200 protein-coding genes, 2 tRNA genes and 4 pseudogenes (1 of these 206 only partly in view) are annotated in these 216416 nt (G+C 69.4%); 106 read left to right on the plus strand and 100 right to left on the minus strand.

Features of this window, described 5'->3' with window-relative positions:
- The 4 genes from EES42_RS37680 to EES42_RS37695 all read left to right on the plus strand — a co-directional run.
- A protein-coding gene (locus tag EES42_RS37680; RefSeq protein WP_124722716.1) for an N-acyl-D-amino-acid deacylase family protein crosses the window boundary here: on the plus strand, nucleotides 1–1143 show its 3' portion. The gene continues 597 nt to the left of window position 1, outside the view; only the last 1143 of its 1740 coding nucleotides appear in the window; the start codon falls outside the window, past its left edge; the stop codon is at nucleotides 1141–1143.
- Nucleotides 1140–2606, plus strand: a complete 1467-nt coding sequence (locus tag EES42_RS37685) for an aldehyde dehydrogenase family protein (RefSeq protein ID WP_124722717.1) — start codon at nucleotides 1140–1142, stop codon at nucleotides 2604–2606. The genes EES42_RS37680 and EES42_RS37685 overlap by 4 nt, the downstream gene beginning before the upstream one ends.
- 247 nt (nucleotides 2607–2853) lie before the next feature.
- On the plus strand, nucleotides 2854–4419 hold the full coding sequence (locus EES42_RS37690) for an APC family permease (protein WP_124722718.1): 1566 nt from the start codon (nucleotides 2854–2856) through the stop codon (nucleotides 4417–4419).
- Nucleotides 4420–4639: 220 nt separating this feature from the next.
- A complete protein-coding gene (locus tag EES42_RS37695; RefSeq protein ID WP_124722719.1) occupies nucleotides 4640–5815 on the plus strand; it encodes a macrolide family glycosyltransferase in 1176 nt (391 codons plus the stop codon).
- 194 nt (nucleotides 5816–6009) lie between these two features.
- Here the strand turns inward: EES42_RS37695 and EES42_RS37700 are convergent, their stop codons facing one another.
- Together EES42_RS37700 and EES42_RS37705 are read right to left on the minus strand one after the other, a co-directional pair.
- Complete coding sequence (locus tag EES42_RS37700) at nucleotides 6010–6681, minus strand: endonuclease (protein ID WP_124722720.1); 672 nt, start codon at nucleotides 6679–6681, stop codon at nucleotides 6010–6012.
- Complete coding sequence (locus EES42_RS37705; RefSeq protein WP_124722721.1) at nucleotides 6678–7247, minus strand: DNA polymerase ligase N-terminal domain-containing protein; 570 nt, start codon at nucleotides 7245–7247, stop codon at nucleotides 6678–6680. The genes EES42_RS37700 and EES42_RS37705 overlap by 4 nt, the downstream gene beginning before the upstream one ends.
- Nucleotides 7248–7440: 193 nt before the next feature.
- On the opposite strand from EES42_RS37705, the gene EES42_RS37710 reads away from it, so the two are divergent.
- Genes EES42_RS37710 through EES42_RS37720 form a run of 3 tightly spaced genes read left to right on the plus strand, consistent with a single transcriptional unit; the run spans nucleotide 7441 to nucleotide 10497 of the window.
- Nucleotides 7441–8763, plus strand: coding sequence for an MFS transporter (locus EES42_RS37710; protein WP_164495478.1), 1323 nt, complete (start codon nucleotides 7441–7443; stop codon nucleotides 8761–8763).
- Nucleotides 8764–8806: 43 nt separating this feature from the next.
- Complete coding sequence (locus tag EES42_RS37715; protein WP_124722722.1) at nucleotides 8807–9424, plus strand: TetR/AcrR family transcriptional regulator; 618 nt, start codon at nucleotides 8807–8809, stop codon at nucleotides 9422–9424.
- Nucleotides 9425–9483: 59 nt separating this feature from the next.
- Nucleotides 9484–10497, plus strand: a complete 1014-nt coding sequence (locus EES42_RS37720) for a DMT family transporter (protein ID WP_124723007.1) — start codon at nucleotides 9484–9486, stop codon at nucleotides 10495–10497.
- A 16-nt stretch (nucleotides 10498–10513) separates the two neighbouring features.
- On the opposite strand, the gene EES42_RS37725 is transcribed toward EES42_RS37720, so the two are convergent.
- Both EES42_RS37725 and EES42_RS37730 read right to left on the minus strand, forming a co-directional pair.
- Nucleotides 10514–10999: a MarR family winged helix-turn-helix transcriptional regulator gene (locus EES42_RS37725; protein WP_124722723.1), complete on the minus strand. Its 486-nt coding sequence runs from the start codon at nucleotides 10997–10999 to the stop codon at nucleotides 10514–10516.
- A 132-nt stretch (nucleotides 11000–11131) separates the two neighbouring features.
- On the minus strand, nucleotides 11132–12676 hold the full coding sequence (locus EES42_RS37730) for a CehA/McbA family metallohydrolase (protein ID WP_164495479.1): 1545 nt from the start codon (nucleotides 12674–12676) through the stop codon (nucleotides 11132–11134).
- 156 nt (nucleotides 12677–12832) lie between these two features.
- Between EES42_RS37730 and EES42_RS37735 the strand changes: the two genes are divergently transcribed.
- From EES42_RS37735 to EES42_RS45225, 4 genes are all read left to right on the plus strand, one after another.
- Nucleotides 12833–13678 (plus strand): LLM class F420-dependent oxidoreductase, encoded by an 846-nt coding sequence (locus EES42_RS37735; protein WP_124722724.1) that lies wholly within the window; start codon nucleotides 12833–12835, stop codon nucleotides 13676–13678.
- A 201-nt stretch (nucleotides 13679–13879) separates the two neighbouring features.
- A complete protein-coding gene (locus EES42_RS37740) occupies nucleotides 13880–15361 on the plus strand; it encodes a peptidoglycan D,D-transpeptidase FtsI family protein (RefSeq protein WP_124722725.1) in 1482 nt (493 codons plus the stop codon).
- Nucleotides 15362–15516: 155 nt separating this feature from the next.
- Nucleotides 15517–19047 carry a hypothetical protein gene (locus EES42_RS37745; RefSeq protein WP_124722726.1) on the plus strand — a complete coding sequence of 1177 codons (3531 nt, stop codon included), beginning with the start codon at nucleotides 15517–15519 and terminating at the stop codon, nucleotides 19045–19047.
- A 459-nt stretch (nucleotides 19048–19506) separates the two neighbouring features.
- The gene (locus EES42_RS45225) at nucleotides 19507–20163 is read left to right on the plus strand and encodes a hypothetical protein (protein ID WP_164495477.1); all 657 of its coding nucleotides are present in this window, start codon (nucleotides 19507–19509) and stop codon (nucleotides 20161–20163) included.
- A gap of 46 nt (nucleotides 20164–20209) precedes the next feature.
- Here the strand turns inward: EES42_RS45225 and EES42_RS37755 are convergent, their stop codons facing one another.
- A complete protein-coding gene (locus tag EES42_RS37755; protein WP_124722727.1) occupies nucleotides 20210–20857 on the minus strand; it encodes an HAD family hydrolase in 648 nt (215 codons plus the stop codon).
- A gap of 163 nt (nucleotides 20858–21020) precedes the next feature.
- Between EES42_RS37755 and EES42_RS37760 the strand changes: the two genes are divergently transcribed.
- Nucleotides 21021–21554 (plus strand): hypothetical protein, encoded by a 534-nt coding sequence (locus tag EES42_RS37760; RefSeq protein ID WP_124722728.1) that lies wholly within the window; start codon nucleotides 21021–21023, stop codon nucleotides 21552–21554.
- Nucleotides 21555–21611: 57 nt separating this feature from the next.
- Here EES42_RS37760 and EES42_RS37765 read toward each other — a convergent pair whose 3' ends face one another.
- The 3 genes from EES42_RS37765 to EES42_RS37775 all read right to left on the minus strand — a co-directional run bounded on the left by EES42_RS37765 (nucleotide 21612) and on the right by EES42_RS37775 (nucleotide 23936).
- A complete protein-coding gene (locus EES42_RS37765; RefSeq protein ID WP_124722729.1) occupies nucleotides 21612–22502 on the minus strand; it encodes a helix-turn-helix domain-containing protein in 891 nt (296 codons plus the stop codon).
- Between the two features lie 325 nt (nucleotides 22503–22827).
- Nucleotides 22828–23073 carry a DUF397 domain-containing protein gene (locus EES42_RS37770; RefSeq protein ID WP_124722730.1) on the minus strand — a complete coding sequence of 82 codons (246 nt, stop codon included), beginning with the start codon at nucleotides 23071–23073 and terminating at the stop codon, nucleotides 22828–22830.
- Complete coding sequence (locus EES42_RS37775) at nucleotides 23070–23936, minus strand: helix-turn-helix domain-containing protein (protein WP_124722731.1); 867 nt, start codon at nucleotides 23934–23936, stop codon at nucleotides 23070–23072. Before EES42_RS37775 ends, EES42_RS37770 begins: the two co-directional genes overlap by 4 nt.
- Before the next feature lie 134 nt (nucleotides 23937–24070).
- On the opposite strand from EES42_RS37775, the gene EES42_RS37780 reads away from it, so the two are divergent.
- From EES42_RS37780 to EES42_RS45820, 3 genes are all read left to right on the plus strand, one after another.
- Nucleotides 24071–24514: an ATP-binding protein gene (locus tag EES42_RS37780; RefSeq protein WP_124722732.1), complete on the plus strand. Its 444-nt coding sequence runs from the start codon at nucleotides 24071–24073 to the stop codon at nucleotides 24512–24514.
- Nucleotides 24515–24574: 60 nt separating this feature from the next.
- The gene (locus EES42_RS37785; RefSeq protein WP_124723009.1) at nucleotides 24575–25408 is read left to right on the plus strand and encodes an NAD(P)H-binding protein; all 834 of its coding nucleotides are present in this window, start codon (nucleotides 24575–24577) and stop codon (nucleotides 25406–25408) included.
- 121 nt (nucleotides 25409–25529) lie between these two features.
- The gene (locus EES42_RS45820) at nucleotides 25530–25886 is read left to right on the plus strand and encodes a hypothetical protein (protein WP_124722733.1); all 357 of its coding nucleotides are present in this window, start codon (nucleotides 25530–25532) and stop codon (nucleotides 25884–25886) included.
- Here EES42_RS45820 and EES42_RS37795 read toward each other — a convergent pair.
- The 4 genes from EES42_RS37795 to EES42_RS37810 all read right to left on the minus strand — a co-directional run bounded on the left by EES42_RS37795 (nucleotide 25855) and on the right by EES42_RS37810 (nucleotide 27842).
- Nucleotides 25855–26106: a type II toxin-antitoxin system RelE family toxin gene (locus tag EES42_RS37795; protein ID WP_124722734.1), complete on the minus strand. Its 252-nt coding sequence runs from the start codon at nucleotides 26104–26106 to the stop codon at nucleotides 25855–25857. The genes EES42_RS45820 and EES42_RS37795 overlap by 32 nt on opposite strands.
- Nucleotides 26103–26357 carry a type II toxin-antitoxin system Phd/YefM family antitoxin gene (locus EES42_RS37800; protein ID WP_124722735.1) on the minus strand — a complete coding sequence of 85 codons (255 nt, stop codon included), beginning with the start codon at nucleotides 26355–26357 and terminating at the stop codon, nucleotides 26103–26105. Before EES42_RS37800 ends, EES42_RS37795 begins: the two co-directional genes overlap by 4 nt.
- 152 nt (nucleotides 26358–26509) lie before the next feature.
- Complete coding sequence (locus EES42_RS37805; protein WP_124722736.1) at nucleotides 26510–27313, minus strand: MerR family transcriptional regulator; 804 nt, start codon at nucleotides 27311–27313, stop codon at nucleotides 26510–26512.
- Complete coding sequence (locus tag EES42_RS37810) at nucleotides 27306–27842, minus strand: VOC family protein (protein ID WP_124722737.1); 537 nt, start codon at nucleotides 27840–27842, stop codon at nucleotides 27306–27308. Before EES42_RS37810 ends, EES42_RS37805 begins: the two co-directional genes overlap by 8 nt.
- Nucleotides 27843–28084: 242 nt before the next feature.
- On the opposite strand from EES42_RS37810, the gene EES42_RS37815 reads away from it, so the two are divergent.
- Nucleotides 28085–30667 carry a bifunctional FO biosynthesis protein CofGH gene (locus EES42_RS37815; protein ID WP_206433794.1) on the plus strand — a complete coding sequence of 861 codons (2583 nt, stop codon included), beginning with the start codon at nucleotides 28085–28087 and terminating at the stop codon, nucleotides 30665–30667.
- 37 nt (nucleotides 30668–30704) lie between these two features.
- Here EES42_RS37815 and EES42_RS37820 read toward each other — a convergent pair whose 3' ends face one another.
- On the minus strand, nucleotides 30705–31349 hold the full coding sequence (locus EES42_RS37820; RefSeq protein WP_124722739.1) for a dihydrofolate reductase family protein: 645 nt from the start codon (nucleotides 31347–31349) through the stop codon (nucleotides 30705–30707).
- A gap of 307 nt (nucleotides 31350–31656) precedes the next feature.
- Here EES42_RS37820 and EES42_RS37825 point away from each other — a divergent pair, with 307 nt between their 5' ends.
- Entirely contained in the window at nucleotides 31657–32772 is a 1116-nt protein-coding gene (locus tag EES42_RS37825; protein WP_124722740.1) for an ADP-ribosylglycohydrolase family protein, read from the plus strand.
- 49 nt (nucleotides 32773–32821) lie between these two features.
- On the opposite strand, the gene EES42_RS37830 is transcribed toward EES42_RS37825, so the two are convergent.
- Entirely contained in the window at nucleotides 32822–34411 is a 1590-nt protein-coding gene (locus EES42_RS37830; protein WP_124722741.1) for a sodium:solute symporter family protein, read from the minus strand.
- 371 nt (nucleotides 34412–34782) lie between these two features.
- Complete coding sequence (locus tag EES42_RS37835; RefSeq protein ID WP_124722742.1) at nucleotides 34783–35565, minus strand: SDR family oxidoreductase; 783 nt, start codon at nucleotides 35563–35565, stop codon at nucleotides 34783–34785.
- 80 nt (nucleotides 35566–35645) lie between these two features.
- On the opposite strand from EES42_RS37835, the gene EES42_RS37840 reads away from it, so the two are divergent.
- On the plus strand, nucleotides 35646–36485 hold the full coding sequence (locus EES42_RS37840) for a hypothetical protein (RefSeq protein ID WP_124722743.1): 840 nt from the start codon (nucleotides 35646–35648) through the stop codon (nucleotides 36483–36485).
- Between the two features lie 140 nt (nucleotides 36486–36625).
- Here the strand turns inward: EES42_RS37840 and EES42_RS37845 are convergent, their stop codons facing one another.
- From EES42_RS37845 to EES42_RS37855, 3 genes are all read right to left on the minus strand, one after another.
- A complete protein-coding gene (locus tag EES42_RS37845) occupies nucleotides 36626–36832 on the minus strand; it encodes a DUF397 domain-containing protein (protein WP_124722744.1) in 207 nt (68 codons plus the stop codon).
- 261 nt (nucleotides 36833–37093) lie between these two features.
- A complete protein-coding gene (locus tag EES42_RS37850) occupies nucleotides 37094–37963 on the minus strand; it encodes a helix-turn-helix domain-containing protein (protein ID WP_124722745.1) in 870 nt (289 codons plus the stop codon).
- A gap of 229 nt (nucleotides 37964–38192) precedes the next feature.
- Nucleotides 38193–38915, minus strand: coding sequence for a GOLPH3/VPS74 family protein (locus EES42_RS37855; protein ID WP_124722746.1), 723 nt, complete (start codon nucleotides 38913–38915; stop codon nucleotides 38193–38195).
- A gap of 196 nt (nucleotides 38916–39111) precedes the next feature.
- On the opposite strand from EES42_RS37855, the gene EES42_RS37860 reads away from it, so the two are divergent.
- The gene (locus EES42_RS37860; protein ID WP_206433795.1) at nucleotides 39112–41634 is read left to right on the plus strand and encodes a D-alanyl-D-alanine carboxypeptidase family protein; all 2523 of its coding nucleotides are present in this window, start codon (nucleotides 39112–39114) and stop codon (nucleotides 41632–41634) included.
- Between the two features lie 197 nt (nucleotides 41635–41831).
- Complete coding sequence (locus tag EES42_RS37865) at nucleotides 41832–43700, plus strand: MFS transporter (RefSeq protein ID WP_206433796.1); 1869 nt, start codon at nucleotides 41832–41834, stop codon at nucleotides 43698–43700.
- Nucleotides 43701–43757: 57 nt separating this feature from the next.
- On the opposite strand, the gene EES42_RS37870 is transcribed toward EES42_RS37865, so the two are convergent.
- From EES42_RS37870 to EES42_RS37890, 5 genes are all read right to left on the minus strand, one after another.
- Nucleotides 43758–44834, minus strand: coding sequence for a C40 family peptidase (locus EES42_RS37870; RefSeq protein ID WP_124722749.1), 1077 nt, complete (start codon nucleotides 44832–44834; stop codon nucleotides 43758–43760).
- Between the two features lie 27 nt (nucleotides 44835–44861).
- Complete coding sequence (locus EES42_RS37875) at nucleotides 44862–45344, minus strand: poly-gamma-glutamate biosynthesis protein PgsC/CapC (RefSeq protein ID WP_093540014.1); 483 nt, start codon at nucleotides 45342–45344, stop codon at nucleotides 44862–44864.
- Nucleotides 45341–47113: a poly-gamma-glutamate synthase PgsB gene (gene pgsB / locus EES42_RS37880; protein WP_124722750.1), complete on the minus strand. Its 1773-nt coding sequence runs from the start codon at nucleotides 47111–47113 to the stop codon at nucleotides 45341–45343. Before pgsB ends, EES42_RS37875 begins: the two co-directional genes overlap by 4 nt.
- A gap of 6 nt (nucleotides 47114–47119) precedes the next feature.
- Nucleotides 47120–49420 carry a cache domain-containing protein gene (locus EES42_RS37885; protein ID WP_241196852.1) on the minus strand — a complete coding sequence of 767 codons (2301 nt, stop codon included), beginning with the start codon at nucleotides 49418–49420 and terminating at the stop codon, nucleotides 47120–47122.
- Nucleotides 49421–49824: 404 nt separating this feature from the next.
- Nucleotides 49825–51051 (minus strand): CapA family protein, encoded by a 1227-nt coding sequence (locus EES42_RS37890; protein ID WP_241196853.1) that lies wholly within the window; start codon nucleotides 51049–51051, stop codon nucleotides 49825–49827.
- Nucleotides 51052–51066: 15 nt separating this feature from the next.
- Here EES42_RS37890 and EES42_RS37895 point away from each other — a divergent pair, with 15 nt between their 5' ends.
- The 5 genes from EES42_RS37895 to EES42_RS37915 all read left to right on the plus strand — a co-directional run bounded on the left by EES42_RS37895 (nucleotide 51067) and on the right by EES42_RS37915 (nucleotide 56266).
- Nucleotides 51067–52059, plus strand: a complete 993-nt coding sequence (locus EES42_RS37895) for a hypothetical protein (RefSeq protein ID WP_241196854.1) — start codon at nucleotides 51067–51069, stop codon at nucleotides 52057–52059.
- 95 nt (nucleotides 52060–52154) lie between these two features.
- Nucleotides 52155–52802, plus strand: a complete 648-nt coding sequence (locus tag EES42_RS37900; RefSeq protein WP_326742061.1) for a hypothetical protein — start codon at nucleotides 52155–52157, stop codon at nucleotides 52800–52802.
- Between the two features lie 388 nt (nucleotides 52803–53190).
- Nucleotides 53191–53964 carry a DUF998 domain-containing protein gene (locus EES42_RS37905; RefSeq protein ID WP_241196855.1) on the plus strand — a complete coding sequence of 258 codons (774 nt, stop codon included), beginning with the start codon at nucleotides 53191–53193 and terminating at the stop codon, nucleotides 53962–53964.
- Nucleotides 53965–54002: 38 nt separating this feature from the next.
- Nucleotides 54003–55322, plus strand: coding sequence for a HEAT repeat domain-containing protein (locus EES42_RS37910; RefSeq protein ID WP_124722751.1), 1320 nt, complete (start codon nucleotides 54003–54005; stop codon nucleotides 55320–55322).
- Nucleotides 55323–55381: 59 nt separating this feature from the next.
- On the plus strand, nucleotides 55382–56266 hold the full coding sequence (locus EES42_RS37915; RefSeq protein WP_124722752.1) for a hypothetical protein: 885 nt from the start codon (nucleotides 55382–55384) through the stop codon (nucleotides 56264–56266).
- Nucleotides 56267–56293: 27 nt separating this feature from the next.
- Here EES42_RS37915 and EES42_RS37920 read toward each other — a convergent pair whose 3' ends face one another.
- Nucleotides 56294–56671 (minus strand): VOC family protein, encoded by a 378-nt coding sequence (locus tag EES42_RS37920; RefSeq protein WP_124722753.1) that lies wholly within the window; start codon nucleotides 56669–56671, stop codon nucleotides 56294–56296.
- A 324-nt stretch (nucleotides 56672–56995) separates the two neighbouring features.
- Complete coding sequence (gene lepB, locus EES42_RS37925; RefSeq protein ID WP_124722754.1) at nucleotides 56996–57664, minus strand: signal peptidase I; 669 nt, start codon at nucleotides 57662–57664, stop codon at nucleotides 56996–56998.
- A gap of 181 nt (nucleotides 57665–57845) precedes the next feature.
- Here lepB and EES42_RS37930 point away from each other — a divergent pair, with 181 nt between their 5' ends.
- Nucleotides 57846–58310, plus strand: a complete 465-nt coding sequence (locus tag EES42_RS37930; protein ID WP_241196856.1) for a hypothetical protein — start codon at nucleotides 57846–57848, stop codon at nucleotides 58308–58310.
- Nucleotides 58311–58373: 63 nt separating this feature from the next.
- Here the strand turns inward: EES42_RS37930 and EES42_RS37935 are convergent.
- Nucleotides 58374–58729: pseudogene (locus tag EES42_RS37935) on the minus strand (transposase); the annotation flags it as partial.
- A gap of 79 nt (nucleotides 58730–58808) precedes the next feature.
- Here EES42_RS37935 and EES42_RS37940 point away from each other — a divergent pair.
- The 4 genes from EES42_RS37940 to EES42_RS46850 all read left to right on the plus strand — a co-directional run bounded on the left by EES42_RS37940 (nucleotide 58809) and on the right by EES42_RS46850 (nucleotide 62421).
- Nucleotides 58809–60146 carry a YncE family protein gene (locus tag EES42_RS37940; RefSeq protein ID WP_124722755.1) on the plus strand — a complete coding sequence of 446 codons (1338 nt, stop codon included), beginning with the start codon at nucleotides 58809–58811 and terminating at the stop codon, nucleotides 60144–60146.
- Nucleotides 60147–60684: 538 nt separating this feature from the next.
- Entirely contained in the window at nucleotides 60685–61284 is a 600-nt protein-coding gene (locus tag EES42_RS37945) for an RNA polymerase sigma factor (protein WP_124722756.1), read from the plus strand.
- Complete coding sequence (locus tag EES42_RS45230; RefSeq protein WP_164495480.1) at nucleotides 61281–62018, plus strand: hypothetical protein; 738 nt, start codon at nucleotides 61281–61283, stop codon at nucleotides 62016–62018. Before EES42_RS37945 ends, EES42_RS45230 begins: the two co-directional genes overlap by 4 nt.
- A 226-nt stretch (nucleotides 62019–62244) precedes the next feature.
- Entirely contained in the window at nucleotides 62245–62421 is a 177-nt protein-coding gene (locus tag EES42_RS46850; protein WP_241196857.1) for a hypothetical protein, read from the plus strand.
- Nucleotides 62422–62699: 278 nt separating this feature from the next.
- On the opposite strand, the gene EES42_RS37960 is transcribed toward EES42_RS46850, so the two are convergent.
- Nucleotides 62700–63206: a hypothetical protein gene (locus EES42_RS37960; RefSeq protein WP_124722758.1), complete on the minus strand. Its 507-nt coding sequence runs from the start codon at nucleotides 63204–63206 to the stop codon at nucleotides 62700–62702.
- A 33-nt stretch (nucleotides 63207–63239) separates the two neighbouring features.
- Complete coding sequence (locus EES42_RS37965) at nucleotides 63240–63995, minus strand: GntR family transcriptional regulator (RefSeq protein WP_124722759.1); 756 nt, start codon at nucleotides 63993–63995, stop codon at nucleotides 63240–63242.
- Nucleotides 63996–64072: 77 nt separating this feature from the next.
- On the opposite strand from EES42_RS37965, the gene EES42_RS46855 reads away from it, so the two are divergent.
- The 5 genes from EES42_RS46855 (at nucleotide 64073) to EES42_RS38000 (ending at nucleotide 67225) form a co-directional block, all read left to right on the plus strand.
- Complete coding sequence (locus EES42_RS46855) at nucleotides 64073–64351, plus strand: hypothetical protein (protein ID WP_124722760.1); 279 nt, start codon at nucleotides 64073–64075, stop codon at nucleotides 64349–64351.
- 529 nt (nucleotides 64352–64880) lie between these two features.
- Complete coding sequence (locus EES42_RS37985) at nucleotides 64881–65105, plus strand: hypothetical protein (protein ID WP_124722763.1); 225 nt, start codon at nucleotides 64881–64883, stop codon at nucleotides 65103–65105.
- A complete protein-coding gene (locus EES42_RS37990) occupies nucleotides 65102–65845 on the plus strand; it encodes a GntR family transcriptional regulator (RefSeq protein ID WP_164495481.1) in 744 nt (247 codons plus the stop codon). Before EES42_RS37985 ends, EES42_RS37990 begins: the two co-directional genes overlap by 4 nt.
- The gene (locus tag EES42_RS37995) at nucleotides 65842–66150 is read left to right on the plus strand and encodes a hypothetical protein (RefSeq protein ID WP_124722764.1); all 309 of its coding nucleotides are present in this window, start codon (nucleotides 65842–65844) and stop codon (nucleotides 66148–66150) included. Before EES42_RS37990 ends, EES42_RS37995 begins: the two co-directional genes overlap by 4 nt.
- Nucleotides 66151–66802: 652 nt before the next feature.
- Complete coding sequence (locus tag EES42_RS38000; RefSeq protein WP_124722765.1) at nucleotides 66803–67225, plus strand: hypothetical protein; 423 nt, start codon at nucleotides 66803–66805, stop codon at nucleotides 67223–67225.
- 389 nt (nucleotides 67226–67614) lie between these two features.
- On the opposite strand, the gene EES42_RS38005 is transcribed toward EES42_RS38000, so the two are convergent.
- Entirely contained in the window at nucleotides 67615–68586 is a 972-nt protein-coding gene (locus EES42_RS38005; RefSeq protein ID WP_124722766.1) for a pentapeptide repeat-containing protein, read from the minus strand.
- A 433-nt stretch (nucleotides 68587–69019) separates the two neighbouring features.
- Nucleotides 69020–69484: an NUDIX hydrolase gene (locus tag EES42_RS38010; protein ID WP_164495482.1), complete on the minus strand. Its 465-nt coding sequence runs from the start codon at nucleotides 69482–69484 to the stop codon at nucleotides 69020–69022.
- Nucleotides 69485–69502: 18 nt separating this feature from the next.
- On the opposite strand from EES42_RS38010, the gene EES42_RS38015 reads away from it, so the two are divergent.
- The 11 genes and pseudogenes from EES42_RS38015 to EES42_RS38065 all read left to right on the plus strand — a co-directional run bounded on the left by EES42_RS38015 (nucleotide 69503) and on the right by EES42_RS38065 (nucleotide 76638).
- Nucleotides 69503–70282 carry a GntR family transcriptional regulator gene (locus EES42_RS38015; protein WP_124722767.1) on the plus strand — a complete coding sequence of 260 codons (780 nt, stop codon included), beginning with the start codon at nucleotides 69503–69505 and terminating at the stop codon, nucleotides 70280–70282.
- 139 nt (nucleotides 70283–70421) lie between these two features.
- Nucleotides 70422–70778, plus strand: coding sequence for an SCO3933 family regulatory protein (locus EES42_RS38020; RefSeq protein ID WP_124722768.1), 357 nt, complete (start codon nucleotides 70422–70424; stop codon nucleotides 70776–70778).
- A 3-nt stretch (nucleotides 70779–70781) separates the two neighbouring features.
- Nucleotides 70782–72138: pseudogene (locus EES42_RS38025) on the plus strand (FtsK/SpoIIIE domain-containing protein).
- Nucleotides 72139–72223: 85 nt separating this feature from the next.
- Entirely contained in the window at nucleotides 72224–72889 is a 666-nt protein-coding gene (locus EES42_RS38030; protein ID WP_124722769.1) for a DUF2637 domain-containing protein, read from the plus strand.
- A gap of 19 nt (nucleotides 72890–72908) precedes the next feature.
- On the plus strand, nucleotides 72909–73103 hold the full coding sequence (locus tag EES42_RS38035) for a hypothetical protein (protein ID WP_124722770.1): 195 nt from the start codon (nucleotides 72909–72911) through the stop codon (nucleotides 73101–73103).
- Nucleotide 73104: 1 nt separating this feature from the next.
- Nucleotides 73105–73296 (plus strand): mobile element transfer protein, encoded by a 192-nt coding sequence (locus tag EES42_RS38040; RefSeq protein ID WP_124722771.1) that lies wholly within the window; start codon nucleotides 73105–73107, stop codon nucleotides 73294–73296.
- Between the two features lie 13 nt (nucleotides 73297–73309).
- A complete protein-coding gene (locus EES42_RS38045; RefSeq protein WP_124722772.1) occupies nucleotides 73310–73465 on the plus strand; it encodes a hypothetical protein in 156 nt (51 codons plus the stop codon).
- A 23-nt stretch (nucleotides 73466–73488) separates the two neighbouring features.
- Nucleotides 73489–73806 carry a SpdD-like protein gene (locus EES42_RS38050; RefSeq protein ID WP_124722773.1) on the plus strand — a complete coding sequence of 106 codons (318 nt, stop codon included), beginning with the start codon at nucleotides 73489–73491 and terminating at the stop codon, nucleotides 73804–73806.
- A gap of 110 nt (nucleotides 73807–73916) precedes the next feature.
- The gene (gene repSA, locus EES42_RS38055) at nucleotides 73917–75296 is read left to right on the plus strand and encodes a replication initiator protein RepSA (protein WP_206433806.1); all 1380 of its coding nucleotides are present in this window, start codon (nucleotides 73917–73919) and stop codon (nucleotides 75294–75296) included.
- Complete coding sequence (locus EES42_RS38060; protein ID WP_124722775.1) at nucleotides 75293–75484, plus strand: helix-turn-helix domain-containing protein; 192 nt, start codon at nucleotides 75293–75295, stop codon at nucleotides 75482–75484. The genes repSA and EES42_RS38060 overlap by 4 nt, the downstream gene beginning before the upstream one ends.
- Entirely contained in the window at nucleotides 75484–76638 is a 1155-nt protein-coding gene (locus EES42_RS38065; RefSeq protein ID WP_124722776.1) for a tyrosine-type recombinase/integrase, read from the plus strand. The genes EES42_RS38060 and EES42_RS38065 overlap by 1 nt, the downstream gene beginning before the upstream one ends.
- Before the next feature lie 80 nt (nucleotides 76639–76718).
- Here the strand turns inward: EES42_RS38065 and EES42_RS38070 are convergent.
- The 4 genes from EES42_RS38070 to EES42_RS38085 all read right to left on the minus strand — a co-directional run bounded on the left by EES42_RS38070 (nucleotide 76719) and on the right by EES42_RS38085 (nucleotide 80504).
- A tRNA-Arg gene (locus EES42_RS38070) sits at nucleotides 76719–76791 on the minus strand.
- 205 nt (nucleotides 76792–76996) lie between these two features.
- The gene (locus EES42_RS46860; RefSeq protein ID WP_241196858.1) at nucleotides 76997–78502 is read right to left on the minus strand and encodes a hypothetical protein; all 1506 of its coding nucleotides are present in this window, start codon (nucleotides 78500–78502) and stop codon (nucleotides 76997–76999) included.
- The gene (locus EES42_RS38080) at nucleotides 78499–79413 is read right to left on the minus strand and encodes a hypothetical protein (RefSeq protein ID WP_124722777.1); all 915 of its coding nucleotides are present in this window, start codon (nucleotides 79411–79413) and stop codon (nucleotides 78499–78501) included. The genes EES42_RS46860 and EES42_RS38080 overlap by 4 nt, the downstream gene beginning before the upstream one ends.
- 218 nt (nucleotides 79414–79631) lie before the next feature.
- Nucleotides 79632–80504, minus strand: coding sequence for a hypothetical protein (locus tag EES42_RS38085; protein WP_124722778.1), 873 nt, complete (start codon nucleotides 80502–80504; stop codon nucleotides 79632–79634).
- A gap of 194 nt (nucleotides 80505–80698) precedes the next feature.
- On the opposite strand from EES42_RS38085, the gene EES42_RS38090 reads away from it, so the two are divergent.
- The gene (locus EES42_RS38090; RefSeq protein ID WP_241196859.1) at nucleotides 80699–81061 is read left to right on the plus strand and encodes a helix-turn-helix domain-containing protein; all 363 of its coding nucleotides are present in this window, start codon (nucleotides 80699–80701) and stop codon (nucleotides 81059–81061) included.
- A 217-nt stretch (nucleotides 81062–81278) separates the two neighbouring features.
- On the opposite strand, the gene EES42_RS38095 is transcribed toward EES42_RS38090, so the two are convergent.
- The 11 genes from EES42_RS38095 to queC all read right to left on the minus strand — a co-directional run bounded on the left by EES42_RS38095 (nucleotide 81279) and on the right by queC (nucleotide 93976).
- A complete protein-coding gene (locus EES42_RS38095; protein ID WP_241196860.1) occupies nucleotides 81279–81950 on the minus strand; it encodes a hypothetical protein in 672 nt (223 codons plus the stop codon).
- Nucleotides 81951–83880: 1930 nt separating this feature from the next.
- Nucleotides 83881–84354, minus strand: coding sequence for a cyclophane-containing RiPP N-acetyltransferase HaaN (gene haaN / locus EES42_RS38105; protein WP_124722781.1), 474 nt, complete (start codon nucleotides 84352–84354; stop codon nucleotides 83881–83883).
- 78 nt (nucleotides 84355–84432) lie between these two features.
- Nucleotides 84433–85584: an FxsB family cyclophane-forming radical SAM/SPASM peptide maturase gene (locus tag EES42_RS38110; RefSeq protein ID WP_124722782.1), complete on the minus strand. Its 1152-nt coding sequence runs from the start codon at nucleotides 85582–85584 to the stop codon at nucleotides 84433–84435.
- A 13-nt stretch (nucleotides 85585–85597) separates the two neighbouring features.
- Nucleotides 85598–85792 carry a HaaA family cyclophane-containing RiPP peptide gene (haaA, locus tag EES42_RS47745; RefSeq protein ID WP_124722783.1) on the minus strand — a complete coding sequence of 65 codons (195 nt, stop codon included), beginning with the start codon at nucleotides 85790–85792 and terminating at the stop codon, nucleotides 85598–85600.
- A 107-nt stretch (nucleotides 85793–85899) separates the two neighbouring features.
- Entirely contained in the window at nucleotides 85900–88674 is a 2775-nt protein-coding gene (gene haaT / locus EES42_RS38120; RefSeq protein ID WP_206433797.1) for a cyclophane-containing RiPP biosynthesis TPR protein HaaT, read from the minus strand.
- A gap of 316 nt (nucleotides 88675–88990) precedes the next feature.
- A complete protein-coding gene (locus EES42_RS38125; RefSeq protein ID WP_124722784.1) occupies nucleotides 88991–90214 on the minus strand; it encodes a hypothetical protein in 1224 nt (407 codons plus the stop codon).
- A 369-nt stretch (nucleotides 90215–90583) separates the two neighbouring features.
- Complete coding sequence (locus EES42_RS38130; RefSeq protein WP_124722785.1) at nucleotides 90584–91015, minus strand: hypothetical protein; 432 nt, start codon at nucleotides 91013–91015, stop codon at nucleotides 90584–90586.
- A gap of 491 nt (nucleotides 91016–91506) precedes the next feature.
- On the minus strand, nucleotides 91507–92283 hold the full coding sequence (locus EES42_RS38135; protein ID WP_124722786.1) for a GTP cyclohydrolase, FolE2/MptA family: 777 nt from the start codon (nucleotides 92281–92283) through the stop codon (nucleotides 91507–91509).
- A 3-nt stretch (nucleotides 92284–92286) separates the two neighbouring features.
- Entirely contained in the window at nucleotides 92287–92643 is a 357-nt protein-coding gene (gene queD / locus EES42_RS38140; protein WP_018551858.1) for a 6-carboxytetrahydropterin synthase QueD, read from the minus strand.
- Complete coding sequence (queE, locus tag EES42_RS38145; RefSeq protein WP_124722787.1) at nucleotides 92643–93278, minus strand: 7-carboxy-7-deazaguanine synthase; 636 nt, start codon at nucleotides 93276–93278, stop codon at nucleotides 92643–92645. The genes queD and queE overlap by 1 nt, the downstream gene beginning before the upstream one ends.
- A gap of 2 nt (nucleotides 93279–93280) precedes the next feature.
- A complete protein-coding gene (gene queC / locus EES42_RS38150; RefSeq protein WP_071339525.1) occupies nucleotides 93281–93976 on the minus strand; it encodes a 7-cyano-7-deazaguanine synthase QueC in 696 nt (231 codons plus the stop codon).
- A gap of 456 nt (nucleotides 93977–94432) precedes the next feature.
- Here queC and EES42_RS46865 point away from each other — a divergent pair, with 456 nt between their 5' ends.
- Genes EES42_RS46865 through dbpB (EES42_RS38170) form a run of 4 tightly spaced genes read left to right on the plus strand, consistent with a single transcriptional unit; the run spans nucleotide 94433 to nucleotide 98485 of the window.
- On the plus strand, nucleotides 94433–94993 hold the full coding sequence (locus EES42_RS46865) for a hypothetical protein (protein ID WP_241196861.1): 561 nt from the start codon (nucleotides 94433–94435) through the stop codon (nucleotides 94991–94993).
- Complete coding sequence (gene dbpB, locus EES42_RS38160) at nucleotides 94993–96126, plus strand: DGQHR domain-containing protein DpdB (RefSeq protein ID WP_018551862.1); 1134 nt, start codon at nucleotides 94993–94995, stop codon at nucleotides 96124–96126. The genes EES42_RS46865 and dbpB (EES42_RS38160) overlap by 1 nt, the downstream gene beginning before the upstream one ends.
- Entirely contained in the window at nucleotides 96123–97343 is a 1221-nt protein-coding gene (gene dpdA / locus EES42_RS38165) for a tRNA-guanine transglycosylase DpdA (protein WP_124722789.1), read from the plus strand. Before dbpB (EES42_RS38160) ends, dpdA begins: the two co-directional genes overlap by 4 nt.
- Nucleotides 97344–97381: 38 nt before the next feature.
- The gene (gene dbpB, locus EES42_RS38170) at nucleotides 97382–98485 is read left to right on the plus strand and encodes a DGQHR domain-containing protein DpdB (RefSeq protein WP_124722790.1); all 1104 of its coding nucleotides are present in this window, start codon (nucleotides 97382–97384) and stop codon (nucleotides 98483–98485) included.
- 144 nt (nucleotides 98486–98629) lie between these two features.
- Here dbpB (EES42_RS38170) and dpdD read toward each other — a convergent pair whose 3' ends face one another.
- The 9 genes from dpdD to EES42_RS38215 all read right to left on the minus strand — a co-directional run bounded on the left by dpdD (nucleotide 98630) and on the right by EES42_RS38215 (nucleotide 118430).
- Nucleotides 98630–100669: a protein DpdD gene (gene dpdD / locus EES42_RS38175; protein WP_124722791.1), complete on the minus strand. Its 2040-nt coding sequence runs from the start codon at nucleotides 100667–100669 to the stop codon at nucleotides 98630–98632.
- Entirely contained in the window at nucleotides 100659–101186 is a 528-nt protein-coding gene (gene dpdK, locus EES42_RS38180; RefSeq protein ID WP_124722792.1) for a phospholipase D-like domain-containing protein DpdK, read from the minus strand. Before dpdK ends, dpdD begins: the two co-directional genes overlap by 11 nt.
- Nucleotides 101183–105658: a protein DpdJ gene (dpdJ, locus tag EES42_RS38185; protein WP_241196862.1), complete on the minus strand. Its 4476-nt coding sequence runs from the start codon at nucleotides 105656–105658 to the stop codon at nucleotides 101183–101185. Before dpdJ ends, dpdK begins: the two co-directional genes overlap by 4 nt.
- Nucleotides 105659–105664: 6 nt before the next feature.
- Nucleotides 105665–106348: a hypothetical protein gene (locus EES42_RS38190; protein WP_124722793.1), complete on the minus strand. Its 684-nt coding sequence runs from the start codon at nucleotides 106346–106348 to the stop codon at nucleotides 105665–105667.
- The gene (gene dpdH, locus EES42_RS38195) at nucleotides 106345–109395 is read right to left on the minus strand and encodes a protein DpdH (RefSeq protein ID WP_124722794.1); all 3051 of its coding nucleotides are present in this window, start codon (nucleotides 109393–109395) and stop codon (nucleotides 106345–106347) included. The genes EES42_RS38190 and dpdH overlap by 4 nt, the downstream gene beginning before the upstream one ends.
- Nucleotides 109388–110254 carry a protein DpdG gene (gene dpdG / locus EES42_RS38200; protein WP_071339517.1) on the minus strand — a complete coding sequence of 289 codons (867 nt, stop codon included), beginning with the start codon at nucleotides 110252–110254 and terminating at the stop codon, nucleotides 109388–109390. Before dpdG ends, dpdH begins: the two co-directional genes overlap by 8 nt.
- Nucleotides 110254–112848, minus strand: a complete 2595-nt coding sequence (gene dpdF / locus EES42_RS38205; protein ID WP_124722795.1) for a protein DpdF — start codon at nucleotides 112846–112848, stop codon at nucleotides 110254–110256. The genes dpdG and dpdF overlap by 1 nt, the downstream gene beginning before the upstream one ends.
- Complete coding sequence (dpdE, locus tag EES42_RS38210) at nucleotides 112848–116249, minus strand: protein DpdE (RefSeq protein ID WP_124722796.1); 3402 nt, start codon at nucleotides 116247–116249, stop codon at nucleotides 112848–112850. The genes dpdF and dpdE overlap by 1 nt, the downstream gene beginning before the upstream one ends.
- Nucleotides 116250–117596: 1347 nt before the next feature.
- On the minus strand, nucleotides 117597–118430 hold the full coding sequence (locus EES42_RS38215; protein ID WP_124722797.1) for a hypothetical protein: 834 nt from the start codon (nucleotides 118428–118430) through the stop codon (nucleotides 117597–117599).
- A gap of 138 nt (nucleotides 118431–118568) precedes the next feature.
- On the opposite strand from EES42_RS38215, the gene EES42_RS38220 reads away from it, so the two are divergent.
- Nucleotides 118569–118820, plus strand: coding sequence for a hypothetical protein (locus EES42_RS38220; protein WP_124722798.1), 252 nt, complete (start codon nucleotides 118569–118571; stop codon nucleotides 118818–118820).
- A 347-nt stretch (nucleotides 118821–119167) separates the two neighbouring features.
- Here the strand turns inward: EES42_RS38220 and EES42_RS38225 are convergent, their stop codons facing one another.
- The 3 genes from EES42_RS38225 to EES42_RS38235 form a co-directional block, all read right to left on the minus strand.
- On the minus strand, nucleotides 119168–120118 hold the full coding sequence (locus tag EES42_RS38225) for an integrase (RefSeq protein ID WP_124722799.1): 951 nt from the start codon (nucleotides 120116–120118) through the stop codon (nucleotides 119168–119170).
- A gap of 390 nt (nucleotides 120119–120508) precedes the next feature.
- The gene (locus tag EES42_RS38230; protein WP_124722800.1) at nucleotides 120509–121192 is read right to left on the minus strand and encodes a hypothetical protein; all 684 of its coding nucleotides are present in this window, start codon (nucleotides 121190–121192) and stop codon (nucleotides 120509–120511) included.
- 344 nt (nucleotides 121193–121536) lie between these two features.
- Complete coding sequence (locus tag EES42_RS38235; RefSeq protein WP_124722801.1) at nucleotides 121537–122019, minus strand: hypothetical protein; 483 nt, start codon at nucleotides 122017–122019, stop codon at nucleotides 121537–121539.
- Nucleotides 122020–122563: 544 nt separating this feature from the next.
- Between EES42_RS38235 and EES42_RS38240 the strand changes: the two genes are divergently transcribed.
- Both EES42_RS38240 and EES42_RS38245 read left to right on the plus strand, forming a co-directional pair.
- On the plus strand, nucleotides 122564–122887 hold the full coding sequence (locus EES42_RS38240) for a helix-turn-helix domain-containing protein (RefSeq protein WP_164495484.1): 324 nt from the start codon (nucleotides 122564–122566) through the stop codon (nucleotides 122885–122887).
- A gap of 79 nt (nucleotides 122888–122966) precedes the next feature.
- Nucleotides 122967–123422: a hypothetical protein gene (locus tag EES42_RS38245; RefSeq protein ID WP_124722803.1), complete on the plus strand. Its 456-nt coding sequence runs from the start codon at nucleotides 122967–122969 to the stop codon at nucleotides 123420–123422.
- Between the two features lie 279 nt (nucleotides 123423–123701).
- On the opposite strand, the gene EES42_RS38250 is transcribed toward EES42_RS38245, so the two are convergent.
- Nucleotides 123702–124517, minus strand: coding sequence for a sulfite exporter TauE/SafE family protein (locus EES42_RS38250; protein ID WP_124722804.1), 816 nt, complete (start codon nucleotides 124515–124517; stop codon nucleotides 123702–123704).
- 275 nt (nucleotides 124518–124792) lie between these two features.
- Nucleotides 124793–126196 (minus strand): NAD(P)-binding domain-containing protein, encoded by a 1404-nt coding sequence (locus EES42_RS38255; RefSeq protein WP_124722805.1) that lies wholly within the window; start codon nucleotides 126194–126196, stop codon nucleotides 124793–124795.
- Between the two features lie 107 nt (nucleotides 126197–126303).
- On the opposite strand from EES42_RS38255, the gene EES42_RS38260 reads away from it, so the two are divergent.
- Nucleotides 126304–127362, plus strand: coding sequence for a flavin-containing monooxygenase (locus EES42_RS38260; RefSeq protein ID WP_124722806.1), 1059 nt, complete (start codon nucleotides 126304–126306; stop codon nucleotides 127360–127362).
- 52 nt (nucleotides 127363–127414) lie between these two features.
- A complete protein-coding gene (locus tag EES42_RS38265; protein WP_124722807.1) occupies nucleotides 127415–127786 on the plus strand; it encodes an ArsR/SmtB family transcription factor in 372 nt (123 codons plus the stop codon).
- Between the two features lie 9 nt (nucleotides 127787–127795).
- Here EES42_RS38265 and EES42_RS38270 read toward each other — a convergent pair.
- From EES42_RS38270 to EES42_RS38280, 3 genes and pseudogenes are all read right to left on the minus strand, one after another.
- Nucleotides 127796–128263: pseudogene (locus tag EES42_RS38270) on the minus strand (FAD-dependent oxidoreductase); the annotation flags it as partial.
- Nucleotides 128260–129372, minus strand: coding sequence for an ACR3 family arsenite efflux transporter (arsB, locus tag EES42_RS38275; protein WP_124722808.1), 1113 nt, complete (start codon nucleotides 129370–129372; stop codon nucleotides 128260–128262). The gene arsB and the pseudogene EES42_RS38270, both read right to left, overlap by 4 nt.
- Nucleotides 129372–129677, minus strand: a complete 306-nt coding sequence (locus EES42_RS38280; RefSeq protein ID WP_100595489.1) for an ArsR/SmtB family transcription factor — start codon at nucleotides 129675–129677, stop codon at nucleotides 129372–129374. Before EES42_RS38280 ends, arsB begins: the two co-directional genes overlap by 1 nt.
- Before the next feature lie 51 nt (nucleotides 129678–129728).
- On the opposite strand from EES42_RS38280, the gene EES42_RS38285 reads away from it, so the two are divergent.
- The 7 genes from EES42_RS38285 to EES42_RS38320 all read left to right on the plus strand — a co-directional run bounded on the left by EES42_RS38285 (nucleotide 129729) and on the right by EES42_RS38320 (nucleotide 137666).
- Nucleotides 129729–130388, plus strand: a complete 660-nt coding sequence (locus EES42_RS38285; protein WP_124722809.1) for an arsenate reductase/protein-tyrosine-phosphatase family protein — start codon at nucleotides 129729–129731, stop codon at nucleotides 130386–130388.
- Nucleotides 130389–130446: 58 nt separating this feature from the next.
- Nucleotides 130447–130866, plus strand: a complete 420-nt coding sequence (locus EES42_RS38290) for an arsenate reductase ArsC (RefSeq protein WP_124722810.1) — start codon at nucleotides 130447–130449, stop codon at nucleotides 130864–130866.
- Nucleotides 130863–131852, plus strand: a complete 990-nt coding sequence (trxB, locus tag EES42_RS38295) for a thioredoxin-disulfide reductase (protein WP_124722811.1) — start codon at nucleotides 130863–130865, stop codon at nucleotides 131850–131852. Before EES42_RS38290 ends, trxB begins: the two co-directional genes overlap by 4 nt.
- 511 nt (nucleotides 131853–132363) lie before the next feature.
- Nucleotides 132364–133617, plus strand: coding sequence for a calcium-binding protein (locus EES42_RS47445; RefSeq protein ID WP_266774518.1), 1254 nt, complete (start codon nucleotides 132364–132366; stop codon nucleotides 133615–133617).
- Nucleotides 133618–133720: 103 nt separating this feature from the next.
- Complete coding sequence (locus EES42_RS38310; RefSeq protein WP_241196864.1) at nucleotides 133721–133936, plus strand: MerR family DNA-binding protein; 216 nt, start codon at nucleotides 133721–133723, stop codon at nucleotides 133934–133936.
- 1346 nt (nucleotides 133937–135282) lie between these two features.
- Nucleotides 135283–135858, plus strand: coding sequence for a TlpA family protein disulfide reductase (locus tag EES42_RS38315; protein ID WP_124722813.1), 576 nt, complete (start codon nucleotides 135283–135285; stop codon nucleotides 135856–135858).
- 62 nt (nucleotides 135859–135920) lie between these two features.
- On the plus strand, nucleotides 135921–137666 hold the full coding sequence (locus EES42_RS38320; protein WP_124722814.1) for a class I adenylate-forming enzyme family protein: 1746 nt from the start codon (nucleotides 135921–135923) through the stop codon (nucleotides 137664–137666).
- 62 nt (nucleotides 137667–137728) lie between these two features.
- Here EES42_RS38320 and EES42_RS38325 read toward each other — a convergent pair whose 3' ends face one another.
- A complete protein-coding gene (locus EES42_RS38325; RefSeq protein WP_124722815.1) occupies nucleotides 137729–139006 on the minus strand; it encodes a M6 family metalloprotease domain-containing protein in 1278 nt (425 codons plus the stop codon).
- A 252-nt stretch (nucleotides 139007–139258) separates the two neighbouring features.
- On the opposite strand from EES42_RS38325, the gene EES42_RS38330 reads away from it, so the two are divergent.
- Together EES42_RS38330 and EES42_RS38335 are read left to right on the plus strand one after the other, a co-directional pair.
- On the plus strand, nucleotides 139259–139981 hold the full coding sequence (locus tag EES42_RS38330; RefSeq protein WP_241196865.1) for a TetR/AcrR family transcriptional regulator: 723 nt from the start codon (nucleotides 139259–139261) through the stop codon (nucleotides 139979–139981).
- Between the two features lie 216 nt (nucleotides 139982–140197).
- Nucleotides 140198–141730, plus strand: coding sequence for an MFS transporter (locus EES42_RS38335; protein ID WP_124722816.1), 1533 nt, complete (start codon nucleotides 140198–140200; stop codon nucleotides 141728–141730).
- A gap of 107 nt (nucleotides 141731–141837) precedes the next feature.
- On the opposite strand, the gene EES42_RS38340 is transcribed toward EES42_RS38335, so the two are convergent.
- On the minus strand, nucleotides 141838–142350 hold the full coding sequence (locus EES42_RS38340) for a MarR family winged helix-turn-helix transcriptional regulator (RefSeq protein WP_206433798.1): 513 nt from the start codon (nucleotides 142348–142350) through the stop codon (nucleotides 141838–141840).
- Between the two features lie 151 nt (nucleotides 142351–142501).
- Here EES42_RS38340 and EES42_RS38345 point away from each other — a divergent pair, with 151 nt between their 5' ends.
- The gene (locus EES42_RS38345; protein ID WP_124722818.1) at nucleotides 142502–143281 is read left to right on the plus strand and encodes a dioxygenase family protein; all 780 of its coding nucleotides are present in this window, start codon (nucleotides 142502–142504) and stop codon (nucleotides 143279–143281) included.
- Nucleotides 143282–143315: 34 nt separating this feature from the next.
- Here the strand turns inward: EES42_RS38345 and EES42_RS38350 are convergent, their stop codons facing one another.
- Entirely contained in the window at nucleotides 143316–144392 is a 1077-nt protein-coding gene (locus EES42_RS38350; protein WP_124722819.1) for a questin oxidase family protein, read from the minus strand.
- 72 nt (nucleotides 144393–144464) lie between these two features.
- On the minus strand, nucleotides 144465–145004 hold the full coding sequence (locus tag EES42_RS38355; RefSeq protein WP_124722820.1) for a GNAT family N-acetyltransferase: 540 nt from the start codon (nucleotides 145002–145004) through the stop codon (nucleotides 144465–144467).
- Between the two features lie 147 nt (nucleotides 145005–145151).
- Here EES42_RS38355 and EES42_RS38360 point away from each other — a divergent pair, with 147 nt between their 5' ends.
- A complete protein-coding gene (locus EES42_RS38360) occupies nucleotides 145152–146150 on the plus strand; it encodes a sigma-70 family RNA polymerase sigma factor (protein WP_124722821.1) in 999 nt (332 codons plus the stop codon).
- A 123-nt stretch (nucleotides 146151–146273) separates the two neighbouring features.
- On the opposite strand, the gene EES42_RS38365 is transcribed toward EES42_RS38360, so the two are convergent.
- Entirely contained in the window at nucleotides 146274–147236 is a 963-nt protein-coding gene (locus EES42_RS38365) for a helix-turn-helix transcriptional regulator (protein WP_124722822.1), read from the minus strand.
- A gap of 142 nt (nucleotides 147237–147378) precedes the next feature.
- Here EES42_RS38365 and EES42_RS38370 point away from each other — a divergent pair, with 142 nt between their 5' ends.
- The gene (locus EES42_RS38370) at nucleotides 147379–148974 is read left to right on the plus strand and encodes an MFS transporter (protein ID WP_124722823.1); all 1596 of its coding nucleotides are present in this window, start codon (nucleotides 147379–147381) and stop codon (nucleotides 148972–148974) included.
- 126 nt (nucleotides 148975–149100) lie between these two features.
- On the opposite strand, the gene EES42_RS38375 is transcribed toward EES42_RS38370, so the two are convergent.
- From EES42_RS38375 to EES42_RS38385, 3 genes are all read right to left on the minus strand, one after another.
- Nucleotides 149101–149871, minus strand: a complete 771-nt coding sequence (locus EES42_RS38375) for a DUF6227 family protein (protein ID WP_124722824.1) — start codon at nucleotides 149869–149871, stop codon at nucleotides 149101–149103.
- A 134-nt stretch (nucleotides 149872–150005) separates the two neighbouring features.
- Nucleotides 150006–151085 carry a P1 family peptidase gene (locus tag EES42_RS38380; RefSeq protein WP_241196876.1) on the minus strand — a complete coding sequence of 360 codons (1080 nt, stop codon included), beginning with the start codon at nucleotides 151083–151085 and terminating at the stop codon, nucleotides 150006–150008.
- 198 nt (nucleotides 151086–151283) lie between these two features.
- The gene (locus EES42_RS38385) at nucleotides 151284–152441 is read right to left on the minus strand and encodes a low temperature requirement protein A (RefSeq protein WP_124722826.1); all 1158 of its coding nucleotides are present in this window, start codon (nucleotides 152439–152441) and stop codon (nucleotides 151284–151286) included.
- Nucleotides 152442–152838: 397 nt separating this feature from the next.
- Between EES42_RS38385 and EES42_RS38390 the strand changes: the two genes are divergently transcribed.
- Genes EES42_RS38390 through EES42_RS38415 form a run of 6 tightly spaced genes read left to right on the plus strand, consistent with a single transcriptional unit; the run spans nucleotide 152839 to nucleotide 158071 of the window.
- Nucleotides 152839–153825, plus strand: coding sequence for an MFS transporter (locus EES42_RS38390; protein WP_241196877.1), 987 nt, complete (start codon nucleotides 152839–152841; stop codon nucleotides 153823–153825).
- A complete protein-coding gene (locus tag EES42_RS38395) occupies nucleotides 153822–156146 on the plus strand; it encodes a molybdopterin oxidoreductase family protein (protein WP_124722828.1) in 2325 nt (774 codons plus the stop codon). Before EES42_RS38390 ends, EES42_RS38395 begins: the two co-directional genes overlap by 4 nt.
- Before the next feature lie 7 nt (nucleotides 156147–156153).
- On the plus strand, nucleotides 156154–156756 hold the full coding sequence (locus EES42_RS38400) for a 4Fe-4S dicluster domain-containing protein (RefSeq protein WP_124722829.1): 603 nt from the start codon (nucleotides 156154–156156) through the stop codon (nucleotides 156754–156756).
- Nucleotides 156753–157466 carry a Rieske (2Fe-2S) protein gene (locus EES42_RS38405; RefSeq protein ID WP_124722830.1) on the plus strand — a complete coding sequence of 238 codons (714 nt, stop codon included), beginning with the start codon at nucleotides 156753–156755 and terminating at the stop codon, nucleotides 157464–157466. The genes EES42_RS38400 and EES42_RS38405 overlap by 4 nt, the downstream gene beginning before the upstream one ends.
- Nucleotides 157463–157840, plus strand: a complete 378-nt coding sequence (locus tag EES42_RS38410; protein ID WP_124722831.1) for a hypothetical protein — start codon at nucleotides 157463–157465, stop codon at nucleotides 157838–157840. Before EES42_RS38405 ends, EES42_RS38410 begins: the two co-directional genes overlap by 4 nt.
- 21 nt (nucleotides 157841–157861) lie before the next feature.
- A complete protein-coding gene (locus EES42_RS38415; protein WP_124722832.1) occupies nucleotides 157862–158071 on the plus strand; it encodes a hypothetical protein in 210 nt (69 codons plus the stop codon).
- Between the two features lie 58 nt (nucleotides 158072–158129).
- Here the strand turns inward: EES42_RS38415 and EES42_RS38420 are convergent, their stop codons facing one another.
- From EES42_RS38420 to EES42_RS38445, 6 genes are all read right to left on the minus strand, one after another.
- The gene (locus tag EES42_RS38420; RefSeq protein ID WP_124722833.1) at nucleotides 158130–158636 is read right to left on the minus strand and encodes a large conductance mechanosensitive channel protein MscL; all 507 of its coding nucleotides are present in this window, start codon (nucleotides 158634–158636) and stop codon (nucleotides 158130–158132) included.
- 123 nt (nucleotides 158637–158759) lie between these two features.
- Nucleotides 158760–159272 (minus strand): RcpC/CpaB family pilus assembly protein, encoded by a 513-nt coding sequence (locus EES42_RS38425; RefSeq protein ID WP_124723022.1) that lies wholly within the window; start codon nucleotides 159270–159272, stop codon nucleotides 158760–158762.
- Nucleotides 159273–159580: 308 nt separating this feature from the next.
- A complete protein-coding gene (locus EES42_RS38430; RefSeq protein ID WP_124722834.1) occupies nucleotides 159581–160414 on the minus strand; it encodes an S-methyl-5'-thioadenosine phosphorylase in 834 nt (277 codons plus the stop codon).
- A gap of 156 nt (nucleotides 160415–160570) precedes the next feature.
- A complete protein-coding gene (locus tag EES42_RS38435; protein WP_124722835.1) occupies nucleotides 160571–160933 on the minus strand; it encodes an FmdB family zinc ribbon protein in 363 nt (120 codons plus the stop codon).
- Nucleotides 160934–160999: 66 nt separating this feature from the next.
- Nucleotides 161000–162283, minus strand: coding sequence for an MFS transporter (locus tag EES42_RS38440; protein ID WP_124722836.1), 1284 nt, complete (start codon nucleotides 162281–162283; stop codon nucleotides 161000–161002).
- Between the two features lie 433 nt (nucleotides 162284–162716).
- On the minus strand, nucleotides 162717–164300 hold the full coding sequence (locus EES42_RS38445) for a potassium/proton antiporter (protein ID WP_241196866.1): 1584 nt from the start codon (nucleotides 164298–164300) through the stop codon (nucleotides 162717–162719).
- A gap of 351 nt (nucleotides 164301–164651) precedes the next feature.
- Here EES42_RS38445 and EES42_RS38455 point away from each other — a divergent pair, with 351 nt between their 5' ends.
- Complete coding sequence (locus EES42_RS38455) at nucleotides 164652–167411, plus strand: penicillin acylase family protein (protein ID WP_124722839.1); 2760 nt, start codon at nucleotides 164652–164654, stop codon at nucleotides 167409–167411.
- On the opposite strand, the gene EES42_RS38460 is transcribed toward EES42_RS38455, so the two are convergent.
- Complete coding sequence (locus tag EES42_RS38460) at nucleotides 167408–167989, minus strand: 5-formyltetrahydrofolate cyclo-ligase (protein WP_124722840.1); 582 nt, start codon at nucleotides 167987–167989, stop codon at nucleotides 167408–167410. The genes EES42_RS38455 and EES42_RS38460 overlap by 4 nt on opposite strands.
- A 105-nt stretch (nucleotides 167990–168094) precedes the next feature.
- Between EES42_RS38460 and galU the strand changes: the two genes are divergently transcribed.
- The 7 genes from galU (at nucleotide 168095) to EES42_RS38495 (ending at nucleotide 173637) form a co-directional block, all read left to right on the plus strand.
- On the plus strand, nucleotides 168095–168997 hold the full coding sequence (gene galU, locus EES42_RS38465) for a UTP--glucose-1-phosphate uridylyltransferase GalU (protein WP_124722841.1): 903 nt from the start codon (nucleotides 168095–168097) through the stop codon (nucleotides 168995–168997).
- A 4-nt stretch (nucleotides 168998–169001) separates the two neighbouring features.
- Nucleotides 169002–170312, plus strand: a complete 1311-nt coding sequence (glp, locus tag EES42_RS38470) for a molybdotransferase-like divisome protein Glp (RefSeq protein ID WP_124722842.1) — start codon at nucleotides 169002–169004, stop codon at nucleotides 170310–170312.
- 148 nt (nucleotides 170313–170460) lie between these two features.
- Nucleotides 170461–170997, plus strand: coding sequence for a cyclic pyranopterin monophosphate synthase MoaC (moaC, locus tag EES42_RS38475; protein WP_124722843.1), 537 nt, complete (start codon nucleotides 170461–170463; stop codon nucleotides 170995–170997).
- Nucleotides 170998–171059: 62 nt separating this feature from the next.
- The gene (locus EES42_RS38480; RefSeq protein WP_124723023.1) at nucleotides 171060–171560 is read left to right on the plus strand and encodes a MogA/MoaB family molybdenum cofactor biosynthesis protein; all 501 of its coding nucleotides are present in this window, start codon (nucleotides 171060–171062) and stop codon (nucleotides 171558–171560) included.
- Nucleotides 171557–172189 carry a GNAT family N-acetyltransferase gene (locus EES42_RS38485; RefSeq protein WP_124722844.1) on the plus strand — a complete coding sequence of 211 codons (633 nt, stop codon included), beginning with the start codon at nucleotides 171557–171559 and terminating at the stop codon, nucleotides 172187–172189. Before EES42_RS38480 ends, EES42_RS38485 begins: the two co-directional genes overlap by 4 nt.
- A gap of 158 nt (nucleotides 172190–172347) precedes the next feature.
- A complete protein-coding gene (gene glpR / locus EES42_RS38490) occupies nucleotides 172348–173466 on the plus strand; it encodes a divisome protein SepX/GlpR (RefSeq protein ID WP_124722845.1) in 1119 nt (372 codons plus the stop codon).
- Between the two features lie 97 nt (nucleotides 173467–173563).
- Nucleotides 173564–173637: transfer RNA gene (locus tag EES42_RS38495), tRNA-Ala, on the plus strand.
- Nucleotides 173638–173733: 96 nt separating this feature from the next.
- Here EES42_RS38495 and EES42_RS38500 read toward each other — a convergent pair.
- A complete protein-coding gene (locus EES42_RS38500) occupies nucleotides 173734–174006 on the minus strand; it encodes a hypothetical protein (protein WP_124722846.1) in 273 nt (90 codons plus the stop codon).
- 121 nt (nucleotides 174007–174127) lie between these two features.
- Here EES42_RS38500 and EES42_RS38505 point away from each other — a divergent pair, with 121 nt between their 5' ends.
- The gene (locus EES42_RS38505) at nucleotides 174128–174727 is read left to right on the plus strand and encodes a winged helix-turn-helix domain-containing protein (protein WP_124722847.1); all 600 of its coding nucleotides are present in this window, start codon (nucleotides 174128–174130) and stop codon (nucleotides 174725–174727) included.
- Nucleotides 174728–174751: 24 nt separating this feature from the next.
- Here EES42_RS38505 and EES42_RS38510 read toward each other — a convergent pair whose 3' ends face one another.
- A complete protein-coding gene (locus EES42_RS38510) occupies nucleotides 174752–175738 on the minus strand; it encodes an aldo/keto reductase (RefSeq protein WP_124722848.1) in 987 nt (328 codons plus the stop codon).
- A 179-nt stretch (nucleotides 175739–175917) separates the two neighbouring features.
- Between EES42_RS38510 and EES42_RS38515 the strand changes: the two genes are divergently transcribed.
- Nucleotides 175918–176703, plus strand: a complete 786-nt coding sequence (locus EES42_RS38515) for an SAM-dependent methyltransferase (protein ID WP_124722849.1) — start codon at nucleotides 175918–175920, stop codon at nucleotides 176701–176703.
- Nucleotides 176704–176786: 83 nt separating this feature from the next.
- The gene (locus tag EES42_RS38520) at nucleotides 176787–177947 is read left to right on the plus strand and encodes a serine hydrolase domain-containing protein (RefSeq protein WP_124722850.1); all 1161 of its coding nucleotides are present in this window, start codon (nucleotides 176787–176789) and stop codon (nucleotides 177945–177947) included.
- A 19-nt stretch (nucleotides 177948–177966) separates the two neighbouring features.
- Here EES42_RS38520 and EES42_RS38525 read toward each other — a convergent pair whose 3' ends face one another.
- Nucleotides 177967–178446, minus strand: a complete 480-nt coding sequence (locus EES42_RS38525) for a GNAT family N-acetyltransferase (protein ID WP_124722851.1) — start codon at nucleotides 178444–178446, stop codon at nucleotides 177967–177969.
- A gap of 50 nt (nucleotides 178447–178496) precedes the next feature.
- Between EES42_RS38525 and EES42_RS38530 the strand changes: the two genes are divergently transcribed.
- Complete coding sequence (locus EES42_RS38530) at nucleotides 178497–179312, plus strand: exodeoxyribonuclease III (protein WP_124722852.1); 816 nt, start codon at nucleotides 178497–178499, stop codon at nucleotides 179310–179312.
- A 106-nt stretch (nucleotides 179313–179418) separates the two neighbouring features.
- Here EES42_RS38530 and EES42_RS38535 read toward each other — a convergent pair whose 3' ends face one another.
- The gene (locus EES42_RS38535) at nucleotides 179419–180072 is read right to left on the minus strand and encodes a MerR family transcriptional regulator (protein ID WP_124723024.1); all 654 of its coding nucleotides are present in this window, start codon (nucleotides 180070–180072) and stop codon (nucleotides 179419–179421) included.
- Between the two features lie 195 nt (nucleotides 180073–180267).
- Between EES42_RS38535 and EES42_RS38540 the strand changes: the two genes are divergently transcribed.
- The 4 genes from EES42_RS38540 (at nucleotide 180268) to EES42_RS38555 (ending at nucleotide 183967) form a co-directional block, all read left to right on the plus strand.
- On the plus strand, nucleotides 180268–181806 hold the full coding sequence (locus EES42_RS38540; RefSeq protein WP_124722853.1) for a flavin-containing monooxygenase: 1539 nt from the start codon (nucleotides 180268–180270) through the stop codon (nucleotides 181804–181806).
- Nucleotides 181803–182774, plus strand: coding sequence for an alpha/beta fold hydrolase (locus EES42_RS38545; protein ID WP_124722854.1), 972 nt, complete (start codon nucleotides 181803–181805; stop codon nucleotides 182772–182774). Before EES42_RS38540 ends, EES42_RS38545 begins: the two co-directional genes overlap by 4 nt.
- Nucleotides 182771–183664 (plus strand): SDR family oxidoreductase, encoded by an 894-nt coding sequence (locus tag EES42_RS38550; RefSeq protein ID WP_124722855.1) that lies wholly within the window; start codon nucleotides 182771–182773, stop codon nucleotides 183662–183664. Before EES42_RS38545 ends, EES42_RS38550 begins: the two co-directional genes overlap by 4 nt.
- Nucleotides 183665–183748: 84 nt before the next feature.
- A complete protein-coding gene (locus EES42_RS38555; RefSeq protein ID WP_124722856.1) occupies nucleotides 183749–183967 on the plus strand; it encodes a hypothetical protein in 219 nt (72 codons plus the stop codon).
- A gap of 247 nt (nucleotides 183968–184214) precedes the next feature.
- Here the strand turns inward: EES42_RS38555 and EES42_RS38560 are convergent, their stop codons facing one another.
- Genes EES42_RS38560 through EES42_RS38570 form a run of 3 tightly spaced genes read right to left on the minus strand, consistent with a single transcriptional unit; the run spans nucleotide 184215 to nucleotide 186610 of the window.
- A complete protein-coding gene (locus EES42_RS38560; protein ID WP_124722857.1) occupies nucleotides 184215–185237 on the minus strand; it encodes a threonine/serine dehydratase in 1023 nt (340 codons plus the stop codon).
- A 7-nt stretch (nucleotides 185238–185244) separates the two neighbouring features.
- The gene (locus EES42_RS38565) at nucleotides 185245–186171 is read right to left on the minus strand and encodes an SDR family NAD(P)-dependent oxidoreductase (protein ID WP_206433799.1); all 927 of its coding nucleotides are present in this window, start codon (nucleotides 186169–186171) and stop codon (nucleotides 185245–185247) included.
- A gap of 25 nt (nucleotides 186172–186196) precedes the next feature.
- Entirely contained in the window at nucleotides 186197–186610 is a 414-nt protein-coding gene (locus tag EES42_RS38570; protein ID WP_124722858.1) for a PPOX class F420-dependent oxidoreductase, read from the minus strand.
- A 151-nt stretch (nucleotides 186611–186761) separates the two neighbouring features.
- Here EES42_RS38570 and EES42_RS46880 point away from each other — a divergent pair, with 151 nt between their 5' ends.
- A complete protein-coding gene (locus EES42_RS46880) occupies nucleotides 186762–187301 on the plus strand; it encodes a TetR/AcrR family transcriptional regulator (protein WP_124722859.1) in 540 nt (179 codons plus the stop codon).
- A 95-nt stretch (nucleotides 187302–187396) separates the two neighbouring features.
- On the opposite strand, the pseudogene EES42_RS46885 reads toward EES42_RS46880, so the two are convergent.
- Nucleotides 187397–187531: pseudogene (locus tag EES42_RS46885) on the minus strand (helix-turn-helix transcriptional regulator); the annotation flags it as partial.
- A gap of 227 nt (nucleotides 187532–187758) precedes the next feature.
- On the opposite strand from EES42_RS46885, the gene EES42_RS38580 reads away from it, so the two are divergent.
- Complete coding sequence (locus tag EES42_RS38580) at nucleotides 187759–188094, plus strand: DUF4333 domain-containing protein (RefSeq protein ID WP_124722860.1); 336 nt, start codon at nucleotides 187759–187761, stop codon at nucleotides 188092–188094.
- Here EES42_RS38580 and EES42_RS38585 read toward each other — a convergent pair.
- From EES42_RS38585 to EES42_RS38595, 3 genes are read right to left on the minus strand one after another with little or no spacing between them, the layout of a single operon-like run.
- Nucleotides 188075–189325: an NAD(P)/FAD-dependent oxidoreductase gene (locus tag EES42_RS38585; protein ID WP_124722861.1), complete on the minus strand. Its 1251-nt coding sequence runs from the start codon at nucleotides 189323–189325 to the stop codon at nucleotides 188075–188077. The genes EES42_RS38580 and EES42_RS38585 overlap by 20 nt on opposite strands.
- Before the next feature lie 56 nt (nucleotides 189326–189381).
- Nucleotides 189382–189585 carry a DUF397 domain-containing protein gene (locus tag EES42_RS38590; RefSeq protein ID WP_124722862.1) on the minus strand — a complete coding sequence of 68 codons (204 nt, stop codon included), beginning with the start codon at nucleotides 189583–189585 and terminating at the stop codon, nucleotides 189382–189384.
- Nucleotides 189566–190417 (minus strand): helix-turn-helix domain-containing protein, encoded by an 852-nt coding sequence (locus tag EES42_RS38595; protein ID WP_124722863.1) that lies wholly within the window; start codon nucleotides 190415–190417, stop codon nucleotides 189566–189568. Before EES42_RS38595 ends, EES42_RS38590 begins: the two co-directional genes overlap by 20 nt.
- A 116-nt stretch (nucleotides 190418–190533) precedes the next feature.
- Here EES42_RS38595 and EES42_RS38600 point away from each other — a divergent pair, with 116 nt between their 5' ends.
- Together EES42_RS38600 and EES42_RS38605 are read left to right on the plus strand one after the other, a co-directional pair.
- Entirely contained in the window at nucleotides 190534–190755 is a 222-nt protein-coding gene (locus tag EES42_RS38600) for a hypothetical protein (protein WP_124722864.1), read from the plus strand.
- Nucleotides 190752–191228 (plus strand): ATP-binding protein, encoded by a 477-nt coding sequence (locus EES42_RS38605; RefSeq protein ID WP_241196867.1) that lies wholly within the window; start codon nucleotides 190752–190754, stop codon nucleotides 191226–191228. The genes EES42_RS38600 and EES42_RS38605 overlap by 4 nt, the downstream gene beginning before the upstream one ends.
- On the opposite strand, the gene EES42_RS38610 is transcribed toward EES42_RS38605, so the two are convergent.
- From EES42_RS38610 to EES42_RS38620, 3 genes are all read right to left on the minus strand, one after another.
- Nucleotides 191165–192067 carry an RNA polymerase sigma-70 factor gene (locus EES42_RS38610; protein WP_124722865.1) on the minus strand — a complete coding sequence of 301 codons (903 nt, stop codon included), beginning with the start codon at nucleotides 192065–192067 and terminating at the stop codon, nucleotides 191165–191167. The two genes, EES42_RS38605 and EES42_RS38610, sit on opposite strands and share 64 nt — an antisense overlap.
- A 41-nt stretch (nucleotides 192068–192108) precedes the next feature.
- A complete protein-coding gene (locus EES42_RS38615) occupies nucleotides 192109–193266 on the minus strand; it encodes an NAD(P)/FAD-dependent oxidoreductase (protein ID WP_124722866.1) in 1158 nt (385 codons plus the stop codon).
- 87 nt (nucleotides 193267–193353) lie between these two features.
- On the minus strand, nucleotides 193354–196650 hold the full coding sequence (locus EES42_RS38620) for a S41 family peptidase (RefSeq protein WP_124722867.1): 3297 nt from the start codon (nucleotides 196648–196650) through the stop codon (nucleotides 193354–193356).
- A 175-nt stretch (nucleotides 196651–196825) separates the two neighbouring features.
- Here EES42_RS38620 and EES42_RS38625 point away from each other — a divergent pair, with 175 nt between their 5' ends.
- Both EES42_RS38625 and EES42_RS38630 read left to right on the plus strand, forming a co-directional pair.
- On the plus strand, nucleotides 196826–197398 hold the full coding sequence (locus tag EES42_RS38625) for a TetR/AcrR family transcriptional regulator (RefSeq protein ID WP_124722868.1): 573 nt from the start codon (nucleotides 196826–196828) through the stop codon (nucleotides 197396–197398).
- Between the two features lie 136 nt (nucleotides 197399–197534).
- Nucleotides 197535–199751 (plus strand): MMPL family transporter, encoded by a 2217-nt coding sequence (locus tag EES42_RS38630; RefSeq protein ID WP_124722869.1) that lies wholly within the window; start codon nucleotides 197535–197537, stop codon nucleotides 199749–199751.
- Between the two features lie 169 nt (nucleotides 199752–199920).
- Here EES42_RS38630 and EES42_RS38635 read toward each other — a convergent pair whose 3' ends face one another.
- Nucleotides 199921–200271 carry an SsgA family sporulation/cell division regulator gene (locus EES42_RS38635; RefSeq protein WP_124722870.1) on the minus strand — a complete coding sequence of 117 codons (351 nt, stop codon included), beginning with the start codon at nucleotides 200269–200271 and terminating at the stop codon, nucleotides 199921–199923.
- Between the two features lie 210 nt (nucleotides 200272–200481).
- Between EES42_RS38635 and EES42_RS38640 the strand changes: the two genes are divergently transcribed.
- The 5 genes from EES42_RS38640 (at nucleotide 200482) to EES42_RS38660 (ending at nucleotide 205109) form a co-directional block, all read left to right on the plus strand.
- Nucleotides 200482–201546, plus strand: a complete 1065-nt coding sequence (locus EES42_RS38640) for an energy-coupling factor ABC transporter permease (protein WP_124722871.1) — start codon at nucleotides 200482–200484, stop codon at nucleotides 201544–201546.
- Nucleotide 201547: 1 nt separating this feature from the next.
- Nucleotides 201548–202309: a cobalt ECF transporter T component CbiQ gene (cbiQ, locus tag EES42_RS38645; RefSeq protein WP_124722872.1), complete on the plus strand. Its 762-nt coding sequence runs from the start codon at nucleotides 201548–201550 to the stop codon at nucleotides 202307–202309.
- Nucleotides 202306–203076 carry an energy-coupling factor ABC transporter ATP-binding protein gene (locus EES42_RS38650; RefSeq protein WP_124722873.1) on the plus strand — a complete coding sequence of 257 codons (771 nt, stop codon included), beginning with the start codon at nucleotides 202306–202308 and terminating at the stop codon, nucleotides 203074–203076. Before cbiQ ends, EES42_RS38650 begins: the two co-directional genes overlap by 4 nt.
- Before the next feature lie 66 nt (nucleotides 203077–203142).
- Nucleotides 203143–204312, plus strand: coding sequence for a serine hydrolase domain-containing protein (locus EES42_RS38655; protein WP_124723026.1), 1170 nt, complete (start codon nucleotides 203143–203145; stop codon nucleotides 204310–204312).
- Nucleotides 204309–205109 (plus strand): SDR family NAD(P)-dependent oxidoreductase, encoded by an 801-nt coding sequence (locus EES42_RS38660; protein WP_124722874.1) that lies wholly within the window; start codon nucleotides 204309–204311, stop codon nucleotides 205107–205109. Before EES42_RS38655 ends, EES42_RS38660 begins: the two co-directional genes overlap by 4 nt.
- Before the next feature lie 17 nt (nucleotides 205110–205126).
- Here the strand turns inward: EES42_RS38660 and EES42_RS38665 are convergent, their stop codons facing one another.
- Nucleotides 205127–205636: a MarR family winged helix-turn-helix transcriptional regulator gene (locus EES42_RS38665; protein WP_124722875.1), complete on the minus strand. Its 510-nt coding sequence runs from the start codon at nucleotides 205634–205636 to the stop codon at nucleotides 205127–205129.
- An 83-nt stretch (nucleotides 205637–205719) separates the two neighbouring features.
- On the opposite strand from EES42_RS38665, the gene EES42_RS38670 reads away from it, so the two are divergent.
- A complete protein-coding gene (locus EES42_RS38670; protein WP_124722876.1) occupies nucleotides 205720–207207 on the plus strand; it encodes an MFS transporter in 1488 nt (495 codons plus the stop codon).
- 43 nt (nucleotides 207208–207250) lie between these two features.
- On the opposite strand, the gene EES42_RS38675 is transcribed toward EES42_RS38670, so the two are convergent.
- Nucleotides 207251–208243, minus strand: a complete 993-nt coding sequence (locus EES42_RS38675; protein WP_124722877.1) for an Lrp/AsnC family transcriptional regulator — start codon at nucleotides 208241–208243, stop codon at nucleotides 207251–207253.
- A 293-nt stretch (nucleotides 208244–208536) separates the two neighbouring features.
- Between EES42_RS38675 and EES42_RS38680 the strand changes: the two genes are divergently transcribed.
- A complete protein-coding gene (locus tag EES42_RS38680) occupies nucleotides 208537–210075 on the plus strand; it encodes an MFS transporter (RefSeq protein WP_124723027.1) in 1539 nt (512 codons plus the stop codon).
- A gap of 81 nt (nucleotides 210076–210156) precedes the next feature.
- Here the strand turns inward: EES42_RS38680 and EES42_RS38685 are convergent, their stop codons facing one another.
- Both EES42_RS38685 and EES42_RS38690 read right to left on the minus strand, forming a co-directional pair.
- Nucleotides 210157–210372 (minus strand): DUF397 domain-containing protein, encoded by a 216-nt coding sequence (locus EES42_RS38685; RefSeq protein WP_124722878.1) that lies wholly within the window; start codon nucleotides 210370–210372, stop codon nucleotides 210157–210159.
- The gene (locus tag EES42_RS38690) at nucleotides 210369–211229 is read right to left on the minus strand and encodes a helix-turn-helix domain-containing protein (RefSeq protein WP_206433800.1); all 861 of its coding nucleotides are present in this window, start codon (nucleotides 211227–211229) and stop codon (nucleotides 210369–210371) included. The genes EES42_RS38685 and EES42_RS38690 overlap by 4 nt, the downstream gene beginning before the upstream one ends.
- 95 nt (nucleotides 211230–211324) lie before the next feature.
- Between EES42_RS38690 and EES42_RS46890 the strand changes: the two genes are divergently transcribed.
- Nucleotides 211325–211564: a hypothetical protein gene (locus EES42_RS46890; RefSeq protein WP_124723029.1), complete on the plus strand. Its 240-nt coding sequence runs from the start codon at nucleotides 211325–211327 to the stop codon at nucleotides 211562–211564.
- 44 nt (nucleotides 211565–211608) lie between these two features.
- Nucleotides 211609–211989 (plus strand): hypothetical protein, encoded by a 381-nt coding sequence (locus tag EES42_RS38700; protein WP_124722879.1) that lies wholly within the window; start codon nucleotides 211609–211611, stop codon nucleotides 211987–211989.
- A gap of 30 nt (nucleotides 211990–212019) precedes the next feature.
- Here the strand turns inward: EES42_RS38700 and EES42_RS38705 are convergent, their stop codons facing one another.
- The 4 genes from EES42_RS38705 to EES42_RS38715 form a co-directional block, all read right to left on the minus strand.
- Entirely contained in the window at nucleotides 212020–212871 is an 852-nt protein-coding gene (locus EES42_RS38705) for a DMT family transporter (RefSeq protein WP_124722880.1), read from the minus strand.
- Complete coding sequence (locus tag EES42_RS38710; protein WP_124722881.1) at nucleotides 212868–213368, minus strand: YbaK/EbsC family protein; 501 nt, start codon at nucleotides 213366–213368, stop codon at nucleotides 212868–212870. The genes EES42_RS38705 and EES42_RS38710 overlap by 4 nt, the downstream gene beginning before the upstream one ends.
- 64 nt (nucleotides 213369–213432) lie before the next feature.
- Nucleotides 213433–213582, minus strand: a complete 150-nt coding sequence (locus tag EES42_RS45245; RefSeq protein ID WP_164495487.1) for a hypothetical protein — start codon at nucleotides 213580–213582, stop codon at nucleotides 213433–213435.
- Between the two features lie 46 nt (nucleotides 213583–213628).
- Nucleotides 213629–215263, minus strand: a complete 1635-nt coding sequence (locus tag EES42_RS38715; protein WP_124722882.1) for a penicillin-binding transpeptidase domain-containing protein — start codon at nucleotides 215261–215263, stop codon at nucleotides 213629–213631.
- 240 nt (nucleotides 215264–215503) lie between these two features.
- Here EES42_RS38715 and coaD point away from each other — a divergent pair, with 240 nt between their 5' ends.
- A complete protein-coding gene (gene coaD / locus EES42_RS38720) occupies nucleotides 215504–215929 on the plus strand; it encodes a pantetheine-phosphate adenylyltransferase (protein ID WP_124722883.1) in 426 nt (141 codons plus the stop codon).
- The last annotated feature ends 487 nt before the right edge of the window (nucleotides 215930–216416 follow it).

A 216416-nucleotide genomic window follows, 5' to 3' on the forward strand; every position in this document is an offset into this window, starting at 1 on the left:
ACCCAGTCCGCCACCCACTCCGACGGCGACGGGCAGCCCGTCGCCTCCCGGCACGCCCTGCCCGAGGAACTCCTCGCCCTCTCCCGGGCCGTCGGCGAGCACGAGGGCACCCAGCTCGAAGCGATCGTGGCCGGCTGCCTCGACCAGTTCGCCGACGAGGAGATCGAGCTGCTCGTCGACATGACCGCCACCGCCGGACGCCCGCTGAACTGGAACGTCCTCACCATCGACGCCGCCGTCCCCGAACGCGTACCGCGTCAGCTCGTACCCAGCGAACGGGCCCGCCGGGCCGGAGGCCGGATCGTCGCGCTGACCATGCCGATCCTCACCCCGATGAACATGTCGCTCGGCACCTTCTGCGCCCTCAACCTCATACCCGGCTGGGGCGACATCCTCGCCCTCCCCGTCCCCGAGCGCATCGAACGGCTCCGTGACGCCGGCACCCGCGCCGAGATGCTCCGCCGCGCCGACAGCAAGGAGGCCGGCGTCTTCCGCCGCCTCGCCGACTTCGGCCGGTACGTCATCGGCGACACCTACAGCGAGGCCAACGAGGGACTGACCGGGCGCGTGGTGCGCGACATCGCCGCCGAACGCGGACTGGACCCCTTCCACTGCCTGGTCGAGATCTGCGCCGCCGACGAGCTGCGCACGGTGCTGTGGCCGATGCCCACCGACAACGACCCCGGCTCCTGGGCGCTGCGCCGCGAGACCTGGGAGCACGAGGACGTCATGCTCGGCGGCTCCGACGCGGGCGCGCACCTGGACCGGATGTGCGGTGCCCCGTACACCACCCGGTTCATCGGGGACTGCCTGCGCGGACGCAGGCTCGTCACCCTGGAGCGGGCGGTGAAGATGCTCACCGACGACCCCGCCCGGCTCTTCGGCCTCCGCGAGCGGGGCCGGATCGAGGAGGGCTTCCACGCCGACCTCGTCCTCTTCGACCCGGAACGCATCGACGCCGGGCCCGCCACCCTCGTCCACGACCTGCCCGGCGACAGCCCCCGGCTCGACTCCAGGGCCATCGGCATCGTCTCGGTCCGGGTCAACGGGGTGGAGACGCTGCGCGACGACAAGGTGACCGGCGCGGTCCCCGGCACGGTGCTCCGTTCCGGCCGCGACACCCGGACGGTGAGCACCGTATGAGCGACGACGGAAAGCGGCGCCTGTTCATCGGCGGCCGGTGGACCGAGCCCGACCACGGCCACTACGAGGTGATCGACCCGGCCACCGAGGAGGTGGTCGGCCTCGCCCCGGAGGCGAGCCGCGAGCAGGTGTACGCGGCGGCGGCCGCGGCCCGGGAGGCCTTCGCCACCTGGTCCCGGACCCGTCCCGAGGAGCGGGCCGAGATCCTGGACCGGGCGGCCGGTCTGATGCTGCGCGACCTCGACGGCAACGCCGCGCTCGCCCGCGCGGAGAGCGGCGCCACCACGGGGACGGCCCGGGGCATGCAGGTCGCCGTGGGCGCCTCACGCTTCCGCCGGTACGCCAGGGGCGCCCTGGAGCCGGTCGAGGAGGCGATCACGCCGCAGATCAACGAGGCCGGGCCGATGGGGCGGGCGGGCGTCTTCGGGGCGCTGGCCGTCCGCCAGCCGGTCGGCGTCGTCACCTGCATCACCTCGTACAACAACCCCTGGGCCAACCCGGCGGGCAAGGTGGCGCCCGCGCTGGCCATGGGCAACACGGTCGTCGTGAAGCCCGCCCCGCAGGACCCGCTCTCCGTCTACCGGATGGCCGAGGCGCTCGAAGCGGCGGGCGTTCCGCCGGGCGTCGTCAATGTCGTCACCGGGTCGGGCCCGGAGGCGGGCGAGGCCGCCGTCGACTCACCGGACGTCGACATGGTCAGCTTCACCGGCTCCACGGCGGTCGGGCAGCGCATCGCGGAGGTGTGCGGGCGCGGGATGAAGCGGCAGCTGATGGAGCTGGGCGGGAAGGGCGCCGCGCTCGTCCTCGACGACGCGGACCTCGACTCCGCGGCGGCGGGCATCGGCACCACGTTCTCCTTCTACAGCGGACAGATCTGTACGGCCCCGACCAGGGTCCTGGTCCAGCGCGATGTCCATGACGCGCTGATCGAGAAGCTCGCCGCCTACGCCGGTCATCTGAAGGTGGGTGACCCGGCGGCCAGGGGCACGGTGGTCGGCCCGGTCATCTCGGCCGCCCATCGCGACCGCGTCGAGTCGTACATCGAGCTGGGCCGGAAGGAGGGGGCGAGGGTCGTCACGGGCGGCGAACGCCCGGCCGGGCTCGACCGCGGTTTCTATGTCGCCCCGACCCTGCTCGCCGACTGCACCAACGAGATGCGCGTCGTCCGCGAGGAGATCTTCGGACCGGTCGTCGTGGTCGTCCCCTTCGACGACGAGGAGGAGGGCATCGCGCTCGCCAACGACAGCGACTACGGGCTGATCGACTACGTCTGGTCCTCGGACGTGGCCCGCGCTTTCAGAGCGGCCCGGCGGCTGCGGGCCGGCGGGGTCGGTGTGAACACCATCGGGCGGAACATGGAGGCCCCGTTCGGCGGGTTCAAGAAGAGCGGTGTCGGGCGCGATGTCGGCTCGTACGCCCTGCACGCGTACAGCGAACTCCAGTCGATCGTCTGGCCCGGCTGAACCGGCACGCGACCGTGGGTGTCCGCTGAGCGGACACCCACGGGAAAATTTGAATGCCCCCAAAACGGGCAGTGCTGCGATTCCCGTACGCTGCTGCGACCGAGGCTCGACCTCGCATCGGAAGGTGATAGTCGCAAGTAGCCTTCAATTAACGCTCCTGTTTCCGTATTGTTGCCTGGAATTCAAGGATGAGACGGCGGAGTCTCGCCTTCCAGATGTGGAAATCGCAGCGTTTATCGTCCTTTTCATGACTCAGCTGGACGCGCGGCCACAGGCCGGAGACACGGTAAGGGGCACCGCCCCGGCCGACGGCGGCGTACGCGGCAGGGGCCTCGGCGGGAACTCCGTCGGCCTCATGGGCAGCGCCGTCATCGGCATCTCCACCGTCGCCCCGGTCTACTGCCTCACCTCCACCCTCGGCTCCACCGCGGGAGAGGTCGGCGTGCAGATGCCCGCCGTCTTCCTGGCCGGCTTCCTGCCGATGCTGCTCGTCGCCTTCGCGTACCGCGAGCTCAACAAGGCCATGCCGGACTGCGGCACCTCGTTCACCTGGACGGTCAAGGCGTTCGGCCCGCGCATCGGCTGGATGTGCGGCTGGGGCCTGGTCATCGCGACGATCATCGTCCTGTCGAACCTGGCCGGCGTCGCCACCTCGTACTTCTGGCTGCTGGCCGGCGAGATCACCGGCAACGACTCGATCGCCGCCCTGGACGACAACAAACCCGTCCACATCCTCACCTGCCTCGCCCTGATCGCGGTCGCCACGGCGATCAGCTACCGGGGGATGACGGCCACCAAGGGCATCCAGTACGCGCTGGTGGGCCTCCAGCTGGTGGTCCTCGCGCTGTTCGTGGCGATGGCCGTGCAGAAGTCGCGGAGCGGGGAGTTCGCCTCGTCGCTGGACTTCTCCTGGTCCTGGCTGAACCCGTTCGCCGTGCAGTCGTTCGCCGCGTTCACCGCCGGCCTGTCACTGTCGATCTTCATGTTCTGGGGCTGGGACGCCTGTCTGACCGCCAACGAGGAGACCACCGGCAGCGAGAAGACCCCCGGGCGGGCCGCTCTCATCGCGATGGTCGTGCTCGTGGGCTCCTACCTGGCGACCGGTGTCGCCGCCCAGATGGCCGTCGGCTCCGGCACCTCCGGGCTCGGCCTCGCCAACCCCGGCACCTCGGACAACGTCTTCGCCGCGCTCGCCGGCCCGGTCATGGGCCCCGGCCTGGGCATCCTGCTCTTCGTCGCGGTGCTCGCCTCGGCCGCCGCGAGCCTGCAGACCACCTTCATCCCGGTGGCCCGCACGGTGCTGGCGATGTCCACGTACGAGGCCCTGCCCGCCTCGTACTCCCGGGTCCACCCGCGCTTCCGGACCCCGGGCCGGGCCACGGTCACCGCGGGCGTCGCGACCGGCGTCTTCTACACGGTGATGACCCTGGTCAGCGAGCACGTCCTGGTCGACACCATCTACGCGCTCGGCCTCATGATCTGCTTCTACTACGCGCTGACCGCGTTCGCCTGCGCCTGGTTCTTCCGCGCCGACCTGACCCGCTCCTTCCGCGACCTGGTCTTCAAGGGCCTGTTCCCGGGCGTCGGCGGCATCCTGCTCACCGCGGTCTTCGGCAAGACCCTCTACGACATGTGGGATCCGGCCTACGGCTCCGGCTCCTCGGTCTTCGGGGTCGGCTCGGTGTTCGTCATCGGCGTCGGGCTGCTGCTGCTCGGCGTGGTGCTGATGCTGGTGATGCAGCGCCGCAGCCCGGCGTTCTTCCGCGGCGAGGTGCTGACCAAGGAGACCCCGGCCCTGGTCGTGGAGGACTAGGGCTGTCCGGGGGCCTGCCCGGCGGAAAAACCCCGTGCGGACGGACACGGGGCCGGGCTAGGGTTCCCGGCATGTACTTCATGTATCAGATCTACGGCTGACACACGGGCGGGGCGAGTACCCCGCCGCACCCGAGTGCGCGCCACGGTGTTCCGTCCCGTGGCCGGCGCACCGGTTCGTCGTGTCCCATTTCCCGTAGACCTGAAACGAGTGATCATCCATGTCACGTCGCCGTGCCCATGTCGCGATGATCGGCATCCCCGCCGTCAGCCACGTCCTGCCCAGCCTTGAGATCATCCGGGAGCTGGTGGCCCGGGGCCACCGGGTGAGCTACGCCAACGACCCGGCGGTGGCCGGCCTGATCGAGGCCACCGGCGCCGAGTTCGTCCCCTACGGCTCCGTGCTGCCGGTCGCCGACAACAACTGGCCGGAAGACCCCATCGAGGTGATGGGCGTCTTCCTCGACGAGGGGGTCCAGGCCCTCCCGCAGCTGCGGGCCGCCTACGACCACGACCCCGCGGACCTCTACCTGTACGACATCGGCGCCTACGCCGCGCGTGCCCTCGGCGAGGCGCAGGGCCGTCCCCTCATGCAGCTGTCCCCGACGTACGTGGGCTGGGAGGGCTACGCCGAGGAGGTCGCGGCGCCCATGTGGCAGCTGCCGGGCGCCGACGCCTACCGGGCGAGGTTCGCCCGCTGGCTCGCCGGGTGCGGGGCGACCACCCTCGAAATGGACACCTTCTGCGGACCGCCCGCGCGGTCCCTGGCGCTGATCCCGAAGGCGATGCAGCCGAACGCGGACCGGGTCGACACCGACACGGTCACCTTCGTCGGCCCCTGCTTCGGCGGCCGGACGGACAAGGAGACCTGGACGCGCCCCGACGGCGCCGGGAAAGTGCTCCTGGTCTCGCTGGGCTCGGCGTTCACGAAGCAGCCGGAGTTCTACCGCCGGTGCCTGGCCGCCTACGGCGACCTGCCCGGCTGGCACGTGGTGCTCCAGATCGGGAAGTACACGGACCCGGCGGAGCTCGGCGACATCCCGGCCAACGTCGAAGTGCACTCCTGGGTGCCCCAGTTGGCGATCCTGGAACAGGCCGACGCCTTCGTCACCCACGCCGGGATGGGCGGCAGCAGCGAGGGGCTGTTCACCGGTGTGCCGATGATCGCCGTTCCCCAGGCCGCCGACCAGTTCAGCAACGCCGACCGGCTCGTCGAACTGGGCGTGGCCCGCCGCATCGACACCGAGCAGGCCACCGGCGAGGCGCTGCGGACCGCCCTGACCGAGCTCGTCGCCGATCCGGAGGTCGCCCGCCGCTCGGCGCTGCTCCGGGCCGAGGTACGGGCCGAGGGCGGCACCCCGCGGGCCGCCGGCCTGATCGAGGACATGCTGGGCTGAGCGGCCGGTCCCCGGCGATCAGCCGTCGCCCCCGTTGCCGTCGCCGTCGTACCGGTCGGCGTCGGCAACGGGGGCCGGCCGTCGTACCCGTCGGCGTCGGCAACGGGGGCCGGCCGTCGAACCACGGCTTGTGGAGGGCGGTCCCGGGGGCGGCACCGGTGTCCTGGACGCCCTGCCCCGGGAACCCGGGGGCCTCAGCTCCGCGCCCGGACGTCGTCCACGATGTGCTTGTCCAGTGCGGCGCGCACCAGGGCCGCCGCGAGCACGGCGATCCGGCGCCCGTCCGCCGGCCCGTCCGTCCGCCCGGCCGGTTCCGCCAGCTTCGCCAGCTTCGCCGGTGAGGCGGGCAGCCCCAGCCGCTCGGCACCCTGGAGCGCCTTTCCGTCCACGAACGGAGCCGTCTCCGGCCACACCGCCTGCACCTCGCGCACGAAGATGTCCGCACCGGCCGGGCCGATTCCCGGGGTGCGCCGCAGCCCGGCCCGCAGGGCGTCCAGGTCCCCGTCGGCCGCCTCGCGCAGTCGCCGCAGATCGCCGCCGCAGTCGTCCAGCAGGAGCCGCGCCCCCTCGCCGAGCTGGGTCGCGGTCTGCTCGTCGTAACGCCGGTAGCCGCCCTCGCCCAGCGCGTCCACCCGCTGCTGCCAGGTCGCCCCGGCCATCCGCCGCGGCGAGCGCATGCCGTGGGCGAACAGCGCACGCGCCGCCGCCACCGCCGCTGAGGCGCGGATGCGGGCGCTCAGCAGATCGCTGAGGACGAGGAGCTGGTAGAGCGGCTGCGGGGTGTTCCGCAGCCGGATCCCGGCCTCGGCCGCGTATGTGGTTCCGCAGCGATCGAGCAGGGCGTCCACGGTGTCGCGGGCGGTCACGGGGAGCCGCTTCCCTCCTCGGCCGCGACCTGGGCCAGGGTGCGGCCGGTGCGGGCCGAGCGGGCGAGATACGGGTCCGGCAGATCGGGGCTCTCCCGGGTGGCCCGTCCGTCCTTGGCCTTGATCAGCAGCCACACCTCTTCGCCCGGGGCGTCGCCGCCCTTGAAGCGGGTGAGGGCGAACTCGCCGTGCAGCCTGGCCCCGTCGAGCCAGAACGTCGCGTGGCCGTCCTCCAGGGACTGCTCGAACGGCACGGGCGCGCCCCACCGGTCGTGGCTGAGCGGGCGGTAGGTGCCCTGGTCCCAGACGATCACCGTGTCGCCGCCGTGTTCGCCCTTCGCGATGACGCCCTCGAAGGTGCGGTACTCCAGCGGATGGTCCTCGGTGGGCACGGCCAGCCGCCGCACGCGCGGATTCTCCGAAGGCCCGCGCGGCACCGCCCACGACTTCAGTACGCCGTCGACCTCCAGCCGGAAGTCGAAGTGCATGCGCCGTGCCTGATGGATCTGTACGACGAAGCAGGGCGCCGGGCCCGTGCGCTCGCCGTTGTCGCCGGTCACATCCATCCGGACACCTCCTCCGGCAGCCCCCGCCCGGTACCCCCTTCCACTGTGACGCCCCCGGCCCCGAAGCGCACCAAGACGGGTTCCGGGGCCGGTGTGCGCCCAAGGTATCTCGCTATCAAGTATCTTGACGTCGAGAGTGTTCTTGCGGCAGTCTTCGTCCCGTTCGAGATCTCCTGCCCGAGGGGGGCGCGTGATGCGGCGAGGCGAAACGCGAGGAAAAGAGCGCGGGCCGGGCCTGATGGCCCAGTTGCGCGATCCGCCGGGCGGCCGCGATGCGCGGATCATGCTGCTCGCGCTGGCCGTGGACCGGACCGGCTCGGGGCTCTGGGCCGCGTCCTCGGTCCTCTACCTCACCTTCGTCACGCATCTGAGCGCCCAGCAGATCGGCGTACTGCTGGGCGTGGCCGGAGTCGCGGGCATCGCCGGATCGCCGCTGGCCGGGCGGCTGGCCGGCCGCTTCCCGGTGCGCTCGCTGCTGGTCGGCTGCCATCTGCTGCGGCTGGTGACGCTCGTACTGGTCCTGGTGTGCACGGGCTTCGACGCGCTGCTCCCGGTCGTCGCCGTGACCTACCTGGGCGACCGGGCCGCGAAGACGCTGGAGATGCTCTTCGCCACCCGGGCGGCGGGCGAGCGCCGCGCCGCGTACCAGGCGCTCTCGCGCAGCGCGGCCAACGCGGGCTACGGAGTCGGCGCCGGGATCGCGGCGATCGGCCTGGCGGTGGGGACCACGGGCGCCTACCGCGTCCTGATCCTGGGCAACGCGCTGTCGTTCGTCGTCGCCGCGGTGCTGGTGTGGCGTACGGGCGAGCCGTCGGGAAGCGCCGTCGAGGTGGCACGGTCCGGGGGAGCGGCGCCGGCCGCCCGGGGCGAGGGCAAGGGTGTGGTGCGCGGGGGCGGTCCGTGGCGGGACCGGGGCTATCTCAGGTTCGTCCTGCTGGACATCCCGATGAACCTCGACGACTCGATCCTCGCCGTCGGTCTGCCGCTGTGGCTGGTGAACCGCACCTCCGTGCCGCACGCCCTCGTCCCGGCCTTCCTCGTCATCAACACCGTGCTGGTCGTGGTGCTCCAGCTGAGCGTGTCGAAGCGGGCGGAAGGGCCGCGCCGGGCGGCCCGGGCGGTGCTGCTGTACGGAGTCCTGATGCTCGCCTGCTGCGGCTTCCTGGCCGTGGCCACCCGGGGCGGGGCCTGGGCGGCCGGGGCCGTCCTGCTCGCCGCCGCGCTGCTGGTCACGCTGGCGGAGCTGATGCGGTCGGTGAGTTCGTGGGAGCTCGCGGTCCTGCTCGCACCGCAGGACGCCCGCGCCGCGTATCTGGGGGTGGCCGGGATGTCGCAGTCCATCCAGAAGTCCGCCGGGCCGCCGCTGCTGACCGGTGTGGTGATGGCCGCCGGGCCGGCCGGCTGGCTGGTGCTCGGGGCGGCGGTCGCGGGACTCGCGGTCGTACAGAGCCGGGCCTGCGCGCGGCGGCTCGGTCTCGGCCCGGCCCGTGCGGGGGCCGCCCTCGCCGCCAAGTGAAACTTAGGTAGACTGGCCTACCTAATTAAGGAGGCGGGCAGTCATGGGCGACGCAACGGCCGAGGAGAAGCAGCAGCAGCCGGTGAAGCGGCGGCGGGGGGCGGCGCGCGGGCGGATCCTGGACGCCGCCGCGCGCCGGTTCTACGCCGACGGCGTGGCGGCGACCGGCATCGACACGATCACGGCCGAGGCCGGCGTCGCGAAGATGAGCCTCTACAACAACTTCGACTCCAAGGCCGATCTGGTCTGCGCCTACCTCCAGGCCCGGCACGAGGAGTGGCTCGGCCTCTACCGGCGGCGGCTGGCCGACGCGCAGGGACCGGCGGCGGGCGTACTGGCGGTCTTCGACGCCTACGCCGACCACGCCGACTTCGCCTACGAGCACGGCTTCCGGGGCTGTGGCCTGCTCAACGCGGCCGCCGAACTGCCCACCGGACACGAGGGCCGGACCGTGGTCCGCCGCCACAAGGAACAGGTCGAGGCCCTGCTCTCCGCCCACCTCCGGGAACTGCTGCCCGGCCGCGACGAACAGTCCCGGTCCGTGGCGGAGCACCTGGCGTTCCTGCTCGAAGGCGCCATCGTGCGCGCCGGTCTCGAAGGGGACGGCACCCGCATGCGGCACGCCCGGGACCTGGCCGCATCCTTGCTGGACGCCCTGTGACCGGGCCCGGCCGTACTGCCCGGCCCGCCCGTACTGCCCGGCCTGCGGCCGGACCGGGCCTGGGTGTGCTCGCGGTCCTGCTGGCCTCGGTGCTCTGGGGCACCACGGGCACCGCCGCGACCTTCGCGCCCGAGGTGGGCCCGCTGGCGATCGGTGCCGCCGCGATGGGCCTGGGCGGACTGCTCCAGGCCCTGCTGGCCGGGCGACGGATCGCGAGGGCCCGTACGGAGCTGAGGGCGCGGTGGCGGATCGTGCTCGTCGGGGGAGCGGGCGTGGCGCTGTACCCGCTGGCGTTCTACACCTCCATGCATCTGGCCGGGGTCGCGGTCGGGACGGTCGTCTCCATCGGCTCGGCCCCGCTGGCCTCGGCCCTGATCGAGCGGTTCGCCGACGGCCGGCGCCTGTCCCGGAGGTGGCTGGCCGGGGCCGCCCTGGGGCTGGCCGGCACGGTGCTGCTCTGTGCGGCCGAGGCCGCGCAGGCCGGTACCGGAGCGGGCGCAGGCTCCGCGCGGGGGACCGTCGTCGGCGTGGCACTCGGGCTGTTCGCGGGCCTGACCTACGCCGTGTACGCGTGGGCGGCGCACCGCCTCATCACCCGCTCGGTCACCTCGCGGGCGGCCATGGGCGCGGTGTTCGGCCTCGGCGGGCTGATGCTCGTACCGGTGCTGCTGGCCACCGGCGCACCGCTGGCCGCCTCCTGGACGAACGCGGGCGTCGGGCTCTACATGGCGCTGGTGCCGATGTTCACCGGGTACGTCCTGTTCGGCTACGGCCTGTCCCGGATCCCCGTCAGCACCGCGACGACCCTGTCCCTGCTGGAACCCGCCGTGGCGGCGGTCTTCGCGGTGCTGGTCGTGGGCGAACACCTGCCGGCGCTCGGCTGGACCGGCATCGCGCTGGTCATCGCCTGCCTCGGCGTGCTGACCGCCCCCTCCCGCCGCCTCCGCACCGCGGAAGCACCGGAGGCGGAAGCACCGGAGAGGGAGCGGGGGCAGACGCAGGAGAGGGAGCAGGCGCAGGAGCGCGACCCGGATGCGCCGGAGCCCCGCGACGGGTTGGCCCTGAACGCCTGACGGCCGCCGCGCGGGGTCAGGGAGTCCCGGCGGTGTGGTGGTCCAGCAGGCGGACGAGCAGCTGCACGAACTGGTCGCGTTCGGCCGGGTCCAGCGGTGCGAGCAGTTCGTCGTGGAGGTCGTCCAGGATCCTGTCGAGGCGGCGCAGCTGGCCACGGCCCCGGGCGGAGATCGTGATGATGTTGCGGCGCTGGTCGGCGGGGTCCGGCGCCCGCTCGACGAGGTGGCGTTCGGCCAGTTCGTTGAGCACGCCGACCATGTCGCTGCGGTAGATGCTGGTGCGCCTGCTCAGCGACGCCTGGCTGGCGGGCCCGTGGTCCTGCAGCGAGGCGAGCACGGCGTAGTGCCACTTGCGGGCGTCGGCCTGCGCCAGTCCGTCGGAGATCAGCCGGTCCGAGCGCGTGGTCAGCTGCGACAGCAGCCGGCTCGCCCGCAGCCGCAGCCTGTCGGGCGTCCTGGACGCGCCGTCGTCGGGCAGGGCTGCGGCTTCGGCTCCGGTCATGGCGCCCATCCTATCCATTGCGTTAGCCCAACTAACGATAGGCGTTCGCCGACATCGACATCGACATCGACATCGGCATCGCCGGTCCGGCCCTCCCCTTCCTCGACCGCGTACCGGTGAGCGCCCGAGTGCTCAGCGCCCTTCCAGGAACACCGGATTGGTGAGCGCGGCCAGTGCCCCCGGCAGCCCCGGCACCGCCGCCGGATGCCGGACCTCGGCCCGCACATAGGCGGCGTAGGCCGGCGTCGTACGCCACTGGACCGTCCCCGTGCCCGACTCGGGCAGCCCGGCCGTGAACAGCGTGCCCTGGTCGGTGACGAAGTGCGCCGTGCAGCCGGGCGCCCCGGTCACCTCCAGCCGCACGGTGACCGGGGTGTCGTCCCCGTCCACCCGCAGCCGCTCGCCGATCCCGGCGTGCAGCGCGCGTCCGCCGGAGACGCCGAAGGAGAGCGTGACCGCGGACGACTCCGCGATGTACGAGTGCCCGGCCCGGATCCCGGCCACGATCGCCTCGCGCGACAGCTCGTCGGCCAGGACGACGGTCTGCGGCAGCCCCACCTGGTCCGGCTCCCGGTGCGCGTCGCTGTTGCCCATCGCCGGAACCCACGGCTTGGACCAACGGGCTGCGGCGACCAGGGAGTTGTCCCACTCGGCGAGGGCGATCTCGTCCTCCGGGGTGTACGCCCCGTTCCACACCTCCACGGCGTCCGCCTCGCCGAAGCCGAACTTCCAGTGGCAGCCGATGCAGGTGGCGTGCGGATGGGCGGGCACGACCAGGCCACCGGCCCGGCGCACGGCCTTCGCGTAGTGCCCGAACCGGTTGTCGCGGGCCCGGTAGCGCCAGTCCACGAACGTGCCCGGATCGGTGGCCACCGCGAGCACATGCCCGTTGCGGGTGGTGATCTCCTCGCCGGTGAGGACGAGCAGGTCGTCGCCCCACAGCCCGCCCCACGCCCCGTGCGCGGAGTACGTGTTGTGCTCGCTGCTGTTGATGAAGTCGAGCCCGGCCGCGCGTGCGGCGGCGGCGATCTCGGCCGGGGTGCGCCTGCCGTCCGAGTGCACGGAGTGCAGATGGCAGTCCCCCCGGTACCAGGCCCGCCCGCGCCCCTTCGCGCGCTCCGGCGGATACACCGGCTCCGGCGCCGACCCGGCGGGCCCGGACCGCAGGGTGACCGTCACCTCGTACGGCAGCCCCTCGGGGGCGACGGTGTACGGACCGAGCGCGATGTTCCACGTACCGGCCCGTACCGGCCCCGCGATGTAGCCGGGCGTCGCCTCGTCCGCCCGGATGAAGAAACTGGTGCGCGCCCCGCCGGACCATCCCCGGAACCCGCGCCCGCCCAGTTCGGTGCCGCGCTCGTCGAAGATGCCGATGTCGAGGGCGTTGCCCGGCGTCCCGGCCGGTACGGGAGTCCTCTCGTACGCGTACGAGACGGCGATCTCCCGTACCCCGCGCGGCACTTCGACCGACAGGTACACGAAGTCCGGCGACCCGGTCGGCAGGGTGCCGCGCACGGTCCTGGTCCGGTCCGGGCCGCCGTCGGCGTCGGTGCCGTCGTTCGGGGGCGCGGCGTCGGCGAAGCTCACAGTGCCCAACGTCAGAGCGGTGGCGGCCGTCCCGACGAGAAGGCCGCGCCTGGCCATCGGGTGGCCGTGAGCGGGATGCGATACGGACATACGAGTGGCTCCCCGGTGTCGTGAGTGGCAAGGGGTGTCGCCCCCGAACCCTGACGGCACCCGGTGAACTACGGAAGAACGCCGATGAACCGGACCGCACGGCACGCGACGGCATACGTTGGGGCCCTCACCGGATCACGACGGAGGTGTCCTCGTATGCGGATCGGCACAACGATCTTCCTCACCGACGAAACGATCACGCCGCTGCGGCTCGCCCGCGAGCTCGAACAGCGCGGCTTCGCAGGGCTCTACCTGCCCGAACACACCCACATCCCGGTGAGCAGGGACACCCCCTACCCGATGGGCGGCGAACTCCCGCCCGAGTACGCCCGCACCCTCGACCCCTTCGTCGCGCTCGCCCAGGCCGCCGCCGTCACCGAGCACCTGACCCTGGGCACCGGCATCACGCTCGTCGCCCAGCACGACCCGATCGACCTGGCCAAGCAGATCGCCACCCTGGACCACCTCTCCGGCGGCCGTTTCACGCTGGGCATCGGCTACGGCTGGAACGTGGAGGAGGCCGCCGACCACGGCGTGGACTGGCCGGCCCGCCGCGACCTGGTCCGCGACCGGACGGCCCAGATGCGCGCCCTGTGGGCGGACGAACCCACCGCGTACGACGGCGAGTTCGGCTCGGTCCGGGCCAGCCACGCGTACCCGAAACCGGTCCAGCGGCCTCGCGGCCCGGTGAACGGCCCCCGCACCCTGATCGGCGGCGCGGCGGGTCCGAAGCTCTTCGCCCACATCGCCGAGTACGCCGACGGCTGGCTCCCCATCGGCGGCCGCGGCCTGACCGAGTCCGTACCGAAGCTCCGCGAGGCCTGGGAGGCGGCGGGCCGTGACCCGAAGCACCTCCAGGTCGTCCCCTACGCGGTCCTCCCGAGCGCCGGCAAGCTGACGCACTACGCGGACCTGGGCATCGAGGAGGTCGTCCTGCAACTGCCCCCGGCGGGCGAGGCGGAGGTGCTGCGGGCGCTGGACGGGTACGCGCAGTACCTCTGACGGAGGGGGGAGGGGCGGGCGTCGGCGCTTCCGCCCGCCCTCAAGCCGTTGGCCGTCTTGGGCATATCCCGACGTCCAGTGCTTCGCCTCGACGTGCTCGGTCTGCGGCACTGGATTGGCCGTGAGTGCAACCATTTAGCCGTAATCGGTATCTTCTTCTGTCAAGGATCACGCACGGGCGAGCACGGGAGTGGATCGACGATGAACAGGCCGTTGCGGCACATAGCCATATTTTGCGGGCTGCTGGTGATGGCGCTGCTGGTGCGGGCGAACTGGATCCAGTACGTCAAGAGCGAGCCCCTGGCCAACCACGAGAACAACCGCCGGGTGAAGATCGCCCAGTTCGCCACCCCGCGCGGCGACATCATCGTCGGCAGTGAAGCGGTCACCGGTTCCAAGGCGGTCGAAGGGACGGACTTCAAGTACCGGCGGACCTTCAAGCAGGGCCCGATGTACGCCCCCGTCACCGGATACGCCTCGCAGGCGCAGGGCATGTCCCTGCTGGAGAAGACGTACGACAGCATCCTCAGCGGCCAGGACGACCGGTTCGCGTTCCGGCACGCCAAGGACATCATCACCGGCGAGCCGCGGCGCGGCGGCTCCGTGATCACCACGATCGACCCGAAGGCGCAGAAGGCCGGTTACAAGGGGCTGACCGACCTCAAGGCGCGGGGTGCGGTCGTCGCGCTGGAGCCGGACACGGGGAAGGTCCTGGCCCTCGTCTCCACGCCCTCGTACGATCCGTCCGTCTTCGCCGGGAACTCGTTCAAGGAGGGCGACAAGTTCCAGGCGCTCGTCAAGGACAAGAGCAAGCCGCTGGCCAACCGCCCGCTGCGGGAGACCTTCCCGCCCGGCTCGACGTTCAAGATCCTCACGGCGGCCGCGGCCCTGGAGAACGGGGTGGTCTCCGATGTCGACGCCCGGTCCGACGCCGTCTCCCCGTACCCGCTGCCGCTCTCCACGAACAAGATCGGCAGCGAGGCCGGCGACGCGGTGTGCAACAAGGCGTCCATGAAGACCGCGATGCAGTACTCCTGCAACAACGTCTTCCTCGACGCGGCGTCCAAGGTCGGCGCCGAGAAGATGCGTGAGACCGCGGAGAAGTTCGGCTTCAACGCCGATGTCTACTCCGAGGAGTTCGGCGACATGCTCGCCACCAAGAGCCTCTACCCGACGAAGCTGGACAAGCCCGGAACCGCGCTGACGGGCATGGGACAGGGCAGCCTCACCAGTACGCCGATGCAGATGGCGATGGTGACCGCCGCCCTCGCCAACGACGGCAAGCTGATGCAGCCGTACATCGTCGACGAGCTGCGCGGCCCCGACCTGTCGGTCCTGGAGAAGAACGAGCCGAAGCTCAAGAGCCAGGCCGTTTCCGCGGAGACCGCGAAGAAGGTCCAGGAAATGATGGAGTTCACGGCCAATGAGGGCAGCGCCAAGCGTGCCCTGATCGACGGCGTCACGGTCGGCGGCAAGACCGGCACGGCGCAGCGCGGCGTCAATGTGAACGACGAGGTGCCGTACGGCTGGTTCGTCTCGTACGGCAAGGCCGACGGGAAGTCGGTGGCGGTCGCGGTGTTCATCGACCCGACGGACATGGACATCTCCCGGTCGGACATCTCCGGCGGCCGGCTGGGCGCGCCGATCGCGAAGAGCGTGATGAAGGCGGTACTGGGCAAGTAGTCCCCACGCCGGCCCGGACGCATGTGCGATCATCGTGTGCGATCTTCTTTACGAGTCGCACACATATCGCTTGTGTCCCGGGCCGTCCAGCGTGCGTGCGCCGCTCGTGAAGCCCCGGTTCAAGTGCACACTTCACCGGTCCGGGGGGGAGCGGAATGTCCAACCACCCACGCACGGCCGCAAGATCGGGCAGATCGGGCGGATCGGCGGCGTACGCCGCGCTGCTGCTCGCACTGTCGGTCCTGCTCTCGCTGCTGATTCCCGCAGGGGCCGCGCAGGCGTACGCCCCCGCGGCGACGGCGCCCGACGCCACGGTCGAGGTCGCGGCCGACGCCACGGCCGACGAGGACTGTGCCGTCCTGCCGCTCTCCGGCTTCGGCGAGGCCGCCCCGGCCGAGGGCAGGCCGACGATCCCGGGCGACACCACGGCCTGCTTCACGTTCACGGCCGAGGCCGCCGGGCTGCACAAGGTCGTGGTCGTCGGCGGCGCCAACGGCAGCACGTACGCCTCCGTCCTCGACGGCGGCACGGAGATCGACTGCTACGACCCCAAGTGGGGCGCCGGCTGGTGCCGGCTGCCCCGCTCGGGCGAGTTCACGCTCCGGCTGTTCAACGACTGGTCCGAGACGAGCAGGCCCACCGTCGCGGTCGTCCCCCTCGCCACCACCGAGGGCTGCGCACCCGCGATCGGCACGTCCTGGGACACCGCCCCCGTCGTCGGCTCGGCCGCCGGGCCGACCGCCATCCAGTGCCAGATCTTCAACGGCACGCCGGGTGAGCGGATCACCAACACCATCCGGACGACCGCGTACGGCCAGAGCCTGTCCTGGATCACCGACGAGACCGGCGCCCGGATCTGCCCGTACCCCAACGAGGACGGCAGCAACGGCTGCGTACTGCCCGGTGACGGCCCCTACCGGGTCCTCTCGCAGGTCAGCGAGGCCGAGAACGGCTTCCCCGCCGAGTACACCCTCGCCGTCCGCCGCACCTCCGACCCGGCCGGCTGCGCCCACCCCGCGCTGAACGGCTACAACTCCGGCCCCACGGCCGCCGATCCGGCCCACGGCTGCCGGACCTTCACCGCCCCGGCCGCCGGCCGCTACGACGCGTACTCCGTCCACGACGGCGCACGGTCCCTGCTCGCGGTGTACGACCGGAACGGCAGAACCGCCTGCGCCACCTGGGACGTCTGCACCCTCCCCGCCGCCGGTGAGTACACCGTCTACACCGATGCCGCCACCCTCGTCATCGACCACACCGCCACCACCGGCTGCGAGCCGGTCGAACTCGGCGTGCACCGCTCCGAGTTCTCCGTCGGCGGCGAGATCGACTGTCTGTCCCTGCCGCTCCCCGAGGGCGCCCGGCTGGCGGCGCTGGAGGCCATCTCCGGGCCCGCGCCCCACCCCGACGTGACCGTCGTCGACGCCGACGGCATCCAGCGCTGCGACCCGTCCCGCCTCACCGACGGAACCTGCGGACTCACCGGCAAGGCCCCGTTCCGGGCCCTGGTCTCCAACACCAGCGAGTCGAAGCCGACCGGCCCGTACGCGCTCGTACTGCACCGCACCGACGCGGCGGGCGACTGCCCGGCCTTCCCGGCGGGCGACTTCACCGAGACCGGCCCCACCGCCCGCGTCACCACCGGTGACGGCGTCTTCTCGCGCTGCCTGAGCATTCCGGCGGACGACCACAGCACCCAGGAGAACATCCAGCTCCGGGCCGCACCCGGCACCGCGTCGCTCGCCCAGTTCACCGTCCTGGACGTCCAGGGCAAGCAGATCTGCTCGGCCCGCGCCTCCACCTCCACCTGGACGACCTGCGCACTGACCCCGGGCGTCGCCCACACCGTGCTGGTCACCGGCCGCGACACCCCCGCCGAATACGTCCTGGCCCGCCGCGACGTCACCACGACCGCCAGGGGCTGCACCGCGAACCCGGCGACGAAGCCCGGCGGCCCGTCCACCGGCTCCACCATGGGCGCCCCCGGCGAGCTGCGCTGCCGCCAGGTCACCACCGCCGACGCCAAGGACACCCTGCACATCGACGTCCGCGACCCGCTCGGCGCCGCCAACATCGTGGTGTACGGCGCCGACGGCACCGGCCTGTGCAACAAGAACCGGGCGTGCGCCGTCACCGGCTCCACCCACTACCAGGTCATGGTCACCGTCCCCGCGACGCTGAAGGCCCCCGACTCGTACCGCTTCGACGCCCTGCGCATCGCGGGCCCCGACGGCCCGGCCGCCGAGTGCGAGAAGGTCGCGAGCATCGCCTACGGGTACGGCCCGGTCACCGGCACCCTCGACGAGCAGCACACCGCCGTCTGTGCCGCGCTGCCCACCGGGTACAGCGACCGCTTCAAGATGGAGATCAGCGACACGACCGGCGCCACCGAAACTGCGGTGCCCGCGCTGTACGACCCCAGCCTCGACAACGGCTGCGTGTACGGCACCCCCGGCGGCTACTCGTGCTCGGTGATGGAGCAGTACTCCAGGGAGCTCACCCCGAGCATCCTGGTCCTCTCCCTGCCGGAGAACGCGTCGAAGACCTCGTACAAGGCCGAGGCGGTCTGCTCGGGGCTCTGCGGCCTGGAGCGGGTGGCCGTCACCAAGGTCGCCCCGGCCACCGGCGTCTCCGGTACGAGGACGACGGTCACGGTCACCGGCACCGCCCTGCACAAGGACGACCGCGTCGTGCTGAGCGTCCTCGGCCGGCGGATCGAGGCGACCACCGTCGCGGTCGCGCCCGACCGCCGCACTCTGACCGCCGAGCTCGACCTGACCGGCGAGGCCGAGGGCACCTGGGGCCTGAGCGTCATCACGCACGGCGGAACCCAGTACCTCAAGGGTGACTTCACCATCACCCCGGCCCCGCTCCGCAACAGCGCACCGCCGTCGATCGGCACCACCGCCCGCGTCGGCGACCGCCTCACCGCGTCCCCCGGCACCTGGGCCCCCGCCCCGACGTCGTACACCTACCAGTGGAACGCCGACGGGCAGCCGATCACCGGCGCGACCGCGTCCGGCTACACCGTCCCGGTCTCGCTGCTCGGCAAGAAGATCGGCGTCACTGTCACGGCCCGCCGCACCGGCACGGCGGACGTCCCGGCCGCCTCGGCGGCGCTCACGGTCGCCAAGGGTGCGGCGCCCAGGGTGACGACCGCCCCGAAGATCACCGGCTCCGTGAAGGTGGGCGCCAAGCTGACCACCACGAGCGGCAGTTGGACACCCGCCGCGTCCTCCTACGGCTACCAGTGGAAGGCCGACGGCAAGGCGATCAAGGGCGCGACCTCGTCCACGTACACCGTCCCGGCCTCGCTGCTCGGCAAGTACGTCACCGTCACCGTCACGGCCCACCGCACCGGTCACACCGACGGTTCCACGACGCCCGCCTCGGTGAAGGTCGCCACGGGCAGCGCGCCCAAGGCCACCAAGCAGCCCACGATCTCCGGCACCGCGAAGGTGGGCCGCACCCTCAAGGCGGCGAAGGGCAGTTGGACGCCCGCCCCGACCTCGTACGGCTACCAGTGGTACGCCAACGGCAAGGCGATCTCGGGCGCGACCAAGTCCTCGCTGACCCTCAAGTCCGCCCAGCGCGGCAAGAAGATCACCGTGAAGGTGACCGCCCGCCGCACGGGCCACGCCAGTGGCTCCGCCACCAGCAGGGCGACCAAGGCGGTCGCCCGCTGACAACGGTGAGCCGAACGGAACGGCCGGGTATCCCACTGACACGGGATGCCCGGCCGTTCCGTCGTTCTGGCCGCTCCGTCGCTCCGCCGCTCTGCTGCTCCGTCCTCCGTCCTCCGTCCTCCGTCTTGCCCTGGTGGACGGCGGCACACGGGCACTGCTGAACAGCCTGCGGCCGATGGTGGTCTGGGAGCCGCCCGTGCTGACCGTCGGCTACCCGGTCGAGCGGGACCCGCGAGCAGGGCTCCATCGGCTGGAGCCCCGTCTGGTCGGTCCGCAACTGCTGACACCCGGCCAGCACAGCGGCATCGGTATGGATATGCGTGGGACGACTCCTTTGAACCCGACCGGTCCTGCGGCGTCACACCTTGAGTCTGTCCGAAATGACAGGTATGGGGTCTGTCGGTACGTTCGCCGCAGGTTGGCCGTCCGGCCGACGTCTCTGAGACGGAGAGAAGTGACATGCCCTCGCGTACCTTCACGGTGGCCGCCGCCGTAGTCAGCACAGTGGTCCTTGCCGCCGGCATCACCTATGCCTCGACCGACGGATCCACTCAGGCCGAACCGGCCCCCGCGCGGGCCGAGCAGCCCGTCCACCGGGCTGCCCCGCCCGCCCGGCAGGCCGTTCCCGCACCGGCCCCCGTCGGCAGCGAAAGCGGAACGGAGGACAAGGGGGACAAGGGGGGCAACGGCGGCGGCGACGAGGGCTCCGACCGCGGTGGGCGCGACGACGAGGGCGGCGACCGCGGCGGGCGGGACGACGAGGGCGGCCGGGGCGGGCGGGACGACGAGGGTGGCGGCCGGGGCGGGCGCGACCGGGGCCACGACCGGAAGAGGGAGAGGATCTTCTTCAACGAGCGGGAGTACGGCGCCTATCCGGGGGGCTGTATCCCCGCGGCCAGCGGGCTGGGATCGAGCAGCTTCAGCATCTACAACGACAGCCGGCATGCGGTCGAGGTCTTTCGGGGGTTCGCCTGTGACGGCGGTTCTCCGGTCGCCACGGTCGGCCCCTACGGCAGCACCTACGGTGTTGTGACGCCCAACGTCCGAGGCGGCGGGTTCATCGACAACGGCGTCGCGGGCAGCTTCCGGGTGATCGGCCACGACGAGGAGTGGTGACGGTCCGGACCCCCACGAGGCACGGGAGGCGGCGGGCCGGGACCTCTCAGCTCCCGGACAGCAGCGACGGCAGCTTGCGCATGTCGTCGAAGACGACGGTGTCCGGGCCTTCCAGCCAGTGCGCCGGAGTCAGGCCGCCCGCGTAGCCGAATGCTCGCATTCCGGCCGAACGGGCGGCCTGCACACCGTACTTGCTGTCCTCGACGACCACACAGGCGGCGGGTTCGACACCCATTCGCCGGGCCGTGTGAAGAAAGAGATCGGGGGCGGGCTTTCCGTGTGCGACCTCGGTGGCGCTGAAGATGCGTCCCTCGAAGTGCGCGTAGAGCCCGGTGCGGCCCAGGGTGTGGCGCATCTTCTCGTGGCTGCCGCTGGACGCCACGCAGGTGGGGAGCGCGATGGCGGCCAGCGCTTCGTGGATCCCCTCCACCGCGACGAGTTCACGGTCGACCGCCTCGCGGTGGAGGGCCTCGAAGCGCTGCTGCCAGGCGGCGGACGTGCCGGGCAGCCGGGCGTCGACCAGGGCTCCGATGGACTTGTTCGACCTGCCGACGAACTTCTCGACGACCTCCTCGGCCGTCAGCGGCCATCCCAGCTCGGCGCCCACCTGGACCTGGATGCGTACGGCGATCCGTTCGCTGTCGACGAGAACGCCGTCACAGTCGAATATGACGAGCTCAGGGGCTGTGAACATCCGGTAAGGATACGGAGAACGGCAGAGACCGCACCCGTTCGGCCCGAGGCCACGGCGGCCCGGCTCCTTTGGTAGCGTGCGCGGCACCCCCGCCACCCCACCAGCTGACAGCGGGCCGGCGCGTAGTCGCTCTCCCGCTGGGAATCCTGATGAAGGAAAAGCCGTGAACACGACTTCCCGCACAATATCCGGCATAGTGGCCGCCACCGCGTTGTTCGGCGGCGCCATGGTGGCCACCGCCGGCCCGGCCGCCGCCGCGAGCTATCACTGCACCACCAGCAAGCACTCCGTCGACAACCCGGCTTATGGCGGCGTCTACGCCGACAACTTCGACTTCAGCGTGCAGCTCTGCGCGAAGCGGTCCAGCGGCAACATCTACACCTACGCCAAGATCAGCTGGGACGGTCCGGCCTGGTTCGTCGACGGCCCCAGCGAGTTCGACGCCGCCCGCTTCCACCTTCAGACCAAGAAGAGTGTGTCCGGCCCCGACAAGGTCGTGAAGTGGGCCAACTACACCGGCATCAAGACCCGTCTTGAGCACGGTGACTACAAGGGCAACGGCAGTTACACGACCGGTGTCCTCAAGTACGCGGCCGGGTCCGGCCGTTACCTCGCCGACGGATTCCTCCAGCTGGACTGGGACAAGGACGGCAAGGGCTACCGGAACACGACGTTCTCGGCCTCTCCGACCGTCTGACCCGAACGGCTCGCCCCGCACCGGTTCGTGGATTCCCGCGACCCGGTGCGGGTGCGCTCAGCCCTGTGCGGAGACCGGTGGAAGCCGGTGACGATCGGTCGCGCAGTCGTGGCAGTCGCCCGGGATCGGGGAGCGGAAGGCCCGGTCGCAGCGGTCGCAGTTCTGGAGCGGAGCTGCGGGCAGGTCCGGGGTCGGTGGGGGTGGCAGGAGAGCCGTGAGCCGGTGCCGGAGCAGCTTCGCGGGGTGCTTGAGGGGCTGCGGGAGGTCGGCGGTGAGCGCCTGCCGGAGGGCGGCGGGCGAGGCGCCCCGTTCGAACCAGGTGGCGGCGGCGGGGGCGAGCAGGACGACATCCTTCTCGCTGAGCGTGATCCGGGGCGCGTGGCGCGGGAGATCGGTGAGCAGCGCGGTGGCGGCGCGGAGGAGCTGAGGGAGCTCCTTGCGCGGCTGGGGAAGCGGCGGGGGCGGGGCCTTGGCGGGCGCGGACGCCGGTGCGGGCGCGGGCGTCGGTGCGGGCGCTGGTGCCGGGGCGCTGGGCCTGTGGGGCGGCCTGGGCGCCGGGGCCGGGTGCCGTTGCGCGGTGCCGGTCGGCTGGTTGTAGGAGCACGTACGCGTGACGACACGGCCGTTGGGCAGCCGCTCGCGGGTACGGCTCAGATAGCCGTGGGCCTCCAGTTCGCGTAACGCGGCGGCGATGCGGGCCTCGCTCTCGGGGAAGCGCTCGGCGAGCTTCTTGACGCCGATCCGCGCCCCGGCGGGAAGCGACTGGATGTACGTCGAGAGCCCGATCGCCAGCAGGGACAGTTCGCGGTGCTGGGCGAGGTGGTTGCCGATGACCGTGAACCGGCTGGTCTGGCGGGTGTTGACGTGGCGGATGCCGGACGTCGGCGACCCGCCCGCGCGAACGGAGGGCGCGGAGCGTGCGGGCACGCTAACCTGCTGTGTATCCATCGGGAAGGTTGAGTCTTCCTAGGTGGTCAGGCCCTCGTTCGGGATCATCACTCCCGGCCGAGGGCCGACGTACGTGTGCGGCTGTGTTGGCGTGAGCATATGCCCGCAAGCCGCCCCGAAATCCAGCTGAGTTGCCCGATGTCACCCGCGCGAGTGACAGGGACCCGCAGGTGAAAGACATGGGTCGGGTTGGGTTTTTCGTACGTCCTCAAGACAAAGACTTAAAAGCTTTTACGTCGCTGCGCACCGCGACCCGGTCAGCCGCGTCCCGGTCCACCGGGTCGCGGCTGTCACGACCCGGTGGACGCCCGCCGCAACAGGGCGCTCAGCCCTGCTGCGCGTACGAAACGAACGCCGCCCAGGCGCCGGGGGCGACGTCGAGTTGGGGCCCCTGGACGTTCTTGGAGTCACGGACGTGGACAGCGGCGGGGCAGGTCGCGACCTCGACGCACTCGCCACCCTCGCCGCTGCTGTAGCTGCTCTTGCGCCACTCGTATGCGATCTCGATGCAGTTGCCGCCTTCGCCGTCGCTGTGGCTGCTCTTGAACCAGTGCAGTTGCTCGGTGTTCATAGCTCTCCCAGCATCTTCTCGATCAGCATCAGGGACTCCCTCGGGGTGAGAGCCTGCGCTCGGATGATCCCATAGCGCTCGCTGAAGACGCGGACCTCCTCGGGGTCGGTGATCAGCCGGGGATTCCCGTAGAGCTCCGTGTAGACGGCCTGCTGGCGCCCCTTGGGGGTGATCAAGGTGAACGTGCCGCCAATCGCAGCATGTTCCTCCCGGAGCGTCGGCATGACCTGGATCTCCACCGTCCGCAGCCTTCCGATGTGCATGAGTCGTCGCAGTTGCTCTGCGTGGACAGCCCCGCCTCCGATTGGTCGCCGCAATACGGTTTCTTCCAGTACGTAGCTGAAGGTCGGCGCAGGCCAGCGCTCGAAGATCTGCTGCCGATCCAGTCGGTCCGCGACGCGCTTCTCGATGGTCGCCTCATCCAGCAACGGGCGGCGCTGCGTGAAGACGGCCCGTGCGTACGCCTCCGTCTGGAGCAGGCCGGGCACGACCTGGGCGCTGTACTCGTGCAGCGCAAGTGCCTCCGCCTCCACCCGGGCGTAGTTCCGGAACCAGTCCGGATGGCGAGTGCGCGCTCGCGCCAGCGCCACTTGCACCTCGCCGACGGCGGCAGACAGCACCCCGCAGGCATTGAGGAGCGGGTCCACGCGGGCCAGGAAGTCAGGCTGCGGCGTGCGCACACCCCGTTCCACCGCCGAGATCAGGTCTTCTCCACAGTGGGCCGCGAGACCCAAGTCCTTCTGACTCATGCCCGCGTGTTCGCGCAGCACCTTGATCTGTTTGCCCAGCGCTTTGAACAGGTGCGCCGTTCCATCCGACTCGGCCGGATGCTCCGGCCTCTCTTCGCGTTCCGTGTTCGTCATCCGCCCCGCACCGCTTTCTGATCGCCCGGTCACGGCCGACGCCCCGTACAGCCGACCGGGCGTGCCCGTACAGCTACTCGGTGTCGTGGTGTCACTCCTGGTCAGCGTACGAGCAACCGGACACGCTGAGTCACATGAACGCCGAAATCACCCTTGCGGGCGCCGAGTTCGTCCAACGCTTCAGCGCCACCCGTCGAGGCGCCCGGCTGGCCCGCCGGCTCGCCGCACATCAACTGGACAAGTGGGGTGTGCCGTACGGGAGCGAGCTGTCCGACGACGTCACGGTGATCGTGTCCGAGCTGGCGGCCAACGCGGTGCTGCACGGGCTCGTACCGGGGCGGGACTTCGAGCTGCGGCTGATCGCCCTCGCGGACACGCTCCGTATCGAGGTGTCGGACGCGCGGGGCGAACGGGGGCCGGAGGTCCGGCCCTCCCGTCCCGGCGCCGAATCGGGGTTCGGTCTGCACCTGGTCGCGGCGTTGGCGACGTCGTGGGGAGTGAAGGACCGGGTCGTCGGCAAGACGGTCTGGGCGGAGTGCGTCACGGAGCGGAAATGGTCAGGGGTCTCCTTGACCTGAAGTGCGATTGAGTTTCTACCGTTTCCTCTGGTTGATCGTCCGACGATGGGAGAACGCGCCGTGATCCTCGTGACCGGAGCCACCGGAAACATTGGCAGTGCACTGCTGAAGGAACTGCACGCATGCGGTGCCGGGCCGCTGAGGGGGCTCACCCGTGATGCCGCGCGGGCCACCTTCCCCGAAGGGGTCGAGGCCGTGGAGGGCGACCTTGCGGCGTCGGCGTCGTTGAAGCACGCACTGGAGGGGGTACGTGCGCTGTTTCTTGTGTCGCGCCTGGGGCCGGACGCCGACATCATCGAAGCCGCACGGCAGGCGGGTGTGGAGCATGTGGTGATGGTGTCGTCGATCACCGCCCAGACCCATCCGCACCTGGGCCCTGCCGGTGAGAACCTCGCGGTGGAACGGCTGCTCAAGGAGAGCGGTATGGCCTGGACGATCCTGCGGCCGACGCAGTTCGCCTCGAACGCCCTGATGTGGGCGGCTTCCATCCGTGAGCATGAGTTGGTCCGCGCGCCGTACGCGGACACAGCACTGCCGACCATCCACCCTGCGGACATCGCGTCGGTGGCACGGGTGGCGCTGACCGAGCCCGGCCACCAGGAGCGCACGTACGCCTTGACCGGTCCGGAGCCGGTGACAGCCCGTCGGCAGGTCGAGGCCATCGCGGCAGCACTGGGCCGGGAGGTGCCCTTCGCCGAGATCAGCCGCCGGGAGGCCCACGCGCAGATGGCCGCGGTCTTCGGAGCCGAGGCCGCGGACGCGGTGCTCGACGTCACGGGCGGTGACGTCAACGACGAGTTGCTGGCGGTGCGCGACACGGTCGCACAGGTCACCGGAACCCCGGCCCGGCCGTTCCAGCAGTGGGCTATGGAGAACGCCGCCGCCTTTCGCTGAATCACCTGCGCGTCCGGTGTCGGACAACTGCGGGCACGGGCTGTGCTCCCCCGTCCCGAGGACGCGGAGGCAAAGGCCGAGGCAGCAGCAGACGACGAGGGTGACACCAGGGACGGCGACGGTGGCAACAGCGGTACGTGAATGCCTCTCGAAGGCGCAGCGCTCGGCGATGCACCTGGAGATGCGGGACAGCTACATGTGCGACGACCCGGAGTTCATCCGCCGGCAGGGCGGGCACCGGTATGACCCGGCCGACCGCGAGTCGTGGTGGCACTGGTGGGACGAGCAGGGGCGGACAGGGTTCGAGCGCTTCGGGCTCACCGTTGACGGTGACGGCGAGCGGGTGTGGCTCGACGGGCCGGGCAGCCCTGCTGGAAAAGGACCAGCCCTGCGGGCCGGCACCTCGCCCAGCGGCCCACCTCACGCCGGCCACGACCCGGTGAACGTCAGCCGAGGCGGCCGACGTGGATCACGATGATGGTGACCTGGGCTTCTTTGATCTCGTACAGCACGCGATAGCGCCCCACGTGCACGCGTCGTAGCGTGGGTGAGCCGTAGGGCGCCGAGCCCTGTGGCAGAGGGTTGTCGGCGAGCATGTCGACAGCATCCATCAACTGGCGCAAGCCGTCGGGGTCGTCCTTGAGGAACCGGGCAGCTTGGTCGATGGCGTGCTCGTCCCAGGTGATCAGATACGTCAACGCTGCTCCAGGCCGAGTCGTGCACGGACCTGGTCATGCGGGACAGTCTTCACGGCGCCGACGGCCTGGCGTGCCTGGTACTGGGCGAGAGCCAGCGCGTCCTCCAGCTCGGCCAGCTCCTGGGGGTTGATCAGTATGGCTGCGGGTTGGCCGTGGTCGGTGATGGTGATGCGTTCCCGCGCGTTGGAGGCTCTGCGGACGAGAGAGCCGAAGCGGGCGCGGGCTTCAGTGATCGGCAGCGTGTCACTCATGTGCAGAAGTGTACACTTGTCGCATGTTGTGTCCAGTTGATGGCTACGGGTGAACCGACTTCCTGGGGCGTGAATGGATCTGCCGACGGCCGAGCCGGCTTGAACTTCTCCGCGGTCCGCGGCCCGTTGCCGGACGCCTCCGGCACCGCGCTCTACTGCCAGGTCGCGGTGTCGGGGTCGATGCCGTGGGCGCGCGCCTCGGCGTCGACGATGCGGCGGAACCAGGTGGCGAGGCCGGCGCGGATGCCGTCGTAGTGGGCGGCGAACGCCGGGTCGGCCTCGTACATGCGGCCGAGACAGACCTGCATCTGTCTGGTGAGGGGAAAGTACGAGGCGAAGACCTCGCGGTGCCGCTCGACGAGCCGGTTCGCCTCCGGGCTGCCAGGTGTGACGCCGGCGTCCATCGCATCCCCGAGGGCGCGGTCGAGGGCGGCGACGGCGTCGGCGACGGTCTGCCATTCCTCCGGACCGCGAGAGGCCGAGCGTTCGGCGTACTGCCGCCATTGCGTGGTGTCTCCCCAGAGTTGACGGGCCCGGGCCGGCCCGTCCGGGTCCCACTGGGGGCCGAAGACCGCGGCCTGCTGCTCTGCGGTCAGCAGCAGGCCGCGCTCGTGGGCGTCGATCATCCGGTCCAGTCCGGCGCCGAGCTGCCGGAGGCGCTCGATCCGTTCCGAGACCTGGGCGCGCTGCGCGCGCAGCGCACCGGGTACGTCCGTGGCCGAGTCGTCCAGGACGGCCTGAATCCGGTCCAGGCCGAGACCGATCTCGCGGTAGACGACGATGCGGTGCAGGCGTTCCAGGTCACCGGCGGTGTAGAGCCGGTATCCGGCGGCCGTGCGCAGCGACGGTCGCGCGAGACCGATCTCGTCCCAGTGGTGCAGCGCGCGGACCGTCACGCCCAGGCGTTTCGAGACCTGACCGACGGCCAGCCCGTCGGCGTCAGTGGCATCAGGCATGCTCCTGATTGTCGCCGCGACCGGCGCCCGGTGGAGTGATCCCGATGGCTTCAAGGTTCCGCGCCTCCTGACTGGCCGGATCGAAGGGCTTCGCCGCGGTGAGAACGATCCGTGCGTTCTCGGGGGTGACCACCTCCACATCGCGGGTGTTCCAGGGGGTGTCCCGCGGACCGTCGACCGAGTCCGGGCGCAACGCACGACAGGCCTCCACCAGGGAATCGACCTGGCCGAGCACGCACGAGAAACTGAGGCTCATCGCCGGTGCCTGCTCCGGAACGCTCTCCGCCCGGAGAAGGAGTACGTCCTGGAACGCCCATCGGCGCAGATGCACCAGCGTGCCGGGGATGCTGAACAGCTCGAAGAACCCGAGCCCTCGAATCCAGAAGTCCACCGACGCCGCCAGATCGGTCGTGGCGATCGTCGCGAAAGCGGGCATTCCATAGATGCCACGGAACAGTTCCGGCGGAACCGCATCCGGGCCGGGAGTGGGTACGGGGCTCATTTCGAACGCGTTGTAGTGGTCGCTCATGCACCCCACGTTCCGGCCTCACGCAACGTGAGGGTCAAGCCGGATTCCGATGTGCCCGCGTCGGCTCGATCGTTACCGCGCCACACAGGCCGTGAGGTGCGAGGTCCCGGACGGTGAGCGGGATGCCGCGGCGTCCGTGCCGCCGGCCCCGCCCTCTCCGTACCCACCGACGCCTTCACGTCCTTCACCCCGGGCCAGATGCCCTGGTCCGGGGCGCGGGCCCCGCTCGTATGCTCGGGTCCATGACCGATCCTCAGCGCGGACGTCCGACGACCAATTCCATGCGGCGTGCCCTCAAGCGAGCCCGTGACGGTGTCGCTCTCGATGTGGCCGAGGCCGCCGTACTGCTCCAGGCGCGGGGCGAGGACCTGACCGACCTTGCCGCCTCGGCCGCCCGGGTGCGGGACGCCGGGCTCGAAGCCGCGGGGCGGCCGGGGGTGATCACGTACTCGCGCAAGGTCTTCATCCCGCTGACCCGGCTCTGCCGCGACAAGTGCCACTACTGCACCTTCGTCACCGTCCCCGGCAAGCTCCGGCGGGCCGGGCACGGGATGTTCCTGTCGCCGGACGAGGTGCTGGACATCGCCCGCGAGGGCGCGGCCATGGGGTGCAAGGAGGCGCTGTTCACGCTCGGCGACCGGCCGGAGGACCGCTGGCCCGAGGCGCGGGAGTGGCTGGAGGCCGAGGGGTACGACGACACCCTCGCGTACGTACGCGCCATGGCGATCCGGGTCCTTGAGGAGACCGGACTGCTGCCCCACCTCAACCCGGGCGTCATGACCTGGACCGATCTTCAGCGGCTCAAGCCCGTCGCCCCGTCCATGGGGATGATGCTGGAGACGACGGCCACCCGCCTGTGGTCCGAGCCGGGCGGCCCGCACCACGGTTCCCCGGACAAGGAACCGGCCGTGCGGCTGCGGGTGCTGGAGGACGCGGGGCGGTCCAACGTCCCGTTCACCACCGGCATCCTGATCGGCATCGGGGAGTCGTACGAGGAGCGCGCCGACTCGCTCTTCGAGCTGCGCAAGACCGCCCGCGCCTACCACGGCATCCAGGAAGTCATCGTCCAGAACTTCCGCGCCAAGCCGGACACCGCGATGCGCGGCATGCCGGACGCCGAGCTGGAGGAGCTGGCCGCCGCCATCGCCGTGGCCCGGCACATCCTCGGCCCGTCCGCCCGCATCCAGGCCCCGCCGAACCTCGTCGACGCCGAGTACGCGCTGATCGTCGGCGCCGGGATCGACGACTGGGGCGGGGTTTCGCCGCTCACGCCCGACCATGTGAACCCCGAGCGGCCCTGGCCGCACATCGACGAACTCGCCGCGAAGACCGCCGAGTCGGGCTTCGCGCTGCGGGAGCGGCTCACCATCTACCCGGAGTTCATCCGGCGCGGCGAGCCGTGGCTCGACCCCCGCCTGCTGCCGCACGTCCGCGCGCTCGCGGACCCGGAGACGGGGCTCGCCCGCGAGGACGCCGTCCCCGCCGGGCTGCCCTGGCAGGAGCCCGACGAGGAGTTCGGCGCCACCGGCCGCACCGATCTGCACCGCACCATCGACACCGAGGGCCGCACCGGCGACCGCCGCGAGGACTTCGACGAGGTGTACGGGGACTGGGAGGCGCTCCGCGAGGCCGCCGCGCCCGGCATGGTGCCGTCCCGGATCGACGGCGATGTGCGCGAGGCGCTGAGCCAGGCCGCCGACGACCCGACGAAGCTCACCGACGAGCAGGCGCTCGCCCTGCTCCACGCGGACGGCCCGGCGCTCGACGAGCTGTGCCGGATCGCGGACACGCTGCGGCGCGACGTGGTCGGCGACGACGTCACCTACATCGTCACCAGGAACATCAACTTCACCAATGTCTGCTACACCGGCTGCCGGTTCTGCGCCTTCGCCCAGCGGCGCACCGACGCCGACGCGTACACCCTCTCCCTGGACCAGGTCGCGGACCGGGCCGCGCAGGCGTGGGACGTCGGCGCGGTCGAGGTCTGCATGCAGGGCGGCATCCACCCGGACCTGCCCGGCACCGCGTACTTCGACATCGCGAAGGCGGTGCGCGAACGCGTGCCCGGCATGCATGTGCACGCCTTCTCGCCGATGGAGGTCGTCAACGGCGCCACCCGCACCGGGATGTCGATCCGGGACTGGCTGATCGCGGCGAAGGAGGCCGGGCTCGGCTCGATCCCCGGCACGGCGGCCGAGATCCTGGACGACGAGGTCCGCTGGGTCCTCACCAAGGGCAAGCTGCCCACGGCGACCTGGCTGGAGGTCATCAGGACCGCCCACGAAGTGGGTCTGCGCTCGTCCTCCACGATGATGTACGGGCACGTCGACCAGCCGCGCCACTGGCTCGGCCATCTGCGGACGCTGGCCCGGCTCCAGCAGGAGACCGGCGGCTTCACGGAGTTCGTGACGCTGCCGTTCATCCACACCAACGCACCGGTCTACCTCGCGGGCATCGCCCGCCCCGGCCCCACCGACCGCGACAACCGGGCCGTCACCGCCATGGCCCGGCTGCTGCTCCACCCGCACATCACCAACATCCAGACCAGCTGGGTCAAGCTCGGCACTGAGGGGGCGGCCGAGATGCTGCGCTCCGGCGCCAACGACCTGGGCGGCACGCTGATGGAGGAGACCATCTCCCGGATGGCCGGGTCGAGTTACGGCTCGTACCGCTCCATCCAGGACCTCATCGCCATCGCGGAGCTCGCGGGACGCCCGGCGAAGCCGCGTACGACGCTGTACGGGGAGGTCCCCGAGGAGCGGGTGGCGGCGGCGGGGGCGTCCGACGGGCACCTTCCGGAGCTGCTGCCGGTGCTGCCGGACTGAGGAGCGCGTCCCCCGCCCGGCCCGGCCGGCTCTCCCGTCACTTCCGCCAGAACAGGTGGTGGGTCATGCCGCTCGGGCTGGGCACGACGTCGAGGTGGAAGCGGTCGCGCAGCTCGTCGGGGGACTCCCAGAGCCGCACCCCGGAGCCGAGCTTCACCGGGGAGACCGCCACGTGCAGGGTGTCCACCAGGCCGGCGTCGAGGAACTCCCGGATGGTGGTGGCCCCGCCGCCGAGCCGGACGTCCTTGCCGCGCGCCGCTTCCCGCGCCCGTTCGAGGACCGTGGCCGGGTCGGCGTCGACGAAGTGGAACGTGGTGTCGGAGAGCGTGAACGAGGGCCGCTCGTGGTGGGTCAGCACGAACACCGGGGTGTGGAACGGGGGCTCGTCGCCCCACCAGCCGAGCCAGTCGTGGTCGGTCCAGGGCCCGCGCTGGGGGCTGAACTTGTTGCGGCCCATGATCTCGGCGCCGATGTTGTGCGCGAAGTCCCTCGTGAGGTAGTCGTCCAGGCCCCGGCTGCCGCCGGGGTCGGTGCGGTTGGGCCAGCTCGCCGTGGCACCGGCCCAGGACATCAACGCCCCGGGGTCGGCGTGCCCGAAGGGGCGTTCGAGGCTCTGGTTCTCGCCGGCGCCGAATCCATCACTGGAGACGGTGAAGTTCTGGACCTTCAGCAGCTGAGTCACGTGTTTCTCCCGCGCTTTCGATGTTCGATCGGTGATCCGGCAATGGTGACTGCCCGAAGTGGGCAAACTCATCGCCGACACTCGCCGGATCCGGTCATCGGGCGGTCATCGGGTGGTCGACGGGCGGTCGGCAGGCGTTCCACCTCGCCGGAAAGTGGTCTCCGACCAGTCAAAAACGACCTGCGGGACGTCCGCCCACATACCCACGCGTACCTGTTTCCGCTCTCTCTACCGACCGTTCCCGTTCGATTACAGTGCTGCGCAGTCGCAGACGGGCCGGCCTGCCGGCCGACGGGGGAGGGGCACGGTGAGCACAGGGACCACGGCTGTGTGGGGCCGTGTCGAACAGCAGGACTTCCGCAGCCGGGTGCGCGGCGCGCTGCTGGGCGGGGCCATCGGGGACGCGCTGGGGGCGGGGGTCGACGGGCTCACGCTCGAAGAGATCCGCGAGGCCCACGGCGCCGACGCGGTCACCGACCTCGTACCCGCGTACGGCGGACGCGGCACCGTCACCGCCGTCACCCAGCTCACCCTGTTCACCGTCGACGGGCTGATCCGCGCCCAGGTCCGCCGCGACACCGGGGCCTGGCACCCGCCCACCGATGTGCACCGGGCCCATCTGCGGTGGGCGGCCACCCAGCACGACTGGGGGCCCGACGAGCGCCGCGAGGACAACGGCTGGCTGGCCCGGCAGGAGTGGCTGTACGCGCGTCGCGGCCCGACCCGGGAATGCCTGACGGGGCTCGGCGACACCACCATGGGCACCCTCGACCAGCCCAAGAACCCCCAGGCGCGGGACTCGGCCGCCCTCACCCGGTCCGTGCCGTTCGGGCTGCTCGTCGGCTGGGAGCCCCAGCTCGTCCTCCAGCTCGCCGTGGAGTGCGCAGCCCAGACCCACGGCCACCCCGACGCACTGCTCTCCGCCGGCGCCCTCGCCGTCATGGTGCACGGCCTGGCCCGGGGCGAGACCCTGGACGGCTCCGTCCAGCACGCGCTGGCCCTGCTCGCCGAGCGCCCGGGGCACGAAGCGGTCACCGAGGCGCTGAAGCAGGCCCTCGGCACGGTGCGCCAGGGCATCCCGGGGCCCGCCCTGATCGAGTCGCTGGGGGCCACGGACGCGGCGGAGGAGGTCCTCGCCGTCGCCGTGTACTGCGCGCTGGTCGGTGAGGACATACGCCACGGGCTGCGGCTGGCCGTCAACCACGGCGGGCCCTCCAGGGCCACCGGGGCCCTGTGCGGGGCGCTGCTCGGCGCGCTGCACGGCGAGACCGCGCTGCCGCCCGCCTGGCTCGCCGAACTGGAGGGCCGGCCGACGGTGCTGGAGCTCGCGGACGACTTCGCCATGGAGATGACGCAGGGCCCGGCCCTGCACAGCCCGTCGGCCGCCGCACCGGGCTGGCTGGCCCGCTACCCGCGCGCCTGAGCGCCCCGCACGGGCCGGGGTACGGCCGGCCGCCGTACCCCGCCGGGCGTCAGTCCTTCAGGCCCTCGGAGACGGCCGTGTCCCCGGAGCCGGGCTGCGCCGGAACGCTCGCTCCGGCCGCCGCGCCACCACCGGCACCCTCACCGTCCCCGTCCGAGTTGATCTGCTCGATGATCGCGTCGCGCTCGGGGGTGTCCTCCGGTTTGACGAAGCCGATCACGATGTAGAGGACCAGCGAGATCGCCAGCGGCAGGGCCACCTGGTACTGGAGCGCGACATCCGTCTTCACCGAACCGTCGAAGTCGTAGTTGGTGAAGTAGAACGCCAGCAGCCCCGCCGCCCAGCTGGTGAGCGCGGCCGTCGGGCCGGACCTGCGGAAGCCGCGCAGCAGGCCGAGCATGAACGGGATCGCGATCGGGCCCATCAGACCGGCGACCCACTTGATGACGACCGAGATGATGTCCTTGAACGTCGGTGAGTTGATCTGGGTGGCGAGCGCCATCGACAGGGCGAGGAAGCCGAGCGTCGAGAGCCGCGCCGCCAGCAGGCCCGCCCGGCTGCCCCATTCGCGTGCCGACTTGGACAGGACCGGGGCGATGTCCCGGGTGAAGACCGCCGAGATGGCGTTGGCGTCCGAGGAGCACATGGCCATCGTGTGCGAGAAGAACCCGACGACGACCAGCCCCAACAGGCCGTGCGGCAACAGCTGTTCGGTCATCAGGGCGTAGCTGTCCGAGGCGTCCGGCTTCTGCGCGTGCACCAGCAGCGGGGCACACCACATCGGGAAGAACAGCACCGTCGGCCAGACCAGCCACAGCGCGGCGGAGAGCCGGGCCGAGCGCTTCGCGGCCGCGGCGGACTCCGTGGCCATGTAGCGCTGCGCCTGGTTCCACATGCCGCCGTTGTACTCGAAGGTCTTGATGAAGAGATACGCCAGCAGGAAGGTCACGGTGTACGGGCCGGCCGTCGGGTCCGTGTGCCCCTCGGGCAGCTTGTCCCAGACCGTCCACAGGGTGCTGAAGCCGTCGAGCTCGCTCATGGCGGTCACGAGCATCGCGACGCCGGCGAGGAGCTGGATGATGAACTGGCCCAGCTCAGTGAGCGCGTCCGCCCAGAGGCCGCCGACCGTGCAGTAGACGGCGGTGATGCAGCCGGTGATGAAGATGCCCTGGGTGATCGAGATGCCGGTGAAGACGGAGAGCAGGGTGGCGATGGCCGCCCACTTGGCGCCGACGTCCACGATCTTCAGCAGCAGCCCGGACCAGGCGAGCGCCTGCTGCGTCTGGATGTTGTAGCGGTTCTTCAGGTATTCGAGCGGGGACGCGACATGCAGCCGTGAGCGCAGCCGGTTGAGCCGGGGAGCGAAGAGCTGGGCGCCGATGCCGATGCCGATGGCGATCGGCAGCGACCAGGTGACGAAGGACGTCACGCCGTACTGGTAGGCGATACCGGCGTAACCGGTGAACATCACCGCGCTGTAGCCGGACATGTGGTGCGAGATGCCGGAGAGCCACCACGGCATCCTGCCGCCCGCGGTGAAGAAGTCACTGACGTTGTCCACGCGCTTGTGGGACCAGAGCCCGATCGCGACCATCACACCGAAGTAGCCGATGAGCACGACCCAGTCGAGACTGTTCATGTGCCCCCTCCTGGGGTCCGCCTTGTGAACGGGGAACGCACTTCGCCAGTACGGCCGTTCAGCGGGGCCCCGTGCGGGAGCGGGGACATCGGGGATTGAACCGCCTGCCCGGTACCCCGGTCAAGGTTTTCGCGGTCAGGGATGTGAACGCAGATCAGCAATTCGAACGATTTTGCTCGCTCTTGACTTACGCGGTCGTTGTCGCCGACGTGACGGCGGACACACGATGAGCGGGCACTTCGTCAGGTTGTGCAGAGAGCGCACTGTGGAGAACGAGGAACGCCGCACGGGATGCGGGTCCCGTGCGGCGGAGAAGGGGAGGCTCATCGCGTCAGTCGCCTGCCGCGTCGGTTGCTTACCGCATCAGTCGTCTACCGCATCAGCTCGCCCGCGTTGACCAGGAGCGACTGTCCGGTGATCGCCCGCGCCCGGTCCGAGGCCAGGAAGGTGACGGCCTCGGCGACATCGCCGTCGGTGGCCGGCTCCGGGAGTGCCATGCGCTCGGTGAGCCTGCCCAGCACCTCGGCCTCGGGCACCCCCTCGCTGTGCGCCGTGAACTGTACGAACGCCTGCACCGGCGGCCCCCACATCCAGCCCGGCAGCACCGTGTTCACCCTGATCCGGTGCGGGCCCAGCTCCTGCGCCATGGAGTACATGGCCGAGGTGAGTGCCCCCTTCGAGGCCGCGTACGCCGCCTGCCGGACCTGGGTCGGCGCGGCCACCGCGGACTGCGTACCGATGATCACGACCGAGCCGCCGCGCTCCTTGAGGGCGGGCAGACAGGCGCGGGTCATCCGCAGGGTGCCGAGCAGATTGACGTCGATCACCGACTGCCAGGTCGCGAAGTCGGCGTCCTCGATCCCGCCGAAGCAGCTGTCCCAGGCGGCGACATGGACCACCGCGTCGATCCGCCCGAACCGCTCCAGGGCCAGCGCGGCGAGCGCCTCGCACTGCGCCTCGTCGGTGATGTCGGTGGCCAGCCGGGCGGTGTGCCGGCCGTCCGGGTCGATCTCGGCCGCCGACTTGGCGAGATTCGCGGCGGTGCGCGCCCCGAGCACCGCGTTGCCGCCGTCCCGTACGACCGCCGCCGCGACCCGGTGCCCGAGCCCGGCGCCCACCCCGGACACGACGACGGTCTTCCCCGCTAACAACATCGGTGGCCTCCCGGCTCTGGCAGAACGTCTGACGGGGCGTCAGAGTAGGACGCCGCTGCGGAGTACGGAAGGGGAACGGCATGAGCGACGAGACACGGAGCGACACCTACGCCGAACTGGCCGCGCTGGGGCCGTACGGCGTCCATCCCGGCCACGCGCTGATCACCATGGTGGAACCGCACCCGGGCCATGAGTACGCGTACAACCGCTGGTACGAGGACGACCACTACTACGCGGGTGCGATGGCGATGCCCTGGATGTTCGCCGGGCGCCGCTGGGTGGCCACCCGGGAGCTCCAGGAACTGCGCTACCCGGAGGCGTCGGCGGTCGCGCAGCCCGTCACGGCCGGCTGCTACCTGTCGACGTACTGGGTGACGGACGGGCGCTACGACGACCACATGAAGTGGACCGTGGGCATCAACAAGCGGCTCAACCGGGACGGCCGGGTCCACCAGGCCCGGACCCATGTGTTCACCGCGTTCCAGGACCACGAGGCGACGGTCTACCGGGACGGTGCGGCGGGGCCCCGGGACTTCCACGCCCTGGACCACCCCTACCGGGGGCTGGTCCTCGAAGTGATCGACGCCGAAGAGGCCGGGGCGCGGGGCGAGTTGCTGGAGTGGCTGCGGTCGCGGCATCTGCCGAAGCGGCTGGCCGGCTCGCCCGCGGCGATGGTGACCGTCTTCCGGCCCACGCCGCTGCCGGGCGACCGGATGAGCTATGTGAAGCAGGTCGAGGGCGTCGACACCCGGCTGACCCTGCTGTGGTTCCTCCAGGAGGACCCGCGGGAGTGCTGGAACGAGCACTTCACCGGGCTCGACGCGGCGGTCGCGGAATCCGGCCTGGGGCGGGTGGAGCTGGTGGCACCGTTCATCCCGACGGTGCCGGGGACCGACCTGTACGTGGATCAGCTGCGCTGAGCGGCTTCACCGGGCGGTTCCGGTCGCCCGGCCTCCCGTCGGATCGGGCACCGAGCCCCCTCGGCCAGGACGGCGGACCAGTCGAGAGGGCTGACGGCAGCACCGGATCCGGCGCCGCGATGCGAACGGGAAATCATCGGTCAGGCGTCGAGCGCAGCCTCGCCGACATCACGCACGAATGCGTTCCAGGCGGCGGGGACGAACGTGATCGAGGGGCCCTCGGGGGCCTTCGAGTCACGCACCGCAATTGCCTGGGTGAGAGGGGACTTGACTTCGACGCAGGCGCCGTTGCCCCCGGAATACGAGGACTTCGTCCACTTGTCCGTAGCACCCTGACGAATGGCCATGTTCACTCCGGTTCAAAGAGTCGCGTGAATGACACCAACACCGTTCCGGTTGGCGTGATCGACGCTACTCGCCAAGCTCCTTGCGCGAAGGGGGCGTTCACTCGACCGAGTGGTATATACCAGGTAGATCTTCCGGTCGAGGTGGGCGGCGGTGTACCTTACCGCCGCCCCTCCCGTAACATCACTTCATTTTCCGCATTCCGGACCTTACGGGCCGTCCGATGCCCGGTGCTCGGCACCCGGCATCCGGCCCCCCGGCGTTCAGTCGATGCCGGGCCGGGTGTACCCCTTCACGATCTCGGTGATGAAGTGCCGGGTCTGTTCCACATTCAGCGCCTGCGCCCGCAGATGCTCGTACATGACGCTGTACCGCTGAACGTCATTGGCTTTCTCCAGATAGAGATCGCTGGTGACGCCCTCGATGTAGACGACGCTGGAATCGGCGGCGTCCGGGAATTCCAGAATGGCGTACTGCCCGTTGATGCCGGGGTGCGCGCCCATGTCGAACGGCAGTACCTGCACGGTGACATGCGGCAGCTGGGAGAGCTCGATGAGTTGCTCCAACTGCTCGATCATCACCTGCTTGCCGCCGACCAGCCGGCGCAGCGCCGACTCGTCGATGACCGCCCACAGCCGCAGCGGATGCTCGGGGTCGGTGATCCGGTCCTGGCGGCGGGCCCGGACGCTGACGCGCTTGTCGATGTCGTTCGGCGGGGCCTCCGGCAGCGCTCCGTTGATCAGCGCCTCGGCGTAACTCCGCGTCTGCAACAACCCCGGGACCACCTGGGGTTCGTACACCCGCAGCGATTCGGCGTCGGTCTCCAGACCGATGTAGACGCTGTACGGGATGTCGCCGAACGCGTGCCACCAGCCCTGCTGGCGCGAATCCTTGGCCATCTGCATGAGCGAGTCGACGATCCGGACGTCCTCGACCTGGTACACCCCGCAGAGGTCGCGGACATCGCGCTGGCTGATGGAACGGCGGCCGTTCTCCAGGCGGCTGATCTTCGACTGCGAGACCAGCAGCCGCTCCGCCACCTCCTCGGCCGTCATGCCCTTGAGCTCGCGCAGTCGGCGCAATTCCTGGCCCAGCCGGCGTCGTCTGACGGTGGGATTGACGTTGGTCGGCACGGAAACGGCACCTCCGGCTATGTAGCTGTGCGTATCTACTGCTCAGCAGATTGCCACCCCCGGCCCCGGCCGCGCTGGGAAATGGCCACAAGCAAGCGCGCGGGGCAGCCATGATCGTGGCTGCCCCGCGCTTGGTGCGGCTCCCGAACCGGGTCTTGGGGACGACGGTGCGGCGGTATTCGGTTGGTGCTGCGGTGCGGTGCTCAAGGTGTTGACGCGCCCGGGGCCTCTAGCCGGCCGCGGTGTGCGCCATGCTGCCGCGGCGTGACTGCGACTGCACTTGCGGTTGCAACGGAACTCCGGCCGCCTGGTTGCGGCGCGGCTGTGCGACCGCCCCGTTCTGGACGTCCATCACGGCGTGCGCCACGAGTCCGCCCATGGGGTCGTGTCTGATCAGGTCCCGGAGCCTGGAGCGTGATGAACGCCCCTCGTTCCCGGGATACAGGTGCTTGCCGAGTCCGACCGCGTGGGCCAGCGCGGCGAGCGCCGCGGTCCGCGGGTCCGGCGGTACGCCGGTGCGGATCGCACTGTCCAGCCTGGCTCTGATGTCCCGGCTGATTGCCGTGTCCGTCGCCTGGTAGCGAGTCGTCGGCAGCACTCCGCACATCTGGCCCGCCACGGCATGCACCATGCCGCACCGCTCCAGATGAGCGAGGTAGATCTGACGCAGCCCCAGCCGGGGCCCGCCAATCCAGTGGACCGCCCGAACCGGGCTGCCGCGTCGCCGCAGCAGTTCCAGTGCGGAGTCCAGAGTCGGATCTCCTGTCGGCCGTGGCATCACCACGGCGATACGATCCCCGTCAGGGGCTATCCGTCCTGCCAGAGCCAGCTCTACTAGCTGAGCCCCGGCGAGGCCGAGGTCGAGCGACTGCGGCTGCGCTGTGGTACCCGTGGTCGGGTCCAGAGCGAGCAGCAGAAGCTCCTCCGGAATTGTTCTGCGGCTCCTGCCCATCCATGCCTCCCCGCGTGGATGAATGACAGGGTGACCCCTCTCACATTGGTCTGTCGAGAGCGCCTGGGTGCTTTGTACGGGAACCAGTAGGTATGTCGTTCCCGTCTAGCAGCCGGGCCGGTGGTTCACACGGGACACTGGTAGATGGTTCGGACAGCGCGGGGGGTGTCCCCCGTGCCGCATGGAGGAGGCATCGGTGGCGGGCGAGTCCCCCGACAAGTCGGAGCAGCAGAAGTCGTCGGGTACGGCTCGGAGCGAAAGCGATCCGCGGCTTGCCGTCTTCCGTGAACCGTCCGCCGATGACGCGGCCGCCGGGAACGGAAACGGAAAGACGGACACGGCCACGGCGGTCTTCCGTACGGATGCCCTCGCCGAGGCCGAGTCGGACACGGCTACGGCCGTCTTCCGCGCGCCGTCCGAGGACGGCGCGGGCGACGACGGCGAGAACGGCGACGGCGCGGACGGCGCGGACGCGAGCGGCGCGGTCGCGGACGACGCGGAAGCCGATGCGGCTTCGGCGGCTTCGGCGGCTTCGGCGGCCGAGGACTCCGAGAGCACTGACGGTGCTGTGGGCGCCGAGGAGACCGGAGAGGCCGCGGGGGCCAAGAAGCCCGCCGACGCTCCGGAGGAGGCACCTGAGGCCTCTGAGGACGCGGATGCGGCTGAGGCGGCGGATGCACCGGAGACCGCGGAGGCGGCCGAGGCCGCTGAGGAGCCCGAGAGCGACGCGGAGGGCGCGGACGACGCGGACGACGCGGCGGAGACCGCCGAGAGCTCCGAAGGCACAGAGGGCGCTGCGGAGGGCGATGCGCGGCTGCGTGCGGCCGTCGCCGCCTGGGTGTCGAAGGACGACGACGAGGCCACGGAGGGCGACGACGACGCGAAGGACGACGCGAAGGCCGTCACGTCGGACGACGGCGACGGGGACCAGGACCGGGACGAGGACGACGCGAAGGCCCCGGAGGCGGACGACGTAACCCCGGAGGCGGCGACCGCGACCGCGTCGGCCGATGCGGATGCCGATGCCGAGTCCAAGGCCGATGACGACGCGGACGAGCCGTCCGGCGACGAGTCCGGCGACGACAAGGCTTCCTCCGGCGAGGAGAAGAAGGCCGAGGCCGAGGACGACAAGGACGCCGACGCCGACGAGGACAAGGGCGGGATCGATCAGCCGACCGCCATCTTCAGGGCGCCCGCCGCGCCCAAGGTCGACCAGCCGACGACCGCGCTGAAGATCCTCCCGTCCGAGTCGAAGTCCGAGTCGAAGGCCGAGTCCGCCGCCGAGCGGACCAGCAAGTTCGTACCCCTGCGCGGGGACGACGCACGGCCGGCGCCGAAGCCGACGCCCGCGCCCCGCAAGCCGGAGACGCCCGTCGCGCCGGCGCCCGCCTCGCTGTCCGGTGCCGAGCGGACCACGCAGCAGCCGATGCCGCCGAAGCCGCCGCTCGACCTGCTGGCCGAGCTGACGAACACGCCCCCGCCGCCGGAGACCCCGGTCCGCACCGCCGTCCGCCGGGTCAAGATCTGGACCCCGCTGGTGCTGCTCCTGTTGATCGTCTTTGCGATCGCGCAGGCGGTGCGCCCGCTGCCCACGCCCACTCTGGCGCTCTCCGCGGACCCCACGTACACCTTCGGCGGCGGGAAGCTGGAGATGCCGTGGCCCGGCGAGGGACAGGGCGCGGTCGAGGTCGAGGGCGTCGGTTCGCTGGGCACGTACGGCAACCAGAAGCCCGCGCCGATCGCGAGCGTCGCGAAGATCATGACCGCGTACGTGATCCTCCAGGACCACCCGATCACCGGTAAGCAGAAAGGTGGCCTGATCGAGGTCGACAAGAAGGCGGGCGAGGAAGCCAACCGCCCGGACGAGTCGACCGCGCCGATCCAGGAAGGGCAGAAGTACACGCAGCGTCAGATGCTGCAGCTGCTGATGATCCCCTCCGGGAACAACGTGGCGCGGCTGCTCGCCCGCTGGGACGCCAAGACCGAGGAGGCCTTCGTCGAGCGGATGAACGCGGCGGCCAAGGACCTCGGCATGACGGACTCGACGTACACGGACCCCAGCGGTCTGGAGCCCACCACCAGGTCCACGCCCGCCGACCAGCTCAAGCTGGCGAAGGCGGTCATGCAGAACGACGTCTTCCGCGAGATCGTGAACATGCCCCAGGCCGACATCCCGGGCATCGGCAAGACCATCTACAACAACAACGTGATCCTGCTGGAGCCCGGGGTGAGCGGCATCAAGACCGGCTCCTCGACCCCGGCCGGCGGCAACCTGGTCTGGGCGGCCGACACGGTCATCGACGGCAAGAGCCGCCGGATCGTCGGTGCGGTGATGGGGGCCCAGCTGGACGGCACCCTGGACGCCAAGCTGCAGCGGGCCATACAGAACAGCCTGAAGCTGATCAAGGCCGCTCAGAAGGGCGTCGTCTCCGCCCCCGTCGTCAAGAAGGGCGATGTCGTCGGGTACGTCGACAACGGACTCGGCGGCCGGACCCCCGTGGTCTCCACCAAGGACCTCAAGGCGATCGGCTGGGGCGGGCTCACCGTGAGCCTCAAGATCGGAGCGGGTGACAAGCCGATCCCGCACTCCGCGAAGGCGGGCACCACGGTCGGCGAAGTGACGGTCGGCACGGGTACCGGCAAGGTCTCGGCGCCGGTCACGCTCCAGTCGGAGATGACCGAACCCACCTTCGGCGACAAGCTGACCCGGATCGGCTGACCGGCCGCCGGGAAGGCCCGATGGCCGGAACGACCCGATGACGAAGGGGGCGCCGATCCCGGCGCCCCCTTCCGCATTGCGTACGTGTTAGCGTCCCGGGGCAACTCGATGACGCCGGGACGGCGTCCTCACAGGTGCACGGGGACGGGGTACGGGGCGCGCAGGCAGGCGGATCCGGGAAGACGGGGAGAGCCGTAGTGACCACCGCGGAGCCGGGACCCGGCCATGGGGCGGCCAAGAGCACAGGCATGAGGGGCAGCGACAGCGGCGGGAGCACGCGGACGGCCGCGCCCGCCCGGGAGGACACGGGAGCCGCGGACGCCTCCGCGCCGCGCACCGGCCCGTCGCGCCGGGCCCGTGCCGAACGGCTGCTGCGGCATCCGGTGACGATCGCGACGGCCGCCGCCGCGGTCACCCATCTGCTCTGGGTCCTCTTCTTCGCCAACAGCGGCGGCGACCTCGCGGCGCAGGACGCCTGGGCCGAATTCGTCGGCCGGCATCCCGGTACGGCGTACAACCTCGCCTGGTACGGGGGCATGCACCCCGTCTCGTACAGCGTCGTCTCGCCGTATCTGATGTCGCTGCTCGGTGTGCGTACGACGATGATGATCGCCGGGACCGTGTCGGCGGCGCTGACCGCGCTGATCCTGGTCCGGGTGCGGGCCGTCCGCAATCCGCTGGCCTGCTCGCTCGCCGGGGCGTTCGCGTACCTGTGCAACGCGCTGTCGGGGCGGGTGACGTTCGGGCTCGGGATGATGTTCGCGGTGGGCGCCACGGCCGCGGTGTTCTGCTGGCCCTACCGCTGGCGGTACAAGCGGTGGGCGAAGGCGGCCGTCGCCGCGCCGCTCGCCGGGCTCGCGACCGCGAGCAGCCCCGTGGCCGGGCTGTTCCTGGGCGTGGTCGCCGCCGCGCTGTTCCTGAACAAGCGGCGCCCCGGCGCCTACGCGCTGGGCCTGGCCCCGGTCGCGGTGGTGGCGCTGTCCGCGTGGCTGTTCCCGTTCTCCGGTACGCAGCCGATGTCGGTCGCCACGCTCTCGCTGCCGTTCATCTTCTCGGTCCTCGTCTTCGTCTTCGTACCGCGCGACTGGAAGACGGTCCGCACCGCCGCCGCCGTGTACGGCGTCGGGACGCTGCTGACCTACTTCATCGACTCCCAGATCGGCTCGAACATCACGCGGATGGCGATGCTCTTCGCCGGAGTGGTGTTCCTCGCCGCGCTGCCGTACACCGCGCCGCGCTCCCGGCGCTGGTACGCGCTGATCATCGCGTTCACCGGGCTGAACTTCTGGATCGGCTTCAAGGGCGTCGACGACATCGTCCGCACCGCCCCCACCGCCTCCTGGGCACGCGAACTGGCTCCGCTGGTCAACGAGCTCCAGCAGGTCGGCGCCGAGCGGGGCCGGGTCGAGGTCGTGCCCGCGAGCAGCCACCGGGAGGCGTCCGCGCTCGCGCCGTACGTCAACCTCGCCCGCGGCTGGAACCGGCAGGCGGACATGAAGCGCAACCCGCTCTTCTACGACGACACCCTGGACAGCGCCAACTACCGTCAGTGGCTCGACCGCTGGGCGGTGCACTACGTGGTGCTGCCCACGGGGACGCCGGACTCCAACGGCGCGGTGCAGGAGGCGCAGCTGGTCGACGGCGGGCTGCCGTATCTGAAGCCGGTGTGGTCCGACGCCAACTGGCGGCTCTTCGAGGTGGACGGCCCGGTGCCGCTGGCCGATCCGCCGGCCACGGTGGACCGGGCCGAGGCGGGCGAGCTGACCATCCATGTGAAGACGCCGGGCCGGATCCTGATCCGCATCCCGTACTCGCGCTGGCTCGCCGTGGTCGACAGCGAGGGCCGGGGCGTGGAGCGGCCGCAGGAGACCGAGGCGTCCAAGCAGCGCACGGACGAGAACACACCGCGGACCTTCGTCAACACCAACGGCTGTCTGTTCAAGGTCGAGGAGGACGCGGACGGCGACGAGTGGACGGAACTGCTCGCGCCGCGGCCGGGCGTGTACCGGCTGGCCGCCCCGTACCAGCTGTCACCCGGCACGCCGTGCCCGGAGGAACTGCGCTGACCCCCGCGCCACCGCCGGGCGCGGCGCGGGGGTCGTGACCGACACCGACGGGTCCCGCTACAGGCGCTTCGCGCTGCGCAGAGTCGCCGCGTAGTAGCCGTTCCCGTCGAGGCGGGACGTGCCGCCCTTGTCGCCGATGGTCGGGCCGTTGGCCTCCTCGCGGCTGGATATGAAGATCTTGTGGCCCTCGGAGTCGTGCCCGACGTACATGCCGACGTGGTCCAGGCGCTCCTTGGTGCGCTGGTCGAGCTTGAAGAAGACCAGGTCACCGGGTTGCAGGACGTCGATGTTCTTCGGGCGGTCGGCCGAGGTGATGCCCTTCAGGTCGATCACGTCGGTGCCGCGGTTGGAACGGGCCATGCCGTTGGCGGTACGCGGCAGGCCGTCGCCGGACTTGTCGGTGGCCATCAGCGGGTAGCGGGCCCGGTAGCCGAACACCGTACGGATGAAGCCCGAGCAGTCCATGGAGCGGGCGCGCTCGGTGCGGGGCTGCATGGTCATCCCGTTGCGGAAGGTGTACGGGATGCCGAGGTAGTCGTAGAAGTCGGACTCCTCCAGCCGCAGGTCGTTGCCCTCGCTGCCGTTGGGGTTCAGCGGACCGAAGTTGGCGTCACCGGCGTACGAGACCCCCTCGTCGTCCTTCTTGACCGGGGCCTCGGCGATGTACTGGAAGGCGGTGGCGAAGAGGTCGTCCTCCTCGCTGCCGAAGAACTCCTTGAACCAGTCCTTGAACCACTTCTCGTTCTCGGCGCCCTTCTTCCACTGGTACGGCATCAGCCGCACCCAGTCCTCCGTGACGACCTTGGTCGTGGTGGTGCTGGGCTCGGTGAAGGTACGGCTGGGGCCGGTGAGGGTGGCGGTGCGGGCGCCGTCCGTGAAGGTGGCGAGGACCTCGCCGTCGGTGCCGCGCAGCAGGGTGCGGTCCGGGTTGCGCAGCCGTTCCCAGCGCTGCTCGCCGGACTTCAGGTTCGACGACCGCAGCGCCGGGTTGTCGGTGACGGCCTGCACGGCGGGGGCCTTGGCCTGTTCGTCCTTGCGCAGTTCCACGGTGAGGTAGGCACTGCCCGCGAGCAGAGCGGTCACCGTGACGGCGTGCAGCACCTGGCGGGGGCGGCGCTTGGTCTTGGCACTCATGAGTCAGTCAGCTCCGGAAGGTTCGGGTCAGACGGTCGGCAGCGCGCCGAGCAGGATTCCTGCGGTGAGAACGACATAGGCCATGAGCGTCACCGAGCCGGTCGCCAGCAGGGTCGCGCCCTTGGGCTGGCGGACGAGCTGGTACGCGATCAGGCCGGGGACGATGAAGCCCAGGGTCTGGTTGGTGTACATCAGCGGGAACTCGATCGACAGCACGATCATCAGCGTCGCCTGGAAGATGACACCGGTGAGGACGACGGTGGAGAACAGCCGCTTGCCGTAGAGGATCACGACCTTCTGGAGGCCGAGCACCGCGACGTACGTCAGCACGGTCACGCCGACCACCATGGCCGCGCGCTGGAGGTCCTCGACGAGGGTGAGCGCCAGCCAGCCCGGGGTGATCATCCCGCCGGGGGAGAGGTTGGTCGTCAGGTAGCAGACCAGCGAGAACATCAGCCCCAGGGCGATGCCTATGGCGGCAATCTCGGGGGTGAGGACGGAGGGGATCAACGGGGCTCTCCTGGGTATTCCTGCTGGGCCGGGTGTTCCTGTCGGGCCGGGTCTTCCTCAGCAGGGGCGGGCGGCAGAACGGGCTCGAACAGACCGCGTACGCGAGGCGCGGCGGGCGGCTGCTCGGCCGGGGTCTCCGGACTCCGGTGCGACGGCTCGTGCTGGTTCTGCGGGTGGCTCTGTGCGTGACTCTGTGCGTGGCTCTGTGGCTGGTGATGCGGATGCGGCTGAGGGCGCGGGGGCTGCTGGTAGCGGGCCTCGTACGCCTCGGGGTACGGCTGGTACGGGTCGATGTGCGGGGTGTAGCGGGGGAGCGCCAGGGTCTCGTCGTGCCGCGGCTGCTGCCGGCTCTGCTGCTCCTGCCGGGGCTGCTGCGGGTGGGACGCCTGCTGGGGCTGGGGCTGAGGTGACTGCTGCCGCTGGGACGGGACCGGTGGGAAGAGGGCGACGGACGGGGTGCCGGCCGGGTTCCCGGTGGGGTTCCCGTCCGGGTCGGTGGCGTCGGCCGCCTCCGGGGCCGGCGCGGTGCCGGCGGGCGCGGGGGCGGACTGCCGGCCCGGAGCCCCGTCCAGGACCTCGTCCGGGGTCTCGTCGGCCGGCAGTTCGGCGAGGTGTTCGAGCAGCAGCTCGCCCTGGCCGTGGATGTTGCCGATCGCGACCAGCGAGGACTCCGGCCCGAGGTGCCCGAGCAGCTCGTTCATGAACTCCTCGGGGTCGCGCTTGTCGCCGCCGAGGTCGACCGCGGTGTGGCGCCACTCGGAGGGGATCGCGTCGATGGCGCTCTTCGCCGGGTGACCGATCACGAACACCTTCTCCGGCTGGAGATCGGGGATGATCTGGCCCATCTGGCCGTTGCGCTCGACCCGGTCGGGGCGGCAGTTGATCACGACGTTCAGCGGCCGGTCGATCGCGCCCAGGTCGAGCAGCTGGTTGATGTTCATCAGCGTCGACTCGGGGTCGTTGGCCGCGAAGACGTTGGCGAAGCGCAGCCGCTTGTCGTCGTGGGTGCGGTACCGCTCGACCGAGAGGACACCCGGGTCCGGCGGGGCGTCGTACATGCCCTGGAGCGCCGTCTGCCGGTCCACGCCGAGGAGTTCGGCGACGGTCAGCGCGATCGCCACGTTCTCCTTGAACGTGAACCAGCTGAAGCCGCGCAGCTCCTCGTCGCTCACCGTCTCCGGATCCGCGTAGATCAGCTTGCAGTCCCGGGCGTCCGCCTCCTCCTGGAGGATGTGGAAGCGGTCCTGCTCGGCGGTGACACAGATGCCGCCCTCCGGCATGGAGCGGCACAGCGAGCGGGCCACGTCGTCGAGCGTGGGGCCCATCTCGGCCAGGTGGTCCTCACGTACGTTGCACAGCACGCCGATCGTCGACCGGATCAGCTTGGACTGGTTGATCTCCTGGAGCGCCGGCATGACCGCCATGCACTCGATGACCAGCGCGTCCGGGTTGTAGGAGGCCGCACGCCGCACGATGCCGATCTGCTCCACGACATTGGCGATGCCGAACTTGCGGTAGACCGGCTCCTCGGTGGCGTCCGGGTGGATGAAGCGGGCCGCGGTGCCGGTCGTCTTGGCGACGGTGACCAGGTCGCCGCCGCGCAGGGCGCCCGCGCACAGGCGGGTGATGGAGCTCTTGCCGCGGATGCCGTTGATCAGCACCCGGGTGGGTATCCGCTCCAGATTGGTGAAGTGGCGCCGCTGTTCGACGATGCCGGAGATCAGGAGGATCGCACAGCACACGACGAGCACGCCGTAGAGGAAGAGCACGGCCGTTCAGTTCCTTCCGACCAGGGGAGCGCTGTCTCGTTTGCGCTGCTCCTGGAGCTGCTGCCGGACAATTTCCAGACTGCGGGTGACCGCGCCGACCTCGTCGTGGTGGTGCGGGAAGAGCACGGTGCGGCGGTCGCCGTCGGCCAGCGCCTCGGCCTTTCCGGCCAGTTCGCGCAGCGGACGTACGACCACGATGTACAGCCAGCCGAGGCAGGCCACGGCAGCGGTGACGCCGAGCAGGCCGGCGAGAACGGTGCGGTTCTGCAGGTTGTACTCGGGGATGGCGAGGCCGGACGCGGGCTGCCAGCTGACCACCGTCCAGCGGAGCTGCTTCGCGGCGCCGCCACCGGCGAAGGGCGAGGCGGCGGCTACCTGGACGCCGTTGCCGTCGCGGTAGACGACGGCTCCCGCGGGGGCGTTCATGCCGACCCGCTGGTTGGTGCCGGAGACCAGTTCGTCCAGCCGCTCGGGCAGGGAGTCGAAGGCGAGGTAGCCGGTGTTGCCGCCGATGATCCGGTGTTCGCTGTCGACCACCCGGACCTGGCCGAGCCCGGGGCGCTTGAGCAGCGCGTTGATGAAGTCGATCCGGAACTCGCCGATCACCATGGCGCCGTTGCGGCCGGGGATCTCCGCGTACCCGGCGACGGAGGGCTCCTTGCCGGACTCGTTGAGGACGGTGATGGGCTGGGAGAGCGGCTTGCCCTTGGAACCGGCGGGCAGCCCGTGCGGCTTCTCGCCCGCGCGGGCCTGGACGGTGCCGTCGGCGGCGCGTACGTAGATCGAGCGGTAGCGCTGGTGCTCGGTACGGGTGCGCTCCAGGACCTTCTCCATGTCGTCGGGCGAGGTGCGATTGCCGATCAGCGAGGCGACGGAGACCAGGTCGGCGTGGCCCTCGTTGAGTGCGCGCCGGACCCGGTCGGAGATGGTGTGGGTGCGCTCGCGCTGGTCGCTGACGACCTGCTCCGGTACGGCGACGGTGGAGTCGGCGCGGTTGAAGAGCAGCAGCATCGGTGCGGACCAGGCCAGCAGCAGGACGCCGGAGATGACGATGAGCGCGCGGCTGCCGAGCCGGCTCCGGCGGCCGGAGCCGGTGCTTCCGGCGGCCCCCGCGGTCCCGTCCGCCGGCTCGCCGAGAAGCTGGCGGCGCAGGCGTTCCAGGGCACGTCCGATGCGCGCCGTCTCGCCGAACCGGGGAACGGAGACCGGGCGGGTCAGATCGCCCCGGGTCAGCCGGCGGCTCTCCAGGAACAGCTTCAGCAGCGGCCGTTGCACGGTGCCGAGCAGCAGCGCCACCGCGAGTGCGCCGATGAGCAGCAGGGCGGCGGCGGAGACCAGGCCGAAGAAGGGGCCGGCGACGCGGGTCGGGTCCTCGGCGACGTCGACCATGGCGACGACGGTGAGCCCGAGCGAGGTGGCGAGGGTGCCTTCGCCGGGCTGCGGGCCGGCGAGCGCGGCGTAACCGGCGACGGCGCGGTCACCGCGGACGGAGTTGCCGCGCAGGCTGCCGCTGACACCGGGGAAGCCGCCGGAGCCGGGCTCCTTGGCCTTGAGCGGGTGCTGCTTGGTCTTGGTGGCGGCCGTCTCGGCGAAGGAGTTCAGCTGCTTGGCGGAACGTTTCGCGTCTGCGCGCTGCTTCGCGGTCTTGACCTGCTCCGGCTCCGCGACACCGTCCCGGCTGAGGATGTGGCCCGTGGTGTCGACGACGGCGATCGAGCGGAACTGGCCCTTGCTGACACCGGGGAAGCGGAGGCTGTTGGAGGCGATCAGCAACTGCTGCGGCCGGTCCGGCCAGGACAGCAGGGCGAAGGCGAGCAGCCTGCTCTCGCCGTTCTGGAGCCGCACGATGCGCGGGCTGAGCCCGTCCTTCTCGGCGAGCTTGCCGGTGTCGACGGCGGTGACGGGGACGTTCTCGCCGCGCGCGGCGAGCATCCGGCCGGACTCGATCTCGACGACGGCGGTGCCGGTCCACTTCTGGTAGACGCTGCCGATCTTGTCGAGTACGGCGTCGGGCGAGACCGGATCACCCGCGCTGAAGAGCCCGGCGGTGCGGGTCAGGTCGGTGACGCTCTCGTCGATCGAGGCACGCATTGTGATGGCGCCGTCCTCGGCGAAGTGCTGCTGTGAGGTCAGCACCGCCTCGGGTACGGAATCCTGGCTCGCCCGTCCCAGCCCGAGGGCGGTGATGCCGGCGAGGGAGAGCAGCAGCGCGGAGAGCACCGCGATGGGGGGTCGGATGCCACCCAGCAGCGACATATCGGCCCGTCGGCGGACCTTGTGCCGCCGCTTCGAGGACGAAGCGGCCATCGTGTTCCCCTTTGACTGTCTGCTCGGTTCCGGCGTGCTGAACGAGGCACAGCCGTTTGCTGGACATAAATGCTTTGCGGAAGGTTGTGCGGAGAGTAGCGAGTGTGAGATTTCCGACGTTTGTGGCCGGGACGGAACCGCGGCCGTTCCCGGCAGCGCTTCGCAGGTCGGAGGGTTCGCCGGGTGGGCGGGCCGGGTGAGTCGGGTGAGCCGGCAGGGCGGGCCGGGTGAGTCAGGTGAGCCGGCAGGGCGGATCGGGCCGGGCGGGACCGGATCGGTCTACGGGACCTGATCCGTGCTCATCCGGGGCTCACTCAGGGCTGGTCCCGGATTCACTCCGGACCCGCTCCTCCGGACCCGCTCCTCCGGGCCCGCTCCGAACCCGCTCAGGGCTCGTTCCGGGCTCACTCCGGCAGGTCCTTCAGGGGTCTCAGCCCGTCCTCGACGGCGCCCCGGTTGAGCAGCGTGCCCTGGGTCCGCTGGAAGGCCATCCGGTATCTGGCCCGTTCCGCGGCCGGCAGGTCCTCGCCGTTCTGCAGCGCACCGGCCAGATCCACCAGCCGGTGGTCCTTCACCACCGCCGCGTCGGCCTCCTGCGTGCCACCGGCGTCGGCGTCCGGCGGAATCGTCAGCAGCGTCGGTACGTACCGGGCGTCGACGTCCCAGGTGTCACCGCGCTTGTGGAACTCGAACCAGCCGATGACGCCTTCCTCGGTCAGCCCCGACGGCACGTCGTGCCGCGCCACCTGGTTGCCCAGGCCGTACGCGATCCACGTGGAGCCGATCTTCTCCATCGGCTGCACCACATGGGCGTGATGGCCGATCACCAGGTTGATCCCGGTCTCCCGGGCCAGCTTGCGGGCCAGCTTCAGCTGCCCGTTGCTCGGGTCCGGATGGTGTTCGCGGCCCCAGTGGATGCTGAGGATCACCACCTCGGCACCGGCCTTGCGGGCGGCCTTCTCGGCGGCGGCGATCCGCTTGAAGTCGGTCTGGTTGGTCAGCCACGGCTTGTCGGCCGGGACCTCGCGCCCGTTGAAGCCGAAGGCGTAGGACAGCTGGGCGACCTTCACGCCCTTCACGTCCATGATCAGCGGCTTGGCGGCCTCGGCACTGTCGCGCGCCGACCCCGTGTGCTTGAGCCCGGCCTCGTCGAGCGCGTCGAGGGTGCGCCGTACGCCGGAGGCGCCGTGGTCGAGGGTGTGGTTCGAGGCCGTCGAGCAGGTGTCGTAGCCGACGTCCTTGAGCGCCGTGGTGATCTGCGGCGGCACGGTGAAGTCGGGGAAGCCCTCGAACGGGCCTTCGGGCTTGCCCGCGACGGGCTCGAAGTGGCAGATCGCCAGGTCGGCCTTGCTGATCACGGGTTTGACCCCGGCCATCAGCGGACGGAAGTCGATCTTCTCCCCGGAGCCCTTGGCGTCCTTGCCGCCCGCCGCGGCGTCCTTGCGGCCCTGCTCGGTCAGCTGGGGGTGGATCAGAACGTCGCCGGCCGCGGCGACGGTGAAGGAAGGTCCCTCCTTCGCGTCCGCGGAGTCGCTGTCACCGCCCGGAACCGAACAGCCGGCGAGGGCTGCGAGGAGAAGCACGGGCGCGGCGGCGCGAGCGACGGAGGCGGAAGACGAGTAGCGGGACACCCCTAATATTTTTATATGTCTATGGTGCGGAATCCGACGACGAAGGTAACGATCAAGCGAACACTGATCGGTATTGCCGTGACGGTCGTCACCCTGGGGGCCCTCGTGGCCCTTTTCGTACCATTCGGCGGCCGGGGGACGGATGCCGCGAACGGGGACGGCCGCCACGGGAACTCCGCGCCCGGCGGCCATGATCAGGACCACGACCGCGTCGATCTCGCGCGCCGCATCACGGACTTCACCAGGGACACGGTGGCCCACAGTGACTACCTTCCGCCGCTGCGTGCCCAGCGCCGTACCGCCGCCGAGGCCGTCGGCCTCTTCCTCGACGGCCGGCGGGCCGAGGCGGGCCGCCGCCTCGACGACATCGACTTCGGCATCAGGACGTACACCGACACGGCGACCGGCCGCAGGTTCGCGGAGATCTCCGACCGGGCGGCGGAGGGCCGCCGGGGCTGGGGCCGGGTCTACATCGACCTGAGCGCCACGTCCCGCTGGTCGGTCCAGGTCCCGCACCCGGTCGCCGATTCGGGCAGCGAACAGCTCGGCATCGGAGTGCTGCGGGCCCGGCGGGGCGGCGTACTGGTCATGGCCGGCGCCCATCGCAACGCCGACAAGAAGGGCCGCGCCGACGTGGCCCACCGCAGGGACACCGTGTTCGACGCCGTCTGCGACGAACTGGCCGCACGCCGCTTCCCCGGTCTCCAGGTCCACGGCTTCGCCGACAGCACCGAACCGGACTACGACGTGATCGCCTCCCTGGGCTCGGCGGACAAGGGCCTCCCCACCGCCCGCCGCGCCGCGACGGCACTGCGCCACGAGGGCTTCGCCGTCTGCCGCGCCTGGGCCCGCCGCTGCGCGCTGGAGGGCCGCGGCAACGTACAGGGCCGGGAGGCGGAGGATCAGGGCGTGCCGTTCCTGCACATGGAGTTCAGCCGCACCGTCCGCGACGACGCGGCCCGGGTGCGCCGCGCGTCGGCGGCGATGGCGGCGGCCCTGCCTTCCTGAACGGCGGCGCCGGTCCGGTCCGGTCCGGAGCGGGGGGATGGGTGGGTGGGAACGGTTCGGCGGGTGCCGAAGAGTCACCGATCTAGCGTCACCCCATGACGGAAACGAAGCACGTACCCACCACTTCCGAAGCCCCCGAAAGCCTCGGTGTCCCCGGCGGCCCTGGTGGCCCTGGCACGGTTGGCACCCCCGACAGCCCCGGCACCCCCGGCAGCGGTTCCGGCAGCGGCCCCGCCGAGACCCCGGCGACGGACGATCGCGACCCCGCGCAGCTCCTGACGGCCATGGTCGACCGCGTCCTGGCCCTGGCCGCGACCTGGACCGCCTGGGACGGCCGTCCCGTCCCCGCCGGTGACCGGCTCTACACCCCGCACAAGGCGATCCGCCGCGTCGCCGACCACCTGGTCGACCACCTCGCGGAGATGGAGGCCCGGCTGGTCGGCGAGGAGACGCAGCCCGATCACTGGCACGCCTCGGCGACCACCACCGCGGCCGACCTCGCCCCCTTCACCGGCGCCGACCTCGACGAAGCACGCAGCCGGCTCACCCGCCTGGCCAGGATCTGGGTGAACCGCCTGGACGCCCTGACCCCCGACGAGCTCGACCGCTCGGCCGGAACGGGCTGGACCTTCCGCCAACTCGCCTTCCACCTGGCCGAGTCGGTCTACTACGCGGACGCCGTGGGTGACCTGACGACGGTCGGGGCACCCGCGTCCACCCCCGCCCGGCCGGCGAAGCCGTGACGGCTGCGAGGTCGCGCAACGAGCCACGGAGGGCAGCGACGCTCGACGTGACAGCGGGCCTCGGCCGCAGCGCGCCCTTTCGTCGACTCGCCCTTTCATTGGCCCGGCGCCCGGCGCCCGGGGTGCGGCGCCCGGGGTGCGGGGTGCGGGGTGCGGAAGCCGAAGCCCGAGCATGAACCCGGCTCCCTGCCAAGCCTGTTCAGCCTGTACGGGGATGTGCTGCGGCCCCCGACCGACACCTGACGCACCCGCAAGCCGGGCCCTCGGAACCCCTTCGGTTCCACCTCGGCCACATGCGCATGTGACTTGGTCGTGCCCTCCCGAGCGATGAGTTTGCGCGCCCTCGTCGGTCATACAAGTACAACATCCTGAACCCGGAGGGCTTGTCATGACCTACACGCTCGGCGCCCGCACCCACGAAGCCCGCTCCACCGACGCGACCCGCTCCACCGACGCGACCCGCACCACCGGCGTCCCGGAGGTCCGGGAAGCACAGCGCGCACCGCGAACGACGCAGCGAGGCCTGCTGATCGGCGGCATGGTGGCGGGCCCGCTGTTCCTAGGGGTGGCCACTGTTCAGGGACTCGTACGCGAGGGCTTCGACTTCACCCGTAACGCGTTCAGCCAGCTCGCCCTCGGCGGCCCCGGCTGGGTGCAGACGATCAACTTCGTCGTCACCGGCGCATTGTTGCTGGCCAGCGCGTTCGGACTGCGCGGGCTGCTGCGAGGGGGTGCGGGCGAGAGATGGGTGCCGGTGCTGATCGGTGTGTTCGGCGCTTCGTTCCTGGCCGCCGCGGTGTTCAACGCCGACGCCGGAGCCGGATTCCCCGTCGGTTCCCCGGAGACCGGCACGCTGAGCGGGCACGGGGCCGTCCACATGTTCAGCGGCATGATCGGCTACCTGGCGCTGTGCGCCGCGTTCGTCGTCCTGGCCCGCCCCCTCGCCGCCAGGGGGTACCGGGCCTGGGCCCTGGCCTCCCGGCTCGCCCCCGCCCTCGTCCTCGCGGGCTTCGCGGCATCCGGCTCCTACGTCCTCGCCTTCACCGCCGGAGCGGGCCTCGGCCTCTGCTGGCTGACCGCCGTGACGGCCCGGCTGCTCGCCGGTACGGTGACGACCGAGCACCCGGGACGGACACAGGGCGACGGCGACCACCTGGGCTGACGGCCGATCAAAGACGCAACGGGGCGGGCGACAACAGTATGGACGCGAGCATCGATTCGGGCGCGGTCGCGGGTGCGGGCGAGGGCGCGGGCGTCGTGGCCGTGACGCCCCCCGCCCCGCCGCCGGCGTCCGAAGTGATCTCCGCCGTACGGGCCGGCGATGCCCACGGCGTGGAAGCTCTGCTCTCGGCAGGCGCCGACCCCGACGCGCGTGACGAGCACGGAACTCCCGTGCTGTGCCTGGCGATCGAGACGTACGCCGTCGAAGTCGTCCGCCTGCTCGCCACGCACGGCGCCGACCCCGACCGGTGCGGACCGGACGGCGTACGACCGCTGCGCAAGGCCGTCGACTCGGGCTCGCCCGCGGTGGCCGGGGCCACTGTGCACAACACCGCCGAGTGGCGCCGCCACCGCGAGGCCGAACTGCTGGAGGCACGGAGCCTCGCCCGGCACTGGTACGAGACGGGCGTCGAGGCGGAACTACGGCGCCGTACGGGTGCACAGGGCGCGGTCACCCGTACCCACGTCCAGGACGACGAGTACACCGGCGTCGACGAGTTCTCCCTCGGCGGCGCGACCGTACGCGACGGGCACGCGGCGATCCTGACGGACCTGGAGAAGGTGCTCGGGCTCCGGCCCCCCTTCGAGGAGCTGCTGGAACGGGCGCTGACCCGCCCCGACCAGCAGCACGCCACCTGGGCGGCCTCCACCCTCCTCCTGTCCCACCGCCGCGACCAGGAGACCTGGGACGCCGCGGCGGCCCTGAGCGCCGACCCGGACCCGGTGCACCGGCTGTTCGGCACCGAAGTGCTGCGGCTGACCCACCTGTTCGACGAGAGCGAGGAGGACCGGTTCGCGGCCCCCACGCTGGAACTGTTCCTGAACCGGTCGGCCCAGGAGCAGGATGCCGCGGTGCTCACCGAGCTGCTGACCGGCCTCGCCGAGCACGCCGACCCGCGCGGCGACGAGCGCCTGCTGTCCTGTGCCGGCCATCCCGATCCCCGTGTGCGACACGCTGTGGCCTTCGGTTTCGACAGGTGGTCACCGGCCTTCTCCGCCACGGTCCGGAAGGCGTTGGTGGACCTGATGGCCGACCCGGACGCGGACGTCCGGCAGGGCGCCTGTCGCACGGTCGCCGACAGCAAGGACCGCGCCCCCGAACTGGCCGAGGCGATGGCCGCGCTGCTGGACGACACGAGCCGCCCGGTCCGGGTCAGCGCCGTTCACGGCCTCGCCCGCCACGACGACGAACGGTGCGTGGAAGGAGCCCGCCGCCTGCCTCCCGCACCGCCCGGGACCTCGTACGAGTACGACCTCGACGAGGTGTGGCGGTACGAACGGCGCCGCGACGGCCGCTGAAACCGGATGGGACTCCCCGTACAGATGGGACTCCCCGTACACAACCCAGGCTCGCGCGCATGATCGAACACGGAGATGGTCTCGCCTGGCTCCACCGAGGCCTGGACGGCTGCTACCTCACCTTCGCGGAGGGCATACCGGCCGAGGAACTGGCGGTGCGACTGGGTGCCCCGGCGGATTCGCCGGTGCTGGACGCGGACACCGTCGCGGCGATCGAGCGGGCCGCGCCGCCGTGGGAGCAGCCCGTCCCCGACATCGGCCGCATCGGGGACGCGGGCAACGGCTGGTCGTTCGTACTGCTGCCCTGCACCGCGTACTGGGAACACGGCCGCACCGGCCCCGAGAGCCCGTACGGCCGCTGTCCCTCGCACGGCATACGCACCGTGAGCGCCGTCTACACCGGCATGGACCCGGCCCAGATCGACGTCATGCACGACGGGCAGCACCTCTGGGGCTACTCCGACAGCGGGTTCAACGGCTCCCGCCCCCACCTCCTGAACACCGCCCTGGCCGACCTCGGCTGGAACGCGGACGAGGAAGAGGAGGAGGACGAGTACGGCGAAGTGCCCCCGCACTCCCCTTCGTACGAGCTCCTGTACGCAGCCCTGGGCAACTTCTTCGGCCTCAACGGCCTGCCCCGCGCCGCCATCGAGAACCGCACCCTGCCCGGCATGTTCTGCGAACCCCGTGAACTGCCCCGCCACGAGTACGCCGACGCCCCCGCCGGCCCGTACGGACCGTGCGAGCAGTGCGGCGGACCGATGGTCCTGAGCCACGTGGCGAAGGCGGTGGGGAGCTATGTCCTCTACTGCGACCGGTGCAAGGCCCTCGGCGGATACCGCGTCGAAGGACTGACGCGCACCGAGGAACGCACCGTCCCCAACCCCAAGTGGGCCAACGTCAATCTCCTCGGCGATGCCGACGGCGACGGCAACGCCGACTGACAACACCGGGGCCGTCCACACGAACCGTCAGTCGCGAACGAGACAGAAGGGATGACCCGCCGGGTCCGCGTAGATCCTCCAACCACGCGTGCCCTCACCGGCATCGAGCAGCGAAGCCCCGAGCCCGAGAACCTGTTCCTGGGCCAGGTCGAGGTCCGTGACACCCAGATCGAGATGGAACTGCTGCGGGTGAGCGGGATCCGGCCACCGCGGCGGCCGATGGTCCTCCACCCGCTGGAATGCGAGCACGAGCCCCGAGTCGGTATGAAGGGTCGACCAGCCGTCATCGAGTGACCACCGAGGATCCGGCCGGTCCACCGTGCCGCCGAGAAGCGCCAGGTAGAACCGGGAGAGCTCACGCACATCGGAACAGTCCAGCACCACACACTGCAACTTGGCGATCATGAGCAGCAGCGTAGACCGGGCGCGCCGGCCGGGGCCCAACAGCGCCGCGAGGTGCGCGGGGCGCCCTCCGCCGTTCCGTACACGCGCCGAAAGCCGGGAGCCCTCCCGCCCTGGCGGGCGAAAGGGCTCGGGGCTCGATCCTGCTTGTGACGCGTTGTATTCAGACCATCCGCTCATGCACCGCGCACGCATGAACATGCAGGAGTGGAGGGCTGGCGGCCTCGCCAGGCCGAGGGGAGTTCCTGGCCGTTGCCGCGGCATGCGGGAACAACGCCGCACGCGCTTCCCGAGGAGCAGGCATGCAGCCCCGGAATCGCCGGTGCCTCACTGAGCCGCGGGCCACGGCGGCACAGCCGTGAGCGGCCGCCGGGCGCTCCGTCCGGCCACGTACCCCCCGATCCCCAAGCCGGTCCCTACCAGCGCCAGCAAGATCCCAAGGGCTCCGAGCGCCCCCGACACCGCTGGCACGACGAGACTCCGCTGCACTCGCCCGAGCACCCCGGAGGCCGCGACGCTGCCCGACTGCTCGTCGAGGAAGAAGCGCGAGTCGTTCGAGTTGCCTCGGTGATCACCCAGCAGGAAGAACCGCCCGTCCGGCACCCGCACGTCGTACGGTCCGGTTGCCGGGTTCACTTCGCCGGGCATCAGATACGGCTCGTCGACCGGCTTGCCATTCACCTTGATCCGATGCCCGTCGTAGACCACGTGATCGCCGCCCATCCCGAGGACCCGCTGCAGGACCGGACGGCCCTCATAGCGATCGGGCACCGTGACAAGTACGACATCACCCCTGCGGACCTCGTCCGCGTCGATGCCCTCGATGACCAGCCGCTCGCCCTGGTGGTACGTCGGCTCCATCGCCTCGCTCATGACGGTGACCCCCTGGTAATTCGTGAAGAAGTACCCGATGCCCCCCACCGCCAGGAGCAGCCCGAGTGGCACCAGTGCCCAGGCCGCGATCCTCAGCCCGCTGCCCGCTCTCCGCTGCTGCATGAACACCCTCCCTTGAATCGCCCGAGGCCGGGCGGACCAGCAGAGGCTAAGCGGTCTCGGGACGGAAGCGCCCCTCACCCTCAAGGGCGCACAGGTCGGTGAAGTCTTTGATCAACGGGCGGTCCGGGTGAGGTGCTTGAGCCGGATAAGGTGCCCCGGAGCCAGGCATGAGGGGATCACGTTGGAGCGACGGAAGCTGATGGGGATCGGGGCGGCGCTGGCGGTCCTACCCGCCTGGTGGGCCCTGCGCCAGGTGACGAATGAGGCCAAGAGGGACTGGCGCACCGATACCGCACCGCTGGAGCGGGCGTTCCCGTTGCTCGGCGTGCTCACCGACGCCAAGTGGGTCAGCAGCCGGGACAACGACCGGGACGTACCGTCGCCGGAGCTGGTGATCTCGGGCTTCGCCCGGCTGGCACCGGGGAAACTTGCCGAGCTGGCGGCGGCCCACGCCTTCGTCTCCGCGGAGCCGGCCGATGACTTCTCCTCGTGGTTCGAGAAGCCGCTCAGGGGTGAGGGGCCGGAGAACCCGCAGTGGATCCGGTCGCCCGGACTTGACCGCGACGGCAACGGCTACTCCACCAACCTGTGGTTCGACCGTCGCAGCGACACCGTCCGCTTCCGGGCGCTCAACCCGTACGGCTAGGACGCGTCTCGAATCGTAGTCAATGAGCGGCTCGGCTGAGGTCCTTGAGCCCGATCACCGACCCGCCTTCAGCTTGTTGATCAGCCGCTCGACGGTGTTCCGCTTCTTGTACGGGGCGGCGTCGTGGCTGACGGGCCGACCACTTCCAGAGCCCTTCCTCTTCCGGTTGGCGGCCTGGTCGGCTTGCTCTGGAATGACTGCCTTGATGCCACGTTTCCGCAGGTGGGAGCGGTTTCCGCGGGACGAGTAGGCACTATCTCCGGCGGCGGCGTCAGGCCGGGTGCGAGGGCGGCCGACGGGCCCGCGGACCCATATCTTGCCCGGCACGGGGATGAACTGCGGGCTGTCGGCTGCCTGTCCGGCGGGCAGGGCGAACGCCGGCTGTCGGCGGCGAGGTGGACCTTGCCGGTGACCTGACCAGTGACACATGTCCACCGCCCAGCGCTCTTTTACTGGGAGGTCGAAAGCGGCGTCCCGATTCGAGGAGGTTTGTTCACTTTGCGCATCCATAAACGCACCGCCGTCGCGTTGGCAGCCGCACTGATCGGCTCGCTGTCCCTGACAGGTGCGGGGGCAGGGACCGCCGCGGCCGAGGAGACGAGCGTGGCGCTGCCCAGCACCTCGTTCCGGGACATCGTCGTCGACGGAGTGCACGATCGGGTGTTCGTCAGCGATCCGACGGGTGGCAGCATCGTCGTCACCGATTACGCAGGCGCGGTCGTCCAGCAGATCACCGCCGAGGAGGGGGCTGCGGGCCTGGTGCTCTCGGCGGATTCCACCAAGCTGTACGTGGCCCTGTCCACGGTCGGCGCGATCGCCGAGATCGACACCGTCACCCTCGTCGAGACCGACCGCTATCCGACCGGAGCCGACACCTCGCCGCAGAGCCTGGCGATGGCGGGCGGCAAGCTGTGGTTCGGCTACACGGTCGGCAGCTCCGGCGGCATCGGCTCGCTCGACGTGGCCTCTTCGGCCCCGTCGGCGACGCTCGTGCCGAGCGGACGGTACTGGTACTACTCCCCGGCCTTGGCATCGTCCCCTGCCGACCCGAACGTCCTGGTGGCGGGAGAGGAGGGCGTCAGCCCGGCCTCCCTGGCGGTTTACGACACGGCGGCCGGCGGCCTGCAGAAGCGCACCGAGCGCTCCTTCATTTCATCGCCGTCGATCTCCTACCTCAACGACTTCGCGGTGACGGCGGACGGCCAGAACATCGTCATCGCGGCGAACAACCCGTCCGACCACCAGATCGTCCGCCTGTCGGACCTGTCGTCGAACGGCTACCACTCAAGCTGGCAGTTCCCGAACGCTGTGGCCGTGGCGGCCGACGGAACAGTGGCGACAGGCGCAGAGGGCGACTTCGTAAAGACCTACCGTCCGGGCTCCACCTGGCCGGCGTTCCGCGAGTATGCCGTGAACGACCTCCAGCGCGACGGCCTCGCCTGGGCCCCGGACGAGAACCGCCTCTTCGCGATCACCGGCTTCTCCTACGGCAGTGCCCCCACGCTCCACGTCCTCCCGGACGCCGGCAAGCTGGACACCACCCTCAGCCTTCAGGCCCCCGCAACCTCCCCCAGGGGCAAGGACCTGACCGTCACTGGACAACTGTCAGCGGCGGAGCCCTTCCCCGCCGGCACGACGGTGGAAGTGACGCGCACGGACGCGGGACACCCGACCGGCACTCCGGTCGGTACCCTCCCCATCTCCACGCCGACGGGAGAGTTCACCATCACGGAACGCCCGCGCGAGACAGGTGACATGACCTACACCGCCACCTACAAGGGCGACGGCCAGCACATGTCCGCAACGACCCGGGCGACGGTGACGATCACCAAGTAGCCACCTGAGCACGCCACCGAAGGCCCCGGACCAGCCAGGTACGGGGCCTTTGACCTCAGTAGCTCTGCCACGCGAAGTCCTGGGGCCGGCCAACCGGGCGGGCGGCTGTGGTGATGCACCACCCGAGTCGGCAGGGAGCCGAAGGCTGTCAACGGAGCACGATGAAGTCTCCATGGCCCGGTGAAGCCCCGACGCGACGGACCGGAGCACCAGTTGGGAGAGCCGCCTGTGCGGACGCGGCCGTCGCCGCGGTTCTCCGTTGTGGAGGCCGAGCCACCGGCGCTGCCGGACCGTGGTGCGCGCCACCGACGACAAGGGCGCCAAGGGTTTCCAGTTGGCCAGGACTGTCCGTCTTCTGCAACGCGGCCGACGATGACGAGACCGGCGACGGTCTCGCGCGGCGGGCAGGGCCGCCTCCCCGAGGACCGCTTGCGAACGGGGAGGCTTCTCCAGTCACGCTTCTCCAGTGACGTTTCTACGCCTCCGAGCGCAGAAACGAAGGGCGGGTCGGACCGGGTTTTTGTACGGAGAGGCAAGTGTGGGGGCGTACGACGCGGAACTCGGTGCTGCTGTCGAGCGAGCTCAGCAGGGGGACGACGAAGGGTTCGTGACCGCGTATCGGCTGGTGCAGCCGGGCCTGATCGGCTACGTCCGAGGGCTGGTCGGTGACGACGCCGAGGACGTGGCCTCCGAAGCCTGGCTGGAGATCTCGCGCGACCTGGGTCGTTTCCGTGGCGACGGCGCGGGCTTCCGGGGTTGGACGGCGACGATCGCCCGTCACCGCGCCCTGGACCATCTGCGCAGGCAGAAACGGAGACCACGCACATCATTGCTGGAACCGGGCATGCTGGAAATGCCGGGCGGACACGACACGGCCGCCGCGGTGCTGGAGAAGCTCTCCACGGACCAGGCTCTTCAGCTGATCGGCAGTCTGCCGCGCGACCAGGCGGAGGCCGTCCTGCTGCGTGTGGTCGTTGGACTCGACGGGCCGGCGAGCGCGCGGGTGCTGGGCAAGCGCCCCGGGGCCGTCCGCACCGCGGCCTACCGGGGACTGAAGGGACTTGCGGGGAAAATCACCCGGGCCGGATCGAGCGGTGTGACGCCTGGGGCACAGCGCACGCTGAAGGATGAGACATGAATCCCGAACGGGAAGATCCCTGCCCCCCTGAGCTGGAGGCGCTGTTCGACGCGGCGAGCCGTCCCGGCGCTCTCAGCCCGGCTGCTGAGGAGAAGGCGCTGCGTGCTTTCCGCACGGCGCATCAGGACGGTCTGCACGCGGCGCCGTTGTGGTGGCGGCGCGGACGGGACGACTGGAGGCCTGCCGATGAGCGTCGCTGGGCACGGACACTCAAGGCGCTGCTGGCGGGCGTCGTCACGGCGGCGGCGCTGGGCGGGGTCGCGGTAGCAGCCGGGGGCGGCGCCATCTCGTTGCCGTTCGGCGGTGGCGCGGAGCCGAAGCCCGGACAGATCGCGCCTACGGTACCCGGCGCGGGCGAGGATTCGGTTCGTGACGGACGCTGGGGTCGGGCACCACAGCGCTCGTCGAGGCCCTCCCCGTCGGCCTCGCACGCGTCCCCCAGGAAGCGCCCGGAGACAGAGCAGGACACCGTTGCGGACTGCCGCGTCTACCTGGCGGCAGTGAAGGGGCGGGGCAAGGCGTCCAGGGATGCGGTGACAAGCCGGCTTGAGGCGGCGGCGGGCAACCGAGAGGCCGTACCGGGCTACTGCGGGCAGCTGTTGGCGCGCGGGCAGCAGAAGAAGACCGGGGCGAAACCGGCGGAGAAAAGTCCGGAGCGTCCCGGAAAGTCAAAGACAAAGGGTGCGCCGGTACCATCCGGCCCAGGCGCAGCGCGAGACTCCGGAAGAGGGTGACAGGACTCGGGTTGAGGCCGCGCCGGCGCCGCCCGGCGCGGCACGGGCGGGAACCCTGACCTTGGGCGCGGGGAGGTGGGGCGGTTGCGTTGGTGTCCCGCGTTGAGCAGGCCGCGCATCTCTGTACGAGGACATCGGCCACCCGCCGTTCCGGCTCCACGACCTCCGTCACGGTGCCGCGCCCCTGGCTCACGCGGCAGGCGCCGGCCTCAAGGACATCCAGGAGATGCCCGGCCACTCCTCGATCACCACCACGTCGGACACGTACACGAGCCTGCTCCCCGAGGCCGATCCGGCGATCGCCGAGGTCGCGGCCCGGCACGTGCCGCGAGCCCGCGCCACCTCCGAGAACACCGGACGCGAGGCGCGCGCCCAGCGAGGCCGACGAGCTCGTGCTGGATGATGCCGATCCGTTGGGCAATATTCCGGAGATCAACTCCCCGTCCGCTCACGCAAACGGCCCCGGACGAAGAGTCCGAGGCCGAGCAGAGCCCCTCCCTGGGGGCAAACCCCAGGTCAGAGCGGTAATGCTTGGTGCCCCCGGCAGGATTCGAACCTGCGACACCCGCTTTAGGAGTTCGGTCGGGCGGTGCTGGGCGGGGGAGCGGCGCTGCTGACGGCTGCTGTGGCCGGCCGGGTGCGACTGCTGCCGTCCACCGTCGTTGATGTCAGCTATGGATGTCAGGAATCGGGACTGCCCTGGCACTGCTCGCACTCGTCGTCTCGGTGGTGGAGTCGTCGAAGGTCGTGCAGCGCGGCGACGGGGAACGGGTGCTGCACCCACTTCTCCAGATAGCCGGCCTCGCCGTGAAGGCTGAGGACTGCCTGGGCAGCTTCCATGACTGCGTGGCCCAGGACGCTGCGGGGTTGAGTGGAGCTCCATGAGAGCTTGCCGTCCTCGTCGGGCGCGTCCCAGCTCCCGTCCATGTCCGGGAAGTAGTAGATGGCGATGTCCACGTCCGCCCCTCGGCGCCGCATCCGCCACCTCACCTCGGCCGGTTCGAGGTCGAAGGAGACCCGTTGGACGGACGACTCGCCGTACAGACCCGCCACTCCATGCAACAGGTCGGCCAAAGCGTTCGTGCAGTAGCTGACGAAGTTCTTCTGCTCCCTGGCAGTGTCGGCGATGCGACACGTGGCCCATCCAGAGCCACTCAGTTCCCAGCTGAACTGGAGATCACCCGTCATGCCTACCCCTCCCACGTCGACCGGTGCTGCCTGTCAACGGCCAACCGGAACCTCATAGACGATCTCGCACAAAGCGGCAGGCACGACGATGTCCGCCGTCTCCACCGGCCGCCCCTGGTCGCTGTAGTACGTCCGCCGGATGTGCGTGACGAGACCGGCCTTCTGGATCCCCAGGAGTGAAGCCTCCTCGGCGGTCGCCTGCCGCGGCTCGGGCTGCTCCACCGCATGGCTCACCGTGATGCCGATCTCGGCCATACGGTTCACGACACCCGCCCCGGCGTGCGGCCCGCCCTCAGGGAGAACAACAACGGTGCCGGCGGTGAGGTCGTACGGTTCCCAACTCGTCGACAACTGCACTGGCCTGCTGTCCGCCAGGAACTCGTACGTCGTGCGTACGCACAGCTCGCCCTCGGCGATCCCGAGTCGCGTCGCGACGTGTGCGGGGGCTGGCACTTTGGCGTCCGTCCGGCTCTCCCAATCCCCTTGTCTGCCCACGGCCTTCATGTCGGCGCGGAAGGGCGACCCGGTCGGCTGCTCGCGCGCCGACGACCGCACCACCCGCACTCGCTGTCTGGGCTCGGCGACGTAGGTGCCCGACCCGGCGCGGCCCTCCAGCACGCCTTGGGAGATCAGCAACTCCTGCGCCCGGCGGACCACGTTCTCGCCCACGCCGCACTCTTGGCCGATCTGGGTGCGGGAGGGCAGGCGGTCTCCCGGCTCCCACACGTGCTCCACGATCCGCCGCCGGAGTTCGTCGGCGATGCGGAGATAGGGCGGCTGCTCAGGCATATGGAAAATCTAGTCCACTAGCTCTAGTCTAGTTAACTAGCTTCACTGAAAGTGATTGCTGGTGACGGAGGCTGCCTGTGCCCGCTTCGGGAGTTAGCGCGGTGGTCATCGCTGCCCGGCTGTCCGCCCTCGGGCTGCCCGCGCGAACGGAGGAACACCCCCGGCACACGTCGGTGGAAGCGGAGGTGCCCGATGCGCTCTCCGCCGAGTCATGGCGGGAGGTCCTGGACGCGGTGGCTGAGGCCGATCGATTCGGGCTCCTCGACACCAGCTTGAACGGCCGCACCTTATGGGCGGTCGTACGCAAAGCGGTCCCCACGACGGGCGATGTCGGGGGACCGAGCTATCAGCGATAGGAGCTGAACAGCGTGCTCAACCGTATCCGCCGCACCTTCACCCTCACCAGGGCGCGGTACTCCTCAAGAGGCAGGCACCGCCGTGCGTTAACGCCCTCCTGCCCTCCGGCGTCCCCGCTCGCCTCCCATGAATCCGCTGGCGTGCCGACTCCCTTCCTGGGCTGGGCAACTGTCGACGTGGCGCCCCATCGAACCTTGCTCAGGGGGGAAGACGTCGCGCTCGTCCGCCCGTACGTGCTGGCCTCAGAAAGGCGCGTTCGGGCAGGCTCGATGAGCACTGCTTCTCACCTGACGCTGGCTGGCCAAGCGTTCCTCGCGGGAGGCCACTGATGCCACCTCGTCGACAACCACACGTCTCAGATACCTCAGTCGTCTCCTATCGCTCAACCGATTGCAGGATCGGCACACACGCCTCCTGCACGGAATCCTCCCCGGCCTCGGTATCGGACGACCTCCCGGTGATCTGCGAAGCGTGTGACTGCCCGTGCCACTCGTCTCCCGACCCGTCCATGCCCACGGAGGTGACGCGGTGAGCGCTTGGGCCCCTGGCGGCGTGCTGGTCTCCAGCATCGAGATCACTGCGGCCACCGTTCGGCGCGGTGACGTCATCCAACTTGGCGGCCAAGCATGCCGGGTGGGAGACCTCATTCAGCTTCCCCAGGGAGCGAAGCAATTGCTCTTCGAGTCGGGTGAGCTGCTGACCATGCACGCGCGTACCCGGCTCGTCGCCATGCGCATGTTGAGAAGGCGGTGACCGGCTCCATGCGCTCACGCCACCACGACATCGCCGACGACCTCCGGCAGCAGATCACCACCGGCCGCATTCAGCCCAGCGAACGCCTTCCATCCGAAGCTGACCTTGCCGACCAATACAAGGTCAGCACGGTGACCCTGCGGAGAGCCCTCGCCGTACTTCAGGGTGAGGGCCTCGTTGAGAAGATCCACGGCAAAGGCAACTTCGTCCGTCGCCCTCACCGCAAGATCTTGTACGTCGGCGGTTGGGGCACCCTGGACCCGTGGACCGCCGCCGAGCCGGCATTGCGCGTCACCGTCCGCAGCAACACCATTCAGGCCCAAGCACACCTCACGACCCTGCTGAAGGTGCCCATGGGCAGCCCCATCGTGGAGACCACCTGCATCAGCCACGAAGGGGAGTCTCCGCACGGTCTGGCTCGCATCTACATGCCGCGCGACTTGGTCCCGGCCGGAGTGCTCGATGACGACTTCACGTGCCGAGACGCAGTCACGAGATTCGCCGTACTCGCCCCGTCGCCGGCCGTTCTCCGAGAGACGGTGTGCGCTCGCACTCCGACGCCTGACGAAGCATCGGCCCTCCGCATCGGCCACGCGTCGGTCGTCCTCTCCATCACCCGCATCGCCACCGACTCCACCGGCCGAGTCGTCGAAGCCACGCTCCTGGCATTCCCGGGAGATCGCGTGGACGCCGTCTTCACCACCCACTGCGTGCCCGACGAGAGGCAGACCCAAGGATGACGGCACCGAACGAACTGCGGCTCCTCCCGTGGTCGGGCCCGGACGGCAAGCCCTGCTACCTGAGCTCCGACGACCGGGGCGGCTACATGTCCCGCCTGGCGGACAACATCGAAGCGGTCCAACTAGGCAGGGCGGCCAAGCTGCTGGAGCAGGCCTCCGAAACCCTAGACAACCAGGACGCGGCCCTTGACGAGATGCGTTGCCTGGTCAAGGAGCTGACCGGGGCTCTGCGGGACATTCTCCGCGTCGCAACCAGCCGCGGCCACCTCTTGGCGGCGAGCGAACCGCGTGAACCCGTCTACTGATCTACGCTCCCGCTGACCTGCACAGCAAGAGAAGCCCACGGCTCTGACCAGCTCAGACGCCGTGGGCTTCTGGCGTTGTCTGCCAACTTCGGCTGACCTTGGACAGCCCGAGGACCGCTTCGTCCCGAAGCAACTGGGGACGGTCACCGTCCTTGAGTCGGGGAGCTCGTCACCTGCGCTGATGGTCCGCTGACGTCCACGGTTGTTCGCTGCCGTGCGGCGGCGTTGTCACCAGGGAGACACTCAGTGAGCCGCTCGCTTTCCCTGCCCATAGCTTTCTAAAAGATCAGCGATGTGCCCAGACCATTCTCCCTGAGATACGACAGAAGAAAATGCCGAGACGGCTGCGCACTGCGATAAGGGTTGGTGTGCGGCCCGGTGTATAGCCCTTCCTTGGAGCAGTAGACAATGCCGGGACCTGTGGAAGTCTTCCGCCGGGTCCGGTGGACATGCCGCCCGCGGGCCCCGTCAACATCCCACTGCGGGGACAGGTGTGCCCATCCAGCAGCCAACCTGACGATTCTGGCATAACCTCTTTGATCCGTGCACGGCGTATAGGGCGACCAGAGGGATACTAGATCTGGCGGCCAGGAAGCCACTGGTGTTTGGGCGGTATTGCGGAGGTCAGGGTCGTATCAAAGTCGACCCGATAGTGTACGACACGGTCGTCGAGGGGGCCGCCCAACACCTCTTTGCGTTCCTCGAACGCAAGGGAATCGTCTTCATTGCGTCCGGCTGGTTGAACCGGCCCTTGGATAACTTCTGCTTCCCATACGGTGACCATTCGCTGTTTCATTCGCGTCTCACAGATAATGCGGAATCCGGAGCGCTTCACCTTCCTCTCTCGCCTCCAAGTGAATGGCTCACGTCGAAGAATCGCTTGGATCGTCTCGATCGCCGTCAGCGCGGGCAGCTTAAGCGCAGGGTCATTCCACATGTTTCTGGCATGGAGGCCATGGATGGCGATCCATTCTTCTCTGGGTCTGCGGTCAATCCACAGAAATGTGGTTTCTTGTTCCGGTGGCAAGATGATAGTGCCAAGTTCTATTTCGTGACCGCCGATGATGAATACTGACTGATTTCGATGGCTATACCGTACCTTCCTTCCAGAGTTCTCGTGGTCGCGGCAAGTTAGGAGAATTTCATAGGGGAGTTTATTTATGATCCTCCCTTCGATGACTACCTCTGGACTGTCTTTATCCCACTCCGTCGCCCACTTGCGAGACTCCGCTCCTAGCATGCTTCCCAGCTCACGGGGTGTAGGGGGCCGGTACTCTATCTTTGTAAGAAATAGATCTACCACTGGGGAGTAGGCGGCCTTCGTGGACTCGTACGACGTTTGACCTGTCTTGAGTGCTAGCGCAAGTGCCCTCCGTGCTGTTTGGCTAGAGCGACGGACGAAGAAAGCCGACGTGAGGGCGATGGTTGGCGAAGCGATCGAAATTGCTTCCTGCCAGTTAATATTCATAGATTTGCTTCCTTCGTCTGCTTCTCCGTAAGCGACGGCCTGCAATCTAACGCGGCATCTCTCAAGTCTGCGCCTTGTAGGGCCGTGTCATACAAATTTGCTCCCGTTAGGTCGCATCCTCTGAAGGAAGCTGATTTCGCCTTCGAATTATGCAGAAAGGAATTACTTAGGTCGCTATCGGTCAACTTGGCGTTCTCAAGGTTGCAGTGCACTAGCCCCACGTGGCGCCCATCTATTCCGATAAGGTAGGCGTTATTAAGGTTCGCGCCCCAAAAGAAAGCCTTCTTGAGATTGGCTCCTTCGAGGTGGGCGCCGTCTAGGCGGCAATGTCGAAATTGGAACCCGGCGCAGTCCCCTCCCTGGAGATGCGCTCCTCGGAGATCTGTGTAACTTAGATTCACGTTGAATTGCTCATCTCGTTTGGGGCGGCGCGCCAGTACCGATAGTGCAGCTTGGATGTGTTGAGGTGGCGTCTCGTTTGGCGTATCTAAGATGAATTCACGCCCAATCTCGCCAGAAACGCTAGCGTGTTCCCTGATGAAAGAAGCCAGAACTTCTACAACTGGCCAGTGGTCTTTTTCGGAATCATGCATGATCCTTTCTAGCGAGTAGATTCCTCCGAGACGCTCGGTCATAGTCACAGACGACAGCAACTTGATTGCTTCGGTGTAGCGTTCCGTTATCTGGCCTTCGCGGCTAATTTCTGCTGTTTCTCGATCGCGCTCTCGGGTATGCCGAAAATTTCGATCGGTGTAGTAAAGTCCAACTCCCGCCACAATGGCAGCGCCCAGGGCGACAAGTCCAGTGCGTATACCCGTAACGATGACGCCGTCGGCTGGTTGGAGATCTCTGCTGCGGATATGTGTTCCGTCAAGCCACCATGGGGCTTTCCAAAACAGCAGAACGAAGAGTGCCACACCTAAGAGTGCGCTCGATAGGGCAATGGAGCGCTTGATTGACGCCTTCATGACTGGCAGCGTTCCCAAGGTTGGGTGCCTGGATGTGGTGAATCCCCGTTTTCAGAGGAAGACTTGAGGCTTGCTGCCTGGAGAGCCCTGGCGCCGCAGCGGATGCGCGAGGTCGGCGGAGCGGCTTTGGGCTGGAGCTGCTTTGGGGCGAGTGATCATGGCCCCGTAAGCTTCCGGCGAGTCGGGCAGTCTGTGGACCTGCCCGTTAAAGCACGACGTTGGGGCCATGATCTTAGAGGCTCGCCCCAAAGTGGCTGCCTAAAGCCGTGTAGCCGACCGCCCCAGCCACAGGGGGTGTCTCCCACTTCATGCCCGCAGCCGCCGAGCGCGCCGCCGAGCGCGGCCAGCCGGGGCGGAGACAGGAGGCAGGCCGCGCCGCAGAGGCGGCGCGCGCCCGCGCCGTGCGCGGGCTCTTGATGAAGTAGGGAAAGTCTTATCCCGCTGGGATGAGTTGCTTGCCGTCGTGGCTTCGCACGTGGGGGCCGTTGCCGTCCAAGGCGTCCAAGAGCCTGATCGCGTAGACCTCGGACATGCGCTCGCTGACCTCTTCGGGCGTGAGCCAGGAGACGGCTGTCGACTCGCTTGATGTGCGCTCGGTGCCGCCGGAGGGCTTGCAGCGGAAGACCAAGGCGACGATGCCTCGGGTGGTGTTCTTGTAGACGCCGGTGAGTTCGTCCACCTCGATGTGGATGCCTGTTTCTTCCCAGACTTCGCGGGCTACGCCGGCCTCTGGGGTCTCGTTGAGTTCGAGTACGCCGCCGGGGAGTTCCCAGGTGCCGTTGTCGGCTCGGCGGATCGCCAGGAGGCGCCCGTCTTCGCGCACCACGACTCCGGCTACGGATACGGAGTGCAGGGGCGGCGACGTTGCTTCCTGTGATTGACTCATGTACAGGAGCATAGGAGGCGGGGAAGGACTATGGGAACTGCGGTAGAGGGGGGCAGGTCCGGGCCTCGGTATGTGCAGATCGCAGACGAGATCGTGCAGCAGATCAGGGCTGGTGTGCTCAAGCCTGGCGACATGGTGCCGAGCGAGTCTGAACTGGTGGAGCGCTATGGCGTGTCCGGCGGCACGATCCGCAAGGCCATGGTCGAAGTGCGGGCGAGCGGGCTCGTCGAGACCCGACACGGCAAGGGCTCGATCGTGAAGGACCGGCCGCCGGTGCGGCACCGTTCCTCCGACCGCTTCCGGCGCTCGCTCCGCCAGGGCGGCAAGGCCGCGTACCTCGCGGAGTCCGCGCAGTCCGGCGCCACTGCCAAGGTGAGCGTCCTCTACATCGGGCCCATGGAGGCCCCCGCGGATGCGGCCCAGCGACTCGGCGTCCCCGTCGGCACTCAGGTGCTCGCCCGTCGGCGTCTCTACTTTCGCAACGGGACCCCGGTCGAGACCGCCTCCTCGTATCTCCCGTGGGACGTGGTGAAGGAGATCCCGGAGCTGTTCGCCGAGAACCCCGGCGGCGGTGGCATTTATGCCCGACTCGAAGACCACGGGCATGAGTTCGCCGAGTTCGTCGAGACGCTGCAAGCCCGGTCGGCCTCCAAGGCGGAAGCCACCGAGCTGGCGCTCAGTCCGGGTGCGCCGGTGGTTCACCTCATCCGGGAGGCCCGTACGGCGACCGGCCTCGTGGTTGAGGTCTGCGACACGCTCATGGCTGCTGACCAGTTCGTTTTCGAGTACCGGATCCCTGCCGACGACTGACGCCCGCTCAACTCCCATCGACCCGTCGTGACTTTGATGTCGCGGCGGGTTGACTCATGTACAGGAGTAATGCACTCTTCTTCATGTCACTCATATACATGAGTGACGGAGTTCAGCACCTATAGAGGAGTGATCCCCCGTGCGTCAGATCCCCGTAGACACCTCCGCCGCGACCGTGATGGTTGCTAAGACTCCGCAGCCGAAGGTGAAGGACCGCCGTACCGGCGAGATCGCCACCGACGCCGAGACCGGCGCGCAGCTGATGACCGTGGACGTGATGTTTGCGGCCAACGATGAGGTCGAGATCCTGTCCGTCACCGTCCCGGAGACCGGCATCTCCGGTGACCTGACCATGGGCACCCCGGCCGCCCTCACGGGGCTGATCGCCCGGCCGTGGGAGAACGAGTTCAACGGCCAGAAGCGGCACGGCATCGCCTTCCGCGCCGTCGCCGTCACCTCGTTGGTAGCCACAGGCACGGGCTCGAAGGTGGCCTGAGCCATGACATGGCCGACGGTCTTGCTGCTGGTGATCGTCGCCGCTGCGGGTCTCCTGCGGTGGCGGCGTCCCGCCTGGTACTGGCTGGCCTTCGGGGTCACCCTCGCTGCCGTGCGCGTCCTGGTCCGCTACGCCTCCGTCATGGAGGCTTGCGGGCTGACGGTTCCGCCTTCGCGCTGGCGACTGATGCTGGCCCGGATAGCCAATCGGCCGGTGCCGGAATCTCGCGCGCCGCGCATTCTGCGGCTGCGGCCCACCCACACCGGCCTCGTTCTCAGGCTCAAACTCCGCCCGGGACAGGACGCCTTCGATGTCGCCACCGCCTCGGACCGATTGCGCCACTCCTTCGGGATGTACGGCGTGACCTCCCGTGAGTTGCGCTCGGGTGTGGTCGAGATCCGGATGACCGGCTACGACGTACTCAAACGGGTGCAGATGCCGGCCAAGACCGGCACCCGACCGATGCGTATCCCGGTCGCCCTGCGGGAGGACGGCTCGGTTCATTACCGGGACTACCGCGCTGTCCCGCACGGTCTGACCCTCGGCGCCACGGAGTCCGGCAAGTCCGTCTATCAGCGCAACCTCGTCGCCGGGCTTGCTCCGCAACATGTCGCACTGATCGGCATCGACTGCAAGCAAGGGGTCGAGCTGTTCCCGCTGGCACGCCGGTTCTCCGCGCTCGCCGACAACCCCGACACCGCATTGGAGTTGCTGGAGGCGCTGGTGTCCCACATGCAGGACGTGTATCAGCTCATCCGCGCCGAGCAGCGGGTCAGCGTCGCCGTGCCGGACGCGGAGATCGCCGCCGACATCTGGGATCTGCCCGAGGATCTACGGCCGGTTCCGGTCGTCGTCCTGGTCGACGAGGTCGCCGAACTCGCTCTCTTCGCCAACAAAGAGGAAGAGAAGCGGCGGGACCGGATCATCACCGCCCTGGTCCGCCTCGCCCAGCTCGGCCGCGCGGCCGGCGTCTACCTGGAAATCTGCGGGGCAGCGCTTCGGCTCCGAACTCGGCAAGGGCATCACGATGCTCCGCGCCCAGCTCACCGGCCGAACCGCGCACCGCGTCAACGACGAGACGTCCGCCAACATGGCCTTCGGTGACATCGCGCCGGATGCCGTACTCGCCGCCATCCAGATTCCTGCCGAGACGCGCGGCATCGCCATTGCCGGGGACTCCACCGGCGGCTGGCACCGCATCCGTGCCCCGCACATCTCGCTGCGCCAGGCCGTGAACGTCTGCAACAAGCACGCCGACCGCACCCCCGAGGTGCCCGCCCTCGCGCCCTTCCGGCCCGCGGTCGCCCCGCTGTACTCGGCCCGCGTGCCGCTGTCCAAGACAGCCGCCGCCACTGCCTGACACACCACCCCTCCCACGGTCGGCGCGACCGTACTTCGCGCCGGTTCCCTACCCCCGCCATGCCTGATCACAGGAAGGAGCCGTGATGGCCCGCCCCGCTCTCCGCATCGACGCCGTACTTGTCCAGGCCGTCATCGCCGGGGCACTGTCCTTTGCCCACCTGCACGACCTTGCCGCCGCTGCCGGACAGACCGGCTGGAAGGCCTGGGCCTACCCGGTCTCGGTAGACCTGCTCCTGGTCGCCGCCTGGCGTCGGCTGCGTGCCGATGGGCCGTCCCGGCTGGCCTGGTGCTGGTTTCTCATCGCCCTGGTCGCCTCGCTCGGCGCCAACGTCGCCACCGCCGGACTGCTCGACCTGAACGACGTTCCGGCCTGGCTGCGCATCCTCGTCGCCGCCTGGCCCGCCATGGCCTTCATGGGCGGCACCCTCCTCGCCCACTCACCCGCAGACCCCTTCCCGGCTCCGCCGACACCTTCCGCCTCGGCTCCGGACCCCGCGCCCGAGACGGATCACGACCCCGTCACCGCTGAGCCGATCCGGGCGCCCGAACCCGCCGTCGCCCCGGAGCCCGAGGAAGCCCCGGCCCTGCCCACAGCCATGCCGGTCCCGGCCGCGTTGGTCGCCCACGCCCGCAAGGTCGCCGACGACCACCACGCCCGTACCGGCGTCCGGATCGACACCGACACCCTCCGCGCCCGCCTCGGCGTCCCGCCCCATCTCGCCGACGCCATCGCTACCCAACTCACCTGACCCGGAAGGGAGACAAGCCGTGGCCTGTGACCCGGCCGACCTGACCGCCGCCGACTACCTCGACGGTGCCCGCGAGATGACCGCCGCCAACCGGCCCTACCTCGCCCACCTGCTCGCCGAGGAAGCCGCCCAGCGCACCACTGACCCGGCCACTGCCGCCGGCATCCGCGCCACCTTCCCCGACCCGACCACCACCCGAGAGGAAACCGACTGACATGCCTGCCCGCGACTTCTTCCACTCCGTGATGCGGATCGGCCCCGTGCAGATCGGCACCCACCGCGATCGCCGTGGCCGGACCAAACACGCCGCCGTGTGCACCAACGACGGGTGCGGCTGGTCCGCCGACTACTCCAGCCAGTCCGCCGCACAGCTCGCCGCCCGCACCCACCGCTGCCGCGTCCGCTAGGAGGCCGACCCCGATGGACGTTCCGCTCTGGCTCGCGCTGCTCACCGTCGGCTACCTCGGCGTCAAGCTCATCCGCCCGCCCTGGTGGCTCATCGCCGTGCTCCTCCTCGGCGGCTTCCTCCTCGCCGACAGCGTGATTGCCCTCGTCGTCAACGGCTTCGTCAATTAACACGACCCGAAGGGAGAACACCGATGCTCCGCCCGAAGATCCCGACCAACCCCACACCCACCAGCCACGTCATGCCGCCCGTGGTCGTGGAGCCGACCACCGTCGTACCGAGCGCTCAGGTTCTGCCCCCTGCCCCGGTCGCTTCGGTGCCAGCACGGCCCACGGTGCAGCTCACCCCTGGCACTGCCCTCGCCCTCGTCGGCAGTGGTACGGCCGTGGTCCTGGTCGTCGGCGCCGTCCTGGTCTCCATGCTCCTCGCGGTCGCCATCACCGGCGCCTCGGTCGCCGTCTGCGCCCTGGTGATCCGCTCCCTCGTCAACACCGACGCCAAGCGACGCTGACCGGCCCCCGGGCGGCCTCGATACCGCCAAGCATCCGCCGCCCGGGCGCCGCCCCTGTCCGATCTCACAACCGGAAGGAAGAACCCAGCATGGCGCATCGCGCCTCGCCCATGCCTGCCCCGCCGCTCGACCCGACCACCCTCGGCGACCTCCTACGGGTGGCCTCGGCTCCCGACTACACCCGCTGGGAAGACCAGATCCGCCGTGCCGGCGGCTGTTCCGACCCCATCCACCTGACCGGCTGGACCCTCCACAAGGACAGGACCACCGGCGAGACCCTGCACCACTACACCACCGCCGACGAACCCGGCGGGCGCCTCCGCCTCGCCTGCGGTAATCGCCGCGCCTCCCGCTGCCCCTCCTGCGCCTGGACCTACGCGGGCGACACCTACCACCTCATCCGCGCAGGCCTGGCCGGTGACGACTGCCGGGACGTCCCCATCACCGTCAGGGACCACCCCCGCGTCTTCGCCACCCTTACCGCCCCTTCCTTCGGCCCGGTCCACAACCGGCCTGACCGCGGTGCTTGCCGCTGCGGCGCGCAACACGCCTTGGACGCATCGGAACTGGGCACCGCCCTTGACCCCGCCACGTACGACTACGCCGGCGCCGTCCTGTTCAACAACCACGCCGGACAGCTCTGGCAGCGCTTCACCACACGCCTGCGTCGCGAACTCGCCGCCCGCGCCGGCCTTACCCGCCGAGAACTCGCCGACCGCCTCCGTGTCTCCTACGGCAAAGTCGCCGAATTCCAGAAGCGTGGCGCCCTGCACTTCCACGCGGTGATCCGGCTCGACGGCCCGGAGGGGCCCGGAACGCCGCCACCCGCCTGGGCAACAGTCGACCTGCTCGCCGACGCGATCCACGCAGCCGCGGCGCACTCCTACACGTCCGTCTCCGTCCCTTCCGTCGGGGACCAACCGACCCGGTCCTTCCGCTGGGGGACACAGCTCGACGTCCGCCCGGTGAAGGCATTCGGTGACGGCTCCGACATCACCGAACAGGCCGTTGCCTCCTACGTCGCCAAGTACTCCACCAAGGCAGCCGAGAACACCGGCACGCTTGACCGCCGCATCGGGGAACTCGCCGAACTCGACCGCCACCAGGTCCCGGACCACACCCGCCGCCTGATCACCGCATGCCGCGACCTGGACAGCCTCTACCCGGACCGGCGCCTCTGGGCCTGGGCGCACATGCTCGGCTTCCGCGGCCACTTCTCCTCCAAGTCCCGCCGCTACTCCACCACCCTCGGCACCCTCCGCCAGGCCCGCGCTGACTACCGCGCCACCCAAGAGGCCACCGCCCTGGGCCTGGACGCCCGCGAACCGGACACCGTCCTCGTCCTCACCGACTGGCAGTACACCGGCCACGGCCACACCCCTGGGGAATCAGCCCTCGCCGCTTCAATCGCCCGGGATCTCCAGCTCAACCGCGAGACGGCGCGCGAAGCACTGCAAGACCAACTCGCCCTGGAAGGAGCCGCAGCATGACCACCGCTGCCACCGCCGAACTGCTGACCGTGCCGGAAGTCATGGCGCGTCTCAAGGTCGGACGCTCGAAGGTCTACGACCTGATCCGCTCGCGCCGTCTCGTCTTGATCAAGATCGATGGGGCTCGTCGTATCCCTGACGTCGCCATTCACGACTTCGTCCTCGGCCAGATCGAGGAGGCTGCCTGATGGCCGGTCCGCGCAAGCGCAATCCCAACGGCGCCGGCACCATCACCAAGCGCAAGGACGGCCGTTACCAGTGCGCGGTCTACGTCCTTCAGCCGGACGGCACCCGCGCCCGCAAGTTCGCCTACGGCAAGACCTGGGCCGAGTGCGACGCCAAGCGCCGGGAACTGCTCGACAAGGTCGACCAAGGCGTTCCCGTGCCCACCCGCTCGGCCAAGCTCTCCGAGTGGCTGCCGTACTGGCTGGACAACGTCATCAAGCCTCGACGGAAGCTCAGTACGTACGACAAGTACGAGGCGCACGTCCGGCTGTACATGGTGCCGTTGATCGGTGCCAAGCGGCTCGAATCCCTCGGCGTCGCCGACGTACGCCGCTTTCTTGTCCGCCTGGAGAAGGAGACGACTGCGGCGACTGCCAAGGAGTCTCACCGCGTCCTGAGGTCGGCGCTGTCCTCCGCCTGCCGGGAGGAACTGATCACGCGCAACGTCGCCAAGCTCGTCGAGCCGCCCCGGACCGACAACCGCGAACTGAGGCCCTGGACCCTGGATGAGACGCTCGACTTCCTCGTGGCCTCCCGTGAGGACCCGTTGTACGCGGCTTTCGTGCTCGCCATCGCCATGGGGCTCCGCCGGGGGGAGATCGTCGGACTGCGCTGGTCGGACCTCGACCTGGACAACCGCGTTCTCCACGTCCGCCAGCAGACCCAGCGCCGTCGGGGCGTCCTGTACGACGACGATCCCAAGAGCCGCCGTCGCCGGGTCGTCCCGCTGCCGGCCCTCTGCATTGCGCCCCTGCGCTGGCACCGGATGCGGCAGGCAGCTGCTCGTGCCAAGGCGGGGGAGCGGTGGGAGGAGTCCGGCTACGTCTTCACCACCCGCACCGGCCGCCAGGTCGAGCCGCGGAACGTCTACCGCTCCTTCACCCGCGTCGCCCAGTCCGCCGGCCTCCGCGTGATCCGGTTGCACGACGCTCGGCACGGCACGGCCACGCTCCTCACGGCGGCTGGGGTCGCGCCCCGCGTCGTGATGGAGATCCTTGGGCACTCCCAGATCAGCATCACCATGGACGTGTACACGCACGTCGTGCAGGACACGCAGCGCGAGGCCATGAGCCACATGGACCGGCTGCTCAGGAAGAGGCGCCCCGGTCGTCAGTGACCGCCCTCGTTGATGTCAGAAGTGGATGTCAAAGGCCGATCACCTCCGAAAATCCGGAAGTGATCGGCCTTTGACCTGTGTGCCCCCGGCAGGATTCGAACCTGCGACACCCGCTTTAGGAGAGCGGTGCTCTATCCCCTGAGCTACGAAGGCGGGGATCTGTACAAAAATGTGTCTAAAACGGCGCAATGCACGGAGCCGATTCTTGACATGTTTTGGACAGGTTGGTGATCGACCTGTGAGGGTCTGCTCGCCGCCGCCAGTGTAGCGGGTGGCGTGCTCGATGTACGGGGTGTGTGGCGGGCTGGGGATCTTGTCCTGGGGCCGGGTGCTGAGGTGGGGTGGCCTGCGGAGGGTGTCAGGAGTGGAGTGTGTTGAGTGCTCGGGTGATCGAGTTGTTCAGCCAGGCGTAGCCGAGGTAGATCAACAGGGCTCCCCGGGCGCCATATGCCGGGACTCGCTCATGGGGGTAGGCCTGGTCGAAGCGGGAGTGGATGGACTCGCTGTCCTGGCGGAAGCCTTTCAGGCGGCGGCCGGCGGGGGTGCTGGGAGGTACCTGGCGGAGATGTTCGGTGCGGTTGAAGCGCTGCTTCTTCGTCTTCGGGTCGACCTGCCTGTCCTCGTCGGTCTCGTCGACGCGGATCCGGAGCTGGTGTGTCTTGGTGGGGCAGGGGATGGTGATGCGGTGGTAGAAGCGGGTGCTGTTCTTTCCGTCACGGCACTCGAGTTCTTCTACGGGCAGAGGCGTGTAGAGCGTCTCGTTGCCGTCGATGAAGCGGCGCTCGCACACTCTGCCCTCGGCGACGTAGAGGTCGTGGGAGCAGGGGCCGTCCTTGTGGCGCAGGAGCGACTGGGGCGTGAGCCCCTCGTGCTGTGGGGTGAACACGACGAGGCCTTCGGCGATGAGGGGTGCGCGGTGCTTGCCGCGCAGGGCGGCGTCGTAGGTGACGGCCTTGGTGCCGCGGGCGCGCTTGAGGATGCGCTTGACCATGGCGACCAGGGCGACGCCTTCCGATTCGCGTTCGGGGTCTTCCTTCACAGACTTGTGGCGGATGGATTCCAGGGCGAGGATCACGCGGCTGTGAGGGGTGGCGGCCAGGCGCACGGCGGTGGAGAGGAACTTGTTGCCGTAGACCTGCTTGCCGCCGCCTTCGATGCAGATGCCGGCGTCTTCGTCCACGCGGTGCTGGCGGATCTCGCCGGTCCGCTTGTCGACCGTCTCGTGTTCGGAATGCCCGGAGGGAGGTCTTGCGACGGTGGCGTCGCCGTGGAGGACCTGTTGGCGCTCGGGGCGGACGCGGCTGGTTCTTTTGCTGGTTTCGCAGAGCATGCCATGCGCCAGGGCCTGCTCAACCCACAGGTCGCTGCTGATGTCACGGATCTTGTCGTGAGCGGGCTTGAGGTGCCGCCGGAAGTAGTGATTCCAGTTGCTGCGGGTGGGGCCGGTCGGCCGCAGTGCGTCTGCAGCCTCGTCGCCCAGGTGTGTGCGGATCGCTGAGCGGATGCGCTTCCACCAGTCTTCATCCTGGAAGTGGGCAGCGGCCGCGCGTGCGGAGCCGAAGACGGAGATCGAGCACAGGAAGATCAGGTAGATGACGGGGGGATGGTGCGGAGGTCGGCCGACTGGTCGGGGCCCGGGCAGGATATCGGCCGCGGCGTAGAGGTCCGGGTTATTGATCAGGTAGGCGAAACGGCGGTCGGTGATCAGGTGCGGGGCTTGCGGCCCGTGCAGTTCTGGTGGGTCGCTCTTCGCTCCGAAGGTGTCGTCGGGGATCGTTCCGTAGATGTACGGCGGCGGGGTGTTCTTGGGCTTGCGGGTGGTCTTGGACGTGCGCTTGGGGCGCGTGGCCCTGTGGGGTGTCATCGCGGATCTCCGCCGATCTTCCAGGCCAGTCCGGCGAGGTCGGCGGCGTTGTCTAGGGACGAGAGACCGAGCCTTCGGGCGACTTCGGAGATCTGGCCGGTCTGCAGTAGCACTTGGCGGGCGACGTAGCGGGTGATGTCGCGGGGTTCGACCCTGCGGGCGGTGGTGGCGAGGCCCGAGAGCCGTGCGATGTCGTTGAAGCCAGCGCCGACGCTGGCCTGCGCCGCGTACGGGGTGGAGGAGTCGCTGGTGACGAGGCGGCGCCGGCCCGGCCGGTGCTCGGCTAGGTAGTCGGTGCGCAGACGGAGGGCGCGGACGGCCCAGGGGCTGAGCGGGCAGGTTCTGGGGGTGGTGCGTGTGCTGCCTTCGGTGGTCACGGTGGCTAGTGCGAGGTCCAGGTCGCCGGGGGTCGCCTGAGCGGTTTCGGCGCTGCCGAGGCCTGACAGCAGCAGAGCCAGCAGGGCAGCATGCCGGGTCGCAGGCATGCCGCGTTCGGAGTGGAACTGGAGTTCCTCGATTTCCGCGTCGGTCAGTTCGGCGCCTGTGCTGCGAGGCGGCCGCGGGATGGGAGGGGAGTCGAGCAGGGGCACGGCCTGGGTCATGCCGAGGGCCCGGGCGTGCGCGAAGAGGGAGGCGAGGGCGGAGCGGCGCTGCCGCCGTGTGCCGTCTTTCGGAACGAGGGTGAAGTTGTCGTGGCGGTCGCGGCCGGGCGCGCCCATGAACGAGTCGGTCAGTTGTCCGGTGACATCATCCATTCGGTGGATACCCTGGGCGTCGGCAAAGACGTCGAACCGTTCACTGATCTGGATGTAGAGGTCGACTGTCTCGATGGCCATGTCGCCGTCGGCTGCCTGCTGCAGCCACTGACGGCTGACTTCGAGCAGCACCCGGCGGATGGTGGGCCTAGCCATGCCGGACCACCCCCTGAAGAGGGCCGGAACTCGCGCGAACGTGGGCGGGCCCGCGATCGATCGCGCTACGGTGGTTGTTCCTCGCCTTGTGTGAGGACATGCCGAAGCCCCTTCCTGCACGGCGCTGCCGGGCGGGTCGTCGGGTGGAGGTGGGAGTCCGGCAGCGCCGCACCGGCCAAGGAAGCTGGCGCTGCCGGACTGTTTTTGTGTCCCGGGGCCTAGATGACGCGATGGCCCCGGAGTTTGGCGGTGAGGGCCGTGACGGCCGTCAGATGACTGTGGAGTTCGAGGACCTCCGCCGAAGTCAGATGAGTCAAGTCCGCCAGCAGAACCGGTGGCAGCAGAAGTGACAAGAGATCCTGATCGGGGCCCGTTCCTCCAGGCAGCTGGCCGCCGGGGGCCTCAGTGCGCGGGCGAGGTACCTCCGTCTGCGGCTGCTCGTCACCGTCTTGCACGCCCTCGGAGTCAGGCTGTCGGGTGCTGCCGGACTGACACTCGTCCTGAGGCAACGGTTCCTCGGCTGCACTCGGCTCGTCGTCCTCGTTGGCAGTCTGCGGTGCCTCGTGATGTGTGTCGGTGTTCTGGGTGCCTGTGGGCGGGGCGTCTGTGTGACTGGCGCCCTCGAAATAGTTCAGCTCGCCGGACTTCTCCACCGTGACGAGACCGACCGCGACCATCAGATCGAGTAGAACGTGGGCCTGCTTGATGCGCTCAGGCCCGGCTTTGGCCGCCACCATGAGGGCGGCCACCAGGCCGTCACGGGAGACGGGGCCGTGTCGGCAACGGTCTCTGACCGTTCGCGCGAACCATTGCCCCCTCCACTTTGTCCTCAGTGCTCCAAGCCCTTCGGCTTCACCGCGCGCGAAGGCACGTGCGATGTACCGACCCTTCTCGCTGGGCAGATACGTCGCTCGCCGGTGCCCCTTGGTGAGCAGTCCGGTGTTCATGATGAACACCGGCACCAGTCCGCAGTTCTTGGCATAGACCCCAGTCGCCGCTGCCAGTTCCTCGGCCCCTACCGGGTTGACCGCCGAGCAGGCGGCCACGGTGACTAGCAGGTACTGCTCCGCCCGCAGCTTGGGCGACGGCATCAGTCGCTCTTCAGGCCTCAGCCTGGCGCGGCCGTTGGTCGGCGGTGTTCCCGCCTGGCGAGTCGACACTGTAGATACCAATCCTTTCAAACCGGCTGGGATGGAAGCACGACCAATCATGGGTTGCTATTGTTATAGCAACCCATGATTGTGCGGGGTGAGCAAGTCGGCATCCCGTCCGTCACACTGGTCGCATGCCCGGAGGAACGAGACGTGGAAAGAAGCCGCGCGACTATGCCGTGTCCGGCCACTGGCCGTACGCAGTGATGGACAGCGCCCGGCAGGCACAGGTCGGGCAGGCCGTAGCCCGGGCCCTGGCGGAGGCGATGGAGCGGCGCGGCTTGTCGGCCAACGCGCTGGCGACTGCGTCCGGCGTCAACCGGCAAGTCATTTCCAACATCCTTGCCGGAACCGTTTGGCCCGACATGTTTACGCTCGCAAGCATCGAGGAGACGCTCGACGAGATGCTCTGGCCGCGTCATACCGATTGGCCCGCAGGCGCTGACGGTGCCCGTCACCAGCCCATTCCCTCGCATCGGCGAAGCGGCGAGGAGTAGTAGCCGGCCGGGTCGGATAGCCGGGAAAAGTCCGATGATGCGCCTGTCATGCGAGGGTCGGCCTCTCGATCGAGGGAACGCAGGCCGAACTGGCCCCTCGCCCGGGAATTGCCCGGTAGCGTGGGGGGTACGGCCCAGAGTCGTCAGACCGCCTCCCGCGTTGATGCGTCGGCCTCGGAACCATGCCAGCGCGGGAGGCGGTCGCCTTGGGGTGCCTCTAGGCGGCCTCCGTTGCCGCGGCCGCGACGAAGTAGCAGCGACGACCATCAGCCGAGTACACCTTCGCCACGAGCTGCTTCTTTGCCAGGTCGTCCATGAGCGTCCGCGCGCGATTGTGCGCCTTCCCGTCGGCCTCGACCTCCTGGCCTTCCAGCCGTACCGCGAGCAGCTTCCCGGTCCACTGCAGCGTGGGCTCACTGTTGATGATCTGCATGGCCCGCATGCCGCGAGGGCCGAGCTTCGATGCGTCAAACGCTGTCGAAGCCTTGCCGGTGTGGCTGCCTTCTTCAGCCGACGTGGACGCCGCATCCGAACTGTCCGCAGCCTCATCGGCGCAGGCGTCGGTCCCCTTGCATTCGTCAGGATCCGGCACGTCCTTGAAACTGGACCCGCCCTCGCGCTGCCCGCTACGAAGAGCGGCTCCAGCCCGGGCCGCCGCGTGGAGCATCTCCTGAACGCGCAGCGCCTCCTCGCGAGTGAGCACCACCTGCTGGCGCGCGGAGCGCACCACTTGCTTCTCAGCTTCCAGCGCGGCGACTCCCGACGTCAGTCGGTCGAGCATGGCGTCGTGCTGAGCCAACTCGGCATCGCACTGGTGAATCAGGGCACCCATATCCACCGCGACCCAGCTGGGATTGGCGGACGCGGCGCCACTGTCGGTGGGCTGCATGGCGATCACCATAGGGCCTCGACAGCACAGTCCCGCCCGCTTTGATAGTCATCGGGGGATCCGCCAGCAGCCCAGGGCGCGTCAGAGAGGCCGGGAGCGTGACTCGTCAGGCCCCGGAAAATCGTCGGAGCACGGTAGTTCTGACCTCGTGTGACGGCCCCTAAAACTTGACGCGACTCCTGTGCGCGGGTACTTGAGAACCCGACCACAGCTCAGTCTGTGAGAGGCACTCAGGAGAACGGCCCAGCCCGGATTCCCTAGGCGGGATAGGAGACAGCCGCCGGAGAGCTCGCTCGGTTAGCTGGCTCCTGCCGCAGGGCAGTGGTGACAGGTGCTCACATCCTGAAGGGTTGAACACCACCTGGGCTCAACAACCGTGAGCAACCACGCGTGGGTCCTGAGAGGCTCATTCCCACTTCATCTTCCGACCCCTCAGTGCCCTGATTCTTCCCTTCACCCTATAGAGGGGCAAGAGGGGTACGTAGGTGACAGACAGAATTCGTGTGTTGCATCGTGAGGGGCGCAAGCCCTACATGACTTCCGGTCAGTCATCCCGCGCTCTCTACGGGCCCCTGGGCTCCAGTGTCTATGTCCCGCCCGGCGTGAACCTGGGCAAGGACAAGGGCGAGAGGTGCCCTGGTTGCCGGGTTGATACTCCGAGCGCGCTCCTCGCCACGTACAGGACCCTCCGTGTGACGCGCCTGCTGAAGGGCGGGGTAGCCGCCAGCCGAGACACGGCCTGGAACTCCGCTTCGCAAGTCCGATAGCTGGCCTGAACCGGCGCTTGCCACCAGGGCCGCTACCGCCGCCAACGGCAAGGCCGTTACCAGGCATGGGAGTGGGCCCACCCGCAACTGACCACCGCGCCACCTGACTGAACCATGAAGGCGAACTCCATCTGGTCGAGGACGCATTGGTCCCAATCGAAGCAACGAGTTCAGGTCCCGGGTGCTGGTCCCCAGGCTGCCGATTCCTCTGCCGTGAGGATGTAGACGACGGGGCAGCCCCATGCGGCACCAGGCGTGTCGGGTTCGAGCAGCACGAGTCCGCACGCCCGGAAGAACGCCCGGCGGCCGGTGGCCTTGTCGCCGTCCTGAAGGACGAGGGCAAGGAACGTCCGACCAGCGGCGTGAGCCGGCGGCGGTGTGCCGCGTCATCTTCGGCACGCCAAGCGCGGCTGTGCGCTTGGCGAGGCCGCCAGCTCGGAGGGCTGGGGTGCAACCGCGCGTATCTCCATCTCGATGCGCAGATCACCCTCTCTGTGAGCCTTGGGTGAGACCCGAGTCCTGCACCTGGAAGCCGTGAAGGTCATGCACAGCACTTGCAGCCGCCGCGCGGCTGTCCCCACTCCTGGAGTTTGACCTGGGCGCAGGCGGCCGACCAAGCCGCTGTCCTGACCACGATGGGGGAGCGGGGCCGCCGTAAGCAAAGGCGGCTGCGCGACATGGACCACCGACCGGAAAGCAAAGGCCTGTCCACACCCAAACCCGCAGGGCTGCAGCGTCCGGCTGCAGCCCTGCGCACGGTCACCTGGCGAGCCCAGGTCGGTCACGTGCGACCGTGCCTACGGCAATGCCGACTGGCACTCCTCGCACCGTCGTACCGCCTGCCGTGTGGTGTTCCCCTCTGTCGCGGTCGCTGGGTGGCTGCTGCTCAACCGGTCCCAGAGCCCGTGCGGCGGTTCGGGGATCCAGCCCCAGCGCGGGGCCGTCACCAACTCCTCGGTCAGGTGGGCGCAGGCCCCGGGCAGGTGCGCGTACCGCGTCGGCGAGATCAGGATCGTGTTCGCGGGGAAGCGCCGCCACTCCTGCCTGTGCTGCGGTACAGCACGTCTTTCCGATACGGCCCCGTTTGGCAAGCAGGCGCATCCCAGCCCGACGATGCATTCACACCAGTCGCACCGCTCTTCCTGCACAGCCGCACCCCGCCCTCAGCCCGTATTGGTGTCCACCCGGTAGACGATCTTCCCATCGAACTCCGCGAATCCCAGCGACTTGTAGAAGGCACGCGCGTTCGGGTTGTCGCGGTCCGTCATCCACTCGACACGGCTGCACCCGGGGCGTGCGGCGGCCAGGGCACGGAGCTCGTCCATGAGGCGGGCGCCGACGCCCTGGCGGCGGAGGGTGTCGCGGACGTAGAGCTCCTTCAGAAACAGGGAGTGGGAGGAGCCGGCCGCCGGCCAGAGGAACGAGTAGGCGGCGAGCCCGACGAGGTTGCCGGTCCCGTCCTCGACCAGGAGCGCGGACGCCAGCGGCGGCGAGCCGAAGAGCGCCTCCTCCACCTGGGAGTGGCGTTCCTCGAGCGGCTGGATCTCGGTCGATCCGTAGAACCGCTCGATCTCCTCGATCAGTTCGGCTACGGCCACGATATCCAGCCTGTCGGCGGGTCGGATCGTCACGGTCATCGACATCTCCTGTCGCTCTTCCATCGCTTCACTCGCTCGTTCCAACGCGTGATCCTGCCGTGGCGGCACGGCTCATGGCTACGGGGGCGGGGCCGCCGGGTCCCAGCCGTGCCAGCGTAGGGAGTCCTGGACATGCCGGATGAGGTACTCCAGGTCTGCGCAGTAGACGGAGGGATTCTGGTAGCCACGGGCGGTGCTGAAGCGATGGGGGAGGTAGCCTCCGCCGCACACCTCCACCAGAGGGCAGCTCTGGCACTGTTCAGCGAGCGCGGCCTTCCCGTACTGCCGGTGCAGGAGCTTTGGATGGTGAAGGACCTCGTCGAAGGACTGCCTGAAGACGTCGAGCCCCAGCCAGGAGGCGCCTTCCTCGACGGACCGCAGGGTGTCCACGCCCTCGATCGTGCCGTCGGACTCGATCACGACACTCGTCGGCGGGGCCAGACCCAGGGATTCCACCGAGCCGCGCACGCCGGAGCTGAGCGCCACGATGTCCTCCAGCATCCGTATGCCGTGCCTGTCTTCGGGCCGGGCAAGCCAGGCGTCGTAGACGCGGCTCATCCACACCCCGTACTCGGGCACGCTCGGATCGCCGCGGTGCGGTGGCTCGTCGTGCGTCCCGTGCGGCAGACCGAAGTCGATCACCGGAGGCTCGAACGACGCCAGGTAGTCGTGGACCTCGACCGGGTCGTTGGCCAGGTCCACAACGGCGAGCACTCCTGCGAACAGGTGGGGTCGGGACCGCAGGAGGTCGATGCCGCGTACGGCCGAGGCGGCGCTCGACCGGGAGGCATGGGTCAGCCGATGCCGATCGTTCGCGGACGGCGGCCCGTCGAGGCTGACGCCCACGACAACCTCGTACCGCTCGAAGAGGTCCAGCCACGGCTCCGTGAGAAGCGTCCCGTTGGTCTGGAGCTCGAAACGTACCTCCACACCGGCCGGAACACTTTCCCGTACGACGCCGAGCAGGTCAGCCATGTGCCGGGGGCCGGCGAGTAGGGGCTCTCCACCGTGCAGAACGACATGCGCGCCCGGCAGGCCGTGCGCCACGGCGTGCTCACCGATCCTCCGCCCGGCAGCCTGGGCAACATCCACACTCATCCGGGCGGGTAGACGCTGCCACGCCTGGTCCGCGGAGTTGAAGACGTAGCAGTAGTCGCAGTCGATGTTGCAGCGATTGGCGACCTTGAGAATGAAGGACCGAAAGGGAGCGATGTTCTCGCGCGGCGTCATCGAGCGGGAGAGCTCACAGGGGCCAGGTCCAGATCAGTGAAGCCTGGTGACCACCTTCGCCTGTACTGTTCGCCGCGGTCCGCTCGGCTGCCAGTCGCTGCCGTACACGGGCGGCGACGCGGTCCAGGACAACCGAGCTCTGCGTGGGTTCCGGGGCCACGGGCGTCACCGGGGCGTGCGGCGTGGGAACGGACGTGCGTGACAGCATTCAACGCTCCTCGTAACAGTGCGACGGCGGTTGAGTCGGCAGATCGGCCCGCAACGTAGCAGTCCCACTACCTACGATGGCATACCCAATCCGGCCACAAGCTCGGCTCACCCCGCCTGCGACGCAAGCAGCCGCTCGAGAGTGTCGGCGGCCCCGTTCGCGCCCAACCGCCGGTACACGGCAAGTGCTTCGCTCAGCGAGCCCTCAGCCTGCGCGGGTCCGTCTGCCATCCAGTCGCAGCGTCCGATCCCTTCCAGCGCCCGCGCCTGCTCCAACGGACAGCGGATATCCCGAGCCAACCCCAGCGCCTGCTCGAAATATTCCCGAGAGACGGCCCAGTCACCAGAAGCGTGCAGCAGCATCCCCCAGTGGTTCAGGACCTCAGCCTCCCCGCACCGGTCGCCGTGCTCCCGCAAAATCTCCAGGCTCTGCTGGAACGCCTCGACAGCGTGGTCCTGCTCCGCGACGATTCCGTGCGCCACACCCAACTCGCCCAGCGAGGCGGCCTCGCCGCCACGGCTACCGAGATCGCGGTACGAACCCAGGGCGTCCTCCAACATACGGATCGCCTCGGTGACGTTCCCTTCCATGCGGTCCAGCACCCCGAGGTGGCGGACGCTGTTCGCGCGCCCGAACCGCTCGCCGAGCTCGGTGTAGTGCTCCAGCGCCTGGGCATGGGCCTCCCGTGCCCCGGGTAGGTCGCCGGTCAGCCGCTGTACGACGCCGAGCTCGTTGAGGGCGTACGCCTGGTGGACCCGGTCGTCGAGCTCCTGATAGATGTCGAACGCCTGACGGTGCCGCCGCGTGGCCAGCTCATACTCACCCATGAGGCAGTGCACGATGCCCAGGTCCCGCAGCGAGTTGGCCTCTCCGTAGCGGTCACCCAGCTCGCGATAGATCGACAGGGCCTCGGTCTGCTCCTCCACCGCCACGTCGAACTGGCTTGTCTGCCGGCGCACCATGCCGAGGTCTGCGAGTGCGTTCGCCTGGCCGAGCCGGTCGCCGATGTCGCGGTAGAGGGCGAGGGCCTCGGTCTGGGAGCGGGCCGCGGCGTCGTTGTCCGCGATCATGTAAGAGACGATGCCCGCCTGGTTCAGAGCGTCCGCCTTGCCGCGTCGCTCGCCGACCGCCTCGTACTCCGTCACCGCCTCGTTCAGGGCCTCGATCGCCTCAGGGTAGGCGGCCATGAAGCGCCGTACGACTCCGACCTCGGCGAGCGCGCTAGCCAGCGCGCGCCGGTCGCCGGTGTGCCGGGCGGCCTCGACGGCCGTGCGGTGAAGGCTGACGGCCTGGTCCCACGGGCCGGCCTGCCGAAGGAAGGGGGCCATGGCCGCGGCCATACGGATGACCAGTTCATGCAGCGCGAGGCTGTTAGCCCGCCGGATGCAGGCAAGGACGTTCGCACGCTCGTTCTCCAGCCAGCCCAGGGCCTCCGTACGCGACTCCATGGGCGGCGTCTCCACCTGTGCGGCGACGCCTGGTGGCGCCGGTGTGGCAGCGCCACCGCGAAGGATGTGTCCGTTCGCGACAGCGAGGGCGGCCAAGTAGTAGGTGCACACGCGCTGAACGGCCTGAACTTGTTCCATGGTGCCTCCCTCGTCGGCGAGACCGCGGGCGTAGTCGCGTAAGAGGTCATGAAGCCGATAACGGCTTCCAGGGTGTTCGTCGATCAGATGGGCGTCGTAGAGCGCGTCGAGTTGCTCGCGCGCCGCGGCCACCGAGACTGAGCCGAGCGCGGCACCGGCATAGGCATCGAGGTCGGTACCAGGGTAGAAGCCGAGACGCTGGAAGAAGCGCTGCCGCTCCGGCGCGAGGTCCCGGTGGGACAGGTCGAACGTCGCGGCAACTGCGCGCTCCCCGGCCCGGAGTTCTCCCAGCCGGTCCCGTGCCGCCACCAGCCGCGCCCGCAGGTCCTCGGCGCTCCACGACGGATGATGGCGCAGCCGCGCTGCGAGCAACGAAACCCCCAGTGGCAAATACCCGCACAGTCCCACCATCTCCGCGAGCACGGCATGGTCGAGCGAGTCCGCCGGCCGCCCGCTGAGGCGTACGAAGAGGTCGACCGAGTGCTCCGGCGGCAACGCCGCCACAGGCAGGACCACCTCCTCGTACGCCGCCAGCCGCTTCCGGCTGGTCACCAGCACGAGACAGCCGCTCCCGCCCGGGAGCAGAGGCTCAAACTGGCGATAGCTGGCCGCGTTGTCGAGGATGAGTAGCGCCTTCTTGTCCGCGAGCCGACTCCGCCACATGGCCGCCCGCGCCTCGGCAACCGCGCCCACGTCGTCGCCGACGGGAATCCGCTGCACAGGCACCCCGGTCGCGGCCAGCAACGAAGCCAGCGCCTCGGTGGCCTGCACCGGCGCGCGCCCCGTCGTGTGCCCGTTGAGGTTCACGAACAGCTGCCCGTCCGGGAATCGTTCCGACAGCACATGGCCGGCGTGCACGGCGAACGTTGTTTTGCCGACCCCCGGCATTCCGTCGATCACATGCACGGGCAGCGCCGAGCCGCTCTCCTGCGAGATCCTCACGGACCGGACCAGCGCCTCGAGTTCGGCGCTCCGGTCGGTGAACGCCACGGTGTCGCGTGGCAGCGACCGCAGCACCAGGGCGGCCCCTGGAGGTTCCGACCCGTTCCCCAGCTGATGCGGCTCAGGGGACCGCAGGGGCGTGCGGGTCTCCGACAGCGCGGCGAGCAGCATGGTCAGCCCGACCGTGGCCCCACCCAGCACTGCGAACGAGAACCAGGCATGCCGCTGTAACCACCCCAACCAGCCTGGCCACTCCGACTCGGACACCGCGTTCGTGACGAGTCCCACGAGCATCGTTGTCACGGCGCCCCCGGCTGCCACGACGCCGATCGTGATCCCCCGCCGGAGCCTCATGCGCAGGCCGCCCGTCCACCGAGCGGAAAGACCGAATCCGTCTTGCTACCACGGGCACGACACATCGAACCTAGAACAGCCCTGACCACGAAGCCCCCCGAGTCCGACGCCCCAACTCGCCAAGCGCATCAGCTATGGAGGACCTTGGTCAAGGCCGCCTCCACGCCAATAAACGGGCTCTTCGCAGTTGAGGGTGTAGCCGTGGGGCGTGCGGCGATCGTCGAGCTGGGTCGAGCCCGTCGAGGCATACCCAGCGGGAGAGACTCACTTGTCCAGTCCAACCCGAGAGCCCACACGGCTGGCGGCCGGCGCTCGCTCACTCCTCTTCGCCGCGTTCTTCGCAGGCAAGGGCGGCGCGGCTCGCCCAGACCCCCGCAGCCCCCACGACCGCCACACCCGCTCCTATGGCTGCTTTGCGTCCCGCCTCTGCGGCGGCGTTCTTCAATTGCGTCGAGTCTCGGGCCGCGTCCCACCATCGTGTCGCCTCCAATGAATGTCGACCAGACTCGATTCCGAGCGGCCTGTGGAAGTTATCGACGGCGATGCCGACATGGTTGATCGAGCCCACCACAGCCCGATGCGCGGGCAAGTGCAGCAGCACATTCGAGTTGGCCGTGTCGGCAGCCGCATCCATGCGTGCCATCAGGTGCTCAATCTTCTGTGAAATGAGTTCCCGCCGCTTCTGCCGGTCATCCTTCAGCACGAGCCGACGCCCGTCCAGCTCGTCCGGAGACTCGTCCAGCACCCGCTCCAGTCGCAGCACGTCGAGCGCGTCTTGCAGTTCGAAGCAACGAGCCACAACGGCGAGCAACTCCTGAACCTCGGACTCTGCTTCCTTGGCCATCTTGGCGAGATCACCGATCTTGGTCGTGCTCTCCACCCTCTCCGCGAGTGCGTCGAGTCGACCCAGCGCCCACCCCAGGGCGTCCGTGATCGTATGGGTCCTGGCCTGCACGGTCGACCACGTATCGTCGTCGACCCGACCCGTCCGTTCCAGAACGGTCATGGCGGACTCGATGTCGAGGCCCGCTCCGAACACCTTCGCCAACTCAGCATCCTTCTGAGCGCGGAGCATGTCGTCGACCTTCTTGTCGATCGTCGCGAGATAGCTCTTGATCTCGCTCATCTCATGCTGCCTCGCGAGCTGCGCCATAATCCCCGCGGCACCAGCAAGAATCGCCGGGTTGGTCAGGAGCGAGCCGGTCCCCTTCGCGATCTGGAGCCATGACTTGATTGAGCCCGGCTTCCCCGCCATCGCATAGCTGACGCCTGGCGTCTTGCTTTCCATCAGCCCGAACTTCTTGACAAGCTGCGCGGACTCCTCGGTCAGCTTCACCCAGCGACCTGAGTTGGCGGCAATTTGAGAACCTGCCTGTGCGACTCCAGCCCCGGCACGGAGGAGAGGTCCGAGCCTTTGCAATCCGAGGTCCTTCGACAACGACAACAGTCCCTCTGAGGCGAGGAAGCGCTCGACATCTGTCGGGTTCCCGATGACCGCAAGTCCATCGCCGTCACTGATCAGCTGAATCTCGTTATCCATCGCCCGCTCCTGTAGTGACTCCTCGTAGTTGAGGGTAGTTGGGGTGAGCAGTGCAAGAGCCTCCATCATCGGAAGACGTCGACCCCTAGCCAGCCACCGACGCGCGCACCGCACGCCCTTCGGCTACACCCTCAACTGCGAAGAGCCAATAAACGCCCTGTTTCAGGCCGCCTGCCTCAGAGGAGGAAGACACCCAATGCACTGAATGCTCCGGAGCTAGGATGCCCGTGGTCAGCGAACTCGATGTAGGGTGCGCCGCTATCTGCCCAGGGCCCGATCTCGCCGGTCACACAGATGGGATCCTCGTGATGGCCCGCAGGTAAGCAGATCGCTGACCAGGGCGTGTCGGCCGGCGCTGCGGCGCCACTCTCAGTGGAGAGTGATGGGGCCATCGGGAATCCATCCTTCGACGTAACCGGTGACCAGTAAGACGATCCCCTCTGGGGAAATTTCCCTTCTTCGCCGTTGCAGTTCCTCGATACTCCATCGGGCGTGTGTGACCGACTGCTTCTCAATTGCCGACCCTTCGCCGTCGCTGATGCGGACGATGAAGACCCGCGTAGCCGTGGCTCGGTCGAACTCCCAGTCTTCACCGGTGCGTGACTGCCGGATGCCATACACCGATCCATAGCGTGGAGCCGCCACTTTGAATCGCTCCTGCAGGAACCGGGTGGCTGACTCCAGGAAGTTGGCGCTGGATGTCATGCGCACCTGGGGGACGGTCCAGCCGCCGCAGCATCCGCCGCACAGAAGGAGCCGACGCTGGTCGTCCAGCAGGAGGAGGTAGGTGCGACGGTCCAAGCGGGGCCATGGGACCCAAGGGGCAGTGGAGGACGGCATGCCCCAATCTTGAGACGTTGCTACTTGAGTAGCAATATCTGGGCGTCGGACGGGTGAACTGTCATGCAGGGAGGGCCGGGCTGAGGTGCGTCCCCCTGAGTGACCTGATGGAAGGGCGGCCAAGGTCGACCACCAATGTGGTCAACATGCGATCGCCGAGCAGGCTGCCGATTGAGCCTTCATCTGACCGGAGCGATTCATGTAGCGCAAGCTCCTGGCTTCTGCCGGCGGCCCCGCCGCGCGCCGTGTGCGTGCCGCACACGGCAGGACGCGAGACGGCGGGCGCGGGGCCGGGCATGCTCGGGCGTGCGAGGGGCGCTGCTCAGGCTGGATTCGTGCACGGGGGTTGGCTTCTCGCCCTGGCGGTGACCGGACCGTTGGTTGGTTAGACCCGGACGGAGAGTCGCCACATTGATCGTTTCGTGGTGGTGGCCGGGGCTGCCTGTGGCGGGTCAGGAGTGGTTGTAGGTGAGGGTCGCGATGGCGTCGTGGCTGTGGATGCTTTCCAGGTTCTTCGCCGCAACGGTGTGGGTGAGCCCTTTGTCTCGGCAGGTGAGACTTATGTCCCGGATGATGTCTTCGACGAAGGCGGGGTGGTCGTAGGCCTGCATGGTGACGACGCGTTCATCGGGCCGCTTGATAAGCGGGATGACGGGAGCGGAGCCAGTGGCGCGCAGCAACTGGATGATCTCGTGGACGGGCAGGGGATAAGGGGTGTCGTCGGTGCCGGTGATCTCCAGGGTGATCTCGCTGCGCTGGTTGTGGGCGCCGTAGTCGGAGATGGCTTTGGAGCAGGGGCACAGGCTGGTGACGTGCGTGGTCACCGAGGTGGTGACAGCGCATCCGGAAGCGGTGATGCGTCCGGTGACGGTGACGTCGTGGGCCTGCCAGGATTCCCGCTGGCTGGCGGGGGCGGTGACAGTGGTGGCGATGGGCAGGGTCAGAGTGAGGGTGAGAGCCGGTGCATCGAGCAGGGCGAGGCCACGCTTGAGGGCGATGGGAAACTCCTGCGGGGTCAGCGTGGCGACTTCCTCGTGCACGAGCGCGATCATGCGGCTCATGTGGGTGCCGCGCCGGTCGGCTTGCAGGCCGACGGTGACGCTGATGTCAGCAATGCCCTGCTGCCGGGTGTAGCCGTCGTCGAAGGTGAGGGGGTAACGCAGGCCGCTGATGCCCACCTCGTCGATGGAAATGCCGCGGCGGTCGGCTTCGTTTTGGATGTCGTGCATGCCTTACACGCCTCGATAGGTGCAACCGGAGGTGCAGGTTTCCCGCACGGTGATCTCGGACAGTGCGGGAAGTTCGCCGATCAGCCGGTCCCAGATCCAGCGGGCCAGGTTCTCGCTGGTGGGGTTGTCCAGGCCTTCGATGTCGTTCAGGTAGTAGTGGTCGAGTTGAGCATCGATGGGCTTGAAGGCCCGCTTGATGTCGCCGAAGTCCATCACCCAGCCCAGTTCTGCATCGACGGGGGCTTCGACGTGCACGATCACCTTGTAGGAGTGGCCGTGGAGGCGGGCACACTTGTGGCCCTCAGGTACGCGCGGCAGGCGGTGCGCTGCTTCGAAGGTGAACTCGCGAAAGATTTCCATTACTGAATTCCCAGATACTTGTGCGTCTGGAGGGAGAGAGTCCAGCGCGGGTTCTTCATGCAGTATTCGACGGTGGCACGGGTATGGGTCTCACGGTGAGCGTCATCCAGCGGTTGCAGCCTGAAGTGCCGGAAGTCCAGTTCTTCGAACTGGGCGGGGTCACCGCCGGCCTGCGGGTAGACCAGTTTCAGTTCGTCACCCTGGGTGAGGACCAGAGTGGAGCCGATCTTGGGGCTGACGCACAGCCAGTCGATTCCTCGTGGGGCCGGGCGAGTGCCGTTGGTTTCCACTGCGACTTCGAAGCCGCGCTCGTGCAGAGCCTCGATGGCTTCCTCATCCAGTTGCAGCAGGGGCTCTCCGCCGGTGCATACCACGAACCGGTGGGCTCGATCGGTCGTGGGCCAGGCGGCCTCCACGGCATCGGCCAGGTCCTGCGGGGTGCGAAAGCGGCCGCCACCTTCACCGTCGGTGCCGACGAAGTCGGTGTCGCAGAACTGGCAGATGGCGCGGGCCCTGTCCTGTTCCCGGCCCGTCCACAGGTTGCAGCGGGAGAAGCGGCAGAAGACTGCCGGACGCCCTGCGTGGCTGCCTTCCCCCTGCAGGGTGTAGAAGATTTCCTTGATCAGATAGGTCATGCTCAGGCGCTCTGGTATCGGACGGGGTCCTTCACGCCGGCTTCAGCGAAGCCCTTCAGGCGCAGCAGGCAGGTGTCGCACTTTCCGCAGGCCCGCCCCTGCTCGTCGGGGTCGTAGCAGGAGGAAGTAAGGGAGTAGTCCACGCCCAGTCGCAGGCCCTCGCGCACGATGTCGGCCTTGGACAGCGCGATCAGGGGGGAATGCAGGGTGATCTTGGAGGTTCCTTCTACCCCGGCCCGGGTGGCCAGGTTGGCCATCGTGGCGAAGGCCTCCATGTACTCGGGGCGGCAGTCGGGGTAGCCGCTGTAGTCCACGGCTGTGACCCCGGTGAAGATGTCGCTTGCACCGACCGTCTCGGCGAACGCCAGTGCGAACGAGAGGAAGATCGTGTTGCGGGCCGGCACATACGTGATCGGCACCCCACCCTCCTCGACGTCCTCCAGCGTCTCGTGCTTGGGCACCTCGATGTCTGAGGTCAGGGCAGAGCCGCCGAAGACCCGCAGATCGATGTCGGCAATGACGTGCCGGGCCACGCCCTGGGTCTGCGCCACGCGCTGAGCCGCCTCCAACTCGATGCTGTGCCGCTGGCCGTAGCGGAAACTAAGCGCGTAGGGAGTGAATCCCTGGTCCTTGGCGATGGCCAGCACCGTGGTCGAGTCCAGGCCGCCGCTCAGCAACACGATCGCGGGACGGTCCATGCTGTCACTCCCCTATCTGCAGTCCAGTTTCCTCAGTTGAGGCAGGTGCAGCCTACCCCCCTAACTACCGGCTACAGTAACCACAACAAAAATCGAGTTACGGAAGCCAGGGGTCGAGTCGCAGTGAACGAGTTGCCCATCGTGGTCACGTGCACGGACCGGAAGGCCTCACCACCCCCCGCGGACCTGCAAGCCCGCACCCTGCCCAGCGGCGACCTGCCGCAGCGAGCCGCGGAATGGGCACGCCGCCTGCAGGCAGTCCAGGGCTGGCAGGCGAAACTGCAGGACCTCTACCAGGGGGATCAGTGGCGGCGTGCGCTCGCTCTCACCGACGCCGCAGCTCGAGCAGGGTTTGTCCCTCGTCTCTATGTAGCCTCGGCCGGCCTGGGCCTACGGCAAGTCTCCAGCCTGGCGCCGTCGTATGCAGCGACTTTCGTACCACGACACGCAGATTCCGTGGCTTTCTCCAGTCCTGAAGCATCCCGGTGGTGGGATCACCTGCAGCACCTGGACGGCACCAGCGATCTGTCTAAGATCGCCACGGCCGCCGGACGGGCACTGGTGGTGCTGTCGGAGACCTACGCCCAGGCCATGCAGCGGGACTTGCGCGGGCTCGCGGCCGCCGACGCCGAGGTGGTGCTGATCGGGGGCGCCTGCGATCTGGACGGGGTGCTGCGTGTGCCGGCCAATGCCGCCCTGCGGCAGGCCCTCGGCGGAACCCTCACCAGCTTGAACAACCGCATGGCAGCCTCCTGGCTCGAGCACTGCACGCCGGGCCGCCTCATCAGCCCTGAGGCGCAGGCGCGTTGGGATGCCTGGGCCTCTCAGGCGGCCCGGCCCGAACGTTACGCACGCACACCTATGTCGGACGAGCTGGTGATCGCCTTCATCAAAGAGATGAAGGCCCTCCACCCCGACTCCTCCCGCACTCGTCTGCTGCGTCTCTTCAGAGACAAGGGGATGGCCTGTGAACAGAAGCGCTTCGCAGACCTGTACACATCAACGATTGGCCGCTGATGACTTTCACTGTGCTTAAGCGTCGGGCCCTGCGGATCGAGCAGCACCCCACGATCCCGCTGTATGTGTTCACGTTGGCGGCAGAAGAGGTGCACCAGGTCGCCGACGTCGCGCGGATCTCCCGGGACGAGGCCGGCAGGCTCATCGGCTACCAGCGCCCCGAGAAAAAGCAGCACGTCAAGCAGATCCTGGAGTATCTCGACAGTGACGAGGTCCTCTTTCCCAACGGACTGATCCTCGCCTTGCCCTCCAGTGTGCGGTTCAAGTCCAGCCCCGGCCCCAGCAGCAGCGACGGCCTGTGTACCTCCGGGACGCTGGAGATCCCTCTGCCCGATTCCCCCGATGCCCCCCGGCCGGCCTGGATCGTCGACGGCCAGCAGCGCAGCCTCGCTCTGGCCCGCACCCGCAACACCCGCCTGGCCGTGACCATCGCCGGGTTTGTCGCCGAAGACCTGGAAACCCAGCGAGACCAGTTCCTGCGCGTGAACACGGTCTCCCCGCTGCCGACCAACCTCGTCACCGAACTGCTTCCCGAAGTCGGCACGGTGCTGCCGACCAAACTGTCCGCCAGGAAACTCCCCTCGGTCCTGGTCGAAGCCCTCAATCAGGACAAGGATTCGCCCTTCCACGGGTTGGTGCGCCGCCCTTCCACCACGGCCGAGCAGAAAGCGGAGGCTGTCGTCACCGACAACAGCCTCACCACGGCCATACAGGAATCCCTCAACTCCCCTTCGGGTGTTTTCTTCCCCTACAAAAATCTGTCCAACGGCACCGTCGACACCGCCACCATCCGGCAGATTCTTGTCATCTATTGGAATGCCGTCCGGGACACCTTCCCGGAAGCGTGGGGCCTGCCGGCGACTCGGAGTCGGCTGATGCACGGAGTGGGCATCCGCTCCATGGGGCGTCTCATGGACCGCGTAATGATGGCCATCCCCCCTGCATCCCCCCATGCGCTCGAGCAGGCACGGGCCGAACTCGCACTAGTCGCACCGCACTGCCGTTGGACCGACGGGCGCTGGCCGGACCTGAACATCCCTTGGAACGAACTCCAGAACAACCCGCGCCACATCAGCACCCTGTCGAACTACCTCCTCCGTATCTATGTGCAGGAAAAGGCAAAAGCCGCGTGAAATTCTATTTTCCTGACAGTCAGGACCTGGTGAGCCCCACCTACGACTTCGTCAACGACGAGTACTCGCCCTACCGAGTGCGCCAACGGGACGACGTCTACGCTCACCAGGTTGTGACGCCGATCCCCTACGACGGGATCCTCGTCAGCAAGGCGGTCGTCGACGGATCCGTGAAAGGCTCGGGAAAATACTCATCCCCGCAGCGCGAGCGTTTCTACCGGCTGGGCGTGAGAAATTTCTTCCGTCTCCCCGAAGCCTGTGCCACCATCGGTGACTGTGGCGCCTTCAACTATATAGACGAAGAGCGTCCGCCTTACGAGGTGGATGAAGTAATGGACTTCTACGGCCGTTGTGGATTCGATGCGGGAATTAGTATCGACCACATTATCTTCGGATATATTCCCGAAGAGTCTGATAAGCAGCCCGAAGATGCCTGGGTCACCCGGCAGCAAATCTCCCTGGAACTTGCCGAAGAATTCATTACCGCAACACGAAAATCAGGCGCGCACTTCGAACCGGTCGGTGCAGCACAGGGATGGGGCCCGCAAAGCTACGCGCACAGCGTGAAGCAGTTGCAGAAGATGGGTTACCGGCGCATCGCACTGGGCGGCATGGTTCCCCTCAAATCGCACGAAATCCTCTCCTGTCTGCGCGCCATCGACGACATTCGCTCCCCGGGAACAGGACTGCATCTCCTCGGCATCAACCGGGTGGACAGCATGGAACAGTTCGCCCGCCACGGCGTGACCAGTTTCGACAGTACCTCCGCCTTCCGTCAGGCCTTCATGGATGACCGCAATAACTACCACTCGGCCACCGACTCCTACACGGCCATCAGGGTCCCCCAAGTCGACGGAAACCCCGCCCTCAAGCGGCTCATCCTGTCCGGGAACGTGTCGCAGGCAGAAGCAATCACCGCCGAGCGAGCCAGCCTGCGCGCCCTGCGCGAATTCGATCGCGAGGAAACGTCCATAGAGGAGGTCCTGACTGCCCTCGGAACCTACGAATCCCTCGTACTCGGGCCGAAAAAGAAAAGCTACCTCGAAGTGTACGAGCGCACCCTGAGCGATGCGCCCTGGCGCATCTGTCCCTGCGCCCTGTGCGAGAAGCATGGAATTGAGATCGTGATATTCCGGGGGAGTGAGCGAAACAAGCGTCGCGGATTCCATAATTTGACCGTGCTCGAAGCGAAAATGCGATCACTCACCTTCGGGTAAGATCCGCCCTCTACTTTTTATCCATGTCAGGAGATGCGATGGCCGACCGCTATGAACTCAGGCTCCCTGCACTTGAAGTGCGTCAGGGAGACCGAAAAATCTACTGCTTCGCTGTCGACGGAAAGAAGATCCACAGCTTCGCCGCCGTCTCCCGCGTCCGGCGGGACGACAGCAGCAGCCTGCAGGGCTATCAGCGGCCCGAAGTCCTCAGCCACGTCCGGGGCATCCGCCGCTACCTCGAGTCCGATAACGCCATGCTCCCCAACGCCCTGGTCTTGGCGTTCGACGAGTCCGTCAGGTTCGAGACCGGAGCACGCCGGGCTGTCGGCGTCGACTACTCCGTCCCGGGAGAATTGGTCATCCCCGTCGACGAATCCCTTCCTGATGAGGAAAAGCCCGCCCTGATCGTGGACGGACAGCAGCGCAGCGCCGCCATCCGCGACGCGGACCTGGCCGAATTCCCCGTAGCCGCCGTCGGATTCATCGCCGACGATCAACAAGACCAGCGCTCCCAGTTCATCCTGGTCAACTCCACCAAGCCGCTACCCAAGGGCCTCATCCACGAACTGCTGCCCGAAACCAGCGGACACCTCCCTCCCTCCTACGCCCGCAAGCGCCTGCCAGCGCAGTTGATGACCCGCCTCAACACCGACGGCAAGGGCCCCTTCTACGGCCGCGTCGCCAGCCCCACTTCCCCTCACGGCAACATCAAAGACACCAGCCTGCTGCGCATGCTGGAACACAGCCTCTTCGAAGGGGCCCTCTACCAGTACCGCAATCCCGAAGACGGCTCCGGCGACGTCGAACGCATGCTGCTGCACCTGCGCTCCTTTTGGACCATCGTGCAGGAAACCTTCAGCGACGCCTGGAAGCTCCCGCCCCGCCAGTCCCGCCTCAGCCACGGAGCAGGCATCCAAGCCATGGGCTTCGTCATGGATAGCCTCACCGACGGCATGGCCGCCGAAGACGTCGACTGCGACCGGGTCCGCAACGCCATCCTGAGCCTGATGCCGGTCACCGCCTGGACCTCCGGCATGTGGCGCTTCCCCGACGGCGAACAGCGCCGCTGGAACGGCCTGCAAAACACCCCCAACGACATCCGCCTGCTCACAGACCTGCTGGTGCGCAGTGTGCGGGGCTGACCGGCTGGCCGTGTTCACCGTGCCCTCTCGGGCACGGTGAACAGCAGGTCCACTTCCCGCGTTTGTGGCCGTCTTCGGCCGCTGGGCGGAGCGATGCTGCAGCGCAGGCTTGTGCCGGGACCGTCGGTCGCGGCACAAGGTGTATCACCGCAGTTGGGGAGGTAGTTCCTGCTGCTTGGCAGCATGCTCATACAAGGTGGTGATGGCCGCGTGAGTCACGGAGACCGAGCCGGCTCCTCGGGGGTAGACGATCTCCTTGGCGTACTGACCGATGCAGTTGGTGGCCGCGTGAGCAGCGCACTGCGTGATTACCACGCTGAAATCCGAGTTTCGGGCTGTCTCCTTCAGATGCTTCGACGCGACCTTTTCTGTTGAGAGCACCACCTTCACAAGGGGGAACTGCCGGGTGATTCGGTCTTGGACACGCTGCAGCACGCCCTCGTCCAGACCGTAGACCAAGATCTGCGCGGCTCCGACAACCGGCTTGGTTTCATCGTTCTCCGAGGGAGCCTGCTCAGGCCATTCCAGCCCGAGCCCGAGCTCATTGCTAATAGACCGAGCCGTTGACAGGTATGCCTCATCGAGGCGTCGCATATGGACATGCAACGGACCGAATAGGAGCTGGGCTGTCTGTACGCGGGCTGCGGGTGCTGGTGCGGCCCATGCCACCAGGCGGTCGACGAAGTCGAGGGCCTGCCCGGCGGTCTCGGGCGCGACCCATTCGTCGAATCGCACACTCAACTGTTCCAGGAACTCTTCGTACTCCGCAGCCTTTGGGGCGGAGCGAAGGAACAGTTCCAGGAGAAGGTCCAGGACTGCGAGGTTCGCTGGGTCGCAGCGCTGGTTGACAATGCTCCGCATGATCGTGGTCAGCGTCTGTCGGAAGGTGAGGTCTGAGCGCGTGAGTTCCTGCAGGAACGGCCCGAGCGCGTACTGCCATACGACCTCGTACTCGGTGTCTGTAAGGCCGGCAAATACGTCTGCAATTTCCCCGTCGGACACCGCATCCAGTTGTACCGGGGTGTCGCCTCGGCGGACGTCCATCCTGCGGCAAAGCTCGAAGGCGGTCTTGTCTCCCTGGGCGACAGCCTTGACTATTTCCGCCCATGAGTTGAGTGATGTCTTGGTAGACACGCCATCGGGCTCGGGCTCCGCTGTAGTTGCAAAGTCTGGCTCAGCAGATTTCGCTTCCACAGTGCCCGCTGGAACGGCCCGGCGGCGGTAGGACACGAGCGCGTCAGGCACGTGGTCCCCACGGCCTTCGGTGTCGAGCAGAGCGATGCTGCGGGAGAGCTCCTCCCCATCGCCTCGTCCGTACATACCGACGAGCTGGACAGTGACGGCCTGCTCGCTGAATGCCAGTAGGTCTCCGTCTGCCAGCAACGAGAAATGGCTGTCGGGCGCCTTCAACGCGTCCACGGCGCCAACCAGTTCCCCTTCAGCAAGCGCAGGTTCGATGTACGCTGTGAAGAGAGCCGACAGCACCATGTCCTTCACCGGAACAGGCGGGTCCTGAAGTAGCACTTCTCGGAGCCCTCGCAGTGAAAGGACGTCGTTCGCCCTGCCCTGTGCCGCCAGAAGCCTGATCTCCAAGTGTTTGACGTTGGCCGGCGAGAGACCGCCTTGGCGGTCGATCTGCTGAAGGAGCGTCTCGGCGGCCTGTGGTGCACCGCTGAGGAGGGCCGCTTCGAAGTCTGCCAGAAGACGCCCCAAGGGCTTGGGCGCAGACCAGGCCCTCTCGGGGCTCCGCTCCACCACCTTCACCATGCGTTCCAGCGCAGACCTCAGGCGCTTCCTCTCTTCCGTGTCGGTGGTCGCCTGGACGACGAACGTGCTTTCCGCTCCATAGCGTTCGAGGATCGGGGCCTCATGGGTCCTGTCGAGCGCAACAGGCACGCTGTAGCCGTACTTCGCAAGAGAGGGCCCGACAAATGCCACCAGAAGGTCGCGAACAGAAGTGAGTTGCTCACGCCGGCGAGGAATCACGTAGTACGCCATGCGCTGGGTCTGCTCATTCAGCCAGGGCAGCACCATGGGCGATCTACGGTGATTGACGGCCGCATTTCTCAACAGCGTGATGCCGCGGGGGTACTTACCAGCATCGTTGTGGTCTGGATGAAGGAAGAGGTCAACGAACTCCTGTGTACCGGCGTTCTGTTCCGCTACCTCTGCTTTAGACGCCACGTGCCCTCCATTCATGCTGGTAGTCCACTACTGCCTGCGCCGCAGCCGGTTCGTCCAACGTATAGCTGATCTGCTCCTTGTTTCGGGCAAGGCCGTTGCGCGTGAAGTTCATGGAGCCGTCGAACATCCAGCCCGGGCCGACCAGGCTCTTCTCGTGAATGTCCTGGTCCAGGAACACTTCTAGATCCGTACGCTCGACACGGCCCAGAGCGAGACGCTCCAGGAAGATCGCGTTCGCAGGAGCGTCCTGTGTCACCACGCGAACGGCGGTGCCGCTCATTGCCAGCATCAGCAGCAGGTCGGACAGTCGGCACTGCAGCGGAGGGTCTTCGCCCAAGAGGTAGTCGAAGGAACCGTCAGCGTTGTCGACCAGGTCCACATCGCTGACCCATGCAGACACCAGCCAGACCTCGCCGCCCGGCGCGGACAGTTGAGCCAGCAACGCCGTCCGAATCAGAGAGTCCGCACGCAGGGCGCTGCGCGCGTTCGTGCGGAGTGTACGACGAAGGACAGTCACTGCTCAGACTCCTTGATGACGGCCTTGACGACGACCTCGCGGCTGTCCCTGTGTACCTGTGTCACCTCGCCGAACAGCTTCAGGTCTCCACGGTCCACGCGAAGAACAGGGATGGTCAGCATGACCTGGCGAAGCAGTTCGTGCCGGTCCAGAGGAACGACCACTTCGACTGCAGGATTCGAGGAGAGCAACTGGGCATAGCTGATTTGCCAATCCGACGATGTGGCATCGAGGCGCGGCCAGGCTTCCGTGTGCACGGCGGCTGCCAGAAGCCGATCCAAGATCTGCGGGTTGTCCACCGCACGGTATGGCTGGTAGGAGTCCAGATGGTAGTTCCGTGCCTGGTCACCCCGGGGCCAGAGCATGCTGAAGGCCTGGTCCGGGCTGACCTTGCGAGGCAACTGCACTTTGCACGCGCCAACAGCGTAGGCGATGACCCTTGAGTCGACCTCAATCCTGGTTGCTTCTTCCAACTGATCCCAAGCTTTCACGAGGGCAAGGGCAGTCGCGTCGGTCAGACTGTCGGAGCCGCGCCGAAGCAGACGCATCGCGAGGGACGCAACATCACCGTGCCGGGGCGCACCGTCCAGGTCGGTCCAGGCGGACCTTATGCGGTTCAGCGCATCCTGGCTGTTCTGAGCCGAAGCCGCACCGCGCATCTCGCTCATCGCCTGAGCCAGCTCACCGTTTGGTTCGGCCTCCACCACATGACTGAGCAGACTCGTAAGCCGTGCATCGGTCTGCTCGAAGCTGTTGGGACGGAGAGCCGCGCTCACCAGGCTCCAGAAGCGGGCAGGATCACGGCCGTACGTCTCCGCCAACTTCTCCACCACGCCGAGCCCACCCTCGGACGTCTCGCTGATCCAGATCTGATCTGTTACAGAGCCAGCACCCGGCACCACGTCGAGCGTCAGGTCCTGGTCCCGGGCGTCGGGACAGGCTCGTGTCACTGCCTCCAGGATCGCAGCGGCCAAGGTGTCCAGATAGGCGCGCCGGGCGAGGCCAGCCGTGCGGTCATGGAGTTTCTCGCCGAACAGCAGTGAACCAGCATCTTCGAGCACGGTGATGATATCGGGGTTTTGGCTGAGTGCCTGCAGATCGCTTATGACGCGGTCGGCAGGACTGCCGGCGCCCGTAGGAGAGGCAGACGGATCCTGCCTGTACAGCAGCGGAATGACCTTAAGGATGCTGCCCCGCCAGGCGCCCTGTGACAACTCCGCGTGAATCGCCTCGGGCTTCTTGCCCTCAAGTCCCTCGAGCGCGAACGCGGAGAGGTACACCAAGGACAACCACCCACGCTGGAACGAGTTGGTTGCCTCAGCGATCCGCTTGTCCTCCATGACGGTGTTCGTGAACGCCTTCGAACGCCACTCGGGAGAGTTCAAATGCTCCACTACGCCAGGCAGAGACAGATCCAGCGGCTTGACCTGAATCCGGACAGCGTCGACGGATGAGGAGAAGCCCATGGCTGCCCTCTTTCCCTCGTGGACGTAGCTGACCGCCACCTTGTGCCGCTTGCCCGGCTTGCCCTTGATCACTTCGGCCACAGCGCCATAGGTCATGCGACGCACCTCGGTGGGGTTACCTGAAGCGTGAGCGGCGAACCCGACGGAGAGCACCCGGTCTCGCCACTCGGGAACCTTGGGCACGTCCGCGGCAACCGGAGGACCCGCAGGGTTGTCCACGAACTGGGTTGCCCACAAGGGGACGCCCTGCGACGAGGTCGCGATCTCCTTGTCCGGCTGAGCAAGCTTGATCCGTCGCGGGCGAGTGACCTCGACCGCCTGTACATCCGCACGGCCGGTGTCCCAACAACCCTGCCGCTCCGCCGCGTCGAGAAGGTTACTCAGATCGATCACGGCGTCACGGACCCCGGCGGGAACCTCCAGCCATGTGCGGTGGCGATCATCGCGGTACCCGAACCGGCGGCTGACGCGGCCAGGCACAGCTTCACGCAGTGCGCGCCCCACCGGCAACTTTTCCTCGTCGTCGGAAGTGGAGAAGGGCAGCGCAAAGCTCACCTCCGGAAGATTCAGCGGAGCGAACAGCGAGGTCGTGACAAACTCGGGCAAAAAGGCCCGTCGGTCCGTGCCAGGATCCTTGTGTATCGGCGACGCGCCAACGTAAAGACGTCGCAAGAGCGTGGGAGCCACTGCCAACAACAAAGACCGGGGCTGCTCCCACAGCAAGACCTGAACTTCGTCGGCGCTCAGGCCCAGCGCGCCTCGCAGATGGCTAGCCAGGGAGCGCAGGAGGGTGTCGTCCCCGTCGAGGAGTTTCTCCAGATCCTCGGTGATCGCTTGCCGAGCCTGGGGCAATTGCGCATCTGCATAGTCTGGTTGGGTATTTCCTGCCAGCAACGTTCGGGCGCTGACCCACAGGCGCTGGTCATGGAGTCGGGTGCCGAGCCAATCGACGAACGCTTGAGCGCCTTGGATCTTGATGATGTGGCGGTTGTGCACAGGCAAGGTGCGAGGTGTTACCTCGGGAGCGAAGAGGGACTCGTACCCTTGATAGGCCAGCCGGTCTCGCCCAAAGTCGGAGAGAGCAACGATCGTGAGCGGGCGCGTGCCCCTCTCACGTCCGGCCCGGCCCCGGCGCTGAAGGAAGGAAGCCGGGTCTCGAGGCGCCTTGTGCTGGACTACCAGCCCGACGTCGGGATCGTTGAACCCGACCTCGAGAGAGGCCGTCGCAACGACAAGATCGGCGTCCGCGTCGACGCCCGCATCCTGGGAGGAGGTCCGGCCGATCCTCAAAGGCCGCTCGCTCAGGTCGGAACTGAGGTTGTGCCCGATCAACTCCGGAAGGTTCCAGGACTGGCCCACGAGGTAACGATCTTCTTCCGCAGGAAGGTCCATGGAACGTAGGGATGCCAGGACCGCGGCACCCCGCTTTCTGCGGTTCTTCCCGTACTGCCCTCCCTCTGCGTCTCGCAGGTCGTCATACAGGCGGTTGGTGACGTCGAGGTCGTCTGTAAAGAGGAATCCCTTGGTCCCGTGAAGTGTCGTCCCGGCAGGCCGATTCCTGTCGAGCAAGCGTCCGTGGAGCATCGCCGTTTGGATGGTGGTGGACAGCAGGCTCGTACCCGACAAGGGGTCGCCGCGCAGCGCGATGTGATACTCGCGGCCCTCCGCCTCCATGTCCCCGCTGCGCGGCTCGATGAGGGTGACGCTTTCCGCAGGTAGCCCGACAAGTTCCGCCATAAAGCGGTCGGCCTGATGCAGGGTGGCGCTGAGCCCGACGAAGGTGACTGGGCCACGGCGTGCGTGACGCCAGCGCCGGAGCAGCAGGGCTGTTTGGGCACCTGTGGCATCGGAGTACGTATGCACCTCGTCGAGCAGGACGACGCGGGGACCATTCCCCTTCCAGCCGAGGGTCCTGCTCAACTTTGACCCCGTGCTGTTGCGGTTGAGCATCTCCGTCGTGGTGAAGAGCAGCTTGGGCGGAGCCCCGTTGATCGACTCTCGGGTAAGAGCCATGACACCGTCAGGGATCTCCTGATGGCACACGGAACACCGCAAGGTTTCCGAGCCGAGCGCCCTGTCCTGTTCCGACCAGAGCATGGCGCCGCCATCCCCGGCGGGGCACGTCAGATAGGGACAGACACGGGCCCCACCCTGCACTGGCCACTCGTACATCCCCTGGGCGACGTCGCCGAGACCCGGCGGCGTACGCCCGTAGAGCACACCGATCCGCGGACTGGGCAGGCCCCGCTCCCGGAGTTTGAGTGCGTTCTTGACCGCATCGCGCAACTGGTCACGCAGTAGTTCGATGCGCGGATAGAGCGCGAGGGTATGCACACCCGTGCGCCGGTCATTGGCCATCGCGGCGAATGCCGGAAGGTAGAACGCGAGGGTCTTTCCGCTGCCGGTGCCGGCACCGACAACGACGCCACGCGAACCCCCGTGGACCAGGGAGTTGGTGACTGCCTTGGTGGCGTCGACCTGGAAGCGCGAGAGCGAGTACGAACCGATCAGCACCCCGGCGACTTTTGAGTGATTCTCAGTCCACCCCGATGTCACCTCCATCTCGGCGATCGCCTGGGCAGCCGAGATGTCACGCGTCGGATAGCGACGCTCAGAGACGTGCAGGCGGTAGTCGGCGACCAGCGGCCTACCTCTTTCCCACCAGTCCGGCTGCAGTGGAGCACCGGGCCAAGGGCCGAAGATCTGCCGCAGGGAGGCAGTCAGCCGAACCCCCTCTGCGAACCTTGTCCGGTACTGATCGACTCCGCCGAAGGGGACCTGGAAAAGAAGCTGCTGGCTAAGGAGCGCCTGCCTCAACTGGTCGGCGTCAGAGAACAGCGATGCCGCGTCTTCGTCTTTGTCGATGACCGACCAGAGAGCGTCCATCACCTCTTCTTCGCTGAGCATGCCGTCTGTGACGCCCCAGGACAGGAGGGGCAACTCCCGGTCCTCCAGGGCAGTAAGCGCCTTGCCCAAAACGGCGCGGCGCAGTGTCGTGGGTGCCACAGGTCGTCAGTCCGCCTTCCGAGTGACGGTAAACCAGCAGTCCTGGTCGTAGTCTCGCAGCAGCGTGATGTCCGCGTCGGTGAGCTCTCGAAGAGTGACCCCGCCTGCGTCGAGCCGGTTGATGAGCTCGAGGAGTTCTTCCGGAGCATCGTCCGGTGCGTGCTCGAGGAGCCTCAGCAGCGCGTTGCGATCGGTACAGAATGTGAGGATGCTGGCACTGTCGACCTTGGAGCGATTCGCCTTGGTCTTCATCGACTCGTAGAGCGCGGCCGCTTCCAGTCGCTCATCGGTGCCAAGAGTGACGAACCGAGCCGGAGAGACCTCTTGGATCTGTGCGGTGGCCCATGCCTTCCAGAGCTGTCTGAGCGAAGTACTCAGCTCGCTGGTGAATGCGTCCAAGGCGCGCTTGGCATCGAGGAAAGCCCGGTCGCCGGGCAGGCCACCTCGCGACTTCGACTCGAGCTTGGCCCGTGCAGCCTCGAACCCAGACACGTCCAGAGCCTGACCGGTGCGCTCACGCAGCAAAACCGCGGTCTGCTGCTGGACCATCGCGGCCTGCAAGGCTGCACGCACCTCATCGATACGCTGGAGCACCCGCTCCTGTTCGGCCCGCTCCTTTTGGCCTTCGGAGATGCTGCGGGCGATGTTCTGCAGTTCCTGAGCCTTCTCCAGAACCGTAACGCTGCTCACTTGCCTGCCTCCGCGTGCGTACTAGCGTCATCTACGGCCTGCTTCCATTCCCCCAACAGACCTGCCAACTGCTCCGCAGCGTCGCTGACCGCGTTCTGGTTCTGCATCCGCGCCGCAGCCAGGGCCGTGTCCAGCAAGGAGTCGACAACCGTGAGGTAGTCGCGCATCTCCCGCAGATGTGGGGACCGAATCGGGGCCACCACAGCCAGGAGGCTTTCGGCCGACGAGTCCTGGAGGCTGTCGGTGACGCGAGACAGGTCCTTCTCCAGTACGGACAGCGTGGTCCAGTCGGCTTCCGCGACTGCTGCAGCCCGACTGTCCAACTCACGCTCCAGGGGTCCCGTGATGCCCTCTGCCTTTGCCATCTGCAGGGCCGTGGACACTTGCTGGACGAGGCGGTCACCGGGGCCGCTCGCCCTGGGGAAGCGCTCTCGGATCTCGCCGAAGAGCGTACGTAGTTCCTGGAGTTGACCGCGCACTACGGATTGCCACCCTGCACGCAGGGGCTGGCCGGCGCTCTTGACCCATTGCGGAAGTTCCACGGCCGACAAGTCCCAATGCGCCGCGGCCTCCTTTACGAGAGGAAGGGCACGTGTAGCGTCAACGACGTGGACCGCTCCGGTGGAACCCTGTCCGATTCCCAGCGAACTCAGCAACGACTCCACGAGACTGCTGCGATGCTGCATGTGCACATTGAGTCTCTCCATCCATGCCTCAGTGCGCGACGACACGTCCGGCCGCACCCACTCGTTCCCTACATCGAATGCTGCTGCGTACAGGGTCTCGATCGGCATACCGGGAACGACACGTCCGGCCAGCGCAGCGCCGAGCAAAGAAACACGCAACCCAGCGATCAAGTCCTTTTCGGTGCGTTCCAGGCTCTGCGCAACGCGCTCTCGCATAGCGGGCCTGGCCGCGTCAGCGATGCTAGCGAGACGAACGATGTCCTTCCCGCGCACCCCATCTACCGCATCCGCGGACAGGCGCAGGAGGCTCTTAAAGAACTCGCCAGTCGCAGGGTTGCGCTTGAGAACGATGGGTGCGCCCGCACTCATCGCCTCTGAACTCGCATCTTCGATTGAGACCTGGTTGGATTTGACGTTCTTCGTATACCATCCGGCCTTTTCGGTGTCGGTGAGGTTAACCGGCTTGACCGGAGGCGTTAGCCAATCCTCCCGGTAAGGGACCGATTTCGAAATGATGGTGCGAATGATTTTTGCCTCGTCCGTGGTGAGGCGAGAACCTGTTGCGGCCCAGTCTTCCACCACTTGAAGCTTTCTCTGCAGAGCGGGCACCTCCTTTTGAGGTGGTGGCAGGGGAGTGCTCTGCTCTTTCTGCGGGGAAACTTGTTGCTTTTCGTGCAGGCCGTCAACAGCCAGGGCAGGTAGGGAAAACGCTTCGCTGATGCCCTGTCGCAGATTCACCAACTGGGGCGGTGCATCGGCCCAAAACTCCAGCGCCGCCCGCCGGCGCTTGGCGTTCAAGGGGTCGTGCGTATCGATATCTTCGCTGACGCTGTTGGGCAATGCCTGGTCGACGCCTCTGACGGACTTGTAGTTCTCCTGGAAGAAGGCGCTCGGGAACTCGCCCTTGCTGATGGCGCTGTACGCGTCGGCCAAGATCGGGATGACTCCGCTGCCCAAAACGTTGCGCGGTACGAAGGCGTACGGGTTCTCCTGCGGAGCCAGGCTGTGAACGACACGCGTCAGAGACGGACGATTGAACGGGTAGAGGCCGAACCCGTCCGCGGAAACACCGAAAGAATCATGACAAAGGCTCTTTACAATGCAATCGTCGCACTTGTTCGGAATCGAACCGCTACCCGCACTCTCCAGCGCACCACGCCCAACTCGAGCGGCGTTGAGGTACCTCGCGACGAACGTGGCGATGTCCTCTGTCCCTGTCTGGCCTTCTCCCAGGACGATGTCCAGGTTGTAGACGAATCCTCCGGTGGAGGTAGCGATCCTGGAGGCTGCCGTTTCCGGAAGGTCGTGGAAGTAACCACTGGTGATCGCCATGAGGGTCCGCATGGGCGCGAGCACCGCATGCCCTTCCCGCTCCGACGTCTCGGTGATCGCGTCGAGCAGGTCACCCTGGACACCTTGGATCAGAGCGAAGTCCTCCACCAGGAGGATGATCTCCTTGCCCTGGCGGGCGTAGATCTTGCGCACCTTCTGCATCCCACCAAGAAGACGACCGCCTCCCAGCGCCGACAGTTCTTGAACGGCCTTGTCCCATTGCTCATTGAGCAACTCCACGGCCAGCACCTGCAACTCATCCCTGGACATGAGGACGCCGAAGATCTGCCGAGTAGGGGCTGCCATGTCGCCGGCGATGGCATCCGGGCTCAAGGGGAGGTCTTCCAGAGAGAAGCGAGGACGACGCTCCTCGCCGGACTCTCGATCGCTCAAGAAGTGCTGGGCGAATTGGGGAATGAACTTGCCGGACTCAAGCATCTGCGCCTGCAGGAGTGGATCTTGCAGAAGCAGCGAGATGCCTTGGGGTCCGACGAGTTGACGCTTCTTCCCGGAGACCGATTCCTTACCGAGGTCCGCCAGAGCGACGCTCAACTGGGTGATGAGGCGGCGCGCCAGCGAGGCAGCGGTGAAGGTCCCGGTGACGTGCCGGATGTCCTTGCGGATCTGCTCGATCTCTTCGTCCTCGACACCGTCGAGGAGGGAGTCGATCACATGTCGCAAACTCGTCTTAGACTTTTCGAGGTAGATGATCTTTCGGTCTTCGGAGGGCTCGATGTTCTCCCTGACCCAGCGGACCAGATGGGACTTGCCAGAGCCTGACTCACCGACCACCGGCAGGAGCAGCGTCCTGGTGTTCGTCCGTCGGTTCAGGAAATCGTCGAGGACGTTCTCCTCCGTGATGCTCTCGCCTGTGCTGTTGAACGACCGGCCAGTAATCCGGGAACGCTGGATGCTCAACGGGGTGTGCGTAGAGAGAAAGACGGCAGGCGAGGCGACGACCGCCTCCGTCTGAATCGTGGAGATGACGTTTTCCACGTCCCAGCAGACGTATCCCTTGAAGTCAGACATTGGTGGCCTCCTGCCGGGTGATGGAGGAACAAAGACGCATGGACAGACGCTCGGGGTCCTGCAACTTGATCGGCTGCTTGGCGTCCGAATCGCTGCTCATGACGAGCCACTTCTCGTGTTCGCCTCGCATCAGGGCGAAGGAGAGTGCCGTGTCGACCGTCCGGTCGTCGGGCAGTCCATAGCCCGAATTCTCTGAGATGCTTCCACCAGGAAGGACAGGAAGGTGTTCACGCAGCAGGCGCAAGACTTCTAGAGCATCCGCAGGAGTGTCTGCCGGCAGGTGCTCTTCCAGCACCTGCCGCACGGCGCAAGTACAGTCCGGAACATAGCGTTGGGCGATGTGCGGAGCCGAGGCGCCCAACCCAAGAGTTCCCGCCCACGCCACGAACGGTGACCATCGTGAACCGTTCACGAAGACCAACTCTCCATCGGGTGCATTCTTTTGGTGCCGGCTGTCCACGAGGGCCCAACTGAAGGACTCCGAGAACGGATCCCGGCTCAGGCTCCACACCAGAGCCCGCCGCAGGTCATCGGCGATCTCGGCCGGTTGGTGCCCATGAAGGCCCAGCACAGCGGCGCGCAGTGCGCGCTGGAAGGCGGCATAGTCGTCCGAACGCAGGTCTGCAAGGGCACCCGACAAGATCCAGGCCTCGCCGTCGCCGCTTTCCTCCGCGAGCCCCAGTGACCGCAGCGTGTTGAGTGCGTAATGGACCGTGGTGGTCTTCTTCGCGTCGAGATTGTGCGGCTCGAGGAAGGTGCGCAGCGTCTCAGACGCCACGGGCCCGGACTGCGAGGCCAGGAAGCGTACGACAGCCCAGATCTCGCCGGGATACGGCACGGGCGTGTTGAGCAATGCCATTATCTGAACTCGCTTCTCACTTGCTGGATGTTCAACGACGGGTGCGTAGTCACGAAGGGCACTCCGGGCCTGGTCGGGTCCTCGATTTGCCGAGGAAGGAGGAGGTACACAGGCTCCCCGTCCTCAAGCCGGTACCGGAGTTCCTCATCGAGGCGCGGCGTCGCGGCATCAGCAACCCAGACGATCGTGGCGGTGGTGCCACTGCCCACAAGGCCGCCGTCGTGATCGACGAGCACCGGATGACCTGGTGCCTGTTGCTGTATCTGCTGGGCCACCTCTTCGCGAACACCAGGGCCGGCGAAGTGAGAGATACCCGACCGCGCCAGTTTCACCAGCACGGGCAACACGTTGTCCTTGTGTTCCGCAGGGCTTTGCCAGTACATGCTGAAGTGCGAGGTCTGCGGGTGCAGGTGGGCCAAAGGACTGGCCGGCGGGGACCACTCAACAGTGGCCGGATCCGGCGAGAGCGGCTTGCGGTACAGGGATGCGACCCCTCCCGGCGGAAGCCCTTGACGTCGGCAGTGAGGACATCCGCGGCAGGCTGCCATGGTGTAGTGACGCCCCCCATTGGCTCCCGTGATCGAGTAGTACTCGGCCAAGGTGTCCGCAATGCACCGCTCGTGGCGCAAGACGCTCAACATCCTCTGCAGAGAGCTCCGCTGGGCATCCTTGATATCCGAGCGGATGCGGTTGTAGGCGTCGTGGAAGTATGTCTCATCGTTGGTCTGCCCATCCACCAGTTCGATCTCGATCCGGTCTCGGGCAGTTTCGTAGAACGCCGTCATCTGCTCCTGCCGGACCGAGGGATCCTCCTCGGACTCACGAACCGGAGGCGTGGGAGGGAAGACCTTGATCATCCCCATGCGATCCATCAGATTGAGCAGACGAACGTTCCAGTCCTTGTGCGTGGCGTACCCAACGGGCAACCGCGGTGGCCGCAGCGTCAAGTCGAGCAAGTACCTGTTCGCGTGAAGGTGCTGTCCTTTGGTGAACATCGCCCGCCACCGTCCCCAAGCGGTGTCTGCCATGAGGATCTTCTGCTCGTTCAGTGACTGGGCTGTGCCATGGTCGCCAGGCGCTGATGCCAGGTAGGAAATCGAGGGACTGCCGTCGCGGCCGCCACGTCCGACCTCCTGGTAGTAGCGGTCCACGGTCTCAGGTACGCACGCGTGCACGACACTGCGTACATCGTCGAGGTCGACTCCCAGCCCGAAGGCGGAGGTGCCGACGACGACGTCGTACTCGGTCGCGACAGCACCATGACTCGTGCGGCCTGACCAGCCCTCGAGCGCGCGACGACGCCTGGCGTCGTTGACGTTCCCGTGTACGACGGCGACCCGGTGCATCCCTGCCGTCCGCAGAGCCTCGGCCCATTCGGTGGCGTGCTTCTTCTGGGTCGTGTACAGCACCATCGGTTTCGGCAGGCGTACCACAGCCCTCAGAACTGCTGCGGACCGCTCCTCTTCCGAGCCGAAGTCGTCCAAGAAGTAGGTAGGCTCGCTGCGCAGTTCGGAAGCCCAGACCACTTTGGTGCGCTCACCGGAACCGAACAGATCCCGTAGCGTCGTCACCTGTTGTTCGGTGAGCGTGGCACTCATCGCAACTGTCCTGGGCGCACGACCCTTGGGAGCGATCTCTCGCCAAGCCCGGTGTGGGGCAGCCAGGCTCTGAAACTCCGAGCGGAACTCGTTGCCCCACTGTTCGACGAGATGTGCTTCGTCCAGTATGACGTAGTTCAGGTGACCGTCTTGGGCGGCATCGCGAAGGGCTGTGCTGAGTCCGGCGACCACAGCTTCGGGAGAGGCGATTACTAGTGCCTGTCGCCCGGCTGAAATGTCCGCGCGCATCTGCTCTTTGTCGGCCTGGTCCAACTCCCCGAAATATGCGTACCGATTGTGCAGAGCGCCGGGATCACGCCTGCTCAGCAGTTCACGGACACGTCGTTCCATGTCGATGGCCAGGACCACGGTGGGCACGACCATCAATGACACGCCACTGTTCCGGCCGGCTAGCATGGCACCGGCCAGTGCCACCGGCGTCTTGCCATGGCCGGTAGGTAGGCAGATCAGAAGGGTCTCACCCGGCGGCATCAGGACGACCGAGCGGGCCGCTTGGCGCTGCCCCTTGGAAAGGTAGTGGTCGTATCCGAGGACGTCCTTCCAAAACGGGTCGGCCGGCGCGGCTTCCAGGACACGGCGCAAGGTGGAGTCCTTGCCGAGGACTGCTTCACGCACCTGTGCAAGCCCTGCTTCGTGCGCCGGTCCGTCACCCTCAACCGGGGCCCATTCCTGACCTCGTAGAAGGACGCGACTTCCGTCGACCAGCACGTTGCAACCGCCCTGCCGCCACTGATCAGCGGTGGGCAGGCCCGCTCGCAACGGCACGGACAAATGGCCCGTGCGCCCCAGCGCCTGGTGGACCAAAAGGAGTTGCCGCGTCAACGAGGCAATGTCCAGCCAGCCGCTAGCGCCGCTCTGCAGCCCAGCCAGGGCGTCCCCCAAACGGCGAAGAACGCCCTTGTCCAGGATGTCCGGCTTCACCTCGGGCCACTCGTTGAGCAGGTGCTGAGCTCTCACCCATGTGTCTTCAGACATCAGTAGGCCAATTCCAATCCGCGGCGCACCAGGCAGGCAGCGGCCACGACCCGGACAACGGGTCGCGACAGCCCTTCGGCAAGAGAAGTCAGCACCTCCGCGTCGGTGACCAGGCTTTCGGTGTCACGAAGAAGCCGGCCAGCCGCTTGCCGCGCTTGGGCCTGCGAGTGCAAAACCGCGGAAACCTCCAGTGCCTTGTGCTGAGCGTCCTGACAGACTGCCGTGAGATCCGTGTGCTGGTGCAGAAACCCCAGCGCTGCTTGCTGGGCGTCACGCACGTACTTGGCCGCGTGCTCCTGGCCTCCGAAGACCTCGAACAACTCCGCAGCACGCTGGCTGTTGTAGTTGCGGTCACCCTTGCTCTTGTCGTACGGACGATTCAGGAAGGCCAACTGGGCGTCCATGGTCACGGGCCGGTTCGTGCCCGACTCGATCCAAACGCGCCTGATGACAGGAGGGAAGACCCGATCCGCCTGGCGGCGCAGAGCCCTTCCGGCGTCCGCACTGCCATTGACGTGCTTCAGTGCGGCAGAGGTGTCCGCCTCGATGAGGAAATCGAAACCGAAGTACGGTTGCGGGCCCTGCCCCGGCGGCATCCCGCGGTCGATCCGCCTGAAGGCGGCACTCTGCCCAAGACTGTCGTTGAGGACGGCATCGGACAGCATGTCCACCAAGGGATTGCCGACGCGGAACAGTCGTGCGTCGCGACTGCGCAGCGCGCGTGACCGGTTGAACATCGCGTGAGCGATCTCATCGTCAGGGAGGCGATCCTTGACCCGCTTCCAGTGACGAGGAGAAAGAAGCGGACGGGTCGAGCCGTCGTTGATCAGAAAGCGCCAAGCCGGGGATCCCTGGATGGAACGATCGAGGTAACGGAGCTTGATACCCCCTCCGGTGGCGTCCGTGTACGCCAGGAACGCCTTTTGCGTCTCGGACCAATCAAGCTCGACTTCCGCCAGCGCAGCCGGAACGCTGCGCAGGCACTGCGTCGACACGTGGATGGACTCCAAAAGGTCCATCTTGCGAATCTCGTTGCGTTCCTTGCCGAGCCGTGCATCCACGGCCTCCTGCTGCGTCACAAGCCCTTCCGGCCCGACCTCGACTGCACCAGTCCATACGCTGGTGACCGACTGGGCTATGGCGTCCTGCAGGGTGGAAACAGAACGGTCGAAGACCCTGTAACCATCCCCGAGAAGGGCGGCCCATGCCTCCGTGAAAGAGCCGTCCGGGCCGTTCTCCTCAGCCAGTCGGAACTGAAGCGCGGGACCAACCGCTCCAGGCAGAACCGGACCGGGATAGCGATCAACGCGGCCCAGACGCTGTTCGAGTTGGTTGGGGGACCAGGGAAGCCTCAGATGGACAACACAGTCGGCTGCCTGCAGGTTCAAGCCGTCTTCGGCCGTGTCATCGACGAGGAGAACCGCCTGCCCAGGCGTTGGGTCTGCCCAACGAGCGACGTCGGTTGCAGCCTGGGCCGCGCCGATGCTACGCGTGTGCTCGGTGATCACTACCTTCGGGAAGTCGGAGCGCAACCGACCTGTGAGCGCGCCAGCCAGTCGGCCGGGTCCACAGAAAACCACGGTGCGCTGTGCCTTCCGCATGACAGGAAGAAACGCCCGGATGATGTGCTTCAGATTCTCCGTGCTCGGCTCGCCCCCTGCAGGCCAGTCTTCCTCAGCCTCGGCCAGCAGGGTCTGTTCGCAGGCAACTACCGGCACACCGCGCAGCAGTTCCCGCTCCCGTAGTGAGAGCCCCGCACGTTCGCCAGCATCGGCGTCGGCCCTCACCCGCCACCGCAGCGCATCGATGGCGTCGTACGGAAGCGCGGGCGCCCGCGACGTGAGAACCGCCATGGGCATGGCGTACTTCGAGAGCTGATCGCTCAGCCCCTCGTTCTCCAGGTGCTCGCGCACCGAGTTCCACCAGAGCATCACGAATTCACTCCCGGCCTCTACGACGGGGGAGGGGGAGTAGAGGGCTTCGGGACGCTGGCGGCCGCGCACCTCATAGGGAAGTGCCTCGGCGTCCGGGCCGCTGGCTTCTTGTAGCACCGCCTCGCGCCGGTTTCGAATCATTCGGCGGTGGATCCGGTACGTCTCACTGATGTGAGCGCGCAGTTCGGTAACCCGACGGGCGAACTCATCCTGCTGATCGGGGTCGCTCACCTCGTCATCCTCGTCGAGCATGTCGAGGACCTCGTCTGCGAGCTGGGTCAGACGCACGTCACTCGAGGGGACCTGTGCTCGAATCTCGTCGATGCTGTCCCGGATGACATACGTGTACTGCGGGTTCAGGGAGTAGACCGAGTTGGCCAACTGCTCGCGCATGCGATAACGGTCCTCGAAGTCCTGACGCCTCTCCCACGAGTAGAGCTCTGGGTCGAGCAGGTGCAGCAGGCCAAGGTTCGTCAGGTAGCCCGACGTCACGGGGGTGGCGGACAGCAGCAGCAGTCGCTCGGCCGAGTGCGCTAGTGCGCACAACTCCTTGTAAGGCGTCTCATCCGGACCTGCCTGCACGAGCGCATGGGCCTCGTCCACAACGACGAGGTCGGCATGCTTGTATCCAGCCCACTTCTCGGGCGTTTCGTGGCTGGTGACGACGATCGTCGCATCAGGGAAGTCCCCGATGTGGAACTTGTCCTTGAGCTCAGACAGCCACTGTCGGCGAAGAGCGGCTGGCGAGACGACCACCACGCACGCAGCCGGATTATCGATGAGGATCTGACGAACGACGTACCCGGCCTCGATCGTCTTCCCCAGGCCGACCTCATCGGCCAGCAGATACCGCTGTACCGGGTCGGAGAGGACCGTGAGCGCGGCGTTCACCTGATGCGGAAAGATCTCCACCGTCGACGAGAGGAACGTACTCATGTCGGCACAGGCACCACGCTGACGGACGAGGTTTTTTAGGACGGGGAGTCTCGCGTCTCGGTACGGCGTCGTGCTGCCACCACGGACGGTCAGATCCGCAGCGGGATCCAGCACCGGGCGATCCCACCGAACGTGGAGATGCTCCTCACGAACAGGCAGGTCGTAGTCCACGTTGGGGAATCTGACGATGTAGGAACGCTGGGCGGGCTCTGCCTGTATGACGCGACCCGCGTTCCATAGCCCGTCCGGACTCCTCCACCAGATGCGCTCCTCGCGCTCCAGGAGGACCCGGTGCACCAGGTGGTCCGCCACCCACTGCGATTGTGCGATCGTCGCGGTCGGCGACTCGAAGTAGTCAACGCGCAGGCGCTCTCCCTCTACCTCCCCGACTTTGCCGATCCCCGGACCTCCCGATATCCGCACAAAGGTACCGAGTCGTCTTACGCCGCTCACGTGACCCTGCTTCACGATCTTGCCCCCGCCTGTTGTGCAGGTCGCCCCTCCCCAGGGCGCAGCGCCCCCCGGCGCCATAGCTGCATATACTTCACCATTTGATCACAAGTTCTTTGGGTTGTCGGGCCCTTGAGGATGTGCCGTTTGCGGCGGCCGGATGCAGTGACACCCCACATGTGCAGCGCGCAACGGATGATAGGGCAGACAAGCCACCTCGTCATCGTTTCCGCAGGTCGAACGCCGAAGAGGGCGCTACCCCATGCGCCGGCCGGGTGGGGTAGTTCACCCGTACTCCACGCGACCACCTCCGACTGCTCTCACCGTGCGCCAGAGGCATTTCATCCCCGAAGTTCAGGTTTTTAACCCTAATGAAAGACTTTGGCGCAGGAGGGATGTGCTCTCCGCGGCGCAGGGGTGCTGACCGGACTGTACGGTGCCGCCACCAGCTACCCCACTCGACCCGTTGACGACACAACGTCTACCGCATCCCACTGACAACGGCCCCGCATGCGTAAGGAACGGCAGCCGCGTGTGGACGCCTTCGCTGACGGTGGAAGGCGGGCAGCGCCGGGAGGGGGGCACCCGCTGGCCGGCTGTCCCCACGCCCAGCCAGCCGCGCGCCGGCGTACGGATATCTCCGCCACGGGGTCTGTCAATCGAACGGCTCTGTCTCACATCCGGTGGTGACGGAAAGTCACGGCGGCGACGAATAGGCCATCGATCACGAATCCGCAGGTCCGTGCACCACAGCGGTCGTTCTCTTGGGCCAACCGATCGGCCCGGCGTCTGTCCGTGAGGGTCTGGCGCGACAAGCTCAGCGCCCCCGATGCGCTGCCATCCGCTTCAAAGCACCGAGGTCAGAGCACCGGCCGCACTCTGCGCAAGGTAGAGATACCCAATACTCACGAGCTGTCACCACCGGATGTGAGACAGAGCCAATCGAACGGTGTAACTAGGGTGCTTGGGGTTACTGACGGGTGGCGGAGAGTCGGCCGTCGAAGGTGATATCGAAGGCGTTCAGGGCGGCCTTCCAGCGGGCCTGGCCCCGGCCGGTGGGGTCGAGAGAGCGCCAGCCGTGTGCGGCCAACCGGGGTTGCCCTGCTACCGGGGCGTGCACAGGCTGCGGTGTATTACGCCTCATTCTGCCGAGTGCGACACATGTCGTGAGCCGCAAAAACACAGCAGAGGCGTTTGGGATTCAGCGCTGCAGCGTTTGGAGGAGTCGCATGGCATCAGGCCTGAGCTGCGACGACTGAGTTTTCGACACATCCCACGAAGGCGGGGCCTTGCGTGAAACGTGGATGAATACTGTGCGCGATGTTCATCCGGTACAGGCAAGGATCTGGGACCGCCACGAGGACGGTCCCAGACAGGGTAGCGGATGGAGGCGGGGCGGTGGGGGCGTGGTTGGTGCCTCGGCTCAGTTCATGATCGTGAGAGGCGCTGGCTGCCCGTGCTGCGAGGCTCCACTGCGACCGTGAGGCCCTCGGAGTAGGTGGGGTCCTCCTGGTAACGGGCGGCTGAAGTGGCGTTCTGGGCCAGGAGGAAGCCGAGCATGACGAGGCTTTGTGCTTCGGCGCCGAAGGCGATCATGCGGCGGTTCCACAGGGAGCGGTCGAACTGTGAGAAGCCGGCTTCGGTGTCTTCGCGGCCGCCGTACAGGTTCTGGTGGACGGCTGTGTCGTCGGGGATCTGCAGGAGATGTTCGGCGCGGTGGAAGCCGGTCTCGGTGTCGCTGCGGCCTTCGTCTCGTTCTCCGGTGGTGCTGGTGACGCCGACGGATTCGCGGTGTTGGTGGGGGCCGCGGGGGCAAGGGACGGTGAGCAGGTGGTACCAGCGGTGGGTGTGGGTGCTGGTGCGGCGTTCGAGTTTGTCGACGGCCAGCGGGATGAGGGTGCTGGTGCCGTCGTCGAGGAAGGCGCGTTCGTGGACGCGGCCGCTGTTGGACCACAGTTCGCGACGGCAGCGGCCGAAGTCCAGGGTGCGGATGTAGAGGGCCTTTGCGCCCTTGTGCTGTTTGTTGATCAGTAGGCGGCCGCGGCGGGCGATGACGTCGCGGTGCATGCCGCGCAGGGCGCCGTCGTAGAGGACGCCCATGCAGCCTTCGGCGGCGTCGAGGATGGCGCAGGCGAGGTCGAGGGCGACGGCGGCCTCGCCTCCGGGCTGGTCGTGGGGGACGTGGGCGTAGCGCAAAAAGACGCGGCGGAAGTAGCCGCGGTGCCGGGTGGAGAAGACCACGAACTTGGAGCCGAGAACCATCGCGCCCTTGTCCTTGCTCTTGTCCTTGTCTGTGTCCCTGTTCTCGTCGCCGTCCGCAGTGGCTTCCGGCGTCGCAGTGGCGGGCGTGCGGCGGTCGGCGCCGCCTTCTTTTTGCCAGGAGGAGGCGGGGTCGACGCGGTGGCTGCGGATCTCTCCGGTGGTGGGGTCGACGCTGAAGGGAGTGGTGGACAGGGTGGGGGACTTGGCGACGGTGCCGTCGCCGGCGATGAGCTGGTGGCGCTGAGGGCTGCTCCAGGAGCGTCGGGCGTCGACGGGCAGCAGGCCTTGGCGCTGGGCCTGGGCCAGGGCGAGGTCGGCGAAGGCTTCGCTGAGGTCTTCCCGGCGGGGGATGAGAAGGGTGCGCTGGGCGTGCTGCCACTGATGGCGTGAGGGCCCGGATTCCGGCAGGCGTGTGGCCTCGTCGGGTCCCAGGTGGTGGGCGACGCCGCTGCGGATCGTCGCCCAGACGTCCGGGTCCTACAGGTCGTCGGCGCAGTAGCGGGCGGAGCCGTGGATGCCGCGCAGGGCGGAAAAGAGGAGGTAGATGTAGGGCGGGTAGTGGGGCGGGCGTCCACGGCGGGGGCCGGGGGGCGGTCTTAAGGAGCTCGGCGAGGAGGTAGATGTCCTCGAAGTGGGCCACGTCCTTGGTCCGCTGGGAGACGGTGCGCAGGTCCAGCTCGCCGGCGCGGCGGGCCGCCTTCTTGCGGACCGCGCGCGGCAGGCGGTCGCCGAAGAGGTCATCGGGCATGTGAGGGGTCCCCGTTCGGTGCTGTGTCGGGTGTCGTTTCGGCGCGCCATCGGTGGCCGATGAGCGCGGCGGTGCTGTCCAGTGAGGTCATGCCGAGGTGGAGGGCCGCGGCCTCGATGCGGCCGGTGCGGGTGTAGGTGGCCCAGCCGGCGTACGCGGTGATCGAAGCGGGCCTTACCGCCGGATCAGCTCCCAGGCCGATGCGTTTGAGCAGGTCGCGCAGGGCGACACAGGCGCGGGCCTGGATCTGCTCGTCGGTGCCCCCTCGGGGGGAGACGGCCAGCCGCGCCCGGTGCTCAGGCGGCACTGTGATGCGCAGGTGGTGGGCGCGGGCGGCCAGTACCTTGGCGCCGAAGGTGTCCAGGGGGCACCAGCGCGGCTGTGTCTTGGCCGAGCCGTGCACCCACACCCGGGCGCCGGGCAGGTCCAGATCGTGTGAGCCGATATGGCCGATCTCGCCGCTGAAGGCGCCCGCCAGGGCGAGCGCGGCCGCAGCGGCATGGCGGGTCGGGCGGGCGGTGAACTGGGCCGCGCGGCGCAGCTCGACGGCCTCGGCCTCCTCCAGCGGACGGGTGGCGCCGCACACGCGCGGGGGCAGGTCGATGTCGCGGGTGGGGTCGGTGTCGGTCAGGGCCAGACGGCGGGCGGTGGCGAAGCACATCCGCAGCACGCTGCGGCGCAGATGCCGGGTGGACAGCGACGCCGGGGCGACGTGTCCGTGGCGGGTGCGGCCGTGCGCATCGATGAACTGCGCGGCCACGGCGGCGTCGACCTCGGCGAGCAAACGCGCGCCGCGGACGGCGGCGAAGGCTGCGAAGCGGTGCAGCAGCTGGCCGAACCGGCTCAGCGTCTGCTCGGACATCTCCCCACGCGCCACCAACTCCTGCCAGGCGGCCAGGACGCCGGTGATGGCGGCACTGAGCGCGATCTCAGCGGCCATCCGCCGCCGCCAGTGCCCTCGCGCGGTCGGCGCGCCACCGAGGCGCAGTGAGCGGATGTACGACGTCGGGCATGGTGCGACCTCCATACAAGTGGTGCGAACATGCACCACCGTGAGGAGGTCGGAGGGCTCCGGCAACAGGAGCGGGCCGTACCGGTGACAGGTGCACCCGTTCGGTGCGGGTGCTGACGTGCGATCAGAAAGCTGGGCAGACTGGGCGGGTAGACATGGGGGTTGGCTCCCTTCGGTGACGGGCTGTCATGCTGTCGGCAGGTGGATGGCGAGGGGATTGAACCCTCCGCGCCCAAGGTTCCAGAGCCTCGCGCGGACACCAGCCGCCACCCTCAGGGCGCCGGCCCGCCTGGTCCGGCGCCCTGGCTGTGCAGGCACTCAGGTGCCGGGGGTCAGGGCGTGCAGGGTCTGAAGGATGCCTTCGAGGAATGCTGAGTAGCGGGCATCGGGCAGGCCCTGGATCTCCGGGCGAGACATGCCGAGCAGCGGTGCGGCGCGCTCAGCTCTCTGTGCTTCGATGTGCCCGGCGTGAGAGGACTCGCTCAGGCTCGACGCCTGTTCCTGCTGTCCCTCTGCTTCTTCCTGGTCCTGTTCCTCCTGCTTCTGCAGGTCAGGGAGCTGCGGGGGTGGAGTGTTCGCCGTGGGCAGGCGGACCAGGAGCCGCTCGGCGTCACGCTCCACGATCAACGCGATGTCCAGCCACTCGACCATGTACTGGCCGCGCATAGGCACCCCGGGCAGGCCGGCCCGCAGAAGGCGGGCCAACTCCTCCTGTGGCAGTGGTCCGTCGGCCAGTAGGTCGGTGGCCGCGGCGGCGGACCAGTGCGTCGAGAGGAGCGGGTGCAGCACCAGCCGCGCCCGCGCGCGGTCGCGCCGCCACGCCTCGGTGAACTTCCGCCCCTGCTCGGTGATCGTGTACTGGCCGCGGCCTGCTGCGAGCAGCCCTACATCGGCCAGGAAGGCCATGCAGTCGCCGACGGTGGCCGCGCCGATGCCGACGCGCTGCGCCAGCGCCGCCCGCTGCACCGGGACGCCGTTGACCGTGAGGGCATCGAGCGCCACGAGGATGTTGATCTGCTTCCCGGGAGCGGCCCGGTAGCTGGGCAGCGTACGACGTCGCGAGGCGGCGGCCCCGCGCCGTCGGTCGCGACGCTTTGCGGTACCGGAACGGCTCGCGTTTCGGCCGGTGCCGGAATCTGCGCGCACAGAGGAGGAAGAAGACACATTGAGTCCATTTCCCGGCCTATTCGAGGCCGAATTCATGCCGGGCTCATGCATCGGCGCGATAAGCGCCTAGAATCAAAGGCGATACGTGAGCTCAGAAGAACGCGTGTCCTCGTGCCGCCGACTTGTCCTCGGCGGCACGTACGCGTGTGCGGGTAATCCAGGTGTCGAAATGGCGTCCGCTACGCATCACCCTCCGCGGCCATCGGTGGAAGCGTGTAGACCCCGGGCGCTACGCGCACCAGCTCTTTATCAGCGACCAGGTGGCTCAGTCGCCGTTTAGCGCTGGCAGGGTTGATGTCCGGGCGCGTGAGGTGCAGGTGCTTAAGGATCTCGGCCCGCTTGGCGCGTCTGCGAGGCCGGACGAAGGCCAGCACCTCCTGGGCGATCGTCCGCGGCTCCTCCTGCAAAGCAGGCTCACGGTGAGGCGGGCGTGGCGGGCCCGCCTGTGGGCTTGTGGCCGGGGCGAGCAGTTCCTCAGCGCTGCGCGTCACACGCTGGGAGACCTCGGCGCGCATATTCGCCGAATCGAACGCCGAGCGGGCGGCAGTCACCTCCGCCTCCGCTACAGCGAGGCGGTCCTTCGCCACGCAGAGCCGCGTGTCGTCCTCCGTGGCCAAAGACCGCAGCTCATCGAGGACAGCCAGGGCCCGCTGCGACTGCATGAAACCCCCCTCGGACATTCCAGTTTAGAGAATCGACGGGTCAGCGCAACCAGCCGTGTCTCAGTGGGATAGATCCTCTCCCGGAATTCCCCCGCAAAGCCACAGTCGGCAAATCTCAGTGACCTCGAACGCGATCCGAAAAGGAACAGGAAGTCCTTTGTTGCGGAAGAGTGCTTCTCAGGTCGCGTCCACCCTGGCCTGGCCTTTCTTGCCCTGACCTCAGTTACTCAGCGTCAGTGTGGCGCGCGGAGAAATGCAGGGGGCGCACGGGAGTGAAATGGCGCTTGCGTGAAGGCGCGGACGCCGGGCCGCTGTGGGCCGACCACGTCTGCCGCGCTCTGGCCATGCCGGCCCCCCCCCGCCGACGCTCACCGGCGCCACGCGCCGATTGCGCCCGGATGACACGGGGCGGTTGCAGCGACACATCGACGGGTATCGAAGCAACCGGCCCATGTGGTGTATGTATGCACCGTTGGTCGGTGGGGTGCCGACTGCGGCGCGAGGAGGAGGTTGGCGGATGGCGGGTGCATGGGATGATCCGGGCATGCCTCGGAGCAGTAACGACAAGGTGCCGCGCGACTATGTCGCTGATGATGCCTGGCCGTACGCCGCTCTCCCGCCGGACGCTCCCGCGAGTGCCCACTACGGTCAGGCGCTCGCCCGCAACCTGGAGAATGCCCTCGGTGTCAGTGGGTACAGCCTGCGCGCTCTCGCCGAGGACACGGGGATCACGCACTCCACCATCAGTCGTGTCCTGCACGGCAGGGTGCTGCCCGACCTTGGCACCATTGCTCGCCTGGAGGTCGTCTTCGGCTTCCAGCTCTGGCCGGGTCCCGGAGCGCTGCCCCCGACGGGCTCGCCCCGGTAGAAGCGGCCCCCGGTGTGCCGCATCGCTCTGCCGCGCTTCTGGACGCGCGCGACATGAAGACCCGGACTACGTTCCCAACATGCGCATGTATGCACCAGAGGTCGGTGGTGATGTGATCCTCGCCTGCTTCGACCAAGGGCATCGGATCGCCCTGATCCGGCCCGAGCCACCCGCTGCCGGTCATCCCTTGAGGCTGCCGACTGTGCAGCGGCGAGGGGCCGAGTCCTACGGCCGGGCCGCCCGGCGCCTGGCCCGCGAGTTGGCCCCCACGGGGGCGGTCCGCATGGCGAAGGTCACCGGCCTGATCCGGGCCGCCGGGCCGGGGTGTGCCTCCCGGCGCCCTGTCGAGCGCCGCCTGTTCACCGCGCATGCCACCTTCGCGGGCGGTGTGTGCGCCGCCGGCGAGCTGCTGGCCTGGGTCCCCTATGCCCAAGTCGTCGGGCGCACTGCGGGCATGGCGATCGCGGAGCTGGGGCTCTTCCTGGAGGGGTACGTGGGCGGCTGGATCCCGGACGGCTGGATCAGTCTTGAGTAGCGCCCGTCGTGGCCGCGGCATCGCCGCCATGCTGCTCAGCGGTCCGGCGGGAAGCGCACGCAGCGCACGGCTCAGCGGGCCCAGCAGGCGGTGTTGGACTGGGCCGGCCGTGAGGTCACAGCGATGGCCGCGGCGGGCTCGCAGGTGCCTGACCCGGCCGCTCAAGGAACGTCCCGCATCGAACGCCCGCCCTTCCGTGCCGACGGCTCGGCTCCCGAATACGGATCAGAGCGGGCCGTCCCGACAGCATCCGCCTGGCGCAGACAGTCCTGCGCAAGGTCAGTCGTGGCGGGCGAGCTTGACTGCGGAGGCGAGCAGGATCACGGCCAGTACAGGGATGAGGACCGCATCGGGGAACACGCCGAGCAGCAGGCCGCCAAGGACCGCACCGGTGATTGAGCCTGCGGCCAGGACCATGACGAAGCGGCGGTTGGCGCCAAGGACGGCGAAGCTGCCGTCGCGGCTGTATCGGGCGAACGCCACGAGCATCGTCGGCAGGGAGACCAGCAGTGACAGACTCCCCGCAGTTTTGATGTTCTCCCCGAACAGCAAAACGATCGTGGGGATCAGCAGCTCGCCCCCGGCCACACCCATGATTGCCGCAACCACGCCGATGCCGAACCCGGCCGCGATCCCGGCAGGCACCTGTGTCCACAGGGAAAGATCGAAGGTGCCCAGGGTGGTGGTGTGGGTAACCGCCAGAGCCGCCGCCATGAAGACCATCAAGGCAGCCAGCACCTTATAAAGGGTCGAAGAGCGCATCCGCACCGCCCATGACGCCCCGGCCCAGGCCCCGATAAGGCTCCCTGCCAGCAGATTGACCGCAACTGGCCAGCGCGCGGCCACCTCAGCGGCCGAGACCGCCGCCAGCCGGGCGGGCAGCGCGACCAAGACCACCACCAGACTCATCGCCTTGTTCACGATCACCGCGGACAGGGCGGCGAACCCGAACAGGCCGATCAGCAGCGGCAGACGAAACTCCGCCCCGCCCAATCCGATCGTCCCGCCCAGCACGCCGATGGCCGCCCCGGCACTGAACACCAAAGGAGCCGAGTGCGCCGTACGCGAAAGGACAAGGTTCTGATCAGTTGCCATGGTTGGCATACTCCCTGGCCACGGCTTCGATCGGTATGGGAGCCGCCTACCTTCGGGGAAAGCTACCGATCGGCCAGGAAGGGTTGGTCGAGTCCTCCACAAGCTCCCTGGGGGAGGCGGCGCGCAAGGCCGCCTTTGGCTGCCAGGCGTCCATCAGGGCACCAGGAACACGGATGTGGAGCAGCTTCTGATCTGCAGGGCGGGCAGCACGGCGCGGGGCCGCGACCGGCCCCCCGTTCCGGTCGCGGCCCGCTTCGCGTGGGTGCGGAGGGCGGTCACGAGCCGCAGCAGCCACCCGCTGATGCCTGGGCCTGCTCGGGCTCGACCACCGGACCGGAGCCAATCTGCACCACTGCCGGAGCGGGAGCGCAGCAGCCTGCATCAGATGCCTGATCGGCTTCGGGCTGGTCGAAGAGTCCGGCGCCGCCGCACACCCCGGTCTCCGGCAGGGTCAACTCCACGCGCTCGGCGGCCTCCTGGTCACCGGCGAGGGCCGCGGCGATGGAGCGGACCTGCTCGTAGCCGGTCATGGCCAGGAAGGTCGGGGCGCGGCCGTAGGACTTCATGCCGACCAGGTAGAGGCCCTGCTCGGGGTGGGAGAGCTCGCCCACGCCGTGCGGGTAGACGGTGCCGCAGGAGTGCTGGTTGGGGTCGATCAGCGGCGCCAGCTCGACGGGCGCCTGCAGGCGCTCGTCCAGGTCCAGGCGCACCTCGCTGAGGAAGGACAGGTCGGGACGGAGGCCGGTCAGCACGATCACCTCATCCACCGCCTCAAGGCGCCGCCCGTCCTCGCCCACCAGCGCCAGGCGGCCCTGGCCGTCGCGCTCGATGGCCTCGGTGCGAAATCCGGTGACGGCATCGGCGTGACCCTCCTCGACGGCGGTCTTGGCGGCCAGGCCCAGGGCGCCGCGGGCGGGCAGCTGGTCGGCCGCGCCGCCGCCGAAGGTGGAGCCGGAGATGCCCCGGCGCAGGACCCACAGTGCCTTGGTTCCCGTGCCCTCCTCGCTCTTGGCCAGGTCGGCCAGGTAGGCCAGCGCGGTGAAGGCGGAGGCGCCCGAGCCGATGACGGCTGTGCGCTTGCCCGCATACCGCGCCCGCACCGCCGGGTCCTTGAGGTCCGGCGCCCGGTAGGTGAGGCGATCGGCCGCGCTCTTCTCGCCGAGCGCGGGTAGACCGCCCGCGCCCGCGGGACTGGGGGTCATCCAGGTGCCGGAGGCATCGATCACCGCACGGGCGAAGACGCGCTCCTCGCTCCCGTCCGCCCGGGTGTAGTGGACGGCGAACGGCTGGGCCTCGCGGTCGGCATCCACGATCCGGTCGCGGCCGGCCCTGGTGACCCCGGTGACGGTGGCGTTGTAACGGACCTTGTCGGTCAGGACATCGGCCAGAGGCTGGAGGTAGAGCTTGGCCCACTCGCCGCCGGACGGGTACGCGCTCGCCTCGGGCCTTATCCAGCCGGTGGGGGCGAGCAGCTTCTCGGCAGCCGGGTCGATGACCTCACCCCAGGGAGAGAACAGCCGCACATGCGCCCACTCGCGCACGGCCGCCCCGGCAGCAGCTCCGGCCTCCAGGACCAGGGGCTCGAGCCCGCGGTCGATCAGGTGGGCGGCGGCGGCCAGGCCGCTCGGCCCGGCTCCGATCACGACAACGGGCAGCTCGGTGGTGGCGGGCGCGTTCACGGCGACTCCTCAGCTTGATTCGACATCCGTCGATGGCTTGCGCGGCCAGCATCGCACCTGATTCGATAAGCGTCAACATAGAAGTTTATCGAATCAGGAAGTTGTTCATGGAGCACGTGGACGTCGCGGTGATCGGCGGGGGGCAGTCGGGGCTGGCCGCCGCCCGCGCCCTTGTGCAGCACGGGATTGCTCCGGTGGTGCTGGAAGCCTCAGGGTGGGCGGCCGGCTCGTGGCCGCGCTACTACGACAGCCTCACTTTGTTCTCCCCCGCCCGCTACAGCGCCCTTCCTGGGCTGCGGTTCGGCGGCGACCCGCAGCGCTACCCGCACCGGGACGAGGTGGTCGACTACCTCCTGCGCTACGCCGCCCGGCTGGATGCGGAGATACGTACCGGGCGCCGCGTGGACCAAGTCCGCAGCGAGGGGCCCGGGTTCCTGCTGACTCTGGCAGATGGAAGCCAACTGGGGGCGCGCGCCGTCGTGGCGGCCTCCGGGGGCTTCGGCTGCCCCAGCCGGCCCGCCCTGCCCGGTCTTGAGTCGTTCACCGGCACCGTCCTGCATGCCGCGCACTACCGCAATCCGGAGCCCTTTGCCGGTCAGCGGGTTCTGGTGGTGGGTGGCGGCAACTCCGCGGTGCAGATCGCGGCCGAGCTCGCCGGTCACGCCCGGGTCAGCCTGGCCAGCCGCTCTGCGGTCAGGTGGTTCAAGCAGCGCCCCCTGGCCGGCAGGGACCTGCACTTCTGGCTCAAGGTCACCGGGCTGGACATCGCCCCTCTGGGGCGCTTCCAGCGCGCTCCGGCCACCATGGCGGTCATCGATGACGGCCGCTACCGGGCGGCGCTCGCCGCCAATGAGCCTGACCAGCGCTCCATGTTCGCGTCCGTCGAGGGCTCCAAGGTGCTCTGGCCGGACGGGAGGGCCGAAGAGGTCGACGCCATCGTGCTGGCCACCGGCTACCGGCCCGACGTCGGCTACCTCAGCCCTCTTGGGGTCCTGGACGGGCACGGCCGACCGCGCCACCGCGACGGGATCGCGCTTGCCCACCCCGGCCTCGCCTTCGTCGGTCTGGAATGGCAGCGCAGCCTGTCCTCCGCCTCCCTGCGCGGGGTCGGCCGCGACGCGGCGCGCATTGCGCGGCGCCTGGCCGCCCACCTGGCCTGGAGATGACCCGCGCCAGCCGACCGGCGACGCTTGGTTCGGCGTATGTCAATATAGAAAGATGTCGAACACGCAGGCGATGCCGCAGCTCGATGCCGATGACGGCGCGGTGGTGGTGCCGTGCTGCCCGCCGCTGACCGAGCGCCCCTTCACCGCAGCTGAGGCCGGGACGGCCGCGCCGATGTTCAAGGCGCTGGGCGACCCGATCCGGCTGCGACTGTTCTCCGCCGTCGCCTCGCACGAGGGCGGCGAGGCCTGCGTGTGCGACATCTCCGACGTCGGCGTCTCCCAGCCGACCGTCTCCCACCACCTGAAAAAGCTCAAAGAGGCCGGACTGCTCACTTCCCAGCGGCGCGGCACCTGGGTGTATTACCGGGTCGAGCCCTCCGTCCTCGCGGCGATGGGCAAGCTGCTGACCATGCCCGCGGCCTGAGCGGTGGTGGTAGTTCACGGTGTGCAGTTGCCGGCCCGAGAAGATCGTCTGCCCCGGCACGGCTGGCAGGAACGGGCGCCACCAGGTGCCCGTCGCCGAGACAACTGCCCGCGCCGACCAGGTGCCCGAGTCCGTCTCGACCCGCAGCCGCCTGCCGTCCCTGCGTACCCCCTGCACGCGGACCGGTCGTTGCACGGGCAGCTGGTAGCGCTGTTCGTACTGGCTGAAGTACTCCACGACATGGCCGGCATCCGGGTACTCCTCGCCGCTCTGGGCGGGCATGAGCCATCCGGGCAGCGAGGAGAACGCCGCCGGGGAGAACAAATGCAGCGAGTCCCAGGTGTGCTGCCAGGCACCGCCGGGCGTGGACTGGGCATCCAGGATGACGAAGTCCAGGCCCTGGCGGCGCAGGTGGTAACCGGCAGCGAGCCCTGCCTGGCCGCCACCGATCACCACCACGTCCCCGGTGTGTGTCACGAGGACGTCGTCACCGCACGGGCGTCGAACTTCTTGCGCCAGGCGAGCGCGACGTAGACCAGGCCGATCAGCACCGGCACCTCGATCAGCGGGCCGACGACGCCGGACAGCGCCTGCCCGGAGGTGACGCCGAACGTGGCGATGGCGACCGCGATGGCCAGCTCGAAGTTGTTGCCGGCCGCCGTGAACGCGAGGGTCGCAGTGCGGTCGTAGGCCAGGCCGAGGCCCTTGCCCAGAAGGAACGTGCCGAAGAACATGACGGCGAAGTAGACCAGCAGCGGCAGCGCGATCCGCACCACGTCCACCGGCTGCGAGGTGATCGTCTTCCCCTGCAGGGCGAAGAGGATGACGATCGTGAACAGCAGGCCGTACAAGGCCCACGGGCCGATCTTCGGAAGGAAGTCGGACTCGTACTTCTGGCGGCCGAGCTTCTTCTCACCGACGCGGCGGGTCAGGAAGCCGGCGACCAGCGGGATGCCGAGGAAGATGACCACGTTCAGCGCGATCTTCCACATCGAGATGTCCAGGCTCTGATCGTCGCCCAGGCCCAGCCACTTCGGCAGCAGATCGAGGTAGAACCAGCCCAGCAGACCGAAGGCGATGACCTGGAAGACCGAGTTCAGGGCGACCAGGACGGCCGCTGCCTCGCGGTCCCCGCAGGCGAGGTCGTTCCAGATGATGACCATGGCGATGCAGCGCGCGAGCCCGACGATGATCAGGCCGGTGCGGTACTCGGGCAGGTCCGGCAGGAAGATCCACGCCAGGGCGAACATGACCGCGGGGCCGACGATCCAGTTGATGACCAGCGACGACACCATCAGCTTCTTGTCGCCGGTGACCGTGTCGAGCTTGTCGTAGCGGACCTTTGCCAGGACCGGGTACATCATCACGAGCAGGCCGAGCGAGATCGGCAGCGAGACGCCGCCGATCTCGACCTTCGCCAGGGCGTCGTTCAGACCGGGGATCAGACGCCCGAGCCCGAGGCCCACGCCCATGGCGATGAGGATCCACACCGCGAGGTAGCGGTCGAGGGTGGAGAGCTTGGCGACGATGCCGGCGCCGGACGCCGCATCCTGGTCGGTCTGCGGGGTCGTGTCGGTGCGACTCATCAGCAGGCCCTCTTGTTCTCGGCGGCGGTACGGGCCGAAGCGGCGAGCTCGGCGAACTGTTCGGACAGGCCGGCCAGGACCTCGGGGCACAGCTTGTAGTAGGTGAAGCGGCCGCACGGCTCCGTCTCCACCAGGCCGGCTTCGCGCAGCACCTTCAGGTGGTTGGAGAGGTTGGTCTGCTTGGCTCCGGTCTCCTCCACGAGGTGCGTCGTACAGAGCGTCTCTTGGGCGAGCAGAGTGACGATTTTCAGGCGGAGCGGGTCGCCCAGGACCCGGATCACGTCAGTGTCGACTGAAGTCAGCATGGACTGATACTCTCACATCACTCGACACTGATACCAGTCGGTGCTGATCTTCTGGAACCCGCTGAAGGGGGTTCTCGTGTCGCCGTCCCCCGTCCTGCCGATGGGCGTCTCGCCGCAGGCGCCGCTCGCCTGGCCACCTCGCACCGCGGCCGCTTCTGCGCCGAGACCGTGCAGAGGGTCATCACCGACTCCTACGAGCGCCTGGCCGCGACCGCCCGCGTCACGACGCACCTGGTCGTCCTGGCCGAGCGCCTCGCGGCCGAACGCCTGGACGCCCTGGCACACATCGAGGGGGCGCCGGGCAGCGGACTGCCCCGGGTGCTGTTCGTCTGCAGCCACAACGCAGGACGCTCACAGCTCGCCGCGGCCCTGCTTGCCCACCGTGCCCAGGGACATGTGACGGTGTCGTCCGCCGGTACCCATCCGGCCTCGGCCGTCGAGCCGGTGGTGGCCCAGGTCCTCACCGAGGCAGGCGTCCCGTCCGCGGAGAGAGCCTTTCCCAAGCCGCTGACCGACGAGGTGGTCCGGGCTGCCGACATCGTGATCACGATGGGCTGCGGCGACGCCTGCCCCGTCGTGGCCGGCCGCCGCTACCTGGACTGGCCTGTCGCCGACCCCGAAGGCGCCCCGATCGCCGTCGTGCGCACCCTTCGCGACGCGATCGACGCGCACATCACCGAGCTGCTCGACTCGCTGCCGAGCGCCGCCTGAAATCCCCTGTCCTCACTGCCTGTTGAACTACTCGCTCCACGTTACGAAGGAAGAACCGATGTCCTCCTCCCCGCTCGCCTCCGTGCTGTTCGTCTGCGTCCATAACGCCGGGCGCTCGCAGATGGCCGCCGGATTCCTCACCCACCTCGCGGGCGACCGGATCGAGGTCCGCTCCGCCGGCTCGATCCCCGGCGACCAGGTCAACCCGGCCGCGGTGGAGGCCATGAAGGAGGTCGGCGTCGACATCTCCGACCAGAAGCCGAAGATCCTCACCACCGAGGCCGTCCAGGCGTCCGACTACGTCATCACCATGGGCTGCGGCGACGCCTGCCCGATCTTCCCCGGCAAGAAGTACCTCGACTGGGCCCTTGAGGACCCGGCGGGCAAGGGCGTCGACTCCGTGCGCCCGATCCGCGACGAGATCAAGACCCGCATTGAGGCCCTGATCGCCGAGATCGACGCGAAGACGGAGGCATGAGCGGCGTGACCGACTCCGGCATACGCGAGGTCGTCATCATCGGCTCCGGCCCCGCCGGATACACCGCCGCCCTCTACACCGCCCGCGCCCAGCTCAAGCCCCTGCTGTTCGGCAGCTCGATCTCCGTGGGCGGCTCACTGACCACCACGACCGAGGTGGAGAACTTCCCCGGCTTCCCCGACGGCATCGACGGCCCGGCCCTCATGGAGAACATGCGGGCCCAGGCCGAGAAGTTCGGCGCCGAGATGATCGACGACGACATCGTCGAGGTCGACCTCACCGGCGACATCAAGCTGCTCACCGACTCGTCCGGCACCGTGCACCGGGCGAAGACAGTGATCGTCGCGACCGGCTCCGGCTACCGCAAGCTCGGCCTGGACAAGGAGGACACGCTCTCCGGCCGAGGCGTCTCCTGGTGCGCGACCTGCGACGGGTTCTTCTTCCGCGACCGCGACATCGTGGTCGTCGGCGGCGGCGACACCGCGATGGAAGAGGCCACCTTCCTCACCCGCTTCGCCAAGTCCGTGACCATCGTCCACCGGCGCAGCACACTGCGCGCCTCCCAGGTCATGCAGAACCGCGCCTTCGCCGACGACAAGATCTCCTTCGCCTTCGACAGCGAGATCGCCGAACTCCGCGAGGAGAACGGCATGCTCGCCGGCCTGACCCTGCGCGACACCTTCACCGGCAAGACCCGCGAACTGGACGCGACGGGCCTGTTCATCGCGATCGGCCACGACCCGCGCACCGCGCTGTTCACCAGCCAACTCGACCTCGACGACGAGGGCTACATCCAAGTCGCGGCACCCTCAACCCGCACCAGCCTCGCCGGCGTCTTCGCCGCCGGAGACGTCGTCGACCACACCTACCGCCAGGCCATCACCGCCGCCGGCACCGGCGCAGCCGCCGCCCTCGACGCGGAGCGCTACATCGCTGCAAGCACAGCCGATCCGGCCAATGGCAGACGGCCCACCGTCGCGGTCTGACACGCCAGCAGGCGCACCGGGGTGAAATAGCCGGGGATCTTCTTGGGTGGGAAGTTGGGGAAGGTCTCTCGGGCGTACTGGTGCACGAGCCGGTGCCGGGCCGCATGCCGATCCGCGAACGCTCCAGGCACAACGTGTGACGGGGTTGTTGATCGTCCAGGCAAGCTTCATCGGCTAGGGCCTGTCCGGCGGATCATGTGACCAGCAGCGGAGGGATCCCTGTTCATATGAGCGGAGGGATCCCTGTTCCTATGGTGGGGCGGGGTGACCTGGCAGGGCATCGGTCCACTTGGCAACGGATCGCAGGACCGAGTGCGGGGTCGGGCAGCGGCTGGTCGGTGGATCGCGGGCGGTATGACGGTGTGTCTGTACGGCCGCACAGGGTGCGTGTGGCTTGATCGTCGGGCGGTCCCGGCAGGGGCCTGAACACCAACCGACGTCCGTGGCACGTGCTGTGTGCTGCGCTCTTTGTCGAGGAGTCCCCATCGTGAGACCGACCCTGCAACATGCCATGTTCTCTCGACGTGGTGCCGGAGCCGCGGGGGAGCGGAGGCGCCCGGCCCGGCGTGCTGCCGTGCTGCTCGCCACGGTGGCGCTGCCGGCGGCCCTGGTGGTGCCCACGGCCACGCCCGCTGCTGCGGCGGTGCCCGTGACCGTCACCTTCAACGCCGGCGCCGACCAGCCCTTCACCGTCCCGGCCGGCGTCACCCAACTGACCGTCACCGCCACCGGCGCCGCAGGCCAGAACGGCCCCAGCGGCGGCACAGGCGGCAACGGCGCCACCGTCACCGGCACCGTCACCGTGCCGCCGAGCACCACCACCCTCTATGTCAACGTCGGCACGGGCGGGGGCGCCGGCGGCGGATCGGCGACTACGGGCGGTGCCGGCGGCGGTTCCAGCGACGTCCGCACCTGCAGCTCGGCCGGCCCCGGCTGCACCCTGACCGGCGTCCCCGGCACCGACCCCCGCCTCATCGTCGCGGGCGGCGGAGGCGGCGGAGGAAGCGGCGTCCCCACCAATTTCCTCAACCCGGAGGCCACCGGCGGAGACGCCGGAAACACCGGGGGTGCCGGCGGCAGCAGAACGAACAGCGGCCAGGGCGGAGGCGGCGGAACCCAGACAGCCGGCGGCGCAGGCGGAGCCGTATGCCCCGCTTCCGGTGGTACATCCGGCACTCCGGGCACGGGCGGTGCGGGCGGCAACGGCGGAGGCAACTTCGGGGCGGGCGGAGGCGGGGGCGGCTGGTTCGGCGGAGGCGGCGGCGGAGGCTGCAACCGTCTTTCTTTTCCTCCCGCTTACGGTCCCGGTGGCGGCGGTGGTGCGTCGAACCGTGTCCCCACGGGTGGTACCTCCGCTCCGGCCGCGGGGCCGGCCCAGGTGACCATCACCTACGAGCCGGCGCCTCCCACCTGCGCGACCGCCACGCCCACCATCACCGGTACCAACGGCAACAACGTCCTGATCGGCACTCCCGGCAATGACGTGATCTTCGCTCTCGGCGGCAACGACGTGGTCGACGGCCGCGGTGGCAACGACATCATCTGCGGCGGCGACGGCAACGATGTGCTGTCCGGCGGCGACGGCAACGACCGCATCGAAGGCGGAAACGGTGCCGACAACCTGAACGGCAACAACGGCAACGACGCCCTCTTCGGCGGTCCCGGCAACGACGCGCTCTTCGGCGGCACCGGCACCAACACCAACGACGGCGGCCCCGGCATCAACGCCTGCTTCAACCCCTCCACCGGACCCGGCTGCTTCTGACCCATCCCACACGCCTCCGACCTGATCGACGAACATCAGAAACGGGCCCCGGCGCATCCCTCGCCGCAGCGGCGAGGGATGCGCCGGGGCCCGTTTCAACGCTTTGTCCATCCGAGCCCTGCGCGACGACGGCCACGCCCCCTGCTCACACGTCGCCGGCCTCATCCACGAGCACCTGGACGACATCGACCGTCGCATGGCCGAACTCGCCGCCACCCGCGACGCAGTACGCGCCCTCGCGGACCGAGCCGCCACCACCGACCCCGCCGCCTGCGGCGCGGACGACATCTGCACGATCCTCACCCCCACACAGCCATAGGCCCCAGCTCTCACCGCGCTGTCCAAACTCATGAACATTACGGGTAGCCCAGCAGCCGCCCGCGCCTCTCAAACTGACGTCGAAGTGCCGTCCGTTCTCGTGATCAGAGCCAGCAGTGCCTGTCCCCAGCAGCAGCGCGGTCGCCGCCCACGCTGCGGCGGTTAGGCGCAGGCACGAGCGGTACGTGACCACGGTGCGGCCCAGCCGGAGCACGGACCCTGCCAAGCGGTGCATGGCCGTCGACTACACGAGGTGCAGGCCGTACAGCTACCCCGGGGCTTGCAGGACTTCTTCGACACGACGGCCTCGAGGGCGTCGGCATCGGGTTCATCGCCCAGAGTCGCTCCCGGACCGGAGACGGGGCAAGACTTTCACCCGTCGGCCCCAAGACGGGCCAAAGCACTCCTGCGCCGGCAAGGCCCCGTATGAGGTGAGTACCGAACAACGGGCTCTCCCTACGGCAGGCCGCCGGGCTGGGACGTCTGCATGAACAGCGCAGCCTCAGCGCTGGATGTGCGGCCCGGCCGCACCCGCAATGCCTCAGTGCGGAGCCCTCAACGGCGATGCGGCGTCAGTCACGCGGCGCTACACAGCCTGACCTGCGAAGACGCTCCACGCGTTCCCGATTCGGTGCAGAGGCGTTTCGAGAGCTCGCTGCGACGAGGCCCTGACCTGCGGTTTCGTAATTATCCACAAGGCCCACGAAGGCGGAGCCTGTCGGAAGCCGGTCCGGAAACCCTGTCGGGGATGCCGTGCCCGGTGAGACAAGCGTCCTGGTCGGACTGCTACTGGCTGACTGACCGCTGACAGCCTAGCGGATCGGGCTTGCGGAGGTCGCCCCCCCCATTGCCGCCTTCGTGGGCTGTGATCGGTTGTGTGCCGCGTGGGTACGCGCACGGCGTGGATCTTGGCGCTGTACCGGCCCCGTGCCTGGCCCAGTGCCTGGCCCCGTAACTGTCCCCGCACCGACCTCGTGCCCGTCCCCGTGCTCGGCCCCGCCCCGGCCCCGTACCGACCTCGTGCCCGGCCTCGCACCCGTCCCCGTGCCCGGTCCCGCCCCAGCCCCGTTCCGTCTGGGGCCTTCGTCGGTTCGGGCGGGGTTGCAAGGGGGCTGTTCGTGAGGGGAGTTGGGGGTGGGCGTACCGTTCTGACTGACCAGCAAGAACCGTTGTGCAGCAGGTACGGGGTGTCCCCGCATGTCTTGTCCGCACCGCAGATCTCGGGTCTTCCCCGGAATGGCGGGTGTCGCCGTGTGGGCGGGCGGGGTGCGGCGGTGTGCTGGGGGATGGGGGCTTCCGGGCCGGGTGCCGCACGGCGGGTGACCGTCGATTCGTCGAAGGACCCCCATGAAACGCCCCTATGTTCCCTTCCTGGCTGCCCTTGCCTTTGCCGTCGTTCTTGTCGGAGTGATCGCGTTCAGTGGCAGCAGTCCGGGTACCCCCGCGGGTTACCACCGCAACAAGGACGGCACGCTGACGATAGAGGACGCGTCCCGTCCGGTCTCGCCGGCCTTCATGGGGGCCGATGTCGACGGGAGGCCGATTCAGCTCTCCGACTTCGCGGGGAAGACGGTCGTGGTCAACGCATGGTCCTCCCGGTGCGAACCCTGCCGCAAGGAGATTCCGGTTCTGGTGCGGTACCACCGGAAGATGGAGAAGCAGGGTGTCGTTGTGCTGGGGATCAACCGGGACCAGTTCGCCGACGAGGCGCAGGGCTTCGCGCGTGAGTTCGACATGCCCTATCCCAGCGTTCTCGATCCGCGCGGAAAGCAGTTCTTCGCGTTGCCCAAGGGGTTGCTGAGCACTCAGGGGCTTCCCGTCACCCTTGTCATCGATGCGCGTGGGCGGATCGCCGCGACGGCGTCCGGGCCCGTCAGTGAGGGCCGGCTGGAGGGGCTTGTCGCCGCCGCTCGGGCGTCTTGACGCGGGGCGGGGGCGGGCATAACGTCGCGAATGTACTGAGCAAGCGCTTAGAAAGGTCGTTCGTGCCGCACATCGACCCGACCCCCGCCGCCGCCCCCGACCCGGAGGCCGCCGCAGCCGCGGCCGAGGCCGCCATCCGTATCGAAGCCGCGCTGACCGGCCCGGGTGCCCCGTTCGCCGTGGTGCGGGTGGAGGACGGGGTGCACGCCGGGTCGCTCGTGTACGCGGACGGGCCCAGGACGCTCCGGGAGTTCGTGGAGACCACCTGGGCCTTCGGGGACCGGCCGTTCCTGGTCTCGGCGGAGCGTGGTTACTCGTACGCCGAGTTCTTCGCCGCCGCTTCCGCGCTGGCCTGCCGGATGACCGAGGTGTACGGGCTCCGCCCCGGGGACCGGGCCGTCGTCGCGATGCGGAACCACCCCGAGTGGCAGATCGCCTTCTGGGCCGCCCAGCTGGCCGGCCTGGTCGCCGTACCGCTCAACGCCTGGTGGACCGAGGACGAGTTCACGTACGCGCTCGACGACTGCGAACCCCGGGTGCTCCTGGTGGACGGGGAACGGCTGCCCAGGGTCGCCGGGTGGGCGGCCGGGAGCGGGGCGCGCGTGGTCGTCTTCCACGGGGAGGGGGAGGTTCCGGAGGGCTGCGAGCGGTACGAGGATCTGCCCACGCCCGATCCGCTCGCCGCACCCCCCGAGGTCGAGATCCGGCCCGAGGACGACGCGACGATCATCTACACCTCCGGCACCACCGGCCGGCCCAAGGGTGCGGTCGCCACCCATCTCGCCCAGGTGGGGGCGGTGCTCAACCCGCGGTTCCACGCGGCAGCCTCCGCGCTCGGGCGCGGGATCATCCCGGGGCAGGGGCCCGCCCCGGTGTCGCTGCTGACGTTCCCGTTCTTCCACGTCGCCGCGTTCACCGGCTTCTACGCGGCGATGGCGGCGGGCGGCACCCTCGTGCTGATGCGGAAGTGGGACGCCGAGGAGGCGCTGCGGCTGATCCGCGAGCACGGCGTCACCCACTACGCCGGCGTCCCGGCGACCGCGCTCCAGCTGCTCGCCGCTGCCGAGCAGGCGGGCGACGGCCTGGAGAGCCTGCAGATGCTGAACACCGGCGGGGCCGCCGCACCGCCCGATCTGGTCGCCCGGCTGACCGACCGGCATGGCGACCGCGTCGAACCCCGCAACGGCTACGGCCTGACCGAGACCAGCGGCGGCGTCCTGGCGAACTTCGGTGCCGAGTACCGGCTCCACCCGGGCAGCGTCGGCCGCCCCACCCCCACCACCGAGGTGCGGATCGCCGGGCCCGCGGGCGAGGCACTGCCCGAGGGCGAGGTCGGGGAACTGTGGCTGCGCGGCCAGTCCCTGGTCCGGGGCTACTGGCGCGACGAGGCGGCGACCGCGCGCGCGTTCACCGACGGGTGGTTCCGGACCGGTGATCTCGCCGTGGTGCGGGACGGGCGGGTCAGTGTCGTCGACCGGATCAAGGACATGGTGATCCGCGGCGGGGAGAACGTGTACTGCGTCGAGGTCGAGGCCGTACTGCACGACCATCCGGACGTCGAGGACGCGGCGGTGCTGGGGGTGCCGCATCCGGTCCTGGGCGAGGAGGTCGCCGCGGTCGTGTGCCTGCGGGCCGGTGCCACCGTCACCGCCGAGGAGCTGCGGGCGCACGTCGGACGCAGCCTGGCCGCGTTCAAGGTCCCGGCCCATGTGCTCGTACGGGAGGAGCCGCTGCCCCGGAACCCGACCGGGAAGATCCTCAAGCGCGAGCTGCGTGGACCCGTCGAAGCGGAGGTCCGGGGTGAGTGAAGAGGCGAGTGGGGGAGTGGAGGGGAGCGGTGTGCGGTTCGGGCTGAGGGGTGTCAGGGGTGTCAGGGGCGCGTTATGCGGACCCGGTAGTTTCCCTTCTCGTCCTTGTCGACCACGGATATGCGTATTCCGTTGGTCCGGTCGGTGAAGGTCTCACCGGGCTGGAACGGGGCGTCGGACAGTCCCGCGTGCACATTGGGCAGCCGGGTGCAGCCGGTGCTGCCCTTGGTGCTGTCCGTCACGGAGACCGGGCCCTGCCCGGTGTCGATGTCCGAGCTCACCTTGTAGATCAGTACGCCCGGCCGGCAGATGGCCTGGTCGTTGCCGGCCTGGGTCCGTACCTCCACCGCGTACCCGGACTCGCCGCTCAGCGGTACGAACGCCAGCTTGGTGCCGCCCTTGGTGGCCAGCGGGCCGAGCACGTGGTCGCTGGTGCCGGAGCGTGCGGCGCAGCTGATCTGTTTGTTGTCCAGCCAGCCGAGCTTCCACTTGTGCCAGCCCAGCAGGTCGTTGTTGGCCCCCCAGTCCTCGGACATGATGTCCCAGTGCCCGACCGAGCCGCCGCCCTCCATCGTGTAGAGGTCGGGGAGGCCGAAGACATGGCCGTTCTCGTGCGGCAGGACCCGGTAGCCGGTCTGCTTGAACGATCCCGAGCCGTCGTCCTGGCGGCTGTAGATGAAGGACGTGTTGGCGAGGGGAACACCGTCCGCCTTCGGGGCGTCGTCGTTGCCGGAGAAGGTCACGGACAGGACGGTGTCCAGGGCGGAGGGGCCGGCGTTCGGGGTGACCAGGATGTTGAGCAGGTCGTACGCGGCGAAATCCACCTTCGGATCGGCGGCGGTGACGATGTCCTGGACGAGGTGGCGGTAGCCCGGTTCGTACGGTGAGCCGCGCTCTATCCCGTACTCGGAGAACGGCAGTGGCATCCGCAGCCAGGACTTCAGCGGGGCGTCGGGGACGTAGGTGAGGCGGCCGTACGATCCGGTCCGGAACCAGGCGGTGGTCTGCGGGAAGAATTCGGCGTACCGGTCCATCGCCTTGCCGGCACCCGGCGCGTCGGGGAAGTCGATCATCAGGTTGAGGGCGCGGACCTTGCCCGTGGAGCGGGCGTAGCCCTCCGGGGTCGGCATGCCCTCCGACATCTGTACGCCCATGGTCGCCGGTATCCGGCACGGGGCTATGCCTGCGGAACGGGCGGTGGCCACCGGTCCTGCCGAGGCCCGGCTGGCTATCGGGAGAGTGCTGCTGGCGGTGGCCATCGCGGCTATGACCAGGGCTGTTGCGGAGGCGAGCGCGATCGGGCGGCGGTGGCTGCGTATCCGGTGGCGGGGCTTTTGCATATAGGCGCCTCGGGGTCCGCGGCAGTCGGCCGGCCCTGACTGCGCTCTGCGGATCAGCCTCTTGCGGGTGGTGCGGTGCCGCTCGTTGGGTGCGCCGTTCGGCTGGTTTTCCCGCTCACGAATGTGGCTCAGGTCACATCGCGATGGGGAAATAAGTGGGGAGCTGTTCCCCGTTTGGATTGGTGTCCCTCGTGAAGCGGGGAGATGGTCCCCGGTTACGGGAAGCCTCCGCCATGGAGGCTCGCATCCTGGATGACGGGGCCGTCACAGCAGGTGTGGTGGAAGAAGCGGAAGCAGAAGGAGGCCGTCGTCGTGGAGACCGTCAGCCGCATTGCCACCGGTGCGACGCAGTCCCGGGCGCCCCGTCCGCGGGCCGATGCGCTGCGCAACCGGGAGCGGATCGTGACGGCCGCGCGCGAGATGTTCGTCGAGTTCGGGCCCGATGTGCCGCTCGACGAGGTCGCCAGGCGCGCCGGCGTCGGCAATGCCACCCTCTACCGGAACTTCCCCGACCGGGCCGCGCTGGTGCACGAGGTCGTGCTCGCGGTCACCTCCCGGACCACTGACCGCGCGGAAGAGGCGGTGGCCGAGGAGGCCGACGCCTTCGCCGCGCTCAGCCGCTTCGTGCACGCGGCGGCCGACGAACGGATCGGGGCCCTGTGCCCGATGCTGTCCGGCGGCTTCGACAAGGACCATCCCGAACTGCTCGCCGAGCGCCGGCGCCTCGAAGAGGCCGTCGAGGGGCTCGTGGCGCGCGCCATGTCCGCGGGGCGGCTGCGCACCGACATCGCCGTCGGTGACGTACTCGTCGCCCTCTCCCAGCTCACCCGTCCGCTGCCCGGCATCGGCTGCCCGGACATCGACCGGTTCACCCACCGCCATCTACAGCTGTTCCTGGACGGACTGCAGGCCCCGGCCCGGTCCGAACTGCCCGGAACGGCGGCGACCTTGGAGGACCTGCGGCGCCGGCCGTGACATCCGCGCCGGGCTCCTGAGCCAGGGGCCGCGCGGCGCACCCGCCACGCCCGCCACGCCTTGAACATCCCTTTCGCCAACCGCCCGTCCATCGACTTCCGTTCACCGTCCGCCCGTTCACTGTCTGCCCTTTACCGGCGTTTCGTCCCGGTTCACGAATCTCTTCGCGCCTTCGCGTGCCTCCGTGCGCGTGCGCGTCCTTAGGTGGGTACCCCCATGCCAAAAACAGCCGACATCCGACTCCCGGACCCCAGCCGCTGGAAAGCGCTGGCGTTCATCGCCCTCGCGCAGCTGATGGTCGTGCTCGATGCCACGATCGTGAACATCGCGCTGCCGCACGCCCAGACGGCCCTGGACATATCCGATGCCAACAAGCAGTGGGTCATCACGGCGTACGCCCTCGCCTTCGGCGGGCTGCTCCTCTTCGGAGGCCGGATCGCCGACCTCTGGGGCCGTAAGCGGACCTTCGTCGTCGGCCTGATCGGCTTCGCGCTGGCCTCCGCGCTCGGCGGCGCGGCGCAGAACCAGGCGATGCTCTTCGGCTCCCGCGCGCTCCAGGGCGTCTTCGGAGCGCTGCTCGCGCCCGCGGCCCTGTCGCTGCTCGCCGTGATGTTCACCGATGCCAAGGAGCGCGCCAAGGCGTTCGGCATCTACGGCGCGATCGCCGGTGGCGGCGGCGCCGTCGGGCTGATCCTCGGCGGTTTCCTGACCCAGGCGCTGAACTGGCGCTGGACGTTCTTCGTCAACATCCCGTTCGCGATCGTCGCGGCCGCGGGCGCGTACTTCGTGATCCGTGAGCCGGCCGGCAGCCGCAACCGCGCCTCGCTCGACATCCCGGGCGTGGTCCTGTCCGCGCTGGGTCTGGTCTCGCTGGTGTACGGGTTCACCCGCGCCGAGTCCGCGGGCTGGTCGGACGGGCTGACCATCGGCATGTTCGTCGCCTCCGCGGTGCTGCTGCTCTCCTTCGTCCTGACCGAGTCCAAGGTCAAGTCGCCGCTGCTGCCGCTGCGCGTCCTGCTGGACCGCAACCGCGGTGGTGTCTACCTCTCGCTGGGTCTGGCCGTCATCGCGATGTTCGGGCTGTTCCTCTTCCTGACGTACTACCTCCAGGTCGTGAAGGGCTACTCGCCGATCAGGACCGGCTTCGCCTTCCTCCCGATGATCGCGGGCATGATCACCGGCTCGACGCAGATCGGAGCCCGGCTGATGACCCGGGTGCCGGCGCGCAAGCTCATGGGCCCCGGCTTCCTGGTCGCCGCCATCGGCATGCTGCTGCTGACGCAGCTGGAGATCGGCTCCTCCTACGTCGGCCTCATCCTGCCCGCGCAGCTGCTGCTGGGGCTGGGCATGGGCACGGCGTTCATGCCGGCCATGTCGCTGGCCACGCACGGTGTCGAGCCCCGGGACTCCGGTGTCGCGTCCGCGATGGTCAACACCTCGCAGCAGGTCGGCGGCGCGATCGGTACGGCGCTGCTGAACACCATCGCCGCGTCGGCCGCGACGGCGTACGCCTCCTCGCACGCCGCGCTCGGCGCCAGGAACCCGGAGCTGCTGAAGCTCCAGTCGATGGTGCACGGCTTCACCGGCGCCATCTGGTGGGCCGTCGGCATCCTGGTGGTGGCCTCCGCGATCGCGGTGACCTTCATCAACGCCGGCCGTCCTTCGGCGGGCCCGGCGACCGGAGGCTCCGGTTCGGGTGAGGCCGACGGGGTCGAGGACGAGTTCAGGGTCCCGGTCGTCGCCCACTGACGGCCGCGCGTGACGTGTGACATGGCTGTGCCCCGGTCCCGCTTCGGCGGGACCGGGGCACAGCCGCGTCGCGGTGCAGGTGGTGTGCGGGCGTGCGAGCGGGCGGCTCAGCGCAGCCAGGGCAGGTCCGCGTCCGTGCCCTCCGGCTGCAGACCGGCGGCGACGACCTGCATGATCTCGCCCAGCGAGCGCACCTGCTCGGGCGTGAGCCGGTCGAACATCGCCTGGCGTACGGCGTCGACATGGCCCGGTGCGGACCGGCGCAGCATCTCGAAGCCGTCGTCGGTGAGGACCGCGTTCTGCCCGCGCTTGTCGGACGGGCAGTCCTCGCGGCGCACCCACCCGCTCTTCTCCAGCCGCGCGACGGCGTGCGAGAGCCGTGAGCGGGTGATCTTGGCGTCCTTGGCCAGTTCCGTCATCCGCTTCTGGCGGCGGGGGGCCTGGGAGAGCTGGACGAGCAGTCCGTAATAGATGTGCGGCATGCCGGCATCGCGCTGCAACTGGCGGTCGAGGTGGTCCTCCATGAGCGTGGTGGCGTGGAGGTACGCGCGCCACACGCTCTGCTCTTCGTCGGAGAGCCAGCGCGGCTCGCCGGTGGATGCCGTGGTCATGTACTCCACTGTACGACCTTTTCTTGAAAGTTGAACTAGATAGAGCTAAGGTCTCCGGAGGAAGGAAGCTTGAAGATTAAAGAACCCTTCCTTCTCAAAAAGGCGCCTGTAGAAGGCCCACCAGAAGACTTACCCGGATCAGCAGCGGATGGGGAGTGCCATGACAGTCACCGCGGAGCGCATGCCCGCCCTCTACCTCTCCCATGGCGCCCCGCCACTGGCCGACGACCCGGTCTGGCCCGGCGAACTGGCCGCCTGGTCCGCCGGACTGCCCCGCCCCCGCGCGATCCTGATGGTCTCCGCGCACTGGGAGGAGGCCCCGCTGGCCCTCGGTGCCACGGAGACGGTCCCGCTCGTCTACGACTTCTGGGGCTTCCCCGAGCACTACTACCGGGTGCGGTACGCCGCCCCGGGCGCCCCGGAGCTGGCGGAGAACGTACGCAAGCTGCTGCGCGGAGCCGGTACGCCGGTCCAGGACATCCCGGACCGCGGGCTCGACCACGGGGCGTACGTCCCGCTCGTGGAGATGTTCCCGGGCGCCGACATTCCCGTACTCCAGATCTCCATGCCGACGCTGGACCCGCAGCGGCTCATGGACATCGGGCGCAAGCTCGCGCCACTGCGCGACGAGGGCGTCCTGATCGTCGGCAGCGGCTTCTTCACCCACAACCTGGCCGCCCTGCGGCATGCGGGCGGCACCCCCGGCTGGTCGGCGGAGTTCGACGACTGGGGGAACCGGGCGCTCCGGGCGCAGGACATCGACGCGCTGCTCGACTTCGAGAACAAGTCCCCGGCCGGCCGGCTGGCCCACCCGCGCACCGAGCACTTCGCGCCGCTCTTCGTGACGCTCGGCGCCTCGGAGGGCGAGCTGGACCGGGGACGCAGCGTCATCGACGGGTTCTGGATGGGGCTCGCGAAGCGTTCGGTGCAGTTCGGCTGAGTCCGGCGCCGGCCGATTCGTGGGGCGACGGGCGTTACAGGGCCGGTGGGTTCAGTTCGATGGAGCGGAGCGCGGCGGCGAGGGCCGTTTCGTCGCCGATGTCCAGCGCGGTGTCGGTGAACTTGATGGTGTGGTCGTCGCCGTGCGCCGCCGCCCGCGCGAACAGCTCGTCGGCGGAGGCGCTCACCGGTGTGTACGGGGCGGCCTCGGCCGGGCTGTACGCGGCGGTGACCGCGGCGCTCGCCGCCCACGCGGCCCCCAGGCTCGGCACCCAGAGAGCGCGGGGGAGTGCGGGCAGGGTGCGCAGTACGGCGTTGGGCGCGGTCGCGGCGTGCACCAGCATGATCGGCTCGCCGTGCCCGTGCGTGGCGAACCGGTGGGTCGCGGCCCGCACCAGCTCCGCCAGCCGGTCGCGCGCCTCGTCCGGGTCGTCGGTGAACTGCTGCGGCCACACCGGGAACGCGGTGAGCTGCGCCAGCCGGTCCCGGATGCCGCCGTCCTGCTCGGGCACCGGCGGCACGGCGTCCAGCGCTGCCGCTGCGGTGGGTGCGGGGGCGAGCGGGGCCAGTACGGGCAGCGGCTGGTGGCGGGCGGCCCAGTATCCGAGGCCGTGGGCGAGTTCGGCGATCCGGGGCGCGGTCGCCTCGCCGGCGAGCAGGGTGCGTACGGAGTGGCCGACCCGGATCACGGGGTGGGTGGCGCCCGCCGCGATGCCGGGGAGCAGTCGCGGCCACCACTCGGCGAGGACGTCCCGCCAGGGGCGCTCGGCCGTCTCCCGCTCGAAGTGCTCCGTCCAGTCCGCGATCCGGCGCGGGTCGCCGAGGGCCTCGCGCCAGTTCTCCGCCGTCACCCGGGCCGCGGTGTCCGGCATGTCCTCCAGCTTGTGGCTGTAGTGGTCGAGCCAGCGGTGGACGGCCGGTGCCTGGCCGTGCCGGACCAGCGCCTCGACGGCCATGGGGCCGTGATTGCTCAGCCAGCCGTTGCGCTCGGGGCCGGAGGTGTGGAGGCGCTCCAGCGCCTCGTCGAGCGTGCCGGTGGTGTCGTCCGCAGTGCTTTCCGTGTCGTCCGCTGCGCTTCCCGTGCCGTCCGCGGTGTTCCTCGTGTCGTCCATACGGGAGCACGCTAGGCGCGGGGCCCGGGCGGCGTAACGGACCTCGGACCCGGATCGGCACCGGCCGTGGGACTAGGGCTGCGGCCCCAGTCGCTTCTCGTACCAGGCCACGTCCCAGTACGTGCCGAACTTCCGGCCCACTTCGGCGTACGTACCGACATGGCGGAAACCGAAGCGCTCGTGCAGCCGGGCGGAGGCGTCGTTGGGCCGGGTCACACCCGCGTACGCGCGGTGCACGTCCTCACCGGCGAGCGCCTCGAACAGGGCCGTGTAGAGGAGCGTGCCCACGCCGTGACCGATGGCCCACGGGGCGCAGTACACGCTCACCTCGACCGAGGTCGAGTACGCCGCCTTGGGGCGGAAAGCGCTGCTGGTGGCGTATCCCAGGATCGAAAAGGGACCGACAATCCGGACAGCCTTGGCAACCAGAAGTCGGTGCGGGCCGTCTTCAGAGTGGGAACGCAACCACGGCAGTCGCTGTTCAGGAGTGAAGGGGGTCGTGTCGAATGTGACCGTGGTCTCACGCACGTAATGGTTGTAGATGTCCGTGAGTGCCACCAGATCACCCTCGATGCCCGGCCTGACCTGCACTTCTGCCCGGTTCTCCGGCATGCGCACCCCCTCGTGGCGGCACAGGGTACTGCATGATCACGAAAATGAATGCCAGGCGTGGGAATTCTGTCCGGATTCCAGTCGTTGTTTCCATCGGATGCAGGGCACCCGAAAGGGTGTCGCGACCTACTCAGCAAGGGAGCACGCATGGCAACCCGTGCCGTCGCCCGTCGTTCGTCCACCACCGGTGGGACCAGCCGGGCAAGCAGCGTTCGCGCCTCGGGCGGGGAGATCGCCGATCGCGACCTGGTCGGCATGTACCTGGACGAGATCGCGCGTACGCCGCTGCTCGACGCCGCGAAGGAGGTCGAGCTGTCGCAGACCGTCGAGGCGGGCGTCTACGCCCGGCAGATACTCGACGGCTCGGTGGACAGCAAGGCCGGCGGAGCCACGCGCGAGGAGCTGGAGGCGCTGGTCGCCGACGGCGAGCGCGCCAAGGACGTATTCATCCGTTCCAACCTCCGCCTCGTCGTTGCCGTCGCCCGCCGCTATCCGCGAGCCGGGCTGCCCCTGCTCGACCTGATCCAGGAGGGCAACGCGGGCCTGGTGCGCGCGGTCGAGAAGTTCGACTACGCCAAGGGCTTCAAGTTCTCCACGTACGCGACGTGGTGGATCCGTCAGGCCATCACCCGCTCCATAGCCGACCAGTCCCGTACGATCCGGCTCCCCGTCCACCTGGTGGAGGAGCTCGGCCGGATCCGCCGGGTGCAGCGCGAGTTCAACCGTGAGCACGGCCGTGAGCCGGAGCACACGGAGATAGCGGCCGAGCTGGACTCCACGCCGGAGCGCGTGGGCGACGTGCTGGACTGGGCGCGTGACCCGGTCAGCCTCAACATGTCCGTGGACGACGAGGGCGAGACCCAGTTCGGCGATCTGCTGGAGGACACCTCCGCGGTGTCGCCCGAGCAGTCGGTGATGACGCTGCTGCGCAGCGAGGAGCTGGAGGACCTGATCGGCAAGCTCGACAACCGCACGGCCTCCATCATCCGTATGAGGTACGGCATCGAGGACGGCCGCGAGCGGACCCTCACCGAGGTGGGCAAGCAGCATGGCCTCACCCGCGAGCGGATCCGGCAGATCGAGAAGCACGCACTGCTCGAACTGAAGCGAATGGCCCACGACACGGGTTTTGACGCTGCGGCATGAGCCTTCGTCCAGTAACCTCCGAAATAGGTCGCTTCGCGTGACCCTCAGAGCTGAGTCCCGGCGCCCACCCCCCCCTGGCGCCGGGGCTCATTCTTTTGCCCCGGGGTCGGTGGGGCGCCGGGTTCAGGGAGTCGCCGCGCGGGTCAGGCGGGCGCCCAGATCGCTCAGGTACTCCACCATCTGCGGCGGGCCGTGCACGGTGAAGTCGCAGTCCACCAGCGCCAGCCGGAGCGCCACCCACTCCAGCGAGTCCGCGAGCACCGCCCGCAGCCGGCAGGTGTTCTCGCCGGTCCGCTCCAACGGGCCGATCGCGGCCGGCAGCCGCGCGGACACGAAGTCCGCCGGGGCCGCGAAGCTCACGTCGACCGCCAGCTCCGGCTGCCGGCGGGCGATGGAACCGGCGAGGAACTCGGCCGCGTCCCCCGTGGGCAGCGCGCGCGGAGCGAACCGGGCCCCGGTGGCGAACGGCTCGCTCACCCGGTCGACCCGGAACGTACGCCAGTCCTCGCGCCCCAGGTCGTACGCGACGAGGTACCAGCGCCACCCCGTGCTCACCAGCCGGTACGGCTCGGCCTCGCGCTTCGACTCGGCGCCGTCGCCCGCCCGGTACGCGAACCGCAGCCGCTCCTGGCCGGTGACCGCGGACGCCATCACGGTCAGCGTCCGAGGGTCGATGGTCGAACCGTCGCCGCGGGTCAGCGGCATCGTCGCGTTCTGCAGCGTCGAGACCCGGTGGCGCAGCCGGGACGGCAGCACCTGCTCCAGCTTCGCCAGCGCCCGTACGGACGCCTCGTCCACCCCCTCGATCGCGTGCCCGGCCCCCGCCCGCAGGCCCACCGCGATGGCCACCGCCTCCTCGTCGTCGAGAAGCAGCGGCGGCATCGCGGTGCCCGCGACCAGCCGGTAGCCGCCGATGGAGCCGCGCGAGGCCTCTACCGGATAGCCGAGCTCGCGGAGCCGGTCGATGTCCCGGCGGATGGTGCGCGGGCTGACGTCCAGCCGCTCGGCGAGCTCGCTGCCCGGCCACTCGCGGGGGGTCTGGAGGAGCGACAGCAGATTCAGCAGTCGTGCCGGGGTGTCGGTCATGGGCTCAGCCTTCTGCCTGGGTGCCGGTCCACTGCCTGGATGTGTGGGGTGTCGGTCGGCTCATGCGGGGGTGTCGGTCGTCTCATCAGGATGCCCATCCATTGGGTCATGAGCTGACCTAATGGCTGTTTAGTTTCTTCATATGACTTCTTCCGCACCTCTGTCGTCCACGGCATCCGGGCCCACGGTGTCCTCGGACCCGTCGGACCGGCGACGCTGGTTCGCACTCGCCATCGTCATGACCGCGGCCTTCATGGACCTGGTCGACGTCACGATCGTCAACATCGCCATCCCGAGCATCCAGGAGGACACCGGCGCCTCGTTCAGCTCGATCCAGTGGATCACCGCCGGCTACGCCCTGGCGTTCGCGGCCGGGCTGATCACCGGCGGCCGGCTGGGTGACATCTACGGCCGCAAGCGGCTGTTCCTCATCGGCATCGGCGGCTTCACGCTGGCCTCCGCGCTCTGCGGCTTCGCCGTGAACCCGGAGATGCTGGTCGCCTCCCGCATCCTCCAGGGCGGCACCGCCGCGCTGATGGTTCCGCAGGTGCTGTCGATCGTGCACGCCACCTTCCCGGCCCACGAGCGCGGCAAGGTCTTCGGCCTCTTCGGTGCGATCGTCGGCCTCGGCGCCGTCTCCGGCCCGCTGCTGGGCGCGCTGCTCACCGAGTGGAACATCGCCGGTCTCGAATGGCGGCCGATCTTCCTGATCAACCTGCCCGTCGGCATCGCCGGACTGCTGCTCGGCCGGAAGTTCATCACCGAGTCCAAGGCCCCGAAGGCGCTCCGGCTCGACCTGATCGGCGTCGTCCTGGTGACACTGGGCATGCTGATGCTGATCTACCCGCTGACCCGTGGGCGCGAGCTGGGCTGGCCGGTGTGGGGCTATGTGTCGATGGGCGGCAGCCTGCTGGTGTTCCTGGCCCTGGTCGTGTTCGAGCGGTCGAAGGCGCGCAAGGACGGCTCGCCGCTGGTCGAGCTGTCGCTGTTCCGGGTCAAGAGCTTCGCGGCGGGCATCGCGGTGCAGCTGACCTTCGGCATCGGGCTCGGCATCTTCTTCCTGGTCTGGACGCTCTACATGCAGATGGGCCTCGGCTGGAGCGCGCTCCGGGCCGGCACGACCGGTGTGCCGTTCTCGATCGCCGTCTCGTTCGCCGCCGGGATCTCCGTGCAGAAGCTGGTGCCCCGGTTCGGCCGCAAGGTTCTTCAGGCGGGTGCGGCGCTGATGGTCGCCGGACTGCTGATCTACATCTGGGAGTCCGACCGGTACGGCATGGGCATCACGTCCTGGCAGATGATCCTGCCGCTGGTGGTCATGGGTACGGGCATGGGCCTGATCGTGGCGCCGCTGACGGACATGGTGCTCTCCGAGGTGCCGAAGGAGCACTCCGGTTCGGCCTCCGGGCTGATCAACACCGTGCAGCAGATGGGCAACGCGCTCGGCCTCGGGCTGGTCGCGGTCGTCTTCTTCGGCTCGATCGACGACCGGCTGGCGCCGCCGCAGGTGGGCCCGGCGTTCGCGGAGGCGTTCCAGCACTCGCTGTGGTGGGTGGCCGGGGTGCTCGCGGTGATCTTCCTGGTGATGTTCGCGCTGCCCGCGCGGCCGCAGCGGCAGGCGGAGGACGGCGAGGAGTCCGACGACGCGGGTGCCGATGCGGGGGCCGCTGCCGGTGTGGGTGTGGGCGCGGCCGGGGCGAGCGGCTCCGATGTCGCGAAGGAGCCTGCGCTGACCTCCTGACCTGCCTCTACCGGGTCTGCCGGGAACGCGGGTGCCCGCACCCTTCGGGGTGCGGGCACCCGCGCGTCCGAATCGCTGTCCGCGTCGGCCTTCCGGGGGCCGGGGGCGGGGGCATGGGGTCCGGGGTCAGCAGATGCGTGTGCGGCTCTCCATGGCCCCGCGGGCGGTGTCCTCGTCGCCGTAGACCTCGCACATGTGGCGGCCGTCCGGCGTGGCCGTGTGCTCGACCTCCCACAGGCTCGTCTCGCTGCCGTCGAGAAGCAGGAAGGCGTGCTCGTACAGGGTGAATCCGGCGTCCCGCCCGTCCACCTGGCACTGCCGGCCGAAGACCTGGGTGATGTGGTGGGCGAAGGCGGCACGCAGCAGCCGGGCGGTCTCCTCGCCGGGGCCGTCGCTGTTCTCCGCGCGACGCAGTACACGGCGGGCGTGGTCGGCGGAGTTGTCCGGGGCGTACATCCGGGGCAGCGGGGCCGGGGGAGCCGCCATCAGGACCGTGAGTATCTCCAGGTCGGCCTGCGGCCCGTCGTCCCCGAACACCGGAACCTCACCGAAACTGCCGGTCAGCCTGGCGGCGGCGACATGGGCATCGGCCTCGTCGTCGTACAGCTCGTGGTGCCTGGGATCGGGCTCCGTGCGGGAGTGCGGGCCGACCGCGCTCCGCGGGCCTCCGTGCACCAGCTCCCAGAGGGAGAGCGCGGTGCCGTCGGACAGCAGATACGTGTGCCGGTAGGTCTCGCGGTGGAGTACGGAACTGTGGTGCGAGGAGTGCAGGGAACTGCTGTGGGCGAGCGCGGTACCGAGTCTCTCGACCGTGCTGTCGGGCAGGTCGAAAGAGTTGAGTGCCCGTCGCAGGAGTCGCTCGAGGTGCTGCTCGGTTGTCTCGTACGGATCGCTCAAGGTGCTGTCTCCAGGCCGTTGCCGCGTGTTACTTGCTGCGTGCATAACGTAGTCCCTGGGTCCGACATCGTGACCGGGGTTCAGGAAAACGTATGGCACACGCAGATGGTTCCTGGCGGTTCGTCCGAACTTCCTTACCCCGCAGGCGAGTCGGGCGCCGGGGCGCTGCCCGCCGAGGTCCGCGGGGCGGGCGGCGGTATGTCGTAGAGATCGCCGTACGAGGGGTAGCGGCCGCCGCCGGGGCGGCCGTCGACGCTCCGAGCTGCGCGGACGGCCTTCACGATGGCGCGCGCGAGCACGTCCGCGCCGGCCGCCAGCAGCTCGTTGAGGGCGATCGGATTCCGCGGATCCAGCGTCCGCTCGCCCGTGGCCAGCGCGAAAACGGTGTCCCCGTCGGTGAGCAGATGTACGGGACGGACGGCGCGCGCCAGCCCGTCGTGCGCCGTACCCGCGAGCTTCTGCGCCTGGGCCCGGGTGAGGTCGGCGTCCGTCGCGACGACGGCGAGCGTGGTGTTGAGCGGGGGCCGTGCGTCGGCCTCCCGCACTTCGGCGAGCCGCTGCTCCGCCGCACGGACGGCCTCGGGCGCCGGGTGCACCGGCGGTTCGGCGGCGCCGTACTCCCCGTACGGCACCCCGGTACGCGGATCGACCACCGAGCCCGCCGCGTTCACCACGACGAGCGCCCCCACTGTGATCCCGGAAGGCAGCAGCAGGCTCGCGGTGCCCACGCCGCCCTTGAGCTGCCCGGCGACCGCGCCCGTACCGGCCCCCACGTTTCCCTCGGAGACTGGTGCCCCCGAAGTGGTGGACGCCGCGTCCTCCACCGCCGCACGGCCCGTCGAGGCGTCGGGGCGGGCCCGCCAGTCGCCGCCCCGTCCCAGGTCGAAGACGCACGCGGCGGGGACCACCGGCACCACCTGCCCCGGATCGGGGCCGACCCGCACCCCGCGCCCCTGCTCCTCCAGCCAGGCCATCACCCCGGACGCCGCGTCCAGGCCGTAGGCGCTGCCGCCCGTCAGGACGACGGCGTCGATGCGCTGCACCAGATTGCGCGGATCGAGCGCGTCCGTCTCGCGGGTGCCCGGACCGCCACCGCGTACGTCGACGGCCGCGACCGCACCGCCCTCGGGGGCGAGGACGACGGTGGTGCCGCTCAACGCGCCCTCGCCCGGCACCTGCGCATGGCCGACTCGCAGCCCCGCGACATCGGTCAGCGCGTCGAGCGGCCCGGCGGAAGGGGCTGCCGGCTTCCGGGCTGTCCGGGGCTTCCGGGGTTCTTCCGTCACTGATTGCTCCTCACCGAGTGCTCCTCACCACGCGCTCCGCACTTGAGTGGGCCACCGGGTGGGCCACGGGCCGAGCCGTCGCCGCCCGTCGCCCCGGCCGTCCGTGGCTCCGGTCGCCCGTCGCGCTCACCCGGCCGGGGCGGGGCGCCGGGACAGCGCCACCTCCACGGCCACGGCGGCCGCGGCGACCAGACCGGCCGCGAACACCGCCCACCCGCCGGCGAACGTGCAGGCCAGGATGGCCAGCGCGGCCACGGGGAGGGCCAGTTGCTCTGCGAGGTCGCGCTTGAAGTGGCGGGCGTGCAGCGTCCACACAGTCAGCAGGAAGAGTGCGGAGGGAATGGTCACCGCGGCGGCGGCCGCCGTGTCCGAGACATGCGCCTTGCCCACGGCGTGCTCCACCGCCACCTCGATGCCCGCGCCGATGGCGGCCGCGGAACCGAAGATCAGGTAGTGCCCGTATCCCCAGATGAACGCTTCCCTGCTGCCGCGCAGGTAGTCATGGATCGGCACGGCGAAATAGATCCACCAGGCGGAGAAGACGATCAGCAGCCCGCCCGCGGCGATCGGCAGCAGCTCACCGAGCGCGTCGTGCTCGTCCACCGCCTCCTGGACCGCGACCGTGGCCGCCGCGATCGTCTCGCCCAGCACGATGATCGTGAACAGTCCGTACCGCTCGCTGATGTGGTGCGGATGCCAGCTCGTCGAGCGGTCGCGCTCGGCGATCGCGGGAACGGACATCTCCGCGAGGGCGAGCACGACGAAGGCGGCGGTACGGACCGGGCCCGAGTCGGCGGGCAGGAACAGCATGGCGATCCAGCCCAGTTGCACCACCGTGATCCCGACGGCGTACCGCAGCGCCACCCGCCGCTCGGCGCCCTCGGTGCAGTGCGCGGCGCGCAGCCACTGGCTGGTCAGCGCGAGCCGCATCACCACGTAACCGATGACGACGACCGTCCAGTCGCCCGCGTCGAAGGCGCGCGGCACCCCGGCGGCCAGGATGAGCACACCGGTGATCTGGACGAGCGTGACGACGCGGTACAGCGGGTCGTCGGTGTCGTAGGCCGAGGCGAACCAGCTGAAGTTGACCCAGGCCCACCAGATCGCGAAGAAGACGGCGGCGTAGCTGCCGACTCCGGTGAGGGTGTGGCCTTCGGCGACGGCGTGCACCAGCCGTGCGCCCGCCTGCGCCACGGCGACGACGAAACACAGGTCGAAGAAGAGTTCCAGCGGGGTCGAGGCGCGATGTTTCTCGGTGCGGCTGCGAGCCATCATTACGGGCATGGGAGCCAGCACACCAGACGGGGTACGGCCCCGCTGAACGGGGCACGCCCCGGATGGACGATCGGCTCACCCCGCCGAGCCGTAAATCAGGACCAACCGTCAGATACCGCCCTACGGTGACGGGGTGACCGAGCCGCCAGAACCTTCCGACGCAGCCGCGCAGCCCACCCCCGGTGCGCGTACCGGCCCCGCCGAGGCGCCCGGCCCCACCGGCCCGGCCAGTCCCACCGGCCCGGCAGGCTCCGCCGGTCCCGCAGGCTCTGCTGGTCCCACAGGTCCCACAGGTCCCACAGGTCCCGCAGGCTCCGCCGGTCCCGCAGGCTCTGCTGGTCCCACAGGTTTCGCAGGCTCCGCCGGGGCCCGCTCCGTCACCGGCCGGGCGACCGCGGCCGGTGTCATCGTCTCCGTCCTCCTGATCCTCGCGATCGTGCTCGGCAGCCGGCTGCTGGAGAACTTCGACTCCGCCCTTCTCCCGTACGCGGTCGCCGCCGTCTTCCTCGCGTTCGGCGTCGCCTACCGCTACATGGTCTGGGTCTCCGCCCCCGGAGCCCGGCGGCTGTTCAACCAGGGGTGGCGGAGCTTCTTCTCGGTGGCCAACTTCCGCAAGGCCCCCACCGCACTGCCCCGGATGATCGCCACGTACCTGGGCTTCCAGAAATTCCTCGGAGCCCGCTCGCACGCCCGCTGGGCCGCCCACCAGCTGATCTTCTGGGGCTGCGTCCTCGCCGCGCTGATCACCTTCCCACTGACCTGGGGCTGGTTCACCTTCACCTCCGGCACCGGCTCGGGGCCCGGCTACGAGATGCGTATCTGGGGCTTCAAGATCATCGGATTCGACTCCCTGGACGTCCTGGGCTGGCTGATGTTCCACGGCCTGGACATCGCCGCCGTGCTCGTCATCCCCGGCGCCTCGTACTTCCTGTGGCGCCGGATGAAGGACCGCGGCGCCATCACCGGCCAGCGTTTCGCCTACGACCTGGTCCCACTGATCGCACTCATCGTCATCTCCGTGACCGGCCTGCTTCTCACCTTCTCGTCGGTCTTCCTGCACGGCGGCGGATACGAGTTCCTGGCGGTCCTCCACATGGTGTCGGTGGTGTTCACCCTCATCTACATCCCGTTCGGGAAGTTCTTCCACATCGTCCAGCGCCCGGCTGCGGTCGGCATGCAGCTGTTCAAATACACCGCCCGGCAGGACCGGGAGGTCTTCGCCTGCCGCCGCTGCGAGGAGCCCATCGACACCGGGCCCTACGTCGACAACCTCCGCGCCACCATGCGCGACCTCAGCCTTGGCTTCGACGAGTGGGCCGAATACTGCCCGCGCTGCAAGCGGGTGCTGCGGGGCAGTGCCTATCTCTCCCAGGTGAAGAAGGGCTTCAAGTGACCGCGGATCCGCGAGCGGCCGACCCCCGTACGGCCGTCCCGCTCGACCCCTCGCTCGCCCCGCCCGGCACCCGGGCCTTCCGGGACGCGGGCGGGATCCCCGCCGACCGATGGCGCGCCGACCAGGACGGCGAGACGCTCGTCCCCACCCACTGCTGTTTCTGCGGGGTGCAGTGCGGGATGTATCTGCGCGTCGACCGTGGCGGCAAGGTCTTCGGCGTCGAACCCCGCAACCACGACATCAACCGGATGCGGCTGTGCCCCAAGGGGATCAACGCGTACCAGCAGGTCAACCACCCCGACCGGCTCACCGCCCCGCTGATGCGCCGCTCCCGCGACGAGGAGTTCCGCGAGGTCTCCTGGGACGATGCGCTGGACTTCACCGTCGCCGAGATCAGGCGCATCCAGCAGAGCCACGGGAACGACGCCTTCGGGCTGCTCGGCGGCGCCAGTCTTTTCTCCGAGAAGACCTATCTGGTCGGCAAATTCGCCCGGGTCGCGCTCAAGTCCCGGCACGTCGACTACAACGGCCGGCTCTGCATGGTCAGCGCCGCGGGCGCCAACAAACTCGCCTTCGGCATCGACCGGGCCGGCAACCCCTTCTCCGACATCCTGCTCACCGACTGCCTGCTGATCGCCGGCTCCAACGTCGGCGAATGCTTCCCCGTGATGACCCAGTACGTGTGGGGAGCCCGGGACCGCGGTGCGAGCCTGATCGTCGTCGACCCGAGGGAGACCGCGATCGCCCGCACGGCCGACATCCACGTCGCCCTCAAGCCCGGCACCGATTCGGCCTTCTTCAACTCCGTGCTGCACGTGGTCGTCGAGGAGGGGCTGACCGACGAGGCCTATCTCGCAGCCCACGCCACCGGCTGGGAGGAGGTGAAGGCCAAGGTGGCCGAGTATCCGCCGTACCGGGCCGCCGAGATCTGCGGCATCCCCGTCGAGCAGATCACCCAGGTCGCCCGGGCCTTCGCCCGCGCCCCCAAGGCCATGGCCTGGCACGCCCGAGGCATCGAGCACCACTCGCAGGGCGTCGAGAACTGCCTCAGCGTGATCAACCTCTGCACCGCCACCGGCCACATCGGCAGGCCCGGAGCCGGCTACGGCACCATCACCGGCCAGGGCAACGGGCAGGGCGGCCGTGAGCACGGGCAGAAATCCGACCTCCTGCCCGGCGGCCGCTCGATCATGAACGAGGAGCACCGCAGGCAGATCTGCGAGATCTGGGGCATCGAGGAGTCCGAACTCCCGCCCGCCGGCACCTCGATGATGGAAATGGTCTGGCAGATGCAGCGCCGCGAGATCCGCGGCCTGATCGGCATCTGCAACAACCCCTTCGTCTCCCTCCCCAACTACAGGGTGGTCAAGGAGGGGTACGACGCCACGGAATTCCACGCTCAATTCGACTTCTTCCTCTCCGAGACCGCTGCCAACGCACATGTCGTCTTTCCCGTCACCACCTGGGCCGAGGACGAAGGGGTGATGGCCAATGCCGAGGCCCGGGTGGTCAAGCACAACAAGGCCCAGGACCCGCCGCCCGGCGTACGGACCGACACCTGGGTGATGTGCGAACTCGCCAGGCGCCTCGGCGCGGGCGACAAATTCGCCTTCCCCGACTCCCGCGCCGTCTTCGACGAACTGCGGATCGCCTCCGCCGGCACCGTCAACGACTACTACGGCATCACTTACGAACGGCTGGAGGAGACCGGCGGAATCGCCTGGCCCTGCCCCACCACCGACCACCCCGGCACCCCTCGGCTCTTCGAGGACGGCAGGACCTACCACCCGGACGGCAAGATCCATCTGCAGGTCGTCGAATGGCACCCGCCGATGGACCCGTACGACGACGAGCACCCCATGTCACTCACCACCGGGCGCACCGTCGCCCACTTCCTCTCCGGCAACCAGACCCGCCGTCTGGGCGCCCTCGTGGAACAGACCCCGCGCCCCTGGGCCGAGCTCCATCCCTCCCACGGCTTCCACAACGGCGAACCGGTCCGCGTCGTCACCCGGCGCGGCAGCGAGGTGTTCCCCGCACTGGTCACCGAGGCGATCCGCCCCGACACCGTCTTCATCCCGTACCACTGGCCCGTCCCCACCGCGGCCAACGCCCTCACCATCGACGCCCTCGACCCCCGCTCCAAGATCCCCGAGTACAAGGTGTGTGCCTGCCGCATCGAGCACGCCGACAAGATCGACGACGTCCCCGCACCGCCTGTCGCGCCCGGCCAGGTCAGTTACCCGGAGCCCCAGATCGCCCGGACCGACCCGCTGCCGCCCACGGCCCCCCAGGGGCGTGGCACCTCGGAGAGGAGCTGACCGTCCCATGATGGGCAGAACGATCTTCATCGACCCGGGGCGCTGCATCGGCTGCCAGGCCTGCGTCTCCGCCTGCCGGGAATGCGACTCGCACCGCGGCAAGTCGATGATCCACCTCGACTACACCGACGAGGGCCGGTCCGTGGCCTCCCTCCCCACTGTCTGCATGCACTGCGAGGACCCGGTCGCCCCGTGCGCCGAGGTCTGTCCCGCCGACGCGATCCTGGTGACCGCCGACGGTGTGGTGCAGCAGGCCGACACCACCCGCTGCATCGGCTGCGCCAACTGCGTCAATGCCTGCCCCTTCGGCGTCCCGAAGATCGATCTCCAGGCGAAGCTGCAGATGAAATGCAACCTCTGCTACGACCGCACCGCCTACGGACTCGCCCCCATGTGCGCGACCGTCTGCCCGACCGGGGCGCTGTTCTACGGGACCGTCGAGGAGCTCCAGGCGGAGCGCCCCGGCGTCCAGGTCGCCGACATCTTCAGCTTCGGCCGGAGCGAGGTGCGCACCGGCGTGGCCATGGTCGTCCCCGCCGACCGGATGCAGTGGCCGGTCCCCGGAGGCCTTCCCGTCGTCGAGATCAACGGGAAGGACGTCCGCCGATGAGCGTCACCGAACAGCCGCCCTCCGGCGATCCGCGCGAAGCCCTGCACGACCGGATCGCTGCCGACTCCCTCACCACCCGGCGTGACTACCTCCGGATCGTGACGACCGTCTCCGGCGGGCTCGCCGTCGGCGGTCTCGGTGTGGCGGCGGGAATCCTGCCGCGCCACGGCGACCCCGACGACGACAGGACACCCTCGCCGAAGAGGATCGCCGCCCAGCTCCTGCCCGGTGAGTCCATCGCCTTCCACTACCCGGACGAGGAGGACAAGGCGGTCGCCGTCCGGCTGGACGACGGCACCCTCGTCGGCTACTCCGCGATCTGTACCCATCTCGCCTGTGCCGTGCTCTGGCGCAAGGACCGGGGTTCCGAGGGCGAGCTGTACTGCCCCTGCCACGAAGGCGTCTTCGACGCCCGTACCGGAGAGGTCACCGCCGGGCCGCCGCCGCGTGCGCTGCCCAAGGTGGTGGTCATCGAACAGGCCGACGGCAGCATCTGGGCCATCGGTACGACGCGCTCGGGCGAGAGCGTCGAGCAGGGGCTGTGCCGCCGGTTCCGCGCCGACCGCCCGGACCTCGCCTCCCGCATCGGCTGCCCCGCCGTCGAGGGCGGCGGTGCGGAGGGACCCGTGGACGCTGAGCCGGGGACTGCCATGACCGAGGCCATGACCGAGGCCAGGACCGAGGCCGAGACTACTGGCAGGCGGACATGAGCGACGCCCCGCAGTACCGGAACCCGGAGCCCCCGGAGTACCACCCGGGAAGTGCTCGTCCCGAACTCAACCGGCCGGTCCACGAGCGCTATCCGCAGATCCGCGCCACAAGCGGCTACGGCGACCCCCGGGTCCGCCACACCGGCCCCGGGCCGGGGGCCGGTACCGACCAGGAGCCCGAGCGGTCCTCGAAACTGACGGCCCGGCTGGCCCTCGCCATGACGGTGGTCATCGGCCAGCTCTGGGGACTGACCGCCATCATCGACGCATGGATGGAGGGCAACACCGGTACGGCCTGGTGGGGTGCAGGCTTCCTGTGCCTGTCGTTCCTCGTCGTCCTCGGGCTGTGGCTGATCGACCCGAAGGACCGTTGACCGCCGCCGTACCCTTGACGTATGAGCACCGCCCCCGCCTCCGGCCCGCGCGATTCGAAGCCCTCCCGGCCGGACCGGCCGAAACCGAAACCGGCTCTGATCTTCGACGATCCGCTGGACCAGCAGTCCGCGGACGATACGGACCGGGGGTGGGGCGAGCGGGCCCCGGCCGGTGGCAGCGCCGCCGATCTGGCGCGCTTCCTCGACGAGAAGCCGCCCCACCACATCTGATTCCCCGCCCCGTGGTGGTCCGGTGGCGCTGCCGCCGGTTCTTCCGCCGCGCTTCGCGCTACTCGTCGTGGCCACGGCCGGGGGTCTCGCCGGTCTCGCCCGCCGGGCCGCCGCGTTGCGAGACGAGTGCGTCGCGGATCTCCTTCAGTACCTCCAGCTCGCTCACCTCCAGCGTCTCCTGCACCCCTTCCTTCGCGGCCTGCATCGCCGCCCGCCTGGCCAGGTACTTGGCCATGGGCAGGACCATCAGGAAGTACACGACGGCTGCCGTGATCAGGAAGCTGAGGGTGGCGCTGAGCACCGAGCCCCACAGGATCCGGATGCCCTCGGTGGTCTCGCCCGTCTTCGGGTCCGTGACGCAGGGGCCCTTGAGGCAGGAGCTGTAGCTCTCCAGGTCCTTGGTGCCGAACGCGCCGACCAGCGGGTTGATGACTCCCTTGACGATCGAGTTCACGATCTGGGTGAACGCGGCACCGATGACGACTGCGACCGCCAGATCGATCACGTTGCCGCGCATCAGGAAGGCTTTGAACCCTTCCAGCAGACTGACCTTCTTCTCGCTCACAGGTGAGCCTTCCTTCGCGTGTGCTGTAGGCGGAGCAAACTCCTCCGCAACTTACGGCAGTACGCGTTGAAAACACCCGATTCTGGGGATTGGTCAGGTGACTTGATCGATCGTCAGTGCGAATCAACATAGGGTCACCGCCAGTTGGGACGAGATGCCCGCGCCGGCCAGCGCGGTGGCCGTTTCCCGGGGGACGGCCAGCACGATCAGCGCACCGTCCTGCGTGGAGCCGTCGGAACCCTCGAAGCCCGCGGCGCCGTCCGCCGCGGTGTGCGGCACCTCCGCCACCCGCGCGCCCTTCGCCAGCACCCGGGCCCCGGCGCCGGTCCCTCCTCGGGCCTCCCCGGCAGTGATCACGTCGACATGGTCACCCGGCCGCAATAAGCGCACCGTCCCCGCATCCGCGATCCGGACCGGCGCGGACACCAACCGGCCCGGTCGCCGCGCCCGCTCCGGCGCCGCCCCTGCCGTATCACCGGCTCCCGCCCCGTACGCGGCATCGCCGCCCGCGCCCGTACCGCCACCGCCCAGCCCCGTGGCGGCGAGTGCTGCGGCCGTCAGGGCCAGCCCGGCCGCGAGAGCACGACGCTGCCGCCACAATGCCCGCTGCAGCCGGTGCCCACCGCCTCCGCGCACCCGCAGCGGTTCGAACGCGGGCACCCCGCAGGGCGGCGGCGCCGGCGACGGGGACGGCAACGGCGGGAATGACGTGGGAGGCGCGGACGATGCGGACGATGCGGACGATGCGGACGATGTAAGCATGGTCGATACCACCTGCTGTGAGGAGTGCGTGGGGAGTTCCGGACGAACACCCCTCACGATCCACCGTCCGCGAGATTCCCGCCGAAGCCTGTGGACAGCCCCGGAGTTGTGGAAAAGTCCGTCACCCGCCCCGCGGCGCCCCGCCCCGCCCTGCGGCGCCCCGCCCCACGGCATCCGCCCCGCTAAGGCAGCTCGATCCCCGGCTTCAGCCCGTCCAGCGCGTGTGAGCACGGGCAGTCCCGGTCCGCCTCCGCCGGCAGCGCGGCCACCACGTCGAAGAGGACCGAGCGCAGCCGGCTCACGTTGGCCGCGAACACCTCCAGCACCTCCCCGTGCGAGACGCCGTCGCCGGCCTCCGCGCCCGCGTCCAGGTCCGTCACCAGGGTCATCGTCGTGTAGCACAGGCCCAGCTCACGGGCGAGGACGGCCTCCGGGTGACCGGTCATCCCGACCACCGACCAGCCCATCGCCGCATGCCAGCGCGACTCCGCCCGGGTCGAGAAGCGCGGCCCCTCGACGACCACCAGCGTCCCGCCGTCCACCGGATCCCAGTTCTCCGCGCGGGCCGCGGTCAGCGCCGCCCTGCGCCCCTCGGGGCAGTACGGATCGGCGAAGCCCAGGTGCAGGACGTTCGGCTCCGCCCCGTCGGCCCGGGTCTCCCCGTCGTAGTACGTCTGCGTCCGGGCCTTGGTGCGGTCCACCAACTGGTCGGGGACGAGCAGGGTGCCCGGTCCGTACTCCGGACGCAGGCCGCCCACCGCGCACGGGCCGAGCACCTGACGTACGCCGACGGAGCGCAGCGCCCACATGTTGGCCCGGTAGTTGATGCGGTGCGGCGGCAGGTGGTGGCCGCGTCCGTGGCGGGGGAGGAAGGCGACCCGGCGGCCGCCCACCTCGCCGAGGAAGAGGGAGTCGCTCGGCGCTCCGTACGGGGTGTCCACGCGCACCTCCGTGACGTCCTCCAGGAAGGAGTACAAGCCCGAGCCGCCGATGACACCGATCTCTGCGTTCACCATGCGATCACAGTAGCGGCGCGCGAAAACGCCGGGATCCCCGCCCTGACACCGGCATCCCCGCTCCGGCACCCGCATCCCCGCATCCCCGGAGACGCCGGGAGCCCCGCCGAACGGATCGGCGGGGCTCCCGGTGGAAGTGCGGAAGTGCGGTTCGGCTCAGGCGGCCGATGTGCCGCTCGTCGAAGAAGCGGACGACGAGGACGACGTCGAGGAAGAAGAGGAGGCGGAGGACTTCGAGTCGGATCCCGTCGACGCCGACGACGTCGAAGACGACGAGGAATCGGACGAAGCGGAACCGGAAGCCTTCGCCGAGGACGAAGCCGACGTGCTGCTCGACGAGGAGCCGCGGCTGTCGTTCCGGTAGAAACCGGAACCCTTGAAGACGATGCCGACCGCCGAGAACACCTTCTTCAGGCGTCCATCGCAGCTCGGGCACACGGTGAGGGCGTCATCGGTGAACTTCTGCACCGCCTCGAGGCCCTCGCCACATTCGGTGCACTGGTACTGATAGGTCGGCACTTGCTCCTCCTGGCACTCTGACTCAATGAGTGCTAACGACGCTCCATACTGACGTATTCCGCAGCATCAGTCCACCGTGACCGGCTTCCGGTGACCGATCCCACGTGCCACGGTCCGTCCAGGGGCGGCCGGCACGAGCCTGGAACGCAGCGAAACCAGGGTGATCAGCGCCAGTACGGTCCCCACGAGCGGCACCAGGAATCCGGTGGCGGCGCCGTGGGCGTCCGCGAGCTGTCCGGCCACCGTCACGGCCGCCGCCTGGCCGAGCGCGACCGAGCCGGTCAGCCAGGTGAACGCCTCGGTCCGGGCGGACGCCGGCACCAGCGCCTCGACCAGCGTGTAGCCGCTGATCAGGGCCGGGGCGATGGAGAGCCCGACCAGAAGTCCGAGCCCGGCCAGCAGCGGCACCGAATGCACCGCCCACAGTCCCGACGCGGTCACGGTGAGGGCCACGTACCCGACGATCAGCCGCCGTCGCGGCCCGCTCTTCCAGGCGATGGCACCGCAGGCGATCCCGGCCAGCATGTTGCCGGCCGCGAAGACGCCGTACAGCAGGCCGTTGGCTCCCGGGCGGCCGATCTCCTCGGCGAAGGCGGTCAGCGAGACCTGCATGCCGCCGAAGACCGCGCCGATCCCGAGGAAGGTCACCGCGAGCACTCGCACGCCCGGCACGGACAGGGCCGAGGCGTGCCGTCGGGAGGTGCCGGAATCGGCGTTGCGCACCGCGGGCTGGGTACGGTGCTGCGCGGCGAAGAGCAGCCCGCCGATCAGGGTCAGCGCGGCCTCCGTGATCAGACCGGCCGCCGGGTGCACGCCGGTGCACAGCGCCGTGGCGAGCACCGGGCCGATGACGAAGGTGAACTCGTCCGTCACCGATTCGAAGGCGGCCGCGGTGGACATCAGCGGCGAGGCCTCACGGCCCGGCGCCGCGCCGAGCACCGCAGCCCAGCGGGCCCGCACCATCGGCCCGACCTGCGGAACGGACGCACCCGTCGGCACGGCGGCGACGAACATCGCCCACAGGGGCGCGTCCGCCAGCGCCAGCGCCGTCAGCACCGAGACGGACGCCGCGTGCGCCAGGACGCCGGGCAGCAGCACGGCACGCTGGCCGAAGCGGTCGGCGAGCTTGCCGGTCTGCGGCGCGAACAGGGCCATGGAGACACCGGTCACGGCGGCGACGGCGCCCGCGCTGCCGTACGAGCCGGTGGTGTGCTGGACCAGGAGCACGATGCCGATGGTCAGCATCGCGAAGGGCTGCCGTGCGGCGAAGCCCGGAAGAAGAAATGTCCACGCACCCGGGGTGCGCAGCAACTGCCCGTAACCGGGGCGGTCGGTGACCGTGGACGCCACGGTCCATGCCTTTCTGCCGCCTGGTGGCCGAGCTCCCGCCGGACGGCCGGCACGGATGGGTGCGGGCTCGTTCGTGCGGGTGCTGCCGAGAGCTGTCCTCTTCGCGCGGAACTGCGGTAGATGCCGGGCGCTCAGCAGAGGCGGAGGACGCCACGACCGCCATACGGTCGCGCCAGCTCTGCATCAGGCAGAGTTGGTCGTTCGGGTTGGTCGATCGGGTCGAACGGCCCCACGACGGGGGTCGATCGGTCCCTTCATGATACAGGCAGGGGCCCTTGCGCACCTGTGAATGTGCGCAAGGACTCCATCGACGCCTCGGATCGCAAGCGGGTGCTTCGGATCTCGAATGGTTCGGATCTTGAATGGTTCGGATCTCGAACAGTCACGGGAAGCACCCGCGGCCAGTCACGGGAAGCACCCGCGGCGCGTGCTCTCAGTGGTGGCTCTTCGGACCGCCCCCGCCCGTCTTCCCCAGCCGTTTCACGGCCTTCAGCGCCTGTGACATGTCGTGCACCGCGTCGTGTGCCGCATGCGCCCCCGCATGGCCCACGTCCCCGGAACCACCACTGCCTCCGCTGCCGGTCCTGCCGCCGGCCCCCAGCCAGCCCGCGAGCTTGCCGCCCTGGCCGACCGCGTGCAGCCGTTCCTCCGCCGCGTCGCGCACCGGATCGGTGGTGACCACCAGCAGTTCGTCGCCGCGCCGCAGCACGGTGGACGGTGCCGGTACGAAGCTCTTGCCGTCCCGTACGACGAGGGTGACGGCGGCCCCGGCGGGCAGCCGCAGCTCCCCCACCTCCACGCCGTGCATCTTCGACCGGCCCGGGATAGCGACCGACAGCAGATGACCGCGCAGCCGCTCCAGCGGCGCCGACTCGATGCCCAGGTCGGCGGTCTCGGCCGGATCGTCGGCGATCTTCAGGGCCTTCGCCAGCCAGGGCAGGGTCGGTCCCTGAATGAGGGTGTAGACGATGACCAGCACGAAGACGATGTTGAAGACCCGGGTGGAGCCCTCGACCCCGGCGACCATCGGGATGGTCGCCAGGATGATGGGCACCGCGCCGCGCAGCCCCGCCCAGGACATGAGCGCCTTCTCCTGCCAGGGCAGCCGGAACGGCGCCAGCGAGATGAAGACCTCCAGCGGACGCGCCACCACGGTCAGCACCAGCCCCACGATGACCGCGGGCCAGAAGTCGTCGAGCAGGTCGTGCGGTGTGACCAGGAGACCGAGCAGTACGAACATGCCGATCTGCGCGATCCAGCCGAGCCCGTCGGCGAAGCCGCGGGTGGCGGGCCAGTGCGGCAGCTTGGCGTTGCCGAGGACCATCGCGGCCAGGTACACGGCGAGGAAGCCACTGCCGTGGACCAGGGCGCCCGCCGCGTACGCGGACACCGCGATGGCCATCACGGCGATCGGGTAGAGACCGGACGCGGGCAGCGCCACATGACGCAGCCCGTACGAGCCGAGCCAGCCGACGGCGATGCCCATGGCGGCGCCGATCGCGAGCTCCAGGGCTATCTCGCCGACCAGTACGTACCAGCTGTCCACCGGCCCCTTGGTGGAGAAGGCGACCACCAGGATCACCACGGGGGCGTCGTTGAAGCCGGACTCGGCCTCCAGCACACCGGTGACCCGGGCCGGCAGCGGCACCTTGCGCAGCACGGAGAAGACCGCGGCGGCGTCCGTCGACGAGACGACCGCGCCGATGATCAGCGACTGCCGCCAGTCCAGGCCGACCAGGTAGTGCGCCCCGGCCGCCGTGACACCCACGCTGATCGCGACGCCGACCAGCGAGAGCATCACCGCGGCCGGCAGTGCCGGTTTGATCTCTTTCCACTTCGTGCCGAGGCCGCCCTCGGCGAGGATCACGACCAGCGCGGCATAGCCGATGACCTGGGTCAGCTCCGCGTTGTCGAACTTGACGTCGAAGAAGCCGTCCTGCCCCATGGCGATCCCGATGCCCAGGTACAGGAGCAGGCTGGGGAGCCCGCTGCGCGAGGAGACACGCACCGCCGCCACCGCGACGAGCAGTACGAGTGAGCAGACGAGCAGGAGTTCGTTGAGCGTGTGGACAGACAGTGGCCGTTCCTTCCCTGCGTACGCCTGCCGAGTCGAACGTGTCGATCTGATCGGACGGTTCGATCTGATCGGGCGGCCCGATCGGTTCGACCGGATCGCCCCTCGGCATCGGCCGTTGGCGGCCGGTACTTCGTTACCTTACCTAATCTTTAACGTTTTCTTGATGCCTTCGAGCATTCGTACGATCGCTACGCAATTCGAATCATCCCGATACCGCGTCAGAGTCGTCCCGGCGCTGCGCCTATGGTTGCTCCTGCACTCCCAGGACCACCTGCCCCTCGAAGGACAGCGATGCCCGCCAACACCACCGCCTCTTCCGGTTCCACCGGCGCCACCGGTTCCGCCGGTGCGAAGACCGGCAGGAAGAAGGGGCGACGTGCCCGCCTGATCGTGATCGTTCTGGTGCTGGCGCTCGTCGCGGGTATCGGTTACGGGGCGTTCTGGTCCGTATCCACCGTGCGGGCCTCGTACCCGCAGACGACGGGGTCGACGAAGCTCGACGGCCTCGACGGGAACGTGGACGTCAAGCGCGACAGTTACGGAATCCCGCAGCTGTACGCCGACACGGACGCCGACCTCTTCCGCGCCCAGGGCTTCGTCCAGGCGCAGGACCGCTTCTGGGAGATGGACGTCCGCCGCCACATGACGGCCGGCCGACTCTCCGAGATGTTCGGCTCCGGTCAGGTCGAGACGGACTCCTTCCTGCGCACACTGGGCTGGCGAAAGGTCGCGCAGGAGGAGTACGACAACGTCCTGTCCGAGGAGACCAAGAAGAACCTCCAGGCGTACGCGGACGGCGTGAACGCCTACCTCAAGGGGCGCGACGGCAAGGACATCTCCGTCGAGTACGCGGCCCTCGGCTTCACCAACGACTACAAGCCGACCGAGTGGACCCCGGTCGACTCGGTCGCCTGGCTCAAGGCCATGGCCTGGGACCTGCGCGGCAACATGCAGGACGAGATCGACCGCTCGCTGATGGCCAGCAGGCTCGACGCGAAGCAGATCGAGGACCTCTACCCGCCGTACCCGTACGAGAAGCACCGCCCGATCGTCGACCAGGGTGCGGTCTCCCCGGTCACCGGGAAGTTCGACCCGGACGCGACCCCGTCCGACAACATCGGCTCGGACACCGCGCAGGGCGCCACCGAGGGCCTGAACACCCAGCTCTCCTCGCTCTCCGACACCCTCGACCAGATCCCGGCGCTGCTCGGCCCGAACGGCAACGGCATCGGGTCCAACTCCTGGGTGGTCTCCGGCGACTACACGACGACCGGTAAGCCGCTGCTCGCCAACGACCCGCACCTGGCCCCGCAGCTGCCCTCGCTCTGGTACCAGATGGGCCTGCACTGCCGCGAGATCAGCGCGAAGTGCCAGTACGACACCGCGGGCTACACCTTCTCCGGCATGCCCGGCGTGATAATCGGTCACAACCAGGACATCGCCTGGGGCTTCACCAACCTCGGCGCCGACGTCACCGACCTCTTCCTGGAGAAGGTCTCCGGCGACGGCTATCTGTACGACGGCAAGGTCAAGCCCTTCACCGTCCGCGACGAGGTCATCAAGGTGGCGGGCGGCAAGGACCGGACGATCACCGTCCGCGAGACCAACAACGGCCCGCTGGTCTCCGACCGCAGCAGCGAGATGGAGAAGGTCGGCCAGAAGGCCCCCGTCACCAACGCGGCCCCGGACCGGGCCGACGGCTACGCGGTCGCCCTGAAGTGGACCGCGCTGGAGCCGGGCAAGTCCATGGACGCCGTCTTCGAGCTGAACCGTGCCAAGGACTTCAAGACCTTCCGGGCGGCGGCCGAGCACTTCGAGGTCCCCTCGCAGAACCTGATCTACGCCGACACCGACGGACACATCGGCTACCAGGCGCCCGGGAAGATCCCGGTCCGCCTCAAGGGCGACGGCACGATGCCCAGCCCCGGCTGGTCCTCGAAGTACGGCTGGGAGAAGGACCCGATCCCCTTCGACGAGCTGCCCTACGAGTACGACCCGAAGCGCGGCTACATCGTCACCGCCAACCAGGCCGTCATCGACGAGAAGAAGTACTCGCACCTGCTGACCAAGGACTGGGGCTACGGCAGCCGCAGCCAGCGGATCGACGACCTCATCCAGTCGAAGATCAAGGGCGGCGGGAAGATCTCGACCGAAGACATGCAGAAGATGCAGATGGACAACACCAGCGAGATCGCCGCGCTGCTGGTGCCCGAGCTGATGAAGATCAATGTCTCGGACAAGAGCGTCCGCGAGGCGCAGAAGCTCCTGGAGGGCTGGGACTACACCCAGGAGCCCGACTCGGCCGCGGCCGCGTACTTCAACGCGGTCTGGCGCAACATCCTCAAGCTGGCCTTCGGCAACAAGCTGCCCAAGGAGCTGCGGGTCGAGGGCGAGTGCCTCAACGTGCCCAGGGCCGCCGGTTCGGGTCCGGTCGACGAGCAGCACAGGCTGGTGCGCGAGTGCGGCCAGCGCGCCGCGGACTCCGCCCAGCCCGACGGCGGTGACCGCTGGTACCAGGTGGTCGCCGATCTGATGGACGACCAGAACAGCGACTGGTGGAAGGCGCCGAAGAGCGGCCGGGACGAGGCGACGGAGAACCGCGACCAGCTCTTCGCCCGTGCCATGGAGGACGCCCGCTGGGAGCTGACCGCCAAGCTCGGCAAGGACATCACCACCTGGAGCTGGGGCCGGCTGCACCAGCTGACCCTGAAGAACCAGACCCTCGGCACCGAGGGACCGGGCCTGCTCCAGCGGGCGCTCAACCGCGGCCCGTGGAACCTGGGCGGCGGCGAGGCCGCGGTGAACGCCACCGGCTGGAACGCGGCGGGCGGCTACGAGGTCGTCTGGGTTCCGTCGATGCGGATGGTGGTCAACGTGGGGGACTGGGACAAGTCCCGCTGGATCAACCTCACCGGCGCCTCCGGGCACGCGTTCAGCGCGCACTACACCGACCAGACCGACAAGTGGGTCAACGGTGAACTGCTCGACTGGTCCTTCGGCACCAACGCCGTCGGCAAGTCGACCACCGACACCCTGACCCTCAAGCCCTAGCGGCTCGTCCGGCGGCTCGCCGCCGGTGTCACCACCACATCGACGGGGTGGTCGTGCGGTTCCTCCGGGACCTGCGCGACCACCTCGTCGTCGTACAGCAGGACGATCAGCGCCGGATGCGCGCCCGCCGCCGCGAGCCGCGCCAGCACCCGGTCGTAGCTGCCGCCGCCGCGGCCGAGCCGCATGCCCCGGGCGTCCACCGCGAGCCCCGGCAGCAGGACCGCGTCGGCCTCCAGCACGGCCTCGGGACCCAGCGGATCCCCGTCCGGCTCCAGAAGTCCGCGGCCGGCCCGGACGAGGTGCCCGGCCCCTTCGTACGGCGCCCAGTCCAGATCGTTGTCCGCGAGGAGCACCGGCAGCAGCACCCGCACCCCCCGGGCACGCAGTGCGTCGAGCAGTGCGCGGGTGCCGGGCTCGGTGCCTACCGAGACGTACGCGGCGACGGTACGGGCCCCGGACAGCTCCGGAAGAGACAATGCGTTCCGGGAGAGAACCACCGCGGCGTTCTCCACGTCTTCCCTGGTCAGAAGGCGTCGCGCGGCCAGTAGTTCACGTCTGAGCAGTGCTTTTCGGGACATCTCTGTGCTCAACGGGCACCCCAGATCTCTCACATGTGCGTATAGGCGTACAAAGTTAACCGGAGCCTCATCTTCCTCACATACGCACCAGTTAGGGTTCTGCGCATGACTCAGTCGCACCCCAGGATCAGCAAGGCTGTCATTCCGGCCGCGGGACTCGGTACCCGCTTCCTGCCGGCCACCAAAGCCACTCCCAAGGAGATGCTGCCTGTGGTCGACAAGCCCGCGATCCAGTACGTCGTCGAGGAAGCGGTGACCGCCGGTCTCTCCGACGTACTGATGATCACCGGCCGCAACAAGCGACCGCTGGAGGACCACTTCGACCGCAATTACGAGCTGGAGTCCGCGCTCACCCGCAAGGGAGACGCCGAGCGGCTCAAGAAGGTCCAGGAGTCGAGCGACCTGGCCACCATGCACTACGTCCGCCAGGGCGACCCGCGCGGCCTCGGTCACGCCGTGCTGTGTGCCGCACCGCACGTGGGGGACCAGCCGTTCGCGGTGCTCCTCGGCGACGACCTGATCGACCCGCGCGACCCGCTGCTGGCCCGCATGGTCGAGATCCAGGAGCGCGAGGGCGGCAGCGTCATCGCGCTGATGGAGGTCGCGCCGGAGCAGATCCACCAGTACGGCTGCGCCGCCGTCGAGCCCACCGCCGAGGGCGACGTGGTGCGCATCACCGGCCTCGTGGAGAAGCCCGACGCGGCCGAGGCGCCCAGCAACCTCGCCATCATCGGCCGTTACGTCCTGGACCCCGCCGTCTTCGGGATACTGCGCAGGACCGAGCCCGGCCGCGGCGGCGAGATCCAGCTCACCGACGCCCTCCAGCTCCTCGCCGAGGACGAGAAGGCGGGCGGCCCGGTGCACGGCGTCGTCTTCAAGGGCCGCCGCTATGACACCGGTGACCGTAGCGATTACCTCCGTGCCATTGTCAGACTCGCGTGCGAACGTGAAGACCTGGGCCCGGACTTCAAGACCTGGCTCCGCAGTTACGTCACTGAGGAGATGTAGCACCTTGAGCAGCACGATCTGGTCGGTGGACGAGCACCTGGACGACATTCTCGGCGCGGTGCGACCGCTCGAACCCATCGAGCTGCAACTGCACGACGCCCAGGGCTGCGTCCTGGTCGAGGACGTCATGGTGGAGATCGCCCTGCCGCCCTTCGACAACAGCTCGATGGACGGGTACGCGGTCCGGGTCGCCGATGTCGAGGGCGCAGACGAGGAGTTCCCCGTGGTGCTCACCGTCGTCGGTGACATCGCGGCGGGCAGCGACGGACTGGCCGGCGACCGGAGCCTCGGCCCCGGCGAGGCCGCCCGGATCATGACCGGTGCCCCGCTGCCGGCCGGTGCCGAGGCCGTGGTCCCGGTCGAGTGGACCGACGGCGGTACGGGCGGCGGCCCCGCCGACACCATGCGCTCCCTGCGGGAGGCTCCGGAAGGGGCGGGCGGCGAGGTCCGGGTGCACCGGCCGGTCGAGGCACGCGCCCATGTCCGGGCCCGCGGCAGCGACGTGAAGCCGGGTGATCTGGCGCTGAGCGCCGGATCGGTGATCGGCCCGCCGCAGATCGGCCTGCTCGCCGCGATCGGCCGCTCGACGGTGAAGGTGCGGCCCCGGCCGCGCGTCGTCGTCATCTCCACCGGCAGCGAGCTGGTCCAGCCCGGCGAGGAGCTGACCGGCGGCCGGATCTACGACTCGAACAGCTTCGCTCTCACGGCCGCGGCCAAGGACGCCGGAGCGATCGCCTACCGGGTCGGCGCCGTCACCGACGACGCCGACACGCTCCGCGCCACCATCGAGGACCAGCTGATCCGGGCCGACATCGTGGTCACCACCGGCGGCGTCAGCGTCGGCGCGTACGACGTCGTCAAGGAGGCCCTGTCCTCGGTGGGCGACGAGGACGAGCCGGGCAGCGGCATCGACTTCCGCAAGCTCGCCATGCAGCCGGGCAAGCCGCAGGGCTTCGGTTCGATCGGCCCCGACCACACCCCGCTGCTGGCGCTGCCGGGCAACCCCGTCTCGTCGTACATCTCCTTCGAGCTGTTCGTACGGCCCGCGATCCGGGCCCTGATGGGCCTCAAAGAAGTGAACCGCCCCACCGTCCGGGCCACGCTCGAAGCCGACAAGGCACTCTCCTCGCCGTCCGGCAGGCGCCAGTTCCTGCGCGGTACGTACGACGCGGAGGCCGGCACGGTCACCCCCGTCGGCGGTTCCGGATCGCATCTGATCGCCGCCCTCGCCCACTCGGACGCGCTCATCGTGCTGCCCGAGGACGTCACCTCCGCCGAGCCCGGCACGGACACCGAGGTGATCCTGCTCCGCTGATCCCGGGGCGGTGGCGGTACGGTGTCTGGCGCTGTGCCTTCCCGGGGACACCCCCGGGCCCCCGGCCCGCACCCCGGTGCGGGCGCAGGGCCTGTCCGGCGGACAGGCCCTGGCGGGCAACCGGCGCCCTACCGCGAGGCGGAGTTAGTTGAGTACGCAGAACAGGCTGACGCACATCGACGAGGCGGGCGCGGCCCGCATGGTCGACGTCTCGGAGAAGGACGTCACCGCGCGGGTGGCCCGCGCGAGCGGCCGGGTCCTCGTCTCGCCGCGCGTCGTCGAGCTGCTGCGCGGCGAGGGTGTCCCCAAGGGCGACGCCCTCGCGACCGCCCGGATCGCCGGGATCATGGGCGCCAAGCGCACCCCCGACCTGATCCCGCTCTGCCACCCGCTGGCGGTCTCCGGCGTCACGGTCGACCTGGGCGTCGCCGACGACGCGGTGGAGATCACGGCCACCGTGAAGACCACGGACCGCACCGGCGTCGAGATGGAGGCCCTGACCGCCGTCTCCGTCGCCGCGCTCACCGTGATCGACATGATCAAGGCGGTCGACAAGTCGGCGGTCATCACGGACGTACGGGTCGAGTCGAAGTCCGGCGGCAAGTCCGGCGACTACCGGCGCACCGAGGACCTCCGGCGCACCGAGGGACTCCCGCGTACCGAGGCGGACGGAGCGGGCGCGTGACGGCGCCCGGGACGGGGCAGCCGGGCGATGCCCGGCCGTCCGGGGCCCCGCTCGGCGGCGCGTTGACCGCCCCCTACGCCGCCCTCGTCGTCACCGCCTCCAACCGCGCCTCGGCCGGCGTCTACGCCGACAAGGGCGGCCCCCTGATCTCCGAGGCGCTCACGCAGCTCGGCTTCGCCGTCGACGGACCGCAGGTCGTGCCCGACGGCGACCCGGTCGAACAGGCCCTGCGGGCAGGAGTGGCCGCCGGGTACGACGTCATCGTCACGACCGGCGGCACGGGCATCTCGCCCACCGACCGCACCCCCGAGGCCACCCGCCGCGTCCTGGACCACGAGATCCCCGGCATCCCCGAGGCGATCCGTGCCGAGGGCCGCGAGAAGGTCCCCACCGCCGCGCTCTCCAGGGGCCTGGCGGGCGTCGCGGGCGGCACCCTCATCGTGAACCTGCCGGGCTCCACCGGCGGGGTGCGCGACGGACTCGCCGTCCTCACACGTCTTTTGGTGCACGCCGTCGACCAGTTGCGCGGCGGCGATCACCCCCGACCGGGGAGCCCGAGCTGAACGTCTCGACCTGGCCGGCGGTCCTCAGCGACGGCGCGATCGTGCTCCGCCCGATCAAACTGCGCGACCAGCGCATGTGGCGCGAGGTCAACCGGCGCAACCGCGACTGGCTGCGCCCCTGGGAGGCGACGGTGCCGCCGCCCGCCCCGGGCGGACCGGTGGCCCAGCGCCCCACGTACCGTCAGATGATCCGCCACCTGCGCGCCGAGGCCAACGCGGGCCGGATGCTGCCGTTCGCCATCGAGTACGAGGGGCGGCTGGTCGGTCAGCTGACGGTCGCCGGGATCACCTGGGGCTCGATGTGCTCGGGCCATGTCGGCTACTGGGTCGACCAGGAGGTGGCCGGCCGGGGCGTGATGCCGACCGCGGTCGCCCTCGCCGTCGACCACTGCTTCCGCTCGGTCGGACTGCACCGGATCGAGGTGTGCATTCGGCCGGAGAACGGGCCCAGCAGAAGAGTCGTGGAGAAACTGGGATTCCGCGAGGAGGGCTTGCGCCCGCGCTATCTCCACATCGACGGTGCCTGGCGCGATCACCTCATCTACGCGCTCACCGCGGAGGAAGTGCCCGACGGGATGTTGCGGCGCTGGCACCGGACGCGACCTGGAACGCCACGGGAAATAAAATAAGTGTTCGATATTGATCGGTGGTTGGTCGATGACGAACGCACAAACACCCACGGTTGATCCGAACAATCGCAAAAAAAGTCCGTGATATCAGCCGGATCGTGCGACACACCGGGCCAATTGGCGGATGCCCCCGCGCAAACCCCTCTACGGTGTGAGACGTGAGCAGCAGCGGCCTCATCTACGCAGTCATCGTCGGGGCCTGGGCCGCCTACTTGGTGCCGATGTGGCTCCGCAGGCAGGATGAGCTCAACGAAGCCCGTCCGACGGAACGCTTCAGCACCGCCATCCGGCTGCTGTCCGGACGGGCGGCGATGGAGCGCCGGTACGCCAAGGAATTGCGGGAGCGCACCGCCGAGGAGGCGGAGCCCGACGCCGACCCGGACGTCGCCACGGACCGAATGGTCTCCGTGGACGTCCGGGCCTTCGCCGCGCCCGACGCACAGACCGAAGCCCGGGTGCACGACCCGGCGCGCGCCGCCGAGGAGCGCCCCGAACCGGCACCGGCCCCTGCCCGGCGAGCCCGTCCGCGCCCCGGCGCGACGGACGCCGAGCGCGTCCGGCGCGCCCAGCGCCTCCAGGTCCTCGCGCGCCGCCGGCGCACCACCGTGATCCTCTTCCTGGCCTTCACCCTCGGCGCGGTCGTCGCGGCGGTCGGCGGCCTGCACTTCCTCTGGGCACCCGCGGTTCCGGCCGTGCTGCTGAGCACGTACATCGTGCATCTGCGGGCCCAGGAGCGGCGCCGGTTCGCCTTCACCATGGACCGTCGCCGGGCCGAGGTGGCGGCGCAGCACCTGCGCGAGAACCGTCCCCGCAGGCACCAGCCGGACGCGGCGGCCCCCGCCGAGCCCGACGAGGAGCCCGAAGCGCGCCGCCCCGAGCCGGAGCCCGCGCCCGTGGTCTCCCCGCAGGAGGCCGGCCGCCGCGCCCTGGTCGAGCAGACGGACCACGCGGAATGGGTCGACCAGCAGCGCGAACGCGGCCGGACCCAGGGCGACAGCTGGGAGCCGGTCCCGGTCCCGCTGCCGACCTACGTCACGGCCCCGGTCGCCCCGCGCGCCACCGGTGGCGTCGAGGTCGGCAACCCGGAGACCTGGAGCGCGGCCCGCTCCAGCGCCGCCGAGCCCACCCAGACGGGCACCTCGCACCCCGCGGCGCCCCCGGTCGACCCGGCGCCGCGCCAGCGCACCAGTCATTCCCGCCGGACCCGCGACCGGGGCCGGACCCCGCTCTTCGACCAGTACGAGGACGGGGACCGTCCCCGGGCCGCCAACGAGTGAGCCCGCTCCGGACCCCCTGCACCGCCGCCACGGCTGACCAGCACGGACCGGATTTCCGAGCACCCCGTCCGGGGTGCTAGAGTTTCACTCGTTGCAAGGGCCTGTGGCGCAGTCTGGTAGCGCACCTCGTTCGCATCGAGGGGGTCTGGGGTTCAAATCCCCACAGGTCCACCGCACACACGAGATCCCGTCCGATCGAAAGTTCGGGCGGGATCTTCGTCGTTCCGCAGGTCGGTCCCGCATCGTGGCGCAGTGGCCCACGGACCGTCAGTTGCGGTGGGCGGCCCGCAGCCAGGCGATGTCGATCACCGCGATCGCGCCCCAGATCCAGCAGACGGTGGCAACGCCGCCCGGTGCGAGTGCCGTTGCGAGGGTGCCGAGGGCGAGCGTGCCCAGGACGACCCGGGCGGTGCGTCCTGCGGTCAGGGCCGTGCGAAGCGGGCCCCGTTCCGTCAGGCGGTCGGACAGGTAGGCGTCGAAGGCCTCCGCCACCTGGTCGTCGATCTCGTCCCGAGTGCGGGCGTCCAGTGATTCCGGCATGGGTATCCCCCCGAATCCCGGCGCCGGGTGGCGCCTCCCTGGCCAACGTAACCATTGCAGAGAGGTTCTGCAAACAGTCTCTGCAATGATTGCAGAGAACCTCTGCACTATGCTGGCGGGCATGGTCGAGCGTCCCGAGACGAGAGTGCTCACCGGCCAGGACCTCAAGGCCTTCTACAAGGCGCTGTCCAACCCGGTGCGCCGCGACATCCTGAGCTATCTCGGCGAACACGGCGAGGCGAACTCCACCGGCGTCGCCAAGGCTCTCGGCGAGTCCACCGGCACCACCAGCTATCACCTGCGCAAGCTCGCCGACCTCAAGCTGATCGCGGAGATCGAGGAGCGTTCGACCGGGCGGGAGCGCTGGTGGAAGTCGCTCATGACGAACATCTTCACGCCGCCCGGCCTGGAGATGACCGAGGACGAGCGCGAGGCCGCAGTGAAGCTCGGCACGCTCAGGATGACCCATGACCTGAACCTGGTCGTGAAGGCGTACGCCGGTTACGACGCCTCGGCGGGGTGGAACCAGATCTACCGCGCCGGGCTGCGGATGACACGGGAGCAGGTCACCGCGTTCGCCGAGGAGTACCAGGCGCTGCTGCACAAGTACACGAGCGCGCCCGGCGAGCACCTGCCGGACTCGCGCCAGATGGCCGTGCGCCTGGTCATGCTGCCCGACGACGGCGGCAGGCCCGCGCCGCCGCCGGACGAGGAGCGGTGACGGCGGGGCCGGCCACGCCCGGGATCAGTGGGCGTTGTCCAGGCGCGCCCGCTGGTCGTCCGTCAGGTCCAGGTCGACCGCCGCGAGGTTCTCCTTCAGCTGGGTCACCGACGAAGCTCCGGCCAGCGGGATCACCGGCAGCCGGCCGCCGATCTGCCAGGCCAGGACGACCTGGTTGATGCCGGCCCCGGTCTCGGCGGCGATCTCGCGCAGGACCGCGAGCCGTGCGGGGGTGCCGGGGTGGTCGTAGTCCTGGGGGAGGGGCTTGTCGGTGCGGGTGTACGCGCCGGCGAGCAGCGGTGAGTAGGCGACCAGGGTCAGTGCGGGCTCGGCGCGCAGGTAGCTGAGCATCTCGGGGCCGGCGTGGCCGAGGCTGCCGTCCTCGAAGAGCGGGCTGGGGACGTCGAACCGGGGGCGCAGATGGCTGTGCTGGTACTGCAGCACCTCGTAGCCGGGCAGTCCGGCGGCGGCCGCGAGCGCGCGGGCCCGCTCCACCCGCCAGACGGCGTGGTTGCTGGCGCCCAGCAGTCCGACCGCGCCCTCCGCCACCAGCTCCCCGAACGCCTCGACGGTCTCGCCGAGGGGGACGGTCCGGTCCTCGATGTGTGCGTAGAGCAGGTCCAGCTTGTCCACGCCGAGCCGTTCCCGGCTGCGCTCGGCGGCCTCGCGGACCGCCTTCGCGGACAGGCCCTCCGGGTTGTCGACGAACCCGGTGCCGGGTGCGAGGGGTTCGGCGCCCAGCTTGGTGGCGATGACTATCTCGTCGCCGACACCGCGGCTGCGCCGCCACTTCCCGAGCAGCCGCTCGCTCTGGCCGCCGAGGCCGCCCTCGACCCAGTACGCGTAGTTGTCGGAGGTGTCGATGAAGGTGCCGCCGGCCTCGACGAAGTGGTCCAGGATCGCGAACGACGTCTTCTCGTCGGTGACCGACCCGAAGAGCATCGCGCCGAGCGCGAGGACGCTCACCTCGCGGCGGGTGGCGGGATCGGTTCCGATGGTGCGGTACTTCATGGCGGTCCCCTCCGGTTCCGGCCGCCGTCGTTCGGTGGCCGTGAGAAGGAGTGTGGATGTTGAAGTGCACTTCAAGGCAAGAGGGTTCCGGTCGTGGTCGCGTGGTGGGCGTCGCCTACTCTGAACGCGTTCACCCCTGTTGAATTCTTCCGAATTCTCCGCACCGAGAGGAGCGCCCAGTGACGGTCGACAGGCCCGAGCTCCGGATCGACACCAGCAAGCCCCACCCCGCGCGCGTCTACGACTGGCTCCTGGGCGGCAAGGACAACTATCCGGTCGATCAGCAGGTGGCGGAGCAGTTGCCCGCAGAGGCGCGGGGCAACGCGGCGCGGAACCGGGCCTTCATGCACCGGGCCTCCGCCTGGCTGGCGCGCAACGGGGTCGATCAGTTCCTCGACATCGGCACCGGCATCCCCACCGAGCCCAATCTGCACCAGGTGGTCCAGGGCATCACGCCGTCCGCCCGGATCGTCTACGCGGACAACGACCCGATCGTCCTGCGGCACGCGGAGGCGCTGCTGATCAGCAGGCCGGAGGGGGCCACCGACTACATCCACGCGGATGTGCGGAAGCCGGAGGCGATCGTCGAACACGCCCGCGGGCTGCTGGACTTCGACCGGCCGGTCGCCCTGTCCCTGATCGCGCTGCTGCACTTCCTGCCGGACGACGAGGACCCGTACGCCATCACCCGCACGCTGGTCGACGCGTTGCCGTCGGGCAGCTTCCTGGTGCTCTCGCACGGCACGGCCGACCAGCACCCGGAGCTGAAGGACGAGACCGAGGCCACGTACAAGAAGGGGGCGATCCCGCTGCGGATGCGTACCCGGAGCGAGGTGGAGCCCTTCTTCGAGGGGCTGGAGCTTGTCGAACCCGGACTGGTCTTCGCCACTGAGTGGTACCGCGAGGAGCCCGCGCCCGTGCAGGAGCGCAGCGGCTTCTACGTGGGTGTCGGCCGGGTGCGCTGACCCGGGACGACGAGTTCCGGGCCGATCAGTTCCGGGCGGTGCGGCGGTCCTTCTTTCCGGAGCATGAGCGGGAAGGTGGAGCGATGACCGAACTGAACGATGTCCTGAACGAGTACGTCGGCGACGGGGCGGCGCCCGGCGCCGTGGGGCTGGTGGCCCGGGGGGACCGGGTCGAGGTGGCGGCCGTCGGATCGGCCGATGCGCAGGGCACGGTCCCGATGGGCCGGGACTCGATCTTCCGCATCGCGTCGATGACCAAGCCGATCGTCGCCGCCGCGGCCATGATGCTGGTCGAGGAGGGCCGGATCGCGCTGAACGAGCCGGTCCGGCAGTGGCTGCCGGAGCTGGCGGCACCGGTGGTGGTCCGTACGCCGTCCTCCCCGGTCGACGACGTGGTTCCGGCCGACCGGGTCATCACGGTGGAGGATCTGCTCACCTTCCGGGCCGGGTACGGCTTCCCGTCGGACTTCTCGCTGCCCGCGGTCGGGCTGCTGTTCAGCGAGCTGAAGCAGGGGTCGCTGGAGCCGCAGCTCGTCCCGGAACCGGACGCCTGGATGGCCGCGCTGTCCCGTGTCCCACTGCTCCACCAGCCGGGAGAGGAGTGGCTGTACAACACCTGCTCCGACATCCTCGGGGTGCTGATCGCCCGGGTCTCGGACCGGTCGCTGCCCGAGTTCCTGGCGGAGCGGCTGTTCGAGCCGCTGGGCATGGCCGACACCGGATTCGTCGTGCCCGCGGCCAAGGCCGGCCGGTTCACCAGTTTCTACCGGGCCGATCCGGAGGGCGGTGGGCTCCTGTTGGCCGACGGTCCGGGCGGGCAGTGGAGCAGCGCGCCCGCGTTCCCGTCCGGCGCCGGCGGGCTGGTCTCGACCGCCGACGACTGGTATGCCTTCGCCCGGATGCTGCTCGCCGGGGGAGAAGCGGGCAGCGGTGACGGGCGCCGGCTGTTGTCGCAGGACTCGGTGCGGCTGATGACCACCGACCATCTGACGCGGGCGCAACGCGAGCGCAGCGCGCTGTTCCTGGAAGGCCAGGGCTGGGGCTACGGCGGGTCGGTGGACGTCGAGGCCATCGATCCCTGGAACGTTCCGGGGCGCTACGGCTGGGTGGGCGGCACGGGAACGGCCGGACATCTCACGCCCGCCACCGGCACCGTCTCCGTCCTGCTGACCCAGCTGGCGATGACCGGACCGACCCCGCCCCCGATGATGCGGGAGTTCTGGCGGTACGCCGCCGGCGCCTGACGGCCGGGCGGTGCGGCCGCTACCGCAGCGGCTTCGCGAAGCAGAGGCTGCTCTCGTACGTCCGGTAGTGGCCGAACTTCTCGCACGGGGTGTAGCCGCTGGACGTGTACAGCGCGATCGCCTCGGGCTGCTGGTCCCCGGTCTCCAGCACCATGCGGACCCGGCCCGCCGCCCGCGCGTCGTCCTCCAGGGCAGCCAGGATGCGGCGGGCCAGTCCGTTGCCCCGGCCCTCGGGTATCACGAACATCCGCTTGAGCTCGGCGTCGCCGTCCGAGTAGCCCTCGTCGTTGCGGTCCTGGGTGCGCCAGCCGCCGGTGGCGACGGGGCGGTCCCGCGTGTCGTAGGCGAGGAGGTACAGACCGTTCGGCGGCTCGAACATCGCGGGGTCGAGCGGTGTGACATCGCCCTCGTCCCCGTACCGCTCGGCATATTCGAGCTGTACCTGGTCGTTGAGTTTGACGGCATCGGGGTGGTCGAAGGACCGAGGGTGGATAATCATGCGGATTATGGTACATGTATGCGTAAGCTGAATGTCGGTATCGTGCCGGGATGCTGACTGTCACCACCGTCAATGTGAACGGGCTCCGCGCCGCCGCCAAGAAGGGCTTCGTCGAGTGGCTGGCCCTTACCGAAGCCGATGTGATCTGCCTCCAGGAGGTACGGGCCGAGCCGCAGCAGCTGCCCGAAGAGGTGCGTGAGCCGGCGGGCTGGCACACCGTGCACGCGCCGGCCGCCGCCAAGGGGCGGGCCGGGGTCTCCCTCTACACGCGGCGTGCGCCGGAGCGCGTGCAGATCGGGTTCGGCGGATTCGGGGACGCCGGGAGCGAGGAGTTCGACGCGAGCGGGCGGTACGTGGAGGTCGACCTGCCGGGCGTCACGGTCGCGAGCCTGTATCTGCCGTCCGGTGAGGTCGGGACCGAGAAGCAGGACGAGAAGGAGCGGTTCATGGCCGCGTTCCTCCCGTATCTGAAGGGCCTGAAGGAGCGGGCCACCGCCGACGGCCGCGAGGTGGTGGTCTGCGGCGACTGGAACATCGCACACCAGGAGGCGGACCTCAAGAACTGGAAGGGCAACAAGAAGAACTCCGGCTTCCTCCCCGAGGAGCGGGAGTGGCTGACCCGGGTCTTCGACGAGGCGGAGTACGTAGACGTCGTACGGGCGCTGCACCCCGACGAGGAGGGGCCGTACTCGTGGTGGTCCTACCGGGGGCGGGCCTTCGACAACGACACCGGCTGGCGGATCGACTACCAGGTGGCGACGCCGGGACTGGCCGGGCGCGCGGTGAAGGGCTGGGTCGAGCGGGCCGCGACGCACGGTGAGCGGTGGAGCGACCACGCGCCGGTGACGGTGGTCTTCGAACAGTAGAGCGTGCGAACGGGGAGAGTACCGGGCGGTACGGGCCGGGCAGTATCCCGGCGTGCGATCGAGATCGAGAGAGTCCGCCCGGCAGCAGTCCTCGCGTGACCGCCCGTCAGGGGGTGGGATCCCGCGGCGGTTCGTCGGTGCTTTCGCGGCGCAGCCGCCGGTCCAGTGCCATGGACAGCTCGGCGTCCACCACCGCGCGGGCCAGCGGCCGCAGCTGCGGCGGTTCGGTCTCGTCGCCGCCCTGGCCCTCCAGGACGCCCACGAAGAGCTCGGCGAGCGCGTCGGCGTGCTCGCGGACGCGGCGGCCGGCCGCCAGCACGGTGGAGAGCGGCACCCCCTCGCGCACCAGCTGGGACGACACCTCCAGCAGGCGGCGGCTGATGTGGACGATCTCGTCGCCGTCGGTGGCGAGATAGCCCAGTTCGAGGGCGGCGGCCAGGTTCTCCGGGGTGGTCTCGCCCTCGAAGTAGTCCGCGAGCTGCTCGGGGGTGAGGCGCACCGGGGTCTCCTCGGTCGGCTCGCCAAGGCCCAGCACCTCGGCGACATCGCGGCCGCTCTCGAAGGTGCGGGCGAGATCGGCGATGCCGGTGAGGGTGTGGCCGCGTTCCAGCAGGCCGGTGATGGTGCGCAGCCGGGCCAGGTGGTGGTCGTCGTACCAGGCGATGCGCCCCTCGCGGCGGGGCGGCGAGATCAGTCCGCGCTCACGGTAGAAGCGCACGGTCCGCACCGGGATGCCGGCCTCCTTGGCCAGCTCCTCCATGCGGTATTCGCGGTGCTCGCGTCCTTCGGCCACACCCGCACCCTACCGGCCCCGCCGGTGGCTCGGGCCGCTTGTTGTACCGCCGGTAACTTTCCACTGCCGTACCCCTACCCATCGGTACGGAGCTGCTCTACTCTCCCAACAATGCCAGTGATTGCTGGCAGAGTCGTGTGACGTACCGCGGGAGGCGGCAGCATGGCCCAGCACGAGCACGTACGAGTGGCGGTGATCGGATCCGGATTCGGGGGCCTCGGGGCCGCGGTCCGGCTGCGCCGCGAAGGCATCACGGACTTCGTCGTCCTGGAGCGGGCCGACTCCGTCGGCGGCACCTGGCGCGACAACAGCTATCCGGGCTGCGCCTGCGACGTACCGTCCCACCTCTACTCGTTCTCGTTCGCGCCCAACCCCGAGTGGCCGCGCACCTTCTCCGGCCAGGAGCACATCCGCGCCTACCTGGAGCACGTCGCGGACACCTTCGGGCTGCGCCCGCACCTCCGGCTGGGCCATGAAGTGACGATTATGCGCTGGGAGCGCGAGGAGCTGCACTGGGTCATCGAGACGGCGAACGGGGCCCGCTTCACGGCCGATGTCGTGGTCTCCGCGACCGGCCCGCTCTCCGACCCGAAGACGCCGGACATACCCGGCCTCGCCGACTTCCCCGGCAAGGTCTTCCACTCGGCCCGCTGGGACCACGACGCCGATCTGACCGGCAAGCGCGTCGCCGTGATCGGCACCGGCGCCTCCGCCATCCAGATCGTGCCCGCGATCCAGCCGAAGGTCGGCAGCCTGACGCTCTTCCAGCGCACCCCGCCCTGGGTCATGCCGCGCATGGACCGGAAGATCAGCGGCGCCGAGCGCTGGCTGCACCGCGCCCTGCCGGCCACCGGCACGGCCCGTCGCGGACTGCTCTGGGGCATAAGGGAGTTGCAGGTCAGCGCCTTCACCAAGCACCCGGGCGAGCTGGGACTGGTCGAGAGGATAGCCAAGGCCAACATGGCGCGGGCGATCAAGGACCCGGAGCTGCGGGCCAAGCTGACCCCCTCGTACCGCATCGGCTGCAAGCGCATCCTGCTCTCCAGCGCCTACTACCCGGCGCTCGCCCAGCCCAACGTGGACGTGGTCGCCTCCGGCCTGGCCGAGGTGCGCGGCTCCACGCTGGTCGCCTCCGACGGTACGGAGACCGAGGTCGACGCGATCATCTTCGGCACCGGCTTCCACGTCACCGACATGCCGATCGCCGAGCGCGTGGTGGGCGCGGACGGCATCACGCTCACCGAGTCCTGGAAGGACGGCATGCAGGCGCTGCGCGGCGCCAGCGCCGCCGGCTTCCCCAACTGGATGACGATCATCGGCCCCAACACCGGGCTCGGGAACTCCTCGATGATTCTGATGATCGAGTCCCAGCTGAACTACATGGCCGACTACCTGCGCCAGCTGAACGTGCTGGGCGGGCGCGTCGCGCTCGACGCGCGGACCTCGGCGGTCGGGTCCTGGAACCGCCGCGTCCAGGAGCGGATGAAGCGCACCGTGTGGAACACCGGCGGCTGCAACAGCTGGTACCTGGACGCCAGCGGGCGCAACACCACGGTCTGGCCGGGCACCACCGCCGAATTCCGCAAGGCGACGCGGTCGGTCGACCTCTCGGAGTACGAGGTCGTACGGATCCCGAAGCGGGCCGCCGCCGCGAAGGAACCGGCGGCCGGGAAGGCCGTCGCCGAGGAGGTCGGGGGATGAGCCGGCTGCTGCGGCGCGACAGCGCCCCGCCGGTCCCCGCGCGCGAACTCACCGTGCGCTCCGCCGACGGCGCCCGCATCCACGTCGAGGTGCACGGGCGGGACGGCGCGCCGGCCGTGGTGCTCGCGCACGGCTGGACGTGCAGCACCCGCTTCTGGGACGCGCAGATCAGGGACCTCGCGGCGGACCACCGGGTCGTCGTCTACGACCAGCGCGGCCACGGCGGCTCGCCCGCGGTCGCCGCCGGGGGATGCAGCACCGACGCCCTCGCCGACGACCTCGAAGCGGTGCTGGCCGCCACGCTGGAACCGGGTGAGAAGGCCGTGCTCGGCGGGCACTCCATGGGCGGCATGACGATCATGGCCGCTGCCCGGCGGGCCGGGCTGCGTGAGCACGCGGCGGCCGTACTGCTGTGCAGCACCGGGAGTTCGCGGCTGCCCGCCGAGTCGGTGGTGGTGCCGATGCGGGCCGGTGCGGTGCGGACCCGGATGACCCGGGGGATCCTCGTGGCGTCGGCCCCGCTGGGACCGGTCACGCCGATTACCCGGCGGGTGCTCAAGTACGCCACGATGGGAGCAGGGTCGGCCCCGGAGCGGGTGGAGACCTGTGCCCGGATCGTGCACGCCTGCCCGAGGAAGGCCCGGGCCGCCTGGGGGCGGGTCCTCGCGGACCTCGATCTCGACGCGGGCGTACGGGAGTTGCGGGTGCCCACGGCGGTGATCGCGGGTACGGCGGACCGGCTCACCCCGATCGGGCACGCACGCGCGATCGCGGCCGCGCTCCCCGACGGCCTGGGGCTCACCGAACTGACGGGCCTGGGCCACATGACGCCGGTGGAGGCGCCGGAGGCGGTCACGGCGAAGCTCCGGGAGCTGGTCGCCGCGTACCTCCCTGCGGGTGCGGACGCGGGCGCGAAGACGGATTCGAGTGCGGGCACGGGTACGGCCGAGAAGGAGGAGGTCGCATGAGCGGCAGGCGGAGTCTCGAAGGACAGGTCGTCGTCGTCACGGGCGCGGCGCGCGGCGTGGGCGAACTGCTGGCCCGCAAGCTCTCGGCACGCGGCGCGAAACTCGCGCTGGTCGGCCTGGAGCCGGACGAGCTGAAGAAGGTCTCCGAGCGGCTGCACTCGGAGAGCGACCACTGGTTCGCGGACGTCACCGACCACGAGGCGATGGCGCGGGTCGCCCAGGAGGTCAAGCAGCGGTTCGGGAAGATCGATGTCGTCGTCGCCAACGCCGGGGTCGCCGCGGGCGGACCGTTCGTCGACTCGGACCCGGATGCCTGGCGCCGGGTCATCGAGGTCAACCTGATCGGCGGCGCGGTGACCGGGCGGGCGTTCCTGCCGGTGCTGATGGAGAGCCGCGGCTACTTCCTCCAGATCGCCTCGCTCGCGGCGATGACGCCGGCGCCGATGATGACCGCGTACTGCGCGTCCAAGTCGGGCGTGGAGGCGTTCGCGCACAGCCTGCGGGCCGAGGTCGCCCACCGGGGCGTGAAGGTCGGGGTCGGCTACCTGTCCTGGACCGACACGGACATGGTGCGGGGCGCCGACCAGGACGACGTGATGCGCGAACTGCGCCAGCGGCTGCCCTGGCCGGCGAACCGCACGTACCCGCTGGGTCCCGCCGTCGACCGGATCGTCGCCGGTGTCGAGCGCCGCTCCCCGCACGTGTACGCGCAGTGGTGGCTGCGCGGGATGCAGTCCGTACGGGGTTACCTGCCCTCGCTGATAGGCGTCGTCGGCCAGCGGGAGGTCCGCAGGTTCGGCTCGCGGCTGGACAGCGTGAGCAAGGGCCTCGTGGGCGCCGGAGGCGCCGCTGACCAGGACGCGAGGGCGGCGGCTACGCAGCGTAAGTGATCGACATGCGGTGGATGCCGGGTCCTGCGACGCTGAACGTGGTCCTCACGGACCGCCCCCAAGCATCCACTAGGAGTGAACAGCATGGGTATTGCAGACCAGTTCAAGGACAAGGCGCAGCAGCTCGCCGACGAGGCCAAGAAGAAGGCCGGGGAAGGCCGGAACAAGGGCCAGGAGCGGACGGGCACCGAGGGCCGGGAGCGGACGCAGAACATGTCCGAGCGGGCCTCGAAGACGTCGCAGCAGGGCCGTGACAAGGCCCGGGGCGCCGCGGACGAGCTCCGCGAGCGTCGCGAGCGCTGACGAGCCTCCGCGACACTGCGCGTTGCCTGTGAGGGGCGTGCCCGGATCTCCGGGTGCGCCCCTTTCGCGCGGCACGGACCGGGGTCCTGGGGTCTTGGGGTCTTGCCCCGAGGGTCCCGGTCCCGGAGTCCCTCGGGCCCCGAAGGCCCCGGTCCCGGAGGCCCCGGTCTCGAAGGTCCCGGTCTCGAAGGCCCCGGTCTCGAAGGCCCCGGTCTCGAAGGCCCCGACCCCGCCCCCGGCCCTGGTCTCAGTCCTGGTTCGCGGCCGGGTGCACCAGGTCGCTCGGGTCGGTGTTCGCCCCGCACAGCACCACGGCGATCCGCTCGCCTTCGCGCGGCCGGTATCCGCCGCACGGTGCGGTGAGCGCGGCCAGTGCGGTGGCGGCGGCGTGCTCGACGGCGACGCGGCGGTGGTCCCACAGTGCCTGGCGGGCGCGGACGATCTCGCCGTCCGGCACCAGGACGGAGTGGATGTCGTTCTCGCGTGCGGCGCGCAGGGCCAGGGCGGTGGCCCTGCGGGCGCCGAGGGAGTCGACGGCGACCGAGTCGACGGGGACGTCGACCGGGCCACCGGCATCCAGGGCGGCGTTCAGCGCCCGGCAGTTCTCCGGCTCGACGGCGACCGTGCGGATGCCGTGGTGCCGGGCGGCGGTGGCGACGCCGGCGAACAGACCGCCCCCACCGACCGAGACCACCACGGTGTCCAGACCGGGGATCCGGGCGTGGATCTCCTCCAGCAGGGTGCCGGCCCCGGCGGCGATCAGCGCGTGGTCGTAGGCATGCGAGGCGAGCGCGCCGGACGAGGCGGCGAACTCCTCGCACGCCTTCAGGGCCTCGGCGTACTCCGCGCCGACCAGCCGCACGTCCGCCCCGTAGCCGCGCAGCTTGGCGATCTTCACCGCCGGCGCGGTGCTCGGCAGGAACACCGTGGCCCGTACGCCCTGCTGCTGGGCGGCCCACGCGCAGGCCAGCCCGGCGTTGCCGCCGGAGGCGATGGTCACCCCCGCGTCCGGCAGGGTGCCCGCCTCGCGGTGGGCCTGGATGAAGTTCTGCGCGCCGCGTGCCTTGAAGGAGCCGGTGTGCTGCATGAACTCCAGCGCGTACCAGAGCTCGTAGGGCTCCTCGGACCCCACGCGGACCGTGTCCGGCGCGCCGGACACGACCGGTGCGACCGTGACCGGGCGGATGTGTCCGGCGGTCCGTTCGGTGGCGGCCTTGATGTCGTCGTACGTGAGGCTGTCGCCGAACAGGTCCGTGTCCCGGTCGCCCATGTCTTTCTCACTTCCGTGGTCGCTGAATCAACCAGCTTATGCAGTTGCTGGTTCCGATGCGCGTCCGGCTCTTCCCGGCGCCGCTTGCCTCCCTCGTCGTCCCTGTCTCCCAGTCGGCCAACAACCTTGTGGTGTGCAGGTGCAGCCGCCGTGCCTCCTCGATCGCGAACCCGGGGCCGTGCGGGCTGATCGGCACGTCCCGCACGAAGGCGCTCAGCGGGGCGGCGGGCGGGGCGTCCAGCAGCCTGATGATCGGGACCATGGCCTCGTGAACCGGCTGGGCGGAACGGCGGATGACGTCGATCCGGGCCATGACGTCCGGTGTGTACTGCCCCGAGAAGCTGGTGCTGACCGTGCCCGGGTCGAGCAGCACGTACCGCACTTTCGTCCCCGGCCGGGCATCCGCGAAGGCGACACCGAGCAGATCGTTGAGTCGCCCGCCCTGCATGAGCGCCCGTTGCCCGTCGTACTCCCGCGCAAGCTGCAGGTCCTCCCAGCAGATCTCCCCTTCGCCGCCGGGCCCGGCGATGTTGAGGATGACCGGGGCATCGGCGGATTCGAGCAGGTCGGCCAGCCCATGGCTCAGTACGAAGCGACTGAGGTAGAAGTGGGCGAAGGTGTTCTCGAAGCCGTCGGCGGTGACCGCGCGGGTGGTCCGGAAGTGTCGTGCGCACAGCACCAGGGCGTCGACCTGCGCACAGGAGGACCGGATGCGTTCGACGACTGCTCCGGTATCGGCCAGACGGCTCAGGTCGGCATGAATGAAGTGCGCCCTTGCGGCCGCGCCACGTTGTCGCGCGCCATCGAGCCACGCCTCGCCCTTCCCCGCGTTGCGCCCGACGACCACCACCTCCTGCCCCCTTTCCAGGTAGGTGTCGGCGATGGCCCTGCCGATGCCGTCCGTGCCGCCGGTGATGACGTAGGTCTTCAACACGGTGCTCCTTCTCTGCTTCTCCGTCTCACAGGAAACGGGACGCGATCTTTTCGGGGGCGACGTGGACGGTGACCAGTTCCGGGAGGGTGGCATACGACTCCGGATGGTGTTCGGCGTAGAGCTTGCCGGTGTACTTGACGGCAAGCTCGTCCATGCGCTCGCGGCTGCCCGCACTCTCGAACCGGGCGGTGCCGCTGATCACCGCGTACCCGTAGGGCTCGTCCGGTGGGTTGACCGTCACGCTCAGTCGGGGATCTCGCCGCAGATTGCGCACCTTGAGCTTGTCGAAACCGGTCACGAAGAAGAGGTCGTCGCCGTCCCTCCCCACCCAGACCACCGACTGGTGCGGGCTTCCGTCGGGCTGAAGGGTTGCCACGGTGACGAAGACCCTGGAATCGAGGACTTCTCGCAATTTCTCGGACATGTGGACCGGACTCACACAGGACTCCTGGAGTGAGGGACGACGCGACGGCAAACGCGCCCAGCGAAGCGCTAATGCCACAACTATGTGACAGTTAATGGCTGAGGTGCAATAGGTAAGTGGCGCTTCTTGGTGGATCAGCCGCACCCCTGCGTATGCTCCGATCACGATGAGAGCTGACGCGGCACGCAACCTGGACGCGGTCCTGCAGACCGGAGCGCGCCTGCTGGCGTGCGATCCCGGCACCAGCATCGCGGCGATCGCGGCGGAGGCGGGCGTTGACCGGCGTACCGTCTACCGCCGCTTCAAGACCCGCGAGGCACTCCTGGCCGCCGTCCATGTGGCCAAGCTCGAAGCCTGCGAAAAGGCCGTCACCGAGGCGCGGCTGACCGAGGCACCCGTGATGGTGGCGCTGCACCGGTACGCGGAGGGCATCATCACCGTCGGCAGGCGGTGGCCGGTGGACGTGCGACAAGTACAGGACGGGGCCGCGGCCGACCGCCTCGGCCGGCTGATCGCGCAGCTCGACGCCTTCATGGCCCGCGCAGTGCGCGAGGGCGTCATCCGCCCCGGCCTTCCGGGCGGCTGGGCCCGCTCTCTGCTCATCCACCTCACCAACATCGCCTCACACGAGATGCCGGAGCTGACCACCGCCCAGGGGGCCGACATGGTGGTCCAGTCCCTGATCACCGGGCTCGGCCCCGCCTGACGCGGCCGGGCCCGGCCGCTCCACCAGGCGTCCGCCGGCTCACAGAGTGCCGGCAGCCGTCCGGGCGACGTCCCGGTGAGTGCGCACAGCGCCTCGACCGCCTGGCGCGGTGCGGGCTTCTTGCCGCTCAGATACCGTTCCCATGAGGAGCGGCTGTAGCCGGTCCGGCTCGCGAGCGCGGCCAGGCTCAGGCCGCTGTGGCCCTTCAGCCTCCGTGACTGGACGAGCAGTTGACGTCCGCTGCCGGCCGTTCCGTGGGCAGCTCTTTCCGTCGCGGCATGCGGATTCCCCCGGTTCTTCCTGCCGTTGCCTTGCATGGTGGGGTATCCGGGCTCCACGCGCGAGGAGTTGTCGCTCTCGGGGCGGTGCGATCCAAGTGGCCGGGATCCGGAGGGAATTGGTGTTGATCGCGGAAGCACACTTGTCTCTGCGGCCATGGAGTCGGTAGGAACCATGCGTGACCGATCAAGGGAAGTTCGCGCGGTTTCTCATAACGCTCTCGGCCGTCATCGTCGCCGGGTGCGCCCTCACCGTGACGATCAAGGTGATGAACACCGATACCGAAGCGCTCTACCCGCCGCGGCTGCTGGACCAGGAAACGGTGGAACGGCAGGCTGCCGAGGTCGCGCGGGGGCCGAAGAACGTGTCCAGGGACGGCGTGGAATGCCCGGCGGCCATGAAGGCCGAGGAGGGCAACAAGTTCGACTGCAGGGTCCGGGTCGGTTACAACGACAAGACCGTCACGGTCGAGGTCGTCGACGACCAGGGCAGGCTCAGCATGAACGCCTCCTGACGTTGACGGCCAGGGCCTTGACCACTGCCACGGGGCTCAGGAATCGCAGCGGACCGATCAGGCGGGCCGCGAAGAGGTACATGTGCCGCGCCAGCGCCGTATCGCGCGCCGCGGCGGAGAACATCAGCCGTTCCATTGCCTTGAACGGACGGGACTTGGCGTAGTCGGCGGCCAGTTGCTGGTGGCCGGTCAGCCGGCGCCGGTGCGTGCGCGCGTACGCCGTGAGGGCTTTGTCGAGGTCTTCCCGCAGTCCGGTGGCGGCCGGGGCGACCGCATCGGTCAGCCATTGCGCGGTCTGCAGGGCCCATCCGCATCCCACGCCCCACAGGGGGTCGCTGGTGAGGGCGGCGTCGCCGATGAGCGCGACGCCCGGTGCGGTCGGCCTGCGGGTGTGGAGCGGGTAGTCGACCGTGCCGATGATCTTCGACACGCGCTCGGCGGAGTCGATGGGCGGCGCCTCGGGCAGAGCGCGGACGAATTCGAGGAAGCTGCCTTCCAGGTCCTCCTTGAAGGCCGGCAGCCACTTCTTGTCCGGGAGCACCGCGAGGACCGTCACGCCGTCGTCGTTCGGGAACGCGTACGCCATGTCGGGGTCGAGGAACCACGCCTGGCCGATCCCGCCGGTCAGCGGAAGACCGCGGAAGTGCGCGAGATAGCCGAACCGCCCGTTCTCGTACCGCTTGGTGGGCACCCCGGCGAACTTCGCCACGGCCGAGTCCTTGCCATCGGCCCCGACCACCAGCCGGGCCCGGATCTCGCGCTCGCCCTGCGGCGTCGACGCCCGCACCCCCACGGTCCGCCCGGCTTCCCGGACCAGCCCGGTCACACGGTGACCGAGCAGCAGATCGACGCCGGGCGTCTCCACCGCGCGGGACCTGATCAACGGATCGAGGGTGCTGCGCCGCACGTTGTACCCGTGCGGCAGCTCGGGGCCGTCCGACGGGGCGTTCGGCTCGATCCATCCCCAACGGGTGTGCCAGCGGGCGTCGTTGCGGACCGCCCCCGCCTCCTCCAGAGCGGGTACGAGGCCGAGCTCGTCCAGCACCGGGTAGGCGTTGGCCGTGATGGAGTGGGTGCAGAGCACCTTGTACGCCTCGGGGTCCGAGCGGCGCTCCAGCAGTGCGACGCGGACACCGCGCCGAGCGAGCAGGATCGCGGCGGCGCTGCCGGCGAGGCCGGATCCGCTGATGACGACGTCGTAGTCGGGTTCCGCGCTCTCGGGCTTTGTCATGCGCCGATCATGCCCGGATTCTGGCTCGTTCCCCAGCCCTTGGGCCAGGGAACGCGTCACGCCACCTTGACGGCCTCGACGAACGGCGCCCACGCGGACGCGGGGATGACGAGCACGGGGCCTTCGGGGCGCTTGGAGTCGCGGACGGGGACGAGGTCTTGGTGGCCGTCCGCGACTTCGAGGCAGTTGCCGCCATCGCCATTGCTGTGGCTGCTCTTGCGCCAGGTGGCAGCGCTGAGATCAAAGACGATGCTGGCCATTCCGGTACTCCTCAGCCACCTTCTCGATCAGTTCGAGGGACACCTCTGGCGGCAAGGCGGCGGCCCTGAGCCGATCGTATGCCTTGCGGTAGCGCATGACGATGGACGGATCGTCGATGGTCTGCCCGTGGTACGAGCCCTCGGTATAGAGCAGCGGTGGCTCGTTGTCGAAGTCCATGAGAAAGAGCGGTAGCTCTGTAAGCGCCCGGGTCGGGCCGTTCCACGGAAGGATTTGTGCAACGACGCGGCCGCGCCGTACAAGGGCGGCGATGTGTTCCAACTGCTCGGCCATCTCCACAGGCGGGATGATGGAATGGCGGATCAGGGCCTCGTGCAGGATCACCCAATACTCGGGCTTCTTGGGGTTGTCGAAGAGCCGGGCTCGTTGCAGTCGAGCGTCGATCTTGGCTTCGACCTCCTCCGGGGTGTCCAGGGTGTGCGCGGAGTGGATGACGGCGTCGGCGTACGACCTGGTCTGAAGTAGCCCCGGGATCAGCGTGCCGGACCACTCGGCGATGGCCCGGGCCCGTGTCTCCGCCTCCGCGACCCCAGCGAAGTACGAGGAGTGGGCCCCCTGCTTGGCCTTCCGTACGTCCCCGCACCGCCGCCCGAAGAACCCGTCCGTCCCCAGCACCCGGTCCACGTGCTGCGCCAGGTCCTCCGGCATTCGGCGGTGGCCGTGCTCGATCTCGCTCAGGTACGTGATGCCGTAGAAGCTGCCGTCCACCAGCTTCTCCAGCGTCAGGCCCGCCTCCTCCCGCTTGAAGCGGAGTTCCTTGCCGTAGAACTGCGGGACGCCCGCCGAGCCGTCGATCTCCTTGCGTGTGGCCACTGTTGACCGCCTTTCGCGCTGTGCGTTGTGGAGCGGGAAGTCCTTTGACGGTAGGGCCCCGTGCGGCAGCGTGTGAGTCATTCGTCACAGTCAGCAACGAAAGGTGGACTTCCCCCATGGACGACACGTACGGCTTCGCCGGCCACGACATCGGTCCGGACATCGACGAGCTCCGTGCCGCGCTCGCCGCGCACAACATCACCCTGCCTTCGCTCGGTGTCGATCCGCTGACCTTCGCCGCGAGGTCGACCCGGCCGCCGCTGGTCTCGCTCGGTAACTGCAATGTGGCGACCGCGCGCCGGATGGCCGAGGTGCTGCGTTCGGCGGCCGGGGGATGAGCCCGTTGCCCATCGCGGTGGACCTGCTCGCCGTGCCGAAGGCCGTACCGGAGATGCGGCGCACCCTGCGGGAGCGGTGCGGGGGTGTGGACTCACCCGATCTGCTGCTCTGCGTCAGCGAGTTGCTGACCAATGTGATCGTGCATCTCGGGGAGGGGACGCCGGTCACACTCCGGGTCAGCGGTACGCGTACCGGCAGGGTCAGGGTCGAGCTGAGCGATCCCGAGCCGTGCGCCTGGCCCACGCTGCGTACCGCAGCCGGCGGTGACGAGTCGGGGCGGGGGCTGGTGCTCGTTGACGCGTTGGCGCTGCGGTGGGGGATCGAGCAGCGGCCGTACGGGAAGACGGTCTGGTGCGAGCTGCGGGCCCCCGGCCCGCTCCTCGCTGAGGGGCGGGCCGGTGAAGGGGGTCAGCGCAGGGTGAGCGGGGTCTCGGAGTCGACGCGGGTCAGCTTCTCCGGGTTGCGGACGTAGTAGAGGCCGGTGATGTGGGCGTCCTCGATCCGGAAGGCCACGACGCCGTCGATGACGCCGTCCAGGCGCAGCAGGAACGCAGGGTTGCCGTTGGCCAGGGTGGGGCTGATGGTGATCGTGGCGGTGTTCTTGTTGGTGCCTCCGACGAGGTAGCGGGCCACCTTGTCGGCGCCGACGATCGGCCGTCGGGCGGCCTGCTTGATGCCGCCGCCGTCGCCGAGGAGGACCACGTCGGGGGCGAGCACGTCGAGCAGGCCCTGGAGGTCCCCGGTCTCCAGGGCGCGCCGGAACGAGTCCACCGCCGCCCGGGACACGCTCGCCGAGACCGCCGCACGGGGGCGGCGGGCGTCGACGTGGCGGCGGGCGCGGTGGGCGATCTGGCGGACGGCCGTGGGGGTCTTCTCGACGGCGGCGGCGATCTCGTCGTAGTCGACGGCGAAGACCTCGCGCAGCACGAAGACGGCGCGCTCCGTCGGCGACAGGGTCTCCAGGACGAGCATCAGGGCCATCGACACGCTCTCGGCGAGTTCGACGTCCTCGGCCACGTCCGGCGCGGTGAGCACCGGTTCGGGAAGCCAGGGGCCGACGTACGCCTCCTTGCGGCGCGACAGCGCGCGCAGCCGGTTGAGCGACTGCCGGGTGGTGATCCGGACCAGGTAGGCGCGCTGGTCCTGCACCTTTTCCTGGTCGACTCCGACCCATCGCAGCCAGGTCTCCTGGAGGACGTCCTCCGCGTCGGCCGCCGAACCGAGCATTTCGTAGGCGACGGTGAAGAGCAGGTTGCGATGGGCGACGAAGGCCTCGGTCGCCGGGTCGGTGGTGGCGTGGTCGTCGTTCACTTCTTGCCTCTCCTCGGCGATCAGCGCTCGGCTCGTGGCGCTCAGGCCGTCTGTCCGGCGGTGGCCGGTGCCTTGTCGCGTTCGGCGCGCGGGGCGCTCTTGCGCGCCTCGTTCACCAGTTGCTTGACGGTGGCCCTGCAGACGATCTCCTTGAGCTTCGCACCGGGGCGGCCACCCAGGTACAGCGGGTTCGCGCGGTCGTCCATGGAGGCGAACTGGAAGAACCCGGTGCGGCGGCCCAGGCTCATGCACTGGCCGGCGAACCGCACCTTCAGGGGTGCGGGCCGCTCACCCGCGATCCGGCTGAGCACCGTGCGGGCGGCGCGCGAGCCCAGCTGGCCGGCGGCCTGGCAGCTCATCCGGAACGGCGCGCCGGCCGGTGCCGCCGCGTCCCCGGCCGCGACGATGCGCGGGTCGTCCACGCTCGTCAGCGTCTCGTCGGTGAGCAGACGGCCCACCGCGTCGGTGGTCAGCCCGCTGCGGGCGGCCAGGTCCGGCACGCTGAATCCGGTGGCCCAGACGGTGACCCGGCTGGGGAGTTCGCGGCCGTCGTCGAGCCGTACGGTGTCACCGGTCACGGCGGCCACCCGCGCGCCGGGGCCCTCGACCACGGTCACACCGAGTTCGGCGAGGGTCCGGGCGACCGCGCGGCGGCCCCGGGGGTGAAGGTACGGGCCGAGCTCCTCGCCGCAGACCAGGGTCACGGCCCGGCCCTCCTCCGCCAGTTCGGCGGCGGTCTCGATGCCGGTCGGGCCCGAGCCGACCACGGTCACCGGGGCCGTCGCGGGCGCCGCGTCGACGGCCGGCCGCAGCCGCCGCGCCTCCTCCAGGGTGGCGATCGGGTGGGCGAACTCCGCCGCGCCGGGCACGTCCGGTTCGGCGCTGCCGCTGCCCACCGCGTAGATCAGGTAGTCGTAGCCGACCGTGGAACCGCCGGCCAGTTCCACGCCCCGTCCGGCCGCGTCGATCGTCGCCACGCTGTCGACCACCAGCCGGACGTTCCCGGCCAGGACCTCCGCGTAGTCGACGACGGCGTCATTGCTTCCACCGACCAGTTGGTGGAGGCGGATGCGCTCGACGAAGTCGGGGCGGGGGTTGATCAGTGTCACGGTCACGTCGGCCCGCTGGGCCAGCCGGTTGGCGGCGGTGACGCCCGCGTAACCTCCGCCGATCACGACCACATCGGTGTTCTTGTTCATGGTGTCTGCGTCTCCGTCCGGTTCCGTTGCCTGCTTTCGGCATCAAGACACCGGACGGAGAGGGGCTGTGACAGGGCGTGAGCCAGATCACTCGTGGCGTGGCGGCAGCGGCGGACGTCGCCGGTCCGGGACGTCGTCGTACGTCGGCGGGGTGGCCGCCGGCTGGGCGGCCAGCAGGTCCAGGGCGACCCGTACCGCGTCGTCGAGCACCGCGTACCGGCCCTCCGCCCAGTCGAGGGGGGTGCGCAGCGCCTCCAGGTCCGGTTCGACGCCGTGGTTCTCGACCGACCAGCCGTAGGTGTCGAACCAGGCCGCGTTCATCGGCACCGTGATCACCGTGCCGTCGCCCAGCCGGGTCCGGCCGGTCATGCCGACCACGCCGCCCCAGGTCCGCTGGCCCACCACCGGGCCGAGCTTCAGCAGGCGGAACGCGGCGGTGATCATGTCGCCGTCGGAGGAGGTCGCCTCGTCGGCCAGGGCGACCACGGGGCCGCGCGGGGCGTTGGAGGCGTAACTGACCGGCTGGGCGTTGCGGGTCAGGTCCCAGCCGAGGATCCGGCGGGTCAGCTTCTCGACGACCAGCTCGCTGATGTGTCCGCCCGCGTTGCCACGTACGTCGACGATGAGCGCCGGGCGGGACACCTCCATGCGCAGGTCCCGGTTGAACTGCGCCCAGCCCGAGCCGCCCATGTCGGGGATGTGCAGATAGCCGCACTTGCCGCCGCTCAACTCCCGTACGACTTCCCGGCGTTTGGCCACCCAGTCCTGGTAGCGCAGCGGCCGTTCGTCGACCAGCGGTACGACGGCGACGCGGCGGGGGCGGCCCTCGTCCCCGGCCGGGCGGAAGGTCAGCTCGACGGTGGTGCCGCCCGCCGCCGTGAGGAGCGGGTACGGTCCGGCCACCGGATCGACCGGGCGGCCGTCGACATGGGTGAGGACCGCGCCCTCCCGGACGCCCGTACCGGCCAGCGGGGAACGGGCCTTGGAGTCGGAGGAGTCGCCCGGCAGGATGCGCCGGATCATCCACTCGCCGTCCCGGCACACCAGGTTCGCGCCGAGCAGGCCGATCGCCCGCTGGTAGTGCGGCGGTCCCTCGTTGCGGCGGGCCGGGGTCACGTACGCGTGCGAGGTGCCCAGTTCGCCCAGGACCTCGCGCATCAGATCGGCGAACTCGTCGGGGGAGGCGACCCGTTCGACCAGCGGACGGTACTGGTCGAGCACCGCCGTCCAGTCGATGCCGCACATGTCCGGCTCCCAGAAGTACGAGCGGATGATGCGGCCGCCCTCCTCGTACGCCTGCCGCCACTCCGCCGCCGGGTCGACCTCGTGCAGGATGCGGCGCAGGTCCAGGTAGACGGTGGTGTCGCTGTCGCCGGTCTCGGTGGCGGGCACGGCGCGCAGCTCGCCCTCGTCCATGACGACCAGCCGGGTCGCGTCGCCGCTGACCGCGAACCAGTCGAGATGGGGGACCAGTTCGGTCTTTCTGGCCTTGGTGATGTTGAAGTGTTCGAGGGTGGGGCGGCCCGACATGTCCGACGGGTTGGCGAAGGTCTCGCCGAGCGCGCCGGAGATCGGCCAGCGCAGCCAGACCAGCCCGCCGCCGCTCACCGGGTGCAGGGCGGAGTACTTCGACGCGGAGACCGGGAAGGGCGTCACCCGGTTCTCCAGGCCCTCGAACTCGACGGTGACCGTCGACGGCCCCTCGCCCGTGCCGATGTCGGGGGTGTCGTCGGCCGGGTCGAGCCCGCCCGCCGCCGGACGGCCCTCCGGGGACAGGGCGAACGGGGAGGGCGTGGCGGAGGAGAGCGGCACCAGGTACGGGCGGCAGCCCAGCGGGAAGGAGAGGTCGCCGGTGTGGACGTCGTACACCGGGTCGAAGCCGCGCCAGGACAGGAAGGCGAGATAGCGGCCGTCGCCCGTGAAGACCGGATTCTCGTCCTCGAAGCGGCCGTTGGTGACATCGACGATCACGGGCGCGCCGGTGCCCAGGATGCGGGCCAGCTTGATCTGGCGCAGCGAGCGGCCGATGCCGGGGTGCGACCAGGTCAGCCAGGCGCCGTCCGGGGAGAACGCCAGGTCGCGGACCGGGCCGTTGATGGAGCGGATCAGCTCGGTGGGTTCGCCGGTGGAGGTCTCCTCGTCGGTGTCCAGGAGCAGCAGCCGCCCGTCGTTCGTCGCGATGGCCAGGCGTTCGCCGTCCGGGTCGGCGATCAGCTCCTGCACCCTGCCGACCTGCCCGGAGGCCAGTCGGCGCGGCGCGCGGTCGCCGCTGGCGCGCGGCAGGTACGCGATCTCGATGGCGTCCTCGCCGTCGGCGTCGGTGACGTAGGCGACCTGGCCGCCGCTGCCGAGCATCTCGGGCAGCCGGACCCGGACGCCCGGGGTGTCGGCGATGGTGCGGGCGGGGCCGTCGCGGTGGGTCAGCCAGTACAGGCTGCCGCGTACGGTGACGGCGCTGGCGCGGCCCGTCTCGTCCACGGACAGCGAGTCGACGTTGCTGGCGGCCGGGACCTGGTGGATACGCCGTCCGGTGCGCGGCCCGCCGAGCCGGACCGACAGCTTGCGCGGCACCGCGTCCGGCGACGCCAGGTCGTCCACCAGCCACAGATCGCCCGCGCACTGGTAGACGACCCGGTGCCCGTCGCTGGAGGCGTGCCGGGCGTAGAAGGCGTCGTGGTCCGTGTGACGGCGCAGATCGCCGCCGTCGGGCCGGCAGGAGTAGAGATTGCCGACGCCCTCGTGATCGGAGAGGAAGGCGATCCGGCCGCCGACGAACATCGGTGAGTCGAGATGGCCGCCGATGTCGGGCAGCAGCCGCTTGCCGTGCAGCCACAGCCGGCCGGTCGCGCCGCCCCGGTAACGCTTCCAGGCGGCCGGTTCGTGCGGCGGGGTGCCGGTGAGCAGCAGGGTGCGCCGCTCGTCGTCGATGTCGGCGACCGCGATGCCGGAGACCGGGCCCCAGGGCAGCTTGCCGCCGGGGCTGCCGTCGGTGGGGACGCTGTAGGCCCAGGAGACGTGCGAGAACGGCTGGCTGTGCGAGGACACGGCGAGGATCTGGGCGGCGTCCCCGGGATCGGGGGTCCAGCCGCAGACCCGGGCGTCCGTCGACCCCCAGTAGGTGAGCCGGCGGGCCGGGCCGCCCTCGACCGGGACGAGATGGATCTCGGGATCGAGACTGCGCCAGGTCGTGTACGCGATGCGGCTCCCGTCGGGGGAGAAGCGGGGATGGCTGACCCTGGTCCGGTCGATGGTCAGCCGCCATGCGCGGCCGGGCGGCTGCCCCTCGGGCGCGAGGGGGGCGACCCAGAGGTCGTCCTCGGCCGCGAAGCAGAGCAGATCGTCGTGGAGGTGCGGGAAACGGAGATACGCGGCGTCGTCACTCACCCTCCAATGCTTTCCGCGCGGGAGGGCCCCGGCAACTCGTGGTGCGGTACCGGTTGTGGTGCGGAACACAAGCGAAACGATTTCGTTTCGCTGGGCGGCCGGGGTACCGTCGATGTGTACGAAACAGTTTCGTTCGATTGACTGACGTACGAGAACCCGAACAGGAGGTCGACACGTGGCACGCACCCGGCTCACACCCGAGCGTGAGAGCGAGCTGTACGCCGCCGTGCTCGACCTGCTCCGCGAGGTCGGTTACGACGCCCTGACCATGGACGCCGTCGCCGCCCGCACCCGTTCCAGCAAGGCCACCCTCTACCGCCAGTGGGGGAGCAAGCCGGAGCTGGTCGTCAAGGCCCTGCGGCACAACAAGCCGGTGTCCCTCGAAGAGATCGACACCGGGTCGTTGCGCGGCGACTTCCACGCCGTGGTGGGCCGTACCGACGACTGCCAGATGGAGAAGGACTCCGCGCTGATGCGGGGCCTGAGCCATGCCGTCCACGAGAATCCCGATCTGTACCAAGCCCTGCGCGACCTGCTGATCGAGCCGGAGATGACCGGCCTCGACCTGCTGCTGCGCCGGGCCGTGGACCGGGGCGAGGTGCGTCCGGACAATCCGGCGCTGAAATACGTCTCACACATGCTGATCGGCGCTTTCGCCGCCCGGCAGCTGGTCGAGGACCGCTCGGTCGACCAGGCGTTCCTCACCGATTACGTCGAATCCGTGGTCTTCCCCGCCCTCGGAGTCTGACTCTCCGGACCGCCCCGCGCGGTCCGTCCCCGTCGCACCGCCCCTCCCCAAGCCCCACCTGACACGCCGCTCTCGTCGTCGGGCTGGTTCCTCACGCCCTTTTCCACTCACACGACCTGACCGGGAGTACGCCCCCGTGGCCACATTCCTCTACAAGCTCGGACGGCTCGCCTTCCGGCGCCGCCGCTATGTCGCCCTGATCTGGGTGGCACTGCTGGCGCTCGCCGGATTCGGCGCGGCCTCCGCGTCCACCGCCACCTCCAGCTCCTTCTCGATCCCGGGCACGGAGGCGCAGCGCGCCTTCGACCTGCTGGAACAGCGCTTCCCGGGGGGCAGTGCCGACGGTGCGACCGCCCGGGTCGTCTTCAAGGCGCCCGACAACGAGAAGATGTCCGACCCGGCGAACAAGGCCGAGGTCGACAAGGTCATCGGCGAGCTGAAGTCGGGCTCGGACCAGATCGCCTCGGTCTCCGACCCGTACACCGCCGGTGCCGTCAGCAAGGACGGCTCCACGGCGTACGTCTCGGTCTCCTACAAGGTCAACTCTATGGAGCTGACCGACGGGACCCGGGACGCCCTGGAGGACGCGGGCCACGCGGCGCAGAAGAGCGGGATGACCGTGGAGATCGGCGGTGACGCGCTCATGGTGATCCCGGAGACCGGGGTCACCGAGATCATCGGTGTCGCCATCGCCGCGATCGTGCTGGTCATCACCTTCGGCTCGCTGATCGCCGCCGGGCTTCCGCTGCTCACCGCCCTGATCGGCGTCGGCATCGGCGTCTCGACGATCACCGCGCTGGCGAACGTGCTGGACCTGGGCTCCACCACCTCCACCCTGGCGATGATGATCGGCCTCGCGGTCGGCATCGACTACGCGCTCTTCATCGTCTCCCGCTACCGCGCCGAACTGGCCGACGGCAGGGAACGCGAGGACGCGGCCGGACGGGCCGTCGGCACGGCGGGCTCCGCGGTCGTCTTCGCCGGTCTCACCGTCGTCATCGCGCTGGTCGGCCTCGCCGTCGTGAACATCCCGATGCTGTCGAAGATGGGCTTCGCCGCGGCCGGCACCGTCGCCATCGCCGTACTCATCGCGCTCACCCTGGTCCCGGCCCTGCTGGGCTTCGCCGGGAAGCGGGTCCTGGGGCGCAAGGCGCGCAAGGCCGCCGGGGCCCCGGACAAGACCGAGGACAAGCCGAACATGGGCACCCGCTGGGCGCGGTTCGTGCTGCGCAAGCCGGTGTGGGTGCTGCTGGTCGGCGTCATCGGCCTCGGCACGGTGGCCGTACCGGTCGCCTCCCTGGAGATGGGCCTGCCCGACGAGGGCTCCCAACCCACCAGCACCACCCAGCGGCGCGCCTACGACCTGCTCTCCGACGGCTTCGGCCCCGGTTTCAACGGGCCGCTGATGGTCGTCGTCGACACTGCGGACAGCTCCGACGGCAAGACCGCCGCCAAGCAGGTCACCGACGAGATCTCCGGCATCAAGGGCGTCGTCGCCGTCACCCCGGCCCAGTTCAACAAGGCCGGCGACACCGCGATGATCACCGTGGTCCCGAAGGACCGGCCGAGCTCCGTCGACACGGAGAACGTGGTCCACGCGATCCGGGACGCGGGCAAGGACATCAAGTCCGACACCGGTGCCGAGGTCCTGGTCACCGGCTCCACCGCGATGAACATCGACTTCTCGCAGAAGATGAACGACGCGCTCCTGCCGTACCTGGCGCTCGTCGTCGGCCTGGCCTTCCTGCTCCTGATGGTGGTCTTCCGGTCGGTGCTGGTGCCGCTGAAGGCGGCCCTCGGCTTCCTGCTCTCGGTCGTCGCGGCCCTCGGCGCGGTCGTCGCGGTCTTCCAGTGGGGCTGGCTCGGCTCGCTCTTCGGGGTGGAGCAGCCCGGTCCGATCATGTCGATGATGCCGATCTTCATGGTGGGCGTGGTCTTCGGCCTCGCGATGGACTACGAGGTCTTCCTCGTGACCCGGATGCGCGAGGCGTACGTACACGGCGAGAAGCCCGGCCAGGCGATCGTCACCGGCTTCCGGCACGGCGCCCGGGTCGTCACGGCCGCGGCCGTGATCATGATGGCGGTCTTCGCCGGCTTCATCGGCTCCAGCGAGCAGATGGTCAAGATGATCGGCTTCTCGCTCGCCATCGCCGTCTTCTTCGACGCGTTCGTCGTCCGGATGGCGATCGTGCCCGCGGTCCTGGCCCTGCTCGGCCACCGCGCCTGGTCGCTGCCGCGCTGGCTGGACCGGATCCTGCCGAACGTGGACGTGGAGGGCGAGGGGCTGCGCGAGCAGCTCGACGAGACGCCCGGCGGTGAGACCGGGGGCGAGCGCGAGCTGACCCGGGTCTGAGCCGCGAGGCGAGAGCCGCGACGAGTTTCCGGGCCCGCGTCTGAGCGGAGCGCGGCCCCGGAAGCGCCGGTTACCTGTGGGGACGGGGGACCGGGGCGATGAGAGAGAAGCCCCCGTGCGAGCGGCACGGGGGCTTCTCTCATGCGGTCCTGCGCCGGGCCGCCAGGCCCTAGGCGTGCGCGGGCGGCTTGGTGTTCTCGGTGTGCGTACGGTGCAGGAAGCGGATCAGTGGCGCGCTGTCGAACTGCACCACCTCGACGCCGTCGGCCGAGTGATTCTCCACGACCAGCTGGGTCCGCCCGCAGGGCCATACGCGGATGCCGCCGCGCTCGGTGGGGGCGCGCAGTCCGCCCTCCAGCAGATCGCGGCCGAATGCCCAGTCGTCGCCGCCGGGGAAGGCGACATGGACGGTGCGCGGGTCCTTGTCGGCGTCGTACAGCAGGTCGACCGGTACCGCCGGGAGATCGGGGGTGTCGTTGACGAGCCAGGCATCCGCCTGTTCTTGGATCACGGGGGGCATGGAACGACTCCTCCTGTGTGTAACGACCCCTCCTGTATGTACTGCTTCGCCATCCAATGTCGCATATTTCCGGCGACGGGCGCGGGGAACGGTTGTGACGGAGTCGCTCTTGCGAAGGGTTTGCAACAAGGTCCTATCATTGAGCGGTTCACGACATCGTCCGCAGCGACGCACGACCGCAGGAACACGACCGCAGGAAGCGGAGCCCCCATGCATGTACCCGACGGATTCATCAACGCGCCCGTCTCCGCCGCCGCCGGAGTCGTCGCCGCGGGTGCGGTCGCCGTCAGCCTGCGGGGTGCCCGGCGCGAGCTGGACGAGCGCACGGCGCCGCTCGCCGGTCTGGTCGCCGCGTTCATCTTCGCCGTGCAGATGCTGAACTTCCCGGTCGCGGCCGGCACCAGCGGGCATCTGCTGGGCGGGGCGCTGGCCGCGATCCTGGTCGGGCCGTACACCGGCGTGCTTTGCGTGACCGTCGTCCTGCTCATGCAGGGCATCCTCTTCGCCGACGGCGGACTCACCGCGCTCGGCGTGAACGTCCTCGACATGGGCATCACGACCACCGTCGTGGCGTACGCACTCTTCCGCGGGCTGCTCGGGGTGCTGCCGAGGACCCGCCGCTCGGTGACCGGCGCGTCCTTCGTCGCCGCCCTGGTCTCCGTACCGGCCGCGGCCTGCGTCTTCACGCTGATCTACTGGATCGGCGGCACCACCGACATCCCGATCGGCAAGGTCTTCACCGCGATGGCCGGGGTCCACGTCCTGATCGGCATCGGCGAGGCCGTGATCACCGCGCTGACCGTCGGCGCCGTCATCGCCGTACGCCCCGACCTGGTGCACGGCGCCCGCGGACTCACCTCCTCGCTCAAGCTCCGGATCGACGGCGAACTGGTCGACGCCCCCGCCCCGGCCCCGGCACAGGCCGCCCCGGCCGCCGCCCGCTCGCACCGGAGGATCTGGGCCGCCGGCCTGGTCACCGCCCTCGTCCTGGCGGGCTTCGTCTCGTACTACGCCTCCTCCAGCCCCGACGGCCTGGAGAAGGTCGCCGCCGACCAGGGCATCGACAAGAAGACCGAGGAGCACGCGGCCAAGGACTCCCCGCTCGCCGACTACGGCGTCAAGGACGTGTCCGACGCCCGGATCTCCGGCGGCCTCGCCGGAGTCATCGGCGTCGCGGCCACCGTCGTCGTCGGCAGCGGAGTCTTCTACGTGGTCCGCCGCCGCCGTACCCCGGACGCCCCCGCGGACCCCACGCGCGATACGGAATCCGTCTGACATGGGCGCCGGGCACGCGCACAAGCTCTACCGGCACGGTCACTCGCCGATCCACGACCTGCCGCCGCACTGCAAGATCGCCGCCGCCTTCTGCTTCGTCGTGGTCGTCGTCTCGACGCCGCGCGAGTCGATGTGGGCGTTCGCGCTGTACGCGGTGCTGCTCGGCGTGGTCACCGCGCTGGCCCGCATCCCGGCGGGCTTCCTGCTCAAGCGGCTGCTCATCGAGGTGCCGTTCGTCGCGTTCGCGCTGCTCATGCCGTTCGTGGTGCCCGGCGAGCAGACCCACGTACTCGGCCTCTCCGTCAGCGTCCCCGGCCTCTGGGGCGCCTGGAACGTCCTCGCCAAGGGCACCCTCGGTGTCGCCGCGTCCGTGCTCCTGGCCTCCACCACCGAACTGCGCTCGCTGCTGCTCGGCCTCCAGCGGCTCAAGCTGCCGCCGCTGCTCGTCCAGATCGCCTCCTTCATGATCCGGTACGGCGACGTCATCACCGACGAGATGCGCCGGATGTCGATCGCCCGCCGCTCCCGGGGCTTCGAGGCGCGCGGCGTACGGCAGTGGGGTGTCCTGGCCATATCGGCGGGCGCCCTGTTCATCCGGTCCTACGAGCGCGGCGAACGCGTCCACCTCGCCATGGTCAGCCGCGGCTACGCCGGATCCATGCCGGTCATCGACGAGGTGACCGCCTCCCGGACCCAGTGGGCGTACGCCGCGGCACTCCCCGTCCTCGCCCTCGCCGTCTGTCTGCTGGGATGGACCCTATGAGCCAGCCCACCGCCCCCGCCCCGTCCCTGGAAGTCAGCGGCCTCGCCTACGCCTACCCCGACGGCCACCAGGCGCTCTTCGGGGTGGACCTCACGGTCGCCCGGGGCGAACGCGTCGCCCTGCTCGGCCCCAACGGCGCCGGCAAGACCACCCTCGTCCTGCACCTCAACGGCATCCTCGACGCCGGGGCGGGCACCGTCCGGGTCGCCGGTCTCCCCGTCGACAAGCGCAATCTCGCCGAGATCCGCCGCCGCGTCGGCATCGTCTTCCAGGACCCCGACGACCAGCTCTTCATGCCCACCGTCCGCGAGGACGTCGCCTTCGGCCCGGCCGCCTCCGGGCTGCGCGGTGCCGAGCTGGAGGCACGCGTCACCGAGGCGCTGGAACAGGTCGGCATGGCGGAGTACGCGAACCGCCCGCCGCACCACCTCTCCTTCGGCCAGCGCCGCCGCGTCGCCGTCGCCACTGTCCTCGCCATGCGGCCGGAGATCCTCGTCCTGGACGAACCGTCCTCCAACCTGGACCCGGCCTCGCGGCGCGAACTCGCCGACATCCTGCGGTCCCTGGACGTCACCGTGCTCATGGTCACGCACGACCTGCCGTACGCACTGGAGCTGTGCCCGCGCGCGGTGATCCTCAGCGAGGGCGTCATCACCGCCGACGACCGCACCCAGGACCTGCTCTGCGACGAGAAGCTGATGCGCGCACACCGCCTGGAACTGCCCTTCGGCTTCGACCCGCGTTCCGTGACTGTGAACATGAGGTGACCTGCCACGCCTGCCGCCCGCGACGGGATGCACCATGGGGGGATGAGCGGGAGCGCAGAAGCAGACGTGGACGTACGGGGCACGGTGGCGGCCGGATTCGAACCGGTCAGGGACGCCTTCATCCGTAACTTCGAACAGCGCGGTGAACGCGGCGCGGCCGTCACGGTCTACCGGGACGGGCACAAGGTCGTCGACCTCTGGGCCGGTACGAGAGACGTGGACGGCGTCGAACCCTGGGCCGTGGACACCGTGCAGATCGTCCGCTCGGCGGGCAAGGGCATCGCCGCCGCCGTACCGCTGCTGCTGCACCAGCGCGGCCAGCTCGACCTGGACGCCCCGGTCGGCACGTACTGGCCGGAGTTCAAGGCGGCCGGCAAGGAACGCGTACTCGTCCGCCACCTCCTCTCCCACCGGGCAGGCATCCCCGCGCTCGACTGCCCGCTGACCCCCTCCGAGGCGGCCGACGGGATCTCCGGCCCGCAGGCCGTCGCCGCCCAGCGCCCCCAGTGGGAACCCGGCACCGACCACGGCTATCACGCCCAGACCTACAGCTGGCTCATCGGCGAACTGGTGCGCCGGGTCACCGGACGCACCGTCGGCCGCTGGATCGCCGAGGAGATCGCCCGCCCGCTCGGCCTGGACTTCTGGTTCGGCCTCCCGGCGGACGAGGCGCACCGGGTGGGCCGGATCGGCCCGGTCGAACCGCCCGCCGCGGGCGACGGCGGCAACGGCGGCGTCCTGCGGCTGCGCCCCAAACGCTCCGTCAGCGAGGCCTACCGCGACCCGCAGTCCCTCACCCGCCGCGCCTTCGGGGCCATCGACCCGTTCCCCGACGAGAACGACCCCGGCTACCGGGCGGCCGAACTCCCCGCCTCCAACGGCATCGCCACCGCCCGCGCGCTGGCCCGCTGCTACGCCGCGATGATCGGCCCGGTCGACGGCCACCGCCTGTTCGCCCCGGCCACCCTCACCCTGGCCCGCACCGAGGAGTCGGCGGGCCCCGACCGGGTCCTGGTCGTCAACACCCGCTTCGGCCTCGGCTACATGCTCCACGGCCCGGCGTCCCCGCTGCTCGCCCCCGGCTCGTTCGGCCACCCCGGCCGGGGCGGATCGCTCGGCTTCGCCGACCCCGAATCCGGCATCGCCCTGGGCTATGTGACGAACGGTCTGCAGAAGGGAGTCACCGCCGATCCCCGTGCCCAGGCCCTGGTCAGGGCAGTACGGTCGGCGCCATGACTACTCCACACCCCACCGGTCCGCGATTCGACGGCCACGGCGTACTCATCACCGGAGCGGGCCAGGGCATCGGCGCGGCCACGGCCCGCCGGCTGGCCTCGGAGGGCGCCCGGGTCCTGGTCACCGACCTGGACGGCGACCGCGCGGAACGCACCGCCGCCGCGATACGCGAGACGGGCGGCGCCGCCGAGTCGCTGCCCTGCGACGTGGCCGACCGGGCGGCCGTCGAGGCGGCGGTGGCCCACACGGTCGCCGCCTTCGGCTCCCTGGACGTGCTGGTCAACAACGCGTACTCCTGCACCAGGGACGTCCCGCTCTTCGAGGACGAGCCCGACGAGGCCTGGCAGCGCGACCTGGACGTCACCCTCACCGGCCCCTACCGCTGCGCGCGGGCGGCCCTCCCGCACCTGGTGGCCTCCGGCCGGGGCGCGATCGTCAACATCGGCTCGGTCAACGGCGAACAGGACTTCGGCAACCACGGCTACAGCGCGGCCAAGGCGGGCCTGGCGAGCCTGACCCGCACCCTGGCCGGCCACGCGGGCCCGCGCGGCGTACGCGTCAACCTGGTCGCCCCCGGCACCGTCCGCACCGCCGCCTGGGCGGGCCGCGACGCCGAACTGACCCGCGTAAGCAACCTCTACCCGCTCGGCCGGGTCGGCGAGCCGGAGGACATCGCGTCCGCCGTCGCCTTCCTCGCCTCCCGCGACGCGGCCTGGATCACCGGGACGACGCTGCGTGTGGACGGCGGCCTGACGGCGACCAACTACGGGTTCCGGCAGGCGGTTTCGGGGAAGTAGGGCTCGGCCGCGGGCGGTCAGCGGCCGGTCGCCCCGTCGTAGACGCCGACCACCCGCCGCAGGAACGCCGCCACCACGGCCCGGTCCTGCGGGGAGAGGTCGGCCGCGGCCTCGGTGACGCCCTGGATGACCGGGGCCACATGCTCGTACGCCATGGCCTCCCAGTGCTCGGCGGGAGCCACGATCACCTTGCGCCGGTCGGTCGGGTGGGGCTCCCGCCGGGCGTGCCCGGCGGCCACGAGCCGGTCGATCACCAGCGTCGTCGCGGCCGTCGACGCGTCCAGCCGGCGGGCGAGGTCGGTGGGGGTGGTCGGCCCGACGTTCACGAGATGGTCCATCACGGCGAGCCCGGCCGCGTCCACCCGCAGCCGGCGGCCCAGATGGCGCTCGAACCGCTGCTGGCGCAGGGTCAGATTCCGCAACTGCTCACGGATGGCACCGTCGTCGGCCGGGGCACCGGAGGGAGCGTCGGCGGGGGCTTCGGCCGGGGTCCCGGCGGGGGTGGCGGCGGTCGGTTTGACATCCATGGGGCTCAGGATACTCTCAATATTGCTAAGAATATTGGTAAGTTTATTGGCGAGTTAATTGGTAACCAATGAGTAGAGGTAAAATGAACGCTGACCCGACCGCCGCGCCGCCCTACCGGTGGCGGTGGCTGATCCTGGCGGTGATGCTCGTCGCGGAGATCATGGATCTGCTGGACGCGTCGATCGTCAATGTGGCCGGGCCCGAACTGGAACGGTCGCTGGGCGCCGGCTCCGTCGGACTCCAGTGGGTGATCGGCGGATACGCCCTCACGCTGGGCGCCGGGCTGATCCTCGGCGGACGGCTCGGCGACCGCTACGGGCGGCGCCGGATGTTCCTGATCGGCCTCGCCTCGTTCACCGCCACCTCCCTGCTGTGCGCCTGCGCGCCGGACATCGGGTCCCTGATCGCCTTCCGGCTGCTCCAGGGCACCGCGGGCGCGATGCTCCTGCCCCAGGGGCTCGGACTGCTGCGGGAGAACTTCTCCGGCGCCGAACTCACCAAGGTCTTCGGCATCTTCGGACCTGTCCTGGGGCTCGGCGGCATCATCGGGCCCGTCCTGGGCGGCGGCCTGATCCAGAGCGACTTCCTCGGCCTGGGCTGGCGGCTGGTCTTCCTGGTCAACCTGCCCATCGGCATCGCCGCCCTGGTCGTCGCCGCGAAAGTCGTCCCCCGGCGGCCGGGCGACCGCACGGTGGTCGTCGACACGGTGGGCGCCGCCCTGGTGGCGCTGTCCTGCGCGCTGCTCGTCCTGCCCCTGAACCAGGGCCAGGAGGCCGGGTGGCCGCTGTGGACCTGGCTCTGCATGGCGGGCTCCGTCACCGGATTCGGCGCCTTCGCGCTCCGGCAGCGCAGCACCGCGGCCAAGGGGCGCGAACCGCTGGTCACCCCCGCGCTGCTGCGCAAGCCCGCCTTCACCGTGGGGCTCGGTGGCATCGCCCTGTTCTTCGCCGGACTGGTCGGCACCCAGCTCGTGCTGACCCTCTACCTCCAGATCGGCCGGCACTTCACCGCGGGCGAGGCGGGCCTCGGCAACCTCCCGCTCGCCGTGGGGACCGCCATCGGCGGCGCGGTCAGCGGCGCCGTGCTCGCGGACCGGATCGGCCGCGCGGTCCTCCAGATCGGCCCGCTCGTCCAGCTCGCCGGCGCCGCCCTGCTCGGCTACGAACTCGGCCGCCTGGGCGGCTCGTTCTCCATCTGGGACATCGCCCCCGGCGTCGTCGTCTCGGGCATCGGCGCGGGCATGGTCATCGCGGCGTTGTTCAGCTTCATCCTCGCGGCCGTCGACGACCACGAGATCGGCTCCGCCTCCGGCGTGCTCTCCGCGGTCCAGTCGATCGGCGGCTCGATCGGGGTGGCCGTCTTCGGCTCCGTGTTCTTCGCCGACGCCAGGACCGGCGACTTCGCGTCCGGCTTCCGGCACGCGCTGATCGCGCAGTCCTGCCTGCTGGTCGCCTTCCTGGCCATGACCTTCCTGCTCCCGAAGAAGGGGCGGCCGGAGGGTGAGGAGTTCACGGCGGGCGAGGGCGAGGGCGAGGGCGCGGACGACGGGCCCCGGCGGGCCGTGGCCTGAGCGCGTCCCGACCGATACGGGCCCGGTCCGCCCCGCGCCCGGGTCAGGCGAGCGCGGGGTGGACGAGCCGCCCGTTGAGGACGAGGGAGGCGGCCTGCTTGAGACGGCGCACGCGCACACTGATCTCGTAGCCCCTGATGCCCTCGGTACGGGCGAAGCGGCCGCTGAGGTAGCGGTAGAAGTCCGGGGTGTCCTTGCAGATGACCACGGCCATGATGTTGTGCTTGCCGCTGATGGCAGCGGCGAAGGCGCACTCGTCGTGCCCGCTGAGCTCCTCGCCGATCTCCTGGAGCCGGGGCAGGTCGACCTGGAGCCAGAGGGTGGCGTTGAGCTCGTAGCCGAGGCGTTCGGGCACGGCGTCGATGTCGTAGACCAGCGAGCCGGTCGCTTCGAGGGCCTCCAGCCGGCGGGCCACCCGCGGCTTGGACCAGCCGGTGGCCTCCGCGAGCCGGGTGTGGGAGGCGCGGCCGTCCTCCGCCAGCGCTTCGAGGAGCGGGCGGTCCTCCTCGGTCGGGGTGAGTGGGGGCCCGGCGGGGACGGGGCGCTCCGCGGTCAGCAGCCGCACCTGCTCGTCGGTGAGCGAGCCCTCCCGCCCGGTCCAGCCGGCCGTGTCCGGGGAGCCGAAGGCGTGGACGAGCAGGTCGACGTTCAGGTCCAGGACCGAGGCCGCCCGGGGGAGCTGCCGCAGCAGCACGTCGTCGTGGGCGGTCCCGGACGGCGAACGGACGATGCAGATGATCTCCGAACCGCCCGACGCGATGCTCGTGTACGCGACCTCCGGCCTGCGGGACAGGGAATCCGCCAGGGGCCCCACGGCGTCCGGGCGGCAGCGCAGCCGCGCGATCCACTCGGACCGGCCGCGGGCGGCGGGGCTGCTCAGCCCGACGACGCGGATGACACCGCCGCGGCGCAGGGCGCTGTAGCGGCGCGCCACGGTCTGCTCGGACACCCCGACGACCTCGCTGAGGCGGCGGAAGGAGACCCGCGGCGAGCAGTTCAGTCCATGGATGATTTTGCGGTCCAGATCGTCAGGCATGGATGAATGGTCACATGGTCATTCGCATATCCGGAGGTTTCATGATGTTCGCCGAGATCGCTTGGGGATTCGTCGACGGTCGGGGCGAAGCTGGTCGGCGGCTTTGTGGGTGATTCGGCGTACCGCGCGGAATGCGGTGGTACGCCGGATCACCCGGGAGCGGGCGCACGCCGGACGGCGGTGCCCACATCGCAGCCGGTGCCCCGCGCGGCACCCGCCCCCGCAGCAGAAGGAACCACTTCGTGAACTCCGCAACGACACAGGACAGATCAGGGCGGGGCGTCACGCTCGTCATGGCCTGCCTGGGCGTCTTCGTCGCCTATCTCCCCGTGACCACCGTGTCGGTGAGCCTGCCGGCCATCCAGCGGGCACTGGGCGCCTCCACGTCCCAGCTGTCCTGGGTCTCGGACGCCTTCGTGCTGCCGATGGCCGCGCTGATCCTGACCACCGGGGTGTGGGGTGACGTACACGGCCGCAAGCGGGTCTTCCAGACGGGCATGGCCCTGTGTGCGCTGGGCGCGGCGATATCGCTGTCCGCGGACTCGGTGCAGTGGGTGTGGGCCGGGCAGGCGGTCTCCGGTCTGGGTGCGGCGGCGCTGCTGCCCACGACGCTGGCCCTGATCAGCCACGCGGTCCCCGACCACCGGGAGCGGGGCAAGTACATCGGCCTGTGGGCGATGTCCCTGATGGGCTCGCTCGCCGTGGGCTCGCTGATCGCCGGGGTGCTGCTGGAGCACGTCGCGTGGCGCTGGATCTTCCTCCTGCCCGTACCGGTCTCCCTGATCGTGCTCGTCGTCGCGGCGTACCGGCTGCCCGACTCGCGCGCCCCGCACGGCCGCCGGCTCGACTGGCCCGGCCAGATCAGTGCGGCCGTCGCCGTCACCGCGGTCGTGTACGGCGTCATCGAGGGCGGCGCGGACGGCTTCGGCGAGCCCGCTGTGGTGACGGCCCTGGTGCTGGGCGCGATATCCGCCGCCGTGTTCGTCGTCGTGGAGCGCCGCAGCGCGAGCCCGATGCTCGACCTGGCGCTGTTCCGCAGCCCGGCCTTCACCGCCACCGCCCTGGTCGCCATGATCAGCTTCCTGGGGCTGATCGGCTTCTTCTTCGTGCTGAGCCTCTACTTCGGCATGGTGCAGCACCTGACCACGATCGAGGCGGCGCTGCGGATGGTGATGGTGTCCGGGGTGTCCCTCCTTGCGGGCCTGCCCGTCGGACGCCTGATGCACCGGGTCTCCCCCCGGGTCCTGATCACCACGGGCCTGGTCGTCGCGGCGGCCGCGATGCTCTCGCTGACCGGCGTCGACGCCCACACCTCCTACGGCTCGATCGTCTGGCGGCTGGCCCTGCTGGGCCTCGGCATGGGCGCCGTGATCACCCCGATGACCGCCTCAGCGGTGTCCTCCGTCCCGTACCACCTGGCCGGGATGGCCGCCGCCGGGAACAACGCCTTCCGCCAGGTCGGCGGCGCCCTCGGCCCCGCCGTGCTCGGCGCCCTGCTGACCACCCGGGCCCTGGACGCGCTGCCCGGCCGCCTCACCGACGCGGGGGTGCCCGCCGAGGCGAGTGCCCGCGTCCTCGACACCGCCCGCGAGCAGGGACTCGGCGCCGTGGCCGGGCTCCAACTGGACGCCGCGACCGGACCCGCCCTGACCGCCCTGGGCGACTCCTTCCTCGACGGCATGCGGCTGTGCCTGACCGTCTCGGCCTCGCTCGCCCTGCTGGCCGCCGTCGCCTGCGCCGTGCTCCTGCGCCCGGCCGCCGGGCCGACGGCCCCTGCGGCCCCGGCGGCCGAGGAACCGCCGGCCCGCCTGGCGCCGGTCCCGGCGAACTGAACGCGGACCGCACCACGTCAGCTGGACGCCCGACCGCCCCGCCGTGCGTGGCACGGCGGGGCGGTGTGGGGTCGGTCCAGGTCAGACGGCGCCGAACTCCCCGGCCTTGACGCCCGCCACGAAGGCGGCGAAGGAAGCGGGGGAGGCGTGCAGCACGGGGCCGCCCGGGTTCTTGGAGTCGCGGACGGGGACGATGCCGCTGGCGAGTGCGCTGCTCGGGGCCCACTCGACGCAGGAACCGCCGTTGTTGCTGTAGGAGGACTTGACCCAGTGTGGGGTCGCGGCTTCGGTCGTCACGGGGTGCCCTTTCGTAGCTGGTGGATCAGGTCCACGGAAGCTGTCTGCGACAGAGATACGGCCTGCAACTGATGGTAGGCCCTCACCAGGGGCAGTACAGAGGTCAGTTCACGGTCCAACTGGCCTTGCGTCTGCGACTCCACGTAGGCGAACACGGATCGGTCCTGGAGGGTCAGCAGGTTCACCAGCCGGTCGAGGGGGCGACGCTCGCCGAGGCTGTACGGGGCGATCTGGAGCATGGTGTTCGGCTGCGAGGCGAAGTCGGCCAAGGACTGCAACTGAGCGTCCATGACGGCGGGGCCGCCGACGGGCCGCCGGACGCAGCTCTCGTCCAGTACCGCAATCACCAGAGGAGGCAGGGGGCGTGCCAGTGCGTCCTGTCGCTCCACGAGGAACGAAACCCGTTCGTCGGCCTGCTCCTGCGTGATGACCCCTCGGTCAACTGCGCTGGCTGCCATGGCCTGTGCGTACTCACGAGTTTGGAGCGGGCCGGGGATCACGCCGCACTCGAACAGTCTGATCTCCGCTGCCCGGCCCTCGTATCCGACGTACTCCGGGAAGCCCTCCAGCAGGTTGCCGTGCTTGATCTCGCGCCATTCGCGCTCGAACGAATCGGCGGTGTTGGTCGTGTCCAATGCCACGTCGACGCGGCGTGAGAACGGCAGAGTCGGTGATTTCCGACCGGTTTCGAGGGCTGAGATATGCCTGCCTGTGCAGCCGACCAGCGCACCGACGTGATCCTGGGTCCAGCCGCGCTCTTCGCGCAGCCTGCGTAAACGTGCGCCGAAAGCTGCCTGAGGGCTTGCTTCAGGGTTCAACTCCTTGCGGTTTACCAATGTGTCCTCCTTCTCAGCCATGTTGATGACATCTCGACTCTAGGTCACGCTGAAGCCTCCTGGTAGTGGAATGGCTACGGAGCGGAGTTGGCGTGTCCGAAGACGACGGCGGGGCCCTGACTCGCCATGAACCCCTTCAACTCCCCTCGCCCGGCACGCTCTTCCGGGATACCGGCCATGGCGGCCGGGTGGGTGAGTTCCGTGGGGTCGCCGGCCCGTACTGGTCATTGCGGCCGGTCGGTGGCGGTGTGGAATGGGAGGCGGAACCCGAGTGGGTCCGGGCGTTGACTCCGGCCGAGCGGCTGAGCGTGGAGAACGCGTTGCGGAATCTGCGGAGCAGTCGGGGTGGGCTGTGAACGGGGCGGCGGCGCCGGAGGGTTACCGGTGCGAGGCGCTGGCCATGGAGTTCTTCGGGGGCACCGGGAAGATGGAGAGACACGTACTGGGCACGTTCCGGACCATCTCGCCGGTGCTGGCGCTGCGGTGGCTGGGCGGTCAGGCGTTGTGGATCGCGGACCGGATCGACGCCGATCCCGACGCCGATCCGGACTCCGACTCCGGTTTCGGCCCGCGATCGGACCTGGAGCGTTCGGCGTGGGTGCAGCCCTTGAAACGGCTGCCGGTCGGCTCCACGTCCGACCGCCCCGCCGAGCTCCGTGCCTGGTACGAGGACCGGCAGGGTCAGCGCGCGGCCCAGGCACACATCAAGGGCGGCAACCCGTTCCTCGTCGTCGTCCCCGGCACCGACTTCACGTACACCCTCTCCGTGCACCCCGATTGAACAAGGGGCGGAGCCGCAGGGCCGTCGTGCTCAACCCGTGTGCAGCATCAGCCCGATGCCGACCACCATCAGCCCCGCCGCCGCGATCCGCGGCGCGCCGAACCGCTCCTTGAAGAACAGCGTCCCGATGGCCGCTCCGACGATGATCGACGACTCCCGCAGGGCCGCGATCGGTGCCAGTGCCGCCCGGGTCTGGGCCCACAGGACGAGGCCGTACGCCGTCACCGACAGGGCCGCGCCCAGCAGCCCGCGTACGGCGAACGGGCGGAGGGCGGGCAGGAGTTCGGCGCGGCGGCGGTACAGCGCGTAGGCCGGGATGGCCAGTCCCTCCAGGATCATCAGCCAGGCGATGTAGCCGAGCGGGGTGCCGGAGGCGCGCACCCCGACGCCGTCCACCGTGGTGTACCCGGCGATGGCCAGGCCGGTCGCGAGGGCGGCCAGCAGGGCCGGCCAGTCGGGGCGTCTGCCGGAGCCCCGGATGCCCCAGAGGGCCAGCCCGACCAGCCCCGCCGAGGCCACCGCGACCCCGGCGGTGGCCCAGCCGTCGGGGTGCTCGCCGACGAAGACCGCGGCGAGGACCGTCACCACCAGCGGCGCCGTACCCCGGGCGATCGGGTACATCTGCCCGAAGTCGCCCAGGGTGAACGAACGCATCAGCAGCAGCATGTACGCCACATGGAGCGCGGCCGACACCAGCAGGTAGGGCCAGGCCCCGGCGGCCGGGAGCGGGACGAAGCAGGCGGCGGCCGCGCCGATCAGCAGACCGCCGCCGGAGATCAGGGTGAAGGAGAGGAGCTGGTCCTTGATCGCGTGCGCGATCGCGTTCCAACTGGCGTGCGTGATGGCCGCGACCAGCACCGCGAACGCGACCGGCGGTGTCACTTCGACTGCTCGCGCACGTCCACCACGGTTCCGCCGGCGTGCCCGATCAGCGACTTGGGGTCGAGCGGGAAGACGGTGTGCGGGGTGCCCGCCGCCGCCCACACCACGTCGTGGTCCAGCAGCCCCCGGTCGGCCAGCACCCGGGTCCTCGTACGGTGCCCGAAGGGGGGCACGCCGCCGATCGCGTACCCGGTCGTCTCCCGGACCAGATCGGCCCCGGCCCGCTTGACCTTCCCGGCGCCCAGCTCCGCGCGTACCCGCTCCACGTCGACGCGCGAGGAGCCGTCCATCAGGACCAGCACGGGGACCCCGTCGGCCTCGAAGATCAGCGACTTGACGATCTCGCTCAGCTCGCAGCCGATCGCGGCGGCGGCCTCGGCGGCGGTACGGGTGGCCTCGGGGAAGCGGCGGACCTCGACATCGAGCCCCAGCTCCCGCAGGGCCTCGGCGAATCGGGGGTGGGCTTCGGCAGCGGCGGTGGCATCGGAAGTGCTCATGCCCGCACGCTAGCGAATCCCGCGCGGGGCATGCGACGCGATTCCACGCCGACGGGAACGGCTGTCACCGATCCCTGGCGCAGTTCACCACGCAGCCGACGGTCAGCAGCACCCCGAACACTCCGACGGCCAGCAGCCCGAGGACCTTGAGCAGCCCCATCCCGTCCGCCGCGCCCCTGGCCGCACCCGCGATGCCGCCCACGGACGCGCACATTCCGAGAACGAACGTGCGCGACCCCCGGGGCCCGGCAGCAGTCATCTCACGACCCCGCGCGAAGGACCGCCGCGACCACCGGCCCCGCCGCGTCGCCGCCGTGGCCGCCGGACTGGACCACTGCGGCGGCGGCCAGGTCGTTGCTGAAGCCGGTGAACCAGCTGTTGGACGTGGCCTGGCCGTCCACCTCCGCCGAGCCCGTCTTGGCGCCCTTGTCGCCGCCCACGGAGGCCATCGCGGCCCTTCCGGTGCCCCAACTCGCCGTCTGGCGCATCATGTTGGTGAGCTGCTGGGAGACGTACCCAGGCAGTGAACGGGAGGCGGTGGCGATCGGCCGGCCGTCGAGCTCCGGGGACACGATGATCGGCTGGCGGAAGGTGCCGGTCCGCGCGGTGGCGGTGATGGACGCCATGTTGAGGGCGTTCATCTGGACCGTGCCCTGCCCGATGTACTGCGCGGCCGCCTCGCCCTGGGTCTCCTCGGGCACCTTGCCGTCGAAGGTGACGACGCCGGTCTGCCAGTTCAGGCCGATGCCGAAGACGTCGCGGGCCTCCTTGGCGAGTGCCGCGTCGTCCTTGGCGTCGTCGATCAGCTTGATGAAGGCCGTGTTGCAGGACCGGGCGAAGCTGGTCGTCAGGGTGCCGTCGGGAATGGAGAAGCCGTCCAGGTTCTTGAAGGTGCGGCCGTAGTACGTCGCGGTCGGCGGGCACTCGATCTTCCGGTCGGCCGAGGTCAGGCCCTTCTCGATCAGCATCGCCGCCGTCACGATCTTCATCGTGGAACCGGGCGCCTGCGTGCCCTGCATCGCCGCGTTGAACCCGGTGGCCGGGTTGTTGGCGACCGCGCGGATCGCGCCCGTGGACGGCCTCACGGCGACCACCGAGGCCTGGCTGAACTTCTTCACGGCCAGCTCGGCCGCCGCCTGGGCGTCGGCGTCCAGGGTGGTCTGCAGCTTGCCCGGCCTGCCCTTGGTGAGGGTCAGCAGGGTCTTGCCGGGGCTGCCCGCGTCCGGACTCTCGATCCAGGTCTCGACGCCCGCGGTGCCGCCGGCCTTCTCGCCGTACTTCTGGCGCAGGGTGTCCAGGATCGGACCCAGCGAGGGGTACTTCTCCTTGGTGAGGACCTTGCCGTTGTGGTCGACGGCCTCGATCGACGGGGCCGCCGCCTCGCCCGTCTTCAGCGAGGCCCCGTCCGTCAGGTCCGGATGGATCACGGCGGGGGACCAGTCCACCAGGGGCCTGCCGGTGGTCAGTCCGCGCACCACGGTCAGCTCGGAGGAGTACGACCAGGGCTTGGACCTGCCCTCGAAGGAGACGGTCGCCTTTACCGTGTACGGCACCTTCGAGCCCACCGTGGGGCCCGGGGTGATCACCGCCTCGGTGACGTGGGCGCTCTCGCGGTAACCGGTGAGGGCCGGTCCGGCCTCGGCCGCGTTGTTGGTGAGCTGGGACGCGGTGTCCGGGTCGCCGCTCGCCCAGGCCTTCAGGAACTTCTTCGACGCCTCGTCGATCTCCGCCTTGGTGACCGGGCCCGTCTTCACCTCGGCGGGGGCGGACTTGCTGTCCGTACCGCCGCCCCCGCCGCTCAGCCCGTCCAGCATGTTGTACGCCCCGTAGCCCACCCCGCCGACCACGACCGCGAACACTCCGCCGACCATCGCGACCTTCGCTCCACTGCGCATGCCTGCAGTCCCCTCCCCAGGAGCCCTCTTGAACGTGTTCAAGAAGATGCTGCCAGGCACCTTACGGGACGGCGGGGAAGGCCGGGACGGTTGTTATCGGAACGCGATATGTGTGGCGTGAGCACGTCGATCCGGACACATCCGGACGACGTGCTCCCGTCCGATCCAGGTGTCCGGCCAGATCCGGTAGCGCCACGAACGAGCACCGCCGGGGGCGGCCGCTTGTTACTCTTCCCGGTCATGCGAGCCCTCTTCCCAGGATCTTTCGACCCGGTCACTCAAGGGCACCAGGACGTGCTCCGGCGCGCTGCCCTCCTGTTCGACGAGGTCGTCGTGTGCGTGATGTCCAATTCGAACAAGACCGGCCGCATCCCCGTCACGGAACGGCTGGACCGGCTCCGCGCGGCAGCGGCCGACTTGAGCAACGTCACGGTCGACTCCCACACCGGCGGCCTGCTGGTCGACTACTGCCGCCGAGGCGGAATCGATGTCGTCATCCGCGGAGTCCGCGGCGTTTCCGACCTGGACTACGAAATGCCGATGGCCCGCATGAACCACGAACTGGCCGGAGTCGAAACGTTCTTCATCGCCGCGGACCCCGCCCTGGCCCGCGTCTCCTCCACCCTCGTCACCGCGATGCGTCAACTGGACCGTGTCCCCGAATGATGAGGTGAGCGCTTCTTCCAGCAGGTGGGGGCGGCGACGAAGGGTCCTGGGACGTGTCCTGTGCGGTGAGGCGGACGAGTCGTTCGCAGTATCCCTCCCCTAACCCCTAGGGGCGGGGGATCCGCGCGCTGAAGCGACAAGCCCGGCCGGTGTGGTGCGCGAAAAGGCCGGTGTCGTCCCCCACCCCGGCGGATGCCGGAACGCGGCAACCGTGTTCCTCCGCTCCCGCCCAGGGCACCGACGACACAGCGATCGGCCGCCTACCCGGACTGATGAACGACAAGGTGCAGGACTCCAGCAGGAGGCCGGTGCGTCGCCGTACGCCACGAGTTGGATCACGAGCCCATCCCCGCGTCGTACGAGGCACGAGTGGGGCGGAACAGAGACTGGAGGCGATCCGAGACACTGATTCTGCACAGAGGACTGGCATGGCTCTACGAGGCGCCCGAACGATTTCCGCGCTGACGGTCGGCGCGGTGACGACCGT

The sequence above is a fragment of the Streptomyces sp. ADI95-17 genome (assembly GCF_003846175.1).
Taxonomy (GTDB): Bacteria; Actinomycetota; Actinomycetes; order Streptomycetales; family Streptomycetaceae; genus Streptomyces; species Streptomyces sanglieri.

Excerpts from the sequence above, each read along its gene's own strand:
- dpdH (WP_124722794.1), bottom strand. The coding sequence starts at position 109,395 with ATGTCTGACTTCAAGGGATACGTCTGCTGGGACGTGGAAAACGTCATC.
- EES42_RS38010 (WP_164495482.1), bottom strand. The coding sequence starts at position 69,484 with ATGCTCCTGTACATGAGTCAATCACAGGAAGCAACGTCGCCGCCCCTG.
- EES42_RS38325 (WP_124722815.1), bottom strand. The coding sequence starts at position 139,006 with ATGCAAAAGCCCCGCCACCGGATACGCAGCCACCGCCGCCCGATCGCG.
- repSA (WP_206433806.1), top strand. The coding sequence starts at position 73,917 with ATGCCTGCCCCGCCGCTCGACCCGACCACCCTCGGCGACCTCCTACGG.
- EES42_RS38335 (WP_124722816.1), top strand. The coding sequence starts at position 140,198 with ATGCCAAAAACAGCCGACATCCGACTCCCGGACCCCAGCCGCTGGAAA.
- EES42_RS37740 (WP_124722725.1), top strand. The coding sequence starts at position 13,880 with ATGAACAGGCCGTTGCGGCACATAGCCATATTTTGCGGGCTGCTGGTG.
- EES42_RS38665 (WP_124722875.1), bottom strand. The coding sequence starts at position 205,636 with ATGGATGTCAAACCGACCGCCGCCACCCCCGCCGGGACCCCGGCCGAA.
- EES42_RS38690 (WP_206433800.1), bottom strand. The coding sequence starts at position 211,229 with ATGGCTGAGAAGGAGGACACATTGGTAAACCGCAAGGAGTTGAACCCT.
- haaA (WP_124722783.1), bottom strand. The coding sequence starts at position 85,792 with ATGCTGTCACGCACGTCCGTTCCCACGCCGCACGCCCCGGTGACGCCC.
- EES42_RS38045 (WP_124722772.1), top strand. The coding sequence starts at position 73,310 with ATGGACGTTCCGCTCTGGCTCGCGCTGCTCACCGTCGGCTACCTCGGC.
- EES42_RS37685 (WP_124722717.1), top strand. The coding sequence starts at position 1,140 with ATGAGCGACGACGGAAAGCGGCGCCTGTTCATCGGCGGCCGGTGGACC.
- EES42_RS38545 (WP_124722854.1), top strand. The coding sequence starts at position 181,803 with ATGAGCCGGCTGCTGCGGCGCGACAGCGCCCCGCCGGTCCCCGCGCGC.
- EES42_RS37845 (WP_124722744.1), bottom strand. The coding sequence starts at position 36,832 with ATGGCCATTCGTCAGGGTGCTACGGACAAGTGGACGAAGTCCTCGTAT.
- EES42_RS38410 (WP_124722831.1), top strand. The coding sequence starts at position 157,463 with ATGAGCGACGCCCCGCAGTACCGGAACCCGGAGCCCCCGGAGTACCAC.
- EES42_RS38215 (WP_124722797.1), bottom strand. The coding sequence starts at position 118,430 with ATGGTTCTCGGCTCCAAGTTCGTGGTCTTCTCCACCCGGCACCGCGGC.
- EES42_RS38505 (WP_124722847.1), top strand. The coding sequence starts at position 174,128 with ATGGTCGAGCGTCCCGAGACGAGAGTGCTCACCGGCCAGGACCTCAAG.
- EES42_RS37765 (WP_124722729.1), bottom strand. The coding sequence starts at position 22,502 with ATGGATACACAGCAGGTTAGCGTGCCCGCACGCTCCGCGCCCTCCGTT.
- EES42_RS37775 (WP_124722731.1), bottom strand. The coding sequence starts at position 23,936 with ATGACGAACACGGAACGCGAAGAGAGGCCGGAGCATCCGGCCGAGTCG.
- EES42_RS37710 (WP_164495478.1), top strand. The coding sequence starts at position 7,441 with ATGCGGCGAGGCGAAACGCGAGGAAAAGAGCGCGGGCCGGGCCTGATG.
- queE (WP_124722787.1), bottom strand. The coding sequence starts at position 93,278 with ATGACCTATCTGATCAAGGAAATCTTCTACACCCTGCAGGGGGAAGGC.
- queD (WP_018551858.1), bottom strand. The coding sequence starts at position 92,643 with ATGGAAATCTTTCGCGAGTTCACCTTCGAAGCAGCGCACCGCCTGCCG.
- EES42_RS38240 (WP_164495484.1), top strand. The coding sequence starts at position 122,564 with ATGCCTCGGAGCAGTAACGACAAGGTGCCGCGCGACTATGTCGCTGAT.
- EES42_RS37695 (WP_124722719.1), top strand. The coding sequence starts at position 4,640 with ATGTCACGTCGCCGTGCCCATGTCGCGATGATCGGCATCCCCGCCGTC.
- EES42_RS38030 (WP_124722769.1), top strand. The coding sequence starts at position 72,224 with ATGGCCCGCCCCGCTCTCCGCATCGACGCCGTACTTGTCCAGGCCGTC.
- EES42_RS45225 (WP_164495477.1), top strand. The coding sequence starts at position 19,507 with ATGCCCTCGCGTACCTTCACGGTGGCCGCCGCCGTAGTCAGCACAGTG.
- EES42_RS37905 (WP_241196855.1), top strand. The coding sequence starts at position 53,191 with ATGACCTACACGCTCGGCGCCCGCACCCACGAAGCCCGCTCCACCGAC.
- EES42_RS45245 (WP_164495487.1), bottom strand. The coding sequence starts at position 213,582 with ATGTGCGCGTCCGTGGGCGGCATCGCGGGTGCGGCCAGGGGCGCGGCG.
- EES42_RS37815 (WP_206433794.1), top strand. The coding sequence starts at position 28,085 with ATGACCGATCCTCAGCGCGGACGTCCGACGACCAATTCCATGCGGCGT.
- EES42_RS37840 (WP_124722743.1), top strand. The coding sequence starts at position 35,646 with ATGAGCGACGAGACACGGAGCGACACCTACGCCGAACTGGCCGCGCTG.
- EES42_RS38050 (WP_124722773.1), top strand. The coding sequence starts at position 73,489 with ATGCTCCGCCCGAAGATCCCGACCAACCCCACACCCACCAGCCACGTC.
- EES42_RS37920 (WP_124722753.1), bottom strand. The coding sequence starts at position 56,671 with ATGATCGCCAAGTTGCAGTGTGTGGTGCTGGACTGTTCCGATGTGCGT.
- EES42_RS38060 (WP_124722775.1), top strand. The coding sequence starts at position 75,293 with ATGACCACCGCTGCCACCGCCGAACTGCTGACCGTGCCGGAAGTCATG.
- EES42_RS38135 (WP_124722786.1), bottom strand. The coding sequence starts at position 92,283 with ATGCACGACATCCAAAACGAAGCCGACCGCCGCGGCATTTCCATCGAC.
- EES42_RS38555 (WP_124722856.1), top strand. The coding sequence starts at position 183,749 with ATGGGTATTGCAGACCAGTTCAAGGACAAGGCGCAGCAGCTCGCCGAC.
- EES42_RS38680 (WP_124723027.1), top strand. The coding sequence starts at position 208,537 with ATGGCCTGCCTGGGCGTCTTCGTCGCCTATCTCCCCGTGACCACCGTG.
- EES42_RS38585 (WP_124722861.1), bottom strand. The coding sequence starts at position 189,325 with ATGACAAAGCCCGAGAGCGCGGAACCCGACTACGACGTCGTCATCAGC.
- EES42_RS38235 (WP_124722801.1), bottom strand. The coding sequence starts at position 122,019 with ATGCAGTCGCAGCGGGCCCTGGCTGTCCTCGATGAGCTGCGGTCTTTG.
- EES42_RS38530 (WP_124722852.1), top strand. The coding sequence starts at position 178,497 with ATGCTGACTGTCACCACCGTCAATGTGAACGGGCTCCGCGCCGCCGCC.
- EES42_RS38590 (WP_124722862.1), bottom strand. The coding sequence starts at position 189,585 with ATGGCCAGCATCGTCTTTGATCTCAGCGCTGCCACCTGGCGCAAGAGC.
- EES42_RS38245 (WP_124722803.1), top strand. The coding sequence starts at position 122,967 with ATGCGCATGTATGCACCAGAGGTCGGTGGTGATGTGATCCTCGCCTGC.
- EES42_RS37910 (WP_124722751.1), top strand. The coding sequence starts at position 54,003 with ATGGACGCGAGCATCGATTCGGGCGCGGTCGCGGGTGCGGGCGAGGGC.
- EES42_RS38330 (WP_241196865.1), top strand. The coding sequence starts at position 139,259 with ATGACGGGGCCGTCACAGCAGGTGTGGTGGAAGAAGCGGAAGCAGAAG.
- EES42_RS37855 (WP_124722746.1), bottom strand. The coding sequence starts at position 38,915 with ATGGGCAGGAGCCGCAGAACAATTCCGGAGGAGCTTCTGCTGCTCGCT.
- EES42_RS38005 (WP_124722766.1), bottom strand. The coding sequence starts at position 68,586 with ATGAAGGCGTCAATCAAGCGCTCCATTGCCCTATCGAGCGCACTCTTA.
- queC (WP_071339525.1), bottom strand. The coding sequence starts at position 93,976 with ATGGACCGTCCCGCGATCGTGTTGCTGAGCGGCGGCCTGGACTCGACC.
- EES42_RS46850 (WP_241196857.1), top strand. The coding sequence starts at position 62,245 with ATGCCCGGCCACTCCTCGATCACCACCACGTCGGACACGTACACGAGC.
- EES42_RS37965 (WP_124722759.1), bottom strand. The coding sequence starts at position 63,995 with ATGCCTGAGCAGCCGCCCTATCTCCGCATCGCCGACGAACTCCGGCGG.
- dbpB (WP_124722790.1), top strand. The coding sequence starts at position 97,382 with ATGGCCGACCGCTATGAACTCAGGCTCCCTGCACTTGAAGTGCGTCAG.
- EES42_RS38365 (WP_124722822.1), bottom strand. The coding sequence starts at position 147,236 with ATGACCGACACCCCGGCACGACTGCTGAATCTGCTGTCGCTCCTCCAG.
- coaD (WP_124722883.1), top strand. The coding sequence starts at position 215,504 with ATGCGAGCCCTCTTCCCAGGATCTTTCGACCCGGTCACTCAAGGGCAC.
- EES42_RS37735 (WP_124722724.1), top strand. The coding sequence starts at position 12,833 with ATGCGGATCGGCACAACGATCTTCCTCACCGACGAAACGATCACGCCG.
- EES42_RS38700 (WP_124722879.1), top strand. The coding sequence starts at position 211,609 with ATGGAGTTCTTCGGGGGCACCGGGAAGATGGAGAGACACGTACTGGGC.
- dpdG (WP_071339517.1), bottom strand. The coding sequence starts at position 110,254 with ATGGCATTGCTCAACACGCCCGTGCCGTATCCCGGCGAGATCTGGGCT.
- EES42_RS38090 (WP_241196859.1), top strand. The coding sequence starts at position 80,699 with ATGCCCGGAGGAACGAGACGTGGAAAGAAGCCGCGCGACTATGCCGTG.
- EES42_RS37810 (WP_124722737.1), bottom strand. The coding sequence starts at position 27,842 with ATGAGCGACCACTACAACGCGTTCGAAATGAGCCCCGTACCCACTCCC.
- haaN (WP_124722781.1), bottom strand. The coding sequence starts at position 84,354 with ATGACCGTGACGATCCGACCCGCCGACAGGCTGGATATCGTGGCCGTA.
- EES42_RS38500 (WP_124722846.1), bottom strand. The coding sequence starts at position 174,006 with ATGCCGGAATCACTGGACGCCCGCACTCGGGACGAGATCGACGACCAG.
- EES42_RS37915 (WP_124722752.1), top strand. The coding sequence starts at position 55,382 with ATGATCGAACACGGAGATGGTCTCGCCTGGCTCCACCGAGGCCTGGAC.
- EES42_RS38605 (WP_241196867.1), top strand. The coding sequence starts at position 190,752 with ATGAGCCCGTTGCCCATCGCGGTGGACCTGCTCGCCGTGCCGAAGGCC.
- EES42_RS37800 (WP_124722735.1), bottom strand. The coding sequence starts at position 26,357 with ATGAGTGACACGCTGCCGATCACTGAAGCCCGCGCCCGCTTCGGCTCT.
- EES42_RS47445 (WP_266774518.1), top strand. The coding sequence starts at position 132,364 with ATGTTCTCTCGACGTGGTGCCGGAGCCGCGGGGGAGCGGAGGCGCCCG.
- EES42_RS38430 (WP_124722834.1), bottom strand. The coding sequence starts at position 160,414 with ATGGTGAACGCAGAGATCGGTGTCATCGGCGGCTCGGGCTTGTACTCC.
- EES42_RS37770 (WP_124722730.1), bottom strand. The coding sequence starts at position 23,073 with ATGAACACCGAGCAACTGCACTGGTTCAAGAGCAGCCACAGCGACGGC.
- EES42_RS38525 (WP_124722851.1), bottom strand. The coding sequence starts at position 178,446 with ATGATTATCCACCCTCGGTCCTTCGACCACCCCGATGCCGTCAAACTC.
- EES42_RS38650 (WP_124722873.1), top strand. The coding sequence starts at position 202,306 with ATGAGCCAGCCCACCGCCCCCGCCCCGTCCCTGGAAGTCAGCGGCCTC.
- EES42_RS46860 (WP_241196858.1), bottom strand. The coding sequence starts at position 78,502 with ATGACACCCCACAGGGCCACGCGCCCCAAGCGCACGTCCAAGACCACC.
- EES42_RS38710 (WP_124722881.1), bottom strand. The coding sequence starts at position 213,368 with ATGAGCACTTCCGATGCCACCGCCGCTGCCGAAGCCCACCCCCGATTC.
- EES42_RS38315 (WP_124722813.1), top strand. The coding sequence starts at position 135,283 with ATGAAACGCCCCTATGTTCCCTTCCTGGCTGCCCTTGCCTTTGCCGTC.
- dbpB (WP_018551862.1), top strand. The coding sequence starts at position 94,993 with ATGACTTTCACTGTGCTTAAGCGTCGGGCCCTGCGGATCGAGCAGCAC.
- EES42_RS38110 (WP_124722782.1), bottom strand. The coding sequence starts at position 85,584 with ATGACGCCGCGCGAGAACATCGCTCCCTTTCGGTCCTTCATTCTCAAG.
- EES42_RS38290 (WP_124722810.1), top strand. The coding sequence starts at position 130,447 with ATGTCCTCCTCCCCGCTCGCCTCCGTGCTGTTCGTCTGCGTCCATAAC.
- EES42_RS38225 (WP_124722799.1), bottom strand. The coding sequence starts at position 120,118 with ATGGCCGCTGAGATCGCGCTCAGTGCCGCCATCACCGGCGTCCTGGCC.
- EES42_RS38350 (WP_124722819.1), bottom strand. The coding sequence starts at position 144,392 with ATGGACGACACGAGGAACACCGCGGACGGCACGGGAAGCGCAGCGGAC.
- EES42_RS38345 (WP_124722818.1), top strand. The coding sequence starts at position 142,502 with ATGACAGTCACCGCGGAGCGCATGCCCGCCCTCTACCTCTCCCATGGC.
- EES42_RS45230 (WP_164495480.1), top strand. The coding sequence starts at position 61,281 with ATGAATCCCGAACGGGAAGATCCCTGCCCCCCTGAGCTGGAGGCGCTG.
- EES42_RS38560 (WP_124722857.1), bottom strand. The coding sequence starts at position 185,237 with ATGGGCGACCGGGACACGGACCTGTTCGGCGACAGCCTCACGTACGAC.
- trxB (WP_124722811.1), top strand. The coding sequence starts at position 130,863 with ATGAGCGGCGTGACCGACTCCGGCATACGCGAGGTCGTCATCATCGGC.
- EES42_RS38455 (WP_124722839.1), top strand. The coding sequence starts at position 164,652 with ATGCCCGCCAACACCACCGCCTCTTCCGGTTCCACCGGCGCCACCGGT.
- dpdE (WP_124722796.1), bottom strand. The coding sequence starts at position 116,249 with ATGGCGCCGGGGGGCGCTGCGCCCTGGGGAGGGGCGACCTGCACAACA.
- dpdF (WP_124722795.1), bottom strand. The coding sequence starts at position 112,848 with ATGTCTGAAGACACATGGGTGAGAGCTCAGCACCTGCTCAACGAGTGG.
- EES42_RS38715 (WP_124722882.1), bottom strand. The coding sequence starts at position 215,263 with ATGCGCAGTGGAGCGAAGGTCGCGATGGTCGGCGGAGTGTTCGCGGTC.
- EES42_RS37805 (WP_124722736.1), bottom strand. The coding sequence starts at position 27,313 with ATGCCTGATGCCACTGACGCCGACGGGCTGGCCGTCGGTCAGGTCTCG.
- EES42_RS37755 (WP_124722727.1), bottom strand. The coding sequence starts at position 20,857 with ATGTTCACAGCCCCTGAGCTCGTCATATTCGACTGTGACGGCGTTCTC.
- EES42_RS38095 (WP_241196860.1), bottom strand. The coding sequence starts at position 81,950 with ATGCAGCCCACCGACAGTGGCGCCGCGTCCGCCAATCCCAGCTGGGTC.
- EES42_RS38660 (WP_124722874.1), top strand. The coding sequence starts at position 204,309 with ATGACTACTCCACACCCCACCGGTCCGCGATTCGACGGCCACGGCGTA.
- EES42_RS38635 (WP_124722870.1), bottom strand. The coding sequence starts at position 200,271 with ATGCCCCCCGTGATCCAAGAACAGGCGGATGCCTGGCTCGTCAACGAC.
- EES42_RS38510 (WP_124722848.1), bottom strand. The coding sequence starts at position 175,738 with ATGAAGTACCGCACCATCGGAACCGATCCCGCCACCCGCCGCGAGGTG.
- EES42_RS38085 (WP_124722778.1), bottom strand. The coding sequence starts at position 80,504 with ATGCCGTCGCCCAAGCTGCGGGCGGAGCAGTACCTGCTAGTCACCGTG.
- EES42_RS37690 (WP_124722718.1), top strand. The coding sequence starts at position 2,854 with ATGACTCAGCTGGACGCGCGGCCACAGGCCGGAGACACGGTAAGGGGC.
- EES42_RS38640 (WP_124722871.1), top strand. The coding sequence starts at position 200,482 with ATGCATGTACCCGACGGATTCATCAACGCGCCCGTCTCCGCCGCCGCC.
- arsB (WP_124722808.1), bottom strand. The coding sequence starts at position 129,372 with ATGAGTCGCACCGACACGACCCCGCAGACCGACCAGGATGCGGCGTCC.
- EES42_RS38265 (WP_124722807.1), top strand. The coding sequence starts at position 127,415 with ATGTCGAACACGCAGGCGATGCCGCAGCTCGATGCCGATGACGGCGCG.
- EES42_RS37835 (WP_124722742.1), bottom strand. The coding sequence starts at position 35,565 with ATGTTGTTAGCGGGGAAGACCGTCGTCGTGTCCGGGGTGGGCGCCGGG.
- EES42_RS37730 (WP_164495479.1), bottom strand. The coding sequence starts at position 12,676 with ATGTCCGTATCGCATCCCGCTCACGGCCACCCGATGGCCAGGCGCGGC.
- EES42_RS38015 (WP_124722767.1), top strand. The coding sequence starts at position 69,503 with ATGGGAACTGCGGTAGAGGGGGGCAGGTCCGGGCCTCGGTATGTGCAG.
- EES42_RS38670 (WP_124722876.1), top strand. The coding sequence starts at position 205,720 with ATGAACGCTGACCCGACCGCCGCGCCGCCCTACCGGTGGCGGTGGCTG.
- EES42_RS38405 (WP_124722830.1), top strand. The coding sequence starts at position 156,753 with ATGAGCGTCACCGAACAGCCGCCCTCCGGCGATCCGCGCGAAGCCCTG.
- EES42_RS46880 (WP_124722859.1), top strand. The coding sequence starts at position 186,762 with ATGAGAGCTGACGCGGCACGCAACCTGGACGCGGTCCTGCAGACCGGA.
- EES42_RS37830 (WP_124722741.1), bottom strand. The coding sequence starts at position 34,411 with ATGAACAGTCTCGACTGGGTCGTGCTCATCGGCTACTTCGGTGTGATG.
- EES42_RS38675 (WP_124722877.1), bottom strand. The coding sequence starts at position 208,243 with ATGCCTGACGATCTGGACCGCAAAATCATCCATGGACTGAACTGCTCG.
- EES42_RS38400 (WP_124722829.1), top strand. The coding sequence starts at position 156,154 with ATGATGGGCAGAACGATCTTCATCGACCCGGGGCGCTGCATCGGCTGC.
- EES42_RS38540 (WP_124722853.1), top strand. The coding sequence starts at position 180,268 with ATGGCCCAGCACGAGCACGTACGAGTGGCGGTGATCGGATCCGGATTC.
- EES42_RS38415 (WP_124722832.1), top strand. The coding sequence starts at position 157,862 with ATGAGCACCGCCCCCGCCTCCGGCCCGCGCGATTCGAAGCCCTCCCGG.
- EES42_RS38360 (WP_124722821.1), top strand. The coding sequence starts at position 145,152 with ATGGCAACCCGTGCCGTCGCCCGTCGTTCGTCCACCACCGGTGGGACC.
- EES42_RS37725 (WP_124722723.1), bottom strand. The coding sequence starts at position 10,999 with ATGACCGGAGCCGAAGCCGCAGCCCTGCCCGACGACGGCGCGTCCAGG.
- EES42_RS38615 (WP_124722866.1), bottom strand. The coding sequence starts at position 193,266 with ATGAACAAGAACACCGATGTGGTCGTGATCGGCGGAGGTTACGCGGGC.
- EES42_RS37745 (WP_124722726.1), top strand. The coding sequence starts at position 15,517 with ATGTCCAACCACCCACGCACGGCCGCAAGATCGGGCAGATCGGGCGGA.
- EES42_RS38385 (WP_124722826.1), bottom strand. The coding sequence starts at position 152,441 with ATGCCCGTAATGATGGCTCGCAGCCGCACCGAGAAACATCGCGCCTCG.
- galU (WP_124722841.1), top strand. The coding sequence starts at position 168,095 with ATGACTCAGTCGCACCCCAGGATCAGCAAGGCTGTCATTCCGGCCGCG.
- EES42_RS37715 (WP_124722722.1), top strand. The coding sequence starts at position 8,807 with ATGGGCGACGCAACGGCCGAGGAGAAGCAGCAGCAGCCGGTGAAGCGG.
- EES42_RS38040 (WP_124722771.1), top strand. The coding sequence starts at position 73,105 with ATGCCTGCCCGCGACTTCTTCCACTCCGTGATGCGGATCGGCCCCGTG.
- EES42_RS38550 (WP_124722855.1), top strand. The coding sequence starts at position 182,771 with ATGAGCGGCAGGCGGAGTCTCGAAGGACAGGTCGTCGTCGTCACGGGC.
- haaT (WP_206433797.1), bottom strand. The coding sequence starts at position 88,674 with ATGAGGCTCCGGCGGGGGATCACGATCGGCGTCGTGGCAGCCGGGGGC.
- EES42_RS38260 (WP_124722806.1), top strand. The coding sequence starts at position 126,304 with ATGGAGCACGTGGACGTCGCGGTGATCGGCGGGGGGCAGTCGGGGCTG.
- EES42_RS38280 (WP_100595489.1), bottom strand. The coding sequence starts at position 129,677 with ATGCTGACTTCAGTCGACACTGACGTGATCCGGGTCCTGGGCGACCCG.
- EES42_RS37705 (WP_124722721.1), bottom strand. The coding sequence starts at position 7,247 with ATGGATGTGACCGGCGACAACGGCGAGCGCACGGGCCCGGCGCCCTGC.
- EES42_RS38520 (WP_124722850.1), top strand. The coding sequence starts at position 176,787 with ATGACCGAACTGAACGATGTCCTGAACGAGTACGTCGGCGACGGGGCG.
- EES42_RS37870 (WP_124722749.1), bottom strand. The coding sequence starts at position 44,834 with ATGAGTGCCAAGACCAAGCGCCGCCCCCGCCAGGTGCTGCACGCCGTC.
- EES42_RS38250 (WP_124722804.1), bottom strand. The coding sequence starts at position 124,517 with ATGGCAACTGATCAGAACCTTGTCCTTTCGCGTACGGCGCACTCGGCT.
- EES42_RS37780 (WP_124722732.1), top strand. The coding sequence starts at position 24,071 with ATGAACGCCGAAATCACCCTTGCGGGCGCCGAGTTCGTCCAACGCTTC.
- EES42_RS37900 (WP_326742061.1), top strand. The coding sequence starts at position 52,155 with ATGACGGAAACGAAGCACGTACCCACCACTTCCGAAGCCCCCGAAAGC.
- EES42_RS38460 (WP_124722840.1), bottom strand. The coding sequence starts at position 167,989 with ATGTCCCGAAAAGCACTGCTCAGACGTGAACTACTGGCCGCGCGACGC.
- EES42_RS38125 (WP_124722784.1), bottom strand. The coding sequence starts at position 90,214 with ATGGATAACGAGATTCAGCTGATCAGTGACGGCGATGGACTTGCGGTC.
- lepB (WP_124722754.1), bottom strand. The coding sequence starts at position 57,664 with ATGCAGCAGCGGAGAGCGGGCAGCGGGCTGAGGATCGCGGCCTGGGCA.
- EES42_RS37960 (WP_124722758.1), bottom strand. The coding sequence starts at position 63,206 with ATGACGGGTGATCTCCAGTTCAGCTGGGAACTGAGTGGCTCTGGATGG.
- EES42_RS37885 (WP_241196852.1), bottom strand. The coding sequence starts at position 49,420 with ATGGCCGCTTCGTCCTCGAAGCGGCGGCACAAGGTCCGCCGACGGGCC.
- EES42_RS38065 (WP_124722776.1), top strand. The coding sequence starts at position 75,484 with ATGGCCGGTCCGCGCAAGCGCAATCCCAACGGCGCCGGCACCATCACC.
- cbiQ (WP_124722872.1), top strand. The coding sequence starts at position 201,548 with ATGGGCGCCGGGCACGCGCACAAGCTCTACCGGCACGGTCACTCGCCG.
- EES42_RS38370 (WP_124722823.1), top strand. The coding sequence starts at position 147,379 with ATGACTTCTTCCGCACCTCTGTCGTCCACGGCATCCGGGCCCACGGTG.
- EES42_RS37995 (WP_124722764.1), top strand. The coding sequence starts at position 65,842 with ATGACGGCACCGAACGAACTGCGGCTCCTCCCGTGGTCGGGCCCGGAC.
- EES42_RS38535 (WP_124723024.1), bottom strand. The coding sequence starts at position 180,072 with ATGGAGGAGCTGGCCAAGGAGGCCGGCATCCCGGTGCGGACCGTGCGC.
- EES42_RS37895 (WP_241196854.1), top strand. The coding sequence starts at position 51,067 with ATGTCTATGGTGCGGAATCCGACGACGAAGGTAACGATCAAGCGAACA.
- EES42_RS38600 (WP_124722864.1), top strand. The coding sequence starts at position 190,534 with ATGGACGACACGTACGGCTTCGCCGGCCACGACATCGGTCCGGACATC.
- EES42_RS38355 (WP_124722820.1), bottom strand. The coding sequence starts at position 145,004 with ATGCCGGAGAACCGGGCAGAAGTGCAGGTCAGGCCGGGCATCGAGGGT.
- EES42_RS38080 (WP_124722777.1), bottom strand. The coding sequence starts at position 79,413 with ATGGCTAGGCCCACCATCCGCCGGGTGCTGCTCGAAGTCAGCCGTCAG.